The organism is Phascolarctobacterium sp. Marseille-Q4147 (genome assembly GCF_017968825.1).
Lineage (GTDB): Bacteria > Bacillota > Negativicutes > Acidaminococcales > Acidaminococcaceae > Phascolarctobacterium_A.
Genome location: NZ_CP072874.1, coordinates 1 through 230,686, shown reverse-complemented (window position 1 = coordinate 230,686; position 230,686 = coordinate 1). Strand labels below are relative to the sequence as shown.

Sequence of the window (230,686 nt, the reverse complement as noted above, 5' to 3'; positions counted from 1 at the left end):
ATTGACGAAAACATTAATGTATTGGCTGATATGAGTATTTATGATGTCCATAAGGGATTGATAGTAAATATTGATGATGGTGTTGGCGTGTTCTTTTAACTTAAAAAACAAATAGAGACGGAGATACCCGTCTCTATTTGTGTGATTGCTACAGTAGCACAACAATATTTCTATCCACATGAAAAAAATCATGACAATAGTATACTAACAAAAACAAGTTTTTTATGCAAGCTTTTTTGAGATGAGTTGACAAAAGATAATATTGGGTATAAAATTAACTCAGAAGCACAACAATGAAAAATTAAAGGCGGTGATAATGTGAGTATTAAATTAGAGGTTTGGGGTGATTATGCATTGTTTAGCAGGCCTGAACTTTCTGTAGAAAGAATGTCTTATGATGTAATTACTCCATCGGCTGCACGTGGTATTTTGGAAAGTATATACTGGCACCCGGGTATGTGTTGGCGAATAGACAAAATCTATCTGCTTAGCCCTGTTCGTTTTACTAATATAAGACGTAATGAAATTAGCTCAAAAGCAAGTGGTAGTAATGCTTGTAGAGTTATTAATGGTGCAGATGGAAAAGACTTATATATCAATACAAAAACTAAGGGAGAAATTCAGCAGCGTGCGTCAATGGTACTCAAGGATGTGCATTATGTTATCGAAGCGCATTTTGAAATGACGGATAAAGCTAATGCAGGCGATAATCCTGGTAAGTTTCAGGATATAATCAAGCGACGCATTACTAAAGGCCAATGTTACCATACACCATACTTTGGTTGTAGAGAATTTCCGGTGAATTATCGTATGTATGATTTTAACAATGTGCCTACGATTGCTGAAAATCGTGATTTAGGATTGATGCTCTATGACATGGATTATAGCGATTTAAATAACATCAAGCCTATGTTTTTTAGAGCTGTATTTGTCAATGGCGTAATAGATCTTACGCAATGTGAGGTATACAAATGATACTGCATGCATTAGTAGATTATTATGAGGCTTTAGCTGCTAAAGGCAAGGTTGCGAAACCTGGTTGGGGAACTGCTAAAATATCTTATGCGCTGAATATTGATAAACAGGGAAGGTTACTAAATCTTTTTTCTTTGAAAATTCCTAGGCAAAAAGGCAAGAAAACAGTCGAAGTACCACAGAATATCTTACTGCCGGAAGCGCCGAAACGTACTTCTGACATTGAGGCACAATTTTTGTGGGATAATGCAAAATATGTTTTGGGGCTAGATGTTAGTGGTAAAGCTAGTCGCAGTAAGAAATGCTTTGAGACAATGGCGCAAAAATGTCAGGAAATATTAGCAGATGCTGTTGGTGAAAAAGCAACGGCACTAAAAGCATTTTTTGCAACTTGGAAACCGGAATTAGCGTATGAAAATATACTTTTGCAGCCTTACATGGAAGATTTACTGGGTTCAGCTAACCTGATGTTTAAGGTTGATGGCGAAAGTGTAGAACAGGATGAAGAAATAAAACGGGCGTGGGATTCTTATAAAAGCCAGCAAGCTACGAATGTAGCTAAAGAAATATGTTTGGTTACAGGCAAGACTGCTCCCGTTGCTCGTCTGCATCCTAATATAAAGGGATTATATGGGGCAAAGTCATCTGGTGCGTCATTTGTAGCATTTAATGCTCCTGCTTATGAATCATATGAGCATAAGCAGGGCGACAATGCACCGGTCAGTGAGTATGCTGCCTTTGCTTATACAACAGCATTGAATACGTTGTTATCAAATGACAGAAATTATCTGCGTATTGGTGATATGACTGTTGTCTTTTGGGCAGAAGGAGCAGATGAAGACAATGAAAATGTTTTGAACGATATTTTTAGCAGTGCTAATGCGATTGTCAAAGACAAGGATATTAAGGGCTTTTTTAAAAAAGTTCGAATTGGTGAGCCGTTTGAGATTAGTGATTTTACGGTTAAACCGGATAATAAGTTTTATATTTTGGGGTTGTCGCCTAATGCTGCGAGAATTTCAGTACGATTTTTCTTTACCAATACCTTTGGTGATTTTATTAAGAATTATGAAAAATATTTTCGTGAATTTGAAATCATCAAACCGGTTTTTGATAACAGAGTAAGTATACCATTATGGCAAATTTTGCAGGAAACGGCTAATAAAAATTCCAAAGATAAGGCTGCTTCACCATTGTTGGCGGGTGCTGTCTTACGTAGCATTTTAAGTGGTACAAAATATCCTGAAGCTTTGTATCAGAATACAATTTTACGAGCAAAGGCTGATCAGGATAATCCTGATAAAAATATTACCAAAATCAGCAGAATCAAAGCAGCAATAATTAAGGCTTGTTTGATAAGAAATTACAAATATAATGAGGAGGTTATTACTGTGGCATTGAATAAAGAATGTAAAAAAGTACCTTATGTGTTAGGAAGATTATTTGCAGTATTTGAGGATTTGCAGAAAAAAGCTAATCCAGGTATTAATAGTACTATAAAGGATCGCTATTTTAATTCTGCATGTGCCAATCCTAGCATGACTTTTCCGCTGTTGACTAAGCTGGCCAATACGCATTTGAAGAAAATTTCATCACAAAAAGGCACTGTAAAAGATTTTGAAAAGTTGATTGGTGAACTTATGAATAAGATTGAAATAGAAAATAATGCAATGCCTGATCGCTTAAGTTTGCCGGAACAAGGTGAATTTGTTCTCGGATATTATCATCAGAAAAAGGAGGAAGAATAAATGGCTGAAGTAATCAAAAACAGATATGAGTTTACAATTTTGTTTGATGTAGAAAACGGTAATCCGAATGGTGACCCGGATGCAGGCAACATGCCGCGTATTGATCCTGAAACTGGTTATGGTATCGTTACTGATGTTTGCCTGAAACGCAAAATCAGAAATTGTGTCGAGACGATGTGCGAAGACAAAGAAGGCTATAAAATCTATATTAAAGATGGTGTGCCTCTGAATGAAAGCGATAATACTGCATATATTGCGTTTGGCACTGATGAAAAGAAAATTAAGGAATTAAAAAAAGACGATCCTGAAATTGATAAGAAAATTTGCCAATTTATGTGCAATAATTTCTTTGATATTCGTACTTTTGGTGCAGTTATGACTACATTCGTAAAGGCTGCTTTGAATTGTGGTCAGGTTCGCGGTCCTGTGCAGTTGGGCTTTGCTCGTAGTATTGATCCGATTGTGACACAAGAAGTTACAATTACCAGAGTTGCTATTACAACTAAAAAGGATGCAGAAAATAAGAGCACAGAAATGGGCCGTAAATATATTGTTCCGTACGCATTATACCGTGTAGATGGTTATATTTCTGCAAATCTTGCACGTAAAGTAACTGGATTTAGTGAAGATGATTTGACTTTATTGTGGCAGGCAATTATCAATATGTTTGAATACGATCATTCTGCTGCTCGTGGCAATATGGCTGTACGTGAGCTTATAGTATTTAAGCACGCTACAGAACTTGGTAATGCTCCTGCATACAAGTTGTTTGATACTGTTAGTGTTAAGCGCAAGGAAGGAGTTATTGCTGCCAGAAGTTATAATGACTATGACGTTGAAGTTGCAGAAAATAAACTTCCTGAAGGCGTAAGCTGCACACGTATGATTTAAGCTTATTTCTTCTGTGAGCAATTAGTGTTTGTGTGATTTAGGTTCTTGGTGCGAAGTTATATGGAACATAAAATTTAGCTTAGGTTCGCAACTTGAGCTAGAATGGGAAAGCTATAAGTTTTCTCACATCAAAATAAAATTTATAAGGATTTGAATTTAGCTAGTTCGCAAAAAATGCTTGATTTAAATGAATAGAGAAGTAATTTGTTTTGATGCTGTCGCTCCCGCGAGGGAGCGAGGATTGAAATTTGCGTCAAAGTCAGTTTTCCAAGGTCCTTTATGTCGCTCCCGCGAGGGAGCGAGGATTGAAATTTATATTATCACTCTTTTCAAAGGTGCAGACGCAAGGTCGCTCCCGCGAGGGAGCGAGGATTGAAATACCGAGATACATCAAAACGAAGTCCTCATGATAATCAGTCGCTCCCGCGAGGGAGCGAGGATTGAAATTGCATATTAACAAGGTCGTCCTGCATAGCAAGCGGTCGCTCCCGCGAGGGAGCGAGGATTGAAATGCCAAGATTATAATTGGCAGAAAGAGCAGAAGCTCCGTCGCTCCCGCGAGGGAGCGAGGATTGAAATCATATAGTCCAGTAGCAGCGAAAAGGAAGACAGTGTCGCTCCCGCGAGGGAGCGAGGATTGAAATAGAAATGACCCATCATGCCGGGTATACCATACATAGTCGCTCCCGCGAGGGAGCGAGGATTGAAATTACCTGCCAATCTACGAGGGCTATGTACTGAGCAAGTCGCTCCCGCGAGGGAGCGAGGATTGAAATGCCTGCAATCTGAACAACGCTCCGTCTAACGGTGTCGCTCCCGCGAGGGAGCGAGGATTGAAATCTTGTGTCAGCTGCTTTAAATTGTCCTGCGTAGGGTCGCTCCCGCGAGGGAGCGAGGATTGAAATGCTTGTATTTATAGCAAGGTTGAACACATCGGCGTCGCTCCCGCGAGGGAGCGAGGATTGAAATCAGCTTCTCAGCGCGGATATATTTTTGCGGGCAGCGTGTCGCTCCCGCGAGGGAGCGAGGATTGAAATTTCCGTGGGATTGCAGCAAGGGGACGCCATGATGTCGCTCCCGCGAGGGAGCGAGGATTGAAATCTCGCTTTCAAAATCTATTATCCTAAACTATTCGTCGCTCCCGCGAGGGAGCGAGGATTGAAATTCCTACGCTGGAGCGACTTTGGCCGTATGGCTACAGTCGCTCCCGCGAGGGAGCGAGGATTGAAATATGAGGCCAAACTTCATTTGCATAATTGCTTTATAGTCGCTCCCGCGAGGGAGCGAGGATTGAAATCTTTGGATCATGGTTTTGTTTTAAAAAAGGAGTGAGTCGCTCCCGCGAGGGAGCGAGGATTGAAATGGTTGGTTTCCTCGCGATGTCCGTAAAGTATCGGCGTCGCTCCCGCGAGGGAGCGAGGATTGAAATTCATTTTGTGGTATACTACACTTAAGGCAAGTTGGTCGCTCCCGCGAGGGAGCGAGGATTGAAATGTAACTATTAATGGAGCTAAGTATAAAATACCACGTCGCTCCCGCGAGGGAGCGAGGATTGAAATCTGACGGTAATATGGTATTTGATCTTGGTTCTAAGTCGCTCCCGCGAGGGAGCGAGGATTGAAATGTGCTGATTTAACCTATCAGCAAGGTGTTAATAAAAGTCGCTCCCGCGAGGGAGCGAGGATTGAAATAGCGTTACTATGAAATTGATGCTCGTGGCGGTACTGTCGCTCCCGCGAGGGAGCGAGGATTGAAATTTAATGCCCTGCAAGTTTACGCAAGTTGATTATTGTCGCTCCCGCGAGGGAGCGAGGATTGAAATTCGCGGTAGTTCGCGTCGGAACTTTCGTAATCACGTCGCTCCCGCGAGGGAGCGAGGATTGAAATTACTCCTGAGCGTAGTAACATTATCCATGACTATCAGTCGCTCCCGCGAGGGAGCGAGGATTGAAATTGTTAATGGTGCTTCTGCCCTCTCCGCTAACTAGTCGCTCCCGCGAGGGAGCGAGGATTGAAATATGCTGTTGCTCGTGATGATTCTATGGATAAAGGTCGCTCCCGCGAGGGAGCGAGGATTGAAATACCAAGATACATCAGAACGAAGTCCTCGTGATAGGTCGCTCCCGCGAGGGAGCGAGGATTGAAATCAGATAAATCGCGATAAGATACAAAATTAGATAGTCGCTCCCGCGAGGGAGCGAGGATTGAAATGTAATCACGCTGTTCCACGGCTCAAAAATCTTAAAGTCGCTCCCGCGAGGGAGCGAGGATTGAAATTCAGCAACCTGTGCTTGACGATTAGCAGCCTTTGTCGCTCCCGCGAGGGAGCGAGGATTGAAATCGGACTATGAAACAGCTTGCAACCTTGTTGCTAATGGTCGCTCCCGCGAGGGAGCGAGGATTGAAATATGGATAACATCTATATTGAGAGTTTTTTCTTCTTGTCGCTCCCGCGAGGGAGCGAGGATTGAAATTGACAAATCAGCATAAATTGTACTAATGCCATTATGTCGCTCCCGCGAGGGAGCGAGGATTGAAATATCCATAAGTTTTTTAGGGTCAGTAAGTTCAGAGTCGCTCCCGCGAGGGAGCGAGGATTGAAATGTAGGTATCAAAGATTGTTTTAAATCTCATATAGAGTCGCTCCCGCGAGGGAGCGAGGATTGAAATTCATCACGAAACCACTCATTATAGATTAAGTTATAGTCGCTCCCGCGAGGGAGCGAGGATTGAAATCCATGTGACTTTGGTCTTATCTAATGTATAGCCGTGTCGCTCCCGCGAGGGAGCGAGGATTGAAATACGGCAGAAGAAATTGAAGCAAGTATGAAATAACAGTCGCTCCCGCGAGGGAGCGAGGATTGAAATATGCATGGGCAACCGGCAACAACAAGAAAATTTGGGGTCGCTCCCGCGAGGGAGCGAGGATTGAAATCTTAAACTTGTAGTGAACTTCCATTCCCTGCTCCTCGTCGCTCCCGCGAGGGAGCGAGGATTGAAATTTGATATGTTTCGTACCGGTTCCTATAACCGTGGTCGCTCCCGCGAGGGAGCGAGGATTGAAATTTGATATGTTTCGTACCGGTTCCTATAACCGTGGTCGCTCCCGCGAGGGAGCGAGGATTGAAATTGCTTGTATATACTATACCAAACGGGGTTACTGCGTCGCTCCCGCGAGGGAGCGAGGATTGAAATTGCTTGTATATACTATACCAAACGGGGTTACTGCGGTCGCTCCCGCGAGGGAGCGAGGATTGAAATAGCAACATAGCGAGCGGACTCAAAGGTAATAGCGTCGCTCCCGCGAGGGAGCGAGGATTGAAATTTAACATTTTATGCCTTGGTCTTTATTTAAGGAGGTCGCTCCCGCGAGGGAGCGAGGATTGAAATGTTGATATGTTTCGTACCGGTTCCTATAACCGTGGTCGCTCCCGCGAGGGAGCGAGGATTGAAATATAAGTATTACTATACACAAATGAATCTATATTACGTCGCTCCCGCGAGGGAGCGAGGATTGAAATCATGCGTGTAGTCATTTTAAATTCCTCCTTGAATGGTCGCTCCCGCGAGGGAGCGAGGATTGAAATTGATATATGGGTAGAAGAATCGGAGCTTATAGGCGTCGCTCCCGCGAGGGAGCGAGGATTGAAATGTGCGTGACGGCCGCGACCGCTATCCGGGTTATGGGTCGCTCCCGCGAGGGAGCGAGGATTGAAATATTGTAACCAGGCCTGCTGCCGTCGGCTCAACCGGTCGCTCCCGCGAGGGAGCGAGGATTGAAATTCATCGTAAACGTCGCTTTCACCCAAGTCCTCAGTGTCGCTCCCGCGAGGGAGCGAGGATTGAAATGTCCATCCGTCCACGCTTTTTGAGAAGTTACCCAGTCGCTCCCGCGAGGGAGCGAGGATTGAAATAGCCAATAGGCTTGCAGGTCCTGCACAGCCAGGAGTCGCTCCCGCGAGGGAGCGAGGATTGAAATCTTTTGGTGCCTGCTTAAAATCAGAAGCACAACAATGTCGCTCCCGCGAGGGAGCGAGGATTGAAATGCAAGATTTGAAACCATTAACGGCTTTAGCAAGACGTCGCTCCCGCGAGGGAGCGAGGATTGAAATAATAAGTAACCAATCCCAGCATTTTTCATCTTGGTCGCTCCCGCGAGGGAGCGAGGATTGAAATGATGTCATTAGGATATACAACATCGTCATCATAGTCGCTCCCGCGAGGGAGCGAGGATTGAAATATTACTGGTATATTAAGATAGTTTAATATAGCAGAATGTCGCTCCCGCGAGGGAGCGAGGATTGAAATGTGATGATTCATCAGCAAGGGAAATTTCGGCACAACGGTCGCTCCCGCGAGGGAGCGAGGATTGAAATATACACATCTGCAGCCCAACCTTCTACCCGTTTGGTCGCTCCCGCGAGGGAGCGAGGATTGAAATTTTCGTTGCCACTCTAAGAGCATGGTATCTATAGGTCGCTCCCGCGAGGGAGCGAGGATTGAAATTATAACGCTGCTTACTAAAACCTTTTAGAGCTTTGTCGCTCCCGCGAGGGAGCGAGGATTGAAATTGTTAGTTTAGGTGACGGCGGTAATGTTAGCAGTGTCGCTCTCGCGAGGGAGCGAGGATTGAAATTTCTTTGAAAAAATGATTGACGCAGGCTGCCAGTCGCTCCCGCGAGGGAGCGAGGATTGAAATAACAAAATTCCAAAAGGTAAAGGGAAACGTAATATGTCGCTCCCGCGAGGGAGCGAGGATTGAAATGATTTACATTGGCGCAACTGATACGCTGTTATTGGTCGCTCCCGCGAGGGAGCGAGGATTGAAATTTGTGTCCGCGGCCGGCGCTAGAGTTGGCGCACGGTCGCTCCCGTGAGGGAGCGTGGATTGAATTTGCTTTGTAGTATTTCAAATCTGCAGGAGCACTATGTCGCTCCCGTAAGGGAGCGTGGATTGAAATCGTAGGCGCTGACGGCAAAAATATAAATCGTGCCGGTCGCTCCCGTAAGGGAGCGTGGATTGAAATCAGATGTACGCGAGTACAGCAACACAGGTTTTGCGTCGCTCCCGTAAGGGAGCGTGGATTGAAATAATTCCTCACAGCGACAATGCGCGGCGAGGTCAAAGTCGCTCCCGTGAGGGAGCGTGGATTGAAATTGTCTGTTCTCTATTGTCATTATGTCACCTCCCTAGTCGCTCCCGTGAGGGAGCGTGGATTGAAATTCTGACACGCTTTTCCGCATCCTCTTTAGTGACAAGGGTCGCTCCCGTGAGGGAGCGTGGATTGAAATGGTGTCACCGCAATGCGGTTAAGACAGACCAAGGTCGCTCCCGCAAGGGAACGTGGATTGAAATGCGTCCGATAATCGCGTCTTATGCTCTCGCGCTGCTCGCTCCCGCGAGGGAGCGTGGATTGAAATACGGAACAAGGTTGGATTTTCGGTTTTGTTAACACAAATGATGTATTCTGATTAGCTAAAAGGGAAAGGAGAATTCTTATGGAATATTGTGAAGATGAATTCTTACAATTATCAGGTATTCAGCATTTTTGCTTTTGCCGTCGACAATGGGCGTTGATTCATATAGAAAACCAATGGCAGGAAAATGTCAGAACCATTGAAGGTAACATAGTCCATGAACGTTGTCATGATGATGGCTTTATAGAAAAACGCGGTAATCTGTTAATTACACGTTCCTTGAGTATCTTTTCAAGAAGATTAGGTGTTTCAGGACAATGTGATGTTGTCGAATTCAGTAAGACTGAAAACGGATGCACTTTATATGGACGTGAAGGATTGTGGCACCCTTATCCCATAGAGTATAAGCGCGGAAAGAGTAAGCTGATTGATGCTGACAGATTACAATTATGCTGTCAGGCTATGTGTTTGGAAGAAATGCTACATGTTGATATACCTAAAGGTGCTTTATATTATAATGAAACACATCGTCGGGAAGAGATTGCTTTTACTGCTTCTATGCGTGAAAATGTAGAATCTATGTTGCGTGAAATGCATAACTATTATAGACAGGGCTATACACCGAATGTTAAGCCTAAAAAAGGCTGTAGCTTATGTTCTTTAAAGGATATTTGCTTACCGGTTATATGCAGAAAAACGGTTGTGGCAGATTATTATGCAAAATTTTTAAATGAGGATGCATTATGAGACATTTACTGAATACTTTGTTTGTGACAAGTGAAGACGTCTATTTATCGCTGGACAATGAAAACGTGGTAATAAACAGGAATGGTGCTGTAATAAAAAAATTACCATTGCGTATGTTTGAGCAAATTTTATATTTTGGCTATATGGGAGCGAGTCCGGCGTTATTGGGAAAATGTGCTGAGTATGGTATAGCCGTATGTTTTTATAAACCAAGCGGAAGATTTCTGGCGAGAGTTATGGGACATAATAACAGCAATGTATTGTTACGCAAAGAACAGTATCGGATTTCGGATTCAGAGGAGCTTAGCTGTAAAATAGCGCGTAATTTTATTGTTGGTAAACTGTATAATTCTCGCAGCGTTTTGGAGCGTGCCAAACGGGACCATGCTTTAACTGTTGATGTAGCTAATATTGAACAAGCCAGCCGTGAAATTATGCGTTTAACAAGACTGTCCAGAAAATGTACCGATTTGGCGGTACTGAGAGGATTAGAGGGAGATGCTGCTAGCTTGTATTTTGCTCAGTTTAATGAGCTTGTATTGCAAAATAAGGCTTATTTTAGGTTTACTAATAGAAATAAAAGGCCTCCGACTGATCCGGTAAATGCTCTATTATCCTTTGCATATACTATTTTGGCTAATGATTGTGCTGCCGCGCTTGAAGGAGCCGGTTTGGATCCGTATATTGGTTTCATGCATCGGGATAGGCCAGGGCGGTTGTCTTTAGCGCTTGATTTGATGGAAGAATTTCGTAGCATTATAGCAGATAGATTTGTGCTTACGTTGATTAATAATCGTGTGATAAATGAAAAATCATTTAATAATCAGGAAAATGGCAGTGTACTATTAAATGACGATGGAAGAAAGACGTTTTTTGAAGCTTGGCAAAAACGCAAGCAAGATGTAATTATGCATCCGTTTTTGCAAGAAAAAATACCATGGGGATTAGTGCCTTTTGTTCAGGCGCAGCTTTTAGCCAGATATATAAGCGGAGATATAGATGAATATCCGAGCTATTTGTGGAAGTGAGGAGAAAATACTATGCTGATATTGGTAACATATGATGTTAACACTCAGGATGCTGCTGGTAGGAGACGACTTAACAAGATTGCCAAAATGTGTTTGAAGTATGGGCAACGGGTACAGAATTCTGTATTTGAATGTTTGGTAGAACCACATGACTATGCTTTTTTACAAAACGAGCTGCTTAAGATTGCTGACCTGACGAAGGATAGCCTGCGTTTTTATAATTTGGGTGCTAAGTATAATACGAAAATTGAACATTTTGGAACTAAAACCTCGTATGATCCCGAAGGTGTTTTGATGTTTTGAGCATACCATCTCCCTTTCTCCCACTATTTCCCATATAATAGTTGATAATTAATTTCAATCGTGATATGATTATATTGGTTCCGAAGGAACTAATAATTGATTATTCTTACAAAAGAATGAAAAAGAGAGGTTTTTTAAATGACGACTGTTGCTGAAAAGTATTTACAAATTGCTAAGCTGGCGAAGGATCCTGCTAATGCTGAGGTTGTTATTGATGGTATTCTGACATTTTTCGGATTGGATTATTTTGACTTGGATTTGGGTGTTGAGTACCTGTATACTACCAAGGTGATTGACTATAAATTCAGAAGCGTGCTGCACAAGGCTGAAGACATGGACGCTATCATGGCATGGTTCAAAGAAAAAGCAGGCGTTACCGATGAGGAAATTGCTGCTGCCGAAGCCAAAGAAAAAGAATATGTTGCAGGCTGCCTGATGCTTGCTAAACAATATCTGGGTATGGGCCACTGCATCAGCGGTAAAACCTATCTGGAGCTGGCTGCCGCTAAAGGCTCCGAGGAAGCAATCGCACAGCTGAAGGACATGGAATATGCACAAGATATGTATGACCTGGGCGAGCATTATCTGGCAATGGGCCATTGCATCTGCTCCAAGACCTACTTTGAGCTGGCTGCTGCCAAAGGCTGCCCGAAAGCTGCTGCTAAGTTGAAAGACATAGAATATGCAGAAGATATGTATAAGCTGGGCGAGCATTATCTGGGCATGGGCCACTGCATCTGCGGCAAAACCTACTTCGAACTGGCTGCTGCCAAAGGTTGCCCGAAGGCTGCTGCAAAGCTGAAGGACATTGAATACGCAGAAGATATGTACAAACTGGGCGAGCAATATCTGGCTATGGGCCACAAAATCTGCTCCAAGACCTACTTCGAACTGGCTGCCGCAAAAGGCTGCCCGAAAGCTGCTGCAAAGTTAGCTGAATACGAAGCATAATATTGTATTTTCAGGAGGCTGTCACCTTGCGTGGCAGCCTTTTTCCTTTCCCTAAAAATCCGTTCCTCAAATAGACAATCTTTGACATTCGCTTATGGTATAATAAGCATTATAAAGATTTGACCAATATTACGCTTAAGGATAAACAGAAGGAGATTGTTATGGCAAAGTTGATTTATGTACCTCTCGGCTGCAGCCTGCGCTTGCAGCTGGCAGAGAAGCTTTCGCGGCAGCCGTTGGGCGAAGGCGTGCTGGTGCTGCCGAACCGCCTGCTGACGGACGATGTGCGCAACAAGTACGCTAATATAGAAACCATGGGCATGGACACCCTGGCCAGTAAGCTGATGAACCTTAACGGCGGCAGCGATTACAAGGAATTGAGCCGTCGCAGTCAGGAGCTGATTGTGCAGGATATCATCGACTATATGATGGAAAACAAGCAGCTTACCGGTATGACCACGCACAAGCAGCTGGAATATTTCGGCTCGCTGGCGCATAAAACAGGCTTTGTGAAGGCTATGACCTCACTCGTAAGCCAGCTGTCGCGCTGCGGTGCCACTAAGGACGATATCTACGGTCAAATCCAAAAATCCTTTGAGGAGGATGAGCTGAAGGGAAAGGATTTGGGTGTCTGCAATTTTTATCTGCTTTATCGTCAATATCTGGAAAACAATAAATGGTACGACCTGGAGGGCAAGTATCGTTTGGCAGAGAAGATGTTGGAGAAGCAGGATTGCAAAATCCCCTGGAAGCATATCTATATCTGCGATTTCTTCAGCCTTGACCAGGTGCAGATAAACTTTTTGCAGGCTTTGGCAAAGCATGTGGATGATCTGGTAATCAGCATGAGCTACGAAGGACGCAGTGTAAGCTCCGACGAAAAGGCGAAGTATGAATCAATTACCAAGTTTATGCGAGCGAGTACGAACACCGTCAACGCGCTGAAAATTCTTGGTGCGACTGTTGAAAGCCTTTCGATAGAGGAATTGGGACAAGCTCCGGCAGGCGTTGCTATGCGGCAGCTGCGTCGCTTGGGGCATGCGCCTGCGCCGGTGCCTGCGGAGGGTGTGGAAAGCTACTGCTTTGCCTCCGATGAGCAGGAGATGCGCTGGGTGCTGAAGCGTATCAAGCAGCAGCTGGCACATGAAAAGTGCGCTGCCAATCGCATTGTTGTTGCCGTGCGCGATTTTTCCTTATACAGCGGCTTGCGCCAGCTGGCGGATGAATACGGTGTGCCGGTGAGCCTGCCGCAGACAACTGCGCTGGTGTCGCAGCCGTTGGCTGTTATGCTGCGCCTGCTGCTTACTGCCGCAGGCAGAGGACGTGAGGCGGCAACGGCCTATCTGGAGCTGCTGAACTGCGAGCTTTTGCGTCTGTTCTTTGATGTGGATGTGGAAACGGCAAGCAGCCTGCGCACCCAAACGTATTTCAAAATACGTCAGGAGGCTATGCAGAAGGCACACGAGCTGCTGGGTGATGCAACGGAGCTGTGGCAGCAGCTGGATGCGTTTATAGAAAACACCAAAGCGGAGGCAACAATCAGCGAATATGCCGAGCAGCTGACGCAGCTTTTGCAGGCGCTGCCGCTGGAAGAACGTTTGGGCAGTTTGCATAAGCAGGGCGTGCCGCTTGACTTTATGTTGGCCTGCCTGCGCAGTAAGGACGCTGTGCTGAAGGCGGTGCAGCAGCTGGTGCGTGATTACGAGGTGGCGAAAAACAGTGACTATAAGCTGACGCTGAGCCAATGGAACAGCCTGCTGCAGGAGGCCTTGGGACAGGTGCAGCTTACTCTGCGCTTCGGCCGCAGGGACGGCGTACTCTTTACGGAGGTTGGCAACGTACAGGGACTGACCTTCGACAGCGTTTATATTATGGGCCTGCGCGAGGGTGAGTTCCCGCAGGCTAAAAACGAAAACTGGATTTATAACGATACGGAGCGTAAGCAGCTGGCGGATGCAGGCTATGATTTGCCCACGGTCGGTTCCTCCTTTGATGAGGATGCCTATTTCTTTGCTCAGGCTGTGTGTGCGGCGCAAAAGGAGCTCATCCTCACCTGGCATGAGGATGTGGGCGAAAGCCTGGCCAGCAGCTATCTGGAGGAAATCTGGAAGCTGTTTTTGCAGCCGGGAAGTGAGGAAAAGCGCTTGGATAAGGACTATGTGAAGGCGCAGACGCTGCCTGATTTCGGTGTTGCTTCGGCGGAGGAGGCGTACAGCGACAAGCGCTTTGCTGCTGATGATTTGCCGAAAATAGCAGAGCTCAGCGGGAAAAAGGCTCCCTCTGCGGAGCTGCGGCTGGCTGCCAAAGCGGATATTCTGCGTAAGGCGCAGCAGCCGGAATATAACGGCGATTTGCAAAATTCCCTGCCGACGAAGCTGCTGCGTAAGCAAATCGGCAGCCGCTTCAGTGCGAGCAGGCTGGAGGCTTATGCTGCCTGCCCCTTCCGCTTTTTGGCGGAGAAGGTGTGGCTGGCGCAGGCGGCGGAGGAAGCGGATGATTTGCTGCAGCCGCGGGATGCCGGTGATATTCTGCACCAAACGCTGAAGAATTTTGTCGAGCCTTATCTTGGCAGCAAAATTATCGGTGAAACTATGGAAGACCTGACGGAGGAGCTGGAAGCAGTCTTTGAGGATGTCTGCACCGCTGCGCGTAATGACTGCGGCAACACCGTTGCTTCCGTAAACGAGGATATCTGGCAGGTGGAAAAGCAGCGCTTATGGCGTATGCTGGTGCGCTGGCTGCGCTTTGAATATGCCGACCAGCAGCGTTGGGGCGGCTTTACACCGCATGCCGTGGAATGGGATTTCAGCTCCAAAAACGGCAAGCCCTTGTACCTGACGCTCAGTGACGGCAGTGATGTATCGCTCATCGGCAGAGTTGACAGAATCGACAGCGACGGCGAGCATGCCTTTATTACGGACTATAAAAGCGGCACTCCTCCCACAGGCAGTGCTATGGAGCAGGGGCTCGACCTGCAGCTGCCGGTGTATCTGCTGGCGGTGGCGGCGCTTTCCAAGGAGCAGCTTGCAGTCAGCGGCGGCTGCTATTATTCGCTGAAGGAGGGCAAGCGCAAAAGTGCCTTTTTGCTGGAAAGCGTAGGCAACAGCGACTTGCCGTATAAAAAGCCGAAGAACGCCGCAGAGCTGACCTGGGATAGCTTTAAGCAGGAAAAAGAACAGCTGCTGAAGGATTATATAGAAAGAATTTATGCAGGCGATTTTGCATTGGCAGGCTGCAGGCGCTGCGATGTATATTGCCCGTTACATGATATTTGCCGTGTGCAGCTGGTGAGCGGCGACGGCGGACAGGGAGGCGAGAGCGATGAGTAAGAACCCTACACCGGAGCAGGCTTTGGCGATAAATACGATTAAAAGCAATGTTTCGCTGCTCGCCGGTGCCGGCAGCGGCAAAACCTATGTACTGATGAAGCGCTTTGTGCAAATTCTGCGCTCGGATGTGAGCGTTAATCCCACGAATATTGTGGCGATAACCTTTACGCGCAAGGCTGCCGACGAAATCAAGGGGCGTGTACGCCAGGCTGTCAGCGAATGTGTGGAGCAGGCGCAGACTGATTTGGAAAGACTGCGCTGGCAGGAGCATCTGCAGAAGGTGGAGAGCGCGCCGATAAGCACGATTCACAGCCTGTGCAGCCGTATTTTGAGAGATAACCCGGTAGAAACACAGCTTGATCCGGAATTTACCGTGCTGGAAGATTTTGAAGAAAAGGACTTTTTCAAGGAAACTCTGCAGCAATATTTACGCAAGAATATCAAGGCTAATGAGGCCTTGCGCAGACTGGTGCAGACCTACGGCGTCAACAGCTTTGTAAACCAGGTTGATGCGCTGTCAGGCAGGCTTTCGGAGCTGGTGCTGGAAAAGGATCTGGCAGAGCCTTATCTTAAGGCGAAGGAAGAACTGCCGGCCCTGCAGCAGAAGCTGTTTGCTGTTGTGCGTGAGGTAATCGATGCGCGCGAGTCTTTGGGGGCAAAGACCAAGGGACGCCAGACCTTGACGGAGGCCGCAGGCCTGTTGGACGAAATGCAAAAGCAGCTGCTGGCGCCGGAGCCTGATTGCTCCCTGCTGGATGCGTCAGGCGTTGTTAAGGTTAGCGGCAAGGCGTTGGCAGCGGAGCTGACTAATTTAAAAAATCTGCGTCAGGAGCTGAACAATGTACTTTTGAACGCTAAGGGCTGCGATTTGGTGCAGGATTGGCTTGCCGTGCTGCAGGATTTTTATGCCTGCCTGAGCGCACGCAAGCAGGAAAATAATGTCCTGTTTAATGATGATTTGGATTTGCTGGCCATCGAGCATCTGCAGAAGAATGAGGCGCTGCGGCAAAAATATCAGGAGCGCTATAAATATATTATGGTAGACGAGTTCCAAGACACCAACGAACGCCAGCGTCAGCTTATTTATCTGCTCTGCGGTAACAAGCTGGATAATACGAATAATCTGTTTATCGTCGGTGACGTGAAGCAGTCTATTTATCGCTTCCGTCATGCCGATGTCAGCGTTTTTAATAAGGTAAAAGAGGATATTGCGCAAAATGCGGGGCAGAACCTGGGCATGAAAACCAACTTCCGCAGCACGCAGAGCATTGTCGAAAGCTGCAATACCGCGTTTTGTCAGCTGATGGATTTGCCGAAGGAGGAAATCTGCCTGGAGCATCACGAGGGTGACAACACCGGCGGTGCTAAGGTTTGCCTGCTGCAGGTGCCGTATAAATCCAAGGATGATGATCTTGGCGCTAAAGAGGATAAATGGCAGAAGGAGGCTGAGGCAATCGCCGCCTATCTGCAGCAGGAGCTGCCCAAGGTAGAGCCGCAGCTCAGGCCGGGAGCAAGCAAGGCTATTTTGCTGCGCGCAATGACGCATTGCGAAATTTTGCGGCAGACGCTGCAAGGCTATGGTATAAATTGCGTAGTAGTCAAGGGCAAGGGCTTTTATGAGCAGCAGGAGGTACTGGATATACTGAATCTGCTGGCTGCGCTGCACAACCGTTACTCAAGCCTGGAGCTGGCAGGCGCTTTGCGCTCCAATTATTTCGGCTTGGATGATGCAACACTGACGCAGCTTTTCTGGCAGACCGAAAATGACAAACCGCTGTGGGATGTACTGCAGGCTGTCGGCAACGGTGAGCTGCAGCTTAACCTGCAGCCGGAGCAGCAGGCATTGGCTATACATGCTGCCGAACGCTTACACAGCCTGCGCCAGGCAGCAGCGCTGATGGCACTGCCGGAGCTGTTCGCACAGCTCTGGGATGAGCTGAAGCCGGAATTCGTTCTGTCGCAGCAGGAAAACGGCCCCAGCAAGCTGGCTAACGTCAAAAAGCTGCGCCGCCTGGCACAGCAGTATTGCCAGACGAAGCAGGCTTCGTTGGCAGAGTGGCTGCAAAATGTGAAGGATTTGCGTGCAAGCAGCAGCAAGGAGCCTGCTGCTACCGTACAGGCAGATGATGCCTTGCAGATTATGACGATACATAATTCCAAGGGACTGGAATTCGATTTGGTTATTTTACCGCAGTTAGATAAATCAGTTCATGGCGATACCGCCTCCATTAAATATTTGCCCGGCAAGGAAGGCGAGCAGGGACTTTTGGGCATCAAGGTGCCCGATAAGGAAATGCAGCTGCAAAACAGCGGCGTGTACGAGCTGGCGAAGGCGCGCGACAAGGTGCTGGAAGAGGAAGAAGCCAGACGCTTGCTGTACGTTGCGATGACGCGTGCTCAAAAGCAGCTTGTAATGGTCGGTACGGTGGCGGAAGAAAAGCTGCCGGAGGCTGTTATCGGCCTGCCTTCTGCCAAGGGCTGGTGGCAGCAGCTGCAGGCAGTATACGAGGCTGACTGGGAAACGCAGGAAAGCAGCTGTCCGTGGGTACGCCTTTTGTGCGCCGATGACTTAAGCCCGGCTGTTGTGCAGCAGGGTGAGCAGCAGCAGCTGGCGCTGGAACCGTTGGCCTTGGCACCGCTGCCTGCTTACGCAGCCTGTGGCCGTACCTGCTTTACCGCAAGTGCGCTGCAGACGTATCTGCATTGTCAGCGCCAATATTACTACCAGCAGGTTCTGGCAGTGCCTGAGCTGGAGCAGACAGTTGCCGGCGAGCAGGCGCACGAGCTGCCGGCAAGTGTAACCGGCAGTATTGTGCACAGAGCGTTGGAGCTGTATAATGGCTATAATGCGGAGGCTGTTTTTGCCATTGCGCTGAAGGAATATGCTCCCGGCGCTGCGGCAACACAGGCCAAGAGTATGTTTGATGCTTATATCAGCAGCGATTTGTATAAAGCATTGCCCAAAAAGCAGAAGCGTGAATTAGAATTTGTGCAGCCGCTGCAGCAGGAGTTGGCGACAGAGGGCGTAATAGATTTGCTGGCTTTTGACGAAGATGATAACATGATAATAGTGGACTATAAAACAGGTACGCCGCCGGAGCCTGACGAGGTGAAGCTGGGTTATGCTTATCAGCTGGCGCTGTATAAGGATGCTGCGGAAAAGCTGTACCCAGGCAAAAAAGTTGTGCGCGCTGAGCTGCACTTCCTGCAGAATATGAGCGTTTGGCAGCTGCCGTTGGATAAGTCGTACCTGCAGGAGGCAATAGAGCTGTGCGAGGAAATCAGCGGTAAGGGCGAGGAGGAGAATTTCGCCTGCAGCTGTAACGAAGGCTGTGCTTACTGTCACTATGCATATCTGTGTCCGCAAAAAAATAAAGAATAGGTGATGTAATGGAGATTTTTGCTAAATTGGAAAGCTGGGATTATCTGGCGGCGGCCATGCTGCTGTTTTCCGCCTGGCTGCTGTTGGGCGGTATCGGCCGTCTGCAGAAAAGCGACCCGGAGCGCGTGGATGTGAAAAAGCTGCGCATCCGTGCCTGCGGCGGCCTGGTTGCGGGCGCTTTGTATCTGGCCTGCCGCTATCTGCAGCTGTAATATTGCCGGCAGTTAAACTTGCGCGCGGCTTTCATTAAGGTATATAATATGCTTATATCCTAAACTTTTACGAGGTGACCGAAATGATAAATAAAACAAGATTGATTGATGAATTTATAGAGCTGGTAAGCGTTCCCTGCCCCAGCAAGGACGAAAAGCAGGAAGCAGAGCTGATTATGGCGAAGCTGCGCGAGCTTGGCTTGGAGCCGGAGATGGATAAGGCGCACGAAAAAACCGGCGGTACCTGCGGTAATGTGTGGGCCTATGTAAAGGGCACCGTACCGAATGCTCCGAAGCTGCTGTTTGAAGCGCACATGGATTCCGTAGCACCGACAACAGGCACCAAGGTTGTCCGCAAGGACGGCGTGTTGTACAGCGACGGCACCACAACTTTGGGCGGTGACGACAAGGTTGGCGTTGCTGCCATGCTGGAGGCGGTGCGCGCACTGAAGGAGGACGGCGTTGCTCACGGCGACGTGCAGCTGTGCTTTACCGTCAGCGAGGAAATCGGCTGCCTTGGTGTAGTCAACATGGACCAAAGCTGGATTAAGGCTGATTATGGCTATTGCATGGATATCGGCGGCGCACCGGGTGAAATTACCTACGCTGCACCGAAGCTGTACGATATTTACGTAACCGTTAAGGGCAAGGCTGCCCATGCAGGCATTGCTCCGGAAGAAGGCGTCAATGCGATTATGCTGGCAGCGGATGCTTTGTCCAAGCTGCCTGCTTACGGTCGTCTGGACAGCGAAACTACCTTTAACATCGGCATGTTCAACGCAGGCGTTGGCACCAACATCGTTTGCCCGGAGGCTAAATTCGTCATTGACATGCGCTCTCTGAATGTACCGCGTCTGGAAGTGCTGAAGGATTCTACCATCGCGCTGATTAAAGAGGCTGTTGAGGCCGGCGGCGGTCAGGTAGAATTCGACGTAGTGGAAGGCTGTCCTGCTGTGGAGCTGAACAAGGACCACGAATGCATTAAGCTGGCAGCACGCGCTGCGGAAACACTGGGCTTCCCGGTAGAGCTGAAAACCACCGGCGGCTGCAGTGACGGCAACTATCTTTGCGGTTACGGCCTGCCATGCGGCCTGTTGGCAACCGGCATGAGCAACGTGCATACTACTGCGGAATATCTGAAGGAAGAGGATTTGTACAACACTGCACGCTGGACCTACGAAATTATTAAAGAGGCAGCGAAGTAAATCATACTGTTCACGTATAGTTTTCTTGACTGGAAGAAAATTTGACGCTATAATAAAAATAACTTCATAATGTAACCTTTGGGGCAGGGTGCAATTCCCGATCGGCGGTAAAGTCCGCTAGCGCAATAGCGCATGAACCGGTGTGATTCCGGTACCGACAGTATAGTCTGGATGATAAAAGGTGGCAAAACTGTATTTTTTACCGCATATGGGCTCCTTAGGTCTTTATGCGGTTTTTTATATTACTGGAAGGTGATATTTTGGCAAGAATGACAGATGAAGCATATATGCAGCGGGCCCTGGAGCTGGCGCTGCAGGCAGAGGGCAACACCAGTCCCAACCCGATGGTTGGCTGCGTGATTGTGGATGACGAAGGCAATATTGTGGGTGAGGGCTATCACCATAAGGCCGGCGAACCGCATGCCGAAGTTAATGCCTTGGCGGAGGCTAAGCAGATGGCTCAGGGTGCAACGGCCTATGTAACACTGGAGCCCTGCTCCCATTACGGACGTACCGGTCCCTGCTGTGTAGCCTTGGCACGTGCGGGCATCAGCAAGGTTGTGGTGGCCTGCCTTGATCCTAACCCCAAGGTTGCAGGTCAGGGTTTGGAATATCTGCGTTTGCAGGGTATCGAGGTTGTTACCGGCGTGTGTGAAAAAGAAGCGCAGCGTCTGAATGAGCGCTTCTTTACCTGGATTACCAAAAAGCGTCCGTTTATTACTTTAAAATACGCTATGACATTGGATGGCAAGATTGCCACTGCTACCGGCGACAGCAAATGGATTACCGGCGAGGAGGCACGCACCTATGCACACCGTCTGCGCAAGCAGCATGACGCTGTGCTTGTCGGCATCGGTACAGTGCTGGAGGATGACCCGGAGCTGACCACACGTCTAGTGCGCGGTAAGAATCCGGTGCGCGTGGTGCTCGACAGCAGCCTGAAGATTTCGCTGATGGCGACAGTTTTAAATCCGTTAGCGGATACGATTATCTTTACCGGTCTGGATTCCGATATCGTTAAGGCGGAAGCGCTGGCTGCTCTGCCTAACGTAGAGGTGGTACGTCTGCCGTTGGCTGACGGCGTGCTGCCTGTGGCGCAGGTGGTGCAGGCTTTGGCCGAGCGCGGTATTACCAGCCTGTTGGTAGAAGGCGGCAGTGCAATTCACGGTGCCTTCTTCGATGCAGGCCTTGCTGATAGAGTGTGCGCCTTTGTAGCGCCCAAGCTGATTGGCGGCGCTGCTGCTCTGCCGCCGGTGGGCGGTGCAGGCAGCAGCCTGGTGGAAACCGGCTGGCAGCTGACAGAGGTAGAGATGGAAAAATTAGGCAGTGATGTACTGATAACAGGTCTGGTGCCGGAGCTGGATAAGCAGGAGCTGCCGAAGGAGGCTGAATAATGTTTACAGGATTGGTAGCCGAACTGGGCACGGTGCAGAAGCTGGCGCAGCAGGGTGAATCCTATCACCTGACAGTGGCGGCGGCGAAGGTACTGCAGAATTTGAAAATCGGTGACAGCGTTGCCGTCAACGGCGCCTGCCTGACGGTAGTAAGCATGGACGATTCCGCTTTTACCGCCGACGTGATGCCGGAAACCGTGCGCCTGACCAATATCGGCAGCCTGCATGCCGGCGACAGAGTAAATCTGGAGCGCACGCTGCGCCTGTGCGACGGTCTTGACGGTCACATCGTCAGCGGACACGTGGAAGGCCTTGGCGTGATTGCTAACCGCAGACCGGAGGGTATTGCGATGGTGGTGACTATCAACACCCCGCCGGAGCTTTTGAAATATATCATCAAAAAGGGCAGTATTGCGATTGATGGTATTAGCCTGACGGTGACGCAGGTTACGGAAAGCAGCTTTTCCGTATCGCTGATTCCGCACACCGCCAAGGAAACGACGCTTGGCTTTAAGGATGTGGGCGACAGCGTAAATCTGGAAACGGATATTATCGGAAAATATGTAGAGCAAATGTTAAAATTTAACCCCAAGCAGACACAGGAGCCTGCTTTAAATAAAAATATGCTGCTGGAAAATGGGTTTATCTGAGCAGCAACAAAGAGGTAGAAAATGGAAAAGTTTAAGTATAATACAATTGATGAAGCCATCGCTGCGATTAAAGCAGGTCAGATGGTATTGGTAACTGATGACGAGGACCGCGAAAACGAAGGCGACCTGATTATGGCAGCCGAGCTGTGCACTCCCGAGGCTATTAACTTTATGGCTAAGGAAGCACGCGGACTTATCTGCATGCCGGCAGACAGCGAGGTTATGGATAAGCTGCAGTTCGGCGCTATGGTAACGCACAATACCGACAATCACGAAACAGCTTTCTCTGTTTCTATTGACCATGTTGACACCACCACCGGTATTTCCGCTTATGAGCGCGCATATACCATGAAAAAATGCGCTGAGCCCGGTGCACAGCCGAGCGACTTCCGCCGTCCGGGACATGTTTTCCCGCTGCGCGCACGCAAGGGCGGTGTACTGGTGCGTACCGGTCACACCGAAACCACTGTTGATTTGTGCAAGCTGGCAGGCCTGCAGCCCGTAGGCATCTGCTGCGAGATTATGAACGATGACGGCCATATGGCGCGCACTCCGGATTTAATCGAGTTTGCCAAAAAGCATAAGCTCGTTTTCATTACTGTTGCCGAGCTTGTTGCTTATCGCAAGGCACACGAAAAAATGGTGCATCGTGCCGCTGAAGCTGCGCTGCCTACTAAATATGGCAATTTCCGCATTATTGCTTATGAAAACGATTTGGATAACCTTTGCCATGTTGCTATTGTCAAAGGTGATGTTGCCGGTAAAAAGGATGTGCTCGTGCGCGTACACAGCGAGTGCCTAACTGGTGATGCCTTCGGCAGCCTGCGCTGTGACTGCGGCGACCAGCTGGCAACCGCATTGAAGATGATTGAAAAGGAAGGCTGCGGCGCTGTTGTTTACATGCGTCAGGAGGGCCGTGGCATTGGCCTGGCCAACAAAATCCGTGCTTATGCACTGCAGGACCAGGGCCTTGATACCGTAGAGGCTAACGTTCGCCTGGGCTTTGCTCCCGACCTGCGTGATTACGGCATGGGCGCACAAATTCTGGCAGACCTCGGACTTACCAGCATCCGCCTGATTACCAACAATCCCGCAAAACGCATCGGCCTCTCCGGCTACGGCATCACCATCACCGACCGCGTGCCCATCATCATGGAGCCTAACAAATACAACGAACACTATCTCGATGTCAAAGAAGAGAAAATGGGCCACAAGCTGCACGAAGGCTGTGGCTGCCACTGCGGAAAGTAAAAAAGTTGTGTGTAGGTGTCGCAATTAACATATCCTTACGCTCAAGAAAAATTTTCACGTGCCCGTAGGGCACAACGCAAATTTCGTGTGGAACCGGTACGAAGTGCCGCAAAACTCGCGCGAAGCAATGTAGATTCTTCTGAAGAAGTAATGCATAGCGCTCAAACAGTTGCGACACTTCTCCGGTTCCGGACACTCATTTGCTAAAATTTTTATTCGCTTCACGATATGTCAATTGCTTACTTACAGCTTTCTTAGAACACCATTATTAGCTATTACAAACAGCACACCACCCTAGGCGCTGCGCAGACCGGAACGGACGACGGGCTCGCAAGAACATCGATGTTCTGCGAACTACGCCAGCAACGGACAGGCACAGGAATTTTTCGCTGGAGTGTTGACGTAACCAATCGGAAGCACGTCATACAAAAATCAGCGACGTGAAAAATTCTGCGAATCCAGTCGCCGGAATCCGGCGAAGCAGCACTGCAGGGCGTTTTTTGGATACTTTTTGCCGCCCCGGGCAAAAAGTATCAATAATGCAAGCTATACTTACGAGTGAAAAATAACGTAAAACATATAACGAATTTTTAGGAGGAATAACCATGAAAACCTTAGAAGGAAAACTCACCGCCAAAAACATGAAAATCGCCATCGTCGTAGCCCGCTTCAACGAATTCATCACCAGCAAACTCCTCAGCGGCTGCATCGACTGCCTGATCCGCCACGAAGCAGCTGACGAAGACCTCACCGTAGCCTGGGTACCGGGCGCCTTCGAAATCCCCATGGCAGCAAAAAAACTCGCAGAAAGCGGCAAATACGACGCAGTAATCTGCTTAGGCGCTGTAATCCGCGGCGCAACCCCGCACTTTGACTACGTATGCGCCGAAGCCTCCAAAGGCATCGCTCAGGTAAGCATGCAAACCGGTGTGCCCGTAGCCTTCGGCGTACTCACCACCGAAAACATCCAGCAGGCTGTAGAACGTGCAGGCACCAAGGCCGGCAACAAGGGCGTAGACTGCGCAATGACCGCAATGGAAATGGTAAATCTCTTCAAAGAAATGTAACATTTTCACCGCTTGCCTTTTTGACTATTATGATTTATAATTGACATTGTGGAAGAGCTGATAACAGGCTGTTCCCCATGCATGAAATTTGCAAGCCCGCTAGCAGTAGTTTAGTGGGCTTGTTTTATTAAGCAAGTAAAATTTTTGCCGTAAGGCAGGATTGTGAGGCAGATATTATGGAAGATGTTTTGACAAAGGCTACGGCCGACGGTGTACGTATTTATGCATTATGCACCACTAATCTGGTACAGGAGGCAGCTAAAAAGCACGGTTGCTCCCATCTGGCAAGCGCTGCTCTGGGACGTGCGATGAACGGCGCGCTGCTGCTGGCCGCAACCATGAAGGATAATGAGCGCATCAGCCTGCGTCTGAAGGGCGACGGTCCTCTGGGCGAGGTAGTAGCAGATGCCGAAGGCAGCACAGTGCGCGGTTATGTAGAAAACCCCGATGCATTTTTGCCCCTGAAAAACGGCAAGCTGGATGTCGGCGGCGGCATCGGCGCGGGCAATATTATCGTAACACGTTATCTGCAGAATGCAGAGCCCTTCACCGGCTACTGCGAGCTGCAGGACGGCGAAATCGCCAGCGACCTGACCAAATACCTCTATGTATCCGAACAGACACCGACAAGCGTTGCTCTGGGCGTACTGGTTGACAAGGACGGCAACGTAACCGCATCCGGCGGCTTCTTCATTCAGGCTATGCCCGGCTGCACCGATGAGGTTCTGGAAAAGCTGGAAAACAACGTTAACCTGACTCCGTATGTAACCCAGCTGCTGGAAATCGGTTATACTCCGCAAAAGATGATTGAAATTCTCGGCCGCGGTCTGGATGTTGACATTAAAGAAACCATTCCTCTGAGCTTCAAATGCCGCTGCAGCCGTGAGCGCATTCTGGCGGCTCTGGGCAGCCTTGATGTAAAATCTCTGGAGGAGCTGGCGCAGGATAAAACTACGGAAGCACACTGCGAATTCTGCAACAGCACCTATGAATATACTCAGGATGAAATCAAGCACCTGTTGGAAGAAAAGGAAAAGCAGGCACAGCTGGAGGCTGCTAAACAAAACGTCAAATAACAAAACTTTTCTTGACAAAAGAAACTTTTGTTTGTATAATAAAAGCAGTGAATCGATTAAATTTAAATTTATATATTAGGAGGCAGGCAGATGGACGCAGATAAAAAGAAAGCCTTAGACATGGCGATGCACCAGATTGAAAAGGATTTTGGTAAGGGCAGCATTATGATGCTGGGCGAAGCAAGTGCCAAAATGAATATAGAGGTTATCCCTACAGGCGCTTTATCCCTGGATATTGCTCTTGGTGTCGGCGGTATTCCGCGCGGACGCGTTATTGAGATTTACGGTCCCGAGTCTTCCGGTAAAACTACCGTTGCTTTGCATATGATTGCCGAAGCTCAGAAGATGGGCGGCTATGCGGCATTTATCGATGCGGAGCATGCACTGGATCCGGAATATGCCCGTCATCTGGGTGTAGATATTGACGATCTGCTGATTTCTCAGCCGGATAACGGCGAACAGGCTTTGGAAATTGCTGACGCACTGGTACGCAGCGGCGCTATCGATATTATCGTTATCGACTCCGTTGCAGCATTGGTTCCGCGTGCGGAAATCGAAGGCGAAATGGGTGATTCCCACGTAGGCCTGCAGGCACGTCTGATGAGCCAGGCTCTGCGTAAGCTGACAGGTCTGATTTCCAAATCCAAATGTGCTACTATTTTCATCAACCAGATTCGTGAAAAGGTCGGCGTTATGTTCGGTAATCCGGAAACCACTACCGGTGGACGCGCACTGAAATTCTACTCTACCGTTCGTATGGATGTACGTCGTATCGACACTCTGAAGAACGGCAATGATGTTATCGGCAGCCGTACCCGCGTGAAGGTTGTCAAGAACAAGGTAGCACCTCCGTTCAGACAGGCTGAGTTCGATATTATGTATGGCAAGGGCATTTCTCATGAGGGTTGCCTTGTTGATTTGGGCGCAGACCTTGATATTATCAACAAGAGCGGTGCCTGGTATTCCTACGGTGATATCCGTTTAGGTCAGGGCAAGGAAAAGGTTAAAGACTTTTTGCGTGAGAATCCGGAAATTGCCCAAGAAATCGAAGCTAAAATCCGCGCAGTGACGATTGCCAAGAGCGATAATAAGGAAGCAGCTGAGGAGCCGTTGCAGGATGTGGAGTCGATCTTTAAGGAATAAGAAAAAGGAAGAAGGCTTTACCGGCGCGCAGCAGGTTTATGACTGCGCGCTGGATTTATTGTCTTACCGTGATTACAGTCATAAGGATATGGTGGAGCGCTTGCAGCGCAAGGGCGCAACTAAGGCACAGGCGCTGGAGGCGGTGGCCAAGCTGGAGGATTACGGTCTGCTGAACGAGGAGCGTTACGCCCAAAGGGTGTACGAAGCATGGCTTGCAAAACGCTATTACGGCAGACAGCATCTGCAGCTGGAGCTGATCAAGCGCGGCATACGCGCGGACGTGGCAGCGGAAATTATGGAACGCTTTACGCCTGACATTGAAGAAGTGCAGGCGGAGAATGCGGCGCAGCTTTTCGTGCAGCGCAATCAGCGTAAGCTAACAGCAGAAACAGATAACAAAAAAATATATGCGGCTGCGGGACGCTTTATGGCGGCTCGCGGCTTTTCAGCAAGATATGTGCACATTATATTGGGTAAATTGCATTTTTCAGACAATATGTAGCGGTTAAACTTGACAATTTTGTTAAATATAATCTATAATGTAGTTATCCAATCGTGTTAATATCAACGATTTTCACGAGGCGACGCGTAAAGCGGTTGCCTTATTTTTTGCCCTATTTCAGAATAGATAATACATATTTTATTATAGATTCAACGGAATAAGGACATCTATAGCAGACGCAAACAGGCGCCTGCTGTTACTATGCAAAAAAATCTTGGAAAAATCTACATTTAGGAGGTGAGGACGATTTTAGAAATTATCGGTACAGCTGTTGTAGTTGGTCTGGCCGGCGGTGCAGTAGGTTATCTGGTTCGCAAAAATGTTGCCGAAGGTAAAATTGCTACTGCAGAAGAGCAGGCTATCCGTATTGTACAGGATGCGGAGCAGACCGGCGAAGCAAAACGCAAAGAAATCATGATGGAGGCTAAAGAAGAAATCCATCGTCTGCGTTCCGAAATGGAGCGTGAAAATAAAGACAGACGTAACGACCTGCAGCGTCAGGAGCGTCGTCTGCTGCAAAAAGAAGAAAATCTGGACCGTAAAATCGAATCCTTCGAACGCAAAGAAGAAAAGCTAGCTTCTAAGGAACAGCGTCTGAACGCTGCTCAGGAGAAGGCTGATGCTATGTTGGAAAAACGTCAGGTTGAACTGGAGCGTATTTCCGGACTGACCAGTGACGAAGCAAAGCAAGAGCTGCTGCAATCCCTCGAGGAGGAGGTTAAGCATGAATCTGCTATGATGGTTAAGGATCTGGAGCAACAGGCTAAGGATGAGGCTGACCGCAAGGCAAGAGAAATTATCTCTCTGGCAATTCAGCGTTGTGCAGCAGACCATGTAGCGGAAACCACCGTTTCCGTAGTAGGCCTGCCTAACGATGAAATGAAGGGCCGCATTATCGGTCGTGAAGGCCGTAACATCCGCACTCTGGAAACCCTTACCGGCATCGATCTGATTATCGATGATACTCCGGAGGCTGTTATTATTTCCGGTTTCGATCCGGTACGCCGTGAGGTTGCCCGTATCGCCCTGGAAAAATTGATTAATGACGGCCGTATTCATCCGTCCCGCATTGAGGAAATGGTTGAAAAGGCACAAAAAGAGGTTGAGCAGAAGATTAAGGAAGCCGGCGAACAGGCTACCTTTGCTGTCGGTGTGCATGGCCTGCATCCCGAACTGATTAAGCTGCTGGGCCGCCTGAAATATCGTACCAGCTACGGTCAGAATGTCCTGAACCATTCTGTTGAGGTTGCTAACCTGGCAGGTGTAATGGCTTCTGAGCTCGGTGTTGACGTTGTTCTGGCTAAACGTGCCGGCCTGCTGCATGATATCGGCAAGGCTATTGACCATGAAATGGAAGGCTCTCACGTTGAAATCGGCGGCGAAATTGCCAAGAAGTTCCGTGAGTCCGACCTGATTGTCAATGCTATTCTGGCGCATCATGGTGACTGCGAGCCTAAGAGTGTTGAAGCTGTTCTGGTATCTGCCGCTGACGCAGTATCTGCTGCCCGTCCGGGTGCAAGACGCGAAACTCTGGAAAGCTACCTGAAGCGCTTAACTCGATTGGAAGAAATTTCTGAGTCCTTTGAGGGCGTTGAAAAATGCTATGCCGTACAGGCTGGCCGCGAAATCCGCATTATGGTTAAGCCGGATGTTATCGATGATGCTTCCGCTGTGCTTCTGGCACGCGATATCTCCAAGAAGATTGAAGCTGAAATGGAATATCCCGGTCAAATCAAGGTTGTTATCATCCGTGAAACCCGTGCTGTTGATTACGCAAAATAACGAGATTCCTGAAAGAGCTGCTTAGGCAGCTCTTTTTTTGCGCCTTAGCAGGATTATAGGAATTGCTGTCGAATATATATACTTGGAATTTTTTTGACAGGTGCGCTGGTTGAGACCGGTGCTGAAAAGGGAATGCCGGTGAGAATCCGGAGCAGTCCCGCTACTGTAAGCGGAGCCCAGGCAATTATGTCACTGACGCAAGTTGGGAAGGCGCTGAGGGCGATGAAGCTAAGCCAGGAGACCTGCCTGTTACGAAGCTTGGAGCCTACGGGAGATAGGCTGGCTTTGGTATGCGTAAATATAGAATTTTTGGCTGCAGCTGCATTTTGTGAATCTCCCGCAAGGGAGCTTTTTTCATATATGCTTAAAATGAAAAGCATGCAGCTTACAAAAACGAAGGGAGGTTGAAATATGCCTGGAAAAATTATTATGGTTACCGGCGGAGCCCGCAGCGGCAAAAGCGAATTTGCAGAACGCTATGTATTGCATTATTCTCCCAAATGCGATTACGTTGCTACAGCAGAAATCTTGGATGAGGAAATGGCGGAGCGCGTGCGTCTGCACCGTCAGCGTCGTGATGCGCGTTGGATTAATCACGAAGCGCCTTATCATGCCGAGCGCACGCTTGAAGCGCTGTCAGCGGAAACAGGAGCGGTTCTGTTTGACTGCCTGACTGTTTATATGTGTAACCTGCTTTACGGCAAGGATGCGCCGGAGGGTGAATTCCTGGAGCGTTGTCAGGTAGTATTTGACGAAATTGACAAGGTGCTGGCAGCAGCACGAAATTGCGGTAAAATCGTTGTCTTTGTTACGAACGAGGTGGGCAGCGGCATTGTGCCGGATAATCAGATGGCGCGTGAATACCGTGACCTTGCCGGTTGGGTTAACCAACGCGTGGCAGATGCGGCTGATCATGTGTATTATTGTGTGGCAGGTCAGGCCGTAGACGTAAAAAAATTGGCTTTTAAATTTGAGGATGAAGGAGAATAACGACTGATATGGAGAAAATCATAATACCTGCTCTGGATGAAGAACGTATGCAAGAAGTGCGGGCAGGCTACGCTAAGATAGACAAGCCGGCAGCCAACTTGGGCAAGCTGGAGGATATGGTTGTAGGCCTTGCAGGCATGATTGGCAAGGATTTACCGGATAAATTAAAGACGGCGATGGTTCTGATGTGCGGTGACCACGGTATTGCGAAATACGGCGTCAGCGCTTATCCGCAGGAGGTTACGCGCCAGATGATTAACGGTTATATGCGCGGCACCGCCGGTGCTACCGTGCTGGCTCGTCATGCGCACGCCGATGTTTTCGTCTGCGATGTAGGCACTGCCTTTGATTTGAGCGATTTGCCCAAGGTTTATCAGAAAAAGGTAGCCTGGGGAACCAATGACTTCACCCAGGGACCGGCGATGACGCGCGAGCAGGCCGAAAAGGCTATTGCCGTTGGCATCGAGATGGCTGATATGTGCATCGACCAAGGCTATAATATGCTTTATACAGGCGAAATGGGCATCGGCAATACAACCTCTACCTCTGCTATTGCCAGCGCCTTTTTAGGCTTGGACCCGCAGCTGACTGTCGGCCGTGGCAGCGGTATTAATGACGAACGCATGAAGATTAAACGTCAGGTTGTTATCGACGGCCTGGCAAAAAATATGCCGCAGCAGGGCGATGCAATGGATATTCTCTGCAAGGTCGGCGGCTATGATCATGCAGGTCTGGCCGGTGTAATTATCGGCGCAGCCCGTCGCCGCGTACCGACAATGGTTGACGGTGTTAATGCTACGGCTGCAGCACTGCTGGCCTACGGCCTCTATCCGCAGTGCCGCGATTATATGCTCTGCTCGCATCTGAGCAGCGATATTTCTCATAAGAAAATGCTGGAGCTGCTGCAGCTTTCGCCGATTGTGGATGCCGGTATGCGCCTGGGCGAGGGCACCGGTGCTTCTCTGGCTATTGTTGTGCTGCAGGCAGCGATGGACGTGTATAATCATTTAAGCAGGTGATGTGATGCGTGATTTTGTAACTTGTCTGGAATTTTTGACCAGAATCCGCTTTTCCAACCGCACGGACTGGCATGATGACGATTTCAGCCGCAGCGTGCCGTACTTCCCTTTGGTCGGTCTGGTAATGGGCGTTTTTATGGGTGCGGTAAATTACGGACTGTATTATCTGCACACCCCTGATTTAATGCGTGCGGTGATGCTGGTGCTGGCGGAGCTGATTATTATCGGCGCGCTGATGTATGACGGCTTTATGGATACCTCCGACGGTGTTTTCAGCGCCCGTGACCGTGAGCGTATGCTGGAAATCATGAAGGACAGCCACGTAGGTTCCAACGCCGTTATCGCGCTGGTCTGCCTCGTGCTGCTGAAGGTGGCTGCCTATACTACGCTGCCACCGGTAAAATTATCTTTTGCTCTGGTGGCTGTTTTTGTAGCAACGCGCACCTTTATGGTTACCTACATCGTCAACTACAAGTATGCACGCAAAACCGGTATCGGTCATATGTTTAAGGCTTATGCCAAGCCGATGTACACCTATATTGCCTTTGCACTTTGCCTGGCGCTTGTCGCAGCCTGCGGTTTGCCGTATCTGTATACGGCAATAGCGGCCTTCGTTATCTGCCAGGGCATTGCGCATTTCCTCAGCGGTCAGTTGGGCGGTCTTACCGGTGATACCTACGGCTTTTTGACGGAATGCGGCGTGGTGGTTTACCTGATGCTCGCAACCTATATAATCTGATATATTTCCCCGGCAATATTTTGCCGAATTCTAAAGAGACAGAAAGGAAAAATGCTATGCATATAGAAGAAATAATCCAAAAGATTGTGCCTGCGGACAAAGGCTGCATGAAGCTGGCGCAGACACGCTTTGATAATCTGATAAAGCCGGTCGGCAGTCTGGCCAAGCTGGAAGAAATGACCTCGCGCTATTGCGGTATCAAGGGCATTTATGAAAAAGAGGATTTAGATTATCCTAAACGCGATTTACTGGTATGGTGCGGTATCGAAGAGGCTGCTCAGGCCGAAAAAATTATGCACGCCAAATGGCCGGTGAACGTGCTGGCTGCAGAAACCGGTGCGAAGGCTGTGGCTCTGCTCGTAACCTCGGAGGAGGAGGCTGACGCTCTGGAGGAGGGCGCTGCCCTGGTGCAGGAGCTGGTACACGAGAAGGGACTGGAGCTGTTGGGCTTCGGCTGCCTTTCCAATCCTGATAATGAGATGGTACGCACCGCTATGGCCGGCGCTCTGCTGCAGGCTGCAGCAATGAAGGTGCCGGTAATGCTGGACGGCGTTGCTGTCTGCAAGGCTGCCAAAAAGGCAGCGGATATGGCACCTGCCGTGCTCGATTACTGCTTTGCCGGTCATGTTTCCGCAGAGCCGGGTGCAGAAGAATGCCTGCAGGAGCTGGGACTTACGGCGCCGCTGCGCCTGAATATTCCCGACGGCGCCGGTGAGGGTGCTGCTGTCTGCTTTACGCTGTTCAATGCCGGCATCAAGGCCTACAAGGAAATGGAAACCTTTGAGGAAGCAGGCGTGCATGCGGAGATGAAGGAATTTTCCTTGGCAGAGCAATCTAAAAAAGGAGCGAAGGCTTAATGGGTAAAATTTATTTAATTCGTCACGGTGAAACGGACAGCAACAAGGGACACCGCTTTCAGGGACGCATCAACATGCCGTTGAATGCCAAAGGTCTGGAGCAGTCCGAGAAGCTGGCTGCCTATATGCAGCATCTGCCGGTTGACAAGATTTACTGCAGCTCCATGCTGCGTGCCTGCATGACGGCAGCACCGCTGGCTATGAGCAAAAATATGTCCTACCAGCCGTTGGATTTGCTGCAGGAGGTAAGCTTCGGTGCCTGGGAGGGCCTGGAATATGCGGAAATCAGCCGCCGCTGGCCTAAGGAGATGGATGATTTCCTGACGCGTCCGGGCGAATGGATTCCGCCGCAGGGCGAAAGCTTTCATGATGCAGCGCGTCGCTGTCAGGCGGCTTTTGATTATATCTTCGAGCGTGAAGGTCACGAGAAGAATATCGCGATTGTATCGCATGGTGGTATTATCCGCGTGCAGCTGTGCCTGCTTCTAGGCATACCGCTGAACAATCTGTGGAAGCTGAGTGTGCATAATGTTTCTGTCAGCACGCTGAATGACTGGCAGGGCAATATTATTGCCGAAACCATCAATGATGCTCACTTTGCCAGAGAGCAGGGAAGCTCTGTAAACTGGCTGCATAAATAAAAATTAAAGATTGAAAACCGCGCAGACGTAAAAAGCTGTCGCGGTTTTTCTTTAAAGCGGCGAAAAAAGACGGTCATAGTTTTTGCTGTAAACTTATCGGTGCCGCACCATTATTTTACAAGCAAGCTTTTACCGTGAGCACTGTTAATAAGCGGATTTGAGCATATATTGAGAAATGAAAAGTTTCTTATTAAAGAATTTACGCATTTTTGATAAACTAAGATTGACTTTTACAGGCGCTTACTATATACTGTAAGTGGTGTATCTCAGTGGTCCGTTTAAGTTCCTAACTTCTTCTATCATAGATGACATGGGGAAGCCAAGGTAAACATCTTAATGCGTTCTTTGGGGTATGTTCTATCTATGATTAGGAGTGATTAAACAATGAAAGAAGACAAGACTTTAACCTGCTGCGAGTGCGGCAACGAATTCGTATTCACCGCTTCCGAGCAAGAGTTCTACGCAGAAAAGGGCTTCACTAACGAACCGCGCCGTTGCCCGGCTTGCCGTCAAGCTCGCAAACAACGCATGGGCGTACAAAACGATCGTCCGCAACGCGAAATGTTCCCCGCAGTTTGCGCTGAATGCGGTAAAGAGACCATGGTACCGTTCAAACCCAGCGATCGTCCGGTTTACTGCCGCGAATGCTTCAACGCACGTAAACACTAATTAGACGCTTGAAGTAACAAATTCAGGTACAGCTTAGGCTGTACCTGTTTTTTATTAGCTGATCATAGAAAAAACGAAAGTTATTTTACATAAAAGTGCTTATATGCTATACTTTTTACAATATAAATTATTCGAAGCAAGGGAGCTTTATGGCACGTATTATAGACAGTGATTTTCTGCACCGCGCGCTGCAGCATTTTTATGGCTACAGCAGCTTTCGCACAGGGCAGGAAGAAATTATAAGTGAAATATTACACGGACAGCCTGTTTTGGCAGTGTTGCCTACGGGTGCAGGCAAGAGTATCTGCTTTCAGCTGCCTTCGCTGCTGCTGAAGGGCGTGACGCTGGTTATCTCGCCGCTGATATCGTTGATGAAGGACCAGGCGGAGGCACTGACGGCCCGCGGTATTCCGGCAGCTTATCTGGACAGCAGCATGAGCAGCAATGAGTACGGCAGAGTGCTGCATGCCGCGCTCAACAAGCAGTGCAAGTTTTTGTACGTAGCGCCGGAGCGACTGGTCAACCAGCAGTTTATTGATTTTGCCCGCCAGGCTTATATTACGATGGTGGCGGTGGATGAGGCGCACTGCGTATCGCAGTGGGGACACAGCTTCCGCAAGGAATATTATAATATCCCCGATTTTATTCAGGCCTTGCCGACGAAGCCGCTGGTGGCAGCCTTTACTGCTACGGCTACGCCGGATGTGCGCCGCGATATTATCAAACGTTTGGGCATTCCGGAGGCAAAAATTGTAGTGACGGGCTTTGACAGGCCTAACCTGCATTTTGCCGTGCAGCGCACGCAGGACAAGGAGCGCTCGCTGCTGGAGTTTATGCGTAAGCATAAAAAGGATTGCGGCGTAGTTTACTGTGCTACGCGCAACAAGGTGGAAAGCGTGACGCAGCTTTTGCGGCGCCAGGGCTTCAGTGCCTTGCGCTATCACGCGGGCCTGACGCCGGAGGAGCGGCGCGAAAATCAGAATGCTTTCGTCGGCGGCAGCGTGCCGCTGATTGTGGCAACCAATGCTTTCGGTATGGGCATTGATAAGCCGGATGTACGCTTTGTGGTGCATTACAATATGCCCAAGGATATCGAAAGCTACTATCAGGAGGCAGGACGCGCAGGGCGTGACGGCCTGCCTGCGGAATGTCTGCTGCTTTATGACAAGGCGGATATTGCGGTCAACACCTATCTTATCGGCCACGACCAGCCGGATTTGACCTGGAAGGAGCACGAGCTGCAGCTGCTGAGCAAAATGACCAACTACTGCAATACGTCCATGTGCCTGCGCAAGGTACTGCTGGAATATTTCGGAGAAAAAACAACGTCGCAGTGCAACAATTGCGGCAACTGCGACGTGAATAAGAACGCTTCGTGGCGTAAGTTTTTGAAGTTTTAATTTTTAATCGATATCAATAGTATTGCCTGGTTTTACAATGAGTACCTTGCTGTCGGTTTCGTCCTCAACGGCAGCCTTGAAGGCTTCAACGTCCTGAGCGATGGGCGGCCAGGTGTTGTAGTGTACGGGGATAACGTATTTTGCCTGCAGCAGCTTGCAAGCGATAAGCGCATCATTGGGGTCCATGGTGAAGTTGCCGCCGATGGGAAGCACTGCGTATTCGAAGGCGTTGAGCTTGGGCAGCAGCTGCATATCGCTGAAGAGTGCGGTGTCACCGGCGAAGTACAGCTTAGTGCCGTAGAAATCAATGACGATACCGCAGGCGTGACCGCCGGGAACGCCGCTGCCGTGGAAGGCCAGCGTCAGGCGTACCTTGCCGAAGGGAAACTTAAAGGTGCCGCCAAGATGCATAGCGTGCGCTTTGCAGCCGGCTTCCTGCGCCAGACCGCAGATTTCGGCAGTAGAGATGATGGTAGCGTCACAATTTTTGGCGATTTCAAAGGCACTGCCCAAATGGTCGAAGTGGCCGTGGCTGACGAAAATATAATCAACCTTAATGTCTTTGGCGGTAAGTCCTTCCGGATTATCGTCCAGATACGGGTCGAAGATAATAGCGGAATTATTTTTTTCAAAAATAAAGCAGGCATGGTTGATGAAATGGAATTTTGCGGACATAATTTTCCCTCCTTAATTTGACAAGCTGATTGCTACTTCATATTAAATAAGATAGCGCTTGACTGTTATCTTATAAATATTATAGCTTAAATCTACTTTTTTGTGAATTCCTCACTGCAGGGGTGGGAAAAACTTTACAATTTTGCCTCAGGTGCGGTAAAATTGATAGCGTGATATATATAGGAGTAATGCGCTATGAAATATAAAAAATTTACTTTTGCGTGTGTTCTGCTAGGCCTGTCGCTGTACGCCGGCGTGTGTGCGGCAACTGTGCGCGAGGTCGCTGATGAAGCGCCTGTCTCTAAGCAGACCATTATCGCTGATAAAAAGGATAAGAAGCTGCTGAATAAAAAGCAGCGCGCTGTCCAAATAACTCAGGAAAAGGATAAAATCGTTGTATCTACCAAGCCGGTGGCTAAACCGCCTGCCGGTACGATAAATGTTCCTGCTGCTCCGCGTCCGTCACTGCTGCAGGAGAAGGACGGCAAGTTCTATTTTTCCGGTACTCAGCTGCCGGACGATTACCGTAATATCGCCATTTACGGTGAGGCGATTGCTAGCAAGGCGCAGGCTGTTGCCTATATTCTGGCGGCTAACCCTGCTGTGAAGCTGGCCTGCCCGGTGGAGGAGCTGGTTGAGCTGTACTGGCAGGAGGCTAAGCGTGAAAATGTGCGACCCGACCTTGCCCTGGCGCAATCGTTGGTTGAAACCGGTGCTTACCGTTATGGCGGTGATGTGCTGCATCATCAGAACAATTTCTGCGGTCTCGGTACTATCGGCGGCGGTGTGCGCGGTGCGTCCTTTGCTACGCCGCAGCTGGGAGTGCGTGCGCATATCCAGCATCTGCTGGCTTATACGCAGACGAAGCGCCCCTCAACGGATATTGTTGATCCGCGCTATGATCTGGCGCATAATATCCGTATGGAGCGCGGTGTTGTCAACACCTGGTACGGTTTGAACGGCACTTGGGCGATGGGCTCGCTGTATTGCGAAAAGATTATGGCTACCTATCAGAAAATCCTGGCACAGCAGCCTGTGGAGGAGATTAAGCCTGCACCGGCTGAACCGGTTAAGGAAAAGAATAAAAAGAAACGCAGTATGAAGCAGAGAGTTTCCGAAATACTGCAGGAGAAAAAATAAATTAACGACTGCGCAGCAGTCAGCTGAGGAGGCATTCAGTAAAATGCATATAGTTTTAGTTGAACCGGAAATTCCCGGCAATACCGGTAATATTGCACGTCTGTGCGCAGCAACCGGCTGTCACCTGCATTTGGTTCGTCCGCTTGGTTTTTCCGTAGAGGATAAATATTTGAAGCGTGCAGGCCTGGATTATTGGCATCTTGTTGATATCCATTATTATGACAGCGTTTATGAGGTGCTGGAAAAATATAAGGATAATCCCAAGTATTTCCTGACGACGAAGGCACACAGCTCTTATGCCGATGTGCAGTATGCTCAGGACAGCCTGCTTATTTTCGGCAAGGAAACTGCCGGTCTGCCGGAAACCCTGCTGCACGAATATCCCGAAAGCTGCATCCGTATTCCGATGATTGAGGATGCACGCTCTTTGAATTTGTCCAATTCCGTGGCGATTGTGGCTTATGAGGCTCTGCGCCAGAACGGTTTTGCTGATTTAACCCTTTATGGAGGAGAATATAAATGATAATTATCAAGGAATTCGATTTTGACGCTGCGCATTATCTGCCTGCCTATAACGGCAAGTGCGAGCATTTGCACGGTCATACCTATAAGCTGGTGGTAAAGGTGGAGGGTACTCCCGACCACGAGGGTATGGTTATTGATTTCATTAAGCTGAAGAATCTGGTGAAGGAAGAGGTGCTGGCACATCTGGACCACGCCTGCCTAAATGATATTCTGCCGGTGCCTTCCGCAGAAAATATCAGCGTCTGGGTTTGGAATAAGCTGGTTGAGCTGCTGAAGAGCGACCATTATCATTTATATGAAGTAGAAGTTTGGGAAACTCGCACCAGCGGTTGCGTGTACAGAGGTGAATGACGTGAAGGATGTACAAAGCGAAAAGGATTTACGCAATATTCCTTTGAAGCATGTGGGAATAAAGGGCCTGCGCTGGCCGATTGAGCTGCGCGATAAAGCACGCGGTACGCAGCACAGCGTAGCGGAGGTGACGTTGGCTGTTGATTTGCCGCATGATATGCGCGGTACGCACATGAGCCGTTTTGTGGAGTGCTTACGTACTCTCGGTCCTGTGGGCCTCGCTGATGTGGAGGCAATTTTAGACCAGCTGAAGCAGCATCTGCAGGCTGAAAGAGCTTTTATTGAGCTGAAATTCCCGTATTTTGTGACGAAGAAGGCTCCTGTGAGCGGCATGGAAGCGCCAATGGATATCGATTGCGTGTATAAGGCCGAGAAGGGCGAGAAGCTGCGTTGGCGCATTACGGCTGTTGTGCCTGTGCAGACGCTGTGCCCTTGCTCTAAGGAAATCAGTGAGTACGGTGCGCATAACCAGCGTGCCTGGGCAAAGCTGGAGGTTGAGGCGCAGGAGATGGTGTGGCTGGAGGAGCTGGTAGAATATGCCGAGGCTTCCGCAAGTACGCCGCTCTATGGTCTTTTGAAGCGTCCTGACGAAAAATACGTTACGGAGCATGCTTATGAGAATCCGCGTTTTGTAGAGGATGCCGTGCGTGAGGTTGCTTTGCGTCTGGAGGCGGATAAGCGCATTACCTGGTATCGTGCAGAGGTGGAGAGCATGGAAAGCATCCATAATCATAACGCTTTTGCTGTTGTGGAAAAAGGTGAGAATGAATGTTATTAAAGGTTAACCGTGAAGGCTTGGAGGCAGCGCTGGCAAGCATCGGCGCTCATGCCGACAGTCTGCCTATTTTTGCGCATAAGGCGGAGATTATTCCGTTCAAGCTGCTTGGTGTGCGCACTCCGGCAGCGAATATTATCAAGCAGGAGATGCTGGCGGTGGGCGGCGATGCCGTAACACCGGCCGGTGCTGTTACCTGCGCTGCGAAGTATGTTGATATCCTGCTTTTGGGTACGCTGAAGCATTATAAGGTACTGCTGAAGAAAATGGCACAGATGCCGTACTTTGGTATTCCTCAGGCTGCTATTGATCTGGAGATGGCGCTGACGCCGCAAAAGCTGTGTACTACTCTGGCTGACGGCAGAGTGCTGACCTATGAGAAGATGTGCGTGATGGGCATTCTGAACGTTACGCCCGATTCCTTTTACGAGGGCAGTCGTGTGCCCGCTATGGAGGAGCTGGTGGAGCGTGCCGGCAGAATGCTTGCTGCGGGTGCCGGTGTGCTGGATATCGGCGGTGAGTCTACCCGTCCGGGCAGCGACAGCGTTGATGGGGAGGAGGAGCGCCGCCGCGTAGTTCCTGCGATTACTGCTTTGCGCAAGGCTTATCCCGATGCTGTTATTTCTATTGATACCTATCGTGCGGATACGGCGGAGGCAGCTATTGCTGCCGGTGCTGATATGATTAACGATATCAGCGCAATGGAGGCTGACCCGCGCATGGCGGATGTGGTTGTGGCAACTAAGGCGCCGATTATTCTTATGCATATGCGCGGTACGCCGAAGAATATGCAGCAGAACTGCGAGTACAAGGATGTTGTGCAGGAGGTTGCCGTTTATCTGGCGCAGAGAGCACAGCTTTTGCGTGAGCGCGGTGTTAGTGCGGATAAGATTATTCTGGATCCGGGTATCGGCTTTGCCAAGAATGTGGAGCAGAATTTGCTGTTGATGCGTGATTTGAAGGCTTTGACGAGCTTTGGTTATCCTGTGCTACTGGCGGCTTCGCGCAAGAGTACGCTTGGTGCTGTGCTGGGCGGTGTGTCGGCGGAGCAGCGTTTGGAGGGAACGATTGCGACGAGCCTGCAGGCAATTTACGCGGGGGCGCAGATGGTGCGCGTGCATGACGTTGAGGAGAATGTGCGGGCAATTCGCACGCTGGAGGCTATTTTGCGCGGCAGTGCGGAGTAATTTTGCTTAGCAATTATCTATCGCGCTGCAGCGAAAAATTTTTTAACGGCAATTTTGTGCGGAACAAAGACGAAATTGCAATAAACTCGCGCTAGGCGAAGTATTTTTCTGGAGAAGTCAGCTTAGCGCTCAAACAGTATTGCAATTTCGGTTGTTCCAGGCACTCATTACCTAAAATTTTTATGCTTTCGCCGCGACAGAATAATTGCTGCGACGGTTGCGTTTGGCATTTTGAAGCAAGAAATGTTTTAGCAATTATTTGTCACGCTGCAGCGAAAAATTTTTTAACGGCAATTTCGTGCGGAACAAAGACGAAATTGCAATAAACTCGCGCTAGGCGAAGCATTTTTCTGGAGAAGTCAGCTTAGCGCTCAAACAGTATTGCAAATTCGGTTGTTCCAGGCACTCATTACCTAAAATTTTTATGCTTTCGCCGCGACAGAATAATTGCTGCGACAGTATCGTTTATTTTGCTGGAATATCGTATCACATCAAAAGAACAGGAGTCTGAAATGGCTATTGCATATGTTGCCTTGGGTAGTAACCTGGGCGATAAGAAAAAGAATTTACAGCGCGCGCTGATGCTGCTGATGCAGCAGGGCGTGGAGGTAATGCAGGTTTCCGGCTATTTTGCTACGGAGCCTTACGGTGTTACGGACCAGCCGCAGTTTTTGAATGCTGTGTGCAAGGTGCGCACTAATCTGGAGCCTGTGGCACTTTTGCGTACGCTTTTGGCAACGGAGCTGGCGATGGGGCGTGTGCGCCTGCGTCATTGGGGCGAGCGCAATATTGATCTGGATTTGCTGCTTTACGAAAATGTCGTGATGCAGACACCGGAGCTTACGCTGCCGCATCCCGATATGCAGAACAGGGATTTTGTGCTTTTGCCGTTGCTGGATATTGCGCCGGAGCTGGAGCATCCGCTGCTGCATAAGACTGTAAGGGAAATGGCAGCGGCGCTGAACAAATAGTATTGCGTCAGGCGCAATTTGTTTTACAGTAAATATGCGCTTGTGCTATAATTAAGAAAAAACATTTGGCAGGAGGTAGCTATGAGAATAGATGGTGCCGGCGGTTGCTTTGATAACCGTCTTTATGAAGTTGATATTGACGTAGCCTGGAATATTGCCTTGCTGTGCGTCAATGAGATGGGTGTAACTATTGATGAACAGGATGATGCTGCACATCAGCTGCACTTCCATAACAAGAAAAAAATTATGCAGCTGGCTATGCAGTCTTTGGATGAAGAAACCGTACAGGTTATCATGGACTCCACCAAGGAGCGTCTGCAGATTTATAACTGGAAGCGTGAGGACAAAGAGGTTAACCAGTTCTATGAGCTGTTCGAAAAGAAGCTCACGGAATACCGTGCCTTTATTTTGTGCCCGAACTGCTCCGCAAAAATCAGCTCTTTGGTGAAATTCTGCCCCGAGTGCGGCTGCAAAGTAAAATAAGCGCAAAAAAAGAAACCAAATACCGATTGGTATTTGGCTTCTTTTTAAATCCGAACGGATTAGATTGCGCGGTTAACTTTACCGGAACGCAGGCAACGGGTGCAAACGTTCAAGCGTTTAACAGAACCTTCAACAACTGCTCTTACTTGTTGAATATTCGGGTTCCAAGCACGTTTGGTGTGTCTATTGGAGTGGCTGACGTTGTTGCCAGCGAGTTTTCCTTTACCGCAGATTTCGCAGATAGATGCCATTGTTTCCCACCTCCTTAAACGTGATAAGACATAAGGCACATTCAAATTTAACATGAGTATCATACCATAAAGAGCGCAGAAAAGCAAGGGAATTTTAAGATAAAGAGGGTATTTTTATAAATGTGGTGGAAAGAACCTGTAACAACACTAAAAGGTGTAGGCGTAAAAAAAGCAGCTGAGCTGGCTGCTCTTAATATTTTCAGCGTGGGTGATTTGCTGGAATTTTATCCGCGTCAGGGTGCTTATCTTGATTATGCTAAGCTCAAAACGATTAAGGAGCTGGAGGTTGACAACAGCAAGCAGATTTTCAAAGCGACAGTTTATCAGGTAAAAAACGGCTACGGTGCCAGTCGTCGCAGCTATACGTCCGTGACGGTGCGTGACGAAACAGGTTATGCTACGCTGTACTTTTTCGGCGGGCAGCGCTACAAGGCGCAGAAGCTGAAGCCGGATACAGTGCTGCAGATTACGGGTCGCGTAAGGCAGGGGCGAACTACGAAGTCCGTCAGCGAGGTTGACGTGCAGCCTTTGGAGCAGGATGAGGGCAAAACGCCGGGTATTGTACCGGTGTATGCTTTGAGCGGTAATCTGACGCAGAAGAATCTGCGTACCTGGATAAGCGAGGCCTTGCGCCTGGCTGCAGAGGATTTGCCGGAAAGTTTGCCGGCGAAGGTTGTGAGCCAATGCAATTTGCCCGACCGCTATACGGCGCTGAAAAATATTCACTTTCCGGAAAGCTGGGAAGCATTGCGATGCGCCAAGCAGCGCTTTGTTTTCGAAGAGCTGTTTTTGTTGCAGTGCGGCTTGCTGTATTATCGTCAGCAGAGCCATGACAACAGAGAGGGCATCAAGCATGCTGTCGACGGTGCGCTTGTTAAAGACGTAATACAGGGACTGCCCTTTGAGCTGACGGCAGCACAGCAGCAGGCGTGGCGTGAGATTTCGCTCGATATGCAGGATAAAAAGCCTATGCACCGCATTCTGCAGGGCGATGTAGGCAGCGGCAAGACGGTTATCAGCGCACTGGCATTGGCCAAGGCGGTGGAAAACGGTTATCAGGGCTGCATTATGGTGCCTACGGAAATTTTGGCGGCGCAGCATTTTGAAACGTTGGAGCAGTATCTGCAGCCATACGGTGTGCGTATTGCTTTGCTGACAGGCGGTATGCGTGCTAAGGCAAGGCGTGAGCTGCTGCTGAATCTGGAGCTGGGCCTTGTTGACGTGGTTGTGGGTACGCATGCTCTGCTGGAGGAGGATGTGCGCTTTGCCAATTTGTCGCTGACGGTGACGGACGAGCAGCACCGCTTCGGCGTAGAGCAGCGTGCGCGTCTGTCCAACAAATCGGCCAATGCTCCCGATGTACTGGTAATGACGGCAACGCCGATTCCGCGTACTCTTGCGCTCACTGTTTACGGCGATTTGGATATTTCCGTAATGAAGGGACGCCCGCCACAGCGCAAGCCGGTGCGGACGCTGTGCTATACGGATGAGCGCCGCCGCGAGGTTTACGCCGGCCTGGTGCGTCAGGTGCAGGCAGGAAGGCAGGCTTATGTTGTCTGCCCGCTGATTGAAGAATCCGATGTCCTTGATGTGCATAGCGCCGAAAGGGTATACGAAGAGCTGAAACGCGATTTTCTGCAGGATATTCCCTGCGCTCTGTTGCATGGCAGGCTGAAGGGCGCGGAGAAGGATGCGATTATGAGCAGTTTTGCGGCAGGCGAGCTGAAGGTGCTGGTGAGCACTACGGTTATCGAGGTTGGCGTGAATGTGCCTAATGCTACGCTGATGGTGATTGAAAACGCCGAGCGCTTCGGTCTGGCACAGCTGCATCAGCTGCGCGGACGTGTAGGACGCGGCAGAGAGCAGTCCTACTGCGTACTGCTGACGGCCGCCGATTCGCCGGAGGCACTGGCGCGACTGAACGTACTGCATGAGAGTGAGGACGGCTTCTATCTTGCGGAAAAGGATATGGAGCAGCGCGGTGCAGGCCAGCTCTTTGGCCTGAAGCAGCATGGCTTGCCAGATTTGCGAATTGCTGATATAATGCGAGATGTTGACGTAATTGCGCAGGTTCGCCAACTGGCGCAGGCACAGCTGCGTACACCGGAGGATTGGACGGAAATCCGCCGTCTGGTGGAAATGCAGTTTGGCGAACGCTTTAATATGATTTTCAATACTTAAAGAGGGTATAAATACATGAAAAAAGACTGGTTAAAAAATCCTGATGTTTGTGCTAAGGTGACGGCGGCAGTTTTGCTGGTGGCTTTGTTTTTGGGCATTCACTTTTTTGCCGACGATTTCTTCAATAAAACATTTACGTTGGCAATCAGCGGCAATGTCAACGGCCTGGTGGAATATCTGCGCTCCTTTGGCCCATGGGCGATTTTAATCAGTTTTGTGCTGGACGTGCTGATTAATGCCGGCAGCGTTTTCCCGTCGATTTTTCTTTCTACAGCCAACGGTCTGATTTTCGGCCTGCCATTGGGCATCACAATTTCCTGGCTGGCGGAAACAACCGGTGTTGTTATCAGCTTTTATCTGATGCGCTTTTTCTTCCGTGATACAGCACAGAAGCTGATTGAAAAAAGCAACTCGCTGAAATCCATTGATGAAGCAAGCAGCAAGCACGGTTTGGAGTGGATGGCCTTCGCCAGGGCGCTGCCGTATTTTCCGTCAGGCATTTTGACGGCGGTGGGTGCTGTGAGCAGCATGAGTGCGCGTGATTACATCATTGCCAACCTTATCGGCAAATTTCCTTCCACGGCGTTGGAGGTTGTTATTGGCCATGATGTAGTTAATTTTCAGGAGCACAGCCAAAGACTGACGCTTTTGATCGTGGTTGTGGGCGCTGTCTTTTTTGCGTATAAAAAGTGGTTCTATAAAAAGGGAAAATAAATTTGCTTAGGCGTCGCTGCAGTAATTTCTGTGGCGGCGTTTTTTCAAGATAGAGATACAGATAGTGAAAGGAAATAACACTTATGGAAAATAAACAAGTGCAGCCATGGCAGCAATATCAGGCACTTTATCTGCATATACCGTTTTGCGTACAGAAATGCCTGTATTGCGATTTTGCTTCCTATGCCGGCTTTGGCGAGCAGGCGAAGCGTGATTATACCGACGCCGTGTGCCGGGAAATTGCCCTGCGTGCGGATGAGGCTGCAAATATGGCGGCGAACGCCAGCATTTACTTTGGCGGTGGTACGCCGAGCGTGCTGCCGACGGAATGTATCGCTAAGCTTGCGAACGCCTTGAAGCAGTACGGCTTTTGGCAGCAGCCCTGCGAGGCAACGATTGAGGTGAACCCCGGCACGGCGGATTTGGCCAAGCTGCAGGCGCTGCGCAGCCTTGGCTTTGACCGCATCAGCTTCGGCGTACAGTCGCTGCAGGATAACGAGCTGCGGGCAATAGGACGCATTCACAACGCACAGCAGGCACTTGAGGCACTGACGCTGGCACGCAAAGCAGGCTTTGCACGCATCAGCGCGGATTTGATTTACGGCCTGCCGTCGCAGACGCTTACAAGCCTGCAGGATACGCTGGAGCGTCTGACAGATACGGGCATTGAGCATATTTCTGTTTACGGCCTGATTGTGGAGGAGGGCACGCCGTTGGCAAGCCTTGTGAACAAGGGCAGAATAACTTTGCCTGACGAGGATACGGCGGCGGATATGTATGAGCTGGTGCAGAGCTTTTTGCGCGAGCGTGGCTTTGAACGCTACGAAATTTCCAACTACGCGAAAAACGGACAGTATTCGCGGCACAATACTGTTTATTGGGAGTATCATCCCTACATGGCCTTCGGCGCTGCCGCCTGCGGCTTTGATGGGCAAAGACGGCGTACCGGGCTGAGTACGGTCAAGGAATATATCGGGCAGCTGCAGAGCTTCGGCGGTGACGATTTGCGCGACAGTGCATTATATAATGTAGAAGAATTATCTTGCGCAGAGCTTTTGGAGGAATTCATGTTTATGGGTTTGCGCCGCAGCGAAGGTGCGAGCCTGGCGGAGGCACGCGAGCGCTTTGGCGTTGATGTGCTGCAGCGCTTTGCCTCCGAGCTGGCGCCGCTCTTTGAACAAAAGCTTATTGCGTATGATGCAAGCACGCAAAGACTGCGCCTGACAGAGCGTGGTATGGAGGTCGGCAATCAAATATTTGAAGTTTTTGTGATAACTTAAAAATAAATAAAAAAGGTGTTGACAATAAAGTAGGCTAGTGCTATTCTAGTATCAAGATGTTAGCACTCCTGATGATAGAGTGCTAACAATCAAAATGAGGTGGGAATATGTTAAACGAAAGAAAGAAAAAAATTCTCCAGCTCATAATTGAGGATTATATTTCAACCGCTGAGCCTGTAGGTTCAAGGACGATTGCCCGCAAATATGATTTGGGCCTCAGTCCTGCGACCATCCGTAATGAGATGAGTGACCTGGAGCTCCTGGGTTATCTGGAGCAGCCGCACACCTCGGCTGGACGTGTACCGTCGGCTCAGGCTTATCGTCTTTATGTTGACTCGCTTGTTGAGCCGGGCACTCTGACAGATAATGACAGAGCACTGATTAACGGCTGGTTCAGCGAAAGACGCAGAAGCATTGATGAAATCTTCCAGTCAACGGCTAAAATCCTTTCCCGGATGACGAAGAATGTTTCAATGGTGCTGGCTAACCGTGATGCCGGTGCGTGCTTCCGTTATATGAAGTTTTTACCTCTGGATGAGCACCATGCCATCCTGTGCATTGTAACAGATGACGGCAATGTGGCCAATTGCGTGGTAGAAATTCCTTTGGGAATGCGGCCGGAGGAACTGGACTACATGGCAGGACGCGTCAGCAGACTGCTGGAGGGCAGAGCGCTGGCGAACATTACCGAGGATCTGCTGCAGGCGGTGCATACCAATATAGCAGATGATAAGCTGCTGTTCACATCGCTGGTACAGTCCATCCGCAAAATGCGTCAAAAATACCAGCAGCAAAAGGTTTTCCTGGGTGGTACCAAGCAGCTGCTTAACCAGCCGGAATTCCGCGACGTAGAGCGTGTGAAGAATCTTCTGGGTATCCTGGAGGAGGAACGCGTGGTACGCGATTTGCTGAAGGCAGGCGAGGACAGCGGACTGAAAATCACGATTGGCAGTGAAAACAAATTCACCGGCATTCAGGATTGCAGCATGGTACAGGCAACCTACCGTCTTAACGGTCAGATAGTCGGTACGATGGCAGTTCTTGGCCCGACGCGTATGGAATACGGCAAGGTAATTACCGTAATGGATTACCTGCATAAGTATTTGAAAACGATGTTCGAGCAAAAGCCCGACAATAAATAAAACTAAGGAGGAAGAGCCTTGCAGGATAATGAAATGAAAGAAAAACAGGCTGAGCAGGAGGCTGCGGAAGCGAAGGCTGCCGAACAGGAAACTGCGGAAGCTGCAGAAGCTGAAAAAGCTGAAGATGCAAAAAATGCGGAGGAAGCCGCTGAGCCTGAGGTTGACCCGAAGGATGCCAAAATCGAAGAGCTGCAAAATCGTTTGCTGAGATTGCAGGCCGATTTTGAAAACTTCCGCCGTCGCACCAATATAGAAAAGGAACAGCTTTCCACCTTTGTAACAGTAAATGTGGTTGGCAAGTTCTTAAAGGTTTTAGATAATTTTGAGCGTGCCGAAGCAAGCGTCGAAAAGGGCGATAATGTGGATGCAGTTGTCGACGGTATGAAAAAAATCCGCCGTCAGTTCGAAGATGCCTTCAAGGATCTGAAGGTAGAAGAAATCGAAGCTCAAAATGCTAAATTTGACCCGAACATCCACGAAGCCGTAATGCGCGGTCATAATCCGGAGCTGGATGATGAAATCGTAGATATGGTTTTCGAAAAAGGCTATAAGCTGGGTGACAAGGTTATCCGTCACAGTAAGGTTAGAGTAAACACCAACGAATAAAGCTGGCGTGCTCTTCACAATAAATTAAAAAAATATATCACATCGATTCGGTAAAAATGTGGCATTTGCCGCATCACCGAAGGATAGTAATCAGGAGGATAAAAATCATGGCTAAAGTAATTGGTATTGACTTAGGTACTACTAATAGTGTTGTTGCAGTTATGGAAGGCGGCGAACCTACCGTCATCACTAACCAGGAAGGCAGCCGCTTAACCCCGTCTGTTGTAGGCTTTGCTAAAAACGGCGAGCGTCTTGTTGGTCAGCTGGCAAAACGTCAGGCAGTTTCTAACCCTGACAGAACCATCAGCTCCATCAAACGTCACATGGGCGAAGGCTCTTACAGAGTAACTATCGACGACAAAAAATATTCCCCGGAAGAAATTTCCGCAATGATTCTGCAAAAACTGAAAGCTGATGCAGAAGCTTATCTGGGCGAAAAGGTATCCCAGGCAGTTATCACTGTTCCGGCATACTTCAATGACAGCCAACGTCAGGCTACTAAAGACGCTGGTAAGATTGCAGGCCTCGATGTTCTGCGTATCGTCAACGAACCTACCGCTGCTTCTCTGGCATACGGCATTGATAAAACCGACGACCATACCATCATGGTATATGACCTCGGCGGCGGCACCTTCGATGTATCCATTCTGGACGTTGGCGACGGCGTATTCGAAGTAAAAGCAACCAATGGTGATACTCATCTGGGCGGCGATGACTTCGATAAGAAAATCATGGACTGGATGGTTGAAGAATTCAAGAAAGCTGAAGGCATTGACCTTTCTACCGACCGTATGGCTATGCAGCGTCTGCGTGAAGCTGCTGAAAAAGCTAAAATCGAATTGTCCGGCGTTATGAGCACCAACATCAACCTGCCGTTCATCACTGCAGGTGCTGACGGCCCGAAACATCTGGATATGGACCTGACCCGTGCTAAATTCGAAGCAATGACTGCTGATCTGGTTGAACGCACCATGGGTCCTGTTCGTCAGGCTATGAGCGATGCAGGTCTTTCCGCAAGCGATATCAGCAAAGTAATCCTGGTCGGCGGTTCTTCCCGTATCCCGGCTGTACAGGCTGCTATCAAAGCATTCATGGGCAAAGAGCCTTATAAAGGAGTTAACCCGGATGAATGCGTTGCAGTAGGTGCTGCTATTCAGGCCGGCGTTCTCTCCGGTGAAGAAGGTACCGGCAACGTACTGCTGCTGGATGTAACTCCGTTGTCCCTGGGTATTGAAACCCTCGGCGGTGTATTCACCAAGATTATCGACCGTAACACCACCATCCCGACTTCTAAGAAACAGGTATTCTCTACCGCTGCAGATAACCAGCCTTCCGTTGATATCCATGTTCTGCAAGGTGAACGTGAAATGGCTGCAGATAACAAAACTCTGGGCCGCTTCGAGCTGTCCGGTATCCCGGCTGCACCGCGTGGAATTCCTAAAATCGAAGTTTCCTTCGACATCGATGCTAACGGTATCGTTAACGTAAGCGCTAAAGACCTTGGCACCGGCAAAGAACAAAAAATCACCATTACCTCCTCCGGCACCCTTGATAAGGACGAAGTAGACAGAATGGTTAAAGAAGCAGAAGCTAACGCTGAAGCTGATAAGAAACGTAAAGAAGGCGTAGAAGTTCGCAACCAGGCCGACAACATGTGCTATCAGGCTGAAAAGACCATGAAAGACATGGAAGGCAAAGGCAAAGACGAATTAATCGCTAAAGTTAAAGCCGCAGTTGACACCCTGAAAGAAACCATGAAGGGTGACGATCTCGACAAGATTAAAGCTGATACCGAAGCTCTGACCAAACCGCTGTACGAACTGAGCGCTGAGCTTTACAAAGAAACTCAGGCACAAGAGGGTGCTGCAGGCGCACAAGGCGCAGCAGGTGCTCAAGGTGCTAAAAAAGCCGATGATGACGTAGTAGATGCGGAAGTTGTTGACGACGATAAGAAATAAGGCTGTCGATAAAGCACCATCTGCGTCGGTGAATCGCTTAGACGTACTTGTTGATGCAGACGTAAAAAAGTAATATAATATTAGTGCCCAGCTGCTGTGGCAACCGCCATCATGCATCTGGGCATTATATGCTTAAATAATATTCGGTAGAAAAGTTTTAGGAGGCGCCTGTTTTGGCTAAGAGAGATTATTATGAGGTACTGGGAGTAAGCAAAACCGCTTCCCAGGACGAAATAAAAAAAGCATTCCGTAAACTGGCCCTGAAATATCATCCTGACCGCAATAAGGGCAACGAAGAAGCCATGAACAAATTCAAGGAAGCCAATGAGGCTTACAGCGTCCTTTCCGATGAGCAGAAGCGCCAGCAGTATGACCAGCTTGGCCCTGATGCCTTCGAACAGGCGCAGACAGCCGGCGGTGCCGGCGGTAATCCGTTCGGCGGCGGCTTCGGTGGCTTTGGCGGCGGAGGCATGGATGATATTTTCGACATGTTCTTCGGCGGCCAGGGACGCGGTCGCAGCGGCCGTGAAGCGGGCCCGCAGCGTGGTGCGGATTTGCGCTTTGATATGGAAATTACCTTTGAAGAAGCAGCTTTCGGCGTAGAGAAGGAAATCAACCTGTATCGCGACGAAACCTGCGACCATTGCCACGGTGATGGTGCAGAGCCCGGCTCCAAGGTTGAAACCTGTCCTGAATGTCACGGCTCCGGCTATGTACGCTTCACTCAGAACACCATGTTTGGTCAGATGGTAAATGAGCGTCCGTGCTCCAAGTGCCACGGCGAGGGCAAGATTATTTCCAACCCCTGCAAGGAATGCCGCGGCAAGGGTACTGTGAAGAAGAATAAACGCCTGAAGGTAAAAATCCCTGCAGGTGTAGATAACGGCTCCCGTCTGCGCGTAAGCGGCGAGGGCGAGGCCGGTGCTAAGGGCGGTCAGAGCGGTGATCTTTACGTATATCTGTATGTGAAGCCACACAAGTTCTTTGAACGTGATGGCACTACTGTTCTGTGCGAGGTACCTGTCAACATCGTACAGGCAACCTTGGGCGCTGAAATCAAGGTTCCTACGCTGGATGGTCAGGTAACCGTGAAGGTTCCCGAAGGCACTCAGCCCGGTAAGGTGCTGCGCCTGAAGGAGAAGGGTATTCCCAGCCTGCGCGGCGGTCAGCGCGGCGATCAGCTGGTTCGCATCAAGGTAGTTGTGCCGACTAAGCTGAACGAAAAGCAGAAGGAAGCACTGCGCAGCTTCGGCGAAATCAGCAAGGACAATATCAGCCCTGAGGAAAAGAGCTTCTTCAATAAAATCAAAAATCTTTTTAAATAAAAAACTGTAAAAAGCTTGACACTTATCAGGCTATGTGTTATCATATTCTAGTAACAAAGCAGAAGCCACTCGCTTCTCACCTTGCGGCAAACGCTCGACAGGGTTGGATATGATATTCATGCGGGTGGAATTTGTTCTGCCCGCTTTTTTGTTTTGCTTATATCTGATATGTTACAGATTTTATAAGCAGTAATTGCTTATCTGATGTTCATGGAGGTGAATTGTTATAAGTAAGGAAAGCTTGCGTATTAACGAAGAAATTCGTGCGCGTGAAGTGCGTGTTATTGCCAATGGGGGCGAACAGCTCGGCATTATGTCCAGCCGTGACGCTCTGAAGCTTGCATTAGAAAATCATCTGGACTTAGTCGAAATTGCTCCGACAGCAAAACCGCCTGTGTGCCGGATTATGGATTATGGCAAGTATCGTTACGAGCAGCAAAAACGCGAAAAAGAAGCTCGTAAGAAACAAAAGACCTTCGACATTAAAGAAGTTAAGCTGCGTCCCGGTATCGAGGACCACGACTTCAATGTTAAGTATAAGAATGCAGTACGTTTCCTGGAAGATGGCGATAAGGTAAAAGTTACCATCATGTTCCGTGGCCGCGAACTGTCTCATCCTGAGCTTGGCGAGGTGCTGCTGAATCGTATGGCACAGCAGTTGAAAGAAATTGCCGTCGTAGAAAGAGTTCCAAAATTAGAAGGCAAAAACATGATTATGATTGTTGCGCCAAAACCTGCTAAATAATAGAGGAGGAAATCACAATGCCGAAAATGAAAACCCGTAGAGCTGCTGCAAAGCGCTTCAAAAAAACCGCTTCTGGTGAATTCAAACATTTTAAAAACTTCAAGAGCCACATTCTCGAACATAAATCTCCTGCACGTAAGAGAAACCTGCGTAAAGCAGCTCTGGTGCACAAGACTGACAAAGAGCATGTAGCAAAAATGCTCCCGTACGCATAATTAAGAGATTTAAAGGAGGATACTAACAATGGCAAGAGTTAAAGTGGGCGTAACCGCTCATCGTCGTCATAAACACATTCTGAAACTGGCTAAAGGTTACTATGGTTCCCGCAGCAAACAATTCAAAAAAGCTAACGAGCTGGTAATGAAAGCTCTGTCCTATGCTCGTCGTGACCGTCGCGCTAAAAAACGCGAGTTCCGTCGTCTGTGGATCGCTCGTATCAACGCTGCTACCCGTGCTAACGGCCTGAGCTACAGCCGTTTCATCTGCGGCCTGACCAAAGCTGGCATCGAAATGAACCGCAAAGTTATGGCTGACATGGCTATCTATGACTCTGCTGCTTTCGCTAAGCTGGTAGAAGCTGCTAAAGCTGCTCTGTAAGAGAAAAGTAAATACTGACTGGTGCGTAGGCGCTGGTCTGAGCCTGCTCCTGTGTGCGCACGGGAGCAGGTTTTTTTATAATTTGTGAGGGGTTTAGTTTTATGCTAGTAGTTTTAAGTAAAGCCCTGGCCTTTGTGCTCATCATACTTATAGGCTATATCTGCAAACGCCGTGGCTTTTTTTCACCGACCGACTATCAGGTCGTGAGCAAAATTGTTTTGAATATTACGCTGCCCTGTGCCGTAATCAACAGCTTTGCACATTTTGAGATGGATTATTCGCTAATAGCCGCCGTCTTTTTAGGCTTATGCGGCAACCTGCTGATGCTGTTTGTATCCTTGATGCTGACGCGCGGAGATACGCCGGCTACCAAGATTTTCTATATCTTCAGCCTTGCCGGTTATAACGTAGGCTGCTTTACGCTGCCGTTTGCGCAGGCCTTTTTAACGCCGTTTGCCGTAGTCGGCCTTTGTATGTTTGACGTGGGCAATTCGATTATGTGCACCGGTATGACCTACGCGCTGACGGCTTCCTGCATCGGTTATGCGGATGGACGCAAGGACAAATTCAGCATGAAGAATATTACGGACAAGCTGCTGCATTCGGTGCCGTTTGTTGTTTATATCAGCATGCTGCTGCTGTCGCTGGCAGGCTTCCACTTTCCTAAGAGCGTGTACACTTTTACGGAGATTGTGGGCATAGGCAACCCGTTTTTGAGTATGCTGATGATTGGCATGATGTTTGAAATCAAGCTGGATAAGAAGGCTATTGGCTACGTCAAGGAGCTGTTCAGCGTGCGTTATGCAATATCGCTCTTGTGTGCTGCAGCCTTTATTTATCTGGCGCCTTTCAAGCAGGAGATTAATTATGTGATTGCGCTGGCGTTTATGGCACCCTGCACGATTATCGGTCCGATTTTTGTAGAGAAGTTGGGAGCAAATGTACAGCTGGCCAGTCTGTTCAATTCATTGACGATTATTACCAGCGTCGTTCTTTTTACAGCCTTTTTCATTATCATTAACGGCTGATTGACGTTGGCTTAAATATATTAGTATAATAGTAGCAAAAGTAATGTGACTATGTATAGAGGAGAAACGTGATGGAACTTACCGGATTGCAAAACCCAATGGTGAAGGCTGCAGCGGAGCTGAAGCAGAAAAAATATCGTCAGCAGCAGGGCCTGTTTTTGGCGGAAGGCCTGCGTACTGTGGAAGAGGCAGTGCGTTACGGCGCCGTGCAGAGCATTTTTTATACTGCGATTGAGGATGACCGCACCCGCGCCGTGCTGGAGGAGGCTGCTGCCAAGCAGATTAAGCTCGTCTGCGTGAGCGACAAGGTGCTGAAGAAAATTGCCGATACCGAAACGCCGCAGGGAATTATTGCTGTGTGCGAAATGCGCAGCAAGCGTCTGGATGATTTTCTGGCATCTGGCAAGATGCTGTTGGTTTTGGATCGTGTAACCGATCCGGGAAATATCGGTACCATGCTGCGTACTGCGGATGCTGCCGGTGTAGGCGGCCTGCTGCTGCTGCAGGGCTGCGCTGATATTTATGCACCGAAAACCGTGCGTGCTTCCATGGGCTCGCTGTTCCACCTGCCGGTGCTGAGCGGTTTGAGCGAGGAGCTGTTGGTGCAGGCAGCACGTAAGGCCGGCTATGAGCTGCTGGTTACCTGTCTGGATGGTGCGGATAATTTGTACAAGGCTGACTTGCAGGGACGCATTGCTTTTGTTATGGGTAACGAGGCCAACGGTGTGAGTCCTGCTTTGCTGGCGGCAGCAGACAAGCGCGTCTTTATTCCGATGCAGGGACGTGCGGAATCGCTGAACGTGGCCATGGCAGCCGGTATAGTGATGTTTGAGGCGCTGCGTCAGAAGCTCAAATAATTTTTATAGTTTTTGCTTGACAAAAGTATCTCACTATAATATAATATCTATGTTGCCTATGGATGGGTTCCCGAGTGGTTAAAGGGAGCAGACTGTAAATCTGCCGCGTTTCGCTTCGTTGGTTCGAATCCAACCCCATCCACCAACTTAACATCGCGGGGTGGAGCAGTTGGTAGCTCGTCGGGCTCATAACCCGAAGGTCGGTGGTTCAAGTCCGCCCCCCGCAACCAACTTTATATGCTGATGTAGCTCAGTCGGCAGAGCGTATCCTTGGTAAGGATAAGGTCACCAGTTCAATCCTGGTCATCAGCTCCAAATGGCGGCGTAGCTCAGTTGGCTAGAGCATGCGGTTCATACCCGCAGTGTCCGCGGTTCGAATCCGTGCGCCGCCACCAACTGCAATTCAAGACTTCCAAGAAATTGGGAGTCTTTTTTGTTGTCTGTAACAGGGAAAGGGAATATAAAATATTCTATCTCATGGTATTTAGAATCGCTTATTAGCTTTAAAAATTTTCACGTAAAAATAAATTGCAACAGTTTTCATACTTTTCTTGACTCATCAGTCTTTAAATGATATACTTGTAAACAGTATTGGTTCTGAAAACATATAAAGGCACAAGAAATATATATGTCTGAATAAACATATGTAAAAATGACTGGTTTTGGCTATGGCAGACTTTGCCGAATTTTAATTTGTCATAGCTGTGATTGGTATATATTTTAAGGAGTGGTATGAGTATGCAGAAAAAAGAACTATCCAAGTTAGTCCTGACAACCCTGTTGACCAGTAGTGTACTGTGGGGGGGGACGGCACTCGCTGCTGAAGAGAATTTACAAGAATTTTCTTTGGACACCATGGTTGTTACCGCAACCAGAACGGCAATGACCGTTAAGGAAACCCCTGCTACCGTAGAGATTGTTGACAGCAAAAAGCTGGAGCAGACACAGGCTAAAACCTTGCATGATGCTTTAAAGGGCGCTTTAGGCGTTAATGTATTCAACGATTTCCAGGGACGCAGTAATGTCAGCATCCGCGGCAGTGAATCCCGTCACGTATTGATTATGGTTGACGGCAAGCGTTTGGGCGGCGAGGCTGCTTACAACTCTGCCAATGCCTGGGATGTAGACCGTATCCGCATGGAAGACGTTGAAAGAGTAGAAATTATTCGCGGACCTGCAGGCGCACTGTATGGCAGTGATGCAATGGGCGGTGTAATTAACGTTATTACCAAAACTCCGGACAAAACAACTGCTGATGTAAATTATGAATACGGCTGGTATGAGGACGGCAAGGGCGCAGGCTACAAAGGCAACCTGTATCTGCAAGGCGCTGAAGGCAACTATTCCTATAAAATCAACGCCGGCCTGAATAAAAACAGACCGTATTTGGATCCCAAAGGCAGCGGAGATTCCATGAACTTTTATGGCAAGCAGCAGCCGCTTTCTTTGAATGTAGGCTATAAGTTCGATAATGGCAATGAATTAAGTGTAGATTTCAGCAAAATTAAAGAAGATAATCAAAAATCTTCTACCAGCAGAACTGTTATGATGCCCGGTAAGGTATGGCAGGACAAAGTACAGACAATTTATAACGATAATAAGCGTACTGACTATGCTATTACTTATAAGGGCTCCGATGATAAGCAGGACTGGATGTTCAGAGCTTATAAATCAGTATTCGATAAGAACTATAAGAACCAGAATAATACCCGCATGACTATGATGGGCAAGCCCGGCAAGTGGACTCTGCAGGCTCCGAAGATTGATACTGTTAAACGTACTCTGAGTGTTATTGAAGGTAAGGACACCTTCAACCTGGGCGACAAGAATAAGCTGACTGCAGGTTTTGAGTATCGTAAGGATCAGAGTGAAGGCACCCGCTTAAAGAAACCGAGTACCTCTTTGAACGGTGCTGATGCTCATGCAGCTTTTGACAAGGCAGATATTAACTATCTGGCAGCATATGTGCAGGATGAATTCAGACCTGATGATAAATGGCTGATTATTCCTTCCGTACGTTTCGACCACAGTGATCAGTTCAGCAACAAGCTGACCAGCAACCTGGCTGCAACCTACAATGCTGCCGATGACGTTCGTATTAAGGCTGTAGTAGGTCAGGGCTATAAAACTCCGACTGTAAACGATTTGTACATTTTCTGGGAAATGTATGCCGCAAATCCGGGTGGCAAAGGCCAATTCTATGTTGGTAACCCTGATTTGAAACCGGAAAAATCCTTAAGCTATGAATTATCCGTTGAAAAGGACTGGGGCGACAGATCTACTGTTCATCTGGGGGTATTCAGAAGTGAAGTTAAGGATTTGATTAGCACCTATTGGACCGGTAAGCTGACCGATGATGAACCTGATCTGTATCCCGGCGTTAAAGGCGATATGATTATGGCGTATAAGAATATTCCTGAAGCAACTCTGCAGGGCGTAGAGCTGTACGGTTCTCACAGACTGGGCAAGAATATTTATCTGAATGCCGGTTACACCTTCCTGGATGCCAAAGACAAAACTGCGGGAACTCGTCTGAAAGACAGAGCTAAGCATCAGGTAACCTTCGGTGTTTCCTACCAGCCGGAAAATATTTATGCTTGGGACCTGAGCTTTGACCTTGTATCTAACATCGGCTACTACTTCAATAATGGCGATAAGAGCACCATGGGCAACTTCGTTTACGAAACCAAGGACTTCACCATTGCCAATATCATGGCTTCCAGACATCTCAACAAGGATACCAAGATTTATCTGGGCATTGACAACATCAGCAATCACCAGAACTTTGGTCCGTATTCTGACGGCAATCTCGGTCGCTTGTACAGAGTTGGTATGGAATATAAATTCTAAACATAGCGGTAAAGTAAAAGAACAAATGAAGCAGGCCCGATGGCCTGCTTTGTTTGCCTAATGAGGAAGTATTATGAGAAAATTTTTCAGTTTCATTTTAGCCGTTCTTATGGTATGCTTATGTATAAGCGGTTGCTCACCGCTAACCAACAGCTCCGGTTCGGGCAGCGCAGTAAAAATTACCGATGATAACCAGCGCATTGTTACCCTGAAAAAGGTTCCCGAAAGAATCGTTGTCCTCTCGCCGTCCTTTCTAGAGCTGGTGCAGGCTGTTGACGGCAAGGTTGTCGGCCGTGCCAAAACACAGGTAGGCAAGGTGCCTGCTTTTGCCAAGGATGCTGCCGAGGTAGGCTTTATCTTTAATATCAATGTAGAAAAAATCGTGGAGCTGAAGCCTGATCTGGTAATTGCTTACAAGGGCATGCACGAGCGATATCTGCATACCTTGGAATCCAACAATATTCCCGTTGTTGTGTTGAATCTGAAATCCTATGAGGATGTTAAGCACAGCATGCTTACCATTGGCAAAATATTGCGTAAGGATGATAAGGCGCAGAAGGTTGTGGCAAGCCTTGATAAGGATATTGATGCTACCGTCAGCAAGCTGCCTAAAAGCGAGCGTAGCGTAGCGATTCTGCACACCACCAGCATGGGCATTACTATGGAAAAGGAAACCAGTATTGCCGGCTGCTGTGCTAAAATGCTCAAACTGCGCAACGTAGTGCAGGGCGAAACCAAGCCTGTCAGCGGACCGATGGGAACTCAGCCTGATAAGGCTCCCTACAGCCTGGAGGACTTGCTGGAGAAAAATCCGCAGGTCATCTTTATCACCTCTATGGGTGCGCCCAGAGATAGCGATGGTAATCCTAAGCTGGAGATTATGAGCAATCCGGCGTGGAATTCCATTGATGCGGTTAAAAATAAGCAGGTGTTTTTCCTGCCGGATGATTTGTTTTTACTCAATCCGGGTTTGGAATATCCTAAGGCAGTACGCTACATGGCAGCAAAAATGTATCCTGAGGCAGTAAAGGAGTAGGCTGATGACTGATTATGCAAAAAATATTCAGGCGTTTTATGAGCGCGATGATTATAAGGCTCTTGCCGGCCAACCGGGTGCAACTGCTGTAGAAGCAAGCTTCAAGGATCTGACCTATGTTCCGCGCAAGACCAAACCGTTGCCGGGGATGATGGCAGGGACGATACTGCAGGAGTTTGCTTTGCAGCCTGCACAGCCGACGGCGCTGTATCTGCATATTCCGTTCTGCAACTTGCGCTGCTCCTATTGCAGCTTTTACCGCAATCCCTTTGACGCGGAGCAGGTGGAAGAATATGTGCAGGCGCTTTTGGCGGAGCTGGATTTCCTGCAGCAGCAGGGTGTTTTTGCCAAGCAAAGACCGGAAGCAGTTTTCTTTGGCGGCGGCACGCCTTCGGTGCTCAATCCGGCGCAGATAAGCGCGCTGCTGAACAAAATTCATAGTGTAGCAAAGCTGGCGGACGATTGCGAGATAACCTTTGAAAGCAGTATTTATGATTTGTCTGCTGATAAGCTGGATGCCTGCATTGCCGGCGGCATTAACCGTTTCAGCTTCGGCGTACAGGCCTTTGATACGCATTTGCGCCGCTCCTTAGGCAGGCTTAATACGAAGGAAGAGGTAACGGCCAAGCTCGAAGAGGTGGCAGCTAAAGGCGTCAAGGTTATCATCGACCTGATTTACGGCCTCAACGGCCAGACGCAGGCCATGCTGCTGGACGATATCAGAACGGCGCTGGCCTGCGGCGTGAGCGGCATGGATTTATACAAGCTGCAGATTATGCCTAAATCTCCCTTAGGTCAGGCGATTGCCAAGGGAAATATCAAATATGAATATAATGATAGAATGTTGGCGGAAATGTTCGTTGCGGCTGATGCGCTGCTCGCAGAGCAGGGGGCCAGGGCGCTGAGCTGCTGCCATTGGGCAATGCGCGAGGATGAACGCAGCGGTTACAATACGTTAGTTAAGAGCGGTGCGAATATCATTACCTGCGGTGCGGCCTGCGGCGGTCACATGGGAATGTACAATTATATGAAGACTATGGACCGAAGTGATTATGTCAAAAAGGCTATGTCCGGACAGTACGCTGTCATGGGCATGGGCAAGCATAACGAAAACTATCTGCTGCTGGAAAAGCTTTCCGGACAGTGTGATTCCGGCAGGTTTGATTTTGCTTTGCTGAAGCAGTATAGCGATGCCGATTGGGAAAAACTGTTTGCGCCGCTGTTGGAGCAGTGGGAGCTTTTGGACCTGCTTTACGCTGTGGATGGCAAGTATTACTTTACGGCGAAGGGCAAATATTACTATCGTCAGATGGACAGAGTGCTGCTGACAGCTGCGGAGTATGCGCTTTACGGCAAACCGGGACTGATGGAGCAGGCAGGCCAGAAGATGATGGGTATTATGAAGAATATGAAATAAAAGGAGTGTACTACTATGCAGGACATTTTAATCGTTTATGACAGCAAAACCGGTAATACGGAAAAGGTTGCCAAGGCTTTGGCTGAGGCTGCAGGCGAACGTTGCGTGCTGGCGCAGGTTGACGCTGCTCCGGCTGCGGATGACTTCTCTGTTGTGGTAGCAGGCTACTGGGTTGACAAGGGCGCACCGAATGCGAAGATGAAAAAATATCTGGAGAATTTGCACGGCAAAAAGGTAGTGCTGTTCCAGACTTTGGGCGCAGACCCGGCGAGCGACCACGCTGTAAGCTCCCTGGTAAATGCAGGCGTATTAATGAACAAGGACTGCAAGGTACTGGGTACTTTATCTATCCGCGGCGCGATTGACCCGGCGTTGATTGCCATGATGCGCAAGATGCCGGCAGGCAGCCCGCACAGCCCCAGCCCTGAGAGCGAAGCCCGTTGGGCAGCGGCTGCAAGCCATCCGGATGCAGAGGATCTGGCAAAGGCCAAGAGCTTTATGCAGGGATTTTTGGCTATGTATGACAAGTTTTTGAAGATGATGTAAGAGCAGTCCTTCATACAAGAACAGTGTTTGATAATGCGCAGTCGCAGTTTGGCTGCGCATTTATTATTGTAAAAGCATTTTAGGGCAGAGAAATTTAAACGATGAACTAAAAGTGTAGAAGTATTGACAAATTTGTGTCTTGCGTAAAGTTCTTTCATAGTGTACAATGGAAGTAGTCATAAAATGCAATTTTGAAAGGAAGGTGCATTATGAAAAAATTATTAGTATTCCTCATGGCGGCTTTGATGATCGTTGCTATGGCTATAGCAGGCTGCGGCGGCGATGACAAAAAAGCTGACAACGGCAGTACTGCACACAAGGAGAAGTTGGTTATCGGTACCGATGCCGATATCAACAACCTTAACCTGCAAAAACAACAGGACGCTGCCAACAACGTTATTCTGAAGAACACTCACCAGACTCTGGTATTCTTCAATAACGGCTCTCAAGGCAAGGAGCGTTTCGGCCCCGGTCTGGCTACCGACTGGAAGTTCGTAGATGATACCCATATCATCATGAACCTGCGTAAGGACGTATACTTCAACGACGGTAAAAAGACTCCGATGACTGCAGATGACGTTAAATTCACCCTGGATATGGCAATGAAAAACGTTATCAAATCCGCTCTGGCAGGCTATGTAAAATCTACCGTTAAAGACAAATATCAGATTGAAATCGAAATCAGCTCCTATAACAACGAGTTCATTCAATCTCTGTCCTCCGTTCCTCTGTCCATCCAATCCAAAAAGGCTTATGATGATGGCGTAAAAGAGCCGTGGCTTATCGGCACCGGCCCTTACAAATATGACAAATGGGTTCAAGGCGAATACTGCCGTCTGACCAAGGTTAAGGATTATTGGTTCTATAATAAGTGTTGGGGTATTGACCTAGATTAGGTCAATACTTCCAGCACTTATTTTTTAGACAAAAAATAAAGCATAAAATGCTGGAATTGTAGTAAAATATCATCGACCAAAACAATACAATCTACAAAGGAGACCAGACACCTTATGCTTCATGACAATTATACACAATCCATTCCTTTTTTTAAAGGGGTAAACACAAAATACTTTGAGGAAGATGAATCAACAGGATCATATAAAGCCTTTATAGAGATGCCTTTGAAAGAACATCGTTGTCCTCACTGCGGTAATAATACTACTTATATTAAGGATTACAGACTCCAAACGGTCAGGGACTTGGTTGTTTTAGGCAAGCCGTTAATTGTCACAATAAGAAAAAGACGTTATGTTTGCAAAAACTGCAATACTACTTTTACTGAAGAAAATCCATATATAAAAAGATATTGCCATTTTCCAGACAGGCTTTATCTTGAATCAATCAAAGAAACTTTCTGCTTGCAGAGCTTTTCATCAATAGCTAAAAGATTTGGAGTATCTGTAACCAGTATAATAAGATGGTTCGACAAGCTCAATTTCCCTCACCCCAAATTGCCGGAATGCATAGCAATAGATGAATTCAGAGGCAATGCCGGTGGTGAAAAATTCCAATGCAATATTGCAGATCCTGTAAAACATCAAGTAATAGATATCCTGCCGAGTCGTAATACGGAGAATCTTTGTAAACATTTCTTAGAATATCCATATAAAGAACGTGCTGCAGTCAAGAAAATAGTTATGGACCTAAGTACTTTGTTCAGGTCTGTTGCCAAGACCATGTTTCCAGAAGCCAAGATAGTAGCAGATAAGTTTCATGTTATCAGAGTAGTCATAAACAGCCTGGAGAACGTCAGAAAACGCATTCAGAAAGAATTTCATGCAACAAAAAGGAAATGGTTCAAGCGAAGTCGCTATCTTTTGCTTAAGCCGGAATACAAGCTAACAGATGAAGATAAAACAGAGTTAGCTAGGATGCTTAACTCATCCTACGATCTTGAAAAAGCATATGTTTTGAAAGAACGTTTTTATGAAGTATTCAGGAAACAGACAAGAACTGAAGCAAAAAAAGAACTGGGAAAGTGGTTATTGTTGGCAGCTGATTTATCACTTCCTGAATTTCGGCATTGCATTACGACTTTTAGTAATTGGAAGATTGAAATTGCAAATATAATTGGCGAAAGAGTTTCTAACGGGTTTATCGAAGGAAGCAATAATAAAATCAAAGTATTGAAGCGAATCAGCTATGGTGTGCAGAATTTCGATAGGTTTCGTAACAGAATACTGTATCTGCAATAAAATATTGTGAAAATGCATTAGGATAACTATTTCTTATTACAAAACAAAAACAAAACTAGCCTCCAATATAAATATACTAGAGGCTAGTTGAATTGCAAAAATAATTATGTATTGTCTAGGTCTATGATGTTAAAGTCTTGAATACCCCAAAACTTGACATAGAACCGGATTATTGGGGCAACAACCTGCCTGCAACCGAAAACTTTGCTCCCGGCATATCCGATATCATCGAATTCCGTCCGATGATCGAAGCTTCTGCTCGCGTAATGGCTCTGCAGGCCGGCGAAATCGATGTATGCGTAAATCCGCCTATCAGCGATCTGAAATTCTTGAAGGATGACAAGAATATCACTGTTTACGAACAACCCGGTACCCGTCTGTTCTACTTCGCATTCAACGTTGAGAAGAAACCTTGGGATAACCAAAAACTGCGTCAGGCTGTAGCTTGCGCAATCGACAAGAAATCCGTTCTGGACGCTGCTCTGAATGGCAAAGGCACTCTGCAAAAAACCATTCTGAACCGTGGTCTGTGGGGCTTCTATGATGAAATGCCCGGCTATGACTACAACCTGGAGCGTGCTAAACAGCTGATGAAGGAATCCGGCGTAACCGGTCCTATCAAAACCACTCTGACCTATGCAACCGGCGCTCCCTATGAGCAGATTGCAACTGTTATCCAAGCTAACCTGGCACAAATCGGTATTACCGTAGATCTGGTTCCGATGGAGCAAGCTGCTCTGAAGGCTGCCTGCAAGGACGGCAAACAAACCCTGTTCCTGTGGCGTTGGAACGAAGACTCCAAGGTTGACTTCGTATATCGCGACCTGTTCTACACCGGTTCCGGTTCCAACTATCATCACTTCTCCGATCCGAAGGCTGACAAGCTGATTGATGATGTTGCAACCCTGAAGGATCAGAACAAACGCATGGAAGCAGGCGTTGAGCTGCAAAAATACCTGGTTGACGAATGCCCGCAGGTTCCTCTGTACATTGCTAACCTGGTAGTTGCCTACAATAAAAACCTGAAAGGTCAATATTTCTACGGCGGCGGCAACCACGATTGGCGTCATGCTTATATCGCTAAATAATTTTGCTGAAAAATTTACAAAGGCGTAAAACAAGGGAGGCGTAGTCCTCTCTTGTTTTATCATAGCACCTTTTAATTTGAGTTTTACAGAAAGGAGCTTTGTTGAATGCTTAAATATGTTGTCAACAGACTCCTCAGTTTGATTCCGGTAATTTTAGTAACCTCTTTTCTGATTTACTGGGCTATGAGTCTTACTGAGGGCGACCCCGCAATGATGATTGCCGGCGACGGCGCTTCTAAAGAAATGATTGCACAGATCCGCCATGAGCTTGGTCTGGACCAGCCTTTCCTGCTGCAATACTTTAACTATATGAGAGGTATGCTTGTAGGTGATATGGGCAAATCCTATGTAACCAACAAGGACGTATTCCATACCTTCTTCCAATATCTGCCGAACACCTTGTATCTGGGCGGCGCTGCTGTTATTATCGCTACTCTGGTATCCATTCCTCTGGGCATCTACACCGCTATCCACCAGAACACCTGGAAGGATACCGCAGGCATGATTTTCGCTCTGTTCGGTACCTCCATGCCTAACTTCTGGCTGGGCCTGATGCTGATCATTATCTTTGCTCTGCATCTGAGATTATTCCCGACCGGCGGCAACTTCGGCTGGAAGAGCCTGGTTCTGCCTGCTGTAACCGTAGGCTTCGGTCTGGCAGCTTTGATTACCCGTATTACCCGTTCCTCCATGCTGGACGTTATGCGTCAGGATTATATGACCACCGCGCGTGCTAAAGGCTGCAGCGAGCATCGTGTAATTTATAAGCATGGTCTGAAAAACGCACTGATTCCTATTATCACTGCTATCGGTCTGCAAATGTCCTTGGTTATCACCGGCTCCGTACTGGCTGAAACCGTATTCAGCTGGCCCGGTATCGGCCGTCTGGTATACGAATCCATCACCAGACGTGACATTCCGATGGTAACAGGTTCTATTATTCTGTGTTCTATTTTGATGTGCCTGATTAACCTGGTTGTCGATCTGGTATACGCATTCTTTGATCCGCGTATCAAGGCACAGTACAGCAAGAAGGGGTGAGGAAGATGGCTGCAAAGAAAAGAACTAAAAGACGCACCATGTTCCAGGAAACCTGGCATCGTCTGCTGAAAAATAAGGGCGCTGTAATCGGCATGGCCTTTCTGGCGCTGCTGTGCGTCATCGCTCTGGTAAGTCCCTTTGTTTTCGATTATGAAACCGACGTTATCGGTCAGAACCTGGCTATTAAGCTGCAGCCTCCCAGCGGGGAGCACTGGTTCGGTACCGATGAATACGGCCGTGACCTGTTTGCCCGCGTTATGTACGGCGCACGCTATTCCATGGCTATCGGTATCGGTTCCGTTGGCTTCGGTCTGATTGTTGGTACCATTTTAGGCTCTATTGCCGGCTTCTACGGCGGTAAGGCCGATGATATCATTATGCGCGGTATCGATATTTTCTACTCCATTCCTAACATTCTGAAGGCAGTAGTAATCGTATCTCTGCTGGGCACCAGCACCATCAACCTGATTATTGCTCTGGCAATTTCCTGCGCAACCAACTATGCGCGTATCGTGCGTGCTTCCGTTATGACGGTGCGCGATTTGGAATATGTTGAATCCTCCTATGCTATGGGCCTGCCCACCTGGAAGATTATTCTCAGACATATCCTGCCGAACTGCCTGTCTCCGATTATCGTACAGACTACTCTGCTGATCGGTACTACCATTATTTCCGCTTCCTCCCTGAGCTTTTTGGGTATCGGCGTACCGGCACCTGCTCCCGAATGGGGCGCGCTGCTTTCCGGCGGCAGAGGTCATATTCGTGATGCCAGCTACATTTGTGTTATTCCCGGTTTAGCTATTATGTTTACCGTATTAGCCTTGAACCTGTTGGGCGATGGCCTGCGCGATGCGCTGGATCCTAAGCTGAAGAAATAAGGGGGCTGCATTATGGATTTAGTATTAGATATTAAGGACCTTGTGGTCCATTATGAAACAGAAGACAGCGATGTACATGCTGTCAACGGCATTGATATTGCTATCGGCAAAAAACGTACTCTGGGCCTGGTAGGCGAAACCGGTGCGGGCAAAACCACTACCGCACTGTCTATCATGAACCTTGTTCCGGATCCTCCGGGAGTTATCAAAAGCGGTACGATTAAGCTCGAAGGCAAAAACGTACTCGAAATGAGCGAGCGTGAGCTGGAGGAAATGCGCGGTAACGACGTGGCAATGATTTTCCAGGACCCGATGACCGCTCTGAACCCTGTTATGACCGTAGGCGAGCAGATTGCCGAAAGTCTGGAGCTGCACCAGAACCTTACTCCGGAGCAATCTCTGGAAAAGGCTAAGGATATGCTGAAGCTTGTTGGCATTGCCGAGGCAAGAGCCAACGACTATCCGCATCAGTTCTCCGGCGGTATGAAGCAGCGTGTAGTTATTGCTATCGCGCTGGCCTGCAGCCCCAAGCTGCTGATTGCCGATGAACCGACCACCGCGCTGGATGTAACCATTCAGGCGCAGGTACTGGAGCTGATGAAGGATCTCATCAACAACCGCGATATGTCCATGCTGATGATTACCCACAGCCTGGGTATCGTTGCCGAGGTCTGCGACGATATGGCAGTTATGTATGCCGGCCGTATTGTGGAGAAGGGCACTGTTGACGATGTATTCAACAACATGCGCCATCCTTACACCGAGGGCCTGTTCAACAGCCTGCCTAACCTGAAGGAGCAGGGCGAAATGCTGGAGCCTATCAAAGGCCTGATGCCCGACCCGGCGGATTTGCCGCCCGGATGCACCTTCGCTCCGCGTTGTCCCTATGCTACCGAAGCATGCTCTGCCTCCGTGCCTGAGCTGCATTCCGTAGATGGCAGCAAAACTCATTTTGTAGCCTGCCACGCTTATTCCAGACCCGGATTTGCTTTAAGGAGGAACCAAAAATGAGTAATGCTCCGCTGTTAGTTATTGACAATCTGTCCAAATATTTTAATACCGCTGCAGGTCAGCTGCACGCTGTCGACGGTGTAAGCTTTACTCTGGAGGAGGGCAAAACTCTGGGTATCGTAGGCGAATCCGGCTGTGGTAAATCCACCACCGGACGCTGCATTCTGAAGCTGATTGAGCCCACCAGCGGCAAAATCATCTTTCAGGGCAACGATATCACCAAGCTGAGCCGTAAGGAAATGCGCCCGCTGCGCCAAAAGATGCAGATGGTATTCCAGGATCCGTTTTCTTCTCTGGACCCGCGTGAAACCGTTATGCAGCTTATCAGCGAGCCGATTATTGAGCATAAGCTGATTAAAGGCAGGGAAGCGATTGAAGAACGCACTCTGGAGCTGATGCGTACCGTTGGTCTGGCTGAGCGCTATGCCAATGTATATCCGCATGAGCTGGACGGTGGCCGTCGTCAGCGTATCGGTATTGCCCGCGCTTTGGCGATGAACCCCAAAATCATCGTTTGCGACGAGCCAGTTTCCGCGCTGGACGTTTCCATTCAGGCGCAGATTCTGAACCTGCTCAAACAGCTGCAAAAGGATTTGGGCCTGACCTATATTTTCATCACCCATGACTTGTCCGTAGTAAAATATTTCTCGGATGATATTGCTGTTATGTATATGGGTACCATGGTAGAAAAAGCACCTGCTAATCTGCTGTTTAAAAATCCGCTGCATCCATACACCAAGGCACTGCTTTCGGCAATTCCTCTGCCTATCGTGGGCAAGGATAAGCCTAAGCGTCAGGTTATCAAGGGCGAAATTACCGCTCCTATCAACCTGCCGGATGCCTGCCGTTTCATGAAGCGCTGCGACTGCCCGGTTGCCGGTGTTTGTGATAAAGGCAATCCTGTACTGCGCGAGGTTGAGCCGCAGCATTTTGTGGCCTGCTCCTGCGTAAAATAATTTATATTGAAAAAATTAATCGCCCTCTGAAAAGCTGATTTCAGGGGGCGGTTTTGTTTAATATTTGTTACTTTCGTCCAATTATATACCAATTTTGGACGAAAGGTTAAGGAGTTGGATGAATAGGGTCGGGTTTTCCCTTATCCTATTGGTGATTCCCTTATTTTATGGTATAATTTAAGGGAATGGAAGGAGGAGTAAGGGAATGAGAAGCTTTAACTACTCAATAATTAGAGAACAAAAATGGGATTCAGAAATTTTGAGCTTGATAGCTGCAATTTATAAAGAGGCAGGTAAACAGGAGCTTTTTGTAAAGCAACGGCCGGAAGAGCTTAATAAGCTGGTAGAAATAGCAAAAATTCAAAGTACGGAAGCGTCTAATGCGATTGAGGGCATTGTTACGACTAGCACTAGAATACGTGAGCTTGTAAACGAGAAAACAACACCGAGAAATCGTGATGAGCAGGAAATTGCCGGCTATCGTGATGTATTAAATATAATACATGAGAATTTCGATGTTATCCCCATCTCCAAAAACTATATTTTACAGCTTCATAAAATTTTGTACAACCATATGAATAACCAATTTGCAGGGAGAACTAAGAGCGTGCAAAATTACATAAGTGCTACTTACCCGGATGGTAGTACTAAGATTTTATTTACACCGCTTGCTCCTTACGAAACACCGGAAGCGCTTGAGCGTATCTGTGAAGAATATAATAGAGTAATAGGTAATTTGGAGTTAGAGCCACTTATTGCTATACCTGTTTTTATTCATGATTTTTTATGCATTCACCCATTTAATGATGGTAATGGAAGAATGAGCCGTTTGCTTACAACCTTACTTTTGTATAGAAGTGGTTTTTATGTTGGAAAATATATTTCTTTGGAAGCTAAAATTGCTAAGAATAAGGATTTGTATTATGAAGCTTTGGCTGATTCGCAAGTAGGCTGGCATGAGGGTAAGGAAGATGCTATACCATTTGTAAAATATATTTTGGGGACAATTCTTGCTGCTTATAAAGACTTTGAAGAACGTATGATTATCATTGAGCCTAAGCTTTCTGCGCTGGAAATGGTACGTAGAGCAAGTGAAAATAAAATCGGACGCTTTAATAAGCAGGATATTCGTGAGCTTTGTTCTACGCTTAGCGACAGCTCTATTGAAGCTGCTCTGCGTAAGCTGGTGCTTTCCGGTGAATTGCAAAAAGAAGGCAAGGGGAAAAGCACTTGCTATTTTAGAGTTAAATAGGGTTATATCTGAACCGCCCTCTGAAAAGTTAATTTCAAGGGGCGGTTGTTATTATATTTGCTGGTTTCATCCAAATAGATGATGGTTTTGGACGAAAAGCAAATAGGTTGGATGAAAGAAGATAATAATAAATCATTTTTCCCCTCTTTATCTTTTGCTCAAAAAGTGCTATAATAAACATCAAATTGAATCGACCCCTGATAACACGATGAACAAGCAAGTAGGTTTAAGGCTGTGTTTAAGAGAGCGAAGTCACCGGCTGTAAGCTTCGCACACAAAATTATACCGAAGTTCCCTTGGGAGTGTCCTGCCTGAAGGCCGCATGGCTGCGTAGGGTGGGCGTAAGGCTGCGTTAAAGCTTGCAAATGAAGGAACAAATTTGGGTGGTACCGCGAAGCTTTTCGCCCCTGTAAACTTATCAGTTTTGCAGGGGCGTTTTCTTATTTTTGGGTGACAGTCTATAAAGCACCATCTGCTGCGGTTATTCCGCGTATCTGATACTTTCTAAGCTGTCAAAGGAAGAAAGGATGAAATCAATGAAAGAAAAATTAGAAGCATTAAAAGCACAGGCTTTAGAAGAGCTTGCTGCCGTAACTTCTCTTGATGCGCTCAAGGACCTGCGCGTCAAATATCTGGGCAAAAAAGGCCCGATGACCGAAATCCTGCGTGGCATGGGCAAGCTGCCTGCCGAAGAGCGTCCGAAAATCGGCCAGATTGTTAACGAAATCAAGGCTGAGCTGGAGGGTAAAATCAACGAAGCAACTGCAGTGCTGGAGAAAAAAGCGCTGGCTGACAAGCTCGCTAATGAGCAGGTTGATATCACTCTGCCGGGCCGCAAGCCGAAAACCGGTCATCTGCATCCCGTAACCCTGACCATGCGTGAGATTAAGAAAATCTTCATGCGCATGGGCTTTGACGTTTGCGACGGTCCGGAAATCGAGGACGTATACCACAACTTCACCGCACTGAACCTGCCGCCTGATCATCCGGCACTGGATATGCAGGATTCCTTCTATATCACCGAAAACTATCTGCTGCGCACCCAAACATCCGGCGTGCAGGCGCGTACCCTGGAAAGCAAGGAGCCTAACACTCCGATTCGCATGATTTGCCCCGGTACTGTTTACCGCTGCGACTACGACGCAACCCACTCCCCGATGTTCCATCAGGTAGAAGGTCTGGTTGTAGATAAAAACATCAGCCTGGCAGATTTGAAGGGCACTCTGGAGCTGTTCTGTAAGCAAATGTTTGGCGAGGATGTAAAGGTTCGTCTGCGTCCTTCCTACTTCCCGTTCACCGAGCCTTCTGTAGAAGTAGACGTATCCTGCCCGATTTGCCATGCTAAGGGCGGCGGCTGCCATGTTTGCAAGGACAGCGGTTGGCTGGAAATCCTTGGCGCCGGTGTTGTACATCCCAACGTACTGCGCATGAGCGGTTATGATCCCGAGAAAATGACCGGTTTTGCCTTTGGTCTGGGCGTTGAACGTATCGCTATGCTGAAATACGGCATTGACGATTTGCGCCTGTTCTTCGAAAACGACCAACGCTTCATCAGTCAATTCAAATAAGGAGGATCAATCATGCTTGCATCTTTAGAATGGTTAAAACAATATGTAGATATTAACATCTCCGTTGCGGAGCTGTGCGATAAAATTACCCGTGTCGGCCTGGAGGTTGACACTGTAACCCAACTGGGCAAGGGCCTGGAGGGTGTTATCACCGGTAAGGTTATGGAAATCCATCGTCATCCCGACAGCGACCACCTGTGGGTTTGCATGCTGGATTACGGCCAAGGCGGCGAGCCGGTGCAGATTCTTACCGGCGCGCAAAACGTACATCAATATGACATTGTGCCTGTTGCCGTAGTTGGCAGCGTACTGCCTCCGAGCGAGCGCAATCCTGAGGGCCTGAAGCTGAAAAAAGCTAAAATGCGCGGCCTTGATTCCTTCGGCATGCTGTGCAGTGCCGATGAGCTGGGCATTGAATCCAAGCTGCTGCTGCCGGAGCAAAGAAACGGCATCTTCATTCTGCCGGAAAATACTCCGATTGGCGTAGACATCAAAACCGTTTTAGGCTTGGATGATACCGTTATCGATATCGACCTGACCAGCAACCGTGCGGACTGCTTCAGCATTATCGGCTTGGCGCGTGAAATCAGTGCTATTACCGGCTGCCCGCTGAAAATGCCCGCTATGGACGTTAAGGAAGCTGCCGCAGGTAAGGCCAGCGATTATGTAAACGTAAAAATTGACGCACCGGAGCTGTGCTCCCGCTTTGCTACCCGCGTGCTGAAGGATATCAAAATCATGCCTTCTCCCGAATGGATGCAGCGCCGTCTGCGTGCCTGCGGCGTGCGCCCCATCAGCAACGTAGTTGACGTTACCAACTATGTTATGCTGGAGCTGGGCCAGCCGATGCATGCTTATGATGCCGACAAGGTTGCAGGCCACACTCTGATTGTGCGCCGTGCAGAAGAGGGCGAAAAGCTCGTTACCCTCGACGGCAAGGAGCGTGAGCTGACCTCCGCTATGATTACCATCGGTGATGCCGAAAAGGCTGCCGGTCTTGGCGGTGTTATGGGCGGTCTGTTGACCGAGGTTACCGACGAAACCAAGAACGTTATTCTGGAGGCTGCTTCCTTCCATGGTCCTTCCATTCGCCGCACCTCCCGTGCATTGGGCCTGCGCAGTGAAGCCAGCGGCCGTTTTGAACGTGGCGTGGATACCATCCGCGACCATGATGCACTGAACCGTGCTGCTCATTTGCTGGAGCAGATGGGTGCCTGCGAAACCTTCAGCGGTATCGTAGAAGCTTATCCGGAAGAGCTGAAGCCGGCAGTAATTACCACTACCGCAGCAAAGATTAACGGCCGCATCGGCGTAAATATCGCTGAGGACGAAATGGTTGCTATCCTTACTAAATTGGGCTTCGGCGTAGAAGCAAAGGACGGCGAGCTGCTGATTACTGCTCCTACATGGCGCCGTGATATTGACTGCGATGCCGATATCAGCGAAGAAATTGCCCGTATGCATGGCTATGACTTTATCGAAAGCCATCAGCCGGAGCTGACCATCACCCAAGGCAGCCAGTCTGTGCTGGACGATGTTAAGGACGATGTACAGGATTACATGGTAGGCGCAGGCCTGAGCGAAATGATGACCTACAGCTTCATCAAGGCTAACGCTTACGATAAAATGCTGCTGGCAGCAGATGATGCACGTCGTAACTGCATCGAGCTGCTGAACCCGATTACCGACGCTTTCTCCGTAATGCGTACCACTATGGTTCCGAGCGCACTGCAGACTGCTTCCTTCAACCTGCGCAACCACAACAGCAGTGTTGCCCTGTTTGAAATCGGCCGTATCTTCCTGCCGAAGGCACTGCCGCTGACCGAGGATCCCGCAGAGCGTCAGCTGCTGACCGCAGTACTGAGCGGCAGCCGCAAGGCTCTCAACTGGTGCGATGATAAAGGCAACGTTGACTTCTATGATATGAAGGGCATCGTTGAAGGACTGCTGGAAGCAATGCAGGTGAGCGATTACACTATGACTCGCAGCCAACAGCCGTACCTGCATCCGGGCAAGAGCTGTGACATCGTTGTTAATGGCGAGGTTATCGGTTCCTTCGGCGAGGTACACCCGGTAGTTCAGGAAAACTTTGAGCTGGATCAGGTTACCTATGTGCTGGAAATGGCCGTAGAGCCTTTGGTAGCAAGCGCAACCGCTGTACCGCAATATAAGCATCTGCCCAAGTTCCCGAGCATGAGCCGTGATATTGCCGTTGTTGTTCCGGCAGAGGTAACCAACGCCGAGCTGGAGCAGGTTATCCGTGCGCATGCAGGCGAGCTGCTGCAGGGTGTGCGTGTATTCGACATCTACACCGGCAAGCAGGTTGCTGCAGGCTGCAAATCCATGGCCTTCAACCTGACCTATCAGGCTGCAGACCGCACCCTGACCGACGCTGAGGTTGATGCTTCTATGAAGAAGGTAATTGCTGAGGTTGCCGAAGCATATAAGGCTAAGCTGAGAGATTAATTAAGATATAATTACTACGTATAAAAGGACTCGCTGCCGCTGTTTAGCGGTGGCGAGTCTTTTGCGTTGATACAAAGATTCTGTTATGCAAATATTTGCTTTACAAAATCATATCAATGTACTATGATAATGGTGACGACCAATATTTTTTATTGAGGGGGGTTTCTTATGTACAAATTATGGAACATGTTAGCAGAAATGAAATCAGATGCTTATGAATGGGTGGAGCTTTCCCACTCCATGAACAATGACAGCCCGGTGTGGAGCGGTATTCCCGCAGGCTCGGTGGAGGTTAGCAAGACGGTTTTCAATTGGGGCAACCCTATGCTGGAATGCCTGATTCAGACATTCAAATTCCCCGGCCAATACGGCACCCATATTGACTTTCCCGGTCACTTTGTTAAGAATATGCCTTTGTCCGAAGCATTCGGCGCGCAGCAGATGCTGTTTCCCTTGTGCGTAATTGATATTACCGCCAAGGTTGCAGAGGATGTGCATTATGCCGTAACGGTGGAGGATATCAAGGCCTATGAAGCGGAATACGGACCGATTCCCGACGGCGCCTTTGTGGCACTGCGCACTGATTGGTATAAAAATTGGCCGGATATGGATAAGCTGAGCGGTATTGCTGCAGATGGCAGCGAAAACTTCCCCGGCTGGTCCCTGCCGGCGCTGCAATATATTTATGAAGAGCGCAATGCTGCAGCCAACGGCCACGAAACACTGGATACCGATGCTTCGGCAGAGGCTGCCAAGGCAGGAGATTTGGCGTGCGAGCGCTATGTGCTGGGCAAGGGCAAGCTGCAGATTGAAGTGCTGCAGAACCTGGACCGCGTGGCACCTGCGGGAGCATTGCTGGTTGCTGCCTGGCCGCGTATTGAAGGAGCGACCGGCTTGCCGGCGCGCGTACTGGCGATTACTCCGAAAAAATAATAAATTTACAAGTGTTAAACTGACGGTTTAAGAATGAAGCGTACATACTGTTTGCCGGTATGTACGCTTTTTTATTGGCGGGAAAGGTAATGAAGAAAGCAGGAGAAATTACCAATTACAGTGGAGGCAAGAGAGAGAAGCTTGTGCAAAAGCTGAGTGTGCTTTTACGTAAAACTTGTAAAATTTTAGTCACAATAAATTGTCTTAATTTGTATTGTGAGGCGAAAAAGGGTAAGAGTTTAAAATAAAGCCAACAAAAGCCAATAGAATGAATCTAAACTCTCAGGCTAAAGGCTTCTGTGTATACATAAAATTTTCCGCATATTGCCTTGCATTATTGATAATGCAAGTGGTATAATATTAGTGATAAAAGTTGAAATCGGGAGCCTTGACCGGTTTGGCAAACTTTATTAAAATTTAGAAGAAAAGAAGGGCTTATCAATGAAAAAAATGTTGGCAAAAGCTGTAGCACTCAGCTTAGTATTGGGCGGCGTTGCTTTTGTTTCTAATAATGCATTGGCTGCTAAAATTGGTCCTGCATTAGATGTAGGTGGGCAGAGCGTACTGAGCTATAAAGATGGCCTAGTAATTAATGATGATGTTGAAAAAAATAAAGCAAACATTGCTACCAATAAAGCAGATATCAAAGCAAATAAAGAAGCAATTGATAAAGAAGTAAAAGATCGTCAAGACGCAATCAAGCAAGAAATAGTGCAACGTACTGTGTCTGATTCGAACCTGCAGACGAATATTAACAATGAAGCAGCAGCTCGTGAAGATGCTGACAACAAACTTGGCGAAGATATCAAAGCTAACAAAGAAGCAATTGATAAAGAAGTAAAAGATCGTCAAGACGCAATCAAGCAAGAAATAGTGCAACGTACTGTGTCTGATTCGAACCTGCAGACGAATATTAACAATGAAGCAGCAGCTCGTGAAGATGCTGACAACAAACTTGGCGAAGATATCAAAGCTAACAAAGAAGCAATTAAAAAAGAAGAACAAGCTCGTAAATATGACAGCTTAATCTTGGGAGATAACATTACCAAAGAAAAAAATGCTCGTGAAGATGCTGACAACAAACTTGGCGAAGATATCAAAGCTAACAAAGAAGCAATTAAAAAAGAAGAACAAGCTCGTAAATATGACAGCTTAATCTTAGATGATAAGATTACCCAAGAGAAAAATGCACGCGTAGAAGCTGACAACAAACTTGGCGAAGATATCAAAGCTAACAAAGAAGCAATTAAAAAAGAAGAACAAGCTCGTAAATATGACAGCTTAATCTTAGATGATAAGATTACCCAAGAGAAAAATGCACGCATTGATGCTGATAAAGCAGAAGCAGCAGCTCGCAAAGATGCTGACAAAGCACTGAGCGACAGAATCAACCAAAATGCAGCAGATATCACTCAAGAAGCACTTGACAGAGCAAATGAAGATAATCGTTTACAAAACGAAATCAATCAAAAAGCTGACAAGACCACTGTAGCAGAAAACACTGCAGCAATTGAGTCTAACAAAGCTGCAATCGAAAAAGAGAAAAAAGATCGTGACCATGCAGACCAAAAACTGCAGGATCAAATCACTATCAACAAAGGTCAAATCGTAAACGAAGCAGCAGCTCGCAAAGATGCTGACAAAGCACTGAGCGACAGAATCAACCAAAATGCAGCAGATATCACTCAAGAAGCACTTGACAGAGCAAATGAAGATAATCGTTTACAAAACGAAATCAATCAAAAAGCTGACAAGAGCACTGTAGCAGAAAACACTGCAGCAATTGAGTCTAACAAAGCTGCTATCGCTCAAGAGAAAAAAGTTCGTGAACATGAAGACCAAAAACTGCAAGATCAAATCACTATCAATAAAGGTCGAATCGAAAACGAAGCAACCAACCGTGCTAATGAAGACAAACGCATCGAAGCTAAATTTGATGGCGAAGTTTCCCGTCTGGACAGCAAAATCGACAAACTGGATACTCGTGTAGAAAAAGTTGGCGCTATGGCTGCTGCTATTGCTAACCTGCACACCATGGGTTACGATCCGGAAGCTCCGACCGAAATCGCTGTAGGCGTTGGCCAATACCGTGATAAGACCGGTATGGCTCTGGGTGCATTCCACTATCCTAACCGCGACTTCATGCTGAGCTTCAGCGTATCCACCGCTGGCGACGAATTCATGGGCGGCATTGGTGCAACCTGGAAATTCGGCCGTAAATCTCCGGAAGAACTGCGTCAAGCTGAAGCTGAAAAAGCTGCAAAAGCAAAACTGGCTAAAGCAGAAGCTGCTAAAAAAGCTGCAAAAGACGCTCGCGTAGCTGCTCAACAAAAGAGACATGCTGAAATGCTGGCTGCTCGCACCGGTAAATAATTAATTTTAAAGAATTAATTTAAAATCCACTAATTATCAAGAGGGCAAGGGTGACTTTGCCCTCTTTTTGTTATATAATGGATATAATAAAATTGTTGATTATGCGAGGTGCAAAAAATGCGTTACATTAAGCTTTTGATAATGCTGATATTATTGAGTATTGCTGCCGTAGGCAACTGCCAGAACCTGCAGAAGGCGGGCGAAACCGATGTCGGCGTACTTTATGTGGATGTTGATTCGGCGCAGAGCCTGAGCAAGGACGGACAGCTGTATCTGGCCGTGTTTGCGGAGGAGCAGTACACAGACGTCGATTTTCTGAATTTGCTGCACGAGGACGAATCGCTGCAAAACGCTGTCGGTGCCATGTATTTGTATCTGTTCAACAGCAACGGTACGGAATATACCAAGGCAGCACACTATATTATTGATAAAGACGGCAAGGTGTGCCTGGACATGGGCGGTGAAGCAGCAGTGCAGCAAACAAAGGGCAACAAGGAAATGCTTAATGTATATACCAAGGCATTGGATGCATTAAACAAAAAGGTGCAGCAAAATAAATGGCTGCATAAATAAAAGCCTGCTGTAAAATTCCGAGCACGCAGAACCTGCGGGAGCATTGCTCATTGCAGTTTGAGCGTGTGTGCCGGTGCTTACAGAAAAAATTAGCAAAATTTTATATACTTTAAACTGACAGATTAAAAATGAAGCGTACATACTGTTTGCTGGTATGTACGCTTTTTTATTGGCGTGATATAATAAATATATCAGCAAACGAAGCTGCTAATTTGTAAAAGAAAAGGGAAGTAAGGTACACATGCGTAAATTAAAGTTTGTTTTTCAGATTATCATAGCCTTTATCGTGGCACTGGCAGCGTACAGCGGCCTGTATCAGCCTAACGCCGAAAGCGTGCGCGCCACAGTCAAAAACAACATGCCGCAGAGCATGCAGCAGAAGCAGGACACAGGTGCAGCGCAGGGCAGACTGCGCATCAGCGTGCTGGATGTAGGGCAGGCGGATGCGATTTTGCTGCAGGACGGCAAGCGTAATATTATGATTGACGTGGGCAACGACGTTAAGGACAAGGTTGGTGACAGCGGCGGCAGGCAGGCGTTGATTAAGGCGCTGGACAAGGCCGGAGTCAACAGGATTAAAACTGTTTTTGTGACGCACCATCATCGTGACCATATGGGCAATATCATGTACGTGCGCGGTAAATACGGCGTCAGCAATATTTATGACAGCGGTTATGTCAACAGCGGCTACAAGGCCTCCGTGGCGCTGGACCGGGATTTGCGCGCCGGCAGGTATAACGGACAGGCGCTGAAGGCCGGGGACAAAATTACGATTGACAAAAATTATTATATCGAGGTGCTGGCGCCGGGAGATTTCCTTAGCAAAAAGGATCTGAAGAATATGAACAACACCAGTCTGGTGCTGATGCTGCATTACGGCAGCTTTAAGATGCTGCTGACGGGTGATGCGGAGGCGCCGGTGGAGGATGCGCTGCAGCAAAAATACGGCACTGCGCTGCAGGCGGACGTGCTGAAGGTGGGCCATCACGGCAGCAAGACATCGTCCTATTGGCCGTTCATCAGCAAGGTTAAGCCTAAATACGCGCTCATCAGCTGCGGTGATTTTTCGATTTACAAGCATCCGAACAAGAACGTGGTGGGCAGCTTAACGCATCTTGGCGTGAAGGTGCTGACGACGCACGATCATGGCACGCTGACGGTGACAACGGATGGCAAAAGCTTTGATGTGCTGACGGAGCGGTAGAAATGGTGAATAAATTTGACTTGTAACGTAAAATGGGTTACAAGTCAAATTTGCGTAGAATTTATTTTATATGTACAAGCGTGTTTGAATGTACAGACGTAGTGGTAACGGGCTTGCAGTTGCCTAAGAAGCGGATGTGGGGTAGAATAGGGAATAGAAAGAAGAAGCGGAGGTTGGATCACTTATGGCTAGAAATTTATGGTCTAGGGACGAGATGATTTTGGCCTTAAATCTGTATTTAAAAATGCCATTTGGTAAAATGCATAAAACCAATCCTGAGGTAATCAGAGTTGCGAAGCTTATTGGCAGAACTCCTGATGCTGTTGCCTATAGGCTTGTTAACTACGCTTCCTGTGATCCGATGCTGAAGCAACGAGGCATTTCCGGTATGCAGCATGGTGGTCCTAAGTGCCAGCAGTACTGGGATGAATTTTCTCATGACAGAGAAAAGCTGATATACGAAAGTGAAGCTATTCTTGCGCACTACGAGCAGTCAACAATCGAAGAAAAATATCAGCAACAGTTACAAGATATCCCTGATTATCTTGTAGGTGCAGAAAAATTAAGCTTGATAAAGCAAAGAGTTAATCAAGATGTCTTTAGAAGCTTAGTTATGGCAAATTTCAATGGCAAGTGCGCGCTCACCGGGATAGATATTCCTGAATTGCTGGTAGCAAGTCACATTATTCCTTGGGCGATGAATGAGAAAGAACGCTTAAATCCAAGCAATGGCATATGCTTATCAGCATTGTATGACAAGGCGTTTGATAAAGGGATTATCGCTTTTGATGAAAATAACAGAACTATCTTCTCGTCCAGATTAGAAAAAGCAATTACGCAGGAATATTACGTAAGGTATTTTTTGCCTATTAAAGGTAAAGAATTAGCTGTTCCCGGCAAGTATAATATCGACAAAACCTTTTTAGAATGGCATAGGGATTGCATATTTGAAAAAGCGTGAAGCTTGTCTGTTGTTAAGTAAATATTAGAGAATGTAGTCAAGAAAAGGATAGGCAAAATATGAGCTTTGTAAGCAATGTTTATATTATCAAAACCCTTAGTACAGCTAAAGCATTAACGCTGCAAGAAGGTCAGGTATATAGAGATATATCAGAAATGGATATTTGTAATGATACATATTTTACCGCTTGCTTTGGCGAAGGGGCTTATGCTTGTATGGACGAGCTGCAGGACACAGAAGCTTTGGCAGATGCTACTGCAAGATTTTATGAGCTAGTTAATGTGCATGCTGATGCTACTGAATGTGAACTCAAAAATAATGTTATTGTCATTAAAAGAGGCTATCTTAAGCAGTACTTTGATAATAAAATAGCCGGTCTTAAGAATATTATAGATAAGGCTGCCGGCAAAGATTATTTGAAGATAAAATATCAAATCAAAGATTATCTTGAAAGTATCGATGAACACGTATATCCGACGCAAGACAGCAAGGGACATTTTATTCAGTCATTGGATTCTTGGCTGGAAAATTATCTGGAAGCTGATAAGGATACTTATATACAGATTGTCGGACAGTTCTCGGTAAGAGGATGAAGACTTTAGACATAAAAAATCAACCCCACGGAGGTACACCATGGAAAAACCAATAGTTAAAGACGAAGCCTTTTTGGCACAAAAATCCCAGCCTGCAACCTTTATGGATATTGCAGTAGCGCAGGATTTATTAGATACGCTTGCAGCTCATGCGGACCGTTGCGTGGGCCTGGCAGCAAATATGATCGGTGTGCAGAAATGCGTTATCGCCGTAAATATCGGTCCTACGAATATTGCCATGCTGAACCCGGAGATTATCAAGCGCTCCGGCAAGTACATGACGGAAGAAGGCTGCCTGTCGCTGGAGGGCGAGCGTGCTGCAGTGCGCTACGAAAAAATCACGGTTGCCTATCAGGATATGCAGTTTAAAAAGTGCAAGCAGAGCTTCAGCGGCTTTACGGCGCAGATTATCCAGCACGAGATTGACCATTGTAATGGTATTATAATTTAAGCGCAGGGATGGCCCGAGAAGCTGAAAAGCGTTTGTTGAGTTAACAAGAATGTTAAAGCTTATCTTAGAAAATATCGTTACTGCTCCCGAAAGGCTTAGCCTGTCAACAGCGTATGCGGAGTCCGACGTGCTGCTTTACAGGCAGTACGGGCGTTATGACACGGTTGCCGTGCAGCGCGAGGGCAGGCAGTTATTAAAGCGTGCGGAAGTATTGCAGGCGGAGTATGATATCGCTGCATTGCCAAGGCTTGGCAAGCAATATGCCGAGTGGAGCAAAAAGCTGCAGCAGCTAAAGTTCAAACGCTTGCTGCACGGTGAATTTGCTGCGGGCAAGGGCATTAAGCTTTATGTGCATGCTATCAGGCAGGAATGTGCTGAGCATGGCTGGGATTATGCAGCCTATTATGATTCTGTACTGGTGCATGAGCGTGTGCATCTGCTGCATTATCAGGCAGTGCTGGCGCATTTTGGCGCTGCCGGCGCAGCGGTGCAGAGTGCGGAGTACAAGCAGGCGCAGCGCTATTGGTATGGCCGGCAGACGGATGCGGCGCAGGCTGCCGTGGTCAAGGAAACGTTGGCGGAGTTTGCCCGCTGGCTGTGGTGCCTGCAGCAGGGGCATTTGGTGCTGTCGCAGGCGCTTTTGCAGACGTCCGAGGAGATGCAGACGTGCATTCCGTACTATCCTTATGCAGGAGTGCGGGGACTGTGCGCGTTGTATGAAAGTTCGCCGCAGACGGCAGTGCGGGCGTACAGCGAGCTGTGGCAGCTGTCGCTGACGAGCTGGCAGCAGGCGTATGCGCGGATAAAAGAGCTGAACGCAGCAAAATAATCTTTGCAAAATCAGGAGCACCCGTCAAACGGGCGGTTTGATGACGGGCTATAAGCCCTTAATAATAGCCAGCACCTCAAGACGCTGGCTTTCACTTTTTTCAAGCCACATTGTACTTATCACCTTCGCCGCTCCTGTTAGGGGCGTTTTGACTACTAGTTACCATTGAAAGGGGCTTCGTACTCTTTTACACTTAATTTATCCAAAGCTATACCTAAATTGCAATAAGAAGTAGCACACTTTTTACTGGATTCACAAATTGGCAAGCAGTATAAGGTGTACCACTTCACATATTTTCTCAAATTCCTCTGAAAGTCAATTTCCAAAATTTGTTTGTTGGGATGACATTATAATCCCCTTCAGTAGTATCAGAAGATGCTGTCTGCTAGTTCCACCTGAACATTTACATGAAAAATCTCCGTCATTCTACAACAGAACAACGGAGATTTCAAAATAAAATATTTTCTTTTACTCTTTTACAATCCAACTGCCAGTTTTCTTTGAACCAATTCTCTCTAATCGTCCTAATTCAGACAACTCTTTGATCATTCTCTGAACAGTGCTTCTCGACAAAGAGACTCGTTCAATAATTTCTTTTTGCGTAATTGTTGGATCATTGCGCAACATATCAAGGAGCATTTTCTGATTATCAGTTAAAGCTTCATTTATTGCCTCAGTTAAAGCTTCATTACTTGATGCTTTAAAATTCAGATTTGGAAGCTTTACAGTAAATTCCACTCGATTGGATCGGAAGGTCGGTTCCAAACCCGGTTGATAATTTGCTGCATTTTCGTATGCGGTACGGATTTTACTTAATCCACTGCCTTGACGTTCCATATATCCAAGGCGGGCAAAAATATCTGCAAGGATAGGATTTCTTCTGGTTGAAGGAATATCATCAATATCACGCCCCTGAATCTGTGTTCCATCAGGCATTCCACCCGGAGAATAAATTAAAAGGCGGTCATCAAACATATCCACATGAACTTCACTGCCATTAATCAGATAATCCCTATGAATTAACGCATTGACCAAAGCTTCGAAAACACTTCGCTCGCAATAATCCGGCATTTCAATTCTGGAATCAGGTGTTTTCTTCCAAATGGTTTTCATGTTACGCTTTACAAAACTCATGCCCTCATTCAGAAGAATGATAAGACTGCCACTATACTCGGCACTATCCAAAGCATCAACCTGTCCGCCACTTTTATCTAACCCATTCCATCTTGTGCAGAAAAGACGAGACCAGCGAATGGGTGCATCATCAGCAAGCAAAGCGCCTGCATTGGTAAGGTGTCCATTTGCATCTCGGATACCGAAAGACTCAAAACTTTTCTCCGTCATACTGTTGCCAGTCCAGGATTTATAGCGTTCTCTCAGCTTACTGAAAGAAAAGTCCTCATAATTGTATGGTGACATCACCGAATCATAAGAAGAGTTTCTACCACGCATAACCAAGCGTTTCAGTTCAGTCGCATCAGCAACAACGCTTTCATTACCAATACGAATGTAAGCTTCTGTCACACCATCGCCAGTATAATAGTAAGGTGTTTCTGCACCTGCCGGTACATAAAGCAACAAAAGGTCTTTTTCATCTTCGGTTTTACGAAGCTTCATTATAACTTCTGGAAATGGTGAAATTCTTTCTTTGATTTTCTGGCTAATAAATTCAGAATCGGATTTAATATCTTCCAATCCAACAATTTCTTCACCATCTGTAATACCAAAAATTAAAGTTCCGCCCGCTGTATTCGCAAAGGCACTGACACTTTTAAGCCAACTTTTCACTTTCTTATGTTCAACTGCCTGCTTTTTATCATATTCTGTTGCTTCTCCAAGAAAATCTGTTATCTTCATGCGCAGTCCTCCCTTCGTGTTATATTGGACATTTCCGCAATGTTTGTATTATACCATATGAAATCATGTTTTAATAGAGGTATGCATAATTCATTTCCCATCAAATCTATTCTTTGGCTACATCATAAGGGATAGGGTATTTATTCTGTTCATACATCAGGATAGTAGCAGGAACAACATCCATTTTCTCGGCAAGCTGTCTGGTAGTTAATGATTTTCTCTGACGATAATATTTCAAATTATCGCCCGGAAGTTTATTCTTAGGCTTTTCCTCGAATGGCAAAGCTACATGGAGCAAAAGTCTGCCTCGATAGAATTGACACAACGATGTATGATTGAAAATATCATTGCAAAGACAATATGATATTTACATACCCATTTTGAATGTGATAATTCGTTAGTTTTATTTGCTATTAATACGTCATTCCTTTCTTTGCAATAGTGACTTGAACACTTACTAGTGTATATCGGAATGACGTATTTTTGTATAACAATCAATGCGCACCCGCATAGCGGATGGTTCTGTGTGAAGCACCATCTCGTTTCTTCGAAAAGAAACTTGATAGTGCTCCACGGGCTAAAGCCACAAAAAAATAACAGCCCAATTCTCATATCAGAGTCTTGGGCTGTTTTCTTATGCAATTTTTTAGGCAAAGCCAAGCATTAAGCCGATTTGTCTTACGATAAACGCCACGCACCAAGCCACAACAAGCTCATAGCCCATAAGGCAGAGCGTGCTGGTATCCGAGTTCAGCTCGCGGCGGATGGTGGCCAGCGCTGCTACGCAGGGCGGATAGAGCAGACAGAACACCAGAAAGGTGTAGGCTGTGAGCGGCGAAAAGAGGCTTGCCAGATCAGGCGCACCGCCGCTGCCGACTGCCAGCACAGAAAGCGTACTGATGACAACCTCTTTAGCGGTAATGCCGCAGATGAGCGAGGTCGTTGCCTGCCAGCTGCCGAAGCCAAGCGGTGCGAAAATAGGCGCCGCCAGCTTGCCGATGGAGGCGATAATGCTGTCGGAGGCATCTACCATGTAAAAGCGTACATCAAAGTTCTGCAGGAACCAGACGATGATGCTGACGAGGAAAATAACAGTGAAGGCCTTATGCAGAAAGTCCTTGGCCTTTTCCCACATATGCATGATGATGTTGCGCGCCGTCGGCAGGCGGTAGGCAGGCAGCTCCATGACAAAGGGGACCGGCTTGCCGCGGAACACCAGGCTGTTGAGCAAAAAGCCGGAGAGAATAGCTACGCAGATACCGGTGAGATAGAGCGAAAGCATGACCAGACCGCCGTTATGCGGAAAGAAGGCGGCGATGAACATACCGTAGATGGGCAACTTGGCGCTGCAGCTCATGAACGGTGTGAGCATGATGGTCATTTTGCGGTCGCGCTCACTGGCAAGGGTGCGTGATGCCATAATTGCAGGCACGCTGCAGCCGAAGCCGATAATCATCGGCACAAATGACGAACCGGAGAGACCGATTTTACGCAGCATTTTATCCATAACAAAGGCTACACGCGCCATGTAACCGCTGTCCTCCAGCATAGAAAGGAAGAAGAACAGGGTGACGATGGTCGGCAGGAAGGAAAGCACGGCACCGACACCGGAGAAGATGCCGTCGATAATCAGCGAATGCATTGGCGGTGCGATATCCAGCACGGTGAGCGTATTATCAACCGAAGCTGTTACAGCATCGATAACATTGCTGAGGATGTCGCTGAGAAAAGCTCCGATAACGTCAAACGTGAGCCAGAATACAATGCCCATGATAAGCACGAAAATAGGGATAGCATAAAATTTATGCGTCAGATAATGGTCAATTTTGACGGAGCGCAGCTGTGCTTCCGTATGCTTGGGCTTCTGCACGGTCTGCGCGCAGAGGTCCTCGATATAGGCATAGCGCATATCTGCCAGCGCCGCTTCCTTATCCGTTTTGAGGTTTTGCTCCATCTCGGTAACGAAGTGGCCGATGATATCGCATTCGTTTTCCGAAAGCTGCAAAGCCTTGGCGAAATCGCTGTCACCTTCGATAAGCTTGGTGGCGGTAAAGCGCAGCGGCAGGTTCTGGCGGCGTGCTTTGGTTTCGATTAAGTGGGCGATACTGTGAATAGCGGTATGCACAGGACCGCTGCAGAAATCCAGGCGCTGTGGCAGCTGCTGGTTTTGCGCTACCTCTACGGCGCGGCGCAAAAGCTCGCCTACGCCTTCGCCGGAGTTGGCGGTGATGGGGACAACAGGCACGGTCAGCGAATCTTCCATCGCCTTGATGTCAATGCTGCCGCCGCTGCCTGTGAGCTCGTCCATCATGTTGAGGGCGATGACCATCGGGATATTTAGTTCAATGAGCTGCAGCGAAAGATACAGGCTGCGTTCGATATTAGTTGCGTCAATGACGTTGATAATTGCGTCCGGCTTATTGTATAACAGCAGGTCACGCGTAACAATTTCTTCCGAGGTATAGGGAGAAAGCGAGTAGATGCCTGGCAGGTCGATAACGCCTGCGTCGGGCACGGCGAGAATAGTACCTTCCTTTTTCTGGACGGTTACGCCGGGAAAGTTGCCGACGTGCTGATTACTGCCGGTGAGATAGTTGAACAGCGTGCTTTTGCCGCAGTTCTGGTTGCCGACGAGGGCGAAATGCAGCTTCATGCTTCACTCACCTCCGGCGTAACGGTGATTTTTTCGGCTTCCTCCGCACGCAGTGTCAACTCGTAGCCACGCAGGGAGATTTCCAGCGGGTCACCGAGCGGGGCGCGCTTGCGTACCATGACGCGGGTGCGGGGGGTGAGCCCCATATCAAGCAGACGACGACGCAGAATGCTGCCTTCGCCGCCGACCTTTTTTATGATAGCCTCCTGACCTAAGGGAAGCTTATCTAATGTTGTAGTTTCCATGATTTTGACCTTCTTTGAGTGATTTTGCTTAAGCTTTAATTATATATATGAAGTATGATGCGGTCAAGCGAAACAAAGCTTTTACCGATAAACTTTAATTAAAAAATATACAGTGTCGATTTTGTTACAGCTTTACATGACGGTGCCGTTGGTGAGGCGGATTTTTTCTGCCTTGGCTTCGGCCAACTGTCCCTGATTAATCATACCGTATTTATGCATAGCGGCCAGCACCAGCAGCTGACGTTTTTTGCAGCCCTCGGGGTTTTCCAGCGGATTGAGGCCGGTGGGTGCATAAGGAAGCGAAGCGATAACGGCGGCCTCAGCCAGAGTCAGCGCCGAAGGTGCCTTGCCGAAGTAGGTTCTGCTGGCCTGTTTAATGCCGGTGCTGCCTGCGCCGAAGTAGGTGGTGTTCAGATAAAGCTCCAGTATTTCGTCTTTGCTGTAATTATCCTCCAGCATGAGCGAGAGCACAGCTTCTTCGATTTTGCGCTCCATGCTTTGCTCGTGCGACAGAAAAACGTTTTTGACAAATTGCTGCGTCAGTGTACTGCCGCCCTGCACTACCTCGCCGGCGTTGATGTTGGCCAGTGCGGCGCGCAGAATGCCTTCTACGGCAATAGCACCGTGATTATAAAAAGCGTGGTCTTCAATAGCAATCAGCGCCTGCGGTATATCGCGCGACATGGCGTCAAGACCGGTCCAGTTCGGGTTTTGGCGGATGGGGTCGATAACCTCATCCATATTAAAGGCCAGATAGAATTTATGTACGGGCGAGGGCCATTCCTCCTTGGGAGGCAGCAGGCTGGTGAAAAGAGCCATCGCTGCGGACTTTTCGTGCTTGCTGACCTTCTGCTGCTCCTGCTGTACGGGGGTGGTAGGCTGAGCCTTATCGGTAATGTTATCATACCCTACCATGCCTATAAAAATGAGCAAAGCCATGATAATAATTTTAAACATAAGATACACCTCGTTAGTGATTTTGATATATTTTAAACAGTGACGTGTATAGCTTTCACGTCTATTGTAACAATAAAGTGTGGATTTGGCAAAAAATACTGGTATATTTACCTTTTAGGTAGTAAAATAAGATTGTAGAATGGATTATTGTCCCTTAATTTTTACAAAAAAATTCACAAAGTGCTTGCAAAATTATACAATTTAGTTGTATAATTATCGAGTACAAAGGAGGATGGATATGAAAGCAAGTGTTATCGGTGCAACAGGCTATGCAGGAGTTGAGCTTCTGCGACTTCTGGACGGACATCCGGAAGCGGAAATTGCCGTAATTACCTCTGAAAGCAGTACGGGAGAGGCGATTGCTTCTATGTATCCGCATTTGTCGGGACGTATTGAAAAGAATCTGCAGTCTATGCAGGAGCTGGATGCTATTGCAGCAGCAAGTGATGTGATTTTTATTGCCTTGCCTCATGGCCATGCTATGAAGATAGGCAAGCAGCTGCGAGGCAGTAAGACAAAAATTATTGACCTCGGCGGCGATTATAGATTTAAGGATTACCATGTGTTTGAACAGTGGTACAAGGTGAAGCATGAGGACCCGGAGGCACAGGCTGTCTACGGTCTGACCGAGCTGTTCCGTGATAAGGTGCGCGGGGCGCAGCTGGTGGCAAATCCCGGCTGCTACACAACCTGCAGCATTTTGGCGTTGGTGCCGCTTTTAAAATATAAGCTGATTGAAACTAAGGGCATTGTGATTGATGCCAAAAGCGGTACGACTGGTGCGGGCCGCAGCCTGAAGGCAGGCAGTCTTTACTGCAGCGTCAACGAAAGCTTTAAGGCCTACGGTGTTGCTTCGCATCGCCACACGCCGGAAATCGAGCAGATTTACAGCGAGTTTGCCGGTGAGGATGTAGTGATTCAGTTTACACCGCATCTGCTGCCTGTGGACCGCGGTATTTATGCAACCTGCTACGCACAGCTGAAGCAGGGCGTAACGGATGCACAGATTGAGGAGGCCTATCAGGCAATGTACGGCGATGAATTTTTCATTCGTCTGCGCGGTAAGGGAGTTTGCCCTGAATTGAAGAATATCCGCGGCTCCAACTATGTGGACCTTGGTTGGCAGACCGATAAGCGTACAGGCCGTATTATTGTGATGAATTGTATTGATAATCTGGTTAAGGGTGCTGCGGGACAGGCAGTGCAGAACATGAATGTGATGTTTGGCATTGATGAAACTGCCGGCCTGCGTCAGCTGCCGCTTGTTCCCTAAGCTTGTTATAACTATTATACTATAAAATGGTGCTTAGCGGTGATGCCGCCGTAGAAGAAAAGATGAAAGCACCTGAGAAAGAGGGGAATCTCATGAAGAAAATCGAAGGCTGGGTGACTGCACCGCAGGGCTTTATTGCTGCCGGCGTCAAGGCCGGTATCAAAGCCAGCGGCAATCATGATGTAGCTGTAATTTTCAGTACCGTGCCTGCTGCCTGCGGTGCGGTATTTACACAAAATAAAATGTGCGCTGCTCCTGTGCTCGTGAGCCGCGAGGTCAACAAGCACGGCTATGCACAGGCTATTGCCGTAAACAGCGGCTGTGCCAACGCCTGCACGGGCGAGCAGGGATTGGCGGATGCCAAGAAAATGCAGGCGCATACGGCAGAGCTTTTAGGCATTGCGCCGGAAGCAGTCTTTGTCTGCTCCACCGGTGTTATCGGCCAGTTCCTGCCGATGGACAAGCTGCTGACCGGCATTGCCGATGCTGTCGACAGCTTGGACGAATGCGAGGGCGAAAGCTGCGCTATGGCGATTCAGACTACGGATACCTTTATCAAGCACGCTGCCTATGAAACGGAAATCGGCGGCAAGAAGGTAACCTTTGCCGGTATTGCCAAGGGTGCGGGCATGATTCATCCGAACATGGCAACTATGCTGACCTTCATTACTACCGACGCCGCCGTTGCTCCCGATGTGCTGAAGCGTGCGGTGAAAAAGGCTGCCGACAAATCCTTCAACATGGTTGTTGTCGACGGCGATACCAGCACCAATGACAGCATGATTGTGCTGGCCAACGGTCTTGCCGAAAACGAAATCATTCTTTCGGAGGAGCATCCGGATTATCCGGCCTTTTTTGAAGCGCTGGTTGCCTGTGCAACCGACCTTGCTAAAATGATTGCTCATGACGGCGAGGGCGCTACCAAATTCCTGGAGGTAAATGTTACCGGTGCCGCAACCTGGGAGGAGGCCAAAACCGCAGCGATGGCTATTGCCAAATCGCCGCTGGTAAAAACAGCCTTCTTCGGTGAGGACCCGAACTGGGGACGCATTGTCTGCGCTGCAGGCTACAGCGGCGCTGCCATGGAGGCAGATAAGGTAAATCTTTCTATCGGCGGTATCCGTCTGGTAGAAAACGGCATGAACTGCAACGTGTCTGCCGAAAAGCTGGCGCCGACCATGGCTGAGCATGATATTTCCATGAGCATCGACCTGGGTGCCGGTGAGGAAAGCGCAACCGTTTGGACTTGCGATTTCAGTTATGAGTATGTGAAAATCAACGGCGAGTACCATACTTGATTGGCCGAGCGATAAAGCACCATATACTTTGTCAAGCCTCCTAAACGCAAAGACCCACGTTGTCGCAAGTGTAACGCTGCGAGAACGTGCTGGTCGTGCTAATCCCCGAAGGGGGGACGTACTGTTAGTACGCCGTCGTCGGCTTTCCTCGTCTCTGGTACTTTCTAGCTCGTCCTTGATAGTGAGAGCATAATATTATTATGATGGTTTACATCTAATACCTTCTCTCGCGTCTTTGGAGAGAAGCAGAAGTAATAAATATAAACGCAAGACAAATATAAAAAAATGAGGGAGGACATCACCTATGTTAATGAACGAACAACAAGTACAGACCTTAATGGAAGCATTGCCGTATCTGAGCAATTTTAAAGATAAAACCATTGTGGTAAAGTACGGCGGCAACGCTATGCTTAACGATGATTTGAAAAACAAGGTACTGCAGGATATCCTGTTTCTGCAATACGCCGGCATGCGTCCGGTAGTTGTTCACGGCGGCGGTCCGGAAATCAGCCGTCAGCTGGAGCAGGCCGGTAAAAAGAGCGAATTTGTCGGTGGTTTGCGCGTAACCGATGCAGAATCCGCAGCTATTGCCGAAATGGCGCTTGTAGGCAAAATGAACACTGACATTGTCGGCCGTCTGAATGCTTTGGGTGGCAAGGCTGTCGGCCTCAACGGCAAGGATGCTAATCTGCTGAAGGCTAAAAAATATCTGGCTGATGTTTATGAAAACGGTGAGGTTAATCTGGTAGATATCGGCTTTGTCGGCAGCGTTAAGGAGGTCAACACTGATTTGATTAACTGCCTGCTGGACGGCGGTTATATTCCTGTAATCGCTCCGACCGGCGTCGGTGACGAGGGTGAAACCTATAACATTAACGCAGATGTTGCTGCCGGTGAAATTGCCGGTGCGCTGAAGGCAGAAAAGCTGCTGGTACTGACAGATGTACGCGGCATTTATTCCGCATATCCGGATGAAAGCAGCTTCATTTCTACTCTGAGCTTTGAAAAGGCTCATGAGCTTATTCTTAAGGGCAGCATTGACGGCGGTATGATTCCTAAGGTTCGCTCCTGCATTAAGGCTCTTAGCGGCGGTGCCAAGAAAACACATATTATTGACGGCCGTGCCGAGCATTCTATTCTGATGGAGCTTTTCAGCGACAGGGGCGTTGGTACCGAGGTAGTTAAGGAAATCTGACAGCAGGGGCTTGTATGAGGGGGAGATATTCTTGACGATGGATAAAAAAGCAATTATAGAAGAAACAGAAAAATATTATCTGCCTGTATTCGGCAGATATCCGATGGTTATGGAGCTTGGCCAGGGCTGCCGTGTGTGGGACAACGAGGGCAATGAGTATGTGGATGCCTTTGCCGGAATTGCTGTCAACAGCCTTGGTTACAATCATCCGGTGCTGGTGAAGGCTATCAGCGAGCAGGCTGCCAAGCTGATGCATTGCTCCAACCTGTATTATACCGAGATTCAGGCGAAGGCCTTGCGTGTTGTTGCCGAGGCTACTGGCATGGACCGCATTTTCTTTGCCAACTGCGGCGCAGAGGGCAATGAGGGCGCTATGAAGCTGGCACGCAAGTATGGCGTGAGCAAAGCGCCTACGAAATATAAAATTATTTCTGCGGACGAATCCTTCCACGGACGCACCTTTGATACACTGGCTGCTACGGGTCATGATTATTATCATGTCGGTTACGGTCCGCTGAGCCCTGGACACGTGCTTGTGCCCTACGGCGATATTAAGGCGCTGGAGGCACAGATGGATGATGATGTCTGCGCTGTACTGCTGGAGCCTATCCAGGGTGAGGGCGGTGTGCATGTACCGTCTGACGAATATCTGCAGCAGGTGCGTGCGCTGTGCGACAAGCATGATGCGCTGCTGATTTTTGACGAGGTGCAGACCGGTGTTGCGCGTACCGGCAAATGGTTTGCTTATATGCACAGCGGCGTGAAGCCTGATATCCTGACCTTCGCCAAGGGCATCGGCGGTGGTTTCCCGGTTGCAGGCTTTGCTGTGCCGGAGCGTCTGGCGCATGTGTTTAAGCCCGGCGACCATGGCGGCACCTTCGGCGGTAATCCGCTGGCCTGCGCCGCTGTGTACGCAACACTGACGACTATCAAGTCCGAAGGACTGGTAGACAAGGTTGCGGAGAAGGGCGAATACTTTAAGAATGAGCTGCGTAAGCTGCAGGAAAAATATCCTGACAAGGTTACCGATGTTCGCGGCTGCGGCCTGATGCTGGGCATGGAGGTTGCCGGTGAGGGCAAGCCGATTGTGGAAAGCTGTTTGGCGAACAATGTTATTGTGAACTGCACTGCGGGCAATGTTATCCGCATTGTACCACCGCTGATTATCAGCAAGGAAGAAATTGATATCGTGGTTGCTGCGCTGGATAAGGCGCTGGCGGCCTGTTAAAAAACGAGAGGGGATAAAAAATGAGTTTAAAAGACAAAGACCTGATTTCTATTCATGACCTTAGCGTAGGCGAGGTCGCAACAATTCTTGATGTGGCAAAAAAATTGAAACGTAAGCAAAAGGCCGGTGAGCCTCACCAATATTTGAGGGGCAAAACTTTGGCTATGCTGTTCTCCAAGGCTTCTACACGTACCAGGACCTCTTTTGAGGTAGGCTTCTGGCAGCTGGGCGGCCATCCGATTTATCTGAGCGATTCCGCTTCCCAGATAGGCCGTGGCGAACCGATTCGCGATACCGCGCGTGTACTTTCCCGCTTCGTTGACGGTATTATGATCCGTACCTTCTCCCATGATTCCGTTATTGAGCTGGCTAAATATGCAAGCGTTCCTGTTATCAACGGCCTGACCGATTTGCTGCATCCCTGTCAGGCTCTGACCGATATCTTCACTATTCAAGAGAAGATGAAGGTGCTCAAAGGCCGTAAGCTGGTTTATGTAGGCGATGGCAATAACATGGCACACTCTCTGATGTTTGCCTGCGCCAAGGTTGGCATGAACATGATCTGCGCCAGCCCGAAGGGCTATCAGCCGGATCCGGAAATCCTGCGTCTGGCGCAGGAGGACGCTGCCCAGACCGGCTGCAGCATTACCGTAGAGGAGGATCTCTTCAAGGCTGCCAAGGGCGCCGACGTGCTCTATACCGATGTATGGACCAGCATGGGCGAGGAAGCGGAGCGTGAGGTTCGTTTCAAAGCACTGCATAATTATCAGATTAACCAGGCGCTGCTGAACGAAGCACGTCCGGAAGCAATCGTTCTGCACTGCCTGCCCGCACACCGCGGTGAAGAAATTACCGAGGAAGTGCTGGAAGGACTGCAATCTGTTGTATTTGACCAGGCAGAGAACAGACTGCACGTACAAAAGGCTATTATGGCGCTGCTGATGAGCGACGAAGTACTCTAAATCAGGTCTTGAATGTATAAATATAACGGCTGAGCGTATAGTTTATATGCTTAGCCGTTCTTGCATACAGACAAAATTTTCTGAAATAAGCTATATTTTAGGTTTTTTGTTACATCTAGTACACAAAAAGTATTGTATACATGCGCTTAAATACTTGATTTATGCATAAAAAGGGTATATAATACAAGAAGTTTGTAAGTTTATTCACTAATGCATAGCATTATACAGAAATGGGAGGCTATTATAATGAAAAAAGAAGATATTAAGAAAGTAGTTCTGGCTTACTCCGGTGGCCTTGATACATCCGTAATCATCCCCTGGCTGAAAGAGCATTACAACAACTGCGAAGTTATCGCTGCCTGCGCTGACCTTGGCCAAGGCGACGAACTGGAAACCGTTCATGACAAAGCACTGAAAACCGGTGCAAGCAAATGCTACATCATGGACCTGAAAGAAGAATTCATCAGCGACTATGTATGGCCCACCGTTAAGGCCGGTGCTGTATACGAAAAGAAATACCTGCTGGGTACTTCCTTCGCTCGTCCGCTGATTGCTAAAAAATTAGTTGAAATCGCTGAAAAAGAAGGCGCTGATGCTATTGCTCATGGTGCTACCGGCAAAGGCAACGACCAGGTTCGTTTTGAACTGTCCGTAAAGGCTCTGGCTCCGCAGCTGGCAATCATCGCTCCGTGGCGTGAGTGGGAGCTGCGCAGCCGTGACCAGGAAATCGACTATGCTGCAGCACACAACATTCCTATTCCTGTATCTCATGACCATGACTATTCCATGGACCGCAACATGTGGCATCTGTCCCATGAAGGCAGCGATCTGGAGGATCCGTGGAATGCACCGAAAGATGAACTGTTCATCGTTACCAACATTCCTGAAAAAGCTCCTGATAAACCGGAATATGTTGAGCTGGAATACGTTGAAGGCGTGCCTGTAAGCGTTAATGGTGAAAAACTCAGCCCGGCTAAGCTCGTTGAAAAACTGAACGAAATCGGTATCCGCAACGCTGTTGGTATCACCGATATGGTTGAAGACCGTCTGGTTGGCATGAAATCCCGTGGCGTTTATGAAAACCCTGCCGGCGCTATCATCTACTACGGCCACAACGATCTGGAAAACCTTTGCCTGGACCGTGCAACCCAATCCTTCAAGCAACAGGTTTCCATCCGTTATTCCGAGCTGGTTTACGATGGCATGTGGTTCAGCCCGCTGCGTGAGGCTCTGGATGCATTCGTTAACGAAACTCAAAAAACCGTTACCGGTACTGTTCGCATGAAACTTTATAAAGGCAACATCTACAGTGCAGGCGTTAAATCCCCGTACTCCCTGTACAGCCAGGAATATGTAACCTTCGGCGAAGACGAAGTTTACAACCAGGCAGATGCTACCGGCTTCATCAACCTCTTCGGCCTGCCGCTGAAAGTAAGAGCGCTGATGAAGAAAGGAAACCTGAAATAATGGCTAAGCTTTGGGGCGGTCGTTTCAGTAAGAATACGAACGAATTGGTGGACGCATTTAATGCGTCCATTGATTTTGATAAACGCTTATATCACGAGGATATCCGCGGCAGCATTGCTCATGCCGGTATGCTGGCTAAATGCGGTATCATTCCGGCAGAGGACGGGGAGAAGATCATTGCCGGTCTGAAAGACATCCTGGCTGATATTGAAGCAGGCAACTTCCATTTTGACGTTGCGCTGGAGGACATTCACATGAATGTGGAAGCGCGTCTGACCGAACGCATCGGCAGCGCCGGCGCTCGTCTGCATACCGCACGCAGCCGTAACGACCAGGTTGCACTCGATATGCATATGTATATGAAGCGTGAGGTTGCCGAAATTGCCGAGCTTTTGCTCAAATTTGAGGAAGCTCTTTTAACAGTTGCCAAAAAGCACGAAAAAACTCTGATGCCGGGTTATACCCATCTGCAGCGTGCGCAGCCGATTACCTTTGCTCATCATATGCTGGCATATTTCAATATGCTGCAGCGTGACTTCCGCCGCCTGCTAGGCGTTTGGGAAGGCGCGGACATGATGCCTCTGGGTGCCGGTGCGATTGCGGGTACTACGTTCCCCATCGACCGTTTTATGGTTGCGGAAGAGCTGAACTTCGGCACAGTTTATCCGAACAGCATGGACGCAGTAAGCGACCGTGACTATATCATTGAATTCCTTTCCTTTGCTTCTACCCTCATGATGCACATGAGCCGTCTGAGCGAGGAAATCTGCCTCTGGAGCAGCACTGAATTCGGCTTTGTGGAGCTGGACGATGCTTTTGCCACCGGCTCTTCTATGATGCCGCAGAAGAAGAACCCTGATATTTCCGAGCTGGTACGCGGTAAAACCGGCCGTGTGTATGGTCATCTGATGGCTATGCTGACAACGGCTAAAGGCCTGCCGCTGACCTATAACAAGGACCTGCAGGAGGATAAGGAAGGCTTCTTCGACGCTATCGACACCGTTAAATTCACCTTGGCTGTTTATCGTGATATGATTCTGACGATGACGGTTAATGTGGACAAGATGGCGCAGGCAGTGAGCAAGGATTTCTCCAATGCCACCGACCTGGCAGACTATCTGGTACGCAAGGGACTGCCCTTCCGTCAGGCACATGAGGTTGTCGGCAAATGCGTTGCCTATGCTATTCATCAGGGCAAATTCCTGCCGGAAATTTCTCTGGAGGAATACAAGCAGTTCTCCGACCTTTTCGAGAGCGATTTGCTGGTAGCTCTGAAGCCCGAGCATTGCGTAGAAGCACGTAAATCCTACGGCGGCCCTGCTTTCTCCGAAAACGAGAAGCAGTTCGCTATCGGCGACAAGGTGCTGGCAGTGCAGCAGGCTAAGCTGGAGGAGCTGCAAAGCAAGCTGTAAAAATTTAATAGAGCAAAATTATAGAGGCTGTCACGAAAGTGGCAGCCTCTTTGCTTGTAGTGCAGAGGTTAGCAAAAAAATATTGACAAATTCTGATGGAAAATATAAAATTATACTGAAATTAAATTCAGTGAAACGGAATTCAGTATAAAAGGAGGTTACAGGATGTTTGTCGGTAGAGAAGCAGAGTTACAGCAATTAACAGAAGTTTTTGCTCAGCCAGGTAAGCAGGCAGTGATGCTTTATGGCAGGCGCAGAGTTGGTAAAAGTACGCTAATTTTAGAAGCTATAAAGAATATAGCTTGCAAAGTTATTTATTATGAGTGTCTCATGACTTCTCTAGAAGATAATTTAAGAAGTCTTGAGGCGAAGGTGAAGGCTTGCTATAATAATAAATTTTTACATTTTGTCGATTTCGAGGAGCTGTTTGAATTTTTGGGGTCGCAGCAGGAAAAAGTCATCATTATTATTGATGAATATACATATTTGAAGAAAACAAGTGACGCTCATTACATAGATTCGCTGTTTCAGAGAATTGTTGACAGCTTAAAAAATAATATAGATCTTGTACTGCTTGGTTCATATGTTGGCATGATGAAAGAATTGCTTCAACAAGAAAATCCGCTGTTTGGCAGATTTTCTTTAATTCTGCATATCAGGCCTTTTGATTATTATGATGCATCTTTATTTTATACAGAGCTTTCAGCTTCTGCAAAACCAGCATTATATGCAGTGTTTGGTGGCAGTCCATTTGTTAATGTACTTATTGATGAGGAAGAGAATTTAGAGGGTAATATTGAACGATTGCTGCTCAATGCAAATAGTCCTGTCAGCATCTATATGGAATATATTTTATTGGCGGAGCTATCTAAGGTGGCGAATGCTAATATGATTTTGTCTGCTTTGGCTAATGGCAAGAAAAGGTATGGAGAAATTGAAAAGCTGATTTCCGGCAATTCCAATGGCAGCTTAGACAAGCAATTGAAAAATTTATTGGAGATGGAGATTATTCAAAAGATTTATCCGATTAACAAGAAAAATGATAAGAAAAAGACTTTCTATGAGATTAGTGATAATCTGGTGCGTTTTTATTATGCCTATATCTATAATAAGCGTGATGTTATTGCAAGAATCGGTACTAAAAATTTTTATGAGCTGTATATAAAGAGCAGCATCAAGACATTTATTTCGCACCGGTATGAAGCCATTGTCAGAGAGTATTTTTCCAGACAGTTGCGAGAAGGCAAAAGGTCAGATGTGTATGATATCGGAACTTTTTGGTATGATATGCCTAAGGAAAGACGTAGCGGCGAATTTGATTGTGTTTTAGAGCTGAAGAATGGTTATGCATTTTATGAAGTGAAGTATTACGATAAGACTTTTTCGAGGGCGGAGGCAGAGGCTGAAGTGCAGCAGCTGAAAAATGTGTTGAGATTTATGGAGGTTAGCAGGCTTGGTTTTGTGGCTCTATCTGGTTTTGACTTTACCAGTTCTGAGTATGAGCTCATCAGTGGAGCAGAGCTGTACAAGTATAATTGACATAATCAAATGAGCACTACTTGCAGGGTATGCAGGTAGTGCTCGTTTCGCGTTATAGAAATGTGTAAAATTGGGTTTGACGCTACAGGACACCACAATTTATCTTATTTGAAGAACATAGCGTAATAGCCGTTGAAGAAGATATACAGGACAATCAGCGGCAGAATATAGGTTGCATAGAAGCGCATCCATTTCGGGAAGCCTATGCCCTTGCCGGTATCAACCTCTTCAATGAATTTGTTCCAGCCCCAGCCGTAGCGGCTAGTGCAGAAGGCCAGGAAGATTAGGCTGCCTAAAGGCAGAATGTTGTTGCTGACGAGGAAGTCTTCCAGATCCAGCACGCAGGTGCCTTTGCCCAGAGGCTCAAAGCCGCTCCAGATATTGAAGCCGAAAACGCAGGGCAGGGACAGCAGAATCATGCCGATAACAGCAAATGGGATGAGGCGACGGCGGTCACCGCCGGTCAGCTCGCAGATGCTGGAGATAATCATTTCGAATACAGCAATAACAGTGGACATTGCCGCAAAGAGCATGAAGAGGAAGAAGAGAGTGCCCCAGATACGTCCGCCGTTCATAGCGTTGAAAACGTTGGGCAGGGTGATGAAGAGCAGGTTCGGGCCTGCATCCGGCTGGATACCGAAGCTGAAGCATGCCGGGAAGATAATCAGACCGGCAACGATTGCTACGAAGGTATCGAGGAACATAATCCACAGCGCTTCGTTGGTGAGCTTCTGCTCCTTGCCGATGTAGCTGCCGAAGATGGACAGAGAGCCCATGCCGATGCTCAGGGTGAAGAAGGCCTGGCCCATAGCAGCGAAGATTACCTCGCGTACACCATGCTCGGCAATTTTGTCGAAGTCGGGGTAGAGGTAATACTTGAGGCCGACTTCACTGCCCGGAAGCAGCATGGAGTTGGCTGCAAGCACAACCATCAGCACGATGAGGAAGGCCATCATAACCTTGGTGATGCGTTCAACGCCGTTGCGAACGCCCATGTAGCAGACGCCGAAGCAGAGCATGATGATGATTGCCATGTTACCGGCCATAGTTGCCGGGTCCTGCAGCAGAGCACCGAAAACGCCCTTGATGCCCTGAGCGTCCAGACCGGAAAGATCACCGACAGCCATTTTATAGAGGAAATAGAGCATCCAGCCGCTGACGGTGGTGTAGAACATCATGAGGATGATATTGCCGGCAATAGTTACATATTTGAACAGATGCCATTTAGTTCCCTTCGGCTCCAATGTGTCGAAGGATTTTGCCGGACTGCGTCTGCTGGCGCGGCCGACGGCGAATTCTGCTACCATGATGGGCAGGCCTAACAGCAGCAGGAAGCACAGGTAGATGAGCACAAAGGATGCGCCGCCATATTGACCTGTGACGAAAGGAAAGCGCCAAACGTTGCCTAAACCAATGGCACAGCCGGCAGAAATCAGGATAAATCCTAGGCGTGAAGAGAAGCTCTCACGTTCCATAATACATATCGTCTCCCTTACTAATACAATAATAGTATATAGTATAAGCTATTATCCTGTTTTTAGCAAGCTAAAGAGAAATAAAAGCTGTTGCAGGCTGCGGTAACGGTGAATTTGATATAGGCCGGGCAGGAATATTAAATATAACAAATCGTTATAATATTTAACTTGACTATCGGCAGTACCTATTTTATAATAACCTCACACACAGAGATGGGTTTTGTGTGTAGAGGAGAATTAAAATGCAGAAAAAGTATCTTATTATTTTGAGTACTGTCGTTTTATCTTTATGCGGTGCTGCCAGCCTGGTTTACTATGATGCTCTTTTGAGAGCTTAGCTAAATTTAAGCGGCGGCAATTTACATCCGGCAATCGCAACTGCAGGACATTAGCAGAAATATAAAATGTCTGCAGGATTACCCCACCCGGATGCCAATAATAATTACAAGGCGTAAGCAACGGAGCTTACGTCTTTTTTTCTGCCCGCAAACGCTTGCGGTTGTGTCGGCATATAATTACAGCAAGGAATTTTCTTCGCACGGAGTTTGGCAACATGATATAATATAATTAATATAGACTGTCTGTTATTAGCTTGTTAAAAGTAAATATAGTATAGATTAAAAGAATACGCATTGACACTCTGGTTTAAACGAAGGAGGGATGAAGCAATGCTGTTAGGTATTGATGTAGGCGGAACCTTTACGGATGCCGTGGTGCTGCGGCAGGGCGAGGTGGTGGCGCAGGCTAAGCGCGCGACGACGCATGATGATGTGCTGCAGTGTGTGCTGGCAGCGCTGGATGCGGTGCTGCAGCCGGGAATGGCGCAGGAGCTGGAGCGTGTGGTAATATCCAGCACTATTGTGACTAACGCTTTGACCGAGGGTAGCCTGTCGCCGGCGTTTTTGGCAATTATCGCCGGACCGGGCATGAACGTCAAGGGACATCTGCCTGTGACACCGTATTACTTGTCCGGTTATGTGGACCATCGCGGCAAGATTACGGCTAACATTGAATGGAGCAGGCATCAGGAGCTGCTGCGGCGCAAGGGCAGCGGTGTGTGCGCGGTGAGCGGCAAGTTTTCGGTGCGTAACCCGCAGCTGGAATATCAGGCGGAGCATGAGCTGAAAAAATGCGGCTACAGCAAGGTGTTTTTGGGCAGTGAGCTGAGCGGTGAGCTGAACTTTGTGCGGCGCTGCAATTCTGCGTATTTTTCCGCGCAGGTGTATGAGCTTTTCACCCGCTTCTGCAAACGTATCGAGCGTGCTTTGGCAGAGCGCGGCATCAGCGCTCCGGTGCATATCTTGAAAGCGGACGGCGGTACGCTGCCGCTAGAAACAGCCTTGCAGCAACCGGTGGAGGCTGTGTTTACTGGTCCCGCTGCTTCCGTACTGGGCATAGAGGCGCTTTGCGCTCCCAATGTTAACAGCATCTCGCTGGATGTGGGCGGCACTACTACCGACATTGCCTTCTGGGAGAACGGCCTGCCGCTGATGGCCCGCAAGGGTGCGGCGGTTGCCGGTTATCCTACGGCAGTGCGTGCCTTTCATATGCGCAGCATCGGCATCGGCGGTGACAGCAGACTGCATAAGACGGCAAACGGTTATGTTGTCGGCCCCGAGCGTGAAGGTCCCGCTGCCGCAGTCGGCGGCAGCATAGCGACGCTGAGCGATGCGCTGATTACGGCGGGTTATGTGCATTTCGGTGACGAAGAACGGGCGCAGAAAGCGATTGCCGCTCTGGGCGGCGAGCCGCAGACGGAAGCACGCAAGATTGTGGCTGCGGCCGTTGAGCAGATTAAAACGACGATTCGGGAAATGCTGGACGAATGGGCCAAGCAGCCCGTATATACGGTTAACGATGTTATCAAGGGCACGGAATTTATCCCGCAGCAGCTGATTGGCGTCGGCGGCGGCGCACCGGGCTTAATCAGGGCGCTGGGCGAATCTATGGTGCTGCCGGTGGATATTCCTGCCGGAGCGATGGTGGCGAACGCTATCGGTGCAGCGGTAGCAAGGCCTACGCTGAGCGCAGGACTCAGAGCGGACACGACCGATGGCTATTACATTATTCCTGAGGGCGGAAAACGCGAAGCCTTGCCGCGACGCTTCAGCAAGCAGGCGGCAGAGGAGCTGCTCGCAAGCTGGCTGCGGGAGCAGACGGCGCAGTGGCAGCTGCCCGACCAGGAAACGGAGCTTATCAGCTACGAGCATTTTCATACAGTACACGGCTATTACGAAACCGGCGATATTTACAGCCTGCGTATGCAGCTGAAGCCGGGAATTCTCTATAAGGTTAGCGGCAGGGAGGTGAGCTTCTGATGGCAAAGAATACCTTGGGATTAGTATTTTTCCCTGCGTTTGACTGGATGATCAGCCCCGGTCACCCCGAACGGCAGGAGCGCTTATTATATACGCGCGACCAGCTGGAGGAGGAGGGCCTGTTCGATTGCGAGGAGATTAAGGAATATCGCCCGCGTCTTGCTGAAATCGAGGATTTGCAGCGTGCGCATGTCGGCGTGCCGGCGATTGCACGCTTGATTACGCCGGCACACCTGACCTCTGCGGGAGGCTGTCTTGTGGCGGCCGATGCCGTAATGCAGCGGGAGGTGCAGCGTGCCTTTGCTCTTGTGCGTCCGCCGGGACACCACGCTATGCGTGTAGTACACGGAATCCGTGGTTTTTGTACTATTAATATTGAAGCAATAATGGTAGAATATTTACGTAGCAGGTATAATATCCGCAGGATTGCTGTTGTGGATACCGACGTGCATCACGGCGACGGCTCGCAGGACGTGTTCTACCATGATCCCGATACACTGTATATCTCCTTCCATCAGGACGGGCGCACATTGTATCCGGGCACAGGCTTTCCTAATGAAGCAGGCAGTCCGGCGGCCTGGGGCACGAATATCAATTTGCCCTTGCTGCCGGGAACAGGCGACGAAGGACTGCACCGTCTGTATGACGGCTTAATCACGCATATTCTGGAGGACTTTCAGCCGGAGCTGATTATCAACAGCGCCGGGCAGGATAACCATTTCAGCGACCCGCTGGCTTCCATGCAGGTGACGGCACAGGGCTATGCGCGTCTGGCGGATAAGCTGCAGGCTGATATTGCGGTGCTGGAGGGCGGTTATTCAATTGAAAGTGCCCTGCCTTATGTCAACACCGGTATTATTCTGGCGATGGCAGGCATGGATTACAGCAAGGTGGTGGAGCCTGATCTGCGCGGACTGCGCCCGCAGGATGAGCGCTGCAATAAGCGCGTAGACCAGCTTATTGCCGAGGTCGGCGATTTGTACTTCAATCGTGAGCGCACGAGCAAGGAATTGCTGGCGAAATGCGGCAATACCTGGCAGCGCAGCAAGCATATCTACTATGATGAGGAGGGTATCCGCGAGGAGCAGGTGGAAAGCGTGCATTATTGCGAACGCAAGGCCTGCCGCGGTTATTTTACCCTGCAGACGGCGGCCGAAGGGACGCGCTTTGGCGACCAGAGCGCCTTCATTACCTGCCTGACGCGTGAAATCTGTCCGCATTGCCGGCAAAAGGCCTACGATGCAGCGTTGGCAGAAAAGAAGCGCGGCCGCTGGCAGTATGTGCTGGTGCAGGACATTGCCACAGGCACAGTAGAAAATCTGTAAATAATAAGCATTAGGACGCTGTAAAACAAATATGCGTCTTAAGCTGAGAATCGAGGTTAAATAATGATTAATGAATTGGTTGTAGCTACCCATAATCAGGGCAAGGTGGAAGAGTTTAAATCTTTAATGAAGGATTTGCCGATTGAAATAAAATATCTGGCAGATTTTGACGCAGTAGAAGCACCGGCGGAAACAGGCCGCACCTTTGCTGCTAATGCCCGCCAAAAGGCTACCTATTATGCAAAGAAGCTGGGCAAGCCCTGCATTGCCGATGATTCCGGCTTGGAGGTGCAGGCGCTGGACGGTGCTCCCGGTGTGCGCAGTGCGCGTTATGCCGGCGAAAAGGCCAGCGACGAGGACAACAACAATCTGCTGCTGCACAACATGAAGTTTCAGGTTAAGCGTACCTGCCGCTTCCGCTGTGCGCTGTGCGTAGCACAACCCGACGGCAAGGTGCTCAATGAGGTAGACGGCATCTGCGACGGTATGCTGTTGCATGAGCCTCTGGGTGAAAACGGCTTCGGCTACGACCCGCTGTTCTGGTCCACCGAGCTGCATAAGGGTATGGCAGAGGCTACCATGCAGGAGAAAAACAAAATCAGCCATCGCGGTAAGGCAATCCGTAAGCTGGTTGCTATCTGGAGCAAAAAGAAATGAGAATAGGCATTACAGGTGATACGCATGGCAGTGCGCAGGCGATTCGCCGCATTCTGCAGCAGACACCGCCTATCGAGTTGTGGCTGCATACAGGCGATTATGCGGCCGACGCCAACCGCCTGCATGATGCGACAGGCATTAAAACCGTGCGTGTGCGCGGCAACTGTGATTTATTGGATGACGGCAGTAAATTTGACGAGTATCTGGAAATAGAAGGCTATAAAATCTGGCTGACGCACGGACACAGATACATAGAAAGAAATGTGCAGGCTGATTTGGGCTATTGGGCAAAGCAGCTGGGGCAGGATATCGTGGTGTTCGGGCATACGCATGTGCCGATGGCCGAATATTATGCGGAAACGCTGCTGGTGAACCCCGGCAGTCCGTCCCGTCCTCGCGGCGGCTCGGAGCCTTGCTTTGCGGTGCTTACACTGCAGGCGGGGCAGACACCGCAGGTGGAATTCTTCAAGGTGTGAGTCTTTGGTTAAGAAAATTTTGCGCAGGAAGCAAAAATCTTTTGACAATTTCTTGAAATGATGTAGATTACAAAGAAAATATCTTGCAAAACAGGGTAGTTTAATATACAATAAGTGTATACTATTTATCGGACGGAGCTAATGATTTTTTAGACAGCTTACGTCGGGAAATCTTGGGAGGAAAAAAGATGACAATGACTCTGCGTGAAGAAGCTCTTAAATTACATATGGACAATAACGGCAAAATTGCTGTAGTAAGCAAGGTGCCTATTGCAACCCGTCATGATTTGGCTATTGCCTATACCCCGGGTGTAGCTGAACCTTGCAAGGATATCAAAGAGGACAAAAACCTCTCCTTCGAATATACCTGCCGCGGCAACATGGTTGCTATTATTACCGACGGTACTCGTGTACTCGGACTGGGCGACATCGGTCCCGAAGCTGCTATGCCGGTAATGGAAGGCAAGGCTGCACTGTTCAAAACCTTCGGCGATGTTGACGCTGTGCCTGTTTGTCTTGATACCAAGGATCCGGACGAATTCATCCGCACCGTTAAGCTGCTGCAGCCTAACTATGCAGGCGTAAACCTGGAGGATATTTCCTCTCCCAAATGCTATGAAATCGAAGATAAGCTGAAAGAAATCTGCGATATTCCTGTATTCCACGATGACCAGCATGGTACCGCTATTGCCTGCCTGTCTGCTGTACTGGGCGCACTGCGCTTTGTTAAAAAAGACATTGCTACCGCTAAATTCGTTGTCAACGGCTGCGGTGCTGCCGGCAGTGCTATCGGCCGTCTGCTGGTAAACATGGGCGCACAAAATGTAATCATGGTTGACCGCTTCGGCGCTCTGTACGAAGGCATCGACGCTAAGCTGGACCGCATCCAAAGCTATCTGGCTACCGTAACCAATAAGGAGCATAAGCAGGGTACTCTTGCTGATGTTGCCAAGGGTGCTGACGTTATGATCGGTGCTTCCGCTCCGAACGTATTCACCAAAGAAATTATGCAAAGCATGGCTGACAAGGCTATTGTTTTTGCTCTGGCTAATCCTGTTCCGGAAACCAGCTATGATGCTGCTAAGGAAGCAGGCGTTGCTGTTGCCGGCACCGGCCGCAGCGACAGACCGAACCAGGTTAACAACGTAACCGTATTCCCGGGCGTATTCCGCGGTGCTATTGATGTACGCGCACGCGCTATTACCGAGGAGATGAAGGTTGCTGCTGTTTATGCTATTGCCGACCTGATTGACGAAAAAGACCTGCGTGAGGACTATGTAGTACCTGACGCTTTTGACCCGCGTGTTGCTCCGGCGGTTGCTGCCGCTGTAGCTAAGGTTGCTATCGAAAAGGGCCTGGCACGCAAAATTGTAGATCCTGAGGTTGTAAGAGCCAATACTGCTAAACGCATCGGCCGTTAAGCCGCAGTATCAAAAATATTATTCTCACAATGACAATGTGAGCTTAGGAGGATGAAAACATGAGAGAAATAAAGGTTAGTGAAGTCACTGATGTTATTGCCAAGCTGTGCATGGATTCCTGCTACTATCTCCCGCAGGAGATGATGGACAAGATCAGAAATGCCGCTGTTGAAGAAGAATCTCCTTTGGGCAGGGAAATCCTTGCTACCTTGATTGAGAACTTCGAGCTGGCTAAGAAAAAAGCTGTTCCTCTGTGTCAGGATACCGGTCTGACTGTAGTATTCCTGGAAATCGGTCAGGAAGTGCATTTCGTTGACGGCGATTTGTACACTGCCATTCATGCAGGCGTAGCAAAGGGCTACACTGAAGGCTATCTGCGTAAATCCTCTGTAGGCGACCCGGTATTTGATCGTAAAAATTCCGGTGATAATACTCCGGCAATCATCCACACCAAGATTGTTCCCGGTGAAAAGGTTAAAATTATCGTTTGCCCTAAAGGCTGCGGCAGCGAGAACATGGGCGCTTTGAAAATGCTGAAGCCGGCAGACGGCGTTGAAGGCATCAAAAAATTTGTTGTTGATACCGTGCGTGCTGCAGGCCCGAACCCCTGCCCGCCGATTACCGTCGGCGTAGGCATCGGCGGCAATATGGAGCGTGCCGCTATTCTGGCTAAATATGCGCTGACCCGTACCGTAGGCGAGCACAATAAGGATGAGCGCTATGCGGCACTGGAGGACGAGCTGCTGGAGCTGGTAAACAAAACCGGTGTAGGTCCTTCCGGCTTAGGCGGCAGCACTACCGCTCTGGCTGTAAATGTTGAATTTACCCATACCCATATCGGCGGTATGCCCTGCGCTGTAAACCTGAACTGCCACCAGGCACGCAAGGCTGAAGCAGAAATTTAAAGGAGGCGCCTGAAGATGAGTGAAGAAGCTGTAATCAAATATATCAATGCTCCGCTGACCGAAGAAACTGTCAAAGACCTGCATGCAGGCGACGTTGTACGCATCAGCGGTTATATCTACACTGCACGCGACGCTGCTCACAAGCGTTTGTATGAAGCGCTGGAGCGTGGCGAAAAGCTGCCTTTGGATCTGACCAATAATGTTATTTATTACGTTGGCCCTACTCCTGCCAAACCGGGCGAGGTTGTCGGCAGTGCCGGCCCCACCACCAGCGGCCGTATGGATAAATATACCCCGACCATGATCGAGCAGGGCATGCGCGGCATGATCGGCAAAGGTCTGCGCAGCCAGGAGGTTATTGATGCCTGCGCTAAGCATGGCGCTGTTTATTTCGTTGCTGTAGGCGGTGCTGCTGCTGTTATCACCCAATCAATCAAGAGCGAAACCATGATTGCTTACGAAGACCTGGGACCGGAGGCTATCCGCAGATACGAGGTTAAGGATTTCCCGGCTATCGTCTGCATCGACAGCGAGGGTAATGACTTCTATAAAGTTGGTATTGCCAAGTATAAAAAAGAGTAACATTGTTAACAGATTAAGGGCAGGATTTTCTGCCCTTAATTTTTTTTGCGATTAATGTTGACAAAGACACTAGGATAATATATTATTACTCACATCTTAATAACACGCTCTTATCAAGAGTGGCGGAGGGAACAGGCCCGATGATGCCCGGCAACCAGACGAAGGTTATGGTGCTACATCCTGCAAGTGTAATCTTGAAAGATGAGAGGAAGACCGGCTCCTTCCTCAGAAGGAGTTTTTTTCTTAGGCGGATGTTTTGCAAGACGTGTTGGATAAAGAAAGGATGTAAAAAAGATGAAAAAATTATTAGTTGCATTACTGGCATTAGTGAGCCTTGCAGTTGTTGCTGCAGGCTGCGGCGGCGGAGACAAAAAGGCAGACAACGGTGCTGACAAAAAGGTTACCTTGAAGGTTGGCGCTACCGCTGTACCGCATGCTGAAATCCTCAACCAGATCAAAGGCACCTTGGCTAAAGAGGGCGTAGACCTGCAAATTATCGAATTCAGCGATTATGTTAAACCGAACCTGGCTTTGAACGATAAGGAGCTGGATGCCAACTTCTTCCAGCATGAGCCTTATCTGGATACCTTTGTTTCCGAGCGCAAGATGAATCTTGTATCTGCAGGCAAGGTACATATCGAGCCGATGGGCATTTATTCCAAGACAATCAAATCTCTGAATGATATCCCCGAAGGCGCTAAAATTGCTATTCCGAACGACCCGTCCAACGGCGGCCGTGCGCTGGCTCTGCTGCAAAGCGCTAAGCTGCTGAAGCTGAAGGATGGCGTTGGCGTTAAGGCTACCGTAGGCGATATCGTTGGCAACGACAAGAAGCTGAAGATTGTGGAAATCGAAGCTGCTCTGCTGCCGCGTTCCATGGATGATACCGATTTGTCTGTTATCAACTCTAACTTCGCTATGGAAGCTAAGCTGAACCCGGTGAAGGATTCTCTGTTCACCGAGCCGAAGGAATCTCCGTATGCTAACATCGTAGCTGTCCGCAAGGGTGACGAAAACCGTCCGGAAATCCAGAAGCTGATGAATGCTCTGCGTTCTCCCGAGGTTAAGAAGTTCATCGAGGATAAATACAAAGGCGCTGTTGTTGCAGCGTTCTAATTTGTGAATTGAAGGGCTGCCGCTGAAATGCCGACGCATTTCGGTGGCAGTCTTTTTCTGTGCATCCGCCTGCAAAATATGCTATACTTAAAGAAATACTAATCTTAAAATCGTGAGGTAGAATATGCGTAAATATGCAAAATTTTTCGTAACCCCGAAGGGAGAGCGCGCTGCACGCGGCGGTCATCCCTGGGTGTTTGGTGAAGAGGTAACTAAAATTGAAGGCGAGTATGCCAACGGTGACTTGGTGGATGTTGTAACGTCCAAGGGCAAATATTTGGGCACCGGCTTTGTGAATGACCATTCCAAAATCCGTGTGCGCATTATTTCCACCAATACTAATGATAAGTTTGACGAAGCCTTTTGGGAGCGCCGTCTGCGCTATGCGCTGGATTACCGCCTGACGGTTATGGGCGAGCGTGATTTTAACTGCTGCCGCCTGATTTTCGGCGAAGCGGATATGTTTCCCGGCCTGACCGTGGACCGCTATAATGATTTGCTGGTAACGCAAACACTGTCCTTGGGCATTGAAATGCGCAAGCAGATGCTGTTTGAGCTGCTGATTAAAATTCTGCGCGAGATGGGACAGGAAATCCGCGGTCTGTATGAGCGCAACGACGTAAGAATCCGCCTGCTGGAGGGCATGGAGGAGGGCAAGCACTGGTTTGCTACCGATTTGTGCCCCGAGCCCGGCGCTGTTACTACCGAGATTGTCGAAAACGGCATCGAATATACGGTTGATGTAGAAAACGGCCAAAAGACAGGCTTCTTCCTCGACCAGAAATATAACCGTCAGGCGATTGCCAAGATTGCCAAGGGCAAGCATGTGCTGGACTGCTTTACCCACACCGGTTCCTTTGCGCTGAATGCTGCCAAGGGCGGCGCTGCGAGCGTTACCGCGGTTGATATCAGTGCGGAGGCAGTGCAGATGGCAGAGCATAACGCAGCGATTAACAATTGCTCCGATGTTATGCACGGCCTGCAGGCGAATGTTTTTGATTTGCTGAGCGATTTGTTCAACAAGCATTCGCGTGAATATGACTTTATTATTCTGGACCCGCCGGCGTTCACCAAATCCGGCAGCACGGTGAAGAATGCGATTCGCGGCTATAAGGAAATCAACCTGAAGGCGATGAAGCTGCTGCCGCGCGGCGGTTATCTGGCAACCTGCTCCTGCTCGCACTTTATGAAGGAGGAGCTGTTCGTGAAGATGCTGCAGGACGCTGCGCATGACGCCAACGTTTCTCTGCGTCAGATTGAAGCGCGCCAGCAATCTCCGGACCATCCGATTCTGTGGCAGGTGCCGGAAACAAATTATCTCAAATTCTATATCTTCCAGGTAGTATAAAAATTCAGTCTAAAAATATGCTGCTGTTAAGGGGGCGTTATTGTGCAGGCTTTAGAGGGTATTCGTGTGCTTGATTTGTCACGGCTGCTGCCGGGACCGTATTGTACAATGCTGCTGGCCGATTTCGGCGCGGAGGTTATCAAAATCGAGGAGCCGGGGCGGGGAGATTATGCCCGCAGCTTTCCGCCGTTTTTAAAGGATTTCGGTTACTGGCATCTGCAGCTGAACCGCAATAAAAAGAGCGTTGTGCTTAACCTGAAGTCGGATGCGGGACGCCGGGCATTTTTGGAGCTGGTGAAAACCGCTGACGTGGTGGTGGAAAGCTATCGCCCGGGTGTGCTGACGAAGCTTGGCATTGACTATGCGGCGGCGAAGACTGTGAACCCGCGTATTATCTACTGCTCGTTGACAGGCTACGGCAAAAAAGGACCGCTGGCCAAGCAGGCCGACCATGATATCGGTTACGTGAGCCTGGCAGGCATTACCGCTATGAGCGGTGAGGCGCAGGGCAAGCCGGCGATTCCGGGCGTGCTGATGGCTGATATGAATGCGTCGATGGCGGCGGGCATGAGCATTATGATTGCGCTGCGCCATGCACAGATGACGGGCGAGGGGCAGGAAATAGATATTTCGCTGTATAATGTGGCGATGACGCTGATGCCCGGTGCTGCCAGCCTGTACTTCGGCAGCGGTTTTGTGGCGGAGCGCGGCAACAACTGGCTGACGGGTGCCAACGCCAACTATAATATTTATGCGACGAAGGAAGGACGCTACCTTGCAGTGGGATGCCTGGAAAAGAAGTTCTGGAGCAACCTGTGCGCTGTGCTGCAGCGCCCCGATATGACGGACCTGATTGATGATGATGCTAACCACGACTACTTAAAGCAGCAGCTGACGCTGGAATTTGCCAAGCACACGTTGCCCGAATGGGAGCAGCTGCTGGCGGGCAGGGATACCTGCGTAACGCCGGTGCTGGATTTTGCCGAGGCGGTGGACGCGGAGCAGACCAAGGCCAACGAGATGGTGCTGAACGTAGAGGATGCAGAGCTTGGCAGCTACCGGCAGCTGGGCTTTGCCATGAAGCTGAGCGAAACGCCGGCAGCGCTGAAAAAGCGTGCGCCGCGCTTGGGCGAGGATACGCAGCAGGTGCTGTCGCAGGCGATTGCCGATGAAAAGCTGCTGGCGGAAGCATTGCAGAGCAAATAAAAAATGACCTCCTGAATTTTCAGGAGGTCTGATTTTTTGTAAGCGTTTAATTTTTGGCAGGCTTATTTTTTTACACGGCCGGGATATGCTTTGAGAGCTTCGCCCAAAATGTAGATAGCGCGCTCCAGATCCTCGCTCTTTAATACATAAGCAAGGCGTGCTTCGTTGATGCCGCTGCCGGGGGTGTTGTAGAAGCCGTTACCGGGAGCAAACATAACGGTTTCGCCGTCGATAGCGAAGTTTTCCAGAGTCCAGATAGCAAATTTCTCTGCATCGTCAACAGGCATGTTAACCATGATGTAGAAAGCACCCTTCGGATCGGAAGCCTTCACGCCGGGGAGCTTCTTCAAAGCTGCAACGATGGTGTCGCGGCGTTTTTTGTATTCCTTGTTAACTTCTTCCAGATAGCTTGCCGGAGTGGTGTACAGAGCTGCTGCACCAACCTGCTCCAGAATCGGGCTGCACAGACGAGCCTGGCAGCATTTGATAACCTGCTTGCTGAGCTCTTTGTTTTTGCTGATGATGCAGCCGATACGCGCACCGCAGGCGCTGTAACGCTTGGAAACGGAATCGATGATGATCAGGTTGTTGTCCAGCTCGGGCATGGTGCCGAAGCTGCGATATGCACCGTCATAAACGAATTCACGGTATACTTCGTCAGCGATTAAAGCCAGGTTGTGCTTGCGCACGATGCGGGAAATCATGTCCTGCTCTGCTTCGGTATAAACTACGCCGGTAGGGTTGCCGGGGTTGGTGAGCAGAATTGCTTTGGTTTTCGGAGTGATGTGCTTTTCGATTTCTTCTTCGCTGGGCAGGTGGTAACCGTTTTCTACGCTGGTAGGAACAGCGTTGATTTTAGCGCCGAACTCCTTGCAGAAGGTGGTGTAGTTAGCGTAAAAGGGTTCGAAAACCATGATTTCGTCGCCGGGGTCGCACAGAGCCATAACTGCGAAAATCAGGGCCTCGCTGCCGCCGTTGGTAACGAAAATATCTTCAATAGCATAATCCATGCCTTTTTCTGCATAATATTTCTGTACAGCCTTCAGGAGGAACATTTCGCCCTTGGAATTGCTGTAGGCGATTACCGGTGCCTGGAATTCACGCACACTGTCCATGAATTGTGCCGGAGTGGCAATATCAGGCTGGCCGATGTTCAGATGATAAACCTTTTTACCTGCAGCCTTGGCTGCGTCAGCATACGGGGACAGCTTTCTGATAGGAGATGCTGTCAGGCTTTGAATACGTTGAGAAAGTATCATGAAAAAAACTCCTTGCTATTATTTATTGTTTGGGGCAGTTGTAACTGCTTTGTTTATTATAGCACAGATTTTGCCGAGATTGTATATAGTAAAATATTAATACTGTATACATTTGACTTTTTGACGCAAGCACTTTTACTGCCAGAAGTATGTGAAGAGCGCCGGTATCGGTACGCTGAGCTCCCTGATGCTGCCGTACACTATTACGCTGTTGGTTACTTTGACTATTATGCTGTATGCTTTCTGGTTTATGGATATACCTCTGGGATTACAAGCGGACTATGTATATCCCAAACGTATAATGTAATATTATTTCAGAGATGATATAATGAAGATAGCCTCTCCCCGGGGAGAGGTGCCGAGCTTGTCGAGGCGGAGAGGGGTGACATCATGCAAGCTCTTCTCTTGTCCTATAGTTAATTCACCTTGCCTCCCCTCAAAGGGGAGGTGGCTGCGAGCATAGCGAGCAGACGGAAGGGTGTTATATGTATTTATGAAAGAAGGTCTTTGAAAATGTCTATACAAGAACGTTTGACTGAACGCTTTTTACGTTACGCTGCCGTACCATCTCAAAGTAAGGAGGGCTGTGCTGTTGTTCCCAGTACTCCCGGCCAATGGGATATGGCTAAGCTGCTGAAGGAGGATTTGGCTGAGCTTGGTCTGGTGGACCTGGAAATCAGCGAATTCTGCGTGCTGACCGGCCGTCTGCCGGCTAACCTGCCTGCAGGCCACGCTCCCGTGCCGAATGTAGGCTGGGTTGCGCATATGGATACCGTTGACGTAAACCTTTCTCCCGAGGTATATCCGCAGATTGTGAAAAACTATCAGGGCGGCGATGTACTGCTGAACGCTGAAAAGCAAATCTATATTAAGGTAAGCGAGCATCCCGAGCTGAACAAATATATCGGCAGCGACCTTATCACCACCGACGGTACCTCCGTACTGGGCGCAGATAATAAGGCTGCTGTTGCCAACCTGATGGTAGCACTGGAAACCATCATTAAGGAAAACCGTCCGCACGGCGAAATTTATGTAGCCTTTGTTCCGGATGAAGAGGTTGGCCTTTGCGGTTCCAAGAAGATGGATTTCAGCAAGTTCCCGGTTGAATTTGCATATACAATTGACTGCTGCGAGCTGGGCGAGGTTGTATACCAAACCTTTAACGCGGGCAGCGCACACATCAAAATCAAGGGCGTAACCGCACATCCGATGTCCGCCAAGAATACTCTGGTTAACCCGGCGCTGGTTGCCGTAGATATCATCAACTGCTTCGACAGAATGCAGACTCCGGAGCACACCGAGGGCACCGAAGGCTTTATCTGGGTGCAGGCTATTAAATCCAACGCTGCGGAAGCAACTGTGGATATCAAAATCCGCGACCATAACAAAAAGATGTATGAAGCACGCAAAGAATTCATCCGTCATGCTGTGGAATATGTACAGGCCAAGAATCCGAAGGCCGGCATTGAGCTGAATATCACCGACGTATACGGCAACATCGCCGATGCGCTGAACGATGACAATAGAAAATGCGTAGAGTACATTTTCGAGGCTATGAAGGAGCTGGATATCGAGCCGAAGGATATCGCTATGCGCGGCGGCACCGACGGCTCCTTTATTTCCACCAAGGGCATCCCGACGCCGAACTATTTCACCGGCGCGCTCAACTTCCACTCCAACTGCGAGTTTATGCCGATGGCTGCCGTGGAAAAATCCTGCCTGATGACTTTGAAGCTGGTTGAGCTGATTACCAAATAAAAAATGCTTGACAAAAGCGTCGCTTTCCTGTAAAATCTTACTTGTTTCCGACGCAAATGCGCGCGAAGCCTTTTGGGGGCGTAGCTCAGCTGGGAGAGCACCTGCCTTGCAAGCAGGGGGTCAGGAGTTCGATTCTCCTCGTCTCCACCAATCGTTAATTAGCGGTCTTACTTTGGTAGGACCGCTTTTTTGTATTCCCTTAAAACACCAAAAATGTTATAATGTAATAGAGTATGTAAGAAGGAAGGAGAAACACATGGGAATCTTTTTGAACCCTGGAAATACTGCCTTTAAAGAAGCAGTGAATGCCAGAATATATGTTGATAAGACAAAGCTTATCGATTTCACTAACCAGTTCATCAATACGCCCCAGAAATTCATTTGCAGCAGTCGTCCGCGCCGTTTCGGCAAATCAATGGCTGCTGATATGCTCCTGGCCTATTACAGTAAGGAGAGCAAATCTGAAGAGCTTTTTGCAGGACTTGCTATTACAGACTGCCAAAGCTTTAAAACGCACCTGAACAAATACGATGTAATATACTTCGATGTTCAGGAATGCATTGACAACGCAGAAAGCATTGAAAATACTATAGAATACATAACCCAGAGTGTTCTGGAGGAGTTGAGCCTGGCTTATCCTGAGACAATACCGTCAGATACCAAGACGGTTTCCGAAGCACTGAACTATATTAATCAGGCTACCGAAAACAGATTTGTCATTATAATCGATGAATGGGATGCTATGTTCCGTGCCGCACCCAAGCAAAAAGAAACCCATGAAAAATATATTGCGTTTCTTCGCAGTCTGTTCAAAGGAGCAGGGGCAAGGCGTTTTATTGCGCTTGCTTATATTACAGGCATCCTGCCTATAAAGAAGTATAAAACGCAGTCGACATTGAATAACTTCATGGAATACACTATGATAAACCCCGGACCGATTGCTCCCTATTTTGGCTTTACGGAAGAAGAAGTAGCAGTACTTTGCAAAACTTACAACAAAGATTTTGGTAATATACGGCGCTGGTACGACGGCTACAGGCTGAGTGGCCTGCATATCTATAATCCTTTTGCTGTAACTAATTTGATCCTGCAGGGGAACTTTCAGAGCTACTGGCTTCAGAGCGGGACATACGAATCTGTTAAAGACCTTATCAGTATTGACTTTGACGGATTACGTAAGGATGTTATTGAGCTGCTCGCAGGTGGAAGCGTAAAGGTCAATCCCTATTTCTTCCAGAATGATATGGATTCTTTTGACGACAAGAATGATGTGCTTGCGCTGCTCATCCATCTAGGTTATCTTGCTTATAGTCCTGAAAAAGAAACCGCCGAAATTCCTAATGAAGAAATCAGGACAGAATTTCAGAAGGCTGTACAGTCCGTAAAATGGACAGAGATTCTAGACTTTCTAAAAGAATCTGAAAGACTGCTTGCTGCGGTTAATAGAAAAGACAACAATGAAGTTGCTAAGATTATTGAAGCTGTTCATGATACATCCGTTTCGATACTTCAGTACAACGACGAAAATTCTTTGAGCTACGTCTTAGACAAAGCTTTTCTGGCAACGATGAATTTCTATTTCAAGCCCAAAAGAGAACTTCCTGCAGGCAAGGGATTCGCTGATATTGTCTATATTCCTAAGCCGGAATACAGGAAAAACCATCCGGCATTAGTAGTCGAACTGAAATGGAACCAAGATGCCAAGACTGCAATTGATCAGATAAAAAAGAAGCAGTATCAGGAATCCATCAAAGAATATACCGATAACATCCTATTTATCGGTATAAACTACGATAGGAAAAGTAAAAAGCACGAATGCCTTATAGAAGAGTTCAAAAATTAAGTTCGATTCTCCTCGTCTCCACCAATCGTTAATTAGCGGTCTTACTTTGGTAGGACCGCTTTTTTGTGCGTAAAAAAAGACGCCCATGCTTATGAGCGTCTGCGTAAATTGTTTAATGGCTCAGCAGCCTTCGTTTTCTTCCCATTCCTCGCTGTTTTCGTTGATGTACCATTTGCCGTTGATGCAGATATTTTCTTCGATAGTACGCGGGCCCCAGATAACGCTACCTTCAGGGCCGTAGTCCTCGCCATCGTCGGGACAGGTGTCGTCATAGGTGATCAAGGGGACGTAATCATCGGCGCTGTCTGCTTCTATATTATTCACTTTATTGTATTGCTGTTCTTCCTCTTGTGGCTTCAGCAGCTTAGTATATGTGTACAAAAGCTGTGCGGCATAGACAACGGCGGAAAGCAAGACTCCCTCCTTCGGCAGGCCGCAGAGAACTAAAATGAAAGCCAGAACGGCTAAAAATACGCTGTGGGAGAAGCAGGCTTGTTCATCCAGCTTTTTCATCCTATGTAAAAGGTAAATAATCAGCAGTGTTAAGGGCAGCAGCACAAGAAAATAGCCTAATGATGTATGCGTAAAAATCAGAATAACGAGCGTTAAAAGGAGCATTAAAGCTATAAGGGCAATTACCTTTTTTATGTTACTGCAGAAGCTGTCGATAAAATTCATGGTACGCACCTCACTTTTATCTGTATTATAGCATGCCGGGGAATTTTCTACAAAAAATCCAAAAAAAACTGCAGAAATCGCTTGAATATGCCCTTTAAATGTGATATAGTATACACTATATTAAGGATTTCCCCAGAAAAAAGTATAGTATTTTAAAAGGAGCAAATTATTATGGAGAAAGAAAAAGCATTCCTGCTGTGGTTTGACCAGCTGGAGAGAAAAGACGTAGCAATCGCCGGTGGTAAGTCTTCTTCCTTGGGCGAGCTGACTTCTCATGTTGACGTACCTGTACCGTATGGCTTCGCAACTACTGCCTGCGCTTACAGATACTTCTTTGAAAAGACCGGTCTGTATGAAAAGATCAAAGCTTTAATTGCCGGTCTGGACGTAGACAACAGCGCTCAGCTGCGCGAGGTTTGCGCTAAGGTCCGCCAGGCAATTATGGACGAAGAAATGCCTCAGGATCTGCAGGACCTGATTGCCCAAGCTTACAAAGAGTTGGGTGAAAAGGTTGGCCAGGCTGATCCGTTCGTTGCTGTTCGCAGCAGCGCTACCGCAGAGGATTTGCCGGATGCAAGCTTTGCAGGCCAGCAGGACACCTATCTGAACGTAAAGGGTGCAGAAACCATTGTTGCTAAGGTTAAGGAATGCTATGCTTCCTGCTTTACCGACCGTGCGGTTTACTACCGTGAAAAACAAGGCTTTGATCATCTGGATGTAGCACTGAGCGCTGCAGTACAGATGATGGTATTTTCCAAGGCTGCTGGCGTTATGTTCACTGTTAACGTTGCTACCGGCGACGACAAGAACATCCTCATCGAGGGCGCATGGGGCTTGGGCGAATATGTTGTTCAAGGCACCGTAACTCCGGATAACTATACTGTAAATAAAGCTACCTGCGAGATTGTTGAAAAGAACGTTAACGCGCAGGACATTAAGCTGATCCGTAAAGCTGACGGCGACTGCGAAGAGGTTGTTGTTCCGCTGGATGAGCAAAACGAGCAGAAGCTGACTGATGAGCAGATCAAACAATTGGCTGAATGCGCTAAGAAAATTGAAGCACACTATGGCTGCTACATGGACATGGAATGGGGCGTTGACGAGCGCGATAACAAGGTTTACATCCTGCAAGCCCGTCCTGAAACCGTATGGAGCCGTCGTAACAAAGAAAATGGTGCACCGAAAGAGGAGAAGAAAGTGACTACTGATCGCAAAGTTATCGTTAAAGGCTTGCCTGCCAGCCCTGGTAATGTAGCAGGCCGCGTACATGTAATTTTGGATCCGTCCCATATCGACGAATTCAAGGAAGGCGAAATCCTCGTAACCGAAATGACCGCTCCTGACTGGGTACCGGCTATGAAGAAAGCGAAAGCAATCGTAACCGATAGCGGCGGAATGACCTGCCATGCTTCTATCGTATCCCGCGAGCTGGGCATTCCCTGTATCGTAGGTACCAAGAGCCGTGGCGAAGCTGCTACCACCACCATTCCCGATGGCATTGACGTAACCATCGATGCTACTCATGGTGTAGTTTACGAAGGCATCATCGAAGAGCCGAAGGCTGAACAACCGGCACAACAAGTAGTTGCTGCTGCTGAATACTTCCCGCCGACCGGCACTAAGATTTATATGAACCTGGGCGATCCTGAGCTGGCTGAAAAATATGCTACTCTGCCTTGCGACGGTATCGGCCTGATGCGCGAAGAGTTCATCTGGACTACCTATATCCATGAACATCCGCTGTATCTGATCAAAATCGGTCAACCGGAAAAGGTTGTAGACCAACTGGCTGAAGGCATCCGCCAAGTTTGCCAGGCTATGGCTCCGAGACCGGTAACCATGCGCTTCTCCGACTTCAAGTCCAGCGAATACCGCGACCTGAAGGGCGGCGACGAATTCGAGCCGAATGAGCCTTCCGCTCTGCTGGGCTGGCGCGGTGCTTCCCGTTACTATGATCCTAAATATATCGAAGCATTCAAGCTCGAATGCATGGCTGTTCGCAAGGTTCGCGAAGAGTTCGGCCTGAAGAACCTGAACGTTATGATTCCGTTCTGCCGTAACGTAGAGGAATGCGAAAAGGTTACCAAGATTATGGCTGACTGCGGTCTGTCCCGTGGTAAGGACTTCAAGGTTTGGCTGATGGCTGAGATTCCGTCCAACATCATTCTGGCTGACCAGTTCAACAAATTTGTTGACGGCTATTCCATCGGTTCCAACGACCTGACCATGCTGGTTCTGGGCTGCGACCGTGATAATGACACCGTTTCCCATATCTATGACGAACGTAACCTGGCTGTACGCCGTGCAATCCGTCACCTGATTGAGGTTGCTCATAAGGATGGCAAGACCGTTTCTATCTGCGGTCAGGCTCCGAGCGTATATCCTGAGTTCTGCGAGTTCCTCATTAAGAGCGGTATCGACAGCATGTCCGTTAACCCGGATACTGTTAAGTTCACCAAGAAGCTGGCTGCTCAAATCGAGCAACGCATCATGATGGATGCTCTGACCGGCAAAGGCCGTCAAGAGGTTGAGGACCTGAACTGGTAAGAGGCAATTAAAGACTTTCAGCTCTTTGGCTAAGCGCATTGGCTTTATCTGGAAGCAGAAAAAGTAAATATGCAGTAAAGAGTTTTAGGACTCCTGTATTGTAGTAAATGCAATGCAGGGGTCCTATTTGCTTTTTTGGGAAAAAATTAAGGAGGTAATCATGTTTTCCGTTATTTTTTTTCTTGGATTGCTTTATCACACCTATACCGATCTGAAATCTATGCTGCTTTATGACAAAGTAACATTAATTTTAGCGGCGGTTGGCTTAGTACGCGCGTGGTATGAGAGGCAGCTTTTTGATGCTGCTTACGGTGCTGGAATTATGTTGGCAATAATGTTGGTGCTGTATTTTGCCAGTCGCGGAGGTATGGGCGAGGGTGATGTCAAGTTAGCGCCGGCGTTGGGTATCTGGCTTGGCTTAGAGCAGGGACTATTGTGTTTGCTGCTCGCCTTTGTCAGCGGTGGCGTTGTAGGGGCATTATTGTTGCTGTGCAGGCGTGGGAAGCTGAAACAGGCGATTCCCTTCGGACCGTTTTTGTGCGCAGCAGCGGTTGCTGCGTATTTTTGTGGTAAAGAAATCATTACATGGTATTGGAGGATGTTCTTATGATGAAGTATGGTAAAAGTATTAGTGTTGAAGAACTATTTGAGCCTGTACTGTGCGCTTTGCGCTGCCGTTGGCGCCGTAAGCAGGCGCTTTTGCTGTTGTCACTGCAAACGGGGGAGGTTGCGTATTGGCAGAATGGTGAACATAGCTGGCAGGAGCAGCTGGATGAAGAGTGCCTGACAAATAAGCAAAGACTTACCGATGTTTTACGCGAAATTCTTTTGGCACGTGATGTAGAAGAGGGGGCAGCGGTTTTGTTGCTGCCTGCGGCAGCAATGATGTATTCTGAACAGATGGTGTTGCCTTCAATGCGGCGGCGTGAACTGCAGGCTGCCTTAAAATGGGAGGTACAGCAGAGCGTTCCTTGGATGCATGAAGACTATACTTATAGCTTTGAAGCACATGTTATCGGTGAAGCAGATGAACAGCAATATCAGGTGATGTTTGCAGCCTTACAGAATGCGTCGCGTGCTGAACTGGAGCAGCTGTGCAGAAGTTTAATGCTGAAGCTGCAGGGGATTTTGTTAGGCAGTAAAACGATTGATGAAGCAGCAGATAAATGGTTTGCCGGGAAGTCTCTTCCGTCAATATACAGGCAGAAGCAGAGACGCTTACAGGGGATAGCGGCCACTTTTGGCCGTTATCTGACAAAAGCAGGCTGTGCAACTTTAGGGTTAGCGATTTTGGCTTATGCCAGTGCCTGGGGAGGCTGTTATCTGGCGCAGCGCGATTTGCAGGAGGTAGAGCAGCAATTAGTGCAGAATACGGTGTGGAGGCAGCGTATGCAGGAAAGCGAGGCTGTTGAGCGTAACTGTCAGCGTTTGGAAAAGCTGTTGGCTGCAGCGTCTAAACCATCGAAAGAGGCCGTTGGTGAGTTGGAACGCATCTGCCGCCAGATGATGCCCGGCTGTTGGCTGACACTGCTGGAATACAACGGCAGTAAAAAACCTTTAGTGCTGCAAGGACAGGCGGTGGATAATTTGGCCTTGGAAAGTTTTGTGGAGCAACTGCAAAAATGTGGAAATTACAGCAGAGTAGAGCTTCTGCAATCGCAGCAGCAGGGTAACGTTCTTGTTTATAAACTGCAGCTGCAGATGAAGGAGGGGGAGCAATGAAGCATAGGGAAGCGACAATTAATATACTTGCCGGCGCAGCAATTTTAATAGCGATTGCTTTGTCAGTTAATGCGTGGACGCTGTGGAATGAACGTAAACTGGTACTGGAAGAGACGAACAAGCTGCAAACAGAGCTGACGCGGCAGATTCGCTTTGCTAATGAACACAGTGATTATAAGACATACCAGATTACATTGTTGGAGAAGCAAAAGAAATTAGAGCAGCAGGTAGAGCATAATCTGAACTTAAACAACATCCTGCAGCGCCTGCAAAAGCAGGCACGAGCGCAAAGCATTCAACTGAGTAGCATGCAGTTGGAGGGCAAGCCTGTGACTTTGCAGAATGGCTTGCAGATGCAGAAATTGCAAATAAGTGCTGTCGGTGATTTTTATTCCCTGCTTCGCTGGCTGCGGCAGGCAGAACGCGATGGCTGTAAGGTTAAGGAACTGCGCTTGCATAGTGACATGCAGGCAAAAGAAGTGCTGAAAATGGACATCTCACTGGAATTTCATACTGAAAACTGATTCACCCAATTAGCCTACGCTAATTTTAACTTGACAAAACCCCCATCTTATAAGATAATGTCATAGTAAAGTTAGACTAGGCTAATTTAATTTCAAAGATAGCACTAGCTAATATTGTAAAGGGAGTTGCGTATGAAAAAATATATCTTACTCGTATTTGTCGTAATCATAGCCCTGGCAGGCTACTTCCTGCTGGCAAGAGGCCAGCACAAGCTCGCAGCCAACGCCGCCGTCAGCGTAACCGACAGCACCGGCGCCAAGGTACACATCCCCGCGGAGCCCAAAAGAATCGTCTTTCTCAATGCCTCCAACCTGGAAATCTTCACCTCCATCGGTGGCAAGGCCGTCGGCAGACCTACCAGCACTTCATATCCCGACGACATCAAGGAAAGCATTAAGGACATCCCTGAAGTAGGCATGATTCACGCGCCAAATCTGGAAAAAATCATGAGCCTGAAGCCTGACCTGGTTGTAGGCACCAACGTACCCTTCCACGTAATGCTGCGCAAGCCTCTGGAAATGGCCGGCGTGCCGCTTTACCTGAACATGATAAACTCCTATGAGGACGTGCTGAAAAGCATAGACGACTTCGGCCGCTTTGCCGGCAGAGAAAAGGAAGCTGCCGCCAAGCGTGCGCAGATAGAAAAGGAATATGCCGCGCTGACGCATGACGTACAGAAGGGCAGGGGATCGAAGGTGCTGATCATCTTCGGCTCGCCGGACAGCTTCAACATGTCCACCAAAAAGAGCTTCGGCGGTGATCTGGCAGAGCGTTTGGGCGCCGTAAACATTGCGGACAAGGCCGAAAACGTGAAGGACAGCAGCTACATTCCGCTGAGCATGGAATTCGTAGCCAAGGAAAACCCCGACATCGTGATGCTGATTACCATGGGCGGAAGCAAGGAATTTCTGGAAAAGCTGCGCGCCAATATGCGTGACAACGCCATCTGGCATGACGTGAACGCCGTGAAGAATAACCGTGTGTACCAGCTGCCGCCGAGCCTGTTTACCGTTAACCCCGGCACGCACACTATCGACGCGATGAAGATTATGAAAAAATATATCTATGGAGAGGCCAAGTAATGAGTAATGATGCCAAAACAAAAGAAAAAATGCGTATAGCGGTCTTTTGCGGCCTGTGCATCCTGCTAGTCGCAGGCATCTTCGTGAGCATCGGCAGTGGTACGGTGAGCCTTTCGGTGGGCGAAACATGGGCGGCGCTGTTGGGAGAGGCAGATGCGGACACCGACCGCATTGTCAACCTCATCCGCCTGCCCCGTACAATCGTGACCGTGCTTGTAGGTTCTAACCTGGCGTTGGCAGGCTGCAACCTGCAGGGCGTGCTGCATAATCCGCTGGCAGACCCCGGTATCATCGGCGTGAGCGCCGGCGCAGGTCTTTTTGCGATGGTGATAATGCTGCTTTTCCCGGAACAATCTGCCATGGTGCCGCTGGCAGCCTTTGTCGGCGCCGTGCTTTCCACAGGCATCGTCTTTTTCCTGGCGTGGGAAAAGGGCATCAACCCGCTGCGAATGATTCTGGCGGGCGTGGCAGTTGCCACCTTCTTTGGCGGTGGTATGGCGGCGCTGAACGTGTTTTACAGCGACAGAATCCAGGGAACCGTAATGTGGATGGCTGGCGGCTTTCAGGGACGCAGCTGGGGGCATGTGGAAATGCTTTTGCCTTATAGCGCCATTGGTATTATCGGCACGATTCTTTGCGCCCGCTCGCTGAACGCTCTGCAGCTGGGTGATGAGCTGGCCAAAAGTCTGGGCGTGCGCGTGATGCGTATGCGTACAATTTTGATCTTTCTTTCCGCGCTGCTGGCGGCGGTTTCCGTAAGCGTGGCAGGCATGCTGGGCTTTGTGGGCCTCATTGTGCCGCATATAATGCGCCTGTTAATCGGCAGCGACCACGAATACCTGCTGCCCTGTGCGGCGATTGCCGGCGGTGCGGTGGTAACACTGGCTGATACGGCGGCAAGAACGCTTTTCAGTCCGCTGGAAATTCCCGTGGGCATCTTCATGTCCTTCATCGGCGGTCCGTTCTTTTTGTATCTGCTGAAACGGAGGATGCGTTAAGCTATGAATATCCCGACATTACATACACAAAAAATTACTCTGCGCTACGGCGAGCACACGATAATCAGGGACCTGACGCTGGATATTTCCCGTCCGGAGATTGTGACGATTATCGGGCCGAACGGCAGCGGCAAATCAACGCTGTTGAAGGCGCTCTGCCGCCTGCTGGAGCCTGCGACAGGCACAGTTTATCTCGACAGCAAGGACATTAACAAAATGTCCACGGAAGAGGTGGCGCGCACGCTGGCAGTGATGGCGCAGAGCGCGAACGCTCCCGGCGGCACGACGGTGGAGGAGCTGGTGTGCTATGGACGCCTGCCGTACCGCAGGTTCTTCGACGGCCTCAATCAGGAGGACCGCCTGGCGATTGAAGAGGCACTGGAGTTTACTGAGCTGGGACCGCTGCGTACGCGCCTTGTGCATACCCTGAGCGGGGGTGAACGTCAACGCGCGTGGCTGGCCATGGCGCTGGCGCAGAAGCCGAAGATTCTGCTGCTCGATGAGCCTACGACCTATCTTGATGTGCATCATCAGCTGGAGCTGATGGAGCTTGTGGTGCGCCTGCATCGCGAAATGGGGCTGACGGTTATCATGGTGCTGCACGATTTGAACCATGCGGCGCGCTACAGTGAGCGTCTGATTGCGCTGAAAAAGGGCACAATCATGGCAGACGGACCTACGGACGAGGTGTTCACGCAGACTGTGATTGAAGAGCTTTACGATGTGAAGGCTGTGATAATGCGTGTCGAGGCCAACGGGACGCAGTACCCCGTGTGCTTTCCGTATAGTGTAGAGGAGCATGATTAAGATGAATAAATTCATGAAAATAATCGCTCTTAGCATGGCAATGCTGTGCCTGGGCGCAGGTGCCGCAGGTGCGGCGCAGTTCGGCGATGCGCAGAGCGGTAAAAATTTAACAGCAGTGCAGCTGGCAAGCAAGCTGCAAAAGTATGATGTAGTCTTCTTTGGTGAATATCATGACCAAAGTGAAATACACCAATATGAATTAGAGCTTTTGGAGGCAATGTATAAGGCAAAAGGCGCGAAACTGGCCTTATCCATGGAAATGTTTGAGGCAGATAACCAAAGTAAGTTAAATAACTTTCTGGCAGGCGCTTTGAGCGAGGAGGATTTCCTGGCCACCGCCCGCCCCTGGCCTAACTACCGCACGGATTATGCTCCGCTGGTAAATTTTGCCAAAGAAAAGAAAATGCCCGTTGTTGCTGCTAACGTACCGCGCTTTTTGGCGGCGCACGTAGCGAAAAACAACGCTTCGACGGAGGGCGTGGAGGCGCAGTATCAGCAATGGCTGCCCAAGCATACCTATGCTCCCGAGGGCGCGTATAAAGAAAAATTTTATGCGCAGATGAGCTCCCCGGCAGCTCCGATGAAGATGCCGCCAGCGCGTTTAGCAGCAGTTTATGCGGCGCAATGTCTGAAGGATGACAAAATGGCCGAGAGCATTGCTGCGTTCAGCGATGCACATCAGAAAATGCAGGTTCTGCATATCAACGGCTGCTTCCACTCCGACGCGCATCTGGGCACGGCGCAAAAGCTGGAAGCCTTGCGCCCAAAGCTCAAGATTGCCGTAATCACACCGCTGGAGCGCAAACAGAAGGGCGAAAAGCCTGCGGGTGATTTTGTCGTTTGGTTCGACAGAAAATAAATTCTTCCGATATTTTTTTATCCGTGGGTTAGCGGCTGCTGACCTTGCGGGTGTAAAATATACCATAAAAATAAGCAGAAAAAAGAGGTGCATTATGAGAAATTTAAACAAAAAGAAGATAGCCTTACTCACTGCCTGCGTTGTCAGTGCAGTTGGCCATATGGCATTTGCTGCTGAGGCAGATAATTACGATGAATACAGCGGTGCGGATTATGTTGTGACCGCTACCAAAACACAGCTGGAGAAAAAAGAGGTTCCGCAAAGCGTTGAGGTTATTACCCAAGAGGATATCAAAAATACTGCTGCTTATAACGTGCGCGATGCCTTGCGTTTTGCAACCAACATTGATGTACAAGAGGTTGGCATGACCGGCAATGTGGTTATGGTTCGCGGTATGGAAAGCAAGCACACGTTGATTTTGGTTGACGGTCGTCGTATGGCTGCCGAAAACACCGGTTCTACAATGAATGCCTATGAGCTGAGCCGTATCAATCTTGCAGATGTAGAACGCATTGAAGTTATTCGTGGCAATGGTTCTGCTTTGTATGGTAGCGATGCTATGGGTGGTGTTATTAACATCATTACAAAGAAAGCCAACCAAGAGCATGCAAGTATCGGTGCTCATACCGGCACTAAAGAAATGGGTACAAACTTCTATTATTCTTCCGGACGTCAAGGCAAAGTAAGTGTAAAAGCCAGCGGCGGTATTGAAGATGTCCGTAAAGAGGTTAGCGGCTATTACAATAAAACCAAAGGTTATGATACTAGCAGCTCCAATATGTATGGACCTCGCCGTTTCTTAAATCTTGGTTTTGATTATGCCTTTGATGCTAACCGTGGTCTTGCTTTAGATTTGAATTTTATGCGTGAACAGTTCACCAGTAATAGCAGTGAAGGCACTGACAAAGGTGTTTATAATTATGATAACAACCGTTCCGATTATGCTTTGACCTATTATGGCAAGGATAATAAAAACGATTATAATCTGCGTATGTATTACAATACATTAAAGAAAAGCAACGTAACAAACGAAAATAATGCTATTACCGATTTTGACCATACCTCGTATGATACTTTGGTGTTTGAAGGCAAAAACAGCATGAAGCTGAATGATAAAAACACTATGACTTATGGCGCTGAATGGACTACGACCAATATGCGTGGTACACGTTTCGGCGGTGGCGGTGATAACAAATATAGCGAAACCTTTGCAGGTATCACTAAAGCAGGTTCTGAAAAGGATGTAGATACTTATGCTGCTTATCTGCAGGATGAATGGAAAATTACTGATAAATGGCTGCTTATTCCTGCTGTGCGTTTTGACCATCACAATGCCTTCGGCAGTCATACATCTCCTAAAATCGGTACTACCTATAGCTTCAGCGATAATAGCCGCTTTAAGGTCAACTATGGCAAGAGCTTCCGTGCGCCGACAGTATATGAATTGTACTCTACCATGGATAAACGCATGGGAATGATGAATGTTCAGGTCTTAGGTAATCCTGATTTAAAACCTGAGAAAGCAACTAATTTCGACATCGGTTTTGAAGCAGAGCAAGGTAAATGGTCCGGCAAATTAGGTTATTATCATAATGAAATAGATAATCTTATTGATTCTGATATGTTCTACCGTGGCTATGTTCCCGGTGTCGGCATGGTTGTCAAGAGCAAATACTACAATGTAGGCGAAGCGGAAATCAGTGGTGCAGAAGCAGAGGTTGGTTACAATTTCAATGATAATTGGAATGTTAAGGCTACTTATAACTATACGGATGCCAAGGATAAAACCACTAATGCTCGTCTGAATAACAGAGCAAGACAAAACGGTGTTGTTCAATTAAGCTATACCGATAATGCTGAATTGCCGTTTACCGCAACTTTGTGGTCTAAGTGGTATGTAGATTATCTGTACAAGGTTTCCAGCAATGTTAATACCTATACCTTTAACACGTTTAACTTTGTTGCAGACAAGCAAATTACTAAAAATCTGCATGTTTATGCTGGTGTAGACAATATCTTTGACAAGACCTTACCCTATGATGAAAATCATAGCTATACTATCGATGGCCGCACCTGGCGTGTAGGCGCAGAGATGACCTTTTAATTAACTCAGAGTTTTGATTCCATAATATACAGCATACTGCTCCTTTCTGTACTTTGGGGAGCAGTATGCACCTCCTGTAAAAGTACGACAGCATTTGTGGATTTGTGAGGAAAATATGCAGGCAATAACAGATTTGATAATGTACTTTCATAAGGGCGGACTGGTTATGTGGCCGTTGCTCGCCTGTTCTATAACTGTGATAGCAATCGCCATTGAGCGGTTTATATATTATAAGAGCGTGGACAGCGGCGCTGTCTTTGCCTCCCGCTATTGTGCCGCCGTGCGCAGCGGTGATTTTGCTGTGGCGACGGAGCTGGCGCGCAAGGGCAGCGGCCAGTGCGCACAGATGCTTGCCGATGTGGCGGCAATTGCAGGCGGTAAGGAAGAAAAGAGCGCCTTCCTCGAAAGCCGTGCCGGTATTTTTATGGCGACGCTGCGCGATAAGCTGGATTATCTTGGCATTATCGTAACGATGTCCCCGCTTCTGGGACTGCTGGGCACTATCGTGGGCATGATCGGTGCCTTCAGCATTTTCAATGTAGAGGCAGGTGCGCCGATAGCGATTACCGGCGGTATCGGCGAAGCGCTGATTGCGACGGCGACAGGCTTGTGCGTAGCTATTCTTTCGCTGTGCGCGCATTCCTATTTCGCTCACCGTATGGACAATATGATTACGGATATGGAGCAGTGCTTCAGCGCGCTGCTGGAGGCTGAAACAAGGAGAGCAAGAGCATGAAGCTGCGAGATGTGCGTAACAGAAAAACGCCGCCGCTGATGATTATCCCGATGATTGATATTATGTTCTTCCTGCTGGTCTTTTTTATGCTGAGCACGATGTATATGATTGACCTGAAAACGATTCCGGTGAAGCTGCCGCAGGCTAAAAATGCGGCGACGGATACCACGACAACCTTCGCCGTGACGATGAAGGCCGACGGCAGCATTTATTTGGGCGATGCCCAAACGGATGCGGAGGCCTTGGCGCTGCAGGCAGGGCTGGAGCAGAAGAAGAACAAAAACTTCGCCGTTGTCATCCGTGCGGAAAAGGCGCTGGAGTACGGCGAGGTGATTAAGCTGGTAGATAAGCTGAAGGGCGCAGGCGTAGCACGCTTCGGCCTGGCAACGGATGGCGGTAAGTAACGATGAAGCAGATAGAAAAGCTGCAGGCGAAGGCACGTCAGCGCTTTGGCTTTTGCGGTTCACTGATAATACATTTTATATTGTTCGTCGCACTGGCGTTTTCCGGGGTCTTTGCCATGCAGCCGCCGGCTGCGGATGTTGACACCGTAGTGTTCTTTGATGCCGGAGGCGGCGGTGGCGGTGGCGGCGATGAAGCTGTCGCTGATGCTGCCGAAGATGGCGAGGAGCAGGTAGAGGATGTCGTGGAGGAAGAAACGATAACTTTGCCTGACGGCAAGATAGAGCATAAGCAGGTTGTGAAGCATGTGCCTGCAGGTGCAAAAAAAGGCAGCGGCAGTGGCAACGGTAGTGGCAGCGGCGGCGGTCACGGAACCGGCCATGGCACAGGCAGCGGCAGCGGTATTGGTGCAGGCAGCGGCAGTGGCAGCGGCGGCGGTCACGGTGCGGGACACGGTAGCGGCATTGGCGACGGTGCAGGCCCCAGCATTGCACGCAATCCCAAGGTGCCTCCGCGTGTAGCCTCTACTGCGGCTCCGGTTTATCCGCAGGCACTGCGTGATGCGGGAATCGGCGGGCGCGTTGTCGTGCGTGGCGTTGTAGGCATCGATGGGCGCGTAGAAAGCGCCGTAGTAGTGCGCTCCAGCGGCAACAGCACTCTGGATAACAACGCCCTCAGCGCCTTTTACAAATGGCGCTTCAGTGCTGCTAAAAACGACGCCGGCCAAAAAGTACGCTGCTACTTCGTACAAGGCTTCCCGTTTGTAATTGAATATAAATAATAGGCTTGCACGCGAAAACTAGGCATAATGTTATAGAACGCAAACGTAAGGGAAGCAGGCTATACTTCGCTTAAACAAAAAGCACGTCATTCTTAGCTAGTACGTTCAGAACGTAACCCTTGGCGCTGCGCAGACCGGAACGGACGACGGGCTCGCTAGAACTACGATGTTAAGCGAACTGCGCAAGCAACGGACAGGCACAGGAATTTTTCGCTGGAGTGTTGACGAACCCTTCGGAAGCACACCACGCAAAAATCAGCGACGTGAAAAATTCTGCGAATCTAGTCGCCGGAATCCGGCGAAGCAGCCGTTAAGGGCGTTTTTTGGATACTTTTTGCCGCCCCGGGCAAAAAGTATCATAGCACGCAAGCGAAACGGAAGCAGGTTTGTACTTTGCTCAAACTTTCGTCACGCATGATAGGCTAAACTTAGCAAAAATTTTCAGCACACAACCCTTGGCGCTGCGCAGACCGGAACGGACGACGGGCTCGCAAGAACCATGATGTCAAGCGAACTGCGCAAGCAACGGACAGGCACAGGAATTTTTCGCTGGAGTGTTGACGCATCCTGCGGATGAACGGCACGCAAAAATCAGCGACGTGAAAAATTTTGCGAATCTAGTCGCCGGAATCCGGCGGAGCAGCCGTTAAGGGCGTTTTTTGGATACTTTTTGCCGCCCCGGGCAAAAAGTATCATAGCACGCAAGAGTAAGGGAAGCAGACTATCCTTCGCATTAAACATCAATAATAACCCTCAATAACTATAACCCATAAGGAGAAAAACATGAGAAAAATAGCAATCTACGGTAAAGGCGGCATCGGCAAATCCACCACCACCTCCAATTTATCCGCAGCCCTCGCATTAAAAGGCTACAAAGTAATGCAAGTAGGCTGCGATCCCAAAAGCGACAGCACCAAAAACCTCATGGAAGGCAAACGCATCCCCACAGTATTAGAACAACTGAAAGCAAAAGGCGAAGCCTTGAAATTAGAGGACATTGTATTTGAAGGCTTCGGCGGCGTTCTGTGCGTAGAAGCCGGCGGCCCCACCCCCGGCATCGGCTGTGCAGGCCGCGGCATCATCTCCGCCTTTGAAAAGCTGGCAGAGCTGGAAGCCTTTGAAACCTACAAGCCTGACATCGTCATCTACGACGTATTAGGCGACGTAGTCTGCGGCGGCTTCGCCATGCCCATTCGCGGAGGCTACGCACGCGAGGTATTCATCGTATCCTCCGGCGAAATGATGGCCCTCTACGCGGCAAGCAACATCGCCCAGGCCATCAAAAACTTCGGCCGTCGCGGCTACGCACGCTTAAAGGGCATCATCCTCAACGCCAAAAACATCGATAATGAGCAGGAGCTGGTAGCCAAGGCTGCTGCAGAAATCGGTACCGAGGTTGTGCAGTACGTACCGCGCAGCGGCGATATCCAAATTGCCGAAAATCAGGGCGGTACCGTCAGCGAATTTGTCAAGGATTCCCCAATGGTGCAGGTATACAACGAATTAGCCGAGCATGTGCTGGCTATGAGCGAGGACGAAGAAGAATAGGAGGCAGTACATGGACTTAAAGGAAGATGCAATGTGGAAGATGGCCGAAAAAATGGGCATGCCCAAAAGCGCCATCGAAGCCATCAAGGCCAAGCAGAAAAACGGCGGCAAAAGCGCTATGCCCGACATGGGCAAGATGATGAGCATGATGCAGGCCATGAAGGGTGACAAGAAGGACGAAATGCGCAAAATGGCTGAGAAAATGGGGATGCCACCGCAGGCTGCAGGCATGGACGGCAACGAAATCTTAGGCCGTCTTAACCGCTTGAGCAAGGTGCAGACGATCAAGGATGTGCCCCAGCTCACGACAGCGCTGTTCCCCGGCACCCACTGTCCGCTGATGGGCGCGGCGATGGTGGCAGGCGGTATCGACGATTGCCTGCTGGTAATCGTAGGCACGGACGAATGCAGCTATTACACCAAAAGCCTCACCATCAACGAGCGCTACGGCGGTATTGCGGGACGCTGCGTTTCCGTAGTGCTCGACAGCCATGACGTGACCTTCGGCAGCACTGAAAGCATGCACAAGGCCTTCAAAGAAATAGTGGCGGAATATCAGCCGAAATGCGTGATGCTCGTCACCACCTGCGTAATTGAGGTAATCGGCGATGATTACGACGCCATTGCCGCAGAGCTGACGAAGCAGTACAGCATTCCGGTAATGGCGGTGCACACCGAGCACTTTAAGTGCGAGGATCACTTCCCCGGTCTGGAGCGCGCCATCACTGCCTGCGCCGCCATGATGCAAAAGCAGGACTGTGACGGTAGCGTCAACGTTCTGGGCCAGCGCATGGGCAACTTTGCCGACACGGAGCTGCACGCATTTTTAGCGGCAGCAGGCGTCAAGCTAGGCGTACAGCTGCCCAGCGGCTGCACTGCTGAAGAAATCCGCCGTGCTCCAGCAGCGAAGGTAAACATCGTCGTGCATGATATTGCGCTGCCGTTGGCGCAGACTATGCAGGAGCAGTACGGCATTCCTTACGTTTACTTCAACCGCTTCGCAGCGCCGGAAAAAATCCTGCAGACTTATCAGCATCTGTTTAATTATCTGGAGCTGCCGCTGCCTGCGGAGATTGGCGCTAAGTTTGAGGAATGCAAGGAAATGGAGCAGCAGGTGCTGCCTGACGTAAAGGGCGTGCCCTATATCTACGGCAATACGCAGTATGACTGCTTTGAGCTCAACAGCTATCTGTGCAGCCTGGGCCTGGTGCCGCAGCTGATTCAGAGCAATAAGCTGAGCGAGGCTAATTTTGCTGATATCGAAAGCATTCTGGCGCAAACCGACCCGTACATCTGCAAGTCGGCGAATATCGCACCGCTGCAATATGTTTACGACGTACTGCATCCGTGGTTCTATATGGGCCATGAGTTCGGTGAGCGCCTGCGCCGCAAGGGCATTGCCCTGCTGCACAGCGACCCGGCAGGCAAAATGCTGGGCTTTGAATGCAGCAGCTTCATGCTGCAGGCAGTGGCGAAGGCTGTAGCCGACGCAAAGAAATTCAGAGAGGAGGCCGGCCTGTGAGCTTAGTAAGATTTTTACCGACACCGTCGGACAGAATGGGAATTATCTGGAGCCTTTTGGCCGTACAGGGCGCTATCGTGCTGGAATACGGCCCCGCCGGCACCACGCACTACAGCATGGGCTTATACGGAGGCTTGGGCCTGCGCTTTCAAAACCGCCTCTTCACCACGCATATGAGCGAGGATGATGTTGTCATGGGCGATGTAACACGTCTGGAGGAAGCAATTATCGAACTGGATAAAAGCTATGCGCCGAAGGTTATCTTCGTCGTAGCCTCTTCCGTAACTGCCGTCATCGGCACCGACATCAAGGGCGTGTGCCGTTATATGCAAAACGAGGTCAAGGCTAAGCTTGTGGCCTTCGAGCAGGGCGGCTTCCGCGGTGATTACAGCGTCGGTTTGGCGGAAACCTACAAGCTGCTCGTGCGTAATCTGCCAAAGAAGGATGCAGCGCAGGAGGCAGGCGTGTACAACATCATCGGCGCCTCTGCGTGGCGCTACCGCATGGCAAGTGACATCTGGGAGGTAAAGAGCCTGCTGGATGAAGCGCTGGGACTGCGCTGTAATGCCTGCCTTTGCTGCGACACCAGCGTAGACGAGCTGCAGGCTATGGGCAAGGCACAGGTAAATATTGTGCTGGGCAATGAAGGCCTTGCCGCTGCCAAATATCTTGAAGAAAAGTTCGGAACGCCGTATGTTTATGCCGTTCCCTACGGCTACAGCGGCACCGTAAGCTTTTTGGAGCAGGTAGGCGTAGCAGTTGGCAAAGCTCCTGAGCCCATAGTGCTGATGCGCATCAAAATGAAGGAAAAGGGCATGTCCATGCTCAGCATGTTTACCATGATGGGCGGCAGTAAGCCAAGGCAGGCAGCTGTTAAGGGAGATTATGACCTGGTGCGTGGTGTGGGCGCTTTTCTGGAGCAGGTAGGCATCAGCGTGACGCACAAAATGTGCGCGCACAGCCTGAAGGCCATTACCGAACCTGCGGCAGATGTAGAAGCCTACGCCGAAGAGGGCGAATGGCTGCAGAAAATCCGTGAGCTGCGCAACACGCTGCTTTTTGCGGATGACGTGGCGCTCACGCAGGCAGATGCAAGCAACATGAAGGTGCTCATCAGCGCACCGTTTATGAATGGCGTAGTGGCAACACACCTGCCGTTTATGGGCGAAAAGGGTGCTGATTTCCTGCTGGAGCAAATCCAGGGTTATTATCAAAAGTAAAGTCTAAAGCAAAAGGAGGACACTATCATGAAACAAATTCCTGTAATTTTTTGGACCGGTACCGGTAATACACAAATGATGGCTGACGCTGTTGCGGAAGCAATTAACGCTGCCGGTGCGGAGGCTGTTGTAAAAAATGTCAGCGAAATCACTGCTGACGAGGCTGCAGGCTATGAGGCTTTGGCATTGGGCTGCCCGGCAATGGGTGCAGAGGTGCTGGAGGAATGCGAATTCGAGCCGTTTTTTACCGAGCTTGAAGGCAAGCTGGCGGGCAAAAAGGTAGCACTCTTCGGCTCCTATGGCTGGGGCGGAACCTATATGCAGGACTGGGAAGCACGCGTTAAGGACGCGGGCGCAACACTTGTAGCTGACGGCGTACTGGCGCTGGGTGCTCCCGATGACGAAGCAATGGCCAAGCTGGCGGAAGCAGGCAAGCTGCTTGCCGAATAAGGCTTAAGCAACACAAAAACTGCCTTTCAATTTTCGGAAGGCAGTTTTTTAGTGAAGCGCCTGCATTATAGCATTTAGCGAATAACTCGCTTAGTGATATTATTTGATAATACATCCTATTGACCTTATACCTGCTATATAGTGTAGACTGTATCATTATAAAATAAAGATTATCATGCTGCGGCAGCGTTTTGCGCCAAGTACATCGGCAAAAGCTGCTGCCTGCGCTTTAGAATATATGAATAGAGGATAGGAAAGCTTTATGTTCAAAACATTTATCAGCTATTATAAACCGTATAAGGGCATCCTGCTCTTTCTCGTGATAGGCTCGCTGCTGCGTGCACTGCTCGAGCTCTTCTTTCCCTATGTAGTGAAGCTGATGCTGGAACAGCAGCTGCCGCTTAAGAATCTGCCGCTGCTCCTTGAATGGTCGACGGCACTGCTGGCCATGTATCTGGTAAACTTCGGCATGCATTTCAGCATCATCTACTGGGCGCAGTCCATGAGCTATTCCATGGAACGCGATATGCGCCGCGACTTGTTCAGCCATCTGCAGAAGCTGTCCTTCGGCTTTTACGATAAAAACAAAAGCGGCCAGCTGCTTTCGCGCCTCACCAGCGATTTGAGCGAAATTAACGGCTTCGCAGGCAATGCGCCGATTGATCTTATCGTCTGCGGGCTGACGATGGGCGGCACTATGGTTATTCTGATTTACATGAATCCTATGCTGGGCAGCCTTATTGCCTTCCTGCTTCTGGTGAAGGCAGTGCATACCGTTTTCGTCAACCTGCGCATGAAAAAGGCCTTCTTTGCCAATCGTGTGGCAATGGGCGAGGTAACGGGCAAGGCTGCGGAAAGCATTAACGGCGTGCGTCTGATCAAAGCCTTCGCGGGCGAGCGCAGCGATATGGCGCAGTTTATGGAAAAGGCGGATGCCTATCTGACGGTATGTAAAAAATCCTTTAAAATAACCTCCTATTTCGTCGGTAGTATGATTTTCTTCAGCAACTTTATCAATGTGGCGATATTAGTCGTGGGCGGTCTGCTGATAAATCAGGGGCTGATGAGCTTCGGCGAGCTGGTGGCCTTCTTCCTCTACGTGGGCCTGTTTATGAAGCCGCTGATGCAGCTTTTAGGCTTCATTCAGGTATATCAGCGCGGCATGGCAGGCTTCAAGCGTTTTTATGAGCTGCTGCAGGAAAAGCCCGAGATTATTGATGCATCGGATGCTAAAATTTGTCCGCCCTGTAAAGGGAATATTACCTTTGATAACGTCAGCTTTGCCTATGCGGACGGCAGACCTGTTATCCGCAATCTTTCGCTGAATGTGGCAGCAGGTGAAACCGTGGCCTTTGTGGGCGCTACGGGAGCAGGCAAAACAACGATTGCCAGCCTTTTACTGCGCTTTTACGAGCCTCAGAGCGGCAGAATTTTGCTGGACGGCTGTGATATCCGTGAATTTACGCAGGAATCACTGCGCAGGCAAATCGGCCTGGTGCAGCAGGATGTCTTTCTCTTCGGCGGCAGCGTGCGCTACAACATAGCCTATGCTAAACCGGATGCGACAGCGGACGAGGTGCAGGCGGCAGCGAAGGCTGCGGCGGCGGATGAGTTCATTCAAAAGCTGCCTGCGGGCTACGATACCGAGGTGGGTGAGCGCGGCGTGAAGCTGAGCGGCGGCCAGAAGCAGCGCTTGGCGATTGCGCGTGTCTTCCTCAAAAACCCTCCGGTAGTAGTGCTGGATGAGGCTACAAGTGCGCTCGACAATATTACTGAGCAGCAGATACAAAAGGAGCTCGACGAGCTGGCGGTAGGACGCACCACGCTGATTATTGCGCACCGTCTTTCCACCATCCGTCATGCGGACAAGATTGTGGTGCTTGACGAAGGCGCTGTTGCGGAATGCGGCAGCCATGAAGAGCTACTGGCGCGCAAGGGGCGTTATTATGATTTGTATCAGAAGGAGTAAAGCAGAGGCTTGCGGATGCAAAGATAATACAATAAAATGGTGCACGATGTTAAAGCGTGCGTTGGGAATGCAGAAAACCCATGTCTTGCCGATTTCGGCGGGACATGGGTTTTTAGTGCTTTGTGTTTAATTTTTTATTTTGGTATTAGGCTTGCTTTACGTGCTTAAGCTTCTTCCTTCAGCTTCTCCACATCAGCGAGAGATAAATTTGTAAGCTCTGCAATATCCTCGAGAGAATAGTAGCCCTTGTCCAGCATACGCTTAGCAGTAGCGAGTTTCTCTTCAGCAAGGCCAATCTTCTTGCCTTCAGCAATGCCCTCAGCTTTGCCCTCACGTCTTTCATCTAACAAACGCGCTTCCATAAGCATAAATTCCCGCCTCACTTTCGTATCTGATTTGAGATAGCTGATTTCATCGTCAATCTGCTTGGTGAAATCAGTATTAGAGTGCTTAAGCTTCTTCCTTCAGCTTCTCCACATCAGCGAGAGATAAATTTGTAAGCTCAGCGATAACCTCGAGAGAATAGTAGCCCTTAGCCAGCATACGTTTAGCAGTAGCAATATTGGCATTTGCTTCGCCTTCAGCAATGCCCTCAGCTTTGCCCTCACGTCTTTCATCTAACAAACGTGCTTCCATAAGCATAAATTCCCGCCTCACTTTCGTATCTAATTTAAGATAGCTGATTTCATCGTCAATCTGCTTGGTGAAATCAGTAGTTACAATGTGGTTGTTTACATAATCATAAAAGCTCTTGATGTCTTTAGAAATATCGCCATGCGTACCTTTTGTGTTTAAAATCATAGTTGTCGCTTCATCAGGAAGCTCTAACTCCCGATTTTTCAGACAACATTTTTTAAAGGTATAGACATAATTACCCTGTTCAAATAAATCAAAAACGCAGATAAAAATGATAAAGGTCGGTGGCAGCAGGTCATAAGGCTGTCCCTTCTGCAGCAAATCAATATCAAGCAGCGCCTGATAATAGCGTGAGCGCTTGGGCAGGACGTAGGTATCCGTATCGGGATTTTTATTATTTTTCACCTGCATCTCCAGATTATAATGCGTGTTTTTATCGTCCGCTACGATGATATCAAGGCGGATGCCACGGCTGGTGTACTCAGGCTCAAGCGTCTTTTCTGCCTCCAGGTACTTGATGTCCGCAATCTCAATCTGCAGCAGCTCCTCCAACAGATGCTTGCAAATGCGCTTGCGCGACATAACCTTTTTGAAGATGAAGTCACTTTGAATCGTCAGGTTTGCAAATTTTGTTGCCAGGTCTTGCATGGTTTTTCTCCTTTCATTTTAACACAGATGCAATAAAAAATACATAAGCAGCGCAAAAACAAAAAAAGAGCAGTACCATGACGATTAAAAATCGTCAGTTTGTACTACTCTTAGAATGTACCAAATAAAAATAAATGGCCTTGCTTAAGCTTCTGCAGACAAAGTGCATCTGCAGGGTATACTGCTTATTTAATTGTCCGCAGGTAAATGAGCCGGAGGCGTAAGCTTACTTGCGGTTTTGAAGAACTTAGTTTAAGTTTACTTGAAATACAGGGGAATGTCAAGGAAAGAGTGGCGGTAAACATTATACTTACTATAATCAGTTTATAATACGGGTACTTCTATTTTAGAAATGAAGTTGTCATGCGAATCGGTTGACCAGTAATTTCTTAATGTTTTGATATAAATAATATTATTTGTTTTTAAATTTAGTGCTTGACAAAATTTAATTAAAAACGGTTTTGCTGTATTTACCGCGTCGGCAAAATTGGTATTAATGCAGATTTGCAGATACAGGCCGTAAGGTTTTATGTAATTGTGCCTTTTTTTATTAGTCTTGCAGAAAACTTTGTAGGATTCCGGAGAAAAATCGGTAATTGTGTCATTAAAAATAAAACCGCTGATACTATATTCTTTAAGCCCGTTTTGGTCGACAGCCGAATTCAGCAGGGTGGCAGCAGCTAAAAAACGTTCCTTTTGTGGTAACGAAAGCGGGATTTGCTCACTTACCAAAAAATATTCCTCTTCTCTATAGGACAAGGTAATTTCGTTCAGTTTGCAATCATTGTAGATGTTTATAGTATTAATTTTAGATTTTATATTATCACATAATTTTGTAGTGAGCTCTATTTGCTTTGTCAATTTATGTAATTGCTTATTGAGCAGAGAAAGCGTATCTTCAGGGGTGCGGTGCTCCAAAAAATTCTTTATATCGTTAAGGTGGAAGCCCATTGTTTTCAAATCCAAAATAATTCCCAAGATGAAAAACTGTTTCAGCGAGTACATGCGATAACCGTTCGAATCTACATAATCAGGCTTAAACAAATCCTTTTTATCGTAGAAAATCAGCGTCTGTTTTGATATGTTATATAATTGCGCCAAGTCACTTGCGTAAAAGAAGTTGCTTTTGTTTACCATTTAAAAATCTCTCCTATTGACATTATAGTTACTATATGGAGTATACTGTATCATCATAACATAAACAACATAATAATGCTAGAGTATAAGCATTAGGTGAGTGTATGAGTGTTTGATGAAGTTGTTAGGAGGTATTGTATTTTTATGTTGAAAATGAACCGAAAAAAAGTTGCCGCTTTATTCATGATTTTGGGAATTTTGCCTCAAAGCGTAAGCTTTGCAGCAGAAAAGCTGGATCAATATAATTTGGACGAAATTGTTGTAACAGCTTCTCAGGAGAAAATTAAGCAGGAGCTGAATACTCCCGCTACTACTGAAATTTTCACTGCGGAGGATATTAAAAACTACAACGGCAGCAACGTACAGGAAGTACTGGAATATGCTGCTGGCGCAATTGCCGCTCAACCTACCGGTGTTGGCTCTACGTTTGGTATGAGAGGTTTGACCGGTGCAAGCCGTAACCCGACTATTCTGGTTGACGGTGTTCCTTTAAATATGCAGGGCTTCGGTAACCTGGACGCTATTCCCGTTAATGCTGTTGAAAGAATCGAAATCATCCGCGGTACCGGCGCAGTTCTTTACGGCACCGATACCTTGACCGGTGTTATCAATATCATTACCAAGCAGTCCCAACAAATTTCTGCAAGTGCAGGCTACGGCAGCAGAGGCAAGCGTCTGGCTACCTTGAATGTAAGCGAAGATAAATTCGGTATGGCATATACACATGACAGAATTGCGGAACGCAACTGGTACACTGCTAAGAAAACATCTCAAGGCAAGTGGATGGAGAAAAACAGTGTTATGTTAAAATATAAGCCTAATGATAACTTATCTATGAGATATATGCTAACTGATAATCAGAATAATTACGATAAGTTTAAAGCCTTAAAGAAGACCGGCTCTAATGAAACAAATATTTTATTCCATGACCTGAATGTAGCATATAATAATAAAGGTTTGGATGTTACCGTCTTCGGTCAGAAACGTAAATACAAAAATGATGCTTATAACGCAGCTTATGAGCTGATGCCCAAGAGTTCCCTGCGCAGAACTAGCTGGAACTATGGCGTAGACGCTAAATATAATTTCGATATCGGCAAGTTTAACATTACTACCGGTGCAGAAATGGCTTTGGAAGCAGATTCTCATGGCAACGTTAAGGGCACCTCCTTCGGTCTGGATATGATTAAACGTCACAGAAAGGCTGTATATATTCAGGCAGTTGACAATATGACCGATAAAACAACCTTATCCTTCGGCGGCCGTGAAGTAATGTATGACGACATGAAGAATGAATTCCTGCCGTCCTTACAATTACTGCACAAGCTTAACAATAAGGATACCGTATTCCTGAACGTCAACAAATCCTTCCGTATGCCTACCATCGGTGACCAATATTCCGACAGCGATTCTATGATTTTTAATGATGACCTTGGCCCCGAAACCGGCTGGAACTATGAAATCGGATGGAAGAAGCTGTTGTCTCCGCGTGAATTCTTAAAGGTTTCTTTGTACCATCTGGATATCAGCAACAGAATCTTTACGCAGAAAATCGACGATGACCACAGCATGGTTGTCAATGCCAATAAATTCAAAAACACCGGCTTAGAGGTTTCCTATGAAGGCGTTTTGAGCGACCACTGGAGCTTCAAGACCTCTGTTGCATATTCCAATCCTAAGCAGATTGATAAACCGGGTGCCGATTTCAGAAACTGCGATGATAAGCTGCTGATTAACAGCGTTTTAGGCTATAAAAACGGCAAGCTGGCAACCAATTTGTTACATCAATATGCTGCTATGCGTTATCTGTCTTACGCACCGTATTCCGGCAATGGCATCAAGCAATATCTGAGCTTTAATGCTACCTATCAGTTCGATAAAGAAAACAGCGTGAAATTTGCTGTCAACAACATTCTGAACAGAACCGAAGAGATGGCTGCTTCCAGAGGCTGTCTGCTGCCGTACCGTGACTGGTTTATTACTTATGAAAGAACATTTTAATAAAATGCTTTGAAGGTGAACAATGAAAAAGCTGTTTCTGGTAATAATGGCATTGTCCTTATTGTTAGTCACCGGTTGTGGCAAGGAGTCCTTGTCCTCGCAGGAGCAGGGCAGCGGTTATACTGTTGTTGATGCCAGAGGCAAAAAGATAACCTTTGCATCAGCACCTAAAAGAATAGTTTGCTTAAATTACAGCGCTACAGATATTTTGACGGACCTTATACCGACAGAACGGATAATTGCTACGGATATGTGGGCAAGGGAAGAGGATTTGTCGAACTGCTACGAAAAGCTGAAGGGCATACCTGTATGCGAAAATAATCCTGAGCAGATTATGAAATTTAAACCGGATATTGTTATTCTGACTGACGGCAGAGCTAACGAGCTGGCGGACACTCTTGACAGTGTTGGCATCAAGACCTGTGTCTTGCGTCAGCCCAAGACTATACAGGAAATTCCGGATTACATTAAAATTGTTGGTGAGGTAGCAGATACTAAGGCTGCTGCCGACAGCCTGGCAGAAAAGGTTGCTGCATATATCAAGGCTTCTGCCGGTGGACAGAAAATCGAAAGTGTTCTGCTGATTCATCCTAACGGCGGTATCGGTCAAAAGGGCTCGATGCCTGCCAGCATCTGTGAAGCATGTAATATTGAAAATCTGGCTGCAAAATATGATTTCCCGCAGTCCTCTTATCTCAGCAAGGAACAGATTATTGCTATGAATCCCAAAAGACTAATAGTATTGGATTGGTCCTTTGGCGGACAACATAAAAATGCCGAGATACGCAAGGAAGAAATTTTGAATGATCCCAGCTATCAGACTGTTTCTGCTGTGCAGAACGGGAAGGTTGTTATTGTACCGATGAAATATATGCATTGCTCCAGTCAGTATGTGATGAAGAATTTGGAAGAATTAAAACGTATTATGCGCACTACCCTATAATATAAAAACAAGCAGTGAACTAAGAAAAATAGTTCCTGCTTGTTTTTTAGAATATGGAAATATATGGTATGGGGAAAGTTTATGTTCAAAACATTTCCCAACTATTACAAAACATAAAAGGAGAAGGTTATGAGAAAAATTGCAATTTACGGTAAGGGCGGTATCGGCAAATCCACCACCACCTCCAATTTATCGGCAGCACTGGCCTTAAAGGGCTACAAGGTTATGCAGGTAGGCTGTGACCCGAAGAGTGACAGCACCAAAAACCTTATGGAGGGCAAACGCATTCCGACAGTATTGGAGCAATTAAAGGAAAAGGGAGAGTCCTTGAAGCTGGAAGATATTGTTTTTGAAGGCTTCGGCGGCGTACTGTGCGTAGAGGCCGGCGGACCTACTCCGGGCATCGGCTGCGCAGGCCGCGGTATTATTTCTGCCTTTGAAAAACTGGCAGAGCTGGAGGCCTTTGAAACCTATAAGCCTGACATCGTTATCTATGACGTATTGGGTGACGTAGTCTGCGGCGGCTTTGCTATGCCTATTCGCGGCGGCTACGCACGCGAGGTATTCATTGTATCCTCCGGCGAAATGATGGCTCTCTATGCGGCAAGCAACATTGCCCAGGCAATTAAAAACTTCGGTCGTCGCGGTTACGCACGCCTGAAGGGCATCATTCTCAACGCCAAAAATATTGAAAATGAGCAAGAGCTTGTGGCCAAGGCTGCGGAGGAAATCGGTACCGAGGTTGTGCAGTACGTTCCGCGCAGCGGCGATATTCAGATTGCCGAAAATCAGGGCGGTACTGTCAGTGAATTTGTTAAGGATTCTCCGATGGTACAGGTATATAATGAGCTGGCCGAGCGTGTTTTGGAGCTCAGCGAGGACGAAGAGGAATAGGAGAAAAAGATGGATTTACAAGAAAAGGCAAGGCGCAAGCTGCAGGAAAAACTGAGCGGGCCGCCGCAGGCTGTTGGTATGGATGGCAACGAGCTTTTAGGACGTCTGAACCGTTTAAGCAAGGTGCAGACAATTAAGGATATTCCCCAACTGACGACAGCACTCTTCCCAGGCACCCACTGTCCGCTGATGGGTGCAGCTATGATTGTCGGCGGCATCAAGGATTGCCTGCTGGTTATCGTGGGTACGGACGAATGCAGCTATTATACCAAAAGTCTGACTCTCAGCGAGCGCTACGGCGGTATTAACGGGCGCTGTGTTTCGGTAGTGCTCGACAGCCATGATGTAACCTTCGGAAGTGCCGAAAGCATGCACAAGGCGTTTAAAGAGATTGTGTCGGAATATCAGCCTAAATGCGTAATGCTTGTGACTACCTGCGTTATTGAGGTTATCGGTGATGATTATGACGTGATTGCTGAGGAGCTGACAAAGCAATATAATATTCCGGTAATGGCGGTGCATACCGAGCACTTTAAGTGCGAGGACCATTTTCCTGGCTTTGAGCGCGCCATTACTGCCTGCCAAAGCATTATGCAGCCGCAGAAATGTGATGGCAGTGTAAATGTTTTGGGACAGCGCTTCGGTGATTTTGCGGATACGGAGCTGTATGTGCTGCTGACAAAGGGCGGCGTGAAAATAGGTGTACAGCTGCCAAGCGGCTGCACAAGTGACGACATCCGTCGCGCTCCTGCAGCAAAGGTCAATATTGTTGTCAATGATATTGCCTTGCCGTTGGCGCAGAAGATGCAGGAGCAGTATGGCATTCCATATGTTTACTTCAACCGTTTTGCCGCGCCGGAAAAGATTTTACAGGCATATCAGCATCTGTTTGACTATCTGGAGCTGCCGCTGCTTGCGGAGGTCAATGCAAAATTCGACGAATGCAAGGCGTTGGAGCAGGAGATTTTGCCTGTTGTGCAGGGAGTGCCGTATATTTTTGGCAATACGCAGTATGACTGTTTTGAGCTCAACAGCTATCTGTGCAGGTTGGGAATGGTCCCGCAGCTGATTCAGAGCAATAAGCTGCGGGAGGAGGATTTTGCGGATATCGAAAGCATTTTGGCAGCTACTGATCCGTATGTCTGCAAGGCGGCTAATATAGCACCGCTGCAATATGTTTATAATATACTGCATCCGTGGATTTACATAGGACATGAATTTGGTGAACGTTTGCGCCGCAAGGGAATTGCGCAGCTGCACAGCGACCCGGCAGGAAAAATGCTGGGCTTTGAATGCAACACCTTCCTGCTGAAAATTTTGCAGCAGACTGTGGCTGATGCCAAAGTATTCAGAAAGGAGGCTGGCCTGTGAGCTTAGTAAGATTTTTACCGACACCGTCGGACAGAATGGGAATTATCTGGAGCCTTTTGGCCGTACAGGGAGCCATCGTGCTGGAATACGGCCCTGCGGGTACTACGCATTACAGCATGGGCTTATACGGCGGCTTGGGCCTGCGCTTTCAAAATCGCATGTTCACTACGCATATGAGCGAGGATGATGTTGTAATGGGTGACGTAACACGCCTGGAGGATGCCATCGTTGAATTGGATAAAAGCTATGCGCCGAAGGTTATCTTCGTCGTAGCCTCTTCCGTGACTGCCGTCATCGGAACTGACATCAAGGGCGTGTGCCGCTATATGCAAAATGAGGTCAAGGCCAAGCTAGTAGCCTTTGAACAGGGAGGCTTCCGCGGTGATTACAGTATCGGCTTGGCAGAAACATATAAGCTGCTCGTGCGCAATCTGCCAAAGAAGGATGTAGCGCAGGAGGCGGGCGTGTACAACATCATCGGCGCCTCTGCGTGGCGCTACCGCATGGCGAGCGATATTTGGGAAGTGAAAAGCCTGCTGGATGAAGCGTTGGGACTGAGCTGCAATGCCTGTCTTTGCTGCGATACGAGCGTGGAGGAGCTGGAGGATATGGGCCTGGCACAGGTGAATATTGTGCTGGGCAACGAAGGTCTTGCGGCTGCCAAATATCTGCAGGAAAAATTCGGTACGCCGTATGTTTACGCTGTTCCCTATGGTTACAGCGGCACGCTGAGCTTTTTGAAGCAGGTTGGAGATGCGGTAGGCAGGGAGCCGGATTCTATGGTGTTGCTACGCCTGCAAACGAAGGAAAAGAGCCTTTCCAGACTCAGTCTTTTCACTATGATGGGTAACAACAAGCCAAAGAAGGCTGTAGTTAAGGGCGATTATGATTTGGTGCAGGGCGTGAGTGCCTTTCTGGAGCAGGGCGGCATCACTGTACTGCACAAAATGTGTGCGCACAGCCTGAAGGCGATTGCCGAGCCGGCGGCAGCTGTGGAAGCCTACGCTGAGGAAAGCGACTGGCTACAGGTAATCCGTGGCTTGCATGATACGCTTATTTTGGCAGATGATGTGGCGCTGCTGCAGGCGGAAGCCGATAACACGAAGGTGCTTATCAGCGCTCCGTTTATGAACAGCGCTGTGGCAAACCATCTGCCGTTTATGGGCGAAAAGGGAGCAGACTTCCTGCTGGAGCATATGCAGGCGTACTGCAGAAGATAATAAAAAATAGCGCACGCTCTTAAAGTGTGCATTGAGAATAAAGAAAACCCATGTCCTGCCGATTTCGGCGGGACATGGGTTTTAGTAATTTTTTATAAACCTATTTCAGTTCTATTCTGCTTTAACCTTAAACACAATCGCGTACAGTACCGGCAGCACCACCAGCGTCAGCAGCGTTGCACCGGTCAGGCCGCAGGCAATAGCCACAGCCATCGCATTCCAGAACTGGCTGGCGAACATCGGAATCAATCCCAGTACCGTAGTGAAGGCCGCCAGCATAATCGGACGGAAACGCACAATCGCCGATTCCGTAATCGCCTTGGCAGGCTCCATTCCGGCATCAAGATGCTGCTGAATCTGGTCAACCAGCACCATACTGTTACGGATAATCGTACCGGTGAGTGCCAGGATGCCTAGCTCCGCCATAAAGCCCAACGCGGAATTGAACAGCAGCAGGCCGAAGATAACGCCGATTATACCCATCGGCGCCGTCAGCATAATAACCAGCAGCTTGCGGATATCCTGCATCTGCAGCATAATCAGAACGACAATCAGCAGCAGCATCAGCGGTATAGGCTTCATCAGATAATTCAATGTATCGTTGCTGTCCTCCAGCGAACCGCCGACCTCAATGCTCATGCCAGCAGGCAGCTCCTTGCGCAACGGCTCCAGCTCCTTATACACCTGCTTGGTAACATCGTTGCCGGTAACGCCGTCAACAATACCGCCGTTGACGGTAATCGTAGGACGCAGGTTGCGGCGCCAGATGATATTGTCCTCGCTGGTGTAGTCAAGATGCGCAATTTGTGACAGCGGCACAGCGCCCTTGCTCGTAGGAATGGAAATAGTTTCCAGCTGCGAAATATCTGCACGCTGGTCAGGCTGTAGGCGGAAAACGATACCAATCTGCTGGTCGCCCTCCAGATAGGTTGCCACGGTATAACCGGATACCTGGGCCTGCAGAGCGTTGGCCACAGTCTGACGTGTGAGCCCCATTTGCAGCAGCTTGTCATTGTCGACCTTCAGCTTAACGGCGTTGGTCTGCTCCAACCAGTCAAGACGTGTCATGTTGACATAGGGATTAGCGGCCATAACCTTGCGCACCTTCTGCGCATATTCCTTAACCTGCGCATCGCTGTTGCCGCTGACGCGGATCATAACAGGATAGGGAGCAGGCGGACCGAGCGGAATCGAGCGGGAGTAGACGATAGCCTCCGGCAAATGCTCGGCGGCAAGCTCGCTGATGCGCTTCTCCAGCTTCTTGCGGTCCTCAACGCTTTTGGCTACAACAACGAGCTGTGCATAGTTATCGCGTGGCTGTACCGGGTCGATTACCAGCACAAAGCGCGGTGCGCTTTCGCCTACGTATGTGGAAACATGGTCTAATTCTTTATCGTCTTTAATCAGATTCGTCAGCTTGCGTGCTGCGGCATCTGTAGTTTTAATCGAACTGCCCTCAGGCATATTAAGCTCTACTAAAAGCTCCGGACGTACGGAGGCGGGGAAGAATTCCTGGCTGACGAAGCGCAGCATGAACATGGACAGGCCCAGCATCGCCAGAGTAATGCCGATAACTGTGATGCGGTGTCCCAAGGCCCAGTGCAGCAGCTTGCGGAAGGCGCGGTAGAAGCTGTTGTCATAAGATTCCTGCTTGATAACGGTAGGACGTATCCATTCATAGCCTAATACCGGTGCCAGTGTTGCGGAAACAAGCCAGGACAGCATCAGTGTTACGGTCATAACCGGGAAAAGGCTGTAGGCAAATTCTGAAGCGCTGGCCTTGGAAAAGGCAATTGGCATAAAGCCGAGGCAGGTAATGGTGGTGCCTGTCAGCAGCGGCCAGGCGCAGGTTTTGAAGGCGTAGGAGGCTGCTTCCTTGCGCGGCATGCCTTCGGACATTTTTACCTCCATCAGCTCAACAACGACGATGGCGTCATCGACCAGCATACCCAGGGAAACAACCAGTGCGCCCAGGGATACCTTATGCAAATCAATGCCCAAAGCGAACATGGCGCAGAAGGAGCCTAGCAAAATCAGCGGGATGCAGCAGGAAATTACGTAACCGCTGCGGCGTCCGAGTGTCATCAGGCTGACTACCAGCACGATGATAATTGCCTCGTAAAGGCTTTCGGAGAATTCGCTGATGGATTTCTTTACTACCTCAGGCTGGTTGGCAACCTGATTAAGCTCCAGTCCGAGCGGCAGCTCCTTTTGGATGCGGGCGATTTCCTTGGCCAGATTTTCACCGAGCTTGATGTTATCGCCGCCGTCCTCCATAGAAAGTGCGATGCCGACAGCGGGCTTGCCGTTATAGTACATCATTGTTTCCGGCGGGTCTGCATAACCGCGGGTGATGGTTGCGATATCGCCCAGGCGGAAGACACGGCCGTTGGCATTGATGGGAATGGCAGCAATATTTTCCACGCTGTCGGGGCTGCCGGTAATGCGCAGGTAGGAGTTGGCTGTGTCGGCCTCAATCATACCGCTGGCATTAATCGAGGTCTGTGCCTTGATGGTGCTGGCGATGCTGTTGATATCCAGTCCCAGCTGTGCCAGCTTGGCGGTTTGCATCTGCACGAAGATTTTCTCCGGCTGCACGCCTACCAGCTCAACCTTTTTGACATCAGGCACGCTGAAGAAGTCGAGCTTGATTTTTTCGGCGTATTTACGCATATCCTCATAGGTGAAGCCGTCACCGGTAATTGCGTAGATATTGCCGTAAACGTCATCAAAGCGGTCGTTATAAAACGGACCTACGGTACCCGAAGGCAAATCCTTCTTGCCGTCATTGACGATGTTGCGCAGCTCCAGCCAGCGTTGGCGTACCGTGTTGCCGGTAACCTCATCCTTGAGCGCTACCGTAATAACGCAGACACCGGGACGCGAATAGCTGGTGATTTTCTTAACCTGCGGCAGACTTTGGATCTGCTTTTCCAACGTATTGGTCAGATGCATCTCAACATCCTTGGCGCTGGCACCGGGCCAGGCTGCGGATATTACCATCTGCTTGACAGCAAAGCTGGGGTCCTCGCTGCGGCCGAGCGATTTAAAGGAAAACATACCCATAATCAGCACCAGCACAGCGAAGAAGTAAACTAACTGGCGATGGTTAATAGCCCATTCTGCCCAGTTGGCATGATGTTTTTCGTTTTTTGACATCAGATATCACCGCCTTTGGTCAGACGCACCTGTTGGTTATCGACAAGCTTGCTGAGGCCGGCGGTTATCAGAATATCACCCTTGTTTAAGCCGCCTGCCAGACGCACGTTGTTGCCTACGTAGCCGGCAACCTTAACGTCCTGCAGCACTGCGCGGTTGTTGCGTACCAGCCAGACCTGTGTCTTGCCGTTCACCTGATACAGCGCGGTAGCGGGGATAACCAGCTCATCCGCTGCTGCCGCAGCATCCTTAAAGCTTACCTTGGCGGTCATGCCGAGCTTCGCTTCTGCAGGCAGCTGCGGCACCGCAACGCGCACCTTATAGGTACGTGTAATGCTGTCGGCAATAGGCGATATTTCGCGGACAGTGCCTTTAGCCGTAACATCGGGAAGTGCCCAGAAGCTGATTTCCGCCTGCTGGCCGACGCTCAGCTTGACGTTTTCCGGCACGTTAATCTGGATTTCACGCTCACCGCTGCGCACGATGGTGACCATCGGCGTACCGGCTGCCGTTACCTGGCCTGCTTCGCCGGTGATGGCTGCCACAACGCCGTCGGCATCACTCGTCAGCTGCGTGTAGCTCAGCTGGTTGCCGCTGGCGTTGGCGTTGGCCTGTGCCTGGCGTAGGGTAGCATTGGCTGCCTCCAGCTGGGTGTTGTATTGGTCGCGCGTTGCTTCGCTCACAGCACCGCCGGCATACAGCTTGTTAAAGCGTGCCGCATTGTCAGCCGCCAGCTTTTGGTTGGCAACGGCGGATGCCAGCTGTGCATTGGCTGCTTCTACGCTCTGGTTTACGTCCTTCGGGTCGATGGTCATCAGAATCTGGCCGGCATGTACCCGGTCGCCTACGTTGACAAGACGGGAAGCGATTCTGCCGGCAGTCTGGAAAGCCAGCTGGCTTTCGTAGCGTCCGCGCACCTCACCGGGATAAACGGCGGAGGAATCGACGATGCTTTCGCCGATCGTCATAGTCCTGACGATGGGGATGTAGTTTGCCTCCTGCGGCTTATGCGTAATACTGCTGTAAAGCTGCCAGCCTGCGGCTGCCAGTACGACAACGGCAGCACCGGCAACAAGTTTCTTTTTATCAGGAAGTTTGGGAAGTTTTTCCATAATAGACTGCATAATTTAACAGCTCCCTTGCAGAAAAGTTTTATTGTTGTAAAATTTTTAATCGTTCAATTAAATTATAGGTTCTAATGTAGAGAGCGTCAAGCAACAAAGTTGTAAACAAAAATAAAGCTGCTTTGAAGCAGCTTTATCAGAGAAGTCTATTTATTTTTTGCTAAGTGATGCAAGGTAGGTGTTGAGCGCCTGCAGCAGGTAATCAAGCTCTGCGCCGTTTTTGAAATTGCCCAGCTCGCAGATGTGGCTGTGCATCAAAAAGAAGAACATGATAATACCTTCCAGCGTGAAAGCAACGTGGGTTGCTTTGATATCCGCAACGATTTCGCCGCAGACAATCGCTTCCTCAACCAGCTCGGTCATGAACTGATGGATGCGGTACAGCTTGCTGCGCACATAATTTTCAAACATGGGCTGCGGAGTCAGCAGCTCGCGGTAAATCAGATGAATGTTGTAAGGGTTCTGCTGCTGCATTTCGGCAATGCCGTCTACATAGGTACGCAGCTTGGTAAGCGGTGAACCTTGCTGCTGACGGATTTTGTCCTGCAGCTTCAGAAATTTTTCGGCCTCGGTATATAAAACCTCCTGATATAAATTCTTCTTGCCGCCGAAATAATAGGAAATCAACGCGCTGTTGACACCGCTGGCAACAGAAATCTGCTTGATGGACACGGCAGCGAAGCTGTCCATGGCAAACAGCTTGGTTGCGGCCTCAAGAATTTTATCAGCAGAATTGAGATTAGGACTTTCATCTATCATATAACGTAATACCTCGTTGGAATAAATAATCTATGAATATATTATACACGATTTGGGCGCAGATGTAAGCTGATTTTGTTAAAAAAGTGATATTATGAAAATATCTTGTTAAATATGAAAATTTTGTTCGTTAATATGTTGGCTGTGTACTGGTTTTCTGCTATAATAAAAAAATAACGGAGGTCAGTATAGAAAAAATGAGTACATTGGCTATAGCTTTGATGATTGTCATAGCTCTGCTTTTGGCAGGTGTGATAATATTATTGATACAGGGACGCCCCAAGGCGGACATGACGGCGCAGCGGCTGGAGCTTTTGGAGCGCAGGCTTGCGGAAAGCATGTACGACCTGCGTGGCGAGCAGAGCACACTGGCGCGGGCGGCACGCTTGGAAAACCAGGCGGCGAGCGACAGGCTGAGCGAACAGATTGATAAGCGTGTGGCGCGTCTGGCGGATATGACGGACCAGAACCTGGAGCGCATCCGCATGACTGTGGACGAGCGCCTTAATCAATCGCTGGAGCAGAAGTTCGCGCAGGTCAACAAATGCCTGGGCGAGGTGCATCAGTCCTTGGGACAGATGCAGAGCCTTTCCTGCGGCGTGGATGAGCTGCGGCGCGTTCTTTCAAACGTCAAAGTGCGCGGTACCTGGGGCGAAATGCAGCTTGGCAATATCCTCAAGGATATTCTTGACCGTGCAAGATATGTAGAAAATGCGGAGGTGCGTCCGCACAGCGGCCTGCGCGTGGAATATGCCTTGCGCTTGCCGGGGCAGCGGGAGCAGGAGGTGCTGCTGCCGATTGACGCCAAGTTTCCGCTGGAGGATTACCAGAGGTTGCAGCAGGCACGTGAGGCCGGTGATACGCAGGCGGCGGATGCGGCGGCGAAGCAGCTGGAGCGACGCTTAAAGAGCGAAGCGAAGGATATCTGCGAAAAATATATCTGCCCACCGTATTCAACGGATTTTGCCGTGATGTATCTGCCGAGCGAGGGCCTGTTTGCGGAGGCTTTGGCCTTGCCGGGACTGGCCGAAGAACTGCAGCTGAAGTTCAGAGTGTGCGTGGCAGGGCCGACGACGCTGGCAGCGCTGGTGAACAGCCTGCAGCTGGGCTTCCGCACGTTGGCGGTGCAGCAGCGTACTACCGAGGTGTGGCAGCTGCTGAACAAGGTTAAGCAGGAGCTTGCCGGCTTGGAAACAGCCCTTGATAAAACAGCCAAAAAGCTGGAGGAGGGGCAGAACGCCCTGCATACCACCAAGCGCTATACAGCACGTTTGCAGAAACAGCTGGATGCTGTGCAACTGTTAGATGAGGAAAAGCATCATGACAAAGAATAACGAGCCTCATCCCTATAAAAAGCCGCCGCTGTGGGTACAGATATTATTGTGGGCCTACGGCTTTATGTGGCTGAATATGGTTTTTGTTACGGGCTTAAACAGCCTGTATCTCGGTTATATAGATTATGACAGCGGCAGCATTGCCTTCGCCATGACCTGTGGCTTTTGGCTGATTTTCAAATATTTGCCGCGCTTGCTTTAAGAGGGGGATTTTATCATGGAGCAATGGGATATTTATGACAGTGAACGCCGTCTTACCGGACGGACGATGAAGAAAAACGACTGGATACTGCAGGACGGGGAGTACCATCTGACGGTGCTGGGCGTTGTGCGTAACACCGACGGACGCTTTCTGATTACCAGACGCGTGCTGACGAAGGCATGGGCTGCCGGCTGGTGGGAGGTTCCGGGCGGTGCTGTGCAGGCGGGCGAAAGCTCACGCGAGGCTGTGAACCGCGAGGTGTGGGAGGAAACAGGTCTGGATGTTTCTGCCTGCGCAGGCGGACCGGCGCTCACCTATCACCGCGAAAATCCTGGCGAGGGTGACAATTATTTCGTCGACTGCTATCTTTTTACGCTGCCCTTTGCACCGGAGCAGGTAAAAATCCGTACCGAAGAGGCGCTGGAATACAAGCTGGCGACCTTGGAGGAAATTCAGGAGCTGGCACAACAGGGAATCTTTTTGCATTATGACAGTATTAAGGATGTTTTTGCAAAATAAAGCTATCTGCCGGCGTTTGCTGTTGAAAAAACACAGCCGGCGTGGTAAAATATTATGGTAAATGCTTAAATAAATATGGCAAAGAGAAAGTTTGGAGGAATTTACAATGTCAGGACATTCTAAATGGGCGAACATTAAACATAAAAAAGGCAAGGCTGACGCTCTGCGCGGCAAAATCACTACTAAAATCAGCCGTGAAATTACTATTGCCGTTCGTATGGGCGGTGCAGATCCTACCGGTAACATGAAGCTGAAGCTGGCTCTGTCCAAAGCTAAAGCTAACAATATCCCTAAAGACAACATTCAACGTGCAATCCAAAAGGGTGCAGGTGCTTTGGAAGGCCAAAGCTTCGAAGAGATTACCTATGAAGGCTACGGTCCTGCAGGCGTTGCTATGATGGTTAGCTGCCTGACCGATAACCGTAACCGTACCGCTGCCGATGTACGTCACGTATTCTCTAAGCACGGCGGCAACCTGGGTGCCAGCGGCTGCGTAAGCTACATGTTCAAACAAAAAGGTATCTTCGCAGTTAGCGCCGAAACCGGTGTTAGCGAAGACGATCTGATGATGATCGCTCTGGATGCAGGTGCTGAGGATATCAAGAGCAGCGAAGACGGCTTCGAAATCATTACCGATCCGGCTGCTTATGACGATGTAGAAAAGGCTTTGGCTGATAACAATATTGAAGTTGCAATGTCCGAAATCACCATGGTTCCCGATACTATGGCTGAGCTGTCCGGTGAGGACGCTGAAAAGGTTCAGAAGATGCTGGACGCATTGGATGATTGCGATGATGTACAAGACGTTTACACCAACGCTGACTTGCCGGAAGACGACGAGGAATAATATTATTATTACGAAGTAACTGCAATGTGCGCGAAGCATAGTTGCAGAAAGGAAAGCAGGCAGTTGATGTCTGCTTTCTGTTTTTTGAGAGGTTTTTTATGCTGGTTTTAGGAATTGACCCCGGTACCGCCATCTGCGGTTATGGCTTGGTAGATATGACAGGCAACCGTCTGCGCCCGGTTTTTTACGGCTCGGTGCTGACGGATAAGGATATGCTGCCGGAGCTGAGGCTGAAGAAGATTTACGATGATATTTCGGATATTATCGAGCACTTCAAGCCGGATCTGATGAGTATCGAAAAGCTGTTTTTTAACCGTAACGTTACTACCGCGATTCCTGTCGGCCAGGCGCGCGGCGTTGTGCTTTTGGCTGCGGCCAACAAGGGACTGCCGGTGATGGAGTTTACGCCGATGCAGATTAAGCTGTCGGTAGTAGGCACAGGCAGTGCGACGAAGGAGCAGGTTATTTACATGGTGATGCATCTGCTCAATATCCGCGAAAAAATTAAACCGGATGATACGGCCGATGCGCTGGCAGCGGCAATCTGCGGCATCAATACTGCGTCTACGCGCAGATGGCAGGAGGGCAGATAAATGATAGGTTCATTGAAGGGCACTGTTGACAGCCTGGGCATAGATAATTGCATAATCGAAACGGCAGGCGGTGTAGGCTACCGTGTTTTCATGCCGGCGGCACAGCTGGCCCAACTGACGCAGGGTGCCTCTGTACGCCTGCACATCCACACGGCAGTACGCGAGGATGCCATTGTTCTTTACGGCTTTTTGAGCCAAGAATATTATGACCTCTTTGAGCTGCTGCTGACTATCAGCGGCGTAGGTCCCAAGATGGCCTTGGGAATTTTATCCGCAGTTAAGCCTGATGCCTTTTATCTGGCGGTGCAGAGCCGTGATATCAAGGTGCTCACTAAGCTGCCCGGTATCGGAAAAAAGACGGCGGAGCGTCTGCTGCTGGAGTTGAAGGACAAGGTCGGACCTGTGGCTGCCGAAAGCGGCGACAGCTTCGGCGAGGCAGTAGCTGCCGGTGGCAGCGGCGCCGTAGCGGAGGCAATCGAAGCACTTGCTTCCCTGGGCTACAGCAACAGCGAGATTATGCCCGTAATCAAGAAAATCGAAGGCGCAGAGAGCAAGACGAGCGAGGAAATTCTGAAGCAGGCCTTAAGGCTGATGATGAAGTAATTTCCCGCAGATAAATCGTCTGGCGGTATTTGAGCCTGCAGCAGTAGGCTGCACAAGGCTTACTAGGAGGAACTTATGGAATTTGATGATAGAATTATTGCCGGGGCGGAACAGGAAGCAGATGGCTGGCAGTACAGCCTGCGTCCGCGTCTGTTAAATGAATATATAGGTCAGACGCAGGTCAAGGATAATCTGTCTATTTTCATTAAGGCTGCCGCTGCCCGCCACGAAGCGCTGGACCATGTGCTGCTGTTCGGGCCTCCGGGTCTGGGCAAAACTACGCTGGCCAACATTATTGCCAATGAGCTTAATGTCAACATCCGCGTTACCAGCGGACCGGCGATTGAACGTCAGGGGGATTTGGCAGCAATCTTAACCAACCTTGGCGACAATGATGTACTTTTTATTGACGAAATCCACCGCTTGTCCAAGACTGTAGAGGAAATCCTGTATTCCGCTATGGAGGATTTTGCGTTAGATATTATTATCGGCAAAGGTCCTGCGGCGCGTAGTGTGCGTCTGGACCTGCCGCATTTTACGCTTATCGGCGCTACCACGCGTCTGGGCGCTATAGCAGCGCCTTTGCGTGACCGCTTCGGCGTACAGTGCTGCCTGGAATTTTACAAGCCGGAGGAGCTGCAGTTTATCATTACACGTGCAGCGGAAATCCTTAATGTAAAAATCGACAAGGAAGGCGCTATGGAAATTGCCCGCCGCAGCAGAGGCACGCCGCGTATTGCGAATCGTCTGCTGAAGCGTGTGCGTGATTTTGCACAGGTGCTGGGCGTGGAGGTGATCAACCGTCAGCTGGCAGACGAAGCGCTGGCTAAGCTGGAGGTTGACCGCTACGGCTTCGACCGCAACGACCGCAAAATTTTGACGACCATTGTCAAAACCTTCGGCGGCGGTCCTGTCGGCATTGAAACGATTGCCGCAGCCGTGAGCGAGGAATCCTCAACCATTGAGGATGTAATCGAGCCGTATCTGATGCAGCAGGGAATGCTGAACCGCACCTCGCGCGGACGTATGGCGACACGCGAAACCTATAGATATCTGGGAATGCCGTTTCCCGAAAATCAGTAAAGCAGCTTAGCTGCTCAGGAGGAAAAATGAAATTATTATTACACGCCTGCTGCGGTCCCTGTGCCTGCTACCCTACGGAGCAGCTGACGGCGGCGGGAACAGATTTTGATATTTTGTTTTTTAATCCTAACATTCATCCGTACAAGGAGTTCAAGCACAGGCTGAGCACCCTGCGGGAGTTTTGTGAGAAAAAGCGCTACAATCTTATTATCGACAAAAGCTATCCGATAGAGGAATGCATCCGCGGTATGCTGGCAGAGCCTACTGTGCGCTGTGCCTTCTGCTATCGTATGCGTTTGCGCTACGCAGCACAGTTTGCCAAAGAAAACGGCTACGATGCCTTTTCTACCACGCTGCTCGTCAGCCCCTATCAGCGCCATGAGCTGATAAAAAAGGAGGCCGAGGCAGCAGCAGCGGAGTTCGGTATTCCGTTCTATTACGAGGACTTCCGCGTCGGCTATCAGCGCGGCGTGGACATCAGCCTGGAGCTGGGACTGTATCGCCAGCAGTACTGCGGCTGTGTCTTCAGCGAGCGTGACCGCTACGAAATCCGCAAAAAGCCCAAGGCGGAAGCAACGCAGGATAAGTTTGTGGTTGTAAGCAAAAATATTAAAATTGTGAACAGATAAAGGCTGACGGATAATTGGAGTTTATAGCGAAACGTAGAAAAGCCTCTCCTTGGGGAGAGGTGGCATCGCGTAGCGATGACGGAGAGGGGATTTCTATAAAGCTACGTTGCTTGTATTCCCCTCTCAGTCACCCTATCGGGTGACAGCTCCCCCCTAGGGGAGCCTCTCTTGCCATATGTCCTCAATGGGAGCCTTTCACTGTTCACTGCTCCTCTTCTTAAAATTAGCAAATCGAGGAAAAGTATATGCTTAGAAAATTACTGATACTTTCTGTACTGTTATTTACTTTTATATTTGCTTCTGCTGCGGCAGCCGCCGAGCAAATCTGCATAGGAATTGTTGTGGGGCAGGCAACGGCAGAGCTGAGCTGTGAGGATGAATTCACAGTGCGTGATTCGGCGGGCAAAACGACTACGATGCCCAAGGGAAAATATTTCATCCATGCGCAGCAGGGAAAGCTTTTCTTTGATGATAACAATGTATTTGGTAATGAAGCTGTTGTTGCTGCGGCGGCAGGCAAAAGCTCACCGCAAATCAATAAACGCAGTTATAAAGGGGATTTTCAACTGCAGGCCGAGCAGGGGGATAAGCTTTTGGTAGTCAACAGACTGCCGCTGGAGGATTATCTGGCGAGCGTGCTGCCGGCCAAAACGATGTCTGTATGGCCTGATGAGGTTATCAAGGCGCAGGCGGTTGCTGCCCGCAGCTATGCTTTATTTAAAATGCAGCACAGCGATAAGGCCTATGCTTTGCTTGCAACCGACAGGGAGCTACCTTATGGGGGCACCGGCAAGCGCATTGAAAAGGATGCTGTGACGAAGCTGATTCAGGCGACGAAAGGACAGTATCTTGCTGATGCTTACGGCAATGCGATTGAAGCTGTCACTACTTCAAGCAGCGGCGGCAGAACCGAAAGCGCGCTGAATCTGCGCGGTACTGCCGTAAGCTATCTGCAGTCGGTAGAGGATTACGACAGCGACAGCCCGGAATATACCTGGGAAAGCCGCATTGCTCCGGTGCTTCTGGAAAGCCTGGCAGCGCAGCGCGGTTATACTACCGGCAAGCTGACGAGCATACGCCTGTCACCGCTTGATGACGCAGGTGTTGACAGAACGCCCACGGGACGGGTAAAATATATTATCCTTTCGGGTGAGGCCGGTGCTGCCAAAATCAGCGGCAGTGAGCTGCAGGACCTGTTAGGCCTGAACAGCACCTTGTTTGATATCGAAACCGGTACGCCGGTGCCGGAAACGCTCAAAGTGCCTATCGAAGATCATTACGGTATGGAAATAGGCAGCAAGGATATAGGCATTAAGGTCAATGAGTCGAAAAAGCCCGTCTGGAAAAATTTAGTGCGCAGCTACCATTTATTGAGCGGCGGCAAGGAAGAAAAAATTATTTTCCGCGGCAAGGGCAAAGGCTCCGGCCTCGGTTTGAGTGCCTGGGGTGCGCGCGGCATGGCTAACGCCGATGCCAAGGCTACCTATAAAACGATTCTGGCACACTATTATCCCGGAACTCAGCTTGTCCGTTAGCAGGAAGCTATGTGTCCTGTAATATATAAGAAAAGAGAGAATTTTGCATGTTAGTAACTGATTTTGATTATGAGCTGCCACAGGAGCTGATTGCTCAGCATCCTATGGAGCCGCGCGACCATTCGCGTCTGCTGGTTGTTGACAAAAAGACCGGCGAAATTGAGCATAAGCATTTTTATGATCTGGTAAATTATCTTAAGCCCGGCGATGTGCTGGTGTTTAACGATACCCGCGTTATTCCGGCGCGCCTGCACGGCACGAAGGATACCGGCGCTCATGTTGAGGTATTTCTGCTGACACGCAGAGATGCAACTGACTGGGAGGTTCTGGTACGCCCCGGCAAAAAGCTGCAGGTTGGTGTCAAGATTAACTTCAGCGATGAATTGAGCTGTGAGGTTATCGAGCACACCGACTTCGGCGGACGCGTAGTACGCTTCAAGTATGACGGCATCTTCGAAGAAATCCTTGACCGTCTGGGTGAAACTCCTCTGCCGCCGTATATCACGGCACCGCTGGAGGACAAGGAGCGTTATCAGACTGTTTATAACCGTGAGCGCGGCAGTGCTGCCGCTCCGACTGCAGGCCTGCACTTTACCAAAGAGCTGCTGCAGAAAATCAAGGAAATCGGCTGTGAAGAGGTTTTTGTAACGCTGCATGTAGGCCTTGGTACCTTCCGCCCCGTAAGCGAGGCGAAGATTGAGGACCACAAGATGCATAAGGAGTTCTACACCGTATCGCAGGAGGCAGCGGATGCAGTAAACAAGGCGAAGGCCGAAGGCCGCCGTATTATTGCGGTTGGCACCACGGCAGTACGCACTCTGGAGGCTGCGGGCGCTGACGGTCAGCTGCACGCAGGCAGCAGCTGGACGAATATCTTCATCTACCCCGGTTACAAATTCCGTCTGGTAGATGACCTCGTAACCAACTTCCATCTGCCGCAGAGCACGCTGCTGATGCTGGTAAGCACTCTGTCTACCCGTGAGATTATGCTGCAGACCTACAAGAAGGCGGTTGAAGAAAAATACCGCTTCTTCTCCTTTGGCGATGCCATGTTTATTACAGACCTCAATAAATAAGATTTTTTGCCTTCGCCGCAAAGCCGAAGGCGCTGATAAATATTTTTAGGAGTTGCATATGACTAAACACGCAGTAACCTACGAACTAATTAAAGAATGTCCGCGCAGCGGTGCGCGTCTTGGCCGCTTGCATACGCCGCATGGTACCTTTGAAACTCCGATGTTTATGCCTGTAGGCACACAGGCAACGGTAAAAACCCTGGCACCGGAAGAGCTGTACGATATGGGCAGCCAGGTTATTTTGTCGAATACATATCATCTGTTTTTGCGTCCTGGTCACGAGCTGGTGCGCAAGGCAGGCGGTCTGCACAAGTTTATGAATTATAAACGCGGTATGCTTACCGACAGCGGCGGCTTCCAGGTATTCAGCCTGGGCGCTATGCGCAAAATCACCGAAGAAGGCGTAATGTTCCGTTCGCATATCGACGGCAGCAAGCAGTTCCTCTCCCCGGAGGTTTCTACTCAGGTGCAGGAGGCACTGGGCGCTGATATCGCGATGGCCTTTGATGAATGCATTCCGTATCCCGCCGATTTTGATTATGCCAAGCGTTCTACCGAGCGTACCACACGCTGGGCCAAGCGCTGTCTGGAAACGCATACGCGTGAGGACCAGTCCATGTTCGGTATCGTGCAGGGCGGTATGTACCCCGAGCTGCGCCGCATGAGCGTGCAGCAGCTGACGGAGCTTGATTTCGCCGGCTATGGTATCGGCGGTCTGTCCGTAGGCGAGCCTAAGCCGATGATGTACGATATCCTTTCGCAGACCACCGAGCTGATGCCGAAGGATAAGGCCCGTTATCTGATGGGCGTAGGCACTGCCGACTGCATTGTAGAGGCAGTAAACCTTGGCGTTGATATGTTTGACTGCGTATTCCCGACACGTGTTGCCAGAAACGGCACCGCTATGACGCACACCGGCCGTCTGGTAGTACGCAACGCAACCTATGCTGAGGACTTCCGTCCGATTGAAGAAGGCTGTGACTGCTATGCCTGCCGTAACTTCAGCCGTGCTTATATCCGCCATCTGTTCAAGGCAGAGGAGATTTTCGGCCTGAGATTGCTGTCTATTCACAATCTGCATTTCCTGCTGCATTTTGCCAAGGAAATCCGTGAGGCTATCGCTAATGACTGCTTCCCTGAATTCCGCGAAAGATTCTTAGAAAATTATCGTTGATAACAAGGATTTTTCCGATTTACAGAGAATATATAAAAGTGGTATAAATAAACCAAACTATTGCATACTAAAATGTTTGCAAGAGGAACCTGCAAATATGTCCGAATTTGCGGGAAGTGATAAAATGTGGAGGTGTTCAATATGCAAGGTGGAGATACAATGGCTTTGCTCAATTCTCTCTGGCCCTTCTTTTTAATGGGCGGCATATTCTATTTCATGCTCTGGAAACCCCAGAAAAAAGAGCAGCAGAAAAGACAGGATTTGTTAAACAGCCTGAAGGAAGGCGACGAAATCATTACTATCGGTGGTATCTATGGTAAGATTACCGCTATTTCCGAAAAACGCGTTAAGGTAGAGGTTGCCGAAGGCGTAGTAATCGAAATGGCGCGCAATGCTGTCAGCGGTTTCCAAAACCCCGCTAAAAATTCCTGATGGTGATTGCAGAAGAAAAAGTTGAGCTGCGCAAGTATTTTAAAAGGCTGCGGTCGCAACTGACCGCAGAGCAGGCTGCCTCCGGCAGTCTGCTGACTGCCCGTCAGATACTGGCCTGTGATGCATATCGCAAAGCGAACTGCATCATGGGCTATTTGGCTTTCGGAAATGAGCTGTCTGTAGACCTGGTTTTGCAGCAGGCCTTGGCCGACGGCAAGACTGTTGCTGTGCCGCTGGTGCAATCTGCTACGGAGATGGCTCCGGTGCAGCTGGAAAACATGCTGGACTTTGAGCTTGACCGTTACGGCATCCGCAGCGTCCGCCAGCCGGCGAAGCTGCTGCAGCCGCAGCAGCTGGACCTTGTACTGGTGCCCGGAGTGGCCTTCGGCCGCGACGGCAGCAGACTGGGGATGGGCGCAGGCTATTATGACCGTTTTCTGCCGCAGGCGGAAAACGCATTGCTCATGGGCATCGCTTACGATGCTTTTATTCAGCCGAATCTGCCGCGGGATGAATTTGACGTGCTTGTACAGCTTTTAGCAAGTGAAAGCGGGATTACCACTCTCAGTCCGCTTAGCTTATAAATTAAATCCAGTTAATCCAAAAAAATCTTAAGGAGGAAGTTATTTTGCGTTGGAATGAATTCGGGAAATTTCTGATTGTCGCTTTGGCGATTATCGGCGGTTTCTGCGTATACATCTCGCCTCTGGCTAATTCCATTAAACAGGGCTTGGATCTGCAAGGTGGTACTCATGTAGTTTTACAGGCTGTGGATACGCCGGAACTTAAGGTTGACGATGACGCTGTCAACCGCAGTGTAAAGGTTATTGAGCGTCGTGTAAATGAGTTGGGCCTGACCGAGCCTGTTATTCAGCGTCAGGGCAAGGACCGTATTATTGTTGAGCTGCCGGGCGTAAAGGATCCTGAAAAAGCTATTGCTATGCTGGGCCGTACCGCTATGCTGCAGTTCAAGGATGAAAGCGGCAAGGTTGTTCTCACAGGCAGTGACCTGAAGGACGCCAAAGCACAGGTTTCCCAAGGCAATCAGGCTGTAGTAGGCCTGGAATTTAATGATGAGGGCGGCAAAAAATTTGCTGACCTTACTGCCCGCAATGTAGGCAAAAAAATCGCTATCGAGCTTGACGGCCAGGTACTGACCGCTCCTGTAGTACAGGAAGCTATCACCGGCGGTCATGCACAGATTTCCGGCTCCCGTAACGTTGAGGAAGCCGAGCATCTGGCAATCCTGCTGCGCAGCGGCAGTCTGCCGGTTAAAATCGAAGTTATGGAAAACCGTACCGTTGGTCCTACCCTCGGTCAGGATTCCAAGGACAAGAGCGTTAAAGCCTTCAGCATCGGTATTATCGGCGTATTTGTATTTATGTTGCTGTTCTACCGTCTGGCAGGTGTAGTTGCGGACATTGCTCTGCTGCTGTACGTAATGCTGCTGCTGCTGGTAATGCGTTATCTGGGTGCAACACTGACACTGCCCGGTATCGCAGGTATTATCCTGTCTGTCGGCATGGCGGTTGACGCCAACGTACTGATTTTCGAACGCTTCAAGGAAGAGGTTAAGCGCGGCAAAACTCTGCGCAGTGCGATGGATTCCGGCTTTGGCCGTGCTATCGTAACCATCCTTGACTCCAACCTTACTACTATCATGGCTGCAGCCGTACTGTTCTACCTGGGCACCGGTCCTATCAAGGGCTTTGCTGTTACCCTGGCACTTGGTACCTTGCTGAGTATGTTTACTGCAGTAACCGTTACCAAATTCCTGCTGCGCTTCCTGATTTACAGTAACATCACCAAGAGTCCCTTCCTGTTTGGTGCAAGAGCACCGAAAGCAAAAGAGGAGGTGGCTAAATAATGAAGTTATCTATTGTTAAGCGTTATAAACTTTTCTTCGCTATTACCATCACCTTCCTGATTATCGGTATCGGTTCCATGCTCTTCAAGGGCTTCAACCTGGGCATTGACTTTACCGGCGGCAGTATCATGGATTTGGAATTCAAAAATCCTGTTACCGTTTCTCAGGTACGTGAGGTGCTTAAAGAAAAGGATCTGGGCAATGCTATTATCCAGCTGGAAAGCAGCGACAGCAATGCCAAGAGCTCTAAGGGCGTGCTGATTCGTACCGGCGTTATCAGCGACGAGCAGCGTCAGCAGGTAATGACCGACCTGAAGAGCAAGGTTGGCGACTTTGCTATCCAACGTGTTGAAAACGTTGGTGCTACCGTCGGCGGCGAGCTGATTCAACAGGCTGTTATGGCGATTGTGCTTTCCTGGTTCCTGATGATTGCCTATATCACCATCCGCTTTGAATTCCGCTTTGCTCTGGCAGCTATTATCGCTCTGATTATCGACGTAATGGTAACCCTGAGCTATTTCTCCCTGTTCCATATGGAACTGGATTCCTCCTTCGTTGCAGCTTTGCTGACGGTTGTAGGTTATTCTGTCAACGGTACCATCGTTATCTTTGACCGTATCCGTGAAAACCTGAAAATCCATCGCCGCAGCGAAAGCATGACGGAAATGGTAGACAACAGTATCTGGCAGACCATGGGACGCAGTATCTATACTGTAGGTACCTCTCTGTTTGCTGTTGTAGCTATCTTCATCTGGGGCGGTGAAACTATCCGCAACTTCTCCTTTGCTATGCTGGTAGGCTTCTCCAGTGGTGCTTATACCTCCACCTTCCTCGCAGGTCCGTTATGGATGATGCTGCGTAAGCTGAAACCCGGCAGAGATTAAAATTAAAACTTATAGCCTGTGTGCATTCGGAAAAATGAATGCCGCAGGCTATTTTTCTTGTTTTTGACGGCTGAAAAAGCTACAATAATAGGTAATATCGCAAGAGAAGCTTTTGCTTTTATCGGTGCTGTTAAGGAGAACTGGAATGATTTATATTTTGAAATTTGTTGCAGCCTTTTTGCTGCCTCCGGGTTTGTTTGTGCTGCTGGGAATCATACTGAGTGTATATTTGTGGCGGCAGCGGCAAAACTTCGGACGTTTGCCTTTCGGCTTAAGCGCTTTTTTGACGCTGCTGTTATATTTCAGCTCTACCTTATTGGGAGCTAAGCTGTTGGGACAGCCGTTGGAGAACCGTTACAGCCAGCAGCAGCCTGACGCTGCGCAGGTTATAGTTGTCCTTGGCGGCGGCAGCATCGGTTCCGCACCTGACGGCACTGAGCGCGGCGGCCTGATGTCGGCCGGAGCGGCGCGCCTGCTGACGGCAGCACGTCTGGCAAAGCAGCATTCGCTGCCGGTGCTCATCAGCGGCGGGCTGGTATTCAGCGACGGCGTGAGCGAGGCGCTTGTCGCCGAGCGTATTCTGCTGCAGCTGGGGCTGCCGCAGGAGCAGATTATCGTTGAAACGCAGGCCAGAACAACGAAGGAAAATGCTGCTTATACTGCTGCGCTCTGCCATGAGCGTGGCTACCAAAACGTGCTGCTGTTGACAAGTGCGCTGCATATGCCTCGCAGTATGCAGTTTTTTGAGCATTATTTAGGTGAGCAGGGCGTTAAGGTTGCCGCCTATCCCTGTGATTACACTCTCAATCCGCAGGGCAAGTTTAATCCGCGCTGGCTGGTACCGCAGCTGCAGGCATTTGATGTTACCTGTATGGCTTTGCACGAATATGTGGGGATGGCAGGAGCCTTTTTGCAGCGCTAATTGGCAGCGGCAAGCTGACTTCGACCGGCTAATTTGCATAATTTCCGCCTTTTTTGTATAATAAATAACAGATAGAAATAAATATTATTTTTGGGTGGGTTATATTATGAAAAAAATTCTGTTCTTAGTTTGCCTGCTGCTTTGTCTGCTGCTTGCCGGCTGCGGACCGCAGGAGAAAAATACCGCAGACAACGGTAAGGTTTTGTACACTGTGACGGATGCAACGGGCACCAAGCTGAGCTTCAGCGAAAAGCCGCAGCGCATTGTGAGCCTGAACGTATCTGCCGACGAAATTTTGCTGGATATGGTTGACAGTAAGCGCTTGGCAGCCTTGTCGCTGCTGGCCGATGATCCCGGTATCTGCAGTGCTGGTGACAAGGTCAAATCCGTCAAGGGCAGAGCGCAGGGCAGTAATTTGGAAAGCGTGCTGGCCATGCAGCCAGATCTTGTTATTATCCCGGATTATACCGTGGAGCCGATTCAGGGACTGCGCAGCGCGGGACTCAAGGTTTATGTGTGCCATACGCCGAATAATGTGCAGGATATCTTTAAGTTTATCAAGGAAATCGGCTCTGCTGTAGGCGAAGAAGCCAAGGGCGAGGAGATGGCCAAAAACATGGAAGCGCAGATGGAGACTGTGCGCAAGCAGGCGCTGCAGGCTGCAGGCGATAAGCCGCTTAATGTGCTGGCGCTGTCCTTTACCGGACCGCTGGGCATGAGAGGCACCTTCAGCGGCCTGTGCTATTATGCAGGCGTACATAACGCGCTCGATGGCATGGATATTCCGTATCAGGGCAACCTGTCGGAGGAAAAAATGCTGGAGCTTAATCCGGAGCTGATTATTACTCCGAGCTGGGATTACAGTAAAAAAGGCGACCCGGAGCAATTCCGTCAGCGCATTTTACAAAATCCGGCCTATAAAAGCATTAAGGCTGTAAAGAACGGCCGCGTACAAAGCCTGCATGACAATTATTTATACAGTACTTCGCAATATACTGTTAAGGCTGTGCAGGAGCTGGCACATGCCGCTTATGGAATTTAGTTAGGAGATGCACTGGCAATGAGATTGCTCAAAACAATTGGTCTGACACTTTTATTGGCAGCAGGAATGCAGCTGTGCGCTGCTGCCGAGAAGCAGGAAGCGTTTTATACGGGTGAAAAAATCAAGGGCTATGATAAGGGAAGTTTTGTGGTTCTGGAAGAGGATGATATTAACTTCCGCAGTGCCGCCGAGGACGGCAATGTTTTGAAGGTGCTGCCGCATCATTCGCTGCTGCGTGTTATCCGTCAAAGCGGTGATTGGCTGGAGGCCGAATCGGACGGTGTGGACGGCTTTATCTACGCACCCTATACCGTTGCCGGCAGCAGAGATGAGCTGACGCAGGAGGATTTTGCTCTTGGCTATGCCGCACTCGGACAGAAGTTTGATGAGCAGGAGGCCGAGGAGCGCCTTGGTGCCGTAAAGCAGGAGAAAATAGATAAAAAGCGTAAGCAGATAAACTATACATTTGAGGGCGCCGTAATCAGTGTTGCCCGCAAAAAACAGGCTGTGGAGGCAATCCGCGTAGTCGATCCCAAGTATATTACGATGCGCGGCGTAAGCATTGGTGACAGCGCCGGCAGAGCTGTAGGGCAGTACGGTTTGCCTGATGCGGTTGTTTATGCTGCCGATAATACCACCTACGAATATTTTTGGCAGGACGACAAGGAGCAGCCGCTGCGTTTTGCGCTGGAGGTTGACAAGCAAAGCCGTGTGACAGCCTTTATCTTAGAAAAGCTGAAGGAAAAATAACAGTCTGCCGTCAGTCTTGGCGGACTAAGTACAACTAAGCCTTAAATGAGCATGTATACACTAAAAATCCTGCTTCATAAGCAGGATTTTTTTATATGCTGGCAGAATTATAACAGTTATAATATATTAAAATTTATACTAAAGGAGTTGAGCTGAATGCCTTTTTTAATCTTAGTTATAATTATTTGTATGATAGTAGCATTGTTTGCCGTGCAGAATGCGGTAGCAGTATCCCTGAACTTTGTTTTCTGGAGCTTCAGCGCCTCACTGGTGCTGGTAATTCTCGGTGCGTTTTTAATGGGCGTGCTGGTTGCCACCTGCTTTTTGCTGACGATGAAGGCCAAGCATTATCTGAAGGATAAAAAAATGCGTGAGGAAATGCAGCAGCTGCAGGCAGAAAACAAACGCCTGCAGGAGCGCGTTGCTATGCTGCAGCACACCCAGCTGCTGCATAACGAAGCGGCACAGGCCGAGGCTGCAAAAAAGGCAGAGCCGGCTGCAGCAGATAAAACTGCTGCTGAGAGCGGTAGCCGCTAATGATGCACAAGGAACGCATTTGGGATATAAAAGAATATAACAGTCAGAAGGCGGACTATTTGGCGGAGGAGCTGAATATTTCGCCGATGGTCACCGGTATTTTATTGGAGCGCGGTCTGCAGGATGCAGCTTCGATGCGTGACTTTCTCTACGGCAGCGCAACGCCATTTCATGATCCGTTTCTGCTGAAGGATATGCAGCGCTCGGTTGAGCGTATAGAGCGTGCTCTGGCGGCGGGCGAGCAGATTACTGTTTACGGCGACTATGATGTGGACGGAATCAGTGCTTCCTCCTTGCTGTACCTGTATCTGAAGCAGCGCGGCGGCAAGGTTGCCACCTACATCCCGCAGCGCAAAAGCGAAGGCTACGGCCTGAATGACGAAGCGTTGAAAAATATTGCGGAAAAGGGTACAACGCTGGTGATTACCGTGGACTGCGGCATCAGCGGCCTGCACGAGGTAGCCAATGCACCGAAATCTCTGGATATTATTATTACGGACCATCATACGGTGCCGGAGGTTCTGCCTCCTGCTTACGCAATCATCAACGCCAAGCAGCGCGACTGCGGCTATCCGTTTAACCATTTGAGCGGTGTGGGCATTGCCTTCAAGCTGTGCCAGGCGCTGGAGCAGCGTGAGCCGGGCAAGTTGCCGGAGTGGCAAGGGCTGACGGAGCTGGCGGCGCTGGGAACGGTAGCGGATATTGTGCCGCTCATCGGCGAAAACCGCGAGCTGGTGCGCCGTGGCCTGAAGGCTATGGAAACAACGAAGCTGGTGGGACTGCGTGCTTTGATTAAGGCCAGCGGCTGTCCGGAAACGGGCATTGCTTCCGATAACATCGGCTTTGGTCTGGCGCCGCGCCTGAACGCCGTGGGCAGGCTGGAGCATGCGCAGCTGGCGGTGGAGCTTTTGGTAACCGACGACAGCGTTAAGGCGGAGCAGATTGCCGCCGAGCTTAACCGTGAAAACACACTGCGTCAGGAAATCAGCCGTCAGATTATGGAAGAGGCGGAAGCACAGCTGGCGCAGGAAAAGCATATAGATACGGCAATCGTGCTTGCTTCCGAAGGCTGGCACCAGGGCGTTATCGGTATCGTAGCTTCGCGCCTGGTAGACAAGTACCACCTGCCGACGATTCTGATGAGCCTGAACAATGGAGTTGCCAAGGGCAGCTGCCGCAGTATTCCGGCGCTTAATCTTTATGAAGCAATAGATGCCGAGCGTGATTTGCTGACGCAGTACGGCGGTCACCATCAGGCAGCGGGCCTCACGCTGCCGGCAGAGCTGTTGCCGGAATTCAAGCGCCGCTTCCGTGAATACGTTGCGCAAAAGCTGCGTCCGGAGGATTATCTGCCGCATCAGGCGATTGACTGTGTTTTGAGCGGCAGCAGTGAAATCAGCATCAGGGATTTGGAGCAGCTGGCGCTCTTAGAGCCCTGCGGCTGTGAAAACCAGGCACCTGTATTTGCTTTCCGTCAGGCGCTGCTGCATAATCAGCGCGCTATGGGCAAGGAGCGCAATCATTTGCAGTTTGTGCTGGATAAGGGTTATAATTCTTATCGCGGACTGATGTGGAACAATGCGGATTTACTGCCGTATATGTTTGAAAATATGGTGGCTGATGTTGCCTTTCAGCCGAAAATAAATGTCTGGAATAATGAAACGAGCGTGCAGCTGCAGGCCGTAAGCATTCATCAGCAGGTGACGCTGGGGGATATGCGTCAGGCTGCCGATGATAAATGGCGTCTGCTGCTGGGCCTGGCCAAGGTGCATAACAAGGTGCTTGCTTATACAGAAGATAAGCAGTCGCTGCCCGCCGAGGTGCTGCAGACTGCGGGGGATTATCTGGAGCTGGCTTCCTATGAGGAGGCTGCCGGGCTGAGCGAGGAAAGATTGCAGCAGGCCGAAGAAATAGTGCTGCTGGATTTGCCTGCGTATCCGCTGGCGGATATTATGCGCAGACTGCGCCGGCAGGGAGCAAAACATGTGACGCTGCTCTTTAATCAGCCGGATTTGCAGGAGCAGCTGCAGCGCTTGGCTTTGACGCATCCGGACAGGGATGCGATGATGCAGGCCTATAAGCTGGTGATGAATGCACTCAAAATGCGGGCAACCGTGAGCATTGATGAGCTTTTGTCTGCTCATGCGGAACAAATAAGTGAACAAGCTGTAAAAATTATGGAAGAGCTTGGCTTTATCCGCTATAATAATGGTATAATAGAAAAAGCTGCTATTAAACGCTGCTCGCTGGAGGATGCACCCCTATATGTAACCCTGCAGCAGGAAAGAGAGCGTCTGGAGCACATTTATAAAGAAAATTACCGCCTGAGTCAGCACGAGTTGTTGCGCTGCTGATGAAGTGCAGATGGGAGTGGGGAGAATGCCCTCAACAAACGCAATAACTAATATTACTGATATAGATGAATTGTTTGCGCGTATAGAAGAATATCTTACGCCGGAGCAGGTAGCTTTTGTCCGTAAGGCCTATGAGCTGGCAGCCAAGGCGCACGCTACGCAGACACGTAAATCCGGTGAACCGTACATCATCCATCCGATTGGCGTTGTCAGCATCCTTGTGGGACTGCAGATGGACGACAAAACACTGGCTGCTGCCTTCCTGCATGATGTGGTAGAGGATACGGATTACAAGCTGGAATATATCAAAGAGCAGTTCGGCACCGTGGTAGCAAATCTGGTAGACGGTGTTACCAAGCTGGGCAAAATCGAATATATTTCCAAGGAAGACCGCCAGATTGAAAACTACCGCAAAATGTTTTTGGCGATGGCGCGCGATATCCGCGTTGTACTGATTAAGCTGGCCGACCGTCTGCACAATATGCGCACGATGAAGTATATGCCTGTGCATAAGCAGCAGTCTATTTCCCGGGAAACATTGGAGATTTATGCGCCGCTCGCACATCGTCTCGGTATCTATACCATTAAATGGGAGCTGGAGGATCTGGCCTTCCGTTATATGGAGCCGGATATTTATTACGACCTGGTAGAGCAGGTAAAAATTAAACGCCGTGAGCGTGAGGATATGATTAACGAGGCTATGACAACGTTGAAGGACGCTGTCGAGAAGGCCGGTATCCGCTGCGAAATTCAGGGCAGACCGAAAAACTTTTACAGTATCCATAAGAAAATGCTGCGTGATCACAAGCAACTGAGCGAGATTTATGATCTGCTGGCGATTCGCGTGCTGGTAGACACCGTTAAGGACTGCTACGGCACGCTGGGTATCGTACACAGCATGTGGCGTCCTATTCCGGGCCGCTTCAAGGACTATGTAGCGGTGCCGAAATCCAATATGTATCAGTCCTTGCATACGACAGTGCTGTCCAATGGCGGCCAGCCGCTGGAAATCCAAATCCGCACCTTTGAGATGCACCGCATCAGCGAATACGGTATCGCTGCGCACTGGCGCTATAAGGAAAGCGGCGGCAGCAAGCCTGCTGCCGGCGGTGACAAGGGCTTTGATGCCAAGCTGAGCTGGCTGCGTCAGCTGCTGGAATGGCATAAGGATATGAATGATTCGCGTGACTTTGTCAACACGGTCAAGATGGATATCTTTGCCGATGAGGTCTTTGTCTTTACGCCGCGCGGAGATGTTATCGACCTGCCGGTTGGCAGTGTGCCGATTGACTTCGCTTACCGCATCCATACGGATGTAGGCAACCGCTGCGTAGGTGCCAAGGTCAACGGACGCATCGTACCGCTTGACTACCAGCTGAAGAATGGTGATATCGTAGAGGTTATCACCTCCAAGCAGTCCAACGGCCCGAGCCGTGACTGGATTAATGTTGTCGGCTCTTCCGATACACGCAACAAAATCAAAAGCTGGTTCAAGAAGGAGCGCCGTGAGGAAAATATCGTCAAGGGCCGTGAAATGCTGGAGCGTGAGGTTAAACGCCTCGGCTACGAGCCCAAGGTGCTGATGTCTCCGGAAAAGCTGAAGGAAGCAGGCAGCAAAATCCGCATTGATACAGATGAAAATCTGCTGGCAACACTGGGCTACGGCGGTGTTACATTGAACACTGTTATGTCCAAGCTGGTGGAAATCTATAAAAAAGAGCAGAAGCTGGAAACGACCAAGGATCTGGCGCAGGTACTGGCAGAGCTGAAGCCGCGCAAGTCCAAGGCTAAAGCCAGCCACGGCATTCTCGTTAAGGGCGAAGAAGGCATCATGGTTAAGCTGGCGCGCTGCTGCAACCCGATTCCCGGCGACCCGGTTATCGGTTATATTACACGCGGCAGCGGTATTTCCGTACACCGTGCGGACTGCCCCAATATCCTGACCAATAATCCTGAGGAGCAGCGTCGCTTAATTGAGGTTGCCTGGGATGTAGGTATTGATGATGTCTATAAGGTTAATATCGTGATTACGTCCATAGACAGAACCGGACTGATGAGTGATATTATGAATGTGACTAGCGAAACGAAGATTAATATTTTCTCGCTTGCATGTCATACAGATAAAAATAAAATTGCTACCATGCACATGGGACTTGATATCATGAGCTTGGAGCAGCTGGAATATTTTATGAACCGTATCCGCCGCATGAAGGGTGTTTATTCTGTTGAGCGCCTGATTTCTACGGCGAACGGTAGCGGAGGCAAGAAGAAATGAGAGCAGTTGTGCAGCGTGTAGACCGCGCAAGTGTTACTGTAGATGAAAAGATTACCGGCGAGGTACAGAAGGGCCTTATGGTGCTTCTGGGTGTTGCCGAGGGCGATACCGATAAGGATTTGGCCTATATTATCGACAAGGTGTGCGGTATGCGCATTTTTGAGGATGAGGCAGGCAAGATGAACCTGTCGGTGAAGGATGTCGGCGGTGCGATTCTGGCGGTTTCCCAGTTTACCCTGTGCGGTGACTGCCGCCACGGCAAGCGCCCCTCCTTTACGGCGGCAGCAGCGCCTGATGTGGCTAACGCCTACTATGAGCGCTTTGTCGACGGCTGCCGCAAAGCAGGATTACCGGTAGAAACAGGCATCTTCCGCGCGCATATGCTGGTAGAGCTGGTGAACAACGGTCCGGTAACTATTTTGCTGGACAGCACGAAGCTGTTATAATATATTGTGCATAGATTTATCAACGGAGGTTGAAGAATGAAGATTTATCATGTAGAAGCAGGTATGCTTGCTACCAACTGTTATTTTGCCGTAAACGAAGCTATCGGTGAAGGCGTTATTTTCGATCCGGGCGGAGATTACCCGACCATCAAGAGAATGATTGAGCAGGCTAAGGCCAAGGTTGTCGCTATTGTGCTGACTCACGGCCACAGCGACCACATCGGTGCGCTGGCAGAGCTGCGTAAGGCTACAGGTGCGCCGGTGTATATCGGTGAGGATGATGCCGACTGCCTGACACAGCCGAACAGAAACCTATCCTTCTTTATCGGTGAAGAATTGAAAAATGAGCCTGCGGACCACCTTGTACATGACGGTGATGTACTGGAGTTGGCAGGCATGAAGTTTGAAGCCTTTGCTACGCCGGGACATACCAAAGGAGGCTTCTGTTATTACTACGCGCCGGGCAAGGTAGTTTTTGCTGGTGATACTATTTTCTGTGAATCTATCGGACGCACCGATTTGCCGGGAGGCAGCTATCGCGCACTCATCCAGTCCATCAAAACAAAGCTGATGGTGCTTGATGACGACGTTAAGCTGTTGCCGGGCCACGGACCTACTACTACCGTGGGCTGGGAGCGTCGCAGAAACCCGTTTCTGCAATAAAACATCATGCTGAAATATTGGCCTCAAATACGTAAAAGCACCTTCTTTAAGCTGGGTGTTGTTACGGCAATATCTTATGTTTTATATTTAATGGCAGGCTTTTTACTGCCGCTGCTGCTGGCAGTAGGCCTGGCCTTCGCACTTTATCCGCTGGTTAATGCTATCGCGCAGGTGCGCATGGCGCACGGCATGATTAAGCTGTCGCGCGTAGTGGCGATTATCCTGGCATTGCTGGCCTTTTGTATCTTTATTTTTATGATTATCGGCTTCATTATTCTGCCGCTCTTCGGGCAGATGAACGAGTTCCTGCAAAAGCTGCCGGCATTGGCCGCCAAATCCAATATCCAGGATTTGGACAGCATGCTGAAGGATCCGTCTACAATTCCGCTGCTGCCTTCCGATTTCAATATGTTGGTCAACGGCTTGCTGAACTGGGCGATGGGCTTTGTGGGAACGGTGCTGCGTAATCTTGTTCAGTCCAGCTTGGGAATTGTCCAGAGTCTGATAGGCCTGATTATCGTGCCTTTCCTTGCTTTTTATTTTCTTAAGGACTGGCGCGAGCTGCGCTCGATGGTGATTAATCTGTTCAACTACGATGCGCAGGACAAAGCGGCGGAGGTTGTGGACGAAATCGGCAGAACCATGAGCGCCTATGTGCGCGGTATGGGCAAGCTGAGCCTGATTTCCGGCTTCGTTATTACCATCGGCACGGCTGTTTTGGGTATTGACTTTCCGCTGGTGCTCGGCTTTTGGGCCATCCTTGCCGAAACGGTACCGGTAGTCGGCCCGCTGATGGGCGCTGTGCCTGCTGTGTTTATTGCCTACGGTCAGGCGCCGGAGGCTGCCTTTCATGTAGCGCTTTTTTATCTGGTATATTATCAGCTGGATGCCAATTTTATTATGCCTAAGCTCATGGGACAGAAAATTGATTTACATCCTGTAGTTTTGATTATCAGCCTGCTCATCGGTGCTAAGCTGTTCGGTATTCTCGGTATGGTTTTTGCCGTGCCGGTAGCAGCAATCTACAGAGTGCTGTACAAGCAGCTGTGGCATGCCGGTGAAGGACGGGAGAATTAAATGTTTTTTTGCTTACGTAATACATTGGAGCTTGATGCTGCGCGGCCTGTGAGCGACATGGCCGCATTTTTTGGCTATCAGCCGGCGCCGTCAGCCGCATTGATGCTGACGCTTGCGCGTGAGCATGGCTGCGTCAGCGCCTGCCTGCAAGGTGCGGAGCAAAGCTTTACAGCGATCGAGCCTTGCAGCGAAGCTGCGGCAAGCGGTGATATAACGCGTTGCGTGAAGCTTGTCGTGCTGAAGGTTTTTGCCGAGCTTACCGGCCTGCAGCCTAAGCTGCCCTGGGGCATTCTTACGGGCGTGCGCCCGACGAAGCTGGCGCATAAGCTGCTGGACAGCGGTGTGGAGGCTGCGGCCCTGCCGGAATATCTGAGCGAAAATTATTTGCTGCCAATGGCGCAGGGAAGGCTGCTTACGGACATTGCTCTGAAGCAGAAGCACATCCTCAGCGACAGCACGCGTCTTACGGATACCGGTATTTATATCGGCGTGCCGTATTGTCCATCGCGCTGCAGCTATTGTTCGTTTCCGGCGGGAATTGTGCCGCAGGACGAAGAATCTCAGCAAAACTTTGTAAATATGATTGAACAAGACCTGCAAAATGTGGTACAATTAATAGGTATGCATAGCTTGCGTGTAAAATCACTTTATATTGGCGGTGGCACGCCCACGAGCCTCAGTGATAAGGTATTTGCACGTTTGCTGCAGGCTGTGGAACGAAGACTGCTGCAAAGCAACTGCGAAGGCTTGCAGCATCTGCGCGAGTTCACGGTAGAGGCCGGTCGCCCGGACTGCTTCAGTGCTGCTAAGCTGGCGGCGATGGAGGCGGCGGGAGTGAACCGCATCAGCGTCAATCCGCAAAGCTTTCATGATAAAACGCTGCAGCTGATTGGCAGGCGCCATAGCGTCAGGGATTTCTATAATGCCTATGAGCTTGTGCGCAAAAGCAGGATTCCTGTTGTGAATGTGGATCTGATCATCGGTCTGCCGCAGGAAACGGAGCAGGAGATTGCATATTCTTTGGAGCAGGCAGTAAAGCTGGCGCCGGAGAATCTTACTGTGCATACGCTTACGCTGAAGCGCAGCGCACCGCTCTTTCAAAAGCAGGAGCAGGCAGTGCTGACTACGCAGGCAGCGGAAAAAATGGTGCAGCGGGCCGCTGAGATGGCTGCTGCGATAGGGTTAGAGCCTTACTATCTGTACCGCCAGCATTATATGCTGGGGCATCTGGCAAACATCGGTTATGCCAAGCCGGGTACGGAAAGTATCTATAATATCCAGATGATGGAGGAACGTCATCCGGTGATTGGTGTGGGACCTGCATCTGCCAGCAAGGTGCCTTTGCCTGACGGACACCATCTGCATAAACTGAATATGCCGAAAAATGTGGCAGTGTATGGGGCGCGCCTGCAGGAGCTGGCAGAGCGTCGCCGTGATTTGTTTAATATAGAAGGCACAGACCTGTAATAGGCGCAAGTGCCGTTAGGAGAGGATAGACTATGCTGACAACAGCACCCAGAGGTACGAAGGATATTATGCCTTCCGACGTTAACGCATGGCGTTATCTGGAAGAAACCATGCGCAAGATTTGCGCACAATATGGCTACAAAGAAATCAGAACTCCTGTGTTTGAGCATACAGAGCTGTTCCAACGCGGTATCGGTGATACCACCGACGTTGTTGAAAAGGAAATGTATACCTTTACCGACCGCGGTAACCGCAGCATTACCCTGCGTCCGGAAAACACCGCCAGTGCTGTCCGCGCTTACGTTGAGCATAAGCTGAGCAAGGATGACGCTGCCACGAAGTTCTATTACATCGGACCTATGTTCCGTTATGACCGTCCGCAGGCAGGCCGTCTGCGCGAATTCCACCAGTTCGGTGTGGAAGCTTTGGGCGTAACCGGTCCGAATGTCGATGCGGAAATCATTCTGCTGGCTGTGCAGGTACTGCAGAGCCTGGGCCTGAAGGACTTGAAGCTGAAAATCAATTCCGTAGGCTGCCCCAAATGCCGTCCGCAGCACAGAGAAAAGCTGCAGGCTTTCTTCAAGCCTAACTTCGACGAGCTGTGCAAGGATTGCCAGGGCCGTTTCGACCGCAATCCGCTGCGTCTTTTGGACTGCAAAAATCCGCACTGCCATGAGCTGGGCGAGGGCGCACCGAGCCTGGAGGAATGCCTGTGCGATGAATGCAAGGAACACTTTGAGGGACTGAAGCAGCTGCTGACCGCTGCAGGTGTTGAATATGAGGTTGACCACAATCTTGTGCGCGGCCTTGATTATTATACAAAAACTGCTTTTGAAATCCAGTACGCTCCGCTGGGCGCACAGAGCGCTGTTTGCGGCGGCGGCCGTTACGACGGACTGGTACAGGAAATCAGCGGTGACGAAGCACGCCCCGGCATCGGCTTTGCTATGGGTATGGAGCGCGTGCTGCTGGCTCTGGAGAAGCAGAATCTGCTGCCAGAATTTGATGAAAGCATTGACGCATATGTTGTCTGCCCCAAGCAGGAAAACTTTGCGCTGGCCTTCAAAACTGCCATCGAGCTGCGTCGCAACGGCTTTAAGGTTGAATATGACTTTAACGGCCGCAGCATGAAGTCCCAGATGAAGCAGGCCAACAAATTCCAGGCTAAGCAAGTGTTAATATTTGGCGAGGATGAGCTCAGCCGTAATGCCGTTACCGTGCGTAATATGGCAACAAGCGAGCAACAGGAAATCGCTGTTAATGATATTATTAGTTATTTCAATACTTTATAAGTAGAGGTGCTAAAGATGATTAATGAAAAACGCAGCCATCATTGTGGTGTGCTGACCAAGGAGCAAGCCGGCGAACAGGTTGTACTGTGCGGCTGGGTTGCTAAACGACGTGACCACGGCGGATTGATTTTTATCGATTTGCGTGACCGCAGCGGTATCGTGCAGGTTGTTGCCGATCCCGAAAGCGCTGGCAGCAGCTTCAAAACTGCCGAAGACATCCGTAACGAATATGTTATCAAAGTAATTGGTAATGTACGTCTGCGTGATGAGGACACCATCAACGAAAACATTCCTACCGGTACCATCGAAGTACTGGCACATGATATCGAAGTGCTGAACGGTGCTAAAACTCCTCCGTTCTACATCAAAGACGGCATTGACACCGATGAAAACCTGCGTCTGAAATACCGTTATCTGGACCTGCGCCGTCCGGAAATGCAACGCAATCTGATTCTGCGTCACAAAGTTGCTAAGCTGATGCGTGACTATCTTGATGATAATCATTTCCTCGAGATTGAAACTCCGATGCTGTGCAAATCCACTCCGGAGGGTGCTCGTGACTACCTCGTTCCGAGCCGTGTAAACCCCGGCAAGTTCTATGCACTGCCGCAATCTCCGCAAATCTTCAAACAGCTGCTGATGGTAGCCGGTATGGAGCGTTATTTCCAAATCGCACGCTGCTTCCGTGATGAGGACCTGCGTGCCGATCGTCAGCCGGAATTCACCCAGCTGGACATGGAAATGTCCTTCATGGAAGTTGACGAAATCCTAGAGCTGATGGAAGGCTTAATCCACCACATCTTCAAGGGTGCTCTGGGCAAAGATATCCAGATTCCTTTCCAACGTCTGACCTGGGACGATGCTATGGATCGTTTCGGCAGCGACAAACCGGACCTGCGCTTCGGCATGGAGCTGAAAAATGTCAGCGAAGCTGTTCAAGGCTGCACCTTCCAGGTATTCAACAATGTTATCGCTAACGGCGGTCAGGTAAAATGCATCAACGTTAAGGGTTATGCGGATATTCCGCGTCGTCAGCTGGACGAGCTCGTTAAATTCTGCGGCATCTACGGTGCTAAGGGTATGGCTTGGCTGCAATTCCCGGCAGAAGGCGGCGTAAAATCTTCCATCGCTAAATTCTTCAGCGATGAAAACATCGAAGCAATCAAAAAAGCTGCTGAAGTTGAAGCAGGTGACCTGCTGCTCTTCGTTGCCGATAAACCGTCTGTAGTTGCTGCTTCTCTGGGCGCACTGCGTATCGAAATGGCTAAACGCCGTGGTCTGATTGATCCGGATAAGCTGGCCTTCACCTGGGTAGTTGACTTCCCGATGTTCGAGTACAACGAGGAAGAAAAACGTTATGTTGCAATGCACCATCCGTTCACCGCTCCGCGTGACGAAGACCTGCCGCTGCTGCTGACCAACCCTGGCAAGGTTTATGCTAAGGCTTATGATATGGTTCTGAACGGCACCGAAATCGGCGGCGGTTCCATCCGTATCCATCGCCGCGACGTACAGAAGAAGGTATTCGAAGCTATCGGATTGTCCGATGAGGAAGCACAAGAGAAGTTTGGCTTCATGATGAACGCATTCGAATACGGTGCTCCGCCACACGGTGGTCTGGCATTCGGTCTTGACCGTCTGATCATGATTATGGCTCAGCGCGATTCTATCCGCGACGTAATTGCTTTCCCGAAAACTCAGAGCGCATCCGATCTGATGACTCAGGCTCCTAATGATGTTGATGAAAAACAGCTGCGTGAGCTGCACATCAAAACCAGCCTGCTGATGAAGAAGGATAAAGAAGACAAATAAGCACTTTAGCCCGCTTCTGTCAAGTGGATAAAGCAAAATAAATATTCAAAAATTTTTAATGGAAGCGTTGAAAAACGCTTCCATTTTTGGTATTATATGTATGTCGATAGAAGTTAAAGACAATTGAAGAATAGTTGTTAATTATACCCCTGCGATGTTCGTTACATTGCTCCAAAGGTTTTGAGCCAACACTCTAACCTAGGGAGCCTGATACTCCTTCTTTCAAAAACATGCCTCCTTTGAGTGGACGTTTGCGATTGGTAGGGAAGGCACCCACCTGCACATGCAGGTTCAAAACACGGAGCTGGACGGCATTGTGGGGATTAATTTTTTTATGAGATAATTCAAACTAGGGATTTTGCTATTAAGCCTCTCCTTGGGGAGAGGTGGCATCGCAAAGCGATGACGGAGAGGGGAATTGCTGCACATAAAAGACTTCGTAAGTGTGAAGCGTGCGGACCCCTCTCAGTCACCCTGCGGGTGACAGCTCTCCCCAAGGAGAGCCTTATGTACCATTGATAACATATAATTTTCGTCATAGAAGGATACAGGTAAAGAGCGATGGAAAATCTATTCGGTAATTTATTTGAAACTGAAAAGCGACAGACGAAGCCTTTGGCTGACCGCATGCGTCCCGAACGCCTCAGCGATTTTGTGGGGCAGGAGAGCGCCGTGGGCGCAGGCAGTCCGCTGCGCCGTATGATTGAGCGTGATGTACTGCAGTCCGTACTCTTTTACGGACCTCCGGGAACCGGCAAAACAACGCTGGCGAAGGTCATCGCGCATGTCACCGGCGAAAAGTTCGAGGCCATCAACGCTGTTTCCAGCGGTGTGCCCGAGCTGCGCAAGCTCATCGCCAAGGCGCAGGAGGACAGGCGCAACGGACGCGGCCGTACTATCGTGTTTATCGACGAGATTCATCGCTTCAACAAGGCGCAGCAGGATGTGCTGCTTCCTTATGTGGAAAACGGCACGATTGTGCTCATCGGTGCTACTACCGAAAACCCTTTCTTCGAAATCAATTCGCCGCTGCTTTCGCGCATGAAGGTGGTGCGCCTGGAAAAGCTGCAGGCACCGCAGATTCAGCAGATTCTGGAGCGTGCGATTGCCGACCCGGAGCGCGGCTTCGGCAACAGCTTTAAGGCGGAGCCTGAGGCGCTGAGGATTATTGCCGATTTTGCGGCAGGTGATGCCCGCAGTGCGCTGAACATTCTGGAGCAGGCTGAGTTCATGCTGCCGGAGGAGGGCGAGCGTGTGCTGACGGTGGCAACGCTGCGCAGTGTTATCGGTACGGCACTGCAGCGTTACGATAAAAAGGGCGACCAGCATTACGATATCATCAGCGCTTTTATCAAGAGCATGCGCGGTGGTGATGCGGATGCTGCACTGCATTATCTGGCGCGCATGATTGAGGGCGGCGAGGACGTGCGCTTTGTGGCGCGTCGCGTCGTTATCTGTGCGGCGGAGGATGTAGGCCTGGCGGATCCGCAGGCGCTGGTGGTAGCCAACGCTGCGGCGCAGGCTGCGGATTTTGTAGGCTGGCCTGAGGCGCAGATACCGTTGGCGGAGGCAGTGTGCTATATTGCCAACGCACCCAAGAGCAACACAGCCTATATGGGCATTGCCAAGGCGCGTGCGGATGTGCGCAGCCGTAACTGCGGCAGTGTGCCTAAGCACTTGCGTGATGCGCATTATCCCGGTGCCGCCAAGCTGGGGCACGGCATAGATTACAAGTATCCGCACAATTTCCCAGGAGGCTGGGTGGAGCAGCAGTACCTGCCGGATGAGCTGGTGGGAACGCGCTATTACATTCCCAGCGGTCACGGTCAGGACAAGGGGCGCAGATAAAAATAGCATAATTAGAAATTTAAGCTATACAGCTAAAATTTGCAGAAATTATTTGTGACGCAATCTAGCATTTTTTCTGTTAATAGTGTATACTATACCTATATTATAGACTATTGTATTAGACAGAAAGGGTGTGAAGATCATAGCTTTAAGCAACAGGCAGAAGCAAATTGCTGAAATTGTACGTCTGGACGGACCTATTACCGGCGAGCATATAGCCGAAAGGCTGAATGTAACCCGCGCTGCCTTACGCAGTGATCTGGCAATCCTTGTTATGGGCGGTATTCTTGATGCGAGACCGAAGGTTGGTTATTTTTATACCGGTAAAAATACTTTGGGTATGCTGATGGAAGAAATTTCTGCTATTACTGTGCAGGATCTGCAGTCGGTACCGGTAGCGATTAAACATGACAAGAGCGCCTACGAAGCAGTTGTTACCATGTTCCTTGAGGATGTCGGAACGGTGTTCGTGCTGGATGAGGAAGGCATGCTGAACGGCATTTTGTCGCGAAAGGATTTACTGAAGGCTGCTATTAATAATAATGATTTGCGTGATATTCCCGTGGTTATGGTAATGACGCCGATTTCCAAAATCATCGTAGCTACTCCTGATGAGCCTGCCGCTTCGGCAGCTCGCAGACTGATTGATAATGAAATCGACTGTCTGCCGGTAGTAAAAATCATTGATGAAAAGAAGCGCATGTATCAGGTGCTGGGACGTATCACAAAAACTAATTTTACTCGTCTGCTGGTAGATCTGGCTGAGGGTAAGGGGGGTAATTATCATAATAACGAAGCTTAATCCGGTTATTTATGCTGTATCTGACTCTATTGGTGAAACTGCGGAGTCCGTAGTTAAGGCAACCACCAGTCAGTTCGTAGAAGAAAAATTTGATGTTATCCGTGTTCCTTACGTAAAGGACAAGGAACAGATTGATAAAATTGTAGAAGAGGCTGCAACAAATAATGCGGTTATCTGCTATACAATCGTATCGCCGGAGCTGCGCGAGCATATGGCGGACAAGGCTATGAGCAGTGATGTTGAGGTAGTTGACGTTTTGGGACCGATGCTGAAATCCATCGAAAAGTCTACCGGTCTGCTGCCGAAAAATCAGGCCGGCCTGATTCACTCTCTGGACCACGAATACTTCAAGCGTGTTGAGGCTGTGGAATTTGCCGTTAAATACGACGACGGCAAAAATCCTCTGGGCCTTTTGAAGGCGGACGTTGTTATTATCGGCGTTTCCCGTACCTCCAAAACACCGCTGAGCATGTATCTGGCACATAAGCAGATTAAGGTTGCCAACGTGCCGCTGGTACCGGAGCTGGCTCCGCCCGAGGAGCTTTTCAAGGTGCCGCCGTATAAGATTATCGGCCTGTTGATTGACCCGTTCAAGCTGAACGAAATCCGCAGCGAGCGCCTGAAAACCATGGGCCTGTCCGATACTGCGACCTATGCCGATATGAAGCGTATTGATGACGAGCTGGCTTACGCTAAGGGCATTATGCGCCGTCTGCACTGCCAGATTATCAACGTTTCCAACCGTGCGATTGAAGAAACCGCCGGCATTATCATGGAGTATGTGCGCAAGAACAAGGAACGCCATCACGAAAACTAAATCAGTGTAGCTCTGAGCTGCTGTTGCAGTGAGTCAGAAAGTAAACGGCCATTGGCAGCAAAGCGTCTGCCGGTGGCCGTTTTTGGATAAAGAGGGTTGAAGGAGGTTGCCTTAGTGCACAGATACGTTTTTCATATTCCCTGCGCTGTTTATGATAACGGTGCGTTAAAGTCTGCTCCGTGGCAGCAGGTGATAGATGAGTTTGCTGAGGTGCTGTATAAGAATACGGACGGCTTTTTCGTGCAGGATGCCGTGGGCTATTACAAAGGACGCAGCTATGCGGAAAAGCTGCTGGTGGCCTATACCGCTGCCGATGTGGCTGATGATTTTGTGCGTATTGCCCGCATTTTGCAGCAGGAATGCTATGCCTACGAGCGTGATGGAGAGCTTTTTATCGCGAAGTTATGCCTGTACTTTCAACGGATTGCGTTTTTATGCAGCCTCGGTAAGAGGGAATAGCTGTTGCAGGCAGTAGCACAAAGCTTTGCAAATATGCTATAATAATATATTATGATTTAGATTTAGAGGTGCAAAAAACTATGGCACGCTTTGCTGTGAAGACATTAGAATTTGATAAAGTAAAAAATATGCTGGCCTCCAAGGCCGCAACCTTTTTAGGCAAGCAGGCAATAATTTCCCTGCAGATCGAAAGTGAATTCAGTAAGGTTAAGCGCCTGCAGGAGGAAACTGCGGAAGCGCTGCGCATTCTGGATGAAGGCAGACGTTTTCCCTTCGGCGGTGCGTTCAATATTACGGCCGATGTGAAGCGCGCGGAGCTTGGCAGTGTGCTGGAGCCGGAGGAGCTGCAGCATATCCAGACAACGGTGCAGGCCTTTGCTTCGATGAAGGATTTTACTGCGGAAAATGCGGAAACTGCGCCTAATCTAGCCGAATACGGCGCGGAGCTGACGCAGTTCAGCCGTTTGGAAAAGCAGATTGGCAGTGCGATTGATGAGCATGGCGAAATCAAGGATAACGCTTCCCCGAAGCTCGGCGGTCTGCGTACTGCGATTCAGATTGCCAAAAACCGAGTGAAGGAAAAGCTTGACAGCATTCTGCATGACCCCAATAACCAGAAGTATTTCATGGATAATATCGTGACAATGCGCGGCGACCGATATGTTATCCCTGTGAAGCAGGAATATAAGATGAACTTCCCCGGCATTGTGCACGACCAGAGCGGTACGGGTGCAACGCTGTTTATCGAGCCACTGGCTGTTGTCAACCTGAACAATGATATCAAGCGTTATGTTGCAGAGGAGCACGAGGAAATCGAGCGTATTCTGCGTCAGCTTACGCAGAACGTGGGCGCGGAGGCGAAGGCGCTGCTGTCTTCGCTGGAAATCTTTACTACGCTGGACGTTATCTGTGCCAGAGCTTTGCTGGCGCAGGAGCAGCATGCGGTGCGACCGATGCTGGTGCTGTCCGGAGGCGTAGAAATTGCGCAGGGACGTCACCCACTGCTGCCGAAGAATAAGGTAGTGCCTTTGGACGTACAGCTGGGTGATAAATTTACCATGCTGCTGATTACCGGCCCCAACACCGGCGGTAAGACGGTAGCGCTGAAGGCTGTAGGCCTCTTTGCGCTGATGGCGCAAATCGGTCTGTTTATCCCTGCAAGCAGTGCCAAGCTGCCGGTGTTCCGCGCAGTTTATGCGGATATCGGCGATGAACAGAGCATTGAGCAGAGTCTGTCAACCTTCTCCGCACATATGACGAATTTAATCAGTATTTTAAACGAGGTTAAAGCAGGAGATTTGGTGCTGATTGACGAAATCTGTGCCGGTACGGACCCGAACGAGGGCGCTGCGCTGGCTATGGCGATGCTGGAGCACCTGCATGAGCAGGGCGTGCTGACGATGGTAACAACCCACTACAGCGAGCTGAAAACCTTTGCCTACGGTCACGAGGGTATGGAAAATGCCAGCGTGGAATTTGACCCCGTGTCGCTGCGTCCTACCTATCGTTTGCTGATGGGCGTGCCGGGAAGCAGTAATGCCTTCAATATCAGCCGCCGTCTGGGTTTGGCTGAGGATATTATCCAAAATGCTGGCGAGCTGCTGAACCAGGAGCATGTGCATATGGAAAATGTACTGCAGGAGCTGGACAGCGAACGTCGCCGTTATGAAAGCAGCAGCAAGGAGATTGAGAACCTGCGCCGCGAAAGCGAGCAGCTGCGCAACGCGTTGGCGTACTCCAAGAGTGAGTTTGAGCGCCGCAAGAATGAAATGCTGCGCAAGGCGCGTGAGCAGGCGGATGAAATCTACCGCCGCAGCCGCCGTGAATCCGAAGCAGTGCTGAAGGAGCTGCGCTCTATGAAGGCTGACTTCGATACAAAGCGCCTGGAGCAGGCGGCAGAGGAAGCGCGCAAGAAGCTCAACAAGACATTGAGCGAGGACGCTCCGTTGCCGGAGGGCGCACCGTTATCTGCCAAGACGGCCAAGAAGGGCCTGAATGTCTTTGTTGTTTCCTTAGGAAAGAACGGTATTATTACCGATGTCAACGGCAACGATGTAACAGTGCAGGTTGGTATCCTGAAAATGACTGTGCCGGCAAAAAAATGCCTGCTTACCAAGGCACAGCCTGCGCATACCGATGCTGCGCCTAAAAAGCGCAAGGGCTTCAGCAAGAATGCTGCTGCCAATTACGCACACCAGATGTTCATTGCCAAATCAGGCAGTGCCAAACAGGAAATTGATTTGCGCGGGATGACGCTTGATGAAGCAATTCCCGTTGTAGATAAAGCTATTGATGATGCACTGATTGCCGGTATCGGCCAGCTGCGACTCATCCATGGCAAGGGAACCGGTGCCTTGCGCGCCGGACTGACAGCGTATCTGTCGACCAACCGCTTTGTCAAGAAGCTGGAGACGGCGGCGCTGGAGGCCGGTGGCAGCGGCGCTACGGTAATTGATTTGTAATTTTGAAAGGAGTAGTTAACTATGACTATGAGTATTGCTGCAAAACACGCTAAGGGCAAATCTGCCCAAGATAAAATTTTCGGAGCTAACGCTGCTGCAGTGGCAGCTGCTGCCAAATACGGCAAGGATGCCGTTACCAATGCTACCATCGGCGCTATTTTAGACGAGGATGAGAAGCTCGTCTGCCTGCCGACTGTAGAGGAGGTTTTCCGCGGTCTTTCCACTAACGAAATGATTGCTTACGCACCTATCAGCGGTCTGCCTGAATATCTGGACTGTGTTCTGACTGCTGCCTTCGGCAACTCCCGTCCGGAAGGCTACATTTCTGCAGTTGCAACCGCAGGCGGCACCGGTGCTATCCACCATGCTATCTGGAACTACACCGATAACGGTGACACCGTGCTCTGCTCCGACTGGTACTGGGGCGCTTACAAAGTACTGTGCCAGGATATGGGCCGTAATTTTACCACCTATAAAATGCTGGACGAAAACAATAAGTTCAACCTGCCTGCTTTGAAGGAAAAGGTTGACGAGCTGCTTGCTAAGCAGGATAACCTGCTGTATCTGCTGAACACTCCGGCGCACAATCCTACCGGCTATAGCCTGAGCGGCGAGGATATGGACGGCGTGCTGGCAATTCTGAAGGAGGCTGCCGTACCGGGCAAAAATATCGTTTTCTTCCTGGACGTTGCTTACATTGATTATGCCGGTGAAAAAGAAGAAGTACGCAAAATCTTTAAAAAGCTTTCCGGTCTGCCTGCCAACATTCTTTGCATTGTCGGCTACAGCATGTCCAAAGGCTTCACCATGTACGGTCAGCGTACCGGCGCTATGATCGGCGTTTCCTCCGACAAGAGCGTTATCGACGAGTTTGCTGCTATCAACCAATACACCAGCCGTGCAACCTGGTCCAACATCAACCGTCCGGCTATGCGCACTCTGGCAACCATTTACAGCAATCCCGAGCTGCTGGCGAAGGTTTGCGCCGAGCGTGATTATTATTATCAGATGATTAAGGCACGTGCCGACCTGTTCACCAAGGAAGCAGAAGAATGCGGCCTGCCGATGCTGCCGTATGTAGCAGGCTTCTTCCTGTCTATCCCCGCTAAAAACCCGGATGCAATCTGCGAAAAGCTGCATGAGGACAACATTTTTGCAGTTCCGCTGGCTGCAGGTGTGCGTATCGCTGTTTGCGCCGTACCTCTGAAGAAAATCAAAGGCATGGCTGCTAAGGTTAATGCCGCAATGCAAGCTGTCGGCGAATAAAATGCTTAAGCTGCAGTTGTCCAATGGACAAATTATCGAAGTAGAGGAGGGCAGCACACTGCTGCCCCTGGCTCAACGCTTTAGTGCAAAATATGCTTCTCCCATCGTTATGGGACTCTATAACGGTGAGGAATGTGACCTGCAGCGTCCGTTGACTGCTGACGGCACTGTTGATTTCGTGGAAGTCAACAATTCCGTAGGCATGCGTGTTTATGTGCGCACGCTGCTGTTTATGCTGATTGCGGCAACCAAAAAGCTTTATCCTGATGTGCATCTGGAGGTGCGCAACTCCCTGGGAAGCGCGCTCTACTGCAAGGATAACAGCGAGCGTAAGCTCACTGCTGAGGATATATGCAGCATTGAAGAATATATGCATAAAATGGCAGAACGCAAGGAGCCTATTAAGCTGCTGCGTCTGCCTAAATCCGAGGCTATTGATATGGCCTGCGCCATCTGCAGCGATGATAACCTGGCGCTGTTGGCTCAGGTGCCCGATGATACTGTGCTGACGATTAACATTCTGGAGGGCGTGCCCGGTTATCTCTTCGGACCCATGTGCCCGGATGCTGGTTATGTGCCTTACTTTGAGCTGCTGCCGTATGCTGACGGTGTGATTATCAATTATCCTGACGACGGCAACTGGCAGGTGCTGCCGCCCTTTGTAGACCAGCCGCGCCTTAACGATGCCTATCAGGAGGCAGAAGAATGGTCGGCCATGATTCACTGCAATACCGTGGGCAAGCTCAATAAAATTATTGATTTAGGCTATGCCGAAAAAATTATTCAGGTAGCGGAAGCGCTGCATGAAAAGAAGCTGGCTAATATTGCCGATATTCTGGCAAGTCACCATGAGCTGAAGCTGGTTCTGATTGCAGGTCCGTCCTCCTCCGGCAAGACCTCTACGGCACAGCGTTTGAGCATCCAGATGGCAGTCAACGGCCTGCGTCCGATTGCCGTTTCCATGGATGACTATTATAAAAACCGTGTCGATTCGCCGCGTAAGGCTGACGGCAGCTATGACTTTGAATGTCTGGAGGCTATCGACCTGGAGCTGTTCAATGAGCATCTGCAGCGTCTGCTGGCAGGTGAAAAAGTGAAAATGCCCAAGTACAATTTCCGCACCGGTTGCCGTGAATATCGCGGCAATGAGCTGCAGCTGCAGGAAAATTCCGTGCTGGTTATCGAAGGCATCCACGGCCTGAATGAAAAGCTGACACCGTCCGTACCGGCGGAACATAAAATCAAAATTTACGTCAGTGCGCTGACGCCGATGTCCTTTGACGAGTACAACCGCATCCGTACTACCGATATGCGTCTGCTGCGCCGCATGGTGCGCGACAGTCAGTTCCGTTCGCATGATGCGGAAACTACGCTGAAAACCTGGTCCGACGTGCGTGAGGGTGAAGAAAAATACATCTTCCCGTACCAGAGCAGTGCCGATATTATTTTCAACACTACGCTGATTTACGAGTTTGCCGTACTGAAAAAATATGCGGAGCCGCTGCTGCGTGCTGTACCGCAGTCCGCAGGCATGGCCTATACTACTGCGCGCCGTCTGCTGAACATTTTAAGCTACGTTAAGCCGTTGGAGGATGAGGTTATTCCCAATAATTCTATCCTGCGCGAATTTATCGGCGGCAGTGTGTTTAAGGACGCACTATGATTGAAAGAATGCATTAAGTATAATTTATGCTATACTCAATTCGATAAGAAAAGTGCTTGAATTGAAAAAATAATATTAAAGTTTTTACTTATTCTTAGCTTCCAAGGCGTTCTGCCAAAAGTAGGGCAGGACGCCTTATTTTTAACCATAATAGTAAGAACTTTCACACTTTTCTTGACATTATCGCAATTATCTGATAATATAAATCAGTAAGATTTTTGCACGCCTACCCGGAGTAGGTCACTGCAGCGTTACGAACGCCTTATGTATTATTTGAAGTAGTACATAAGGCGTTTTTTACCAAGAAAGGAGTTGAAGGAATGGTAACACTGAAAGAAGATACCAGAAAATCTATTGCCGAACTAACCCTGATGGATGATATTTTTATGAACAAGGTCTTTGATAATGACATCGGGCGTACCGCACTGCTGTTGCGAATTATCCTAAAGAATGATAAGATAAAGGTGATAAAGGCTACGACACAGCAGAAGCTGAAAAATTTGCTCGGACATGATCTGCAGCTGGACATTTTGGCACAAAACGAAAACGGTACGCTCTTTAACGTAGAAATACAAAACCAAAGTAGCGGTGCAGCGGCACGCAGAGCACGCTATCATCTGAGTCTGCTTGATTCACTGAGTTTGCCTAAGGGCAAGACCTATAAGCAGCTGCCGGATAATTATGTTGTTTTTATCACTCAAAATGATGTACTCAAGGGCGGTTTGCCTTTATATCACATAAACAGGAAAATCGAAGAAAACGATAAAGCTTTTGCTGACGGTTCGCATATCATTTATGTAAATAATAAAATTAAAGATGAAACGCCGTTAGGAAGGCTGATGCATGATTTCACCTGCAAAAATCCTGACGATATGTATTATCCCGAGTTGGCAGAAAAAGCAAGATATTTTAAGGAAACGGAAAAGGGGTTGACGAACATGGGCGATGTATTTGAAAAATTTGCAGCAAAAAGAGCTAAGGAAGCAGCAGAAGCAACTACTAAAGAAAATAAGATTGAATTTGCCAAGGGACTCTTGGCTGATGGTATGAGCATTGAGTTTACCGTGCGTCATTCCAAGCTGTCGGAAGCAGAGGTGCGCGAGCTGGCCTCTAAGCTGAGCGCATAATTGAAAAAGTCGCTTGTGCATGCTGCCAAGTCTTTTGGGAAGGTAAGCATATATCTGAAGGCTGTTACTTGGAGAAAATGCTGATATAAGCATACCGGGTGCCGGAATTTACAAAATAAAAAAGCTGTTGTACGTTTGCTTGCGTACAACAGCATTTTTGTTTATGTGGCTTTAGCCCGTGGAGCGCTATCGAGTTTCTTTTCAAAGAAATGAGATAGTGCTTCACACAGAACCACCCGCTATGCGGGTGCGCATTGATTGTTATACAAAAATACGTCATTCCGATATACAATAGTAAGTGTTCAAGTCACTATTGCAAAGAAAGGAATGACGTATTAATGGCAAATAAAACTAACGAATTATCGCATTCAAAGTGGGTATGCAAATATCATATAGTCTTTACACCTAAGTATAGACGAAAAATCATTTATAATCAATACCGTGAGGATTTAATAGAAATTTTTAAACGGTTATGTTCGTACAAGGGTGTAGAAATTATCGAAGGTCATATGATGCCTGATCATGTGCATATGCTACTTAGTATTCCACCTAAAATTGCAGTATCGACATTTATAGGCTATCTTAAAGGAAAGTCAGCGCTTCAAATGTTTGATAAACACGCAAATTTAAAGTATAAGTTTGGCAATAGACATTTTTGGGCAGAAGGTTACTACGCATCTACAGTAGGTTTAAATGAAGCCACCGTAAAGAAATATATTGCGGAACAAGAAAAGCACGATATAGCTTTAGATAAGTTAAGTGTAAAAGAGTACGAAGACCCTTTTAAGGGTAACTAGTATTCAAAACGCCCCTGACAGGGGCAGCGAAAGAGAAAAGTGCAATGTGGCTTGAACAAAGTGAAAGCCAGCGTCTTGAGGCGCTGGCTAGTATTAAGGGCTTATAGCCCGTCGTCAAACCACCCGTTTGACGGGTGGTCATGATTATGCGGTAAAAATTATTTGCGGAACATTTTGTCGAAGCGCTCCAGCAGACCGGCCTTGAAGCAAAGCACCAGGCCGCCGACAGCGCCGACTGCTGCCTGCAGAATCTGGTAGGGCAGTTTGATGTAAGCGTAGTGCGGTGTGCTGTAAATAAAGGCACGTCCCAGAGAATAGCCCACAACCATGATAACAGCGCCTAAAATCACGCCGAGAGCAGCGCCCTTGAAGCTTACTTTGCCGCCGCGGTGTGCCAAGAGGCAGATGACAACAGCCTGAATGCCGTGAGTAACCAGAGAAACGAACATCGGTGTCGGGTAGAAGAATAAATCGCCCAAGAAGGCACCAACGCCGCCGACGATGAAGGCAGCCTTGGGGTCGTCCAGAAGAATTGCTGCCGTGCAGATGATAACATCATTGAGATATAAATGGCCGCCCGGTACCGGCAGACCGAAAGAGCTCATCATAATATTGAGCGCCATAAACAGTGCGGTGATGCAGATTGCCAAGGTGGCGTTACTTTTTTGTGCTTTACGTTCTATATGTTCCATATAAACAATCCCCTCTTTATAAGATGATAAAAACTATTATATCGCTGTTTGGTTATAATAATATTGCCAGAACAGAAAAATTATCTATGGTCAGATTAGCCGGGGAATTTCTTTCGCTAATTCTTCATAAAATTTTTGGTAGAATAAAGCAGGTATTTTTGGTATAATTATTGAATAGAGTATAGGAATAAGTAAAAAAATGGGAGGTCGCTATCGTGACAGAACTTAAGAAATTCAAACGTGTAGTTTTAAAGCTTAGTGGTGAAGCCCTGGCCGGTGAAAAAGGCTTTGGCATTGATCCGACAGTAGTATATGCCTTGGCCAAGCAAATCAAGGCTGTAGTTGAGACAGGGGTAGAGGTTGCTATCGTTAACGGCGGCGGTAACTTCTGGCGCGGACTCAGCGGCAGCAACAAAGGCATGGACCGTGCTACTGCTGACTACATGGGAATGCTGGCAACCGTTATCAACTCTTTGGCGTTGCAGGATGCTTTGGAAAACTTAGAGGTTCCGACCCGTGTGCAGACCGCTATTGAAATGCGTCAGATTGCAGAACCCTACATTCGTCGCCGTGCTATCCGCCATATGGAAAAAGCAAGAGTCGTTATTTTTGCCGCAGGTACCGGTAACCCCTATTTCTCCACCGATACCACCGCTGCTCTGCGTGCTGCAGAAATCGAAGCAGATGCTATCCTGATGGCTAAAAAAGGCGTAGATGGTGTTTATGACAGCGATCCGGCAGTTAATCCGGATGCGAAGAAATTTGATGAGCTGCCTTACATCGAGGTTATCAAACGTCATCTTAGCGTAATGGATTCCACTGCAATCAGCCTGTGCATGGATAACAACATTCCTATTGTAGTATTTAATATTGATGAACCGGGTAACATTCTGCGTGCTGCTGCAGGCGAAAAAATTGGTACCCTGGTAGGAGGTAAGGAATAATGGCAACAGTTAATGAAATTATCAGCGGTATCGAGAGTAAGATGGAAAAATCCGTTGCTGCTCTGCGTGTGGATCTGGCAAGCCTGCGTGCTGGCCGTGCAACTCCCTCTCTGCTGGAGAAGGTTATGGTTGATTACTACGGTTCCCCGACACCTGTAACTCAGGTGGCAAGCGTAACCGTACCGGAACCGCGTATGATTGTTATTCAACCTTGGGAGAAAAACATTCTGAAGGATATCGAAAAAGCAATTATGAAATCTGACCTCGGTCTGAACCCGAACAGCGACGGCATCTGCATTCGTCTGAACCTGCCGCAGCTGACCGAAGAGCGCCGTAAGGATCTGGTTAAGGTTGTACATAAAAAAGCTGAGGAATACCGTGTTGTAGTCCGCAACCTGCGCCGTGATGCCAACGATGCTATCAAAAAAACCGAAAAGGCTAAGGAAATCACTGAGGACGAGGCTAAGAAGGGTACTGAAAAGGTACAGAAGCTGACAGATAAGGTTATGAAGGAAATCGACGCTGCAGCTGCTAACAAAGAAAAAGAAGTAATGGAAGTATAATGGAAATTCCACAGGTTTTGGCACTGCCTCTCAAGGAGGCTGCCCGTCGCTTGGAGGCCGCAGGCTGCAGCTATGAGGTGCAGCCTCTGCTGCCGCCGCGTGCAAGCGAGGCAGACTTTGAAGGACGTGAGGTGCGCAGATATGTAGTAAGACAACAGCAGTTGTCTGCTAATAGATTAGCTCTTACCATTGTGTATAGATAAGGAAGGAGGTGCGACGAATGGCTCTGAAAATTGATAAGGATTCTTGCGTAGGCTGTGGTACTTGTGCTGCTACCTGCCCCGTTGGCGCTATTACTGAAGTTGACGGCAAATACGAAATCGGTGAAGACTGCGTAGAATGCGGCGCTTGCGCTGCTAGCTGCCCGGTTGGCGCTATTGAGTAATTCAAGACTGCAATGCAAAATCAGGAAGGCGGCCTCCCGCAAGGGGGAGGCTCGCCTCTTCTTTAATCAGGGGAAAAGTAAAGAAAACTAAAAGCAAGTTACAAATTTTAGCGAAGGGCTTGATGCTTGTGTTTAGAGGCTTGTTTCAAACAAAAAATAAGACTAAGAATAATATCGTAATGCATACTGAGGATCTGGATATGCAGAATATTCCTCAGCATATTGCTATTATTATGGACGGCAACGGTCGCTGGGCTAAGGCTCAGGGCAAGGTGCGTACCTTTGGCCATCAGGCCGGAGCAGAAACACTGAAAACTATTGTCAGAGCAGCTGATAAGCTGGGAGTTAAGGTTATCAGTGCTTATGCATTTTCGACAGAAAACTGGAAGCGTCCGGTGACGGAAGTAAACTTCATCATGGAGCTTTTGTGCCGTTATCTGACCAACGAAATTGATGAATTTAACGAAAATAACGTACAGGTGCGTTTTATCGGCTCGCGTAAAGGTCTGCCTGAAATTGTGCAGCAGAAGATGGAGCACGCAATAGAGGCAACGAAAAACAACACCGGTATTATTTTGAATTTGGCTATAAACTACGGCGGACAGGCAGAAATCCTGCATGCTGTGCGTACCATTGCGGCAGAAGCTGCCAACGGTACTCTTGCCGTAGACGATATAGATAATAATGTGATTGAAAACCATTTGTATACCAAGGGCCTGCCTGCGCCGGATCTGCTTATCCGTCCGGGCGGTGATTTGCGTATCAGCAACTTTTTGCTCTGGCAGATCGCTTATGCGGAAATCTGGACGACCAAGGTGTTCTGGCCGGAGTTTACACCGGATCATCTGGTGGAGGCGATTTTGGCTTATCAAGGGCGCGAGCGCCGTTTCGGCGGTTTAGTCAGCCGGTAAGACGCCGTATACGTTGTCAGGGCTCCTAGCAGTACGAGTATGTACGGCGTCGTCGCCCTTCCTCGTCTCCGGCATCTTCCCGGCTGCCTAGAGAAGGAGAAAAATAGGTAAGACGCCGTATACGTCGTCAAGGCTCCTAGCAGTACTAATATGTACGGCGTTGTCGCCATTCCTCGTCTCTGGCATCTTCCCGGCTGCCTAGAGAAAGGTGAAAATAGGTAAGATGCCATATACTTTGTCAGGGCTCCAATCAATTTTATAATTCAAAGAAGGATGTATTTTAACTATGTTAACACGTATTATTACCGGTGTAATCGGTATTATTGCGGCAGTTGGCATTATCACCAAGGGTGGTATGCTTTTTAATGCTGCTGTTGCGGTTTTGGCTGCTGTGGCCTGGTACGAATACCACAAGATGGTGGAGAACAAGGGCTATCATGCCTACACGCTGACCGGTGGCATGGGCGCATTGCTGATGGTGCTGGTTGCCGGTGCAGGCTATTATTTTGAGCTGGAGGGCGTTTATACGCTGGCATTTATTGTGATGCTAACAGCGCTGTTCTTCATTTTCAGCACGATTGAAGGCCTGTGGCTGCATTGCAACCGAGGTGAGCAGCATTGGGCAGAGAACAGTGCGCTTACTGCCTGGGGCATGCTGTACTGCGGTCTTTTGTTTGCGCACATTATTTTGTTACGCTCCTTTGACGGTGGTCCGCATATCGATTTGGGATTCCGCGTATTTGAGTACGGCGAAATCTGCCTGTGGATTGTGCTTTTGGGCACTTGGGCAAGCGATACCTTTGCTTATTTCTTCGGCCGTGCCTTCGGCAAGACTCCGTTCTGCAGCGTCAGCCCGAAGAAATCCTTTGAAGGCGCTGTCTTCGGCTTTGTCGGCTGCTTTGTGACCGTACTGTTCTTGTGCATTATCTGCCTTGGTATTGCCCTGTGGCATGCTGTGGCAGTGGCGCTGGCGGTGGCAATTTTTGCTCCGGTCGGCGATTTGATCGAATCCATTGTCAAACGCAGCTTTGATATTAAGGATTCCGGTAAGATTTTCCCCGGTCACGGCGGTGTGCTGGACCGTTTCGACAGCCTGCTGTTTACAGCACCGGTTGTGTATTATCTGCTGATGATTATCAGCGCTTTATCTATGTTTCAAGAATAGAGGATAGCAAATGAAGAATATTTCTATTTTGGGCAGTACAGGCTCTATCGGTCGTCAGACCCTGGAGGTTGCTGCTGCCAATCCTGAAAAGCTGAAGGTACGCGCGTTGGCTGCGCATAAAAGCGATGAGCTTTTAGAGCAGCAGATTAAGCAGTTTGAGCCTGATATTGCCGTTTTGACGGATAAGGATGCTGCTAAACGTTTGGCTGACCGCTATCACGGCAAGACAGAAATCTTAGCCGGGGAGGAGGGCCTTCTGGCTGCCGCTACCTACGAGGGAGCGGATACGGTGCTTGGTTCTATGGTAGGCTATGCTGGCCTGCGCCCGACGTTGGCTGCTATTGCCTGCGGCAAGAACATTGCGCTGGCTAATAAGGAAACTCTAGTTGCTGCCGGCAGCATTGTTATGGAGGCTGTGCGTAAGCACGGTGTAAGCCTGACTCCTGTGGACAGTGAGCACAGCGCTATTTTCCAATCTCTGCGCGGCGGTACGGAAAAGGAAGTCAAGCGCCTGATTATTACGGCGAGCGGCGGCCCGTTCCGCGGCAAAAAACGCAGTGAGCTGGAAAATGTAACTTTGGCGCAATGCCTCAACCATCCCAACTGGAGCATGGGGCAGAAGGTAACGCTTGATTCCTCTACACTGGCCAACAAGGGCCTGGAGGTTATGGAGGCACATTGGCTGTTTGATATGCCTTATGATAAAATTGCAGTTGTCGTGCATCCGCAAAGCATTGTGCACAGTCTGGTAGAGTTCTGTGACGGCAGTGTGATTGCTCAGCTGGGTGTGCCTGATATGCGTTTGCCGATTCAGTTCGCTTTGAGCTGGCCGGAGCGCTATAATTACAGCTTTGAACAGCTTGATCTTGTTGCTGCGGGTAACCTTACCTTTGAAGCACCTGATTTAGAAGCATTTCCTTCCTTGAAGATTGCTATTGACTGCGGTAAGGCCGGCGGCACTCTGCCCTGTGCCTTCAATGCTGCCAACGAGGAGGCTGTATATGCTTTTTTGGCAGACAAAATTAAATATCTGGATATCCCTTATATCACTGCTACGGTTACAGCGCAGCACAACAATGTTCTGCGTCCGCAGCTGGAGGATATTGAAGCAACGGATGCCTGGGCGCGTGCTGCTGCCCAAGGGGTTATTGCTAAATTATAGACTGAATGCCGGCAAGATTAGCCGACTATCGTAAGGAGGTAAAATGCTAACAATATTAGCCGCTGTTTTTGTTTTTGGTGTGCTGGTTACGGTACATGAATTCGGTCATTTTATTACGGCGAAGCTCACAGGTATGCGTGTCGATGAATTTGCCATCGGCTTCGGTCCCAAGCTGTATCAGCAAAAGGACGGCGATACCCTGTACAGCCTGAGGGCTATTCCGCTGGGTGGCTATAATAAAATCGCAGGCATGGATCCCGATGATCCGCCTGAACCGGGAACCTTTAAATCTAAGCCGATACCGTCCAGAATGCTGGTTATTCTGGCAGGTGCGCTGATGAATTTCCTGTTGCCTATTATTCTTTTTAGCGGTATCTTTATGCTGGAGGGCAGACAGGAGCTGGTGAACGAACCAATCCTGGGCACTGTTGTAGACGGTATGGCTGCGGAAAGAGCGGGCTTGCGTAACGGCGACCGCATTCTGACGATTAACAATAAGCCTGTTGCTACCTGGACGGAGGTTGTTACTAACCTGCGTGCGAGCGGCACTAATCCTGTAACGCTTACTGCCGAGAGTCAGGGAGCTGTAAAAAGCTACACTATGACTCCGGTGTATGACAGGGAGGCAGGACGTCCCTTAATCGGCATCAGCCCCAAGTTCAACAAGGTCAGCCTGGGCTTTTTCGGCTCGATTAAAGAAGGCTGCGTATATACCAAAAATATTATCGTTTCTATGCTGAACGGCCTGTACAAGATTGTTTCCGGTAAGGCTCCGGCTGAGGTGGCCGGTCCTATCGGCGTGGCGCAGATGGCCGGTCAGGTGGCGGAAAAGGGCATGCTGCCGTTGATTACCTTTGTTGCCTTTTTGAGCATCAACCTGGGCGTTATCAACCTGCTGCCGCTGCCGGCACTTGATGGCGGACACTTTGTACTGCTGCTTTTGGAAGGCCTGCGCGGTAAACCGCTCGGCAGCAAGGCTATGACAAACATCCAGATGGTTGGTATTGCGCTGATTTTAGCGCTGACAGTATTTTCCACCTTTAAGGATATAACACGTTAAGAGGTGAACGAAAGTGATAGAACGTAGAAAAACCCGTCAGCTGCATGTAGGCAGCGTGGCTGTGGGCGGCGATGCTCCGATTGCCGTTCAGTCTATGACTAACACACATACAGACGATGCTGCTGCAACCTTGGAGCAGATTCAGCGTCTGGCAGATGCAGGCTGCGATATTATCCGCTGTGCCGTGCCTGATATGGCAGCGGCGGAGGGCCTGAAAACAATTTGTAAGGAAAGTCCGATTCCTGTCATTGCCGATATTCATTTTGATTATAAGCTGGCTTTGGCAGCGATTGAAGCAGGCGTTGACGGCCTGCGCTTAAACCCCGGCAATATCGGCGGTGAGGAGAAGGTGCGCGCTGTGGTGGAAGCAGCGAAGGAACGCAATATTCCTATCCGCATCGGTATCAACGCCGGCTCCCTGCCGAAGGATTTGCTGGAAAAATACGGCCATCCCACCGCGGAGGCTCTTGTGGAGGCGGCTTGGCGCCACGTCCGCATTCTCGAAGCGATGGATTACCGTAACATTAAGATTTCGCTCAAGGCGCATGATGTGCCGCTGACACTGGAGGCTTATCGTCTGATGGCAGCGCAGTGTGATTATCCGCTGCATGTCGGCATTACGGAGGCAGGCACCGTCAACAGCGGTATTATCAAATCCGCAGTAGGCATCGGTACATTGCTGGCCGAGGGCATCGGCGATACTATCCGCGTTTCGCTGACCGGCGACCCGGTGAACGAGGTGCGTGTAGCCTATGACATTCTGAAATCCCTTGGTCTGCGTGAGCACGGACCGACGTTAATCAGTTGTCCGACCTGCGGACGCACCCGCATCAGTCTGGAAAAGCTGGCGCTGGAGGTTGAACGCCGTTTGGCGGATGTTGAAGAACCCATTACGGTTGCCGTTATGGGATGTGTGGTCAACGGACCCGGTGAAGCACGTGAGGCTGACGTCGGCATTGCCGGCGGCATCGGCGAGGGACTTGTTTTCCGCAAGGGTGAAATCCTGCGTAAGGTTCCCGAAGATCAGCTTGTAAGCGAGCTTTTTGCTGAAATAGATAAAATTTTACTTGAGAGGAAGGTATCCCGTTAATGAAAGTTTCTAAAATGTATGCACCCACTCTGCGTGAGGTTCCGTCCGAGGCTGAAATCCCGAGCCATCAGCTGCTGCTGCGTGCCGGTTTTATGCGTAAATCTACCAATGGCATGTACACCTATCTGCCGCTGGCTTGGCGTGTTATTAAAAAAATCGAAAATATTATCCGCGAAGAGATGGACCATGCAGGCTGTCAGGAAATCATGATGCCGATTATGCAGCCGGCAGAAATATGGAAGGAAAGCGGCCGTTGGGACGCTTACGGCGCAGAAATGGTACGCTTGAAGGACCGTCACGGCCATGAATACTGCCTTGGTCCTACCCACGAGGAAATGGTTACTACCCTGGTTAAGAACGATGTGCGTTCCTATCGTCAGCTGCCGCTGAACCTGTATCAGATTCAGGACAAATTCCGTGACGAACGTCGTCCGCGCTTCGGCCTGATGCGCAGCCGTGACTTCATCATGAAGGATGGCTATTCCTTCGACCGTGATGAAGCAGGTCTGGACGTTTCCTATAAGGCTATGTATGATGCTTATGACAAAATCTTTACCCGCTGCGGTCTGAATTTCCGTCCGGTAGAAGCAGACAGCGGTGCTATCGGCGGTACCGGCAGCCATGAGTTCATGGTGCTGGCAGACAGCGGTGAAGCAGAAATTACCTACTGCACCAAATGCGATTACGCTGCCGATATCGAAAAGGCAGAGCTGTATCCGATAGAGGCTCCGGCAGAAGAAATGCAGGAGCTGAGCGAGGTTGAAACTCCGAACTGCAAGACTATTGCCGATGTTTGTGCTTTCCTTAACGCTCCGATTGAAAAATCCGTAAAGGCTGTTGCTTACCAATGCGAAAAAGGCCTGGTACTGTGCTTCGTTCGCGGTGACCACGAGGTTAACGAAACCAAAGTACAAAACACTGTAGGCGCAGTTGAGCTGGAAATGGCAGAGGCAGAGCTGCTGGCTAAGGCCGGCACTGTCGGCGGTTACATGGGCCCTGTCGGTCTTGACCCTGAAAAGGTTATTATCGTTTGTGATGCAACCGTTATGAATATGCACAATGTTTGCTGTGGCGCTAACCATGAAGGCTTCCACTACATCAACGCTAACCCGGGACGTGACTTCACTCCGACCTACGTTGCCGATATCCGTCTGATGGCTGAAGGCAATCCCTGCCCGCACTGTGGCGCTCCGATTGCTAAGGCTCGCGGTATCGAAGCAGGCCAGGTATTCAAGCTGCATACCAAATACAGCGCAGCTATGAAATGCACCTATCTGGATGAAAACGGCAAAGAGCAGCCGATGGTAATGGGCTGCTACGGTATCGGCGTAGGCCGTACTATGGCTGCCTGCGTTGAACAGAGCCATGATGCCGACGGTATGATCTGGCCTGTTGCTATCGCTCCGTATGAAGTGCTTGTTGTACCTGTAAACGTAAAGGATGAAGCATCCTTTGCTAAGGCTGAGGAAATCTATAACGAGCTGCACAAAGCAGGCGTTGAGGTTGTTATCGACGACCGCAAGGAGCGTCCGGGCGTAAAATTCAAGGACGCAGATTTAATCGGCTATCCGCTGCGCGTAGTTGTAGGTCCCAAGACTCTGCAGACCGGCGAGCTGGAAGTAAAAGTTCGTAAGACCGGCGAAGTAAGCATGCTGCCGCTGGACAGTGATTATATCACTGCTATCAGGGAGATGCTGCAAAAGCTGTAAAAATAACTCAGTTCCCGTGTCTGCGCCTGGCGCAGGCAGAGGGAACGGAAGCTGTGAGGTGATACTGGCATGGATTTGATTAATACTTCTTTTTTGCATAACAAAGAGGTTGTTATGGTTATCAGGCTGGTTGTTGCTGCAATTCTCGGCGGCATTGTCGGTATAGAAAGAGGCAGTGGTGACCGCCCTGCCGGTTTCCGTACGCACATTCTTGTGTGCGTGGGCTCGGCGCTGTTTATGCTCGTTTCGCTTTACGGCTTTGATGATGTCTATCCTCAGACTGCCAAGCTGGAGGAGGATATCGGCCAACGCCGTGACTCGGCGCGTATCGCAGCCCAGGTTGTCAGCGGCATAGGCTTTCTCGGTGCAGGCACCATTCTGCACGAGGGTTTAACTATTCGCGGTCTGACAACTGCTGCCAGCCTGTGGATGGTTTCCGCAATCGGTCTTGCTGCCGGCAGCGGTATGTACTTCCTCAGCAGTGTGGCAACCATTATCACCATGATAACTCTTGTTACCTTCCATACCTGGGAAAAGCGTTTTGCTGCCAACAACCGCAGCGACCGCCAGTTTGTCCGCATCATTACTACCAATCGCTCCGGTGCCATAACCGATGTTACCGGTTATCTGTCCCTTAACGGCGTACAGGTAAAATCGCTGAACGTAAAGCGCGATAAGGAAAAGAATCGTCTGGTGCTGGAGGTATTTCTGAAGCTTGGCAAAACTGCGCCCGATGGCGGAGATTTGGTAAGAGGGTTGCAGGGGATAGAGGGTGTTGTCGGGGTCGAAAACATGAGATAACCTATAGCACGCCATCTGCGTTGTTGCGTCGCCTCGACGTACTAAAAGTACGCCGTCGGCATCCGCGCCTAGCATCTGACGCACTCTAGCTTATCTCCAAAAAATAGAGGAAGATAGCACGCCATCTGCGTTGTTATCCAATTCCCCCAACAACTTCTCCCGTCATTATTAGGAAAGGATTTAATGTGAATAAAAAATATTGTCTGATTCCTGATGAAGAAAAATTTTATAGTTTTTTGGCTTCGCTGACCTTTTCCCCGGTGGAATTGATGCAGCTGAAGCTGATGCATATTAATCAGATTTGTGTAGACGAGTCTGCCTGTCAGTGGGAGGTGCACTTCAGCTGTGCCGCCCATCTTACCGGCGGCTTGCTGCAGAAGGCGGCGCAGCAGCTTGCAGCCGCTTTTTCTTTGCAAAGCGTAGATATGATTTGCGACGGCGATGGCTCCAAATGCCAGGTGATGCAACGCGAGCCGCAGGCAGAGGTAGAGATTACCGACTGCACCGGCGAGCCGCTGCCGGAGGAAATTCCTTTACCTCCTGAGCCGCCTGATATTGATATTGGCGAAACTCTGCCGCCGGAGCCTCCCTGTGAAACGTCCTACAACAATCCGGAGGAGGATCCCGAGTATCTGCAGGCGATGGCAGCCTTATACGGTGAAAAGAAGGCTGACGGCCAGCTGTGGGGCAAAAAAATCAAGGGGACACCGCGTAAGCTTGATACTGTTACCGAGGAAGAGCGCAACGTTGTTATCGAAGGCACCTTTGTCAAAAGTCTGGATAAGGACGGTGCGCTGCAGACCTTTATTGATAAGGAAACGCGCGTTGGTTCTATTGTTCTTACCTTTAACGTGAGTGATGATACCGGCGGTATCTTTGTTAAGCTGCGTTTTGACAAGCGTGATGGCGGCGACCCGCGCAAGGAATGCAATGAGTTTAAAAATCTGCTGAAGCCCGGTATGCGCCTGCGTCTGCAGGGTGATGTTGCGCCAGACCGCTTTGCCTTTGACGAGATGTGCATGGTGCCGCGTGGCATTATGAAACTCGATGCCAAAGAGGAGCGCATGGATAATGCGGAGGTCAAGAGGGTTGAGCTGCATTGCCATACGAAGATGAGTAAGCTTGATGGCCTGACGCCGATGGAGGGCCTTGTCAAGCAGGCAATCCGTTGGGGCCACAAGGCTTTGGCGATTACCGATCATGGTGTAGTGCAGGCCTTTCCGTTCTGCTTTGATGCGGCGGAGGGCAGTGACCTGAAGCTGATTTTCGGCATGGAGGGTTATCTTATCAGCGACCGCCAGACGAAGGATGATGCTGTTGATACGGAAAATCCTGATGCTGCGACTAAGGGTAAGAGCAAAATCAGCAGCCACCATATTATTATTCTGGCGAAGAATGAGGTTGGTCTGCGTAACCTGTACCAGCTCGTTACTATCAGCCATCTGCGTTATCTGAATAAGCGTCCGCTGTTGCCGCGTGCTGTTATCGAGGAGCATCGTGAAGGGTTGATTCTCGGCTCGGCCTGCGAGGCGGGCGAGCTTTACCGTGCGGTGCGCCTAGGAGCGAGCGATGAGGAGCTAGAGGAAATTGCCGGCTTCTATGATTATCTGGAAATCCAGCCGACGGGCAATAACCAGTTTTTGGTACGTGAAAATTATTGCACAGAAGAGGATTTACGCGAGCATAACCGCAAAATCTACGAGCTGGGCAAGCGCTTGGGCAAGCTGACTGTGGCAACCTGCGACGTGCATTTCCTCAATCCCGAGGATGCGCAGCTGCGTGCGATTCTGCAGGCCGGTCAGGGCTACAAGGATGCGGATTTGCAGCCGCCGCTGTACTTGCACACTACGGAGGAAATGCTCGAGGAGTTCTCTTATCTGGGCAAGGAGGCAGCCTATGAGGTTGTTGTTACCAATACCAATAAGATTGCGGATATGATTGAGCGTATTAAGCCTGTTCCCGACCGCGACCAGCTGTATTCACCTTCTATTCCCGGTGCCGAGGATGCCGTGCGTGATTTGTCCTATGCCAAGGCGCATGAATGGTACGGCGAAAAGCTGCCGCAGATTGTTGAGGACCGCTTGAAGATGGAGCTGGATGCTATTATCGGCCACGGCTTCTCCGTATTGTATTACATTGCGCATAAGCTGGTTAAGCATTCTATCGACCGCGGTTACCTGGTAGGCTCGCGTGGCAGCGTAGGCTCGTCCTTTGTTGCTACGATGCTGGATATTACCGAGGTTAATGCGCTGAAACCGCATTACCGCTGTCCGCATTGCCGTCACAGCGAATTCTTTATGAACAATGAGGTCGACAGCGGCTTTGACCTGCCGCCGAAGGATTGCCCAGAATGCGGTACGAGGATGCTGCGCGACGGTCATGATATCCCGTTTGCGGTTTTCCTGGGCTTCCATGGCGATAAGGTTCCTGATATCGATTTGAACTTCTCCGGCGGTATCGATCCCGATGATCCGTCCGCTATGTCCGACCAGAGCGTGGCGCACAAGTATACCGAGGAGCTTTTCGGTCGCGATAACGTTTGCCGCGCCGGTACGATTGCGACCATCGCCAACAAAACGGCGATAGGCTTTATCAGAAAATATTATGAGAGCAAGAATCTGCATGTGCATCCGGCGCACGTTGCTGCGCTGGTTGAAGGCTTTGCCGGTATCAAGCGCACTACGGGCCAGCATCCAGGCGGTATCATGGTTGTGCCGCGTAATATGGATATCCATTATATTACGCCGATGAACCGTCCTGCCGACGATAAGGATGGCACTACGATTACTACTCACTATGATTATCACAGCATCAATGACCGTCTGGTTAAGCTGGATATTCTGGGCCACGATGATCCGATGGTTCTGAAGATGCTGGAAAAATATCTGCAGGAGGATGTGGATCCCAACTTTGATCCCAAGAAGATTCCTGTGGGCGATGAGGAAACGATGCGTATCTTCCAGGATACGTCTTCCCTCGGCGTTACGCCGGAGCAGATTGACAGTGCTGTAGGCACCTTCGGTATCCCGGAATGCGGTACGAAGTTCGTGCGTCAGATGATCAGCGACGTACAGCCGAAAAAATTCAGTGAGGTTGTGCGTGTATCCGGTTATTCGCACGGTACGGACGTATGGCTGAACAATGCGCAGGATTTGATTAAGGAAGGCAAGCCTGTTGCCGAAACTATCTCCACACGTGACGACGTTATGACGCACTTGATTTCCAAGGGCGTGGAGCCCAGTCTGGCGTTTAAGACGATGGAGCACGTGCGTAAGGGCAAGGCGGCGAAAAAAGGTCTGGAGCCTAAGATGCTCGAGGCTATGCGCGCAGTAAATATTCCCGAATGGTATATCAAGTCCTGCGAAAAGGTACAGTATCTGTTCCCGAAGGCGCACGCCGTTGCGTACGTTCTGATGGCCTACCGTATTGCCTATTGCAAGGTGCATTATCCCAAGGAATTTTATGCGGCGTACTTTACGGTGCGTGCCAAGGATTTTGACTACACCCATGTTTCCAAGGGCAAGAGCTATGTAAAGAATTTCATCAAGAATGTTTACCAGCAGGGCTTCAAGGCTTCGCCGCTGGATAAAACGACTGTCACCTATCTGGAGCTGGTAAATGAAATGCTGGAGCGCGGTCTGACATTTGATAAGATGGATTTATACAAGTCGGACCCGATTAAATTCCTGGTTACGGAAAACGGCCTGCGTCCGCCTTTGGCTGCCTTGGGCGGTGTAGGTGAAAACGCGGCCAAGAGCATTGCTGCGGCGAGGGACATCAACCGGCCGTTTATCTCTCAGGAGGATTTGCGCCAGCGTTCCGGTGTCAACAAGAGTGTTATCGAAAAGCTGGCAGACATGGGCGTTTTGGGCGATTTGCCGGAAAATAACCAGATTGATTTGTTTGCCTGAGATAGGAGATATATATGCAAAAAATAATTTTGGCCTATAATTTTACGCCTGAGCGTCTGCAGGCGCTGAAGCTTATCTGTATGATGCTGCGCACGCAGTTGCGTGCCGTGGCGCGTGAGGAGCTGCTGCAGCCTGTAGGCTATTTGGCAGGCTTGTCAGAGGTGGCGCCTGTCAGTGAAGCTTACAGCGGTGACGAGGGGCAGGAGGAAATGCTGCTCATGTGCGGCTTCAGCCGTCAGGATTTGGACAGACTGCTGGCTGCCGTTAAAAAGGGCAAGCTGCGTCAGGTGGCTTTGAAGGCGATGCTGACACCCACCAACTGCACCTGGAGCGGCCTGCAGCTTTTGCAGGAGCTTAGCCAGGAGCATGCTTATATGCATGGCAAAAATGCAGGTAAATAAGCAAAATTGCCGCTGCCGGTAGTTTTACTGGCGTTAAAGCGCTTTCTTTGATATAATTAGGCATGATAAACTTTAGCTACATTTAGGAGGATAATAATAATGGCAAAAGATAGTTCCTTTGACGTTGTTTCCCAAGTTGATATGCAGGAAATGGATAACGCTGTCAACCAGGTTAAGAAAGAGATTGACCAACGTTATGATTTCCGCGGCAGCAATGCTTCCATCGAGCTCGGTGAGAAAGAAGTAAAAATTGCCGCTGAGGACGAGTACAAGCTGGGCGCAATTTTAGATATGCTACGCCAAAAAATGGCTAAACGCGGTATTCCTCTGCGTTGCCTGGTTCCGGGCAAAATTGAGCCCGCTGCTAAAGGCACCGTTCGCCAATCTCTGGAAATCCAACAGGGTATTTCCAAAGAGAACGGCAAAAAAATCGTGGCAGCTATCAAGGCTTCCAAGCTGAAGGTAACTGCTCAGATTCAGGACGACCAGGTACGTGTTGCCGGTGCGAAAAAGGATGATCTGCAGGCTGTTATCCAGCTGCTGAAGGCCGGCGATTTCGGCGTTGATCTGCAATTCATCAACATGCGCTAAGCATTCGTCTACGGTTTGGAGAAGAGTGGAGCAAAATGACAGAACACAAAGACTTTGACAAAAAGAAAATCAATGACGGCGAGCTGCAGAAGTATTCCGGAAGCTACAGCGAGGAAGGCCTGCTGCATAAAATCAGCCGCTACGGTGCCCACATCGGCATCGAGCTGCTGTACAAGGTTGTGCAGCTGTGGTGCGTACTGCAGAAGCCGGAGGTTCCTGCGAAGGAAAAGGCGTTGATTATGGGAGCTTTGGGGTATTTAATCGCTCCCCTGGATTTTGTGCCGGATATGACACCGGTACTGGGATACAGTGATGACCTGGTGGCAATTACCTTTGCGCTGCTGAAGGTGCAGGGGTATATTGATGAAGAGGTTGATGCCAGAGCCAAGGAGCTGTTGGCGAAGGTTTTTGATAAGGATGTCGTTGCGAAGCTGTAATTGCAAGCTGACTAAAATATGCGCTGCCTGACAGGCAGCGCTATTTTTATGCCATCAGCTTGAAGAAACTGGAAATTTAAAACGGAAATAATAATTAAGTAAAGTGTAAGAGGACTGTCCCCCTGACGATAATGTATCGCCTGTGGGGACGGTCCTTTTGGATTTTATATGGATAATAGAAAATTCACATTACATGTAGATAAAATAATCAAGTAATTAAAAAAAACTGAAAAACTTACAGTGTCTGTAACTGATTGAAATATGTATCGTGAAATGATGATAAAGTTTTCATGATGCAAATATTGATGTTTTTAAAATATTTTATTTATAGAATTTGTAATTATCTACGTTTTAGTATGTCTTGCGGGGGGGGTACAGGTGTGCTATAATCTCGTGTAGTTATTATGAGGCAAGGATAAAACCGACCTCTCAAAATAAAGAATGACTGCTATGAAAATGGTTGTTTTCATACTATTTTAAGGAGGAGCTTGACGAAAGTGAAACAAAAACAATTTTTAGCCCAAGCGATAGCTTTGAGCATTTTGTGTATGGTGCCGATGAGTGTTAATGCTGCCGGTTTTAGTGAAATTACGAGCGGAGGCGTTATAGATGAAGCGCTTGACGTTAATGTAACAGGTCATGACAGTGATGATAACGGCATACTGTTATCTGGTGGTGAGAACCTGGTGGTAAACAACGGCGGCACTATTCGTGTTAATACTGTTGCCAATGCCAGTGGTATCACAGCAGCGGATAGTTTTCTTGGAGCTACGCATGTAACTGTTAATGGTGCAAAGTTTACTATTGATGTTGGTTATGCCAAACAAGGAACCAGTGCAGTTGGTGTCTGGAGCCAGACCATGAGAAATCAGGTTGGTGATGGCAGCCAACCGCAGCCGGAATATCAAGGCGGTACGGTAACTCTTAATGCTTTAGAAAATAAAATTAATGTTACCAGTAATCGTGTAGGCTATGGCCTATTATCCGGCAGCGATTTCGATGGCAACAGTAATCAAGGCGGTAATATTATCTGCAATGGTAAGCTGGATATAGATGTTAACGTCCTGACTCCTGACGGAAAAAATTCTGATAGCCAATATCTCAACAGGGCTATGGGTGTTGTTGCTTATGGCGGTAATGTCTATATCAATAATGACGCCGATATTCATATCAAATCTCAAGCAAAAGGTGGCAACGGCAAAGAGGTTGCCGGTTTATATACCAGCTATGATGGCCACATTAATGGTAGTGCTGACAGTATTATTAATATACATGCAGAGGGTATTGGTAAAGTTACCGGTATCACCAACGGTACTTATGATGTTCTTGCCCAACAAAATAATGTAAGCTATACTCCGTCTTCTATTAATTTGCGCGGAACAACTAACATTTTTCTGGATGGAAAAAGCAATTATGGTATCTGCTCTAATATCAAATCAACCTTTGAAGCCAATACCGTAACTATCAACTTTACCAATGACAGCAAAAATCTTACATCCGTCGGAATACAAGCAACTGACGAAGGTAAAATTAAAATTGATAACCTTTTCATTGGAACAGAAGCAACAGCGTTGAATCAGGCAGATAAAATCACCGCATTACAGACGGACAAGATGTATGCCGGAAGGTTTAATATAACGAAAAATGCGCAAATCAATGTCAACACTAATGAGCAGGGTACTGTACAAATTAACGGCTCCGTTAGTAATCAGGAAAGAGGAACCATTAATTTACATCTGACAAATGCTGATTCTTATTTTTATGGCAATGTTGATACGTCTCAAGAGTATAGTTGGGGTGGTAGGGAAACTAATATAGTTCTCAAAAATGGAGCATTATGGAAAAATTTCAGTGCTAATGGCTGGTTGCACAGCAATCTTACTAACCTCACCTTAGATAACAAAGCGCTCTTAGACATGACGCATAACGAATATAGCAGTGGCGAGTTTTTCCAAAAAATCTACATCAACAATAACATGTCCGGTACGAACGCTACCATTAACATGGACATCGACGCAGGCACTAATACCAACAACAGTGACCGCCTGTACATCGCAGGCACTCACACCGGCAACCATTACATTACGCTCAACAATGTTAATGCAGATGGCAATACTGACGGCGCTGCCGGCACGGTTCTCGTAAGCGTAAAGGACGAGCAGGGCAAATTCTTTGCTAACGATAAGGAAGGATCCTTGTATTGGAATAAATACACTTTGGATAAACAAGACAGCGCTACTGACGGCTATAACACCGATTGGTATCTGAAGAAAGTAGAATTCATACCCTCCAAACCGACCACCAGCGTAGATGCTGTTGATGCAACCCAAAGACTGGCTTTCGCTAATTGGGTGGAGGATGACAAGCTTATGCAGCGCATGGGCGACCTGCGCCACGAAACCAATAATGAGGAAGGCGTTTGGGTGCGCGTCAAAGGCGGCAAATACAGCGGCGATGGCTTCAGCAACCGCCACACCATGTACCAGATTGGCTATGACGATGTTGTTAAGGAAAACGAAAAGCTGAAGCGTTATCAAGGCGTGGCCTTCTCCTACGATGACGGCAAAAACAGCTTTAACCGCGGCAGTGGCAAGCTCAAAGCCAAATCCATCGGCTTCTACAATACTGACCTGCGCAATAAAGGCCATTATCTGGACGTAGTATTCAAGATTTATGATGCAGACAGCGACTTCACTGTTTTTGATACCGAAGGCAAGAAGATTACCGGTGCTTTTGACAACACTGGTATCAGCCTGAGTGCTGAATATGGTCGTAAGAAATATCTTGACGAGCATTGGTCTATCGAGCCGCAAGCACAGCTTACCTTGGGTTATTTGGGCGGTGCAAGATACACCACCAGCAATGGCATCCACGTAAGCCAAAGCGATCCCAACAGCGTTTTGGGACGTATCGGCTGCAACTTTATGTACGACATGGACGAAAAGAATACTGTCTACCTGAAGGCGAACTGGCTGCATCAATTTGCCGGTAATTACGGTGTAACATTGACTAACGGCAATGACAGCCTGCGTATTGATAACCATGACCATGACACCTGGTTTGAATATGGCTTGGGCTTTGCCTGCATGACTGGCAAGAACAACCACCTGTATGCAGACGTAGAGCGTTCTACTGGCGGCAGCCTGCGTAAGAACTGGCAGTGGAATGCCGGTATGTTCTGGACGTTTTAAGTGATACTTTAAGACAATTTTATTTGAATTATAATCTCCCTTTATCTACATTAATTGTAGATGAAGGGAGTTTTTTTGTTACGCTTAGATTTGCAATAAAAAAAGCAAGGTTGAAGATAGTCGTTTTTTCGGAAGGCGAATATTTGGCACTTATTATAACTATCTTTGTAGAATATTGTAAAACGTTGATATAGTTCTCTTGAAAATAAACATTAATATACATTACAAATATTAATGTTATATGAATTGCGTTATTAATAGTTTAATATGTCTTGCGGGGGGGTACAAATGTGGTATAATTTTACAAATGGCTTTTTTTGCGAAAAATACAAATACTCATATTATTTTAAGTAGTAAATCTGCCATGAATACTTTTAAAAATAATATGAATTCAAGTTACTTTCTTTTTGCGAGTTGTCACGCAAGTTTTGCGAGGGGATTTCAATATATTCTCAATTTAATAGATAATAAAATCGTCAATTTTAATATGTTTTGTGGAGAATGAAGGAGGTTTATTATGAATCGTTTTTTTAAAGTGATATGGTGCGAAGCACTTAATGCGTACGTTGTAGCAGGTGAATTTGCAAAAGGACGTACTAAAAGCGCTTCCATGCGTAAGCTTGTGGCTGTGCTTGTAGCTGCCGGAATGCTTGGTGCAGGCTTTGTTAACAGTGTAGATGCTGCTGCATCTAAAGGCAGTCAGCAGATAACTATCACAGACAAGGATACTACCGGAGCAACGACAGAAATAAAAACTATTTTTTATATTGAATCAGAATGGCCTACCACTCCCAATGCAGCAGGTGGCTATTCTTCTATTTCCAGCTGGTCAGGTCATGCTGCCAATAATTATGACAACGTTACATATGGAGGAACACGTTGGGAAGGTACGAATAATATTTCACTTGGTTTATTTACTAAAGCTGGTTACGCACTCAAAGAAAATGCTGATGGCAGTTATAAAACATTTATTGGTACTAAAGAAATTCATGGTCAAACAGTCAGAGGAGAGCTTGGTTATGACTTTGACGAAGACACACAATATAATTACGCTACTGCCTTTGGTGTCCGTACAGCTGCTGCTAATCGCATGGCAACAGCTTGGGGTCTGCGTTCAGTCGCAAGCGGCGTAGCTTCAACAGCCTTTGGTAATAAAACTATAGCTAAAGGCGATTATGCAGTTGCTTGGGGTGAGCAAACTAAAGCTAGTGGCAATTTATCTACAAGCTGGGGTTCTGAAACTCTTGCTAGTGGTATAAGTACAACTGCTTGGGGTTCTGAAACTCAAGCTACATCTAATAATGCAACTGCTTGGGGCTGGAAGTCTATAGCTACAGGTAACCAAGCTACAGCCTGGGGTTATGAATCTAAAGCTACAGGTTACCAATCAACCGCCTTTGGTAAGCAATCTTATGCTTTCGCAGCAAACTCTCTAGCTGTAGCTGGCGGCGAGGTTGCAAGTGATGCTAAAAATGGTATCGCTATTGGATGGTATGCTAATTCGACAATTAAGGATGGTATTGCTCTCGGCAATGGTTCTGTAACTACTCGAACAGCTGGAGATACAAATGCCTATGGCAAGGGCGATAGCACTGGCAATGCCTGGGTTAGTACGTCTGTAGCACTCGCCGTTGGTAAGGATGCAGATGTTACACGTCAGATAACGGGTGTTGCTGCCGGCAGCAAGGACACAGATGCAGTCAATGTGGCTCAGTTAAAGAAGCTTGCTGAGAAAATTGACGCAGCAGGAACAGATACAGTGACAACGGTCAAGGGTGACGGTAATTACATTAAAGTAACAGCTGACCCGGATAACTCCCACGATTATAAGATTAGCCTTGATTTTGATAAGCTGAAAACTGAAATTGGCTCGGATACAGTAACTTCGGTAAGCGGTGGTGATTTCGTCAACGTCACCAATATTGGCACTGAGTCTAACCGAGAATACAAGGTTGATATTGATAAGGATAAGCTTAAAGCGGCTATTGATACTAACACTACCAATAAATCTATGTCCAGCGAGTTTAATGACGGTAGCCTGACTATTTCAGTTACAGATTCTGATAATAATAAAGTATCTACAACTGTAAGTGGCATTGCCAGCAAAGCCGATGTTGCAGAAGTAAACAAACAGGTCAGCGAAAACAGTAAGCGTATTAGCCAGCTCGGTGGCCGCGTAGATAAGGTTGGTGCAGGCGCAGCAGCTTTGGCAGCCTTGCATCCGATGGATTTTGATCCGGATGATAAATTGAGCTTTGCTGCTGGCGTAGGCAATTATAATGGACAAAGTGCAGCTGCACTCGGCATGTTCTTCCGTCCTGACGAAAAGGTCATGTTCAGTATTGGCGGCACTATGGGCAACGGTGAAAATATGGTGAATGCAGGTATTTCCTTTGCACTTGACCGCACGAACCACATCAGCAATTCTCGTACAGCTTTAGCACGTGAGGTAATTGATTTGCGTGCTCAGGTTGCTGAAATGAAAGCAATGCTGGCTAACAGAGGTTTAAGTAGCATTGACGAAGATAAGCTGAAGCTTTTCCCTGACATTCCTGAAAATCATTGGGCTTACGAATATGTTGACAAGCTGGCAGATGCAGGCATCATTGAAGGCTATCCGGACGGCAATTTTAACGGTGATAGAATGATGAGCCGCTATGAATTTGCAGCAATGCTTTACCATGCAATGCAAAATGGTGCACAGCTTGACAGCAAGATTATAAACGAGTTCATGCCAGAAATGGGACGTATCCGCGTAGACCGTATCAGTGGTAAGGATGGCGACCGTCATAAGATAGAACGTGTTCGTGTCAACGGACCTCGTAACGAGCGTGACCATTATGGATCTAAGCTTGGAAAGTAAAAGCTGATAGCATTACCAGCAATAGCATACACGTAAGCCAATATGCAGACGTAGAGCGTTCTACTGGCGGTAGCTTGCGTAAAAACTGGCAGTGGAATGCCGGTATGTTCTGGACGTTTTAAGTGATATTTTAATTTTGCTTTGTTTAACATAATCTCCCTTTATCTGTGATATTTGAAGATGAAGGGAGATTTTTTGTTAAAATATTATATTATGCTTGATTTTTAAATTGCTTACATTAATTTTAATTGTAAGCAATGCCGACATTAGTAAATCTTTTTTTGAATTAGTTTTGCACGAGGTCTTATATGTTAGCATATGTTATTCTATAATTTTTTTGATAAGTAAAGAATTGGCAGGAAAATTGCTAATTTTATAGAAATATACTAATTATAGGCTATATAGGAGGTATGTGAAATGAAAAACGTTTTAAAATCAATAAAAACATATGTGCTTCGGGGGGGGACAAGCAATGAGCGAAATTTACTGAAAAGTATTCTTTTGTCAGCACTGCTTTCTGTTCCTTGTGTAGGCGTGGCTGCAGATATAAGTGGGCCTATAGCATCAGATATAATTTTTAACGAGGATACTAAGGTAATTGGTACAAATGGTTTAAAAACCTCAAGTAGTTCCATAACCATAGATGCCAGCAGCTCTAAGCTGACATTAGATAATACCAAGAATGGTATCGCCTTTTCTAGGGGTCAAAAGATTAATATAAAAGCCAAAGAGTTGAATATTCTCAATGCAGATTATGGTATAAACCAAGGCTACTCTAGCAATAATGAAGTTTCTGTTGATGGTGTAGTAAATATAAGCGGAACTCAGTTTGCTGTTGATTCCAATGATGGTCTTACGTTACATTTAAATGGCGGACTTAATATAAAGAATAATTCTATTAAGGCTGCATCTCCTGGCTCAAATGCTGCTATACGTTTACAAAATAAGTCCACACTAAATACTACAAACTTATCTATAGAAAATGTTAGCGATACATATGGAAATTATCAGGTTTTCGGATTAGAGCTGAATGGAAATTCCTGGGTTAACGCTAAAAATATAAAAATTGAAAATCTTCAGGGTAAAAATAGTATTTCAGGTATACACACTTGGGGTGCTGGTGTTAAAAGCGATTTGATAATAATAAACAATATAAAGCAACTTATACCAAGTTCTAGTACCTCTTATGATGTCTCCGGCATTCATAATATAGGCGGTGGTATTGAAGCTAAAGATATTAGCATAAAACAAATAGATGGCAGTAATGTTAAAGGTACAGTGGCCCGTGGCTTATATATGGATAAGTATGGATCATATGTAGCTGTTGATAATTTAACTATCGATACCGTTAAAGCGCAAGAAGCAGATGCTTTTGGTATTTGGAACCAGGGTCAAAACCTATTTGATCATACAGGTGATAGCAGTACTGAAACTGTAAGCATCAGTACTATTTCCAGCAATAAAAATGCTTATGGTATTTATACTGATAAAGACGAACGCAATTCAAAACAGAGCAAAAATAACATAAAAAATTTAAGTATTACCAACGTTGAAGGCGAAAACAGCTATGGTATTTTTAATAAGGCTAATTCTATCGTAACGGTGGATGAAAATGCCGTTATCAAAAATCTTACTGCTAATGCTCTAAAGTTTGGTGTTCATACAGAAAATCAAGCAGAAACAAAATTAGCCGGTAGTGCAGAGATTGCTGCAGAAATAGCATTATTTGCTAAGGATGAAGCCAAGATAGAAGTAAACAGCAGCAAGCAAGGCACAGTTAAGCTCACAGGTAAAACTGTGATTCAGGATACTGCTGTTATTAATGCTGTTTTAAATACCGCAAGCTCCTATTGGCATCTTACAGATGACAGCACTCTTACTGATTTAGAATTGAGCAATAATGCTCTGCTGGATATGGGCAAAGACAGCAGTAAATTCAGCAGTCTGAAGGTAAACAAGCTTGATGGTGATAATGGCAAGCTGAACATGGACATCGACGCAGGCACCAACGAAAACAACAGTGACCGCCTGTACATCGCAGGCACTCACACCGGCAACCATTACATTACGCTCAACAATGTTAATGCAGATGGCAATACTGACGGCGCTGCCGACACGATTCTCGTAAGCGTAAAGGACGAGCAGGGAAAATTCTTTGCTAACGATAAGGAAGGCTCCCTGTATTGGAATAAGTACACTTTAGATATGAAAGATAGCGCTACCGATGGTTACACTAAGGATTGGTACTTGAAAAAAGTAGAATTCATCCCCTCCAAACCGACCACCAGCGTAGATGCTGTTGATGCAACTCAAAGACTGGCCTTCGCCAACTGGGTGGAGGATGACAAGCTTATGCAGCGCATGGGCGACCTGCGCCATGAAACCAGTAACGAGGAAGGCGTTTGGGTGCGCGTTAAAGGTGGCAAATACAGTGGTGATGGCTTCAGCAACCGCCACACCATGTACCAACTTGGCTATGATGATGTTGTAAAGAAAAACGAAAAGCTGAAGCGTTATCAGGGCGTAGCCTTTGCTTACGATGACGGCAAAAACAGCTTCAACCGCGGCAGTGGCAAGCTCAAAGCCAAATCCATCGGCTTCTACAATACTGACCTGCGCAATAAAGGCCATTATCTGGACGTAGTGTTCAAGATTTATGATGCAGACAGCGACTTCACTGTTTTTGATTCCGTAGGCAAGAAGATTACCGGTGCTTTCGACAACACTGGCGTCAGCCTGAGTGCGGAATATGGTCGTAAGAAATATCTTGATGAGCATTGGTCTATCGAGCCGCAAGCACAGCTTACCTTGGGTTATTTGGGCGGTGCAAGATATACCACCAGCAATGGCATCCACGTAAGCCAAAGCGATCCCAACAGCGTTTTGGGACGTATCGGCTGCAACTTTATGTACGACATGGACGAAAAGAATACTGTCTACCTGAAGGCCAACTGGCTGCATCAATTTGCCGGTAACTATGGTGTAACCTTGACTAACGGCAATGACAGCCTGCGTATAGATAACCATGACCATGACACCTGGTTTGAATATGGCTTGGGCTTCGCCTGCATGACCGGCAAGAACAACCACCTGTATGCAGACGTAGAGCGTTCTACTGGCGGTAGCCTGCGTAAGAACTGGCAGTGGAATGCTGGTATGTTCTGGACGTTTTAAGCTGATGTAAACTGGCCTTTAATATCTATAATATCATTTAATAAATAGTGAAGAAAAATGCGTAACGGATTTTCATATCTGTTGCGTATTTTTTTACGTAAAAATTACCAAAGATATAATTTTTTAAAGTTTACTTGTACCCATCTGAACCTTAACCATCAGAATCTCTTCAACTAAATGTAATAAATGTAACGTATTTAAGACTCTGTAAAAATTTTTACGCCGAATGTAGCGTGCTCCTGGATAAGAGTTTGACTGGGGGGGACATAGTGCTATAATTGCAATTAAGAAGTGGTACACTGATTTTGTATCCTGCTTTTTCATCGGTAAAAAGTGTTAATACTAAAAGCAATATTGTAACCACTGTAGTTATTTTTTACAAAATTGGTCACGTATGTTCTGTATTACTAAGAGAAGGGTTGGGTTTACATGAAAAAAAGCAGTTTGATTCTTAGCGCTGTGATGACATTTGTTATCACTGGTACTGTAATGGCTAATGATGCTCTTTATGTTACTAATTCAAATGTTACGATTACTGATGGAATCGACATTAATACTAAACAAAATTTTGGTATAGTTGCAATCAGTGGTTATAAGGCTGATATTACTGGTGCTGAAATAAATGTAAATGTCAATAATAATACTGGTTGGGGTATTACTTCCATGAATCAAGCTAAAAATGGCGGCATAGTACATGTTGGTGATGCTAAAACTGAAAAAATTTCTGTAGGAGTTACCGGTAAAAACGATGTTTATGGTATCCTGGCATTAAGAAACTTTGGAAAGCAAGGTACTTTATGTGAAACTGTTTTGACAGGAAAAAATTTAGAAATCAATGTAACATCAACCGAAGGCTGGGCTGTAGCAGTACACTCTCAAAACAGTACAACTCCAGATAGTATTGGCAACAATACCGCTTCTAAAGTCGTACTGAACGCAGAAAACATTAAAATTAATACAAACGCTAAGGAAGGATATAGCGAGGGCTTATCTGCAATGTCCCAAGGCGAAATTATAGTAAACGGCAATTTAGCGTTAAAAGCCGATACTGCTATTTTAGCTCGCGGTGATGCTATTGTAAAAATAAACGAAGACGGTAAACATACTACTAAACTTGATGGAGATATGAGCTTCAATTATGATAAAGCAACATCTGGCACTAAAGTCGATGCCGATGTTCTTGTTAATCTGACAGGTTCTGAATCTTATTGGAACGGAAACTCAAAAGTAACTTGGGGAACTGGTGCCATTCCTGTAGGCTTAGAAAAAGTAACTGGCATTGATCTCAGAATAAATGATGGTGCAACATGGAATCCTACTTACGTGGAAGAAGCAGATAAAGGAGACTATGGTACAGCCGTATTGGCTCAAAACAGAGTTACTTTGGATGGAGGCAATATTGACCTTACAAATGCTAAGAATCAGCAAGTAAAAATTGAAACTTTAGCTGGTGATAACGGCACTATCAAAATAGGCTCCGAAGATAACAGTTTAGCTGTTACAAAAGATAATAAAGCTAATAACCTCACCGTTGCTGCTACCCAGCAATATGCTGAAAAAATTGCCAGCAACGATATGAGCACTGCTGTTAACGATTTGGCTTCTAAAGTAAAGGATGAAACTAATCCGAATGCGGATGGCGATAGTAAAACTGCTGCTTCTAGGGTGTATATTCCGGAAACAACTGTTACCGGTGCGGTAACTGCTGATATTGACAAGAATGGCAATGCTGCCAATGTCAAAGAGGCTGTTAATACAACAAACGCAGCGGTTAGTGATTTGGCTTCTATCTCTCTTATGACCTGGCGTCAGGAAAATAACGACATGAACAAGCGCCTGGGCGAGCTGCGCGACAGCAAGGGCGAGCATGGCGCATGGGTACGTATGGCACGTGGCGAAAGCAAATACGGTACGCAAAATGTTAAGAACCAGTACAACTACTACCAGGTTGGTTACGATGAAAAGCTCAGCGTAAATCCGAACTGGACTGTTGGTGTTGCGCTGACACGTACTGAGGGCAACAGCACCTTTGCAACCGGTACCGGCGAAAATAAACATACTGGCTTTGCTTTGTATGGTAGCTATTTAGGCGATAATGGCAGCTTTGTTGATTTGATTGCTAAATACGCTCGTCTGGACAATGAATTTAACGCTACTGCCGGCATTGGTAATGGAGATTATAAAACCAATGGCTACAGCCTGAGTGCAGAATATGGCAAACGCTTTACTAAAGACAATGGCTTCTGGATTGAGCCGCAGGTAGAGCTGACTTATGGCACAGTAGGCAGTGTAGATTATTTAACAAGTAAGGGTGCTAATGTACATCAAGATGGTATGGACAGTTTAGTTGGTCGCCTTGGCTTCTCTTTAGGCAAAAACATTAAGCAAGGTAACGTTTATATACGTGCTTCTTATCTGTATGACTTTGACGGAGATACTAAGGCAATTTATACTAAAGAAGATGTAGCTAGAAGCTTTGAGCAGGATCTTGGCGGCGGCTGGTGGGAAGTTGGCGTAGGCACCAACCTCAATCTGAGCGACGCAACTCATCTGTACTTCGATGTAGAAAAGACCTATGGCGGCAACGTTGCTACTCCGTGGCAGTGGAACGCCGGTGTTCGCTGGAGCTTCTGATGAGGCTGTAAGTTTTTAATTTCATAGTGTGTAATTAAAAAGTCGTGAGCTTTGAGTTTGTCATTGCTCACGACTTTTTTGTGCAAGCTTTGCTAAAGCTATACCCATTCTCTACTTTATTTGAACTCATCTTAACCTTAAATGCGAAAAACTTCAATGAAGTGTAACAAATGTAACGCATTAAAAAGTTTGTAAAAATTTTTGCGCCGAATGTAGCGTGTTCCTGGATAAGAGTTTGACTGGGGGGGACATAGTGCTATAATTGCTATTAATAAGATAAGTAATTTGTAATAGTAGGGTTATTCATACTAAAACTTATTTTAAACTCTCAGAACAAATGATTTAAAAGTTTTTGTTGATTGCGGCGTTGGTCGTAATATATAAATCTTCACAGCGGAGGCTGTGGACCTTACGTAGAATTTTTAGTGTAAAAGTTTTTGATGAAAGGTTGGGGTTAATGATGAAGAGTAATAAGGCTTTGGCAAGAAAAATTTTGTGTGGCCTTTTGGCGGCAGGTGTGGTTGGTGTGAGCGGCAGTGCGCTGGCGGCCACAGTGAAAGCAAGTAATTATTTAGGCAGAACAAAAGAGATTACAGCTAATGAATACATTGATAATGCCAGCGCTATTATTTATGCATATGGAGCAAATGATTCAAATTTAGTATCGATAACTACAAATAAAGACATCAAGACTTTAAGTATCACAAACAATTCTAATAGAAGTGACGCTTATGGTGTATACGCATATGATAATCAAGCAAGTGGAGTGGGTTCTAAAATTAAGTTGGGTACTACTAACACAGATACAATTAATATTACCGCTAATGGGTTGACAGATAATAGTTGGGCTGCAGGTATTTGTGCATGGAAAGGAGGAGAGGTAGACGTTACTGCTAAAAATTTGAATATTAATGTTGATGCTAAAAATGGGGTGATTTCAGCTGGTATTTGGGTTCAGGGAAACAGTAATACTGATACCAAAGTTATAATTGATGCTGGCAAAACTACGATAAATGCTACTTCTGATGATAAGCAAATTAAAGGTTTCGTTGTTCTTAGTGGAAGTACTTTAGCAATAAAAGGCGATTTAGAAGTTAACGCTCCTGTTGCGTTAACTACTCGTGGTGGTTCTACAACGATTATTAATGAAGCTGGAAATAGCACGGTAAAATTAAATGGTGATATTAGTTTTGAATATGAAGGTAATACGTCAAGTACACCTATTGATGCTACTGTAAAAATTAATTTAACCGGTGCAGATTCAGTATGGAATGGTAATACAAGAGTTGCTTGGGATGCTAAAACTGAGAATGGTATTGTTACTCATCAACCTAATGCTAGTGAGTTAACTATTAATCATGTTGATATTACTTTAACTGATTCTGCACAATGGAATCCTAATGCCATTCAAGAAGAAGGAACTTATGATGAAAATGGCAATTCTACAAGTAAGAGCGGCATGAAGTATACTGCATTAAATAATTTGACCATTGATGGCGGTATTATTAACCTTGATAGCTCAAAATTAAATACTGAAGATAGTTTGCAAATTCAAAATGTCACAGGCACTGGCGGTACTATTAATACTGATAATGTTAATAATAAGCTTAGTATTGATAGTAAAGCTGCTGATACGAACCTCACCGTCAATGGCACGAAGGATGTAACCGATGCGATTGCCAGCGGCAAAGCCAGCTTGCAGAAGTTGGCTGACGTTGTTAAGAGCAATGGCAAGTCTGCTGCAGATACCGTAACCTCTGATGCCAATGATATTATTGGTGGTTATTCCGCTAAGGTTATTGATGGTGAAGTAGTAGCTAAAACCATAAAAACTGTTGAAAATCCTACCAACCGCGCAATCAGCGACATGGCAAACATCTCCCTGATGACCTGGCGTCAGGAAAACAACGATATGAACAAGCGCCTGGGCGAGCTGCGCGACAGCAAGGGCGAGCATGGCGCATGGGCAAGAATGGCACGTGGCGAAAGCAAATACGGTTCGCAGAACGTGAAGAACCAATATAACTACTATCAGGTTGGTTACGATGAAAAACTCAGCACTAACCCGAACTGGACTGTGGGCGTTGCGCTGACGCGTACTGAAGGCACCAGCACCTTTGCAAGAGGCACTGGTGAAAACAAGCACACAGGTCTGGCAATTTACGGTTCTTATCTGAGTGACAATGGCAGCTTCGTTGATTTGATTGCTAGATATGCACGCATGGATAACGATTATAGTACTATTGGTGCAGGCGTAGGCGATGCAAGCTATGAAACTAATGGCTACAGCTTGAGCGCAGAATATGGCAAACGCTTTACTAAGAATAACGGCTTCTGGATTGAGCCTCAGGTAGAACTCACCTATGGCACTGTTGGCAGCGTAGATTACCTCACCAGCAAGGGTGCAAGAGTGCATCAGGACAGCGTAGACAGCCTGGTTGGGCGTCTTGGCTTCTCCTTAGGCAAGGACATTAAGCAAGGCAACGTATATGTACGTGCTTCCTATCTGTATGACTTCGACGGAAAAACAAAAGCAACTATGAGCGGTGACGGTGCTGCAAGCTTTGAGCAGGATCTTGGCGGCGGCTGGTGGGAAGTTGGCGTAGGTACCAACCTCAACCTGAGCGACGCAACTCATCTGTACTTCGATGTAGAAAAGACCTATGGCGGCAACGTTGCTACTCCGTGGCAGTGGAACGCCGGTGTTCGTTGGAGCTTCTGATGAGGCACTGAATTTATAATTTCATAGTGTGTAATTAAAAAGTCGTGAGCTTTGAGTTTATCATTGCTCACGACTTTTTTTGCGCAAGCTTTACTAAAGCTACACCTATTCCTTACTTTATTTGAACTTATCTGAACCTTAAATGCGAAAAACTTCAATTAAGTGTAACAAATGTAACGTGTTTAAGGCTTTGTAAAATTTTTTGCGTCGATTGTAGCGTGTTCATGGATAAGAGTTTGACTGGGGGGGACATGGTGCTATAATTTCTGTTAAGAAGCTAGGTGATTTATAATGGTAAGTTTATTCATAATCATAAAAGAATGATATATGTAAATAATTTGGTATTTATAAATTATTAATTTAAGTGATATAGTTTTTGGAGAAAATTAAGAGAATGGAGCTGAATGCGATGAACAAAAAGCTGATGGCAGCAGCTGTTATGTGCTCACTGATGAGCACAACAGCATTCGCTGCAAACCCCATACCTACCTTTGATAAGGAGGCCGTAACGACACATCCTTACAACAGAACAGGTCAACAGGAGCAACAGGTGGAAGGCATGCAAGGTGCAGGCGAGCTTTATAAGCCTGGCAATACAGGCACGGAGGCTAATCCGGCGTTTTTTGTTGCCAAGGTTAAACTGACAGGCTTCACGCTGCCTGATAAGAGCGGTAAGCTGGCAGCTATCTGCAAAGAGTATGAAGGGCGCAGCCTGCAGATGGCAGAGCTGCAGCAGCTCATCAGCAGAATTAATGAATATGCGCGCACCTGCGGCTATACTGTAGCGCAGGCTATTGTGCCGCCGCAGGAGGTCAAGCAGGGCGAGCTGGAAATTGCAGTTTATGTTGCCAAATACGATGATATTGAAATTATCAGCAACGAATCGGACGTAGCTGACAGAGTGCTGGCAGGCTATATCCATAAGAACCTGCAAAGCGGTGCTTATATCATGGATAAGCCGCTGGAAATGACGATGAACAATATCAACGATTTGCCGGGTGTTGTTGCCAGAGCGATTTTAGCTCCGGGAAGCAAGCCTGGCACCACGAAGGTGCAGGTGCAGGTACTGCGTCGCCCCGTCTGGAACAATTACGTATTTACTGATAATGCCGGTGGTTACTATAGCGGCCGTTATCGTTATGGTTTTAATACCGAAATCAATAACCCCGGTCATCAGGGTGATAAAATCATTTTGAACGGCATGCTTACTAACCATGATACCAAAAACTATGGTGCGCGTTATGAAGCGCCTGTCGGACGCGACGGTACACGCTGGGGAATCGGCTGGAGCCAGAGCAGCTATGACCTTAATACCAATAGCTTTTATAATTCTCTTGGTCAGTCGCGTGGCTTCAGCTTCTATGGCCTGACGCCTGTATACCGCGACCGCATGAACCGCGTGACGGCGATTTATGGCTATGACCACCGCAAAATTAAGGACAGACTGCAGTTGAAGGCTGCAGGATTGTCCGGGGAGCTGAGCTGGGAAAAAATGGCCAATGTTTACCATGCAGGCATCAGCGGCAGCCAGTATCTGCCGAACCGCTTCAGCCAGTACAGCCTGATTTACTGGTACGGCAATTTGAGCGGTGGTGGTAAATCTATAGATGGCGACTACCATAAGCTGACAAGTGACCTGCTACACGTTATTTATGATGGTAAAACAAACTACCGCGTACAGCTCAGCGGCCAAATTGCCAACCGCAACCTGGACGGCAGCGAAATGTTCTACCTGGGCGGTATGAACGGCGTGCGTGCTTATGGTGCCAGTGAAGGCAGCGGCGATATTGGCTTTACTGCTACTGCCGAGGTTCGCCGTCAGACGGGCATCAAGGGATTGGAGGCTGCAGCCTTTATCGACACAGGCGCAGTAAAATCGCATAATGCTGCTCTTATCGAGCATCTTTCCGGCTGGGGTGTGGGCCTGCGCTATAATTTGGATAATTCCTGGCATGCTCAATTGGATTATGCCCGCAAAATCAATGCGCAAAGTGATAGGGTTGAACCGCGTGACCATAGCGGCCATATGTGGTTCCAGCTTTACAAAATGTTTTAAGTAATCTTGCCTGGTGCTTTTCTGCGTCTTAAAGTAGAAGGCACAGAAAAGCAGGCTTATAAAATAAATTGATAATTGAATATGCAGCTTAAATGAAGGGAGAAAAAAATGAAACAAAAGGATAGTTTAAATAAACGTTTAAATACGCGTCTGGCCAGCCTTGTAATGCTTTCTGTGCTTTCAGTGCCATGGGTTGCCGGTGCAGCAGGCAACAGCGTTGTTGCCAACAATATGCTTCCCGGTAATGGGCAACAAGGTAACGTAATTGCCGGTAAGATTGAAGGTGGTTTTAACGGCAGCTGGACGCAGGGCAACCAGATGAATTTGCACCAGACGACGCAAAATGCCATTGTCACCTGGGACAGCTTTTCTATTGGTGCAAATGCCAGCGTAACTATCCGTGGTGACCACAATAACTTTAATATGCTGAACTATGTTACTGGCAGCGAAAGCTCGCAGATTTACGGCAAGCTGAATTCCTATGTCGGTGACAAGCAGGGCGGCAATATCTATCTTGTAAACCCCAACGGCGTGCAGATTGGCAACAGTGCGGGAATTAATGTCGGCAGCCTGCATATTGCCAACAAAAAAATAGATAATATCAACACCTGGAAAGAAGATACTGATATCGCCAACGCGCTGAAGCAGAACAAGGCGATGACCAACGCTGAGCTGATGAGCCTGGGTTATATCAACGCCAGCAAGCTGGTCTTTGAGGGCGAGCGTGTAGTTATTGATATGGACCGCCTCAGCGGACTTGATACCAATAAGAAGGATGCCATTACTTTAGTCAGCAAGCCTTATGATGGCAAGAGTGTTGCTGATAACCGCAAGTATGATGTGGTGCTGGGCAGCAGCACGCCGGAAAAGGCCGCTGAATGGGGCAAATATATGGTGTTTGCTGATGTCAGCGATAATGGCGGCCCGATGGATACAGCGACAAGCACCAGTTGGCATGGAACGACTAATGTTGGCAATCCGGATGCACCGAATCAGACAATTGCCGAATTCTTTACCTACCGTTGGATTAAGGACGGCAAGGAATTGGAAAAAATCGGCCAAACGGAAGGTTGGGGCATGGGGGACCATTATGCCCTGCGCTATTCCATTGACCTGACGGGCAGTGACCAGACTCCTATCGGCACTACGAAGGAAAATGCCTTCAAGGGCAAGTTTGATGGCCTTGATAATTCTATCTTTGGCCTGAGCATTAATAACAGTGATAACAAAAAGGGCGATGCCACAGGCCTCTTTGGTTTTACTGACGGCGCAATTATGGGCAATGTAACGCTGATTGCTGGCAACGATGGCATATCCGTGCAGGGCGGCGATACTGATACCGGTGCCTTTATCGGTCATGCGGTGAATACCATAGTCAAGGGCGTTAACAGTACGCTGAAGGTCAGCGGTAAGAACAATGTCGGCGGTATCATCGGTTATGCCAAGGATGATACAGCGCTTACCTATAGCTTTGCTGATGCTAAGGGCTCTGTTCAGCCGGACAGCCGCAGCAGCGAGCTGTCAAACCTGACTAATACCGGTAATGTCAGCGGTGTTACCAACGTTGGCGGCCTGGTTGGCTATATGGAGGGCGGCAAGCTGTCCAATGATGAGGAAGACCGTGCCCAATACAAGGGCTCCTATAACCTTGGTAAAATTACCGGTATAGATAAAGACCTCAACTATTCATCTAATATCGGCGGCCTGATTGGTAAAGCAGAAAATGCGATAGTTGGCGGCACGAAGAATACGCTGATTAACTATAATACTGTTGAGGGTGGCTATAATGTTGGCGGCATCGTCGGCAGTATTTCCAATACTACCGTTGCTAATGCTTCTAACGAAGGCGTTGTCAAAGCCAACGGTTATACTACTGACAGTTATATTTTTCATACAGATTACCAAAGTTGGAAAAATTATGGTACTTATATGCATGAGGCCAAGGTGCTTGCAGCCAACGTCGGCGGCATTGTGGGCAGCAGCAGTGCTGGCAGCGAGCTGAAGGATGTAACCAACAAAGCGGATGTAAGCTCTGCATTGGTAAAGAAATCAACTAACCAAGATAATCCTAGTGGTTTCGACCATTATGCAGCAGGCAACGTAGGCGGTATTGTCGGCCGTGCTGAGGACAGCAATATCACCAATGCCGATAACGTAGAAAGCAATATCCGCGGTGCTATGAACGTCGGCGGTATTGCCGGTTATTTTGGTTCCACTGATGTAAATAATCAACTGAAAAAAGATTACCGCATCCTAAATGCTATTAACAACGGCGGTGACATTATGGCTACCGGTGGCATCAAAGAGAATGGTAGCTTTACTTATGAAATCACCCGTAATGATTACAATACCACTAATAATGAAAAATATATCACCGGTAACATTGGCGGTATAGCAGGCTACCTGTTCGGTGCACCGGTGCGTATTGAAGCCGCCGGCAACCGCGGCGATGTGCATACCGAGGCGGATACGTCGAAGCGGACGGCACAGGCTGCAAATGTCGGCGGTATTGTCGGTAAAATTGATATGCCGAAGGCAACGGACAGTAATGGTAACGTTCTGACTGATAAAGAACGACTTGATATCATCAAGAGTGATACCAGTGCTGCCGGTAATAGTGGCTATGCCAATGCAGTAGTTTCCAGCAGCTATAATACCGGTAATGTCAAGGGTTATACCAATATCGGCGGCATCGGCGGCTTTGCCTACAATGGCAGTATTGCTGCCTCCTACAATGTAGGCGATATTAAGACAACACGTATCAATGCAAGTGGCACGACACCGATTAATATGGGTGGTATCCTGGGTGACAGTACCGAACAGGCCAGCGGTCGTGTTATCATTTACGATACCTATAACAAGGGGACGATTGGTGACAGTAGCTATAACACGTATGGACGCCATGTGGGCGGCATTGTCGGCCGTTTGAGCGGCATTGTCGAAAAAAGCTATAACAACGGCGATATTTACAATGGCTTCAACGTTGTCGGCGGTATTGCCGGCTATTGGTACAGTGGTTATCTGAAAAACGTCTTCAACACCGGTAATATTACGGTATATAACAAGAATGATGCGCCTAGTCAGGTAGGCGGTATCGTCGGTTCTGTAGACCTGAGCGGCGGCAATCAGAGCAGTGGCACTAATGCTGCTTTAAGTATTAGCAATGCTTATAACCTTGGCTCTTTACGTTCCTTTATGGGTGGTAACAAGTACAACGAAGTTGGCGGTATTTTGGGTGGTACTTTTAATTGGAGTGGCACTAACAACAAGCTGAAGATAAGTAACGTCTACACCATGGGCAATATTTATGTTGACAAATTGTATTCCGCAGGTGGATTTGTAGGGGATATAGTAGGTGCGTTTGATCGTGGCACAAATAGTTCCTTTGTTGCTTTTGAAAATGTTTATTACATCCGTCCGCAGGAGAATAATGGTTATTTTGATTTAGCATCAGCACCTAATTCTGGGTACCTGCAAAAAAACGCCAAGGTCATTAACTATAATGAGTTGACGGATATGAGCAAGTGGGGGGACTTTGGCTTTTCCACACAGACGGATGGCAAAATAGAAGGAGCAACGGATGATAACTGGCGTATGAGCAATGGTGCCAGCCTGCCGATGCTGAACGCCTTCCTGTCAGGCTCGCATAAATATTTTAGCGATGACAGCAACTGGCAGGCGTTTACGAAGGATAATGACGGTGCCAATGTGCAGTATGGCACGGCCTATGATCCGCTGCTGACGATTATCAACACCAAAAAGGATTTAAGCTTCAACTGGAGCGATATGGACCTGAAGAACAATGGCTCTCTGGCAGTTTTTGGCTTGCCTAATGCTGATAATAGCCTTCGTTATACACCTGGCCTGACGCTGAACAATGTAGAAATTACCAACAGCACGCATATTTTTGGCGGCACAATTTACAGCGATGGCTTACTGGAGCTCAACGCCAAGGATAACCTGCAGGATGGCCTGCGCTTTGGTATGGACAGCAAGCTTTATGGCAGTGATGTTGTGTTAAATACCAACAGCTCCTTGGAGCTGAGCGGCAGCGTTATTGCTACCGGTAACCATAATGCGCTTTCCCATTTTAATCCGGAAAAATCGCTTCAGCATGGCATTAACATCAACGCCGGTGATTTAACTGTCTATGGTAAGCTGATTACCATGGGCCAAGAGGGAGAAAGAACCGAGGTTATTGTTCCCGGTATTAACTATGGCTATGGTGATTCCCTGGCACTGGATAAGGCTAATGTGTCAGACAAAACTAAGGCAATGACCTCTCAGGGCATCAATCATGCTTATCGCCTGCAGACTGCAACTGCCAAAACCGGTAACATCACCATCAGCACCATGGAAAACACCCTGGCTGATGGCACGCACATGAACGGTAGCGCCAACCTGCTTTATGGCAATTATAAAAAGGGCAAGATTGAGACCAAGGGCAACCTGACTGTCAGCAGCAGTGGCGATATTTTGGTAGATAGCGACCTTAATGTCGCAGGCAGCATTAACCTGAGAGGTAATGGCTCCGGCAGCAATATTACTTTGGACCTTTCCAATATTGGCAGCGAGCTGAAGGGAAATGAAAAGATAAAGGCGATACATGCTTTTATTGATGCGCATGCGACAGAAGCAACCGGTATTTATGGCAACACTGCTGGCAAGCGACCAATGAAAATCACCTTCGATATTTGGGATGATGATTGTACTGTTGATAAAATCAAGGGAAATCTGAACTATGCAAAGTATGACCTGCAAAACGAAGATGGTACTACTACCACGTTGATAGATAAGCTGAAAAGCCTGTATGTGGAATCAGCCGGTAATACTTATAACGGAGACAATATCCGCAATGTTATTTATGCCTGGATAAGCAATGCCGAGGAGCTGAATTCCCTGCAGCGTGTGGCTGAAAGCCTGACTGATAGAGATGCTTTAAGCTATAATTTTGTCCTGAAAAATGATATCGATGCCAGCGGCCTGGTGGATGCAGAAGGCAATAGCACCTATAATGCTATCGGCGGTGGCACTACAGCTTTTACAGGCACATTTGATGGTGATGGTCACACAATTGTCGGCTTGCAGGCTAAAGACGGTATTTTTGGCAAGCTGGGCAGTGGCGCGGTAGTTAAAAACATAAACATTGCTTCTTCCGTATTCACCGGTAAAAATACTGGTGACAATGTTGGCGCTGTAGCAGCAGAAAACTACGGCGGCACCATCAGCGGCATCTCCGGCTATGGCAATACTGTGAAAGGCAGCGGCGGTTATATCGGCGGCCTTGTAGGCAAAAACTACGGCGGCATCAGCAACAGCAATGACCATAGCACCGTTATCGCCGGTGCAGGTACTGTAGCAGGCGGTATTGCGGGCGTTAATGGTACAAATGCAGGTATAGGGGGCACGATCGACAACGTCCAAAGCAACAGTGCTGTGACTACTGGAGTCCTAGTTGAAAATCAATATGCATCTAATCTGGGCGGTATCGTCGGCAAGAATGAGATGTTGTTGAATAAATACAATATTAACAATGTTTCTGCTCATGGTGTTACCGGTAAAACCGGCAACACCCAAACATCCGGTGGTATTGTTGGTACAAATGAAGGCAGAATCAGTAATGCTTATAATGAAAGTATTATCCATGGTTCAGAAAATATCGGCGGTGTTGCGGGCAAAAATGTAACGCAGACGTCAAATTCCAAGATGGCGGAGCTGAACGATGTTGCCAACGCTGTAGAAATTATTGGCGATGCAGGCAGCCAAAATGTCGGCGGTCTGGTAGGTATGCAGGAACATGCTACTGCAAACCAGGGACGCAATACCGGCGCAATTACCGGCTGCACCAATGTCGGCGGCATGGTAGGCTACAATACAGCGGACTCCTACCTCAATAACCTGGAAAATTCCCCGCAGGCTACTATTACCGGTATTACTAATGTCGGCGGTATTGCCGGTGTCAACGAGGGCGAAATTTCGGCAGATGACCAGATGAACCTGGTGAACAGCGGCGAAATCTACGGTTGGGAAAACGTTGGCGGCATTGCCGGTAAAAACAGCGGTAAAATTGATAATGTCAACTCCAATATCAACCTGTATGTGATTGATGAAGCGACCAGAACTGCTTTAAAAGGCACTACGGTAATTACACCTAACGCCCAGTTCTTCGGTGGCGTTACCGGTGAAAACGTGGGCATTATCACTAATGCGACCAACAGAGCCAGAGTGGATGCGGCGCAGGCTTCCTATGTAGGCGGCATTGTCGGCAGAAACACAAGTGAAGACGGCAAGGTAGGCCAGCTCCTGGGCATGGGCAACAGCAATGAAGGCTTTGTTATCGGCAAGAACTATGTCGGTGGCGTTATCGGCAAAAATGAAGTGGCCATTACCGGTACTGCCGAACAAAGCGTAGGTATTGTCAACTCCGGCACCGTTATTGCTTTAGCTGGTGGTGCTGGCGGCATCATCGGTGAAAACAGTGCGGATATTACCCACGTCATCATGAAAAATGAGGGCGAGGTGCATGGTAATGCTTCTGATGCTGGCAGCACGGAGGAAAACGGCACTGGCGGTATTATCGGCGTAAATGGCTACAAGGCAGATGGCACTGGCGCGACTATCAGCAGTTCCTCTCTGATGAACAGAGTAAATGGTAATGTCAGCGGTGTAGCAAATGTCGGTGGCATCATTGGCATCAACCATGGTATTATCACCGGTGGCCGCGATGCCAACAACAATTATTACAAATACCAGATTTATAACAATGGTACTATCCAGGCAGGCTCCTACAATGCGAAGACCGGTACAATTACAGCAGTTGATGGCGAAAACATCGGCGGTCTGCTTGGCAATAACAGCGGCACGCTGACGGCGGGCTACAACACTGGCGTGGTCGATGCAGGACAAAGCAGTAACGTCGGTGGCATCGCCGGTACTAACAGCGGCAAGCTGGACCAGGTGTTCAACAGCGTAGTAACAGTAACCAAGACCGAAACAGGCGCAACTGATGCTAATGGCAGAAAGCTTTATAATTATACTTATACCGATGGCGGTGCAATCAGCGGCGCTGGCAATGTTGGCGGCATTGTAGGCAGCAACACGGCTGATGGCGTATTGAGTAACGCTTATAGCACTACTGCGGTAGCAGGCAATAGCAATGTGGCCAACATTGTGGGCAGCAATGCAGGCCAGGTAAGCAATATTTATGGCTATGCAGCAAATGGCAACACCAACGTAAATGGCGGAACTGTCAGCAACAGTCATATCATTAATGATGGCAAACTGGAAAACGGCAAGGATGCCAAGAAGCTGTACAGCTATGCTTTTGATAATAAGGAAACAACCTGGAAGCTTTACGATAAACGCACTAACCCACTGCTGAAGGTTTTCCTGACCAAGGTTACGGTAGCTGGCGAACTGCAGAACGGTTGGGTTTACGATGCGACAAATCATCTTGATATCCCTGGCTGGATTAATAGCGGCAAGCTTACTACAAATGATCCGGACAACGATGCCTTTGCGGCTTATAAGAACAATAACAGCCTGCTGCAGGGTGAAAATCTGAAGAACGTTGGCGATTACAGCAGCTGGCTGTGGTCCGGGCAGATTGCCAGCGGCGGCGACGTAGGTCCCAACAATTTGGGCTATGACTTTACCGTGGGTGATATTACTGTTACCAAAAAGGTGCTGAATGTTACCGGTAATACTGTTAACAGAACGTATGGCGATTTGCTGAAAAACCATGACTATGCATTGAGCATTAATGGATTTGACGGCTTCAACGACGCTATGAAGGCAGAGCTGGATGGCAAGGTAACTATCATTGATTCGCAGGATACAATCCAAAACAGCAATGATACAGGTATTATTACTGTTGGGGATGAAAAGCGTACTAAGAATAAGGGAACCTATGAGTGGCAGGCAGGCGTTAAGCTTGATGGCAGCCTTACAGGCAATTATGAATTCCAAAATGATGGTGTAAGCAGCACAACAACGACAGTTCATGGCAAATCTAATGTTTTGGCGCGCAAGGTTTACCTGAATAATATTAATGCTAAGCTGACCTACGGCAGTAAGGATGCTATTAATAACCATATCAATGGCGTGGTAAGCATTAAGGATTTGGCAAATGCTATTGTTTATGGTGATGATGTCAAGCTGGCTGACGGTGCCGTCGTTAATGTGAAGGATGGCAGCAGCTATGCGACTAATAAGGGCGGGCGCAATACTGCGGACGCTGATACATATGCTGACAGCCTGAAAATTGATAATGCAAAGCTTACCGGCGATGCAAATAAGTTGGGCAACTATGAGCTTGTTAATGACGCTACAGGCAGCATTACCGTTGACCAGGCAACAATGCATGTTAAGCTGAACGATGTTGAGCGCACCTATGGTAATACAGCGCTGATTAATGGTACAGCATACGGCGTTAACGGATTGACTGGTAATGTCAACGGCGATAATTATGGTGCCGGTCATGTAAATATTGGCACTGTTACCGGCGATGGCGCGTTGACTGGCAAAAGCACTGGCAAGGTAACCAATGATGCTGGTGATACTTATAAGTGGAATGCTAATGTAGTTGCAGCGAATGATAAGCTTAAGCAAAACTACAAGCTGGTTGTTGATGATGGTGCTTCTGTGGTTAAACAGGCAACCTTGCAGGTAAGCTTGAACGATGTAGTACGCACCTACGGTAATGCGACAATTACCAGTGGCGGTTACAGCGCAAGTAATATCACTGGTCTGGTAAATGGCGATAGCTATAATGCCGGCGATGTTAAGGTAACAGTTACTGGCGACGGCGCAATTGCTGGCGTAAGCGGCAACAGGGTAACGAACGATGCAGGTAAGTATGAGTGGACAGGCAGCGCAAGCACTACAAATGAAGGATTGGGTAAGAACTATAATTTGGTAGTGAAAGGCAATGGCAAGTCTGTTGTAGGCAAGGCAAAGCTGAATGTTGGCCTGAGTGACGTATACCGCACCTATGGCAATGCAAAGATTACCAGTGGCAGTTACAGCGCAGGCAACATCACCGGTCTGGTAAACGGCGATAACTATGATGCCAGTGATTTTAAGGTAACAGTTAATAGTGATGGCGCAATTGCTGGCGTAACAGGCGACAGGGTAACGAATGACCATGGCGACTATACCTGGAGTGGTACTGTAGAAGTTGCAAATGCAGGCTTGAATAAGAACTACGATTTGGTAGTGAATGGCAATGCTAATTCGTATGTAGGCAAAGCACAGCTGAGCATAAGCCTGAACGACGTAGTACGTACATATGGCGATACCAGCTTCACCGATGGCACAAGCTATGGCATCAAGAATCATGACGCACTTGTCAACGGTGATGAAGGAACTGTAAGCATCAAAGAAGGTGCAATTACCGATGGCGGTCTTGTAGACAACAATAGCAAGACCAACAACAAAGGCGATTACAAGTGGAACGTAGGAGAAAACGGCATTGTTGCTGATGGTGTAACAAACTTCGCCAAGAACTACGATATCCAAGTAACCGCAGGCAATTCGAAGGTAAATGCGAAGAAGATTTACCTGAACAACATCAACGCCAGCACGACCTACGGCAGCCAGGAAGGTCTGAGAGCAGATGGCAATGTGAGCCTGCAGGATAACAGCATCGTCTACGGCGATCAGGTAAGCCTGAAGGACGGCGCAAGCGTAAGCTACAAAGCTGATGGAGAGTATGCGGCTAACAAGGGCGACCGCGACACTGCGGATGCCGGAACCTATAAGGCGGACGTGGCTGTAACAGGAGCAGAGCTGGTAGGCAATGAGCTTGGCAACTACGAGCTGGTAAATAACGCTACAGGCGTTATCACGGTCAAGAAGGCTACACTTAATGTAGGCCTGAACGACGTAGTACGTACCTATGGCGATACCAGCTTCACCGATGGCACGGGCTATGGCATCAAGGATCATGATGCACTTGTCAACGGTGATAAAGGTACTGTAAGCCTTAACAAAGATGCAATCACTGATGGTGGTCTTGTAGACAACAATAGCAAGACCAACAACAAAGGCGATTACAAGTGGAACGTAGGAGAAAACGGCATTGTTGCTGATGGTGTAACAAACTTCGCCAAGAACTACGATATCCAAGTAACCGCAGGCAATTCGAAGGTAAATGCGAAGAAGATTTACCTGAACAACATCAACGCCAGCACGACCTACGGCAGCAAGGATGGCCTGCGAGTAGACGGCAATGTAAGCCTGCAGGATAACAGCATCGTCTACGGCGATAAAGTAAGCCTGAAGGACGGTGCAAGCGTAAGCTACAAAGCTGACGGAGAGTATGCAGCCAACAAGGGCGACCGCGACACTGCGGATGCCGGAACCTATAAGGCGGACGTGGCTGTAACAGGAGCAGAGCTGGTAGGCAATGAGCTTGGTAACTATGAGCTGGTAAATAACGCTACAGGCGTTATCACGGTCAAGAAGGCTACACTTAATGTAGGCTTGAACGACGTAGTACGTACCTATGGTAATGCAACGATTACTAGCGGCGGTTACAGCGCAGGCAACATCACTGGTCTGGTAAACGGCGACAGCTATAATGTCGGCGATGTTAAGGTAACAGTTACTGGCGATGGTGCAATTGCTGGCGTAAGCGGCAGCAAGGTAACGAACGATGCAGGTAACTATGAGTGGACAGGCAGCGCAAGCACTACAAATGCAGGCTTGGACAAGAACTATAATTTGGTAGTAACTGCCAATGGCAAGTCTACGGTTGAAAAGGCAACGCTGAATGTTGGCCTGAGTGACGTATACCGCACTTACGGTAATGCAGCGATTACCAGCGGTAGCTACAGTGCAAGTAATATCACTGGTCTGGTAAACGGCGACAGCTATAATGCCGGCGATGTTAAGGTAACAGTTACTGGCGATGGCGCAATTGCTGGCGTAAGCGACAACAGGGTAACGAACGATGCAGGTAAGTATGAGTGGACAGGCAGCGCAAGCACTACAAATGCAGGCTTGGACAAGAACTATAATTTGGTAGTAACTGCCAATGGTAAGTCTACGGTTGAAAAGGCAACGCTGAATGTTGGTCTGAGTGACGTAGTACGTACCTATGGCAATGCAACGATTACTAGCGGCGGTTACAGCGCAGGCAACATCACCGGTCTGGTAAACGGCGACAGCTATAATGCCGGCGATGTTAAGGTAACAGTTACTGGCGATGGCGCAATTGCTGGCGTAAGCGGCAGCAAGGTAATGAACGATGCAGGTAACTATGAGTGGACAGGCAGCGCAAGCACTACAAATGCAGGCTTGGGCAAAAACTATAATTTGGTAGTAACTGCAAATGGCAAGTCTACGGTTGAAAAGGCAACGCTGAATGTTGGCCTGAACGACGTAGTACGTACCTATGGTAATGCAACGATTACTAGCGGCGGTTACAGCGCAGGCAACATCACTGGTCTGGTAAACGGCGACAGCTATAATGCCGGCGATGTTAAGGTAACAGTTACTGGCGATGGTGCAATTGCTGGCGTAAGCGGCAGCAAGGTAACGAACGATGCAGGTAACTATGAGTGGAC

General features: G+C 48.5%; 185 protein-coding genes, 5 tRNA genes, 1 other RNA gene, 1 pseudogene, 1 CRISPR repeat array, 3 riboswitches and 2 other annotated features (1 of these 198 cut by a window edge). Of the genes and pseudogenes, 175 read left to right on the top strand and 17 right to left on the bottom strand.

Going from position 1 to position 230,686, the window contains the following annotated elements; translation table 11 throughout:
- The 27 genes from cas3 to KAH19_RS00830 form a co-directional block, all read left to right on the top strand.
- Positions 1-99, top strand: partial view of a CRISPR-associated helicase Cas3' gene (cas3, locus tag KAH19_RS00960; protein WP_210684757.1) — the 3' portion only. Its footprint begins 2,046 nt before the window's first position; the window shows 99 of its 2,145 coding nt (coding positions 2,047-2,145); its start codon lies beyond the left edge, outside the window; the stop codon is at positions 97-99.
- A 219-nt stretch (positions 100-318) separates the two neighbouring features.
- A complete protein-coding gene (gene cas5c / locus KAH19_RS00955; RefSeq protein WP_210684756.1) occupies positions 319-975 on the top strand; it encodes a type I-C CRISPR-associated protein Cas5c in 657 nt (218 codons plus the stop codon).
- The gene (gene cas8c, locus KAH19_RS00950; RefSeq protein ID WP_210684755.1) at positions 972-2,723 is read left to right on the top strand and encodes a type I-C CRISPR-associated protein Cas8c/Csd1; all 1,752 of its coding nucleotides are present in this window, start codon (positions 972-974) and stop codon (positions 2,721-2,723) included. Before cas5c ends, cas8c begins: the two co-directional genes overlap by 4 nt.
- The gene (gene cas7c, locus KAH19_RS00945; protein ID WP_210684754.1) at positions 2,724-3,614 is read left to right on the top strand and encodes a type I-C CRISPR-associated protein Cas7/Csd2; all 891 of its coding nucleotides are present in this window, start codon (positions 2,724-2,726) and stop codon (positions 3,612-3,614) included.
- 217 nt (positions 3,615-3,831) lie between these two features.
- A CRISPR array of direct repeats spans positions 3,832-9,035; the repeat unit is 19 nt; unit sequence AGGGAGCGAGGATTGAAAT.
- A gap of 78 nt (positions 9,036-9,113) precedes the next feature.
- A complete protein-coding gene (gene cas4, locus KAH19_RS00940) occupies positions 9,114-9,779 on the top strand; it encodes a CRISPR-associated protein Cas4 (protein ID WP_210684753.1) in 666 nt (221 codons plus the stop codon).
- Positions 9,776-10,807, top strand: coding sequence for a type I-C CRISPR-associated endonuclease Cas1c (gene cas1c, locus KAH19_RS00935; protein WP_210684752.1), 1,032 nt, complete (start codon positions 9,776-9,778; stop codon positions 10,805-10,807). Before cas4 ends, cas1c begins: the two co-directional genes overlap by 4 nt.
- 12 nt (positions 10,808-10,819) lie before the next feature.
- Positions 10,820-11,110 (top strand): CRISPR-associated endonuclease Cas2, encoded by a 291-nt coding sequence (gene cas2 / locus KAH19_RS00930; RefSeq protein ID WP_210684751.1) that lies wholly within the window; start codon positions 10,820-10,822, stop codon positions 11,108-11,110.
- Between the two features lie 138 nt (positions 11,111-11,248).
- Positions 11,249-12,061 carry a hypothetical protein gene (locus KAH19_RS00925; protein ID WP_210684750.1) on the top strand — a complete coding sequence of 271 codons (813 nt, stop codon included), beginning with the start codon at positions 11,249-11,251 and terminating at the stop codon, positions 12,059-12,061.
- A 161-nt stretch (positions 12,062-12,222) separates the two neighbouring features.
- Entirely contained in the window at positions 12,223-15,390 is a 3,168-nt protein-coding gene (locus KAH19_RS00920; protein WP_210684749.1) for a PD-(D/E)XK nuclease family protein, read from the top strand.
- Positions 15,383-18,772 carry an exodeoxyribonuclease V subunit beta gene (locus KAH19_RS00915; protein ID WP_210684748.1) on the top strand — a complete coding sequence of 1,130 codons (3,390 nt, stop codon included), beginning with the start codon at positions 15,383-15,385 and terminating at the stop codon, positions 18,770-18,772. The genes KAH19_RS00920 and KAH19_RS00915 overlap by 8 nt, the downstream gene beginning before the upstream one ends.
- An 8-nt stretch (positions 18,773-18,780) precedes the next feature.
- Positions 18,781-18,984, top strand: coding sequence for a hypothetical protein (locus tag KAH19_RS00910; protein ID WP_210684747.1), 204 nt, complete (start codon positions 18,781-18,783; stop codon positions 18,982-18,984).
- Positions 18,985-19,067: 83 nt separating this feature from the next.
- Complete coding sequence (locus KAH19_RS00905) at positions 19,068-20,189, top strand: M20/M25/M40 family metallo-hydrolase (protein WP_210684746.1); 1,122 nt, start codon at positions 19,068-19,070, stop codon at positions 20,187-20,189.
- A gap of 70 nt (positions 20,190-20,259) precedes the next feature.
- Positions 20,260-20,376: riboswitch (FMN riboswitch) on the top strand.
- Between the two features lie 82 nt (positions 20,377-20,458).
- A complete protein-coding gene (ribD, locus tag KAH19_RS00900) occupies positions 20,459-21,583 on the top strand; it encodes a bifunctional diaminohydroxyphosphoribosylaminopyrimidine deaminase/5-amino-6-(5-phosphoribosylamino)uracil reductase RibD (RefSeq protein ID WP_246869441.1) in 1,125 nt (374 codons plus the stop codon).
- Positions 21,583-22,233 (top strand): riboflavin synthase, encoded by a 651-nt coding sequence (locus tag KAH19_RS00895; protein ID WP_210684744.1) that lies wholly within the window; start codon positions 21,583-21,585, stop codon positions 22,231-22,233. Before ribD ends, KAH19_RS00895 begins: the two co-directional genes overlap by 1 nt.
- 21 nt (positions 22,234-22,254) lie before the next feature.
- Positions 22,255-23,484, top strand: coding sequence for a bifunctional 3,4-dihydroxy-2-butanone-4-phosphate synthase/GTP cyclohydrolase II (locus KAH19_RS00890; protein WP_210684743.1), 1,230 nt, complete (start codon positions 22,255-22,257; stop codon positions 23,482-23,484).
- Positions 23,485-24,089: 605 nt separating this feature from the next.
- The gene (gene ribE, locus KAH19_RS00885) at positions 24,090-24,551 is read left to right on the top strand and encodes a 6,7-dimethyl-8-ribityllumazine synthase (protein WP_009145144.1); all 462 of its coding nucleotides are present in this window, start codon (positions 24,090-24,092) and stop codon (positions 24,549-24,551) included.
- A gap of 176 nt (positions 24,552-24,727) precedes the next feature.
- On the top strand, positions 24,728-25,627 hold the full coding sequence (gene hslO / locus KAH19_RS00880; protein WP_210684742.1) for an Hsp33 family molecular chaperone HslO: 900 nt from the start codon (positions 24,728-24,730) through the stop codon (positions 25,625-25,627).
- Positions 25,628-25,717: 90 nt separating this feature from the next.
- A complete protein-coding gene (recA, locus tag KAH19_RS00875) occupies positions 25,718-26,770 on the top strand; it encodes a recombinase RecA (protein ID WP_009145142.1) in 1,053 nt (350 codons plus the stop codon).
- The gene (locus KAH19_RS00870; protein ID WP_210684741.1) at positions 26,745-27,272 is read left to right on the top strand and encodes a regulatory protein RecX; all 528 of its coding nucleotides are present in this window, start codon (positions 26,745-26,747) and stop codon (positions 27,270-27,272) included. The genes recA and KAH19_RS00870 overlap by 26 nt, the downstream gene beginning before the upstream one ends.
- Before the next feature lie 237 nt (positions 27,273-27,509).
- Entirely contained in the window at positions 27,510-29,054 is a 1,545-nt protein-coding gene (rny, locus tag KAH19_RS00865) for a ribonuclease Y (protein WP_210684740.1), read from the top strand.
- A gap of 81 nt (positions 29,055-29,135) precedes the next feature.
- Positions 29,136-29,319: riboswitch (cobalamin riboswitch) on the top strand.
- A 146-nt stretch (positions 29,320-29,465) separates the two neighbouring features.
- Entirely contained in the window at positions 29,466-30,044 is a 579-nt protein-coding gene (gene cobU / locus KAH19_RS00860; protein ID WP_210684739.1) for a bifunctional adenosylcobinamide kinase/adenosylcobinamide-phosphate guanylyltransferase, read from the top strand.
- Between the two features lie 8 nt (positions 30,045-30,052).
- Positions 30,053-31,063 carry a nicotinate-nucleotide--dimethylbenzimidazole phosphoribosyltransferase gene (cobT, locus tag KAH19_RS00855; RefSeq protein ID WP_210684738.1) on the top strand — a complete coding sequence of 337 codons (1,011 nt, stop codon included), beginning with the start codon at positions 30,053-30,055 and terminating at the stop codon, positions 31,061-31,063.
- Positions 31,064-31,067: 4 nt separating this feature from the next.
- Positions 31,068-31,802, top strand: a complete 735-nt coding sequence (gene cobS, locus KAH19_RS00850) for an adenosylcobinamide-GDP ribazoletransferase (protein ID WP_210684737.1) — start codon at positions 31,068-31,070, stop codon at positions 31,800-31,802.
- 56 nt (positions 31,803-31,858) lie between these two features.
- Complete coding sequence (locus KAH19_RS00845; protein ID WP_210684736.1) at positions 31,859-32,659, top strand: nicotinate-nucleotide--dimethylbenzimidazole phosphoribosyltransferase; 801 nt, start codon at positions 31,859-31,861, stop codon at positions 32,657-32,659.
- Entirely contained in the window at positions 32,659-33,300 is a 642-nt protein-coding gene (locus KAH19_RS00840; protein ID WP_210684735.1) for a histidine phosphatase family protein, read from the top strand. Before KAH19_RS00845 ends, KAH19_RS00840 begins: the two co-directional genes overlap by 1 nt.
- 384 nt (positions 33,301-33,684) lie before the next feature.
- Complete coding sequence (locus KAH19_RS00835; RefSeq protein ID WP_009145133.1) at positions 33,685-33,969, top strand: zinc-ribbon domain containing protein; 285 nt, start codon at positions 33,685-33,687, stop codon at positions 33,967-33,969.
- A 149-nt stretch (positions 33,970-34,118) separates the two neighbouring features.
- Positions 34,119-35,369, top strand: coding sequence for an ATP-dependent DNA helicase RecQ (locus KAH19_RS00830; RefSeq protein WP_009145132.1), 1,251 nt, complete (start codon positions 34,119-34,121; stop codon positions 35,367-35,369).
- A 3-nt stretch (positions 35,370-35,372) separates the two neighbouring features.
- On the opposite strand, the gene KAH19_RS00825 is transcribed toward KAH19_RS00830, so the two are convergent.
- Positions 35,373-36,044, bottom strand: a complete 672-nt coding sequence (locus KAH19_RS00825; protein WP_210684734.1) for a metal-dependent hydrolase — start codon at positions 36,042-36,044, stop codon at positions 35,373-35,375.
- Positions 36,045-36,239: 195 nt separating this feature from the next.
- Here KAH19_RS00825 and KAH19_RS00820 point away from each other — a divergent pair, with 195 nt between their 5' ends.
- The 7 genes from KAH19_RS00820 to KAH19_RS00790 all read left to right on the top strand — a co-directional run bounded on the left by KAH19_RS00820 (position 36,240) and on the right by KAH19_RS00790 (position 41,476).
- A complete protein-coding gene (locus tag KAH19_RS00820; protein ID WP_210684733.1) occupies positions 36,240-37,184 on the top strand; it encodes a glucosaminidase domain-containing protein in 945 nt (314 codons plus the stop codon).
- A gap of 43 nt (positions 37,185-37,227) precedes the next feature.
- On the top strand, positions 37,228-37,707 hold the full coding sequence (trmL, locus tag KAH19_RS00815) for a tRNA (uridine(34)/cytosine(34)/5-carboxymethylaminomethyluridine(34)-2'-O)-methyltransferase TrmL (protein ID WP_040564986.1): 480 nt from the start codon (positions 37,228-37,230) through the stop codon (positions 37,705-37,707).
- Positions 37,704-38,060, top strand: a complete 357-nt coding sequence (gene queD, locus KAH19_RS00810; protein WP_009145128.1) for a 6-carboxytetrahydropterin synthase QueD — start codon at positions 37,704-37,706, stop codon at positions 38,058-38,060. Before trmL ends, queD begins: the two co-directional genes overlap by 4 nt.
- 1 nt (position 38,061) lies before the next feature.
- A complete protein-coding gene (gene folE2, locus KAH19_RS00805) occupies positions 38,062-38,838 on the top strand; it encodes a GTP cyclohydrolase FolE2 (RefSeq protein ID WP_040564984.1) in 777 nt (258 codons plus the stop codon).
- Entirely contained in the window at positions 38,829-40,022 is a 1,194-nt protein-coding gene (gene folP / locus KAH19_RS00800) for a dihydropteroate synthase (RefSeq protein WP_210684732.1), read from the top strand. The genes folE2 and folP overlap by 10 nt, the downstream gene beginning before the upstream one ends.
- A 512-nt stretch (positions 40,023-40,534) precedes the next feature.
- On the top strand, positions 40,535-40,993 hold the full coding sequence (gene folK / locus KAH19_RS00795; RefSeq protein ID WP_210684731.1) for a 2-amino-4-hydroxy-6-hydroxymethyldihydropteridine diphosphokinase: 459 nt from the start codon (positions 40,535-40,537) through the stop codon (positions 40,991-40,993).
- Positions 40,994-41,074: 81 nt separating this feature from the next.
- Entirely contained in the window at positions 41,075-41,476 is a 402-nt protein-coding gene (locus KAH19_RS00790; RefSeq protein WP_009145124.1) for a zinc ribbon domain-containing protein, read from the top strand.
- A gap of 59 nt (positions 41,477-41,535) precedes the next feature.
- Here KAH19_RS00790 and rpmB read toward each other — a convergent pair whose 3' ends face one another.
- The gene (rpmB, locus tag KAH19_RS00785) at positions 41,536-41,727 is read right to left on the bottom strand and encodes a 50S ribosomal protein L28 (protein ID WP_021719311.1); all 192 of its coding nucleotides are present in this window, start codon (positions 41,725-41,727) and stop codon (positions 41,536-41,538) included.
- A 120-nt stretch (positions 41,728-41,847) separates the two neighbouring features.
- On the opposite strand from rpmB, the gene recG reads away from it, so the two are divergent.
- From recG to KAH19_RS00595, 38 genes are all read left to right on the top strand, one after another.
- Complete coding sequence (gene recG / locus KAH19_RS00780) at positions 41,848-43,908, top strand: ATP-dependent DNA helicase RecG (RefSeq protein WP_210684730.1); 2,061 nt, start codon at positions 41,848-41,850, stop codon at positions 43,906-43,908.
- A 15-nt stretch (positions 43,909-43,923) separates the two neighbouring features.
- Complete coding sequence (locus KAH19_RS00775) at positions 43,924-44,622, top strand: TVP38/TMEM64 family protein (protein WP_210684729.1); 699 nt, start codon at positions 43,924-43,926, stop codon at positions 44,620-44,622.
- An 83-nt stretch (positions 44,623-44,705) separates the two neighbouring features.
- The gene (hemW, locus tag KAH19_RS00770) at positions 44,706-45,902 is read left to right on the top strand and encodes a radical SAM family heme chaperone HemW (protein WP_210684728.1); all 1,197 of its coding nucleotides are present in this window, start codon (positions 44,706-44,708) and stop codon (positions 45,900-45,902) included.
- A gap of 107 nt (positions 45,903-46,009) precedes the next feature.
- Positions 46,010-47,044, top strand: coding sequence for a heat-inducible transcriptional repressor HrcA (gene hrcA / locus KAH19_RS00765; protein ID WP_210684727.1), 1,035 nt, complete (start codon positions 46,010-46,012; stop codon positions 47,042-47,044).
- An 18-nt stretch (positions 47,045-47,062) separates the two neighbouring features.
- A complete protein-coding gene (grpE, locus tag KAH19_RS00760; RefSeq protein WP_246869380.1) occupies positions 47,063-47,650 on the top strand; it encodes a nucleotide exchange factor GrpE in 588 nt (195 codons plus the stop codon).
- 107 nt (positions 47,651-47,757) lie between these two features.
- Positions 47,758-49,608, top strand: a complete 1,851-nt coding sequence (gene dnaK / locus KAH19_RS00755) for a molecular chaperone DnaK (RefSeq protein WP_210684726.1) — start codon at positions 47,758-47,760, stop codon at positions 49,606-49,608.
- A gap of 173 nt (positions 49,609-49,781) precedes the next feature.
- Positions 49,782-50,933 (top strand): molecular chaperone DnaJ, encoded by a 1,152-nt coding sequence (gene dnaJ / locus KAH19_RS00750; RefSeq protein ID WP_210684725.1) that lies wholly within the window; start codon positions 49,782-49,784, stop codon positions 50,931-50,933.
- A gap of 50 nt (positions 50,934-50,983) precedes the next feature.
- Positions 50,984-51,091: a sequence feature (ribosomal protein L20 leader region), on the top strand.
- Between the two features lie 83 nt (positions 51,092-51,174).
- A complete protein-coding gene (gene infC, locus KAH19_RS00745; RefSeq protein WP_009145116.1) occupies positions 51,175-51,678 on the top strand; it encodes a translation initiation factor IF-3 in 504 nt (167 codons plus the stop codon).
- Positions 51,679-51,695: 17 nt separating this feature from the next.
- The gene (rpmI, locus tag KAH19_RS00740; RefSeq protein ID WP_009145115.1) at positions 51,696-51,893 is read left to right on the top strand and encodes a 50S ribosomal protein L35; all 198 of its coding nucleotides are present in this window, start codon (positions 51,696-51,698) and stop codon (positions 51,891-51,893) included.
- Positions 51,894-51,921: 28 nt separating this feature from the next.
- Positions 51,922-52,275: a 50S ribosomal protein L20 gene (gene rplT, locus KAH19_RS00735; RefSeq protein WP_210684724.1), complete on the top strand. Its 354-nt coding sequence runs from the start codon at positions 51,922-51,924 to the stop codon at positions 52,273-52,275.
- A 101-nt stretch (positions 52,276-52,376) separates the two neighbouring features.
- Positions 52,377-53,303 carry an AEC family transporter gene (locus tag KAH19_RS00730; RefSeq protein ID WP_210684723.1) on the top strand — a complete coding sequence of 309 codons (927 nt, stop codon included), beginning with the start codon at positions 52,377-52,379 and terminating at the stop codon, positions 53,301-53,303.
- A 71-nt stretch (positions 53,304-53,374) separates the two neighbouring features.
- Positions 53,375-54,160, top strand: a complete 786-nt coding sequence (locus KAH19_RS00725; RefSeq protein ID WP_210684722.1) for an RNA methyltransferase — start codon at positions 53,375-53,377, stop codon at positions 54,158-54,160.
- Positions 54,161-54,220: 60 nt separating this feature from the next.
- Positions 54,221-54,305 (top strand) — tRNA-Tyr (locus KAH19_RS00720).
- A gap of 9 nt (positions 54,306-54,314) precedes the next feature.
- Positions 54,315-54,390: transfer RNA gene (locus KAH19_RS00715), tRNA-Met, on the top strand.
- Between the two features lie 9 nt (positions 54,391-54,399).
- Positions 54,400-54,475, top strand: a tRNA-Thr gene (locus tag KAH19_RS00710).
- A gap of 3 nt (positions 54,476-54,478) precedes the next feature.
- Positions 54,479-54,555, top strand: a tRNA-Met gene (locus KAH19_RS00705).
- A 343-nt stretch (positions 54,556-54,898) separates the two neighbouring features.
- On the top strand, positions 54,899-57,010 hold the full coding sequence (locus tag KAH19_RS00700; RefSeq protein WP_210684721.1) for a TonB-dependent siderophore receptor: 2,112 nt from the start codon (positions 54,899-54,901) through the stop codon (positions 57,008-57,010).
- Positions 57,011-57,083: 73 nt separating this feature from the next.
- Positions 57,084-58,046: an ABC transporter substrate-binding protein gene (locus KAH19_RS00695; protein WP_210684720.1), complete on the top strand. Its 963-nt coding sequence runs from the start codon at positions 57,084-57,086 to the stop codon at positions 58,044-58,046.
- Between the two features lie 4 nt (positions 58,047-58,050).
- Entirely contained in the window at positions 58,051-59,463 is a 1,413-nt protein-coding gene (locus KAH19_RS00690; RefSeq protein WP_210684719.1) for a radical SAM protein, read from the top strand.
- 15 nt (positions 59,464-59,478) lie between these two features.
- Positions 59,479-60,009, top strand: a complete 531-nt coding sequence (locus KAH19_RS00685; protein ID WP_210684718.1) for a flavodoxin family protein — start codon at positions 59,479-59,481, stop codon at positions 60,007-60,009.
- A 209-nt stretch (positions 60,010-60,218) separates the two neighbouring features.
- Positions 60,219-60,905, top strand: coding sequence for an ABC transporter substrate-binding protein (locus KAH19_RS00680; RefSeq protein WP_246869379.1), 687 nt, complete (start codon positions 60,219-60,221; stop codon positions 60,903-60,905).
- A gap of 114 nt (positions 60,906-61,019) precedes the next feature.
- The gene (locus KAH19_RS00675) at positions 61,020-62,204 is read left to right on the top strand and encodes an ISL3 family transposase (RefSeq protein ID WP_210684218.1); all 1,185 of its coding nucleotides are present in this window, start codon (positions 61,020-61,022) and stop codon (positions 62,202-62,204) included.
- 137 nt (positions 62,205-62,341) lie between these two features.
- The gene (locus tag KAH19_RS00670) at positions 62,342-63,292 is read left to right on the top strand and encodes an ABC transporter substrate-binding protein (RefSeq protein ID WP_246869378.1); all 951 of its coding nucleotides are present in this window, start codon (positions 62,342-62,344) and stop codon (positions 63,290-63,292) included.
- A 105-nt stretch (positions 63,293-63,397) separates the two neighbouring features.
- The gene (locus KAH19_RS00665; protein WP_210684717.1) at positions 63,398-64,333 is read left to right on the top strand and encodes an ABC transporter permease; all 936 of its coding nucleotides are present in this window, start codon (positions 63,398-63,400) and stop codon (positions 64,331-64,333) included.
- A 5-nt stretch (positions 64,334-64,338) separates the two neighbouring features.
- A complete protein-coding gene (locus KAH19_RS00660; RefSeq protein ID WP_246869377.1) occupies positions 64,339-65,211 on the top strand; it encodes an ABC transporter permease in 873 nt (290 codons plus the stop codon).
- Between the two features lie 12 nt (positions 65,212-65,223).
- Positions 65,224-66,222: an ABC transporter ATP-binding protein gene (locus KAH19_RS00655; protein ID WP_210684715.1), complete on the top strand. Its 999-nt coding sequence runs from the start codon at positions 65,224-65,226 to the stop codon at positions 66,220-66,222.
- Positions 66,219-67,178: an ABC transporter ATP-binding protein gene (locus KAH19_RS00650; RefSeq protein ID WP_009145788.1), complete on the top strand. Its 960-nt coding sequence runs from the start codon at positions 66,219-66,221 to the stop codon at positions 67,176-67,178. The genes KAH19_RS00655 and KAH19_RS00650 overlap by 4 nt, the downstream gene beginning before the upstream one ends.
- 205 nt (positions 67,179-67,383) lie before the next feature.
- Positions 67,384-68,430 carry a Fic family protein gene (locus tag KAH19_RS00645; protein WP_210684714.1) on the top strand — a complete coding sequence of 349 codons (1,047 nt, stop codon included), beginning with the start codon at positions 67,384-67,386 and terminating at the stop codon, positions 68,428-68,430.
- 199 nt (positions 68,431-68,629) lie between these two features.
- Positions 68,630-68,842: a binding site (T-box leader), on the top strand.
- Between the two features lie 124 nt (positions 68,843-68,966).
- Entirely contained in the window at positions 68,967-69,998 is a 1,032-nt protein-coding gene (gene pheS, locus KAH19_RS00640; RefSeq protein ID WP_210684713.1) for a phenylalanine--tRNA ligase subunit alpha, read from the top strand.
- Positions 69,999-70,010: 12 nt separating this feature from the next.
- Positions 70,011-72,464, top strand: coding sequence for a phenylalanine--tRNA ligase subunit beta (pheT, locus tag KAH19_RS00635; protein ID WP_210684712.1), 2,454 nt, complete (start codon positions 70,011-70,013; stop codon positions 72,462-72,464).
- A gap of 168 nt (positions 72,465-72,632) precedes the next feature.
- A complete protein-coding gene (locus KAH19_RS00630; protein ID WP_210684711.1) occupies positions 72,633-73,397 on the top strand; it encodes a cyclase family protein in 765 nt (254 codons plus the stop codon).
- Positions 73,398-73,838: 441 nt separating this feature from the next.
- Positions 73,839-75,770: a YadA-like family protein gene (locus KAH19_RS00625; protein WP_210684710.1), complete on the top strand. Its 1,932-nt coding sequence runs from the start codon at positions 73,839-73,841 to the stop codon at positions 75,768-75,770.
- 117 nt (positions 75,771-75,887) lie between these two features.
- Positions 75,888-76,343, top strand: a complete 456-nt coding sequence (locus KAH19_RS00620) for a hypothetical protein (RefSeq protein ID WP_210684709.1) — start codon at positions 75,888-75,890, stop codon at positions 76,341-76,343.
- Positions 76,344-76,584: 241 nt separating this feature from the next.
- Positions 76,585-77,547 carry a ComEC/Rec2 family competence protein gene (locus KAH19_RS00615; RefSeq protein WP_210684708.1) on the top strand — a complete coding sequence of 321 codons (963 nt, stop codon included), beginning with the start codon at positions 76,585-76,587 and terminating at the stop codon, positions 77,545-77,547.
- Positions 77,548-77,731: 184 nt separating this feature from the next.
- Positions 77,732-78,508 (top strand): HNH endonuclease, encoded by a 777-nt coding sequence (locus KAH19_RS00610; protein WP_210684707.1) that lies wholly within the window; start codon positions 77,732-77,734, stop codon positions 78,506-78,508.
- 59 nt (positions 78,509-78,567) lie between these two features.
- A complete protein-coding gene (locus KAH19_RS00605; protein WP_210684706.1) occupies positions 78,568-79,101 on the top strand; it encodes a hypothetical protein in 534 nt (177 codons plus the stop codon).
- 40 nt (positions 79,102-79,141) lie between these two features.
- Positions 79,142-79,552, top strand: a complete 411-nt coding sequence (locus KAH19_RS00600; protein ID WP_210684705.1) for a peptide deformylase — start codon at positions 79,142-79,144, stop codon at positions 79,550-79,552.
- Positions 79,553-79,601: 49 nt separating this feature from the next.
- On the top strand, positions 79,602-80,381 hold the full coding sequence (locus tag KAH19_RS00595; RefSeq protein ID WP_210684704.1) for a hypothetical protein: 780 nt from the start codon (positions 79,602-79,604) through the stop codon (positions 80,379-80,381).
- Positions 80,382-80,849: 468 nt separating this feature from the next.
- Here KAH19_RS00595 and KAH19_RS00590 read toward each other — a convergent pair whose 3' ends face one another.
- From KAH19_RS00590 to KAH19_RS00570, 5 genes are all read right to left on the bottom strand, one after another.
- Entirely contained in the window at positions 80,850-82,238 is a 1,389-nt protein-coding gene (locus tag KAH19_RS00590) for an ATP-binding protein (protein ID WP_210684703.1), read from the bottom strand.
- A gap of 106 nt (positions 82,239-82,344) precedes the next feature.
- Complete coding sequence (locus KAH19_RS00585) at positions 82,345-82,536, bottom strand: helix-turn-helix transcriptional regulator (protein WP_210684702.1); 192 nt, start codon at positions 82,534-82,536, stop codon at positions 82,345-82,347.
- A gap of 348 nt (positions 82,537-82,884) precedes the next feature.
- Positions 82,885-84,891 carry a ferrous iron transport protein B gene (gene feoB, locus KAH19_RS00580; protein WP_210684701.1) on the bottom strand — a complete coding sequence of 669 codons (2,007 nt, stop codon included), beginning with the start codon at positions 84,889-84,891 and terminating at the stop codon, positions 82,885-82,887.
- The gene (locus tag KAH19_RS00575) at positions 84,888-85,136 is read right to left on the bottom strand and encodes a FeoA family protein (RefSeq protein WP_210684700.1); all 249 of its coding nucleotides are present in this window, start codon (positions 85,134-85,136) and stop codon (positions 84,888-84,890) included. Before KAH19_RS00575 ends, feoB begins: the two co-directional genes overlap by 4 nt.
- 132 nt (positions 85,137-85,268) lie before the next feature.
- Entirely contained in the window at positions 85,269-86,093 is an 825-nt protein-coding gene (locus KAH19_RS00570) for a transglycosylase domain-containing protein (protein WP_210684699.1), read from the bottom strand.
- 238 nt (positions 86,094-86,331) lie between these two features.
- On the opposite strand from KAH19_RS00570, the gene argC reads away from it, so the two are divergent.
- The 8 genes from argC (at position 86,332) to KAH19_RS00530 (ending at position 96,467) form a co-directional block, all read left to right on the top strand.
- Positions 86,332-87,366, top strand: coding sequence for an N-acetyl-gamma-glutamyl-phosphate reductase (argC, locus tag KAH19_RS00565; protein WP_246869376.1), 1,035 nt, complete (start codon positions 86,332-86,334; stop codon positions 87,364-87,366).
- A 92-nt stretch (positions 87,367-87,458) separates the two neighbouring features.
- Entirely contained in the window at positions 87,459-88,664 is a 1,206-nt protein-coding gene (argJ, locus tag KAH19_RS00560; RefSeq protein ID WP_210684697.1) for a bifunctional glutamate N-acetyltransferase/amino-acid acetyltransferase ArgJ, read from the top strand.
- A 304-nt stretch (positions 88,665-88,968) separates the two neighbouring features.
- Complete coding sequence (argB, locus tag KAH19_RS00555; protein ID WP_210684696.1) at positions 88,969-89,859, top strand: acetylglutamate kinase; 891 nt, start codon at positions 88,969-88,971, stop codon at positions 89,857-89,859.
- A 37-nt stretch (positions 89,860-89,896) separates the two neighbouring features.
- Complete coding sequence (locus KAH19_RS00550) at positions 89,897-91,087, top strand: aspartate aminotransferase family protein (RefSeq protein WP_210684695.1); 1,191 nt, start codon at positions 89,897-89,899, stop codon at positions 91,085-91,087.
- 20 nt (positions 91,088-91,107) lie between these two features.
- The gene (gene argF, locus KAH19_RS00545; RefSeq protein ID WP_210684694.1) at positions 91,108-92,049 is read left to right on the top strand and encodes an ornithine carbamoyltransferase; all 942 of its coding nucleotides are present in this window, start codon (positions 91,108-91,110) and stop codon (positions 92,047-92,049) included.
- A gap of 246 nt (positions 92,050-92,295) precedes the next feature.
- Positions 92,296-93,516, top strand: coding sequence for an argininosuccinate synthase (locus KAH19_RS00540; protein WP_210684693.1), 1,221 nt, complete (start codon positions 92,296-92,298; stop codon positions 93,514-93,516).
- Positions 93,516-94,928: an argininosuccinate lyase gene (argH, locus tag KAH19_RS00535; protein ID WP_210684692.1), complete on the top strand. Its 1,413-nt coding sequence runs from the start codon at positions 93,516-93,518 to the stop codon at positions 94,926-94,928. The genes KAH19_RS00540 and argH overlap by 1 nt, the downstream gene beginning before the upstream one ends.
- Before the next feature lie 165 nt (positions 94,929-95,093).
- Complete coding sequence (locus KAH19_RS00530; protein ID WP_210684691.1) at positions 95,094-96,467, top strand: ATP-binding protein; 1,374 nt, start codon at positions 95,094-95,096, stop codon at positions 96,465-96,467.
- 104 nt (positions 96,468-96,571) lie between these two features.
- Here the strand turns inward: KAH19_RS00530 and KAH19_RS00525 are convergent, their stop codons facing one another.
- Complete coding sequence (locus KAH19_RS00525; protein ID WP_210684690.1) at positions 96,572-97,942, bottom strand: sodium-dependent transporter; 1,371 nt, start codon at positions 97,940-97,942, stop codon at positions 96,572-96,574.
- 668 nt (positions 97,943-98,610) lie between these two features.
- Here KAH19_RS00525 and KAH19_RS00520 point away from each other — a divergent pair.
- The 10 genes from KAH19_RS00520 (at position 98,611) to KAH19_RS00475 (ending at position 109,296) form a co-directional block, all read left to right on the top strand.
- Positions 98,611-100,260 (top strand): hydantoinase/oxoprolinase family protein, encoded by a 1,650-nt coding sequence (locus KAH19_RS00520; protein ID WP_210684689.1) that lies wholly within the window; start codon positions 98,611-98,613, stop codon positions 100,258-100,260.
- A complete protein-coding gene (locus KAH19_RS00515) occupies positions 100,260-101,585 on the top strand; it encodes a histone deacetylase (RefSeq protein WP_009145048.1) in 1,326 nt (441 codons plus the stop codon). The genes KAH19_RS00520 and KAH19_RS00515 overlap by 1 nt, the downstream gene beginning before the upstream one ends.
- A 63-nt stretch (positions 101,586-101,648) precedes the next feature.
- Positions 101,649-102,242, top strand: a complete 594-nt coding sequence (locus tag KAH19_RS00510) for an XTP/dITP diphosphatase (protein WP_210684688.1) — start codon at positions 101,649-101,651, stop codon at positions 102,240-102,242.
- Complete coding sequence (locus KAH19_RS00505) at positions 102,239-102,718, top strand: metallophosphoesterase (protein ID WP_009145046.1); 480 nt, start codon at positions 102,239-102,241, stop codon at positions 102,716-102,718. The genes KAH19_RS00510 and KAH19_RS00505 overlap by 4 nt, the downstream gene beginning before the upstream one ends.
- 194 nt (positions 102,719-102,912) lie before the next feature.
- Complete coding sequence (locus KAH19_RS00500; protein ID WP_210685463.1) at positions 102,913-104,139, top strand: NADP-dependent malic enzyme; 1,227 nt, start codon at positions 102,913-102,915, stop codon at positions 104,137-104,139.
- A 59-nt stretch (positions 104,140-104,198) separates the two neighbouring features.
- Positions 104,199-105,044, top strand: a complete 846-nt coding sequence (locus tag KAH19_RS00495) for a fumarate hydratase (RefSeq protein ID WP_009145044.1) — start codon at positions 104,199-104,201, stop codon at positions 105,042-105,044.
- Positions 105,045-105,059: 15 nt separating this feature from the next.
- Entirely contained in the window at positions 105,060-105,626 is a 567-nt protein-coding gene (locus KAH19_RS00490) for a Fe-S-containing hydro-lyase (RefSeq protein WP_021720586.1), read from the top strand.
- A gap of 107 nt (positions 105,627-105,733) precedes the next feature.
- Positions 105,734-105,834: riboswitch (SAM riboswitch) on the top strand.
- An 86-nt stretch (positions 105,835-105,920) separates the two neighbouring features.
- Positions 105,921-106,742 (top strand): MetQ/NlpA family ABC transporter substrate-binding protein, encoded by an 822-nt coding sequence (locus KAH19_RS00485; protein ID WP_210684687.1) that lies wholly within the window; start codon positions 105,921-105,923, stop codon positions 106,740-106,742.
- Between the two features lie 124 nt (positions 106,743-106,866).
- Positions 106,867-108,090 carry a class I SAM-dependent rRNA methyltransferase gene (locus KAH19_RS00480; RefSeq protein WP_210684686.1) on the top strand — a complete coding sequence of 408 codons (1,224 nt, stop codon included), beginning with the start codon at positions 106,867-106,869 and terminating at the stop codon, positions 108,088-108,090.
- 42 nt (positions 108,091-108,132) lie between these two features.
- Positions 108,133-109,296, top strand: coding sequence for a CaiB/BaiF CoA-transferase family protein (locus KAH19_RS00475; RefSeq protein WP_210684685.1), 1,164 nt, complete (start codon positions 108,133-108,135; stop codon positions 109,294-109,296).
- 62 nt (positions 109,297-109,358) lie between these two features.
- On the opposite strand, the gene KAH19_RS00470 is transcribed toward KAH19_RS00475, so the two are convergent.
- Positions 109,359-110,555 (bottom strand): pyridoxal phosphate-dependent aminotransferase, encoded by a 1,197-nt coding sequence (locus KAH19_RS00470; RefSeq protein ID WP_210684684.1) that lies wholly within the window; start codon positions 110,553-110,555, stop codon positions 109,359-109,361.
- Positions 110,556-110,691: 136 nt separating this feature from the next.
- Between KAH19_RS00470 and KAH19_RS00465 the strand changes: the two are divergent.
- From KAH19_RS00465 to KAH19_RS00450, 4 genes and pseudogenes are all read left to right on the top strand, one after another.
- Positions 110,692-110,862 (top strand): annotated as a pseudogene (locus tag KAH19_RS00465) (AbgT family transporter); the annotation flags it as partial.
- Positions 110,863-111,068: 206 nt separating this feature from the next.
- A complete protein-coding gene (gene pepT / locus KAH19_RS00460) occupies positions 111,069-112,313 on the top strand; it encodes a peptidase T (RefSeq protein WP_210684682.1) in 1,245 nt (414 codons plus the stop codon).
- Positions 112,314-112,387: 74 nt separating this feature from the next.
- Positions 112,388-112,463: transfer RNA gene (locus tag KAH19_RS00455), tRNA-Ala, on the top strand.
- A gap of 106 nt (positions 112,464-112,569) precedes the next feature.
- Positions 112,570-114,156 (top strand): AAA family ATPase, encoded by a 1,587-nt coding sequence (locus KAH19_RS00450; RefSeq protein WP_210684681.1) that lies wholly within the window; start codon positions 112,570-112,572, stop codon positions 114,154-114,156.
- 120 nt (positions 114,157-114,276) lie between these two features.
- On the opposite strand, the gene KAH19_RS00445 is transcribed toward KAH19_RS00450, so the two are convergent.
- Positions 114,277-114,834 carry a hypothetical protein gene (locus tag KAH19_RS00445; protein WP_210684680.1) on the bottom strand — a complete coding sequence of 186 codons (558 nt, stop codon included), beginning with the start codon at positions 114,832-114,834 and terminating at the stop codon, positions 114,277-114,279.
- 171 nt (positions 114,835-115,005) lie between these two features.
- On the opposite strand from KAH19_RS00445, the gene ppsA reads away from it, so the two are divergent.
- The 17 genes from ppsA (at position 115,006) to KAH19_RS00360 (ending at position 134,106) form a co-directional block, all read left to right on the top strand.
- Positions 115,006-117,381, top strand: a complete 2,376-nt coding sequence (ppsA, locus tag KAH19_RS00440) for a phosphoenolpyruvate synthase (protein WP_210684679.1) — start codon at positions 115,006-115,008, stop codon at positions 117,379-117,381.
- A gap of 160 nt (positions 117,382-117,541) precedes the next feature.
- Positions 117,542-117,991 (top strand): A24 family peptidase, encoded by a 450-nt coding sequence (locus KAH19_RS00435; RefSeq protein WP_210684678.1) that lies wholly within the window; start codon positions 117,542-117,544, stop codon positions 117,989-117,991.
- Entirely contained in the window at positions 117,988-119,103 is a 1,116-nt protein-coding gene (locus KAH19_RS00430) for a PilN domain-containing protein (protein WP_210684677.1), read from the top strand. Before KAH19_RS00435 ends, KAH19_RS00430 begins: the two co-directional genes overlap by 4 nt.
- A complete protein-coding gene (locus tag KAH19_RS00425) occupies positions 119,100-119,627 on the top strand; it encodes a hypothetical protein (protein ID WP_210684676.1) in 528 nt (175 codons plus the stop codon). The genes KAH19_RS00430 and KAH19_RS00425 overlap by 4 nt, the downstream gene beginning before the upstream one ends.
- A 132-nt stretch (positions 119,628-119,759) precedes the next feature.
- Entirely contained in the window at positions 119,760-120,710 is a 951-nt protein-coding gene (locus KAH19_RS00420) for an ABC transporter substrate-binding protein (RefSeq protein ID WP_210684675.1), read from the top strand.
- Complete coding sequence (locus KAH19_RS00415) at positions 120,710-121,708, top strand: iron ABC transporter permease (protein WP_210684674.1); 999 nt, start codon at positions 120,710-120,712, stop codon at positions 121,706-121,708. Before KAH19_RS00420 ends, KAH19_RS00415 begins: the two co-directional genes overlap by 1 nt.
- Positions 121,709-121,711: 3 nt before the next feature.
- Complete coding sequence (locus tag KAH19_RS00410; RefSeq protein ID WP_210684673.1) at positions 121,712-122,515, top strand: ABC transporter ATP-binding protein; 804 nt, start codon at positions 121,712-121,714, stop codon at positions 122,513-122,515.
- A gap of 1 nt (position 122,516) precedes the next feature.
- Positions 122,517-123,374 (top strand): ChaN family lipoprotein, encoded by an 858-nt coding sequence (locus tag KAH19_RS00405; protein WP_210684672.1) that lies wholly within the window; start codon positions 122,517-122,519, stop codon positions 123,372-123,374.
- A gap of 94 nt (positions 123,375-123,468) precedes the next feature.
- Positions 123,469-125,478: a TonB-dependent siderophore receptor gene (locus tag KAH19_RS00400; protein WP_210684671.1), complete on the top strand. Its 2,010-nt coding sequence runs from the start codon at positions 123,469-123,471 to the stop codon at positions 125,476-125,478.
- Between the two features lie 115 nt (positions 125,479-125,593).
- Entirely contained in the window at positions 125,594-126,214 is a 621-nt protein-coding gene (locus tag KAH19_RS00395; protein WP_210684670.1) for a MotA/TolQ/ExbB proton channel family protein, read from the top strand.
- Positions 126,211-126,618 (top strand): biopolymer transporter ExbD, encoded by a 408-nt coding sequence (locus KAH19_RS00390; RefSeq protein WP_021720604.1) that lies wholly within the window; start codon positions 126,211-126,213, stop codon positions 126,616-126,618. Before KAH19_RS00395 ends, KAH19_RS00390 begins: the two co-directional genes overlap by 4 nt.
- 2 nt (positions 126,619-126,620) lie before the next feature.
- Complete coding sequence (locus KAH19_RS00385) at positions 126,621-127,397, top strand: TonB family protein (RefSeq protein ID WP_210684669.1); 777 nt, start codon at positions 126,621-126,623, stop codon at positions 127,395-127,397.
- Between the two features lie 783 nt (positions 127,398-128,180).
- Complete coding sequence (locus KAH19_RS00380; RefSeq protein WP_210684668.1) at positions 128,181-128,945, top strand: AAA family ATPase; 765 nt, start codon at positions 128,181-128,183, stop codon at positions 128,943-128,945.
- A 10-nt stretch (positions 128,946-128,955) separates the two neighbouring features.
- Complete coding sequence (locus KAH19_RS00375; RefSeq protein WP_210684667.1) at positions 128,956-130,467, top strand: nitrogenase component 1; 1,512 nt, start codon at positions 128,956-128,958, stop codon at positions 130,465-130,467.
- A complete protein-coding gene (locus KAH19_RS00370) occupies positions 130,464-131,687 on the top strand; it encodes a nitrogenase component 1 (protein ID WP_210684666.1) in 1,224 nt (407 codons plus the stop codon). The genes KAH19_RS00375 and KAH19_RS00370 overlap by 4 nt, the downstream gene beginning before the upstream one ends.
- Positions 131,688-131,714: 27 nt before the next feature.
- Positions 131,715-132,137 (top strand): flavodoxin, encoded by a 423-nt coding sequence (locus tag KAH19_RS00365; RefSeq protein WP_210684665.1) that lies wholly within the window; start codon positions 131,715-131,717, stop codon positions 132,135-132,137.
- Between the two features lie 262 nt (positions 132,138-132,399).
- The gene (locus KAH19_RS00360; RefSeq protein WP_210684664.1) at positions 132,400-134,106 is read left to right on the top strand and encodes an ABC transporter ATP-binding protein; all 1,707 of its coding nucleotides are present in this window, start codon (positions 132,400-132,402) and stop codon (positions 134,104-134,106) included.
- A 164-nt stretch (positions 134,107-134,270) separates the two neighbouring features.
- On the opposite strand, the gene KAH19_RS00355 is transcribed toward KAH19_RS00360, so the two are convergent.
- The 3 genes from KAH19_RS00355 to KAH19_RS00345 form a co-directional block, all read right to left on the bottom strand.
- Positions 134,271-134,474, bottom strand: a complete 204-nt coding sequence (locus KAH19_RS00355; protein ID WP_210684663.1) for a hypothetical protein — start codon at positions 134,472-134,474, stop codon at positions 134,271-134,273.
- A gap of 82 nt (positions 134,475-134,556) precedes the next feature.
- Complete coding sequence (locus tag KAH19_RS00350) at positions 134,557-135,390, bottom strand: Rpn family recombination-promoting nuclease/putative transposase (protein ID WP_210684662.1); 834 nt, start codon at positions 135,388-135,390, stop codon at positions 134,557-134,559.
- 324 nt (positions 135,391-135,714) lie between these two features.
- Positions 135,715-136,527, bottom strand: a complete 813-nt coding sequence (locus KAH19_RS00345; protein WP_210684661.1) for a MerR family DNA-binding transcriptional regulator — start codon at positions 136,525-136,527, stop codon at positions 135,715-135,717.
- 144 nt (positions 136,528-136,671) lie between these two features.
- Between KAH19_RS00345 and KAH19_RS00340 the strand changes: the two genes are divergently transcribed.
- The 5 genes from KAH19_RS00340 (at position 136,672) to KAH19_RS00320 (ending at position 142,956) form a co-directional block, all read left to right on the top strand.
- The gene (locus KAH19_RS00340; RefSeq protein WP_210684660.1) at positions 136,672-138,528 is read left to right on the top strand and encodes a TonB-dependent siderophore receptor; all 1,857 of its coding nucleotides are present in this window, start codon (positions 136,672-136,674) and stop codon (positions 138,526-138,528) included.
- A 22-nt stretch (positions 138,529-138,550) separates the two neighbouring features.
- A complete protein-coding gene (locus tag KAH19_RS00335) occupies positions 138,551-139,471 on the top strand; it encodes an ABC transporter substrate-binding protein (RefSeq protein ID WP_210684659.1) in 921 nt (306 codons plus the stop codon).
- A gap of 129 nt (positions 139,472-139,600) precedes the next feature.
- Positions 139,601-140,365: an AAA family ATPase gene (locus KAH19_RS00330; protein ID WP_210684658.1), complete on the top strand. Its 765-nt coding sequence runs from the start codon at positions 139,601-139,603 to the stop codon at positions 140,363-140,365.
- A 9-nt stretch (positions 140,366-140,374) separates the two neighbouring features.
- Complete coding sequence (locus KAH19_RS00325; protein ID WP_210684657.1) at positions 140,375-141,736, top strand: nitrogenase component 1; 1,362 nt, start codon at positions 140,375-140,377, stop codon at positions 141,734-141,736.
- Positions 141,733-142,956: a nitrogenase component 1 gene (locus KAH19_RS00320; RefSeq protein ID WP_210684656.1), complete on the top strand. Its 1,224-nt coding sequence runs from the start codon at positions 141,733-141,735 to the stop codon at positions 142,954-142,956. The genes KAH19_RS00325 and KAH19_RS00320 overlap by 4 nt, the downstream gene beginning before the upstream one ends.
- Positions 142,957-143,067: 111 nt before the next feature.
- On the opposite strand, the gene KAH19_RS00315 is transcribed toward KAH19_RS00320, so the two are convergent.
- From KAH19_RS00315 to KAH19_RS00305, 3 genes are all read right to left on the bottom strand, one after another.
- Complete coding sequence (locus KAH19_RS00315) at positions 143,068-146,115, bottom strand: efflux RND transporter permease subunit (protein WP_210684655.1); 3,048 nt, start codon at positions 146,113-146,115, stop codon at positions 143,068-143,070.
- Positions 146,115-147,239 (bottom strand): efflux RND transporter periplasmic adaptor subunit, encoded by a 1,125-nt coding sequence (locus KAH19_RS00310; protein ID WP_210684654.1) that lies wholly within the window; start codon positions 147,237-147,239, stop codon positions 146,115-146,117. Before KAH19_RS00310 ends, KAH19_RS00315 begins: the two co-directional genes overlap by 1 nt.
- 150 nt (positions 147,240-147,389) lie before the next feature.
- Complete coding sequence (locus tag KAH19_RS00305; RefSeq protein WP_210684653.1) at positions 147,390-147,998, bottom strand: TetR/AcrR family transcriptional regulator; 609 nt, start codon at positions 147,996-147,998, stop codon at positions 147,390-147,392.
- 197 nt (positions 147,999-148,195) lie between these two features.
- Between KAH19_RS00305 and KAH19_RS00300 the strand changes: the two genes are divergently transcribed.
- The 37 genes from KAH19_RS00300 to tnpA all read left to right on the top strand — a co-directional run bounded on the left by KAH19_RS00300 (position 148,196) and on the right by tnpA (position 186,654).
- Entirely contained in the window at positions 148,196-149,332 is a 1,137-nt protein-coding gene (locus KAH19_RS00300) for a DNA recombination protein RmuC (protein WP_210684652.1), read from the top strand.
- Positions 149,319-149,534, top strand: a complete 216-nt coding sequence (locus KAH19_RS00295) for a hypothetical protein (protein ID WP_210684651.1) — start codon at positions 149,319-149,321, stop codon at positions 149,532-149,534. Before KAH19_RS00300 ends, KAH19_RS00295 begins: the two co-directional genes overlap by 14 nt.
- A 15-nt stretch (positions 149,535-149,549) precedes the next feature.
- Positions 149,550-150,053: an NUDIX domain-containing protein gene (locus KAH19_RS00290; RefSeq protein ID WP_210684650.1), complete on the top strand. Its 504-nt coding sequence runs from the start codon at positions 149,550-149,552 to the stop codon at positions 150,051-150,053.
- A 106-nt stretch (positions 150,054-150,159) separates the two neighbouring features.
- Positions 150,160-150,900, top strand: a complete 741-nt coding sequence (locus KAH19_RS00285; RefSeq protein ID WP_009146253.1) for a YebC/PmpR family DNA-binding transcriptional regulator — start codon at positions 150,160-150,162, stop codon at positions 150,898-150,900.
- Between the two features lie 98 nt (positions 150,901-150,998).
- Positions 150,999-151,493, top strand: coding sequence for a crossover junction endodeoxyribonuclease RuvC (gene ruvC / locus KAH19_RS00280; protein WP_210684649.1), 495 nt, complete (start codon positions 150,999-151,001; stop codon positions 151,491-151,493).
- Positions 151,494-152,096: a Holliday junction branch migration protein RuvA gene (gene ruvA, locus KAH19_RS00275; RefSeq protein WP_210684648.1), complete on the top strand. Its 603-nt coding sequence runs from the start codon at positions 151,494-151,496 to the stop codon at positions 152,094-152,096. It abuts the gene before it with no gap.
- Between the two features lie 75 nt (positions 152,097-152,171).
- Complete coding sequence (gene ruvB / locus KAH19_RS00270; RefSeq protein WP_210684647.1) at positions 152,172-153,179, top strand: Holliday junction branch migration DNA helicase RuvB; 1,008 nt, start codon at positions 152,172-152,174, stop codon at positions 153,177-153,179.
- Positions 153,180-153,205: 26 nt separating this feature from the next.
- Positions 153,206-153,808, top strand: coding sequence for an epoxyqueuosine reductase QueH (locus tag KAH19_RS00265; protein ID WP_210684646.1), 603 nt, complete (start codon positions 153,206-153,208; stop codon positions 153,806-153,808).
- Positions 153,809-154,053: 245 nt separating this feature from the next.
- On the top strand, positions 154,054-155,343 hold the full coding sequence (locus KAH19_RS00260) for a SpoIID/LytB domain-containing protein (RefSeq protein WP_210684645.1): 1,290 nt from the start codon (positions 154,054-154,056) through the stop codon (positions 155,341-155,343).
- Positions 155,344-155,390: 47 nt separating this feature from the next.
- Positions 155,391-156,419: a tRNA preQ1(34) S-adenosylmethionine ribosyltransferase-isomerase QueA gene (gene queA, locus KAH19_RS00255; RefSeq protein ID WP_210684644.1), complete on the top strand. Its 1,029-nt coding sequence runs from the start codon at positions 155,391-155,393 to the stop codon at positions 156,417-156,419.
- Positions 156,420-156,477: 58 nt separating this feature from the next.
- Entirely contained in the window at positions 156,478-157,593 is a 1,116-nt protein-coding gene (gene tgt, locus KAH19_RS00250) for a tRNA guanosine(34) transglycosylase Tgt (protein ID WP_021721033.1), read from the top strand.
- Between the two features lie 159 nt (positions 157,594-157,752).
- The gene (yajC, locus tag KAH19_RS00245; RefSeq protein WP_148495370.1) at positions 157,753-158,025 is read left to right on the top strand and encodes a preprotein translocase subunit YajC; all 273 of its coding nucleotides are present in this window, start codon (positions 157,753-157,755) and stop codon (positions 158,023-158,025) included.
- Positions 158,025-158,609, top strand: a complete 585-nt coding sequence (locus KAH19_RS00240; protein ID WP_210684643.1) for a 5-formyltetrahydrofolate cyclo-ligase — start codon at positions 158,025-158,027, stop codon at positions 158,607-158,609. The genes yajC and KAH19_RS00240 overlap by 1 nt, the downstream gene beginning before the upstream one ends.
- Positions 158,610-158,653: 44 nt before the next feature.
- Entirely contained in the window at positions 158,654-159,892 is a 1,239-nt protein-coding gene (gene secD, locus KAH19_RS00235; protein ID WP_009146263.1) for a protein translocase subunit SecD, read from the top strand.
- Positions 159,892-160,776, top strand: a complete 885-nt coding sequence (gene secF / locus KAH19_RS00230; RefSeq protein WP_210684642.1) for a protein translocase subunit SecF — start codon at positions 159,892-159,894, stop codon at positions 160,774-160,776. Before secD ends, secF begins: the two co-directional genes overlap by 1 nt.
- Positions 160,777-160,921: 145 nt before the next feature.
- Entirely contained in the window at positions 160,922-161,698 is a 777-nt protein-coding gene (locus KAH19_RS00225) for a YdcF family protein (protein WP_210684641.1), read from the top strand.
- Positions 161,699-161,804: 106 nt separating this feature from the next.
- Positions 161,805-162,740, top strand: a complete 936-nt coding sequence (locus KAH19_RS00220; RefSeq protein WP_210684640.1) for an ABC transporter substrate-binding protein — start codon at positions 161,805-161,807, stop codon at positions 162,738-162,740.
- Between the two features lie 18 nt (positions 162,741-162,758).
- On the top strand, positions 162,759-163,490 hold the full coding sequence (locus KAH19_RS00215) for a hypothetical protein (RefSeq protein ID WP_210684639.1): 732 nt from the start codon (positions 162,759-162,761) through the stop codon (positions 163,488-163,490).
- Positions 163,491-163,646: 156 nt separating this feature from the next.
- On the top strand, positions 163,647-164,027 hold the full coding sequence (locus tag KAH19_RS00210; RefSeq protein WP_210684638.1) for a lipopolysaccharide assembly LapA domain-containing protein: 381 nt from the start codon (positions 163,647-163,649) through the stop codon (positions 164,025-164,027).
- Positions 164,027-166,381 carry a single-stranded-DNA-specific exonuclease RecJ gene (gene recJ / locus KAH19_RS00205; protein WP_210684637.1) on the top strand — a complete coding sequence of 785 codons (2,355 nt, stop codon included), beginning with the start codon at positions 164,027-164,029 and terminating at the stop codon, positions 166,379-166,381. Before KAH19_RS00210 ends, recJ begins: the two co-directional genes overlap by 1 nt.
- A gap of 25 nt (positions 166,382-166,406) precedes the next feature.
- Positions 166,407-168,656, top strand: a complete 2,250-nt coding sequence (locus KAH19_RS00200; RefSeq protein WP_210684636.1) for a bifunctional (p)ppGpp synthetase/guanosine-3',5'-bis(diphosphate) 3'-pyrophosphohydrolase — start codon at positions 166,407-166,409, stop codon at positions 168,654-168,656.
- On the top strand, positions 168,653-169,102 hold the full coding sequence (gene dtd, locus KAH19_RS00195; RefSeq protein WP_210684635.1) for a D-aminoacyl-tRNA deacylase: 450 nt from the start codon (positions 168,653-168,655) through the stop codon (positions 169,100-169,102). Before KAH19_RS00200 ends, dtd begins: the two co-directional genes overlap by 4 nt.
- Positions 169,103-169,138: 36 nt before the next feature.
- Positions 169,139-169,765: an MBL fold metallo-hydrolase gene (locus KAH19_RS00190; RefSeq protein ID WP_210684634.1), complete on the top strand. Its 627-nt coding sequence runs from the start codon at positions 169,139-169,141 to the stop codon at positions 169,763-169,765.
- Positions 169,766-169,771: 6 nt separating this feature from the next.
- On the top strand, positions 169,772-170,842 hold the full coding sequence (locus KAH19_RS00185; RefSeq protein ID WP_256437805.1) for an AI-2E family transporter: 1,071 nt from the start codon (positions 169,772-169,774) through the stop codon (positions 170,840-170,842).
- Entirely contained in the window at positions 170,843-172,309 is a 1,467-nt protein-coding gene (gene hemZ / locus KAH19_RS00180) for a coproporphyrinogen dehydrogenase HemZ (RefSeq protein WP_210684632.1), read from the top strand. It begins immediately after the preceding gene.
- Between the two features lie 32 nt (positions 172,310-172,341).
- Positions 172,342-173,601: a histidine--tRNA ligase gene (hisS, locus tag KAH19_RS00175; protein ID WP_210684631.1), complete on the top strand. Its 1,260-nt coding sequence runs from the start codon at positions 172,342-172,344 to the stop codon at positions 173,599-173,601.
- Between the two features lie 15 nt (positions 173,602-173,616).
- On the top strand, positions 173,617-175,413 hold the full coding sequence (gene aspS, locus KAH19_RS00170) for an aspartate--tRNA ligase (protein WP_009146276.1): 1,797 nt from the start codon (positions 173,617-173,619) through the stop codon (positions 175,411-175,413).
- Between the two features lie 143 nt (positions 175,414-175,556).
- Positions 175,557-175,740, top strand: a non-coding RNA gene (ssrS, locus tag KAH19_RS00165) — 6S RNA.
- Positions 175,741-175,974: 234 nt separating this feature from the next.
- Positions 175,975-177,261 (top strand): replication-associated recombination protein A, encoded by a 1,287-nt coding sequence (locus tag KAH19_RS00160; RefSeq protein WP_210684630.1) that lies wholly within the window; start codon positions 175,975-175,977, stop codon positions 177,259-177,261.
- 133 nt (positions 177,262-177,394) lie between these two features.
- A complete protein-coding gene (locus KAH19_RS00155) occupies positions 177,395-178,063 on the top strand; it encodes a helix-turn-helix transcriptional regulator (protein WP_009146278.1) in 669 nt (222 codons plus the stop codon).
- Positions 178,044-178,880, top strand: a complete 837-nt coding sequence (locus KAH19_RS00150; protein ID WP_044484866.1) for a pyruvate, water dikinase regulatory protein — start codon at positions 178,044-178,046, stop codon at positions 178,878-178,880. The genes KAH19_RS00155 and KAH19_RS00150 overlap by 20 nt, the downstream gene beginning before the upstream one ends.
- A 114-nt stretch (positions 178,881-178,994) precedes the next feature.
- Positions 178,995-179,339: a hypothetical protein gene (locus KAH19_RS00145; RefSeq protein WP_210684629.1), complete on the top strand. Its 345-nt coding sequence runs from the start codon at positions 178,995-178,997 to the stop codon at positions 179,337-179,339.
- 80 nt (positions 179,340-179,419) lie between these two features.
- A complete protein-coding gene (locus tag KAH19_RS00140) occupies positions 179,420-181,801 on the top strand; it encodes an endonuclease MutS2 (RefSeq protein ID WP_210684628.1) in 2,382 nt (793 codons plus the stop codon).
- Between the two features lie 21 nt (positions 181,802-181,822).
- Positions 181,823-183,067, top strand: coding sequence for a pyridoxal phosphate-dependent aminotransferase (locus KAH19_RS00135; RefSeq protein WP_210684627.1), 1,245 nt, complete (start codon positions 181,823-181,825; stop codon positions 183,065-183,067).
- Complete coding sequence (locus KAH19_RS00130) at positions 183,039-184,730, top strand: nucleoside kinase (RefSeq protein ID WP_210684626.1); 1,692 nt, start codon at positions 183,039-183,041, stop codon at positions 184,728-184,730. Before KAH19_RS00135 ends, KAH19_RS00130 begins: the two co-directional genes overlap by 29 nt.
- Before the next feature lie 320 nt (positions 184,731-185,050).
- On the top strand, positions 185,051-185,857 hold the full coding sequence (locus KAH19_RS00125) for a PD-(D/E)XK nuclease family transposase (RefSeq protein WP_210684625.1): 807 nt from the start codon (positions 185,051-185,053) through the stop codon (positions 185,855-185,857).
- A gap of 338 nt (positions 185,858-186,195) precedes the next feature.
- Entirely contained in the window at positions 186,196-186,654 is a 459-nt protein-coding gene (gene tnpA, locus KAH19_RS00120; RefSeq protein ID WP_178511231.1) for an IS200/IS605 family transposase, read from the top strand.
- A gap of 158 nt (positions 186,655-186,812) precedes the next feature.
- Here the strand turns inward: tnpA and KAH19_RS00115 are convergent, their stop codons facing one another.
- A complete protein-coding gene (locus KAH19_RS00115; RefSeq protein ID WP_210684624.1) occupies positions 186,813-187,346 on the bottom strand; it encodes an ECF transporter S component in 534 nt (177 codons plus the stop codon).
- 215 nt (positions 187,347-187,561) lie between these two features.
- On the opposite strand from KAH19_RS00115, the gene pyrH reads away from it, so the two are divergent.
- The 22 genes from pyrH to KAH19_RS00005 form a co-directional block, all read left to right on the top strand.
- On the top strand, positions 187,562-188,290 hold the full coding sequence (gene pyrH / locus KAH19_RS00110; RefSeq protein ID WP_021721057.1) for a UMP kinase: 729 nt from the start codon (positions 187,562-187,564) through the stop codon (positions 188,288-188,290).
- Entirely contained in the window at positions 188,290-188,853 is a 564-nt protein-coding gene (gene frr, locus KAH19_RS00105) for a ribosome recycling factor (protein WP_009146287.1), read from the top strand. The genes pyrH and frr overlap by 1 nt, the downstream gene beginning before the upstream one ends.
- Positions 188,853-189,056 (top strand): hypothetical protein, encoded by a 204-nt coding sequence (locus KAH19_RS00100; protein WP_021721059.1) that lies wholly within the window; start codon positions 188,853-188,855, stop codon positions 189,054-189,056. Before frr ends, KAH19_RS00100 begins: the two co-directional genes overlap by 1 nt.
- Before the next feature lie 17 nt (positions 189,057-189,073).
- Positions 189,074-189,238 (top strand): 4Fe-4S binding protein, encoded by a 165-nt coding sequence (locus tag KAH19_RS00095; RefSeq protein ID WP_009146289.1) that lies wholly within the window; start codon positions 189,074-189,076, stop codon positions 189,236-189,238.
- Between the two features lie 122 nt (positions 189,239-189,360).
- Complete coding sequence (locus KAH19_RS00090; protein WP_210684623.1) at positions 189,361-190,149, top strand: isoprenyl transferase; 789 nt, start codon at positions 189,361-189,363, stop codon at positions 190,147-190,149.
- A gap of 286 nt (positions 190,150-190,435) precedes the next feature.
- On the top strand, positions 190,436-191,314 hold the full coding sequence (locus tag KAH19_RS00085) for a phosphatidate cytidylyltransferase (RefSeq protein ID WP_210684622.1): 879 nt from the start codon (positions 190,436-190,438) through the stop codon (positions 191,312-191,314).
- A 10-nt stretch (positions 191,315-191,324) separates the two neighbouring features.
- Complete coding sequence (locus KAH19_RS00080; RefSeq protein ID WP_210684621.1) at positions 191,325-192,476, top strand: 1-deoxy-D-xylulose-5-phosphate reductoisomerase; 1,152 nt, start codon at positions 191,325-191,327, stop codon at positions 192,474-192,476.
- Positions 192,477-192,519: 43 nt separating this feature from the next.
- On the top strand, positions 192,520-193,536 hold the full coding sequence (rseP, locus tag KAH19_RS00075) for an RIP metalloprotease RseP (protein ID WP_210684620.1): 1,017 nt from the start codon (positions 192,520-192,522) through the stop codon (positions 193,534-193,536).
- A 16-nt stretch (positions 193,537-193,552) separates the two neighbouring features.
- The gene (ispG, locus tag KAH19_RS00070) at positions 193,553-194,626 is read left to right on the top strand and encodes a flavodoxin-dependent (E)-4-hydroxy-3-methylbut-2-enyl-diphosphate synthase (protein WP_305798475.1); all 1,074 of its coding nucleotides are present in this window, start codon (positions 193,553-193,555) and stop codon (positions 194,624-194,626) included.
- The gene (locus KAH19_RS00065) at positions 194,626-196,335 is read left to right on the top strand and encodes a proline--tRNA ligase (protein ID WP_210684618.1); all 1,710 of its coding nucleotides are present in this window, start codon (positions 194,626-194,628) and stop codon (positions 196,333-196,335) included. The genes ispG and KAH19_RS00065 overlap by 1 nt, the downstream gene beginning before the upstream one ends.
- Positions 196,336-196,404: 69 nt before the next feature.
- A complete protein-coding gene (locus tag KAH19_RS00060) occupies positions 196,405-197,136 on the top strand; it encodes an MgtC/SapB family protein (RefSeq protein ID WP_210684617.1) in 732 nt (243 codons plus the stop codon).
- A 185-nt stretch (positions 197,137-197,321) separates the two neighbouring features.
- Complete coding sequence (locus tag KAH19_RS00055; protein WP_210684616.1) at positions 197,322-201,047, top strand: PolC-type DNA polymerase III; 3,726 nt, start codon at positions 197,322-197,324, stop codon at positions 201,045-201,047.
- 14 nt (positions 201,048-201,061) lie between these two features.
- Positions 201,062-201,448 carry a DUF3783 domain-containing protein gene (locus KAH19_RS00050; RefSeq protein WP_210684615.1) on the top strand — a complete coding sequence of 129 codons (387 nt, stop codon included), beginning with the start codon at positions 201,062-201,064 and terminating at the stop codon, positions 201,446-201,448.
- A gap of 99 nt (positions 201,449-201,547) precedes the next feature.
- A complete protein-coding gene (locus KAH19_RS00045; protein ID WP_009146299.1) occupies positions 201,548-202,039 on the top strand; it encodes a YajQ family cyclic di-GMP-binding protein in 492 nt (163 codons plus the stop codon).
- Between the two features lie 35 nt (positions 202,040-202,074).
- A complete protein-coding gene (locus KAH19_RS00040) occupies positions 202,075-202,476 on the top strand; it encodes a YkvA family protein (RefSeq protein ID WP_009146300.1) in 402 nt (133 codons plus the stop codon).
- A gap of 497 nt (positions 202,477-202,973) precedes the next feature.
- The gene (locus KAH19_RS00035) at positions 202,974-205,667 is read left to right on the top strand and encodes an autotransporter outer membrane beta-barrel domain-containing protein (protein WP_210684614.1); all 2,694 of its coding nucleotides are present in this window, start codon (positions 202,974-202,976) and stop codon (positions 205,665-205,667) included.
- Between the two features lie 517 nt (positions 205,668-206,184).
- Positions 206,185-208,530 carry a YadA-like family protein gene (locus tag KAH19_RS00030; protein ID WP_210684613.1) on the top strand — a complete coding sequence of 782 codons (2,346 nt, stop codon included), beginning with the start codon at positions 206,185-206,187 and terminating at the stop codon, positions 208,528-208,530.
- 1,296 nt (positions 208,531-209,826) lie between these two features.
- Complete coding sequence (locus KAH19_RS00025; protein ID WP_210684612.1) at positions 209,827-211,704, top strand: autotransporter outer membrane beta-barrel domain-containing protein; 1,878 nt, start codon at positions 209,827-209,829, stop codon at positions 211,702-211,704.
- Between the two features lie 429 nt (positions 211,705-212,133).
- Positions 212,134-214,338, top strand: coding sequence for an autotransporter outer membrane beta-barrel domain-containing protein (locus KAH19_RS00020; protein WP_210684611.1), 2,205 nt, complete (start codon positions 212,134-212,136; stop codon positions 214,336-214,338).
- Between the two features lie 457 nt (positions 214,339-214,795).
- On the top strand, positions 214,796-217,060 hold the full coding sequence (locus KAH19_RS00015) for an autotransporter outer membrane beta-barrel domain-containing protein (RefSeq protein WP_210684610.1): 2,265 nt from the start codon (positions 214,796-214,798) through the stop codon (positions 217,058-217,060).
- A 376-nt stretch (positions 217,061-217,436) separates the two neighbouring features.
- Positions 217,437-219,116 (top strand): ShlB/FhaC/HecB family hemolysin secretion/activation protein, encoded by a 1,680-nt coding sequence (locus KAH19_RS00010; RefSeq protein WP_210684609.1) that lies wholly within the window; start codon positions 217,437-217,439, stop codon positions 219,114-219,116.
- Positions 219,117-219,224: 108 nt separating this feature from the next.
- Positions 219,225-230,686: filamentous hemagglutinin N-terminal domain-containing protein (locus KAH19_RS00005; protein WP_210684608.1), on the top strand; the 11,462-nt coding region annotated here is incomplete at its 3' end.

Excerpts from the sequence above, each read along its gene's own strand:
- KAH19_RS00820 (WP_210684733.1), top strand. The coding sequence starts at position 36,240 with ATGAAATATAAAAAATTTACTTTTGCGTGTGTTCTGCTAGGCCTGTCG.
- KAH19_RS00315 (WP_210684655.1), bottom strand. The coding sequence starts at position 146,115 with ATGTCAAAAAACGAAAAACATCATGCCAACTGGGCAGAATGGGCTATT.
- KAH19_RS00415 (WP_210684674.1), top strand. The coding sequence starts at position 120,710 with ATGAGTAATGATGCCAAAACAAAAGAAAAAATGCGTATAGCGGTCTTT.
- KAH19_RS00285 (WP_009146253.1), top strand. The coding sequence starts at position 150,160 with ATGTCAGGACATTCTAAATGGGCGAACATTAAACATAAAAAAGGCAAG.
- tnpA (WP_178511231.1), top strand. The coding sequence starts at position 186,196 with ATGGCAAATAAAACTAACGAATTATCGCATTCAAAGTGGGTATGCAAA.
- KAH19_RS00330 (WP_210684658.1), top strand. The coding sequence starts at position 139,601 with ATGAGAAAAATTGCAATTTACGGTAAGGGCGGTATCGGCAAATCCACC.
- pheT (WP_210684712.1), top strand. The coding sequence starts at position 70,011 with ATGCTTGCATCTTTAGAATGGTTAAAACAATATGTAGATATTAACATC.
- folP (WP_210684732.1), top strand. The coding sequence starts at position 38,829 with ATGTTATTAAAGGTTAACCGTGAAGGCTTGGAGGCAGCGCTGGCAAGC.
- KAH19_RS00605 (WP_210684706.1), top strand. The coding sequence starts at position 78,568 with ATGAGCTTTGTAAGCAATGTTTATATTATCAAAACCCTTAGTACAGCT.
- KAH19_RS00495 (WP_009145044.1), top strand. The coding sequence starts at position 104,199 with ATGAGAGAAATAAAGGTTAGTGAAGTCACTGATGTTATTGCCAAGCTG.
- recA (WP_009145142.1), top strand. The coding sequence starts at position 25,718 with ATGGACGCAGATAAAAAGAAAGCCTTAGACATGGCGATGCACCAGATT.
- KAH19_RS00570 (WP_210684699.1), bottom strand. The coding sequence starts at position 86,093 with ATGTTTAAAATTATTATCATGGCTTTGCTCATTTTTATAGGCATGGTA.
- folK (WP_210684731.1), top strand. The coding sequence starts at position 40,535 with ATGGCTATTGCATATGTTGCCTTGGGTAGTAACCTGGGCGATAAGAAA.
- recG (WP_210684730.1), top strand. The coding sequence starts at position 41,848 with ATGTGGTGGAAAGAACCTGTAACAACACTAAAAGGTGTAGGCGTAAAA.
- KAH19_RS00625 (WP_210684710.1), top strand. The coding sequence starts at position 73,839 with ATGAAAAAAATGTTGGCAAAAGCTGTAGCACTCAGCTTAGTATTGGGC.
- KAH19_RS00775 (WP_210684729.1), top strand. The coding sequence starts at position 43,924 with ATGAAAAAAGACTGGTTAAAAAATCCTGATGTTTGTGCTAAGGTGACG.
- KAH19_RS00645 (WP_210684714.1), top strand. The coding sequence starts at position 67,384 with ATGAGAAGCTTTAACTACTCAATAATTAGAGAACAAAAATGGGATTCA.
- KAH19_RS00610 (WP_210684707.1), top strand. The coding sequence starts at position 77,732 with ATGGCTAGAAATTTATGGTCTAGGGACGAGATGATTTTGGCCTTAAAT.
- cas1c (WP_210684752.1), top strand. The coding sequence starts at position 9,776 with ATGAGACATTTACTGAATACTTTGTTTGTGACAAGTGAAGACGTCTAT.
- KAH19_RS00325 (WP_210684657.1), top strand. The coding sequence starts at position 140,375 with ATGGATTTACAAGAAAAGGCAAGGCGCAAGCTGCAGGAAAAACTGAGC.
- KAH19_RS00420 (WP_210684675.1), top strand. The coding sequence starts at position 119,760 with ATGAAAAAATATATCTTACTCGTATTTGTCGTAATCATAGCCCTGGCA.
- KAH19_RS00135 (WP_210684627.1), top strand. The coding sequence starts at position 181,823 with ATGACTATGAGTATTGCTGCAAAACACGCTAAGGGCAAATCTGCCCAA.
- dnaK (WP_210684726.1), top strand. The coding sequence starts at position 47,758 with ATGGCTAAAGTAATTGGTATTGACTTAGGTACTACTAATAGTGTTGTT.
- KAH19_RS00095 (WP_009146289.1), top strand. The coding sequence starts at position 189,074 with ATGGCTCTGAAAATTGATAAGGATTCTTGCGTAGGCTGTGGTACTTGT.
- KAH19_RS00410 (WP_210684673.1), top strand. The coding sequence starts at position 121,712 with ATGAATATCCCGACATTACATACACAAAAAATTACTCTGCGCTACGGC.
- KAH19_RS00025 (WP_210684612.1), top strand. The coding sequence starts at position 209,827 with ATGGATAAGTATGGATCATATGTAGCTGTTGATAATTTAACTATCGAT.
- dtd (WP_210684635.1), top strand. The coding sequence starts at position 168,653 with ATGAGAGCAGTTGTGCAGCGTGTAGACCGCGCAAGTGTTACTGTAGAT.
- argF (WP_210684694.1), top strand. The coding sequence starts at position 91,108 with ATGAGTTTAAAAGACAAAGACCTGATTTCTATTCATGACCTTAGCGTA.
- KAH19_RS00085 (WP_210684622.1), top strand. The coding sequence starts at position 190,436 with ATGTTAACACGTATTATTACCGGTGTAATCGGTATTATTGCGGCAGTT.
- trmL (WP_040564986.1), top strand. The coding sequence starts at position 37,228 with ATGCATATAGTTTTAGTTGAACCGGAAATTCCCGGCAATACCGGTAAT.
- KAH19_RS00550 (WP_210684695.1), top strand. The coding sequence starts at position 89,897 with ATGGATAAAAAAGCAATTATAGAAGAAACAGAAAAATATTATCTGCCT.
- cobU (WP_210684739.1), top strand. The coding sequence starts at position 29,466 with ATGCCTGGAAAAATTATTATGGTTACCGGCGGAGCCCGCAGCGGCAAA.
- cas7c (WP_210684754.1), top strand. The coding sequence starts at position 2,724 with ATGGCTGAAGTAATCAAAAACAGATATGAGTTTACAATTTTGTTTGAT.
- KAH19_RS00530 (WP_210684691.1), top strand. The coding sequence starts at position 95,094 with ATGTTTGTCGGTAGAGAAGCAGAGTTACAGCAATTAACAGAAGTTTTT.
- rpmI (WP_009145115.1), top strand. The coding sequence starts at position 51,696 with ATGCCGAAAATGAAAACCCGTAGAGCTGCTGCAAAGCGCTTCAAAAAA.
- KAH19_RS00680 (WP_246869379.1), top strand. The coding sequence starts at position 60,219 with ATGAAAAAATTATTAGTATTCCTCATGGCGGCTTTGATGATCGTTGCT.
- KAH19_RS00050 (WP_210684615.1), top strand. The coding sequence starts at position 201,062 with ATGCAAAAAATAATTTTGGCCTATAATTTTACGCCTGAGCGTCTGCAG.
- KAH19_RS00655 (WP_210684715.1), top strand. The coding sequence starts at position 65,224 with ATGGATTTAGTATTAGATATTAAGGACCTTGTGGTCCATTATGAAACA.
- aspS (WP_009146276.1), top strand. The coding sequence starts at position 173,617 with ATGATTAATGAAAAACGCAGCCATCATTGTGGTGTGCTGACCAAGGAG.
- KAH19_RS00650 (WP_009145788.1), top strand. The coding sequence starts at position 66,219 with ATGAGTAATGCTCCGCTGTTAGTTATTGACAATCTGTCCAAATATTTT.
- KAH19_RS00575 (WP_210684700.1), bottom strand. The coding sequence starts at position 85,136 with ATGGAAACTACAACATTAGATAAGCTTCCCTTAGGTCAGGAGGCTATC.
- KAH19_RS00790 (WP_009145124.1), top strand. The coding sequence starts at position 41,075 with ATGAGAATAGATGGTGCCGGCGGTTGCTTTGATAACCGTCTTTATGAA.
- KAH19_RS00220 (WP_210684640.1), top strand. The coding sequence starts at position 161,805 with ATGAAAAAAATTCTGTTCTTAGTTTGCCTGCTGCTTTGTCTGCTGCTT.
- KAH19_RS00890 (WP_210684743.1), top strand. The coding sequence starts at position 22,255 with ATGGAAAAGTTTAAGTATAATACAATTGATGAAGCCATCGCTGCGATT.
- KAH19_RS00525 (WP_210684690.1), bottom strand. The coding sequence starts at position 97,942 with ATGGAACGTGAGAGCTTCTCTTCACGCCTAGGATTTATCCTGATTTCT.
- pheS (WP_210684713.1), top strand. The coding sequence starts at position 68,967 with ATGAAAGAAAAATTAGAAGCATTAAAAGCACAGGCTTTAGAAGAGCTT.
- KAH19_RS00445 (WP_210684680.1), bottom strand. The coding sequence starts at position 114,834 with ATGAATTTTATCGACAGCTTCTGCAGTAACATAAAAAAGGTAATTGCC.
- KAH19_RS00030 (WP_210684613.1), top strand. The coding sequence starts at position 206,185 with ATGAATCGTTTTTTTAAAGTGATATGGTGCGAAGCACTTAATGCGTAC.
- KAH19_RS00225 (WP_210684641.1), top strand. The coding sequence starts at position 160,922 with ATGATTTATATTTTGAAATTTGTTGCAGCCTTTTTGCTGCCTCCGGGT.
- KAH19_RS00190 (WP_210684634.1), top strand. The coding sequence starts at position 169,139 with ATGAAGATTTATCATGTAGAAGCAGGTATGCTTGCTACCAACTGTTAT.
- KAH19_RS00615 (WP_210684708.1), top strand. The coding sequence starts at position 76,585 with ATGCGTAAATTAAAGTTTGTTTTTCAGATTATCATAGCCTTTATCGTG.
- KAH19_RS00405 (WP_210684672.1), top strand. The coding sequence starts at position 122,517 with ATGAATAAATTCATGAAAATAATCGCTCTTAGCATGGCAATGCTGTGC.
- KAH19_RS00480 (WP_210684686.1), top strand. The coding sequence starts at position 106,867 with ATGCGTAAATATGCAAAATTTTTCGTAACCCCGAAGGGAGAGCGCGCT.
- KAH19_RS00015 (WP_210684610.1), top strand. The coding sequence starts at position 214,796 with ATGATGAAGAGTAATAAGGCTTTGGCAAGAAAAATTTTGTGTGGCCTT.
- ruvA (WP_210684648.1), top strand. The coding sequence starts at position 151,494 with ATGATAGGTTCATTGAAGGGCACTGTTGACAGCCTGGGCATAGATAAT.
- KAH19_RS00490 (WP_021720586.1), top strand. The coding sequence starts at position 105,060 with ATGAGTGAAGAAGCTGTAATCAAATATATCAATGCTCCGCTGACCGAA.
- KAH19_RS00300 (WP_210684652.1), top strand. The coding sequence starts at position 148,196 with ATGAGTACATTGGCTATAGCTTTGATGATTGTCATAGCTCTGCTTTTG.
- cas2 (WP_210684751.1), top strand. The coding sequence starts at position 10,820 with ATGCTGATATTGGTAACATATGATGTTAACACTCAGGATGCTGCTGGT.
- KAH19_RS00375 (WP_210684667.1), top strand. The coding sequence starts at position 128,956 with ATGGACTTAAAGGAAGATGCAATGTGGAAGATGGCCGAAAAAATGGGC.
- KAH19_RS00425 (WP_210684676.1), top strand. The coding sequence starts at position 119,100 with ATGAAGCATAGGGAAGCGACAATTAATATACTTGCCGGCGCAGCAATT.
- KAH19_RS00355 (WP_210684663.1), bottom strand. The coding sequence starts at position 134,474 with ATGCTTATGGAAGCGCGTTTGTTAGATGAAAGACGTGAGGGCAAAGCT.
- KAH19_RS00620 (WP_210684709.1), top strand. The coding sequence starts at position 75,888 with ATGCGTTACATTAAGCTTTTGATAATGCTGATATTATTGAGTATTGCT.
- KAH19_RS00295 (WP_210684651.1), top strand. The coding sequence starts at position 149,319 with ATGACAAAGAATAACGAGCCTCATCCCTATAAAAAGCCGCCGCTGTGG.
- KAH19_RS00675 (WP_210684218.1), top strand. The coding sequence starts at position 61,020 with ATGCTTCATGACAATTATACACAATCCATTCCTTTTTTTAAAGGGGTA.
- pepT (WP_210684682.1), top strand. The coding sequence starts at position 111,069 with ATGTCTATACAAGAACGTTTGACTGAACGCTTTTTACGTTACGCTGCC.
- KAH19_RS00600 (WP_210684705.1), top strand. The coding sequence starts at position 79,142 with ATGGAAAAACCAATAGTTAAAGACGAAGCCTTTTTGGCACAAAAATCC.
- argB (WP_210684696.1), top strand. The coding sequence starts at position 88,969 with ATGTTAATGAACGAACAACAAGTACAGACCTTAATGGAAGCATTGCCG.
- KAH19_RS00385 (WP_210684669.1), top strand. The coding sequence starts at position 126,621 with ATGAAGCAGATAGAAAAGCTGCAGGCGAAGGCACGTCAGCGCTTTGGC.
- KAH19_RS00360 (WP_210684664.1), top strand. The coding sequence starts at position 132,400 with ATGTTCAAAACATTTATCAGCTATTATAAACCGTATAAGGGCATCCTG.
- KAH19_RS00830 (WP_009145132.1), top strand. The coding sequence starts at position 34,119 with ATGGCACGTATTATAGACAGTGATTTTCTGCACCGCGCGCTGCAGCAT.
- KAH19_RS00125 (WP_210684625.1), top strand. The coding sequence starts at position 185,051 with ATGGTAACACTGAAAGAAGATACCAGAAAATCTATTGCCGAACTAACC.
- recJ (WP_210684637.1), top strand. The coding sequence starts at position 164,027 with ATGATGCACAAGGAACGCATTTGGGATATAAAAGAATATAACAGTCAG.
- argJ (WP_210684697.1), top strand. The coding sequence starts at position 87,459 with ATGAAGAAAATCGAAGGCTGGGTGACTGCACCGCAGGGCTTTATTGCT.
- KAH19_RS00045 (WP_009146299.1), top strand. The coding sequence starts at position 201,548 with ATGGCAAAAGATAGTTCCTTTGACGTTGTTTCCCAAGTTGATATGCAG.
- KAH19_RS00515 (WP_009145048.1), top strand. The coding sequence starts at position 100,260 with ATGGCAAAGAATACCTTGGGATTAGTATTTTTCCCTGCGTTTGACTGG.
- KAH19_RS00260 (WP_210684645.1), top strand. The coding sequence starts at position 154,054 with ATGCTTAGAAAATTACTGATACTTTCTGTACTGTTATTTACTTTTATA.
- KAH19_RS00700 (WP_210684721.1), top strand. The coding sequence starts at position 54,899 with ATGCAGAAAAAAGAACTATCCAAGTTAGTCCTGACAACCCTGTTGACC.
- KAH19_RS00730 (WP_210684723.1), top strand. The coding sequence starts at position 52,377 with ATGCTAGTAGTTTTAAGTAAAGCCCTGGCCTTTGTGCTCATCATACTT.
- KAH19_RS00240 (WP_210684643.1), top strand. The coding sequence starts at position 158,025 with ATGGTGATTGCAGAAGAAAAAGTTGAGCTGCGCAAGTATTTTAAAAGG.
- KAH19_RS00215 (WP_210684639.1), top strand. The coding sequence starts at position 162,759 with ATGAGATTGCTCAAAACAATTGGTCTGACACTTTTATTGGCAGCAGGA.
- KAH19_RS00915 (WP_210684748.1), top strand. The coding sequence starts at position 15,383 with ATGAGTAAGAACCCTACACCGGAGCAGGCTTTGGCGATAAATACGATT.
- KAH19_RS00210 (WP_210684638.1), top strand. The coding sequence starts at position 163,647 with ATGCCTTTTTTAATCTTAGTTATAATTATTTGTATGATAGTAGCATTG.
- KAH19_RS00690 (WP_210684719.1), top strand. The coding sequence starts at position 58,051 with ATGACTGATTATGCAAAAAATATTCAGGCGTTTTATGAGCGCGATGAT.
- cobT (WP_210684738.1), top strand. The coding sequence starts at position 30,053 with ATGGAGAAAATCATAATACCTGCTCTGGATGAAGAACGTATGCAAGAA.
- KAH19_RS00725 (WP_210684722.1), top strand. The coding sequence starts at position 53,375 with ATGGAACTTACCGGATTGCAAAACCCAATGGTGAAGGCTGCAGCGGAG.
- KAH19_RS00895 (WP_210684744.1), top strand. The coding sequence starts at position 21,583 with ATGTTTACAGGATTGGTAGCCGAACTGGGCACGGTGCAGAAGCTGGCG.
- KAH19_RS00825 (WP_210684734.1), bottom strand. The coding sequence starts at position 36,044 with ATGTCCGCAAAATTCCATTTCATCAACCATGCCTGCTTTATTTTTGAA.
- KAH19_RS00340 (WP_210684660.1), top strand. The coding sequence starts at position 136,672 with ATGTTGAAAATGAACCGAAAAAAAGTTGCCGCTTTATTCATGATTTTG.
- hisS (WP_210684631.1), top strand. The coding sequence starts at position 172,342 with ATGCTGACAACAGCACCCAGAGGTACGAAGGATATTATGCCTTCCGAC.
- KAH19_RS00505 (WP_009145046.1), top strand. The coding sequence starts at position 102,239 with ATGAGAATAGGCATTACAGGTGATACGCATGGCAGTGCGCAGGCGATT.
- KAH19_RS00925 (WP_210684750.1), top strand. The coding sequence starts at position 11,249 with ATGACGACTGTTGCTGAAAAGTATTTACAAATTGCTAAGCTGGCGAAG.
- KAH19_RS00380 (WP_210684668.1), top strand. The coding sequence starts at position 128,181 with ATGAGAAAAATAGCAATCTACGGTAAAGGCGGCATCGGCAAATCCACC.
- cobS (WP_210684737.1), top strand. The coding sequence starts at position 31,068 with ATGCGTGATTTTGTAACTTGTCTGGAATTTTTGACCAGAATCCGCTTT.
- ruvC (WP_210684649.1), top strand. The coding sequence starts at position 150,999 with ATGCTGGTTTTAGGAATTGACCCCGGTACCGCCATCTGCGGTTATGGC.
- KAH19_RS00065 (WP_210684618.1), top strand. The coding sequence starts at position 194,626 with ATGAAAGTTTCTAAAATGTATGCACCCACTCTGCGTGAGGTTCCGTCC.
- KAH19_RS00090 (WP_210684623.1), top strand. The coding sequence starts at position 189,361 with ATGCTTGTGTTTAGAGGCTTGTTTCAAACAAAAAATAAGACTAAGAAT.
- hemZ (WP_210684632.1), top strand. The coding sequence starts at position 170,843 with ATGTTTTTTTGCTTACGTAATACATTGGAGCTTGATGCTGCGCGGCCT.
- yajC (WP_148495370.1), top strand. The coding sequence starts at position 157,753 with ATGGCTTTGCTCAATTCTCTCTGGCCCTTCTTTTTAATGGGCGGCATA.
- KAH19_RS00905 (WP_210684746.1), top strand. The coding sequence starts at position 19,068 with ATGATAAATAAAACAAGATTGATTGATGAATTTATAGAGCTGGTAAGC.
- queD (WP_009145128.1), top strand. The coding sequence starts at position 37,704 with ATGATAATTATCAAGGAATTCGATTTTGACGCTGCGCATTATCTGCCT.
- KAH19_RS00435 (WP_210684678.1), top strand. The coding sequence starts at position 117,542 with ATGTTTTCCGTTATTTTTTTTCTTGGATTGCTTTATCACACCTATACC.
- KAH19_RS00335 (WP_210684659.1), top strand. The coding sequence starts at position 138,551 with ATGAAAAAGCTGTTTCTGGTAATAATGGCATTGTCCTTATTGTTAGTC.
- secF (WP_210684642.1), top strand. The coding sequence starts at position 159,892 with ATGAAGTTATCTATTGTTAAGCGTTATAAACTTTTCTTCGCTATTACC.
- ribD (WP_246869441.1), top strand. The coding sequence starts at position 20,459 with ATGACAGATGAAGCATATATGCAGCGGGCCCTGGAGCTGGCGCTGCAG.
- KAH19_RS00160 (WP_210684630.1), top strand. The coding sequence starts at position 175,975 with ATGGAAAATCTATTCGGTAATTTATTTGAAACTGAAAAGCGACAGACG.
- KAH19_RS00920 (WP_210684749.1), top strand. The coding sequence starts at position 12,223 with ATGGCAAAGTTGATTTATGTACCTCTCGGCTGCAGCCTGCGCTTGCAG.
- KAH19_RS00130 (WP_210684626.1), top strand. The coding sequence starts at position 183,039 with ATGCCGCAATGCAAGCTGTCGGCGAATAAAATGCTTAAGCTGCAGTTG.
- KAH19_RS00665 (WP_210684717.1), top strand. The coding sequence starts at position 63,398 with ATGCTTAAATATGTTGTCAACAGACTCCTCAGTTTGATTCCGGTAATT.
- feoB (WP_210684701.1), bottom strand. The coding sequence starts at position 84,891 with ATGAAGCTGCATTTCGCCCTCGTCGGCAACCAGAACTGCGGCAAAAGC.
- rplT (WP_210684724.1), top strand. The coding sequence starts at position 51,922 with ATGGCAAGAGTTAAAGTGGGCGTAACCGCTCATCGTCGTCATAAACAC.
- argH (WP_210684692.1), top strand. The coding sequence starts at position 93,516 with ATGGCTAAGCTTTGGGGCGGTCGTTTCAGTAAGAATACGAACGAATTG.
- KAH19_RS00390 (WP_021720604.1), top strand. The coding sequence starts at position 126,211 with ATGAAGCTGCGAGATGTGCGTAACAGAAAAACGCCGCCGCTGATGATT.
- KAH19_RS00660 (WP_246869377.1), top strand. The coding sequence starts at position 64,339 with ATGGCTGCAAAGAAAAGAACTAAAAGACGCACCATGTTCCAGGAAACC.
- KAH19_RS00400 (WP_210684671.1), top strand. The coding sequence starts at position 123,469 with ATGAGAAATTTAAACAAAAAGAAGATAGCCTTACTCACTGCCTGCGTT.
- KAH19_RS00485 (WP_210684687.1), top strand. The coding sequence starts at position 105,921 with ATGAAAAAATTATTAGTTGCATTACTGGCATTAGTGAGCCTTGCAGTT.
- hrcA (WP_210684727.1), top strand. The coding sequence starts at position 46,010 with ATGTTAAACGAAAGAAAGAAAAAAATTCTCCAGCTCATAATTGAGGAT.
- KAH19_RS00430 (WP_210684677.1), top strand. The coding sequence starts at position 117,988 with ATGATGAAGTATGGTAAAAGTATTAGTGTTGAAGAACTATTTGAGCCT.
- KAH19_RS00630 (WP_210684711.1), top strand. The coding sequence starts at position 72,633 with ATGTACAAATTATGGAACATGTTAGCAGAAATGAAATCAGATGCTTAT.
- KAH19_RS00450 (WP_210684681.1), top strand. The coding sequence starts at position 112,570 with ATGGGAATCTTTTTGAACCCTGGAAATACTGCCTTTAAAGAAGCAGTG.
- KAH19_RS00395 (WP_210684670.1), top strand. The coding sequence starts at position 125,594 with ATGCAGGCAATAACAGATTTGATAATGTACTTTCATAAGGGCGGACTG.
- tgt (WP_021721033.1), top strand. The coding sequence starts at position 156,478 with ATGACTAAACACGCAGTAACCTACGAACTAATTAAAGAATGTCCGCGC.
- KAH19_RS00500 (WP_210685463.1), top strand. The coding sequence starts at position 102,913 with ATGACTCTGCGTGAAGAAGCTCTTAAATTACATATGGACAATAACGGC.
- KAH19_RS00595 (WP_210684704.1), top strand. The coding sequence starts at position 79,602 with ATGTTAAAGCTTATCTTAGAAAATATCGTTACTGCTCCCGAAAGGCTT.
- KAH19_RS00310 (WP_210684654.1), bottom strand. The coding sequence starts at position 147,239 with ATGCAGTCTATTATGGAAAAACTTCCCAAACTTCCTGATAAAAAGAAA.
- KAH19_RS00200 (WP_210684636.1), top strand. The coding sequence starts at position 166,407 with ATGCCCTCAACAAACGCAATAACTAATATTACTGATATAGATGAATTG.
- KAH19_RS00365 (WP_210684665.1), top strand. The coding sequence starts at position 131,715 with ATGAAACAAATTCCTGTAATTTTTTGGACCGGTACCGGTAATACACAA.
- KAH19_RS00685 (WP_210684718.1), top strand. The coding sequence starts at position 59,479 with ATGCAGGACATTTTAATCGTTTATGACAGCAAAACCGGTAATACGGAA.
- rseP (WP_210684620.1), top strand. The coding sequence starts at position 192,520 with ATGCTAACAATATTAGCCGCTGTTTTTGTTTTTGGTGTGCTGGTTACG.
- KAH19_RS00140 (WP_210684628.1), top strand. The coding sequence starts at position 179,420 with ATGGCACGCTTTGCTGTGAAGACATTAGAATTTGATAAAGTAAAAAAT.
- ppsA (WP_210684679.1), top strand. The coding sequence starts at position 115,006 with ATGGAGAAAGAAAAAGCATTCCTGCTGTGGTTTGACCAGCTGGAGAGA.
- frr (WP_009146287.1), top strand. The coding sequence starts at position 188,290 with ATGGCAACAGTTAATGAAATTATCAGCGGTATCGAGAGTAAGATGGAA.
- KAH19_RS00100 (WP_021721059.1), top strand. The coding sequence starts at position 188,853 with ATGGAAATTCCACAGGTTTTGGCACTGCCTCTCAAGGAGGCTGCCCGT.
- KAH19_RS00695 (WP_210684720.1), top strand. The coding sequence starts at position 57,084 with ATGAGAAAATTTTTCAGTTTCATTTTAGCCGTTCTTATGGTATGCTTA.
- KAH19_RS00470 (WP_210684684.1), bottom strand. The coding sequence starts at position 110,555 with ATGATACTTTCTCAACGTATTCAAAGCCTGACAGCATCTCCTATCAGA.
- KAH19_RS00520 (WP_210684689.1), top strand. The coding sequence starts at position 98,611 with ATGCTGTTAGGTATTGATGTAGGCGGAACCTTTACGGATGCCGTGGTG.
- KAH19_RS00845 (WP_210684736.1), top strand. The coding sequence starts at position 31,859 with ATGCATATAGAAGAAATAATCCAAAAGATTGTGCCTGCGGACAAAGGC.
- argC (WP_246869376.1), top strand. The coding sequence starts at position 86,332 with ATGAAAGCAAGTGTTATCGGTGCAACAGGCTATGCAGGAGTTGAGCTT.
- KAH19_RS00590 (WP_210684703.1), bottom strand. The coding sequence starts at position 82,238 with ATGAAGATAACAGATTTTCTTGGAGAAGCAACAGAATATGATAAAAAG.
- KAH19_RS00185 (WP_256437805.1), top strand. The coding sequence starts at position 169,772 with ATGCTGAAATATTGGCCTCAAATACGTAAAAGCACCTTCTTTAAGCTG.
- KAH19_RS00080 (WP_210684621.1), top strand. The coding sequence starts at position 191,325 with ATGAAGAATATTTCTATTTTGGGCAGTACAGGCTCTATCGGTCGTCAG.
- KAH19_RS00020 (WP_210684611.1), top strand. The coding sequence starts at position 212,134 with ATGAAAAAAAGCAGTTTGATTCTTAGCGCTGTGATGACATTTGTTATC.
- KAH19_RS00540 (WP_210684693.1), top strand. The coding sequence starts at position 92,296 with ATGAAAAAAGAAGATATTAAGAAAGTAGTTCTGGCTTACTCCGGTGGC.
- KAH19_RS00840 (WP_210684735.1), top strand. The coding sequence starts at position 32,659 with ATGGGTAAAATTTATTTAATTCGTCACGGTGAAACGGACAGCAACAAG.
- rpmB (WP_021719311.1), bottom strand. The coding sequence starts at position 41,727 with ATGGCATCTATCTGCGAAATCTGCGGTAAAGGAAAACTCGCTGGCAAC.
- KAH19_RS00350 (WP_210684662.1), bottom strand. The coding sequence starts at position 135,390 with ATGCAAGACCTGGCAACAAAATTTGCAAACCTGACGATTCAAAGTGAC.
- KAH19_RS00040 (WP_009146300.1), top strand. The coding sequence starts at position 202,075 with ATGACAGAACACAAAGACTTTGACAAAAAGAAAATCAATGACGGCGAG.
- cas8c (WP_210684755.1), top strand. The coding sequence starts at position 972 with ATGATACTGCATGCATTAGTAGATTATTATGAGGCTTTAGCTGCTAAA.
- KAH19_RS00060 (WP_210684617.1), top strand. The coding sequence starts at position 196,405 with ATGGATTTGATTAATACTTCTTTTTTGCATAACAAAGAGGTTGTTATG.
- ruvB (WP_210684647.1), top strand. The coding sequence starts at position 152,172 with ATGGAATTTGATGATAGAATTATTGCCGGGGCGGAACAGGAAGCAGAT.
- ribE (WP_009145144.1), top strand. The coding sequence starts at position 24,090 with ATGAAAACCTTAGAAGGAAAACTCACCGCCAAAAACATGAAAATCGCC.
- KAH19_RS00345 (WP_210684661.1), bottom strand. The coding sequence starts at position 136,527 with ATGGTAAACAAAAGCAACTTCTTTTACGCAAGTGACTTGGCGCAATTA.
- KAH19_RS00835 (WP_009145133.1), top strand. The coding sequence starts at position 33,685 with ATGAAAGAAGACAAGACTTTAACCTGCTGCGAGTGCGGCAACGAATTC.
- KAH19_RS00870 (WP_210684741.1), top strand. The coding sequence starts at position 26,745 with ATGTGGAGTCGATCTTTAAGGAATAAGAAAAAGGAAGAAGGCTTTACC.
- KAH19_RS00305 (WP_210684653.1), bottom strand. The coding sequence starts at position 147,998 with ATGATAGATGAAAGTCCTAATCTCAATTCTGCTGATAAAATTCTTGAG.
- KAH19_RS00290 (WP_210684650.1), top strand. The coding sequence starts at position 149,550 with ATGGAGCAATGGGATATTTATGACAGTGAACGCCGTCTTACCGGACGG.
- KAH19_RS00115 (WP_210684624.1), bottom strand. The coding sequence starts at position 187,346 with ATGGAACATATAGAACGTAAAGCACAAAAAAGTAACGCCACCTTGGCA.
- hslO (WP_210684742.1), top strand. The coding sequence starts at position 24,728 with ATGGAAGATGTTTTGACAAAGGCTACGGCCGACGGTGTACGTATTTAT.
- KAH19_RS00265 (WP_210684646.1), top strand. The coding sequence starts at position 153,206 with ATGAAATTATTATTACACGCCTGCTGCGGTCCCTGTGCCTGCTACCCT.
- KAH19_RS00510 (WP_210684688.1), top strand. The coding sequence starts at position 101,649 with ATGATTAATGAATTGGTTGTAGCTACCCATAATCAGGGCAAGGTGGAA.
- queA (WP_210684644.1), top strand. The coding sequence starts at position 155,391 with ATGTTAGTAACTGATTTTGATTATGAGCTGCCACAGGAGCTGATTGCT.
- KAH19_RS00910 (WP_210684747.1), top strand. The coding sequence starts at position 18,781 with ATGGAGATTTTTGCTAAATTGGAAAGCTGGGATTATCTGGCGGCGGCC.
- hemW (WP_210684728.1), top strand. The coding sequence starts at position 44,706 with ATGGAAAATAAACAAGTGCAGCCATGGCAGCAATATCAGGCACTTTAT.
- cas4 (WP_210684753.1), top strand. The coding sequence starts at position 9,114 with ATGGAATATTGTGAAGATGAATTCTTACAATTATCAGGTATTCAGCAT.